The organism is Burkholderia sp. USMB20, from assembly GCF_000949135.2.
In the GTDB taxonomy this organism is placed as follows: domain Bacteria; phylum Pseudomonadota; class Gammaproteobacteria; order Burkholderiales; family Burkholderiaceae; genus Burkholderia.
Window position 1 is genome coordinate 457215 of record NZ_JTAN02000003.1, and the last position, 230686, is coordinate 687900.

208 protein-coding genes and 9 pseudogenes (2 of these 217 only partly in view) are annotated in these 230686 nt (G+C 66.2%); 138 read left to right on the forward strand and 79 right to left on the reverse strand.

Annotated elements, in window-relative coordinates; genetic code table 11:
• Both PL79_RS06135 and PL79_RS06140 read right to left on the reverse strand, forming a co-directional pair.
• A protein-coding gene (locus tag PL79_RS06135; protein ID WP_044843857.1) for a sulfonate ABC transporter substrate-binding protein crosses the window boundary here: on the reverse strand, positions 1 to 269 show its 5' portion. The gene continues 724 nt to the left of window position 1, outside the view; only the first 269 of its 993 coding nucleotides appear in the window; its start codon is at positions 267 to 269; the stop codon falls past the left edge of the window.
• A 206-nt stretch (positions 270 to 475) separates the two neighbouring features.
• On the reverse strand, positions 476 to 883 hold the full coding sequence (locus tag PL79_RS06140; RefSeq protein WP_044843858.1) for a DUF427 domain-containing protein: 408 nt from the start codon (positions 881 to 883) through the stop codon (positions 476 to 478).
• A 360-nt stretch (positions 884 to 1243) separates the two neighbouring features.
• Between PL79_RS06140 and PL79_RS06145 the strand changes: the two genes are divergently transcribed.
• Positions 1244 to 2905, forward strand: coding sequence for an ABC transporter substrate-binding protein (locus PL79_RS06145; RefSeq protein WP_044843859.1), 1662 nt, complete (start codon positions 1244 to 1246; stop codon positions 2903 to 2905).
• Positions 2906 to 2947: 42 nt separating this feature from the next.
• Here PL79_RS06145 and PL79_RS06150 read toward each other — a convergent pair whose 3' ends face one another.
• From PL79_RS06150 to PL79_RS06175, 6 genes are all read right to left on the reverse strand, one after another.
• Positions 2948 to 3895, reverse strand: a complete 948-nt coding sequence (locus tag PL79_RS06150; RefSeq protein WP_044843860.1) for a TauD/TfdA dioxygenase family protein — start codon at positions 3893 to 3895, stop codon at positions 2948 to 2950.
• A gap of 169 nt (positions 3896 to 4064) precedes the next feature.
• Entirely contained in the window at positions 4065 to 5021 is a 957-nt protein-coding gene (locus PL79_RS06155) for a TauD/TfdA dioxygenase family protein (protein ID WP_044843861.1), read from the reverse strand.
• Between the two features lie 162 nt (positions 5022 to 5183).
• Positions 5184 to 6035, reverse strand: coding sequence for an ABC transporter ATP-binding protein (locus tag PL79_RS06160; protein WP_044843862.1), 852 nt, complete (start codon positions 6033 to 6035; stop codon positions 5184 to 5186).
• 35 nt (positions 6036 to 6070) lie between these two features.
• Complete coding sequence (locus PL79_RS06165; protein WP_044843863.1) at positions 6071 to 6895, reverse strand: ABC transporter permease; 825 nt, start codon at positions 6893 to 6895, stop codon at positions 6071 to 6073.
• Positions 6896 to 6919: 24 nt separating this feature from the next.
• Complete coding sequence (locus PL79_RS06170; RefSeq protein ID WP_044843864.1) at positions 6920 to 7759, reverse strand: ABC transporter permease; 840 nt, start codon at positions 7757 to 7759, stop codon at positions 6920 to 6922.
• A 14-nt stretch (positions 7760 to 7773) separates the two neighbouring features.
• Entirely contained in the window at positions 7774 to 8856 is a 1083-nt protein-coding gene (locus tag PL79_RS06175; protein ID WP_044843865.1) for an ABC transporter substrate-binding protein, read from the reverse strand.
• 810 nt (positions 8857 to 9666) lie between these two features.
• Between PL79_RS06175 and PL79_RS06180 the strand changes: the two genes are divergently transcribed.
• The 12 genes from PL79_RS06180 (at position 9667) to PL79_RS06235 (ending at position 20181) form a co-directional block, all read left to right on the forward strand.
• Complete coding sequence (locus PL79_RS06180) at positions 9667 to 9849, forward strand: Flp family type IVb pilin (protein ID WP_044843866.1); 183 nt, start codon at positions 9667 to 9669, stop codon at positions 9847 to 9849.
• 88 nt (positions 9850 to 9937) lie between these two features.
• On the forward strand, positions 9938 to 10417 hold the full coding sequence (locus tag PL79_RS06185; RefSeq protein ID WP_044843867.1) for a prepilin peptidase: 480 nt from the start codon (positions 9938 to 9940) through the stop codon (positions 10415 to 10417).
• Positions 10418 to 10436: 19 nt separating this feature from the next.
• Positions 10437 to 11468, forward strand: a complete 1032-nt coding sequence (gene cpaB, locus PL79_RS06190; RefSeq protein ID WP_044843868.1) for a Flp pilus assembly protein CpaB — start codon at positions 10437 to 10439, stop codon at positions 11466 to 11468.
• 53 nt (positions 11469 to 11521) lie between these two features.
• On the forward strand, positions 11522 to 12901 hold the full coding sequence (locus PL79_RS06195) for a type II and III secretion system protein family protein (RefSeq protein WP_044843869.1): 1380 nt from the start codon (positions 11522 to 11524) through the stop codon (positions 12899 to 12901).
• Positions 12902 to 12915: 14 nt separating this feature from the next.
• Positions 12916 to 13299 (forward strand): CpaD family pilus assembly lipoprotein, encoded by a 384-nt coding sequence (locus PL79_RS06200; protein ID WP_044843870.1) that lies wholly within the window; start codon positions 12916 to 12918, stop codon positions 13297 to 13299.
• 22 nt (positions 13300 to 13321) lie between these two features.
• Positions 13322 to 14545, forward strand: coding sequence for an AAA family ATPase (locus PL79_RS06205; RefSeq protein ID WP_044843871.1), 1224 nt, complete (start codon positions 13322 to 13324; stop codon positions 14543 to 14545).
• The gene (locus tag PL79_RS06210) at positions 14542 to 15954 is read left to right on the forward strand and encodes a CpaF family protein (RefSeq protein ID WP_044844006.1); all 1413 of its coding nucleotides are present in this window, start codon (positions 14542 to 14544) and stop codon (positions 15952 to 15954) included. Before PL79_RS06205 ends, PL79_RS06210 begins: the two co-directional genes overlap by 4 nt.
• Positions 15951 to 16928 carry a type II secretion system F family protein gene (locus tag PL79_RS06215; RefSeq protein WP_044843872.1) on the forward strand — a complete coding sequence of 326 codons (978 nt, stop codon included), beginning with the start codon at positions 15951 to 15953 and terminating at the stop codon, positions 16926 to 16928. The genes PL79_RS06210 and PL79_RS06215 overlap by 4 nt, the downstream gene beginning before the upstream one ends.
• Positions 16925 to 17869 (forward strand): type II secretion system F family protein, encoded by a 945-nt coding sequence (locus PL79_RS06220; RefSeq protein WP_044843873.1) that lies wholly within the window; start codon positions 16925 to 16927, stop codon positions 17867 to 17869. Before PL79_RS06215 ends, PL79_RS06220 begins: the two co-directional genes overlap by 4 nt.
• Positions 17866 to 18723, forward strand: coding sequence for a tetratricopeptide repeat protein (locus tag PL79_RS06225; RefSeq protein ID WP_044843874.1), 858 nt, complete (start codon positions 17866 to 17868; stop codon positions 18721 to 18723). The genes PL79_RS06220 and PL79_RS06225 overlap by 4 nt, the downstream gene beginning before the upstream one ends.
• Entirely contained in the window at positions 18720 to 19148 is a 429-nt protein-coding gene (locus tag PL79_RS06230) for a TadE/TadG family type IV pilus assembly protein (RefSeq protein ID WP_044843875.1), read from the forward strand. The genes PL79_RS06225 and PL79_RS06230 overlap by 4 nt, the downstream gene beginning before the upstream one ends.
• On the forward strand, positions 19141 to 20181 hold the full coding sequence (locus PL79_RS06235; RefSeq protein ID WP_044843876.1) for a TadG family pilus assembly protein: 1041 nt from the start codon (positions 19141 to 19143) through the stop codon (positions 20179 to 20181). The genes PL79_RS06230 and PL79_RS06235 overlap by 8 nt, the downstream gene beginning before the upstream one ends.
• Here PL79_RS06235 and PL79_RS06240 read toward each other — a convergent pair.
• A complete protein-coding gene (locus PL79_RS06240; RefSeq protein ID WP_044843877.1) occupies positions 20145 to 21407 on the reverse strand; it encodes a glycosyltransferase family 87 protein in 1263 nt (420 codons plus the stop codon). The genes PL79_RS06235 and PL79_RS06240 overlap by 37 nt on opposite strands.
• 16 nt (positions 21408 to 21423) lie before the next feature.
• Positions 21424 to 22500, reverse strand: coding sequence for a glycosyltransferase family 2 protein (locus tag PL79_RS06245; RefSeq protein ID WP_044843878.1), 1077 nt, complete (start codon positions 22498 to 22500; stop codon positions 21424 to 21426).
• Positions 22501 to 22789: 289 nt separating this feature from the next.
• Here PL79_RS06245 and PL79_RS06250 point away from each other — a divergent pair, with 289 nt between their 5' ends.
• Positions 22790 to 23164, forward strand: a complete 375-nt coding sequence (locus tag PL79_RS06250) for a phage protein NinX family protein (protein WP_044843879.1) — start codon at positions 22790 to 22792, stop codon at positions 23162 to 23164.
• 30 nt (positions 23165 to 23194) lie between these two features.
• Here the strand turns inward: PL79_RS06250 and PL79_RS06255 are convergent, their stop codons facing one another.
• Positions 23195 to 24184 (reverse strand): ABC transporter substrate-binding protein, encoded by a 990-nt coding sequence (locus PL79_RS06255; RefSeq protein ID WP_044843880.1) that lies wholly within the window; start codon positions 24182 to 24184, stop codon positions 23195 to 23197.
• 131 nt (positions 24185 to 24315) lie between these two features.
• Positions 24316 to 25194, reverse strand: coding sequence for a LysR family transcriptional regulator (locus PL79_RS06260; RefSeq protein WP_044843881.1), 879 nt, complete (start codon positions 25192 to 25194; stop codon positions 24316 to 24318).
• Positions 25195 to 25294: 100 nt separating this feature from the next.
• Between PL79_RS06260 and PL79_RS06265 the strand changes: the two are divergent.
• Positions 25295 to 26868 (forward strand): annotated as a pseudogene (locus PL79_RS06265) (MFS transporter).
• Between the two features lie 110 nt (positions 26869 to 26978).
• On the opposite strand, the gene PL79_RS06270 reads toward PL79_RS06265, so the two are convergent.
• The 4 genes from PL79_RS06270 to PL79_RS36495 form a co-directional block, all read right to left on the reverse strand.
• Positions 26979 to 28166 (reverse strand): LysR family transcriptional regulator, encoded by a 1188-nt coding sequence (locus tag PL79_RS06270; protein ID WP_044843883.1) that lies wholly within the window; start codon positions 28164 to 28166, stop codon positions 26979 to 26981.
• A 24-nt stretch (positions 28167 to 28190) separates the two neighbouring features.
• Positions 28191 to 28919: an aspartate/glutamate racemase family protein gene (locus PL79_RS06275; protein WP_044843884.1), complete on the reverse strand. Its 729-nt coding sequence runs from the start codon at positions 28917 to 28919 to the stop codon at positions 28191 to 28193.
• A gap of 22 nt (positions 28920 to 28941) precedes the next feature.
• Positions 28942 to 30474 carry an NCS1 family nucleobase:cation symporter-1 gene (locus PL79_RS06280; protein ID WP_135800980.1) on the reverse strand — a complete coding sequence of 511 codons (1533 nt, stop codon included), beginning with the start codon at positions 30472 to 30474 and terminating at the stop codon, positions 28942 to 28944.
• 339 nt (positions 30475 to 30813) lie between these two features.
• Positions 30814 to 31056 carry a hypothetical protein gene (locus PL79_RS36495; RefSeq protein WP_235879204.1) on the reverse strand — a complete coding sequence of 81 codons (243 nt, stop codon included), beginning with the start codon at positions 31054 to 31056 and terminating at the stop codon, positions 30814 to 30816.
• 125 nt (positions 31057 to 31181) lie between these two features.
• Between PL79_RS36495 and PL79_RS06295 the strand changes: the two genes are divergently transcribed.
• Positions 31182 to 31748: a DUF3005 domain-containing protein gene (locus tag PL79_RS06295; RefSeq protein WP_044843885.1), complete on the forward strand. Its 567-nt coding sequence runs from the start codon at positions 31182 to 31184 to the stop codon at positions 31746 to 31748.
• A 60-nt stretch (positions 31749 to 31808) separates the two neighbouring features.
• On the opposite strand, the gene PL79_RS06300 is transcribed toward PL79_RS06295, so the two are convergent.
• Together PL79_RS06300 and PL79_RS06305 are read right to left on the reverse strand one after the other, a co-directional pair.
• A complete protein-coding gene (locus PL79_RS06300; RefSeq protein ID WP_044843886.1) occupies positions 31809 to 32573 on the reverse strand; it encodes a DUF4397 domain-containing protein in 765 nt (254 codons plus the stop codon).
• A gap of 454 nt (positions 32574 to 33027) precedes the next feature.
• Positions 33028 to 34335 carry an MFS transporter gene (locus tag PL79_RS06305; protein WP_044843887.1) on the reverse strand — a complete coding sequence of 436 codons (1308 nt, stop codon included), beginning with the start codon at positions 34333 to 34335 and terminating at the stop codon, positions 33028 to 33030.
• 535 nt (positions 34336 to 34870) lie between these two features.
• On the opposite strand from PL79_RS06305, the gene PL79_RS06310 reads away from it, so the two are divergent.
• Entirely contained in the window at positions 34871 to 35317 is a 447-nt protein-coding gene (locus PL79_RS06310; protein ID WP_044843888.1) for a MarR family winged helix-turn-helix transcriptional regulator, read from the forward strand.
• 36 nt (positions 35318 to 35353) lie between these two features.
• On the opposite strand, the gene PL79_RS06315 is transcribed toward PL79_RS06310, so the two are convergent.
• The 5 genes from PL79_RS06315 to PL79_RS06335 all read right to left on the reverse strand — a co-directional run bounded on the left by PL79_RS06315 (position 35354) and on the right by PL79_RS06335 (position 41213).
• Complete coding sequence (locus tag PL79_RS06315; protein WP_044843889.1) at positions 35354 to 37636, reverse strand: xanthine dehydrogenase family protein molybdopterin-binding subunit; 2283 nt, start codon at positions 37634 to 37636, stop codon at positions 35354 to 35356.
• Between the two features lie 218 nt (positions 37637 to 37854).
• Positions 37855 to 38502, reverse strand: a complete 648-nt coding sequence (locus PL79_RS06320) for an isochorismatase family protein (protein ID WP_044843890.1) — start codon at positions 38500 to 38502, stop codon at positions 37855 to 37857.
• Between the two features lie 19 nt (positions 38503 to 38521).
• Positions 38522 to 39562, reverse strand: a complete 1041-nt coding sequence (locus PL79_RS06325) for a 2,5-dihydroxypyridine 5,6-dioxygenase (RefSeq protein WP_044843891.1) — start codon at positions 39560 to 39562, stop codon at positions 38522 to 38524.
• 41 nt (positions 39563 to 39603) lie between these two features.
• The gene (locus tag PL79_RS06330; protein ID WP_044843892.1) at positions 39604 to 40434 is read right to left on the reverse strand and encodes an alpha/beta fold hydrolase; all 831 of its coding nucleotides are present in this window, start codon (positions 40432 to 40434) and stop codon (positions 39604 to 39606) included.
• A 26-nt stretch (positions 40435 to 40460) separates the two neighbouring features.
• Entirely contained in the window at positions 40461 to 41213 is a 753-nt protein-coding gene (locus PL79_RS06335) for a maleate cis-trans isomerase family protein (protein ID WP_044843893.1), read from the reverse strand.
• 298 nt (positions 41214 to 41511) lie between these two features.
• On the opposite strand from PL79_RS06335, the gene PL79_RS06340 reads away from it, so the two are divergent.
• From PL79_RS06340 to PL79_RS06355, 4 genes are all read left to right on the forward strand, one after another.
• A complete protein-coding gene (locus PL79_RS06340) occupies positions 41512 to 42675 on the forward strand; it encodes an FAD-dependent monooxygenase (protein ID WP_044843894.1) in 1164 nt (387 codons plus the stop codon).
• Positions 42676 to 42860: 185 nt separating this feature from the next.
• On the forward strand, positions 42861 to 43367 hold the full coding sequence (locus tag PL79_RS06345) for a (2Fe-2S)-binding protein (RefSeq protein WP_044843895.1): 507 nt from the start codon (positions 42861 to 42863) through the stop codon (positions 43365 to 43367).
• Positions 43357 to 45819 carry a c-type cytochrome gene (locus PL79_RS06350; RefSeq protein WP_135800981.1) on the forward strand — a complete coding sequence of 821 codons (2463 nt, stop codon included), beginning with the start codon at positions 43357 to 43359 and terminating at the stop codon, positions 45817 to 45819. The genes PL79_RS06345 and PL79_RS06350 overlap by 11 nt, the downstream gene beginning before the upstream one ends.
• Before the next feature lie 240 nt (positions 45820 to 46059).
• Positions 46060 to 46392, forward strand: a complete 333-nt coding sequence (locus PL79_RS06355) for a hypothetical protein (protein ID WP_044843897.1) — start codon at positions 46060 to 46062, stop codon at positions 46390 to 46392.
• 106 nt (positions 46393 to 46498) lie between these two features.
• Here the strand turns inward: PL79_RS06355 and mmsB are convergent, their stop codons facing one another.
• The 3 genes from mmsB to PL79_RS06370 form a co-directional block, all read right to left on the reverse strand.
• On the reverse strand, positions 46499 to 47389 hold the full coding sequence (gene mmsB / locus PL79_RS06360) for a 3-hydroxyisobutyrate dehydrogenase (protein ID WP_044843898.1): 891 nt from the start codon (positions 47387 to 47389) through the stop codon (positions 46499 to 46501).
• Between the two features lie 16 nt (positions 47390 to 47405).
• Complete coding sequence (locus PL79_RS06365) at positions 47406 to 48932, reverse strand: CoA-acylating methylmalonate-semialdehyde dehydrogenase (protein WP_044843899.1); 1527 nt, start codon at positions 48930 to 48932, stop codon at positions 47406 to 47408.
• A gap of 122 nt (positions 48933 to 49054) precedes the next feature.
• Positions 49055 to 50374, reverse strand: a complete 1320-nt coding sequence (locus PL79_RS06370; protein ID WP_044843900.1) for an MFS transporter — start codon at positions 50372 to 50374, stop codon at positions 49055 to 49057.
• 157 nt (positions 50375 to 50531) lie between these two features.
• Between PL79_RS06370 and PL79_RS06375 the strand changes: the two genes are divergently transcribed.
• Positions 50532 to 51485: a LysR family transcriptional regulator gene (locus tag PL79_RS06375; protein ID WP_044843901.1), complete on the forward strand. Its 954-nt coding sequence runs from the start codon at positions 50532 to 50534 to the stop codon at positions 51483 to 51485.
• 143 nt (positions 51486 to 51628) lie between these two features.
• Positions 51629 to 51904, forward strand: a complete 276-nt coding sequence (locus PL79_RS06380; RefSeq protein WP_044843902.1) for a hypothetical protein — start codon at positions 51629 to 51631, stop codon at positions 51902 to 51904.
• Positions 51905 to 51929: 25 nt separating this feature from the next.
• Here the strand turns inward: PL79_RS06380 and PL79_RS06385 are convergent, their stop codons facing one another.
• Positions 51930 to 52652 (reverse strand): haloacid dehalogenase type II, encoded by a 723-nt coding sequence (locus PL79_RS06385; protein WP_044843903.1) that lies wholly within the window; start codon positions 52650 to 52652, stop codon positions 51930 to 51932.
• A gap of 312 nt (positions 52653 to 52964) precedes the next feature.
• Here PL79_RS06385 and PL79_RS06390 point away from each other — a divergent pair, with 312 nt between their 5' ends.
• Positions 52965 to 53192: a hypothetical protein gene (locus tag PL79_RS06390; RefSeq protein WP_044843904.1), complete on the forward strand. Its 228-nt coding sequence runs from the start codon at positions 52965 to 52967 to the stop codon at positions 53190 to 53192.
• 123 nt (positions 53193 to 53315) lie between these two features.
• On the opposite strand, the pseudogene PL79_RS36500 reads toward PL79_RS06390, so the two are convergent.
• Positions 53316 to 53417 (reverse strand): annotated as a pseudogene (locus PL79_RS36500) (hydrolase); the annotation flags it as partial.
• A 108-nt stretch (positions 53418 to 53525) separates the two neighbouring features.
• On the opposite strand from PL79_RS36500, the gene PL79_RS36505 reads away from it, so the two are divergent.
• Entirely contained in the window at positions 53526 to 53714 is a 189-nt protein-coding gene (locus PL79_RS36505; RefSeq protein WP_235879223.1) for a hypothetical protein, read from the forward strand.
• 5 nt (positions 53715 to 53719) lie between these two features.
• On the opposite strand, the pseudogene PL79_RS37130 reads toward PL79_RS36505, so the two are convergent.
• From PL79_RS37130 to PL79_RS06400, 3 genes and pseudogenes are all read right to left on the reverse strand, one after another.
• Positions 53720 to 55408, reverse strand: a pseudogene (locus PL79_RS37130) (beta strand repeat-containing protein); the annotation flags it as partial.
• A 549-nt stretch (positions 55409 to 55957) separates the two neighbouring features.
• A pseudogene (locus PL79_RS37135) lies at positions 55958 to 56089 on the reverse strand (ESPR domain-containing protein); the annotation flags it as partial.
• An 18-nt stretch (positions 56090 to 56107) separates the two neighbouring features.
• Entirely contained in the window at positions 56108 to 57676 is a 1569-nt protein-coding gene (locus PL79_RS06400) for a tetratricopeptide repeat protein (RefSeq protein ID WP_193759814.1), read from the reverse strand.
• 591 nt (positions 57677 to 58267) lie between these two features.
• On the opposite strand from PL79_RS06400, the pseudogene PL79_RS06405 reads away from it, so the two are divergent.
• The 16 genes and pseudogenes from PL79_RS06405 to PL79_RS06480 all read left to right on the forward strand — a co-directional run.
• A pseudogene (locus tag PL79_RS06405) lies at positions 58268 to 58485 on the forward strand (transposase); the annotation flags it as partial.
• A gap of 64 nt (positions 58486 to 58549) precedes the next feature.
• Positions 58550 to 58726: pseudogene (locus PL79_RS06410) on the forward strand (IS5/IS1182 family transposase); the annotation flags it as partial.
• A 402-nt stretch (positions 58727 to 59128) separates the two neighbouring features.
• Positions 59129 to 59989 carry a transporter substrate-binding domain-containing protein gene (locus PL79_RS06415; RefSeq protein ID WP_044845555.1) on the forward strand — a complete coding sequence of 287 codons (861 nt, stop codon included), beginning with the start codon at positions 59129 to 59131 and terminating at the stop codon, positions 59987 to 59989.
• 85 nt (positions 59990 to 60074) lie between these two features.
• A complete protein-coding gene (locus tag PL79_RS06420; RefSeq protein ID WP_044845491.1) occupies positions 60075 to 60797 on the forward strand; it encodes an ABC transporter permease in 723 nt (240 codons plus the stop codon).
• A 12-nt stretch (positions 60798 to 60809) separates the two neighbouring features.
• Complete coding sequence (locus PL79_RS06425; protein ID WP_044845492.1) at positions 60810 to 61556, forward strand: ABC transporter permease; 747 nt, start codon at positions 60810 to 60812, stop codon at positions 61554 to 61556.
• Positions 61557 to 61583: 27 nt separating this feature from the next.
• The gene (locus tag PL79_RS06430; protein ID WP_044845493.1) at positions 61584 to 62375 is read left to right on the forward strand and encodes an ABC transporter ATP-binding protein; all 792 of its coding nucleotides are present in this window, start codon (positions 61584 to 61586) and stop codon (positions 62373 to 62375) included.
• Positions 62376 to 62382: 7 nt separating this feature from the next.
• A complete protein-coding gene (locus PL79_RS06435; protein WP_044845494.1) occupies positions 62383 to 63876 on the forward strand; it encodes an HAL/PAL/TAL family ammonia-lyase in 1494 nt (497 codons plus the stop codon).
• 50 nt (positions 63877 to 63926) lie between these two features.
• Entirely contained in the window at positions 63927 to 64682 is a 756-nt protein-coding gene (hutC, locus tag PL79_RS06440; protein ID WP_044845495.1) for a histidine utilization repressor, read from the forward strand.
• Between the two features lie 230 nt (positions 64683 to 64912).
• On the forward strand, positions 64913 to 68416 hold the full coding sequence (locus tag PL79_RS06445) for an adenylate/guanylate cyclase domain-containing protein (RefSeq protein WP_044845496.1): 3504 nt from the start codon (positions 64913 to 64915) through the stop codon (positions 68414 to 68416).
• A gap of 93 nt (positions 68417 to 68509) precedes the next feature.
• Positions 68510 to 69559 carry a patatin-like phospholipase family protein gene (locus PL79_RS06450; protein ID WP_044845497.1) on the forward strand — a complete coding sequence of 350 codons (1050 nt, stop codon included), beginning with the start codon at positions 68510 to 68512 and terminating at the stop codon, positions 69557 to 69559.
• Between the two features lie 63 nt (positions 69560 to 69622).
• A complete protein-coding gene (locus PL79_RS06455; protein ID WP_044845556.1) occupies positions 69623 to 70243 on the forward strand; it encodes an HD domain-containing protein in 621 nt (206 codons plus the stop codon).
• A gap of 265 nt (positions 70244 to 70508) precedes the next feature.
• On the forward strand, positions 70509 to 71408 hold the full coding sequence (locus tag PL79_RS06460; RefSeq protein WP_044845498.1) for a LysR substrate-binding domain-containing protein: 900 nt from the start codon (positions 70509 to 70511) through the stop codon (positions 71406 to 71408).
• 162 nt (positions 71409 to 71570) lie between these two features.
• Positions 71571 to 72320 carry an SDR family NAD(P)-dependent oxidoreductase gene (locus PL79_RS06465; protein ID WP_044845499.1) on the forward strand — a complete coding sequence of 250 codons (750 nt, stop codon included), beginning with the start codon at positions 71571 to 71573 and terminating at the stop codon, positions 72318 to 72320.
• A 74-nt stretch (positions 72321 to 72394) separates the two neighbouring features.
• Positions 72395 to 73720 (forward strand): MFS transporter, encoded by a 1326-nt coding sequence (locus PL79_RS06470; protein WP_044845500.1) that lies wholly within the window; start codon positions 72395 to 72397, stop codon positions 73718 to 73720.
• A gap of 50 nt (positions 73721 to 73770) precedes the next feature.
• A complete protein-coding gene (locus PL79_RS06475; RefSeq protein ID WP_044845501.1) occupies positions 73771 to 74616 on the forward strand; it encodes a transketolase in 846 nt (281 codons plus the stop codon).
• Positions 74613 to 75611 (forward strand): transketolase family protein, encoded by a 999-nt coding sequence (locus PL79_RS06480; RefSeq protein ID WP_044845502.1) that lies wholly within the window; start codon positions 74613 to 74615, stop codon positions 75609 to 75611. Before PL79_RS06475 ends, PL79_RS06480 begins: the two co-directional genes overlap by 4 nt.
• A 292-nt stretch (positions 75612 to 75903) precedes the next feature.
• On the opposite strand, the gene PL79_RS06485 is transcribed toward PL79_RS06480, so the two are convergent.
• Positions 75904 to 76845 carry a LysR family transcriptional regulator gene (locus PL79_RS06485; protein ID WP_044845503.1) on the reverse strand — a complete coding sequence of 314 codons (942 nt, stop codon included), beginning with the start codon at positions 76843 to 76845 and terminating at the stop codon, positions 75904 to 75906.
• A gap of 190 nt (positions 76846 to 77035) precedes the next feature.
• On the opposite strand from PL79_RS06485, the gene PL79_RS06490 reads away from it, so the two are divergent.
• On the forward strand, positions 77036 to 78085 hold the full coding sequence (locus PL79_RS06490) for an aromatic ring-hydroxylating dioxygenase subunit alpha (protein ID WP_044845504.1): 1050 nt from the start codon (positions 77036 to 77038) through the stop codon (positions 78083 to 78085).
• The gene (locus PL79_RS06495) at positions 78082 to 79032 is read left to right on the forward strand and encodes a PDR/VanB family oxidoreductase (RefSeq protein ID WP_082088544.1); all 951 of its coding nucleotides are present in this window, start codon (positions 78082 to 78084) and stop codon (positions 79030 to 79032) included. The genes PL79_RS06490 and PL79_RS06495 overlap by 4 nt, the downstream gene beginning before the upstream one ends.
• A gap of 377 nt (positions 79033 to 79409) precedes the next feature.
• Here the strand turns inward: PL79_RS06495 and PL79_RS06500 are convergent, their stop codons facing one another.
• Positions 79410 to 80006 (reverse strand): TetR/AcrR family transcriptional regulator, encoded by a 597-nt coding sequence (locus PL79_RS06500; RefSeq protein ID WP_082088546.1) that lies wholly within the window; start codon positions 80004 to 80006, stop codon positions 79410 to 79412.
• 81 nt (positions 80007 to 80087) lie between these two features.
• Between PL79_RS06500 and PL79_RS06505 the strand changes: the two genes are divergently transcribed.
• Positions 80088 to 81251, forward strand: coding sequence for a serine hydrolase domain-containing protein (locus tag PL79_RS06505; protein ID WP_044845508.1), 1164 nt, complete (start codon positions 80088 to 80090; stop codon positions 81249 to 81251).
• 301 nt (positions 81252 to 81552) lie between these two features.
• Here the strand turns inward: PL79_RS06505 and PL79_RS06510 are convergent, their stop codons facing one another.
• The 3 genes from PL79_RS06510 to PL79_RS06520 form a co-directional block, all read right to left on the reverse strand.
• Entirely contained in the window at positions 81553 to 82452 is a 900-nt protein-coding gene (locus PL79_RS06510) for a SphA family protein (RefSeq protein ID WP_044845509.1), read from the reverse strand.
• 92 nt (positions 82453 to 82544) lie between these two features.
• The gene (locus PL79_RS06515; protein WP_044845510.1) at positions 82545 to 82952 is read right to left on the reverse strand and encodes a Rieske (2Fe-2S) protein; all 408 of its coding nucleotides are present in this window, start codon (positions 82950 to 82952) and stop codon (positions 82545 to 82547) included.
• 13 nt (positions 82953 to 82965) lie between these two features.
• The gene (locus tag PL79_RS06520; RefSeq protein WP_044845511.1) at positions 82966 to 83916 is read right to left on the reverse strand and encodes a VOC family protein; all 951 of its coding nucleotides are present in this window, start codon (positions 83914 to 83916) and stop codon (positions 82966 to 82968) included.
• A gap of 244 nt (positions 83917 to 84160) precedes the next feature.
• Here PL79_RS06520 and PL79_RS06525 point away from each other — a divergent pair, with 244 nt between their 5' ends.
• Positions 84161 to 85159 (forward strand): fumarylacetoacetate hydrolase family protein, encoded by a 999-nt coding sequence (locus PL79_RS06525; protein WP_044845512.1) that lies wholly within the window; start codon positions 84161 to 84163, stop codon positions 85157 to 85159.
• 36 nt (positions 85160 to 85195) lie between these two features.
• The gene (locus PL79_RS06530) at positions 85196 to 86329 is read left to right on the forward strand and encodes an FAD-dependent monooxygenase (protein WP_044845513.1); all 1134 of its coding nucleotides are present in this window, start codon (positions 85196 to 85198) and stop codon (positions 86327 to 86329) included.
• Positions 86330 to 86541: 212 nt separating this feature from the next.
• Here PL79_RS06530 and PL79_RS06535 read toward each other — a convergent pair whose 3' ends face one another.
• Genes PL79_RS06535 through PL79_RS06545 form a run of 3 tightly spaced genes read right to left on the reverse strand, consistent with a single transcriptional unit; the run spans position 86542 to position 90051 of the window.
• Entirely contained in the window at positions 86542 to 88011 is a 1470-nt protein-coding gene (locus PL79_RS06535; protein ID WP_044845514.1) for an NAD-dependent succinate-semialdehyde dehydrogenase, read from the reverse strand.
• Positions 88012 to 88020: 9 nt separating this feature from the next.
• Positions 88021 to 89031, reverse strand: coding sequence for a dihydrodipicolinate synthase family protein (locus PL79_RS06540; RefSeq protein ID WP_044845515.1), 1011 nt, complete (start codon positions 89029 to 89031; stop codon positions 88021 to 88023).
• A 12-nt stretch (positions 89032 to 89043) separates the two neighbouring features.
• A complete protein-coding gene (locus PL79_RS06545; protein WP_044845516.1) occupies positions 89044 to 90051 on the reverse strand; it encodes an ornithine cyclodeaminase family protein in 1008 nt (335 codons plus the stop codon).
• A 384-nt stretch (positions 90052 to 90435) separates the two neighbouring features.
• On the opposite strand from PL79_RS06545, the gene PL79_RS06550 reads away from it, so the two are divergent.
• Together PL79_RS06550 and PL79_RS06555 are read left to right on the forward strand one after the other, a co-directional pair.
• On the forward strand, positions 90436 to 91107 hold the full coding sequence (locus PL79_RS06550) for a FadR/GntR family transcriptional regulator (RefSeq protein WP_044845517.1): 672 nt from the start codon (positions 90436 to 90438) through the stop codon (positions 91105 to 91107).
• Between the two features lie 190 nt (positions 91108 to 91297).
• Entirely contained in the window at positions 91298 to 92017 is a 720-nt protein-coding gene (locus PL79_RS06555; RefSeq protein WP_235879206.1) for a TetR/AcrR family transcriptional regulator, read from the forward strand.
• Positions 92018 to 92088: 71 nt separating this feature from the next.
• Here the strand turns inward: PL79_RS06555 and PL79_RS06560 are convergent, their stop codons facing one another.
• The 3 genes from PL79_RS06560 to PL79_RS06570 form a co-directional block, all read right to left on the reverse strand.
• Positions 92089 to 93330 carry an MFS transporter gene (locus PL79_RS06560; protein ID WP_044845519.1) on the reverse strand — a complete coding sequence of 414 codons (1242 nt, stop codon included), beginning with the start codon at positions 93328 to 93330 and terminating at the stop codon, positions 92089 to 92091.
• Between the two features lie 100 nt (positions 93331 to 93430).
• Positions 93431 to 94360 (reverse strand): 3-keto-5-aminohexanoate cleavage protein, encoded by a 930-nt coding sequence (locus PL79_RS06565; RefSeq protein WP_044845520.1) that lies wholly within the window; start codon positions 94358 to 94360, stop codon positions 93431 to 93433.
• Positions 94357 to 94923 carry a cupin domain-containing protein gene (locus PL79_RS06570; RefSeq protein WP_044845521.1) on the reverse strand — a complete coding sequence of 189 codons (567 nt, stop codon included), beginning with the start codon at positions 94921 to 94923 and terminating at the stop codon, positions 94357 to 94359. The genes PL79_RS06565 and PL79_RS06570 overlap by 4 nt, the downstream gene beginning before the upstream one ends.
• 162 nt (positions 94924 to 95085) lie before the next feature.
• Here PL79_RS06570 and PL79_RS06575 point away from each other — a divergent pair, with 162 nt between their 5' ends.
• The 4 genes and pseudogenes from PL79_RS06575 to PL79_RS06590 all read left to right on the forward strand — a co-directional run.
• Positions 95086 to 95946 carry an ABC transporter substrate-binding protein gene (locus PL79_RS06575; protein WP_044845522.1) on the forward strand — a complete coding sequence of 287 codons (861 nt, stop codon included), beginning with the start codon at positions 95086 to 95088 and terminating at the stop codon, positions 95944 to 95946.
• A 134-nt stretch (positions 95947 to 96080) separates the two neighbouring features.
• A complete protein-coding gene (locus tag PL79_RS06580) occupies positions 96081 to 96938 on the forward strand; it encodes a fumarylacetoacetate hydrolase family protein (RefSeq protein WP_235879208.1) in 858 nt (285 codons plus the stop codon).
• Entirely contained in the window at positions 96931 to 97425 is a 495-nt protein-coding gene (locus PL79_RS06585; RefSeq protein WP_052664668.1) for a PaaI family thioesterase, read from the forward strand. Before PL79_RS06580 ends, PL79_RS06585 begins: the two co-directional genes overlap by 8 nt.
• A gap of 223 nt (positions 97426 to 97648) precedes the next feature.
• Positions 97649 to 98112, forward strand: a pseudogene (locus PL79_RS06590) (transposase); the annotation flags it as partial.
• Between the two features lie 135 nt (positions 98113 to 98247).
• Here the strand turns inward: PL79_RS06590 and PL79_RS06595 are convergent.
• The gene (locus PL79_RS06595) at positions 98248 to 100656 is read right to left on the reverse strand and encodes a hypothetical protein (RefSeq protein ID WP_044845525.1); all 2409 of its coding nucleotides are present in this window, start codon (positions 100654 to 100656) and stop codon (positions 98248 to 98250) included.
• 38 nt (positions 100657 to 100694) lie between these two features.
• The gene (locus PL79_RS06600; protein WP_235879209.1) at positions 100695 to 102257 is read right to left on the reverse strand and encodes an SLC13 family permease; all 1563 of its coding nucleotides are present in this window, start codon (positions 102255 to 102257) and stop codon (positions 100695 to 100697) included.
• A gap of 158 nt (positions 102258 to 102415) precedes the next feature.
• Here PL79_RS06600 and PL79_RS06605 point away from each other — a divergent pair, with 158 nt between their 5' ends.
• The 3 genes from PL79_RS06605 (at position 102416) to PL79_RS06615 (ending at position 104587) form a co-directional block, all read left to right on the forward strand.
• Entirely contained in the window at positions 102416 to 103156 is a 741-nt protein-coding gene (locus tag PL79_RS06605) for a GntR family transcriptional regulator (protein ID WP_044845526.1), read from the forward strand.
• Positions 103157 to 103334: 178 nt separating this feature from the next.
• The gene (locus PL79_RS06610; protein WP_135800983.1) at positions 103335 to 103655 is read left to right on the forward strand and encodes a hypothetical protein; all 321 of its coding nucleotides are present in this window, start codon (positions 103335 to 103337) and stop codon (positions 103653 to 103655) included.
• 14 nt (positions 103656 to 103669) lie between these two features.
• Positions 103670 to 104587, forward strand: a complete 918-nt coding sequence (locus tag PL79_RS06615) for an AEC family transporter (RefSeq protein ID WP_044845527.1) — start codon at positions 103670 to 103672, stop codon at positions 104585 to 104587.
• 352 nt (positions 104588 to 104939) lie between these two features.
• On the opposite strand, the gene PL79_RS06620 is transcribed toward PL79_RS06615, so the two are convergent.
• Positions 104940 to 105932, reverse strand: coding sequence for a LysR substrate-binding domain-containing protein (locus tag PL79_RS06620; RefSeq protein ID WP_044845528.1), 993 nt, complete (start codon positions 105930 to 105932; stop codon positions 104940 to 104942).
• A gap of 13 nt (positions 105933 to 105945) precedes the next feature.
• Here PL79_RS06620 and PL79_RS06625 point away from each other — a divergent pair, with 13 nt between their 5' ends.
• From PL79_RS06625 to PL79_RS06680, 12 genes are all read left to right on the forward strand, one after another.
• Positions 105946 to 106974 (forward strand): VOC family protein, encoded by a 1029-nt coding sequence (locus tag PL79_RS06625; protein ID WP_207671162.1) that lies wholly within the window; start codon positions 105946 to 105948, stop codon positions 106972 to 106974.
• 17 nt (positions 106975 to 106991) lie between these two features.
• Positions 106992 to 107417 (forward strand): RidA family protein, encoded by a 426-nt coding sequence (locus PL79_RS06630; protein WP_044845529.1) that lies wholly within the window; start codon positions 106992 to 106994, stop codon positions 107415 to 107417.
• Positions 107417 to 108124 (forward strand): fumarylacetoacetate hydrolase family protein, encoded by a 708-nt coding sequence (locus PL79_RS06635; protein ID WP_044845530.1) that lies wholly within the window; start codon positions 107417 to 107419, stop codon positions 108122 to 108124. The genes PL79_RS06630 and PL79_RS06635 overlap by 1 nt, the downstream gene beginning before the upstream one ends.
• 28 nt (positions 108125 to 108152) lie before the next feature.
• On the forward strand, positions 108153 to 108899 hold the full coding sequence (locus tag PL79_RS06640) for a ribonuclease activity regulator RraA (protein WP_044845531.1): 747 nt from the start codon (positions 108153 to 108155) through the stop codon (positions 108897 to 108899).
• A 14-nt stretch (positions 108900 to 108913) separates the two neighbouring features.
• Complete coding sequence (locus tag PL79_RS06645; protein ID WP_044845532.1) at positions 108914 to 109336, forward strand: cupin domain-containing protein; 423 nt, start codon at positions 108914 to 108916, stop codon at positions 109334 to 109336.
• A 2-nt stretch (positions 109337 to 109338) separates the two neighbouring features.
• Complete coding sequence (locus PL79_RS06650) at positions 109339 to 110874, forward strand: aldehyde dehydrogenase family protein (RefSeq protein ID WP_082088548.1); 1536 nt, start codon at positions 109339 to 109341, stop codon at positions 110872 to 110874.
• Between the two features lie 96 nt (positions 110875 to 110970).
• A complete protein-coding gene (locus tag PL79_RS06655; RefSeq protein WP_044845533.1) occupies positions 110971 to 111375 on the forward strand; it encodes a nuclear transport factor 2 family protein in 405 nt (134 codons plus the stop codon).
• A gap of 77 nt (positions 111376 to 111452) precedes the next feature.
• Entirely contained in the window at positions 111453 to 112907 is a 1455-nt protein-coding gene (locus PL79_RS06660; RefSeq protein WP_044845534.1) for a 4-hydroxyphenylacetate 3-hydroxylase family protein, read from the forward strand.
• Positions 112908 to 112968: 61 nt separating this feature from the next.
• Positions 112969 to 113565, forward strand: coding sequence for a flavin reductase family protein (locus tag PL79_RS06665; RefSeq protein ID WP_082088549.1), 597 nt, complete (start codon positions 112969 to 112971; stop codon positions 113563 to 113565).
• A 56-nt stretch (positions 113566 to 113621) separates the two neighbouring features.
• On the forward strand, positions 113622 to 114671 hold the full coding sequence (locus tag PL79_RS06670; RefSeq protein WP_135800984.1) for a hypothetical protein: 1050 nt from the start codon (positions 113622 to 113624) through the stop codon (positions 114669 to 114671).
• A 138-nt stretch (positions 114672 to 114809) separates the two neighbouring features.
• Positions 114810 to 115361 carry a RidA family protein gene (locus PL79_RS06675; RefSeq protein ID WP_082088550.1) on the forward strand — a complete coding sequence of 184 codons (552 nt, stop codon included), beginning with the start codon at positions 114810 to 114812 and terminating at the stop codon, positions 115359 to 115361.
• Positions 115362 to 115490: 129 nt separating this feature from the next.
• On the forward strand, positions 115491 to 116615 hold the full coding sequence (locus PL79_RS06680) for a porin (RefSeq protein ID WP_082088551.1): 1125 nt from the start codon (positions 115491 to 115493) through the stop codon (positions 116613 to 116615).
• 248 nt (positions 116616 to 116863) lie between these two features.
• Here PL79_RS06680 and PL79_RS06685 read toward each other — a convergent pair whose 3' ends face one another.
• Entirely contained in the window at positions 116864 to 117304 is a 441-nt protein-coding gene (locus PL79_RS06685) for a MarR family winged helix-turn-helix transcriptional regulator (protein WP_044845536.1), read from the reverse strand.
• A 566-nt stretch (positions 117305 to 117870) separates the two neighbouring features.
• Between PL79_RS06685 and PL79_RS06690 the strand changes: the two genes are divergently transcribed.
• A complete protein-coding gene (locus tag PL79_RS06690; protein ID WP_044845566.1) occupies positions 117871 to 118980 on the forward strand; it encodes a branched-chain amino acid ABC transporter substrate-binding protein in 1110 nt (369 codons plus the stop codon).
• A 102-nt stretch (positions 118981 to 119082) separates the two neighbouring features.
• The gene (locus PL79_RS06695) at positions 119083 to 120201 is read left to right on the forward strand and encodes a porin (protein WP_044845537.1); all 1119 of its coding nucleotides are present in this window, start codon (positions 119083 to 119085) and stop codon (positions 120199 to 120201) included.
• Between the two features lie 53 nt (positions 120202 to 120254).
• Here PL79_RS06695 and PL79_RS06700 read toward each other — a convergent pair whose 3' ends face one another.
• Complete coding sequence (locus PL79_RS06700) at positions 120255 to 121190, reverse strand: LysR family transcriptional regulator (RefSeq protein WP_044845538.1); 936 nt, start codon at positions 121188 to 121190, stop codon at positions 120255 to 120257.
• Positions 121191 to 121321: 131 nt separating this feature from the next.
• Between PL79_RS06700 and hpaH the strand changes: the two genes are divergently transcribed.
• The 10 genes from hpaH to PL79_RS06750 all read left to right on the forward strand — a co-directional run bounded on the left by hpaH (position 121322) and on the right by PL79_RS06750 (position 132155).
• Positions 121322 to 122125 carry a 2-oxo-hept-4-ene-1,7-dioate hydratase gene (hpaH, locus tag PL79_RS06705; RefSeq protein WP_044845567.1) on the forward strand — a complete coding sequence of 268 codons (804 nt, stop codon included), beginning with the start codon at positions 121322 to 121324 and terminating at the stop codon, positions 122123 to 122125.
• Positions 122122 to 122922: a 4-hydroxy-2-oxoheptanedioate aldolase gene (gene hpaI / locus PL79_RS06710; RefSeq protein WP_044845539.1), complete on the forward strand. Its 801-nt coding sequence runs from the start codon at positions 122122 to 122124 to the stop codon at positions 122920 to 122922. The genes hpaH and hpaI overlap by 4 nt, the downstream gene beginning before the upstream one ends.
• A 46-nt stretch (positions 122923 to 122968) precedes the next feature.
• Positions 122969 to 124444 (forward strand): aldehyde dehydrogenase family protein, encoded by a 1476-nt coding sequence (locus PL79_RS06715; protein ID WP_044845540.1) that lies wholly within the window; start codon positions 122969 to 122971, stop codon positions 124442 to 124444.
• 13 nt (positions 124445 to 124457) lie between these two features.
• Positions 124458 to 125324, forward strand: a complete 867-nt coding sequence (locus tag PL79_RS06720) for an extradiol ring-cleavage dioxygenase (protein WP_044845541.1) — start codon at positions 124458 to 124460, stop codon at positions 125322 to 125324.
• A gap of 21 nt (positions 125325 to 125345) precedes the next feature.
• Entirely contained in the window at positions 125346 to 126296 is a 951-nt protein-coding gene (locus tag PL79_RS06725) for a fumarylacetoacetate hydrolase family protein (protein ID WP_044845568.1), read from the forward strand.
• A complete protein-coding gene (locus PL79_RS06730) occupies positions 126293 to 127282 on the forward strand; it encodes a 2-dehydropantoate 2-reductase (protein ID WP_044845542.1) in 990 nt (329 codons plus the stop codon). The genes PL79_RS06725 and PL79_RS06730 overlap by 4 nt, the downstream gene beginning before the upstream one ends.
• Before the next feature lie 20 nt (positions 127283 to 127302).
• A complete protein-coding gene (locus tag PL79_RS06735) occupies positions 127303 to 128748 on the forward strand; it encodes an aldehyde dehydrogenase family protein (RefSeq protein WP_044845569.1) in 1446 nt (481 codons plus the stop codon).
• A gap of 84 nt (positions 128749 to 128832) precedes the next feature.
• Positions 128833 to 130218, forward strand: coding sequence for an amino acid permease (locus tag PL79_RS06740; RefSeq protein ID WP_044845543.1), 1386 nt, complete (start codon positions 128833 to 128835; stop codon positions 130216 to 130218).
• A gap of 2 nt (positions 130219 to 130220) precedes the next feature.
• Entirely contained in the window at positions 130221 to 131423 is a 1203-nt protein-coding gene (locus PL79_RS06745; protein ID WP_044845570.1) for an amino acid aminotransferase, read from the forward strand.
• A gap of 12 nt (positions 131424 to 131435) precedes the next feature.
• A complete protein-coding gene (locus PL79_RS06750; protein WP_082088553.1) occupies positions 131436 to 132155 on the forward strand; it encodes a B3/B4 domain-containing protein in 720 nt (239 codons plus the stop codon).
• A 225-nt stretch (positions 132156 to 132380) separates the two neighbouring features.
• On the opposite strand, the gene PL79_RS06755 is transcribed toward PL79_RS06750, so the two are convergent.
• Positions 132381 to 132797: a DoxX family protein gene (locus tag PL79_RS06755; RefSeq protein ID WP_082088554.1), complete on the reverse strand. Its 417-nt coding sequence runs from the start codon at positions 132795 to 132797 to the stop codon at positions 132381 to 132383.
• Between the two features lie 220 nt (positions 132798 to 133017).
• Between PL79_RS06755 and PL79_RS06760 the strand changes: the two genes are divergently transcribed.
• Complete coding sequence (locus PL79_RS06760; RefSeq protein ID WP_082088555.1) at positions 133018 to 133458, forward strand: MarR family winged helix-turn-helix transcriptional regulator; 441 nt, start codon at positions 133018 to 133020, stop codon at positions 133456 to 133458.
• A 164-nt stretch (positions 133459 to 133622) separates the two neighbouring features.
• Here PL79_RS06760 and PL79_RS06765 read toward each other — a convergent pair whose 3' ends face one another.
• Positions 133623 to 134456: a lipase family protein gene (locus tag PL79_RS06765; RefSeq protein ID WP_235879210.1), complete on the reverse strand. Its 834-nt coding sequence runs from the start codon at positions 134454 to 134456 to the stop codon at positions 133623 to 133625.
• Between the two features lie 110 nt (positions 134457 to 134566).
• The gene (locus tag PL79_RS06770) at positions 134567 to 135472 is read right to left on the reverse strand and encodes a LysR family transcriptional regulator (protein ID WP_044845544.1); all 906 of its coding nucleotides are present in this window, start codon (positions 135470 to 135472) and stop codon (positions 134567 to 134569) included.
• A gap of 114 nt (positions 135473 to 135586) precedes the next feature.
• Between PL79_RS06770 and leuC the strand changes: the two genes are divergently transcribed.
• The 3 genes from leuC to PL79_RS06785 all read left to right on the forward strand — a co-directional run bounded on the left by leuC (position 135587) and on the right by PL79_RS06785 (position 139055).
• Positions 135587 to 136999, forward strand: a complete 1413-nt coding sequence (leuC, locus tag PL79_RS06775; RefSeq protein ID WP_044845545.1) for a 3-isopropylmalate dehydratase large subunit — start codon at positions 135587 to 135589, stop codon at positions 136997 to 136999.
• Positions 136992 to 137627, forward strand: a complete 636-nt coding sequence (gene leuD / locus PL79_RS06780; protein ID WP_044845546.1) for a 3-isopropylmalate dehydratase small subunit — start codon at positions 136992 to 136994, stop codon at positions 137625 to 137627. Before leuC ends, leuD begins: the two co-directional genes overlap by 8 nt.
• 105 nt (positions 137628 to 137732) lie before the next feature.
• On the forward strand, positions 137733 to 139055 hold the full coding sequence (locus PL79_RS06785; protein ID WP_044845547.1) for a 2-hydroxycarboxylate transporter family protein: 1323 nt from the start codon (positions 137733 to 137735) through the stop codon (positions 139053 to 139055).
• 23 nt (positions 139056 to 139078) lie between these two features.
• Here PL79_RS06785 and PL79_RS06790 read toward each other — a convergent pair whose 3' ends face one another.
• Complete coding sequence (locus tag PL79_RS06790) at positions 139079 to 139345, reverse strand: hypothetical protein (RefSeq protein ID WP_135800987.1); 267 nt, start codon at positions 139343 to 139345, stop codon at positions 139079 to 139081.
• Positions 139346 to 139367: 22 nt separating this feature from the next.
• Here PL79_RS06790 and PL79_RS06795 point away from each other — a divergent pair, with 22 nt between their 5' ends.
• Together PL79_RS06795 and PL79_RS06800 are read left to right on the forward strand one after the other, a co-directional pair.
• Positions 139368 to 140147, forward strand: coding sequence for a GntR family transcriptional regulator (locus PL79_RS06795; RefSeq protein ID WP_235879211.1), 780 nt, complete (start codon positions 139368 to 139370; stop codon positions 140145 to 140147).
• A gap of 174 nt (positions 140148 to 140321) precedes the next feature.
• Entirely contained in the window at positions 140322 to 141410 is a 1089-nt protein-coding gene (locus tag PL79_RS06800) for a sigma-54 interaction domain-containing protein (protein WP_044845550.1), read from the forward strand.
• A 45-nt stretch (positions 141411 to 141455) separates the two neighbouring features.
• Here the strand turns inward: PL79_RS06800 and PL79_RS06805 are convergent, their stop codons facing one another.
• From PL79_RS06805 to PL79_RS06835, 7 genes are all read right to left on the reverse strand, one after another.
• On the reverse strand, positions 141456 to 142565 hold the full coding sequence (locus tag PL79_RS06805) for an LLM class flavin-dependent oxidoreductase (protein ID WP_044845551.1): 1110 nt from the start codon (positions 142563 to 142565) through the stop codon (positions 141456 to 141458).
• Positions 142562 to 143290 (reverse strand): LLM class flavin-dependent oxidoreductase, encoded by a 729-nt coding sequence (locus PL79_RS06810; protein ID WP_044845552.1) that lies wholly within the window; start codon positions 143288 to 143290, stop codon positions 142562 to 142564. The genes PL79_RS06805 and PL79_RS06810 overlap by 4 nt, the downstream gene beginning before the upstream one ends.
• Positions 143287 to 144345: an LLM class flavin-dependent oxidoreductase gene (locus tag PL79_RS06815; RefSeq protein WP_135800988.1), complete on the reverse strand. Its 1059-nt coding sequence runs from the start codon at positions 144343 to 144345 to the stop codon at positions 143287 to 143289. The genes PL79_RS06810 and PL79_RS06815 overlap by 4 nt, the downstream gene beginning before the upstream one ends.
• Entirely contained in the window at positions 144342 to 145364 is a 1023-nt protein-coding gene (locus PL79_RS06820) for an LLM class flavin-dependent oxidoreductase (RefSeq protein ID WP_044848948.1), read from the reverse strand. The genes PL79_RS06815 and PL79_RS06820 overlap by 4 nt, the downstream gene beginning before the upstream one ends.
• Entirely contained in the window at positions 145361 to 146734 is a 1374-nt protein-coding gene (locus tag PL79_RS06825; protein WP_044848947.1) for an LLM class flavin-dependent oxidoreductase, read from the reverse strand. The genes PL79_RS06820 and PL79_RS06825 overlap by 4 nt, the downstream gene beginning before the upstream one ends.
• A 13-nt stretch (positions 146735 to 146747) precedes the next feature.
• Positions 146748 to 148817, reverse strand: a complete 2070-nt coding sequence (locus PL79_RS06830) for a TonB-dependent receptor (RefSeq protein WP_135800989.1) — start codon at positions 148815 to 148817, stop codon at positions 146748 to 146750.
• A gap of 285 nt (positions 148818 to 149102) precedes the next feature.
• The gene (locus tag PL79_RS06835; RefSeq protein ID WP_135800990.1) at positions 149103 to 149453 is read right to left on the reverse strand and encodes a hypothetical protein; all 351 of its coding nucleotides are present in this window, start codon (positions 149451 to 149453) and stop codon (positions 149103 to 149105) included.
• On the opposite strand from PL79_RS06835, the gene PL79_RS06840 reads away from it, so the two are divergent.
• The 20 genes from PL79_RS06840 (at position 149452) to PL79_RS06935 (ending at position 173006) form a co-directional block, all read left to right on the forward strand.
• Positions 149452 to 150693, forward strand: coding sequence for an SfnB family sulfur acquisition oxidoreductase (locus PL79_RS06840; RefSeq protein WP_044848952.1), 1242 nt, complete (start codon positions 149452 to 149454; stop codon positions 150691 to 150693). The two genes, PL79_RS06835 and PL79_RS06840, sit on opposite strands and share 2 nt — an antisense overlap.
• Positions 150693 to 152321, forward strand: a complete 1629-nt coding sequence (locus PL79_RS06845; RefSeq protein WP_235879212.1) for an ABC transporter substrate-binding protein — start codon at positions 150693 to 150695, stop codon at positions 152319 to 152321. Before PL79_RS06840 ends, PL79_RS06845 begins: the two co-directional genes overlap by 1 nt.
• A gap of 4 nt (positions 152322 to 152325) precedes the next feature.
• Entirely contained in the window at positions 152326 to 153327 is a 1002-nt protein-coding gene (locus tag PL79_RS06850; protein WP_044848946.1) for an ABC transporter permease, read from the forward strand.
• Positions 153324 to 154154 carry an ABC transporter permease gene (locus PL79_RS06855; protein ID WP_044848945.1) on the forward strand — a complete coding sequence of 277 codons (831 nt, stop codon included), beginning with the start codon at positions 153324 to 153326 and terminating at the stop codon, positions 154152 to 154154. Before PL79_RS06850 ends, PL79_RS06855 begins: the two co-directional genes overlap by 4 nt.
• A complete protein-coding gene (locus tag PL79_RS06860; RefSeq protein WP_044848944.1) occupies positions 154151 to 155848 on the forward strand; it encodes a dipeptide ABC transporter ATP-binding protein in 1698 nt (565 codons plus the stop codon). The genes PL79_RS06855 and PL79_RS06860 overlap by 4 nt, the downstream gene beginning before the upstream one ends.
• Complete coding sequence (locus PL79_RS06865; protein ID WP_044848943.1) at positions 155845 to 156729, forward strand: alpha/beta fold hydrolase; 885 nt, start codon at positions 155845 to 155847, stop codon at positions 156727 to 156729. The genes PL79_RS06860 and PL79_RS06865 overlap by 4 nt, the downstream gene beginning before the upstream one ends.
• 70 nt (positions 156730 to 156799) lie before the next feature.
• Positions 156800 to 157339: a GNAT family N-acetyltransferase gene (locus PL79_RS06870; RefSeq protein WP_044848942.1), complete on the forward strand. Its 540-nt coding sequence runs from the start codon at positions 156800 to 156802 to the stop codon at positions 157337 to 157339.
• A 4-nt stretch (positions 157340 to 157343) separates the two neighbouring features.
• Positions 157344 to 158882, forward strand: coding sequence for an MFS transporter (locus PL79_RS06875; RefSeq protein ID WP_044848941.1), 1539 nt, complete (start codon positions 157344 to 157346; stop codon positions 158880 to 158882).
• A gap of 219 nt (positions 158883 to 159101) precedes the next feature.
• Positions 159102 to 159659 (forward strand): GNAT family N-acetyltransferase, encoded by a 558-nt coding sequence (locus PL79_RS06880; RefSeq protein WP_044848940.1) that lies wholly within the window; start codon positions 159102 to 159104, stop codon positions 159657 to 159659.
• 30 nt (positions 159660 to 159689) lie between these two features.
• Positions 159690 to 160631: an ABC transporter substrate-binding protein gene (locus PL79_RS06885; protein WP_135800995.1), complete on the forward strand. Its 942-nt coding sequence runs from the start codon at positions 159690 to 159692 to the stop codon at positions 160629 to 160631.
• Between the two features lie 117 nt (positions 160632 to 160748).
• Positions 160749 to 163226, forward strand: coding sequence for a TonB-dependent receptor plug domain-containing protein (locus PL79_RS06890; RefSeq protein ID WP_044848938.1), 2478 nt, complete (start codon positions 160749 to 160751; stop codon positions 163224 to 163226).
• A gap of 151 nt (positions 163227 to 163377) precedes the next feature.
• Positions 163378 to 164379 (forward strand): LLM class flavin-dependent oxidoreductase, encoded by a 1002-nt coding sequence (locus PL79_RS06895; RefSeq protein ID WP_044848950.1) that lies wholly within the window; start codon positions 163378 to 163380, stop codon positions 164377 to 164379.
• 44 nt (positions 164380 to 164423) lie between these two features.
• Positions 164424 to 165746, forward strand: a complete 1323-nt coding sequence (locus PL79_RS06900; protein WP_135800991.1) for an LLM class flavin-dependent oxidoreductase — start codon at positions 164424 to 164426, stop codon at positions 165744 to 165746.
• 32 nt (positions 165747 to 165778) lie between these two features.
• Positions 165779 to 167587, forward strand: a complete 1809-nt coding sequence (locus tag PL79_RS37000; RefSeq protein ID WP_082088740.1) for an amino acid ABC transporter permease/ATP-binding protein — start codon at positions 165779 to 165781, stop codon at positions 167585 to 167587.
• A 57-nt stretch (positions 167588 to 167644) separates the two neighbouring features.
• On the forward strand, positions 167645 to 168703 hold the full coding sequence (locus tag PL79_RS06910; protein ID WP_207671164.1) for an LLM class flavin-dependent oxidoreductase: 1059 nt from the start codon (positions 167645 to 167647) through the stop codon (positions 168701 to 168703).
• A 202-nt stretch (positions 168704 to 168905) separates the two neighbouring features.
• Entirely contained in the window at positions 168906 to 169604 is a 699-nt protein-coding gene (locus tag PL79_RS06915; protein WP_044848626.1) for an energy transducer TonB, read from the forward strand.
• Positions 169605 to 169674: 70 nt separating this feature from the next.
• Positions 169675 to 170613: a MotA/TolQ/ExbB proton channel family protein gene (locus PL79_RS06920; RefSeq protein WP_044848625.1), complete on the forward strand. Its 939-nt coding sequence runs from the start codon at positions 169675 to 169677 to the stop codon at positions 170611 to 170613.
• Positions 170614 to 170625: 12 nt separating this feature from the next.
• Positions 170626 to 171048, forward strand: coding sequence for an ExbD/TolR family protein (locus tag PL79_RS06925; RefSeq protein WP_044848624.1), 423 nt, complete (start codon positions 170626 to 170628; stop codon positions 171046 to 171048).
• Positions 171049 to 171060: 12 nt separating this feature from the next.
• A complete protein-coding gene (locus PL79_RS06930; RefSeq protein WP_044848623.1) occupies positions 171061 to 171492 on the forward strand; it encodes an ExbD/TolR family protein in 432 nt (143 codons plus the stop codon).
• A gap of 170 nt (positions 171493 to 171662) precedes the next feature.
• A complete protein-coding gene (locus PL79_RS06935) occupies positions 171663 to 173006 on the forward strand; it encodes an LLM class flavin-dependent oxidoreductase (protein WP_044848622.1) in 1344 nt (447 codons plus the stop codon).
• Between the two features lie 83 nt (positions 173007 to 173089).
• Here the strand turns inward: PL79_RS06935 and PL79_RS06940 are convergent, their stop codons facing one another.
• The 7 genes from PL79_RS06940 to PL79_RS06970 form a co-directional block, all read right to left on the reverse strand.
• The gene (locus PL79_RS06940) at positions 173090 to 174424 is read right to left on the reverse strand and encodes an LLM class flavin-dependent oxidoreductase (RefSeq protein ID WP_044848621.1); all 1335 of its coding nucleotides are present in this window, start codon (positions 174422 to 174424) and stop codon (positions 173090 to 173092) included.
• A gap of 29 nt (positions 174425 to 174453) precedes the next feature.
• Positions 174454 to 176139: a dipeptide ABC transporter ATP-binding protein gene (locus PL79_RS06945; RefSeq protein ID WP_044848620.1), complete on the reverse strand. Its 1686-nt coding sequence runs from the start codon at positions 176137 to 176139 to the stop codon at positions 174454 to 174456.
• Positions 176136 to 177005, reverse strand: coding sequence for an ABC transporter permease (locus tag PL79_RS06950; RefSeq protein WP_082088739.1), 870 nt, complete (start codon positions 177003 to 177005; stop codon positions 176136 to 176138). The genes PL79_RS06945 and PL79_RS06950 overlap by 4 nt, the downstream gene beginning before the upstream one ends.
• Before the next feature lie 13 nt (positions 177006 to 177018).
• On the reverse strand, positions 177019 to 178029 hold the full coding sequence (locus tag PL79_RS06955) for an ABC transporter permease (RefSeq protein WP_044848619.1): 1011 nt from the start codon (positions 178027 to 178029) through the stop codon (positions 177019 to 177021).
• Between the two features lie 59 nt (positions 178030 to 178088).
• Positions 178089 to 179729, reverse strand: a complete 1641-nt coding sequence (locus PL79_RS06960; RefSeq protein WP_044848618.1) for an ABC transporter substrate-binding protein — start codon at positions 179727 to 179729, stop codon at positions 178089 to 178091.
• 63 nt (positions 179730 to 179792) lie between these two features.
• Positions 179793 to 180368 (reverse strand): GNAT family N-acetyltransferase, encoded by a 576-nt coding sequence (locus tag PL79_RS06965; protein ID WP_044848617.1) that lies wholly within the window; start codon positions 180366 to 180368, stop codon positions 179793 to 179795.
• Entirely contained in the window at positions 180365 to 181525 is a 1161-nt protein-coding gene (locus PL79_RS06970; RefSeq protein ID WP_063927878.1) for an MsnO8 family LLM class oxidoreductase, read from the reverse strand. Before PL79_RS06970 ends, PL79_RS06965 begins: the two co-directional genes overlap by 4 nt.
• 339 nt (positions 181526 to 181864) lie before the next feature.
• Between PL79_RS06970 and PL79_RS06975 the strand changes: the two genes are divergently transcribed.
• The 14 genes and pseudogenes from PL79_RS06975 to PL79_RS07045 all read left to right on the forward strand — a co-directional run bounded on the left by PL79_RS06975 (position 181865) and on the right by PL79_RS07045 (position 195898).
• Positions 181865 to 183172, forward strand: a complete 1308-nt coding sequence (locus PL79_RS06975) for an NtaA/DmoA family FMN-dependent monooxygenase (protein ID WP_044848616.1) — start codon at positions 181865 to 181867, stop codon at positions 183170 to 183172.
• Positions 183173 to 183355: 183 nt separating this feature from the next.
• A complete protein-coding gene (locus PL79_RS06985) occupies positions 183356 to 184159 on the forward strand; it encodes a transporter substrate-binding domain-containing protein (RefSeq protein WP_044848628.1) in 804 nt (267 codons plus the stop codon).
• A gap of 4 nt (positions 184160 to 184163) precedes the next feature.
• A complete protein-coding gene (locus PL79_RS06990) occupies positions 184164 to 184898 on the forward strand; it encodes an ABC transporter permease (protein WP_044848615.1) in 735 nt (244 codons plus the stop codon).
• Entirely contained in the window at positions 184895 to 185662 is a 768-nt protein-coding gene (locus PL79_RS06995; protein ID WP_044848614.1) for an ABC transporter permease subunit, read from the forward strand. The genes PL79_RS06990 and PL79_RS06995 overlap by 4 nt, the downstream gene beginning before the upstream one ends.
• Positions 185663 to 185683: 21 nt before the next feature.
• Entirely contained in the window at positions 185684 to 187063 is a 1380-nt protein-coding gene (locus tag PL79_RS07000; protein WP_044848613.1) for an LLM class flavin-dependent oxidoreductase, read from the forward strand.
• Between the two features lie 111 nt (positions 187064 to 187174).
• The gene (locus tag PL79_RS07005) at positions 187175 to 188719 is read left to right on the forward strand and encodes a sugar ABC transporter ATP-binding protein (protein ID WP_044848627.1); all 1545 of its coding nucleotides are present in this window, start codon (positions 187175 to 187177) and stop codon (positions 188717 to 188719) included.
• The gene (locus tag PL79_RS07010) at positions 188716 to 189771 is read left to right on the forward strand and encodes an ABC transporter permease (RefSeq protein ID WP_044848612.1); all 1056 of its coding nucleotides are present in this window, start codon (positions 188716 to 188718) and stop codon (positions 189769 to 189771) included. The genes PL79_RS07005 and PL79_RS07010 overlap by 4 nt, the downstream gene beginning before the upstream one ends.
• Positions 189772 to 189937: 166 nt before the next feature.
• Complete coding sequence (locus PL79_RS07015) at positions 189938 to 191008, forward strand: substrate-binding domain-containing protein (RefSeq protein WP_044848611.1); 1071 nt, start codon at positions 189938 to 189940, stop codon at positions 191006 to 191008.
• A 60-nt stretch (positions 191009 to 191068) separates the two neighbouring features.
• A complete protein-coding gene (locus PL79_RS07020; RefSeq protein WP_044848610.1) occupies positions 191069 to 191599 on the forward strand; it encodes an OsmC family protein in 531 nt (176 codons plus the stop codon).
• A gap of 57 nt (positions 191600 to 191656) precedes the next feature.
• Positions 191657 to 192037 (forward strand): annotated as a pseudogene (locus PL79_RS07025) (transposase); the annotation flags it as partial.
• Positions 192038 to 192692: 655 nt separating this feature from the next.
• Entirely contained in the window at positions 192693 to 192938 is a 246-nt protein-coding gene (locus PL79_RS07030) for an AbrB/MazE/SpoVT family DNA-binding domain-containing protein (protein ID WP_044848609.1), read from the forward strand.
• Complete coding sequence (locus tag PL79_RS07035) at positions 192935 to 193330, forward strand: PIN domain-containing protein (RefSeq protein ID WP_044847222.1); 396 nt, start codon at positions 192935 to 192937, stop codon at positions 193328 to 193330. Before PL79_RS07030 ends, PL79_RS07035 begins: the two co-directional genes overlap by 4 nt.
• Positions 193331 to 193685: 355 nt before the next feature.
• Entirely contained in the window at positions 193686 to 194405 is a 720-nt protein-coding gene (locus PL79_RS07040) for a response regulator transcription factor (protein WP_044848486.1), read from the forward strand.
• The gene (locus tag PL79_RS07045) at positions 194405 to 195898 is read left to right on the forward strand and encodes a sensor histidine kinase (protein WP_044848442.1); all 1494 of its coding nucleotides are present in this window, start codon (positions 194405 to 194407) and stop codon (positions 195896 to 195898) included. The genes PL79_RS07040 and PL79_RS07045 overlap by 1 nt, the downstream gene beginning before the upstream one ends.
• A 211-nt stretch (positions 195899 to 196109) precedes the next feature.
• Here PL79_RS07045 and PL79_RS07050 read toward each other — a convergent pair whose 3' ends face one another.
• The gene (locus PL79_RS07050; RefSeq protein WP_052664835.1) at positions 196110 to 196499 is read right to left on the reverse strand and encodes a hypothetical protein; all 390 of its coding nucleotides are present in this window, start codon (positions 196497 to 196499) and stop codon (positions 196110 to 196112) included.
• A 144-nt stretch (positions 196500 to 196643) separates the two neighbouring features.
• Positions 196644 to 197744, reverse strand: coding sequence for an AraC family transcriptional regulator (locus PL79_RS07055; RefSeq protein ID WP_044848443.1), 1101 nt, complete (start codon positions 197742 to 197744; stop codon positions 196644 to 196646).
• Positions 197745 to 198065: 321 nt separating this feature from the next.
• Between PL79_RS07055 and PL79_RS07060 the strand changes: the two genes are divergently transcribed.
• Positions 198066 to 199700 (forward strand): AMP-binding protein, encoded by a 1635-nt coding sequence (locus PL79_RS07060; RefSeq protein ID WP_044848444.1) that lies wholly within the window; start codon positions 198066 to 198068, stop codon positions 199698 to 199700.
• Positions 199701 to 199924: 224 nt separating this feature from the next.
• A complete protein-coding gene (locus PL79_RS07065; protein ID WP_082088738.1) occupies positions 199925 to 200986 on the forward strand; it encodes an AraC family transcriptional regulator in 1062 nt (353 codons plus the stop codon).
• Positions 200987 to 201093: 107 nt separating this feature from the next.
• Here the strand turns inward: PL79_RS07065 and PL79_RS07070 are convergent, their stop codons facing one another.
• The 8 genes from PL79_RS07070 to PL79_RS07105 all read right to left on the reverse strand — a co-directional run bounded on the left by PL79_RS07070 (position 201094) and on the right by PL79_RS07105 (position 208435).
• Positions 201094 to 202350, reverse strand: coding sequence for an MFS transporter (locus PL79_RS07070; protein WP_044848488.1), 1257 nt, complete (start codon positions 202348 to 202350; stop codon positions 201094 to 201096).
• Between the two features lie 136 nt (positions 202351 to 202486).
• Positions 202487 to 203914, reverse strand: coding sequence for an MFS transporter (locus tag PL79_RS07075; RefSeq protein WP_044848446.1), 1428 nt, complete (start codon positions 203912 to 203914; stop codon positions 202487 to 202489).
• A 204-nt stretch (positions 203915 to 204118) separates the two neighbouring features.
• Entirely contained in the window at positions 204119 to 204562 is a 444-nt protein-coding gene (aroQ, locus tag PL79_RS07080; RefSeq protein ID WP_044848489.1) for a type II 3-dehydroquinate dehydratase, read from the reverse strand.
• A 19-nt stretch (positions 204563 to 204581) separates the two neighbouring features.
• Entirely contained in the window at positions 204582 to 205415 is an 834-nt protein-coding gene (aroE, locus tag PL79_RS07085) for a shikimate dehydrogenase (protein WP_044848490.1), read from the reverse strand.
• Positions 205415 to 206635: a CaiB/BaiF CoA transferase family protein gene (locus PL79_RS07090; RefSeq protein WP_044848447.1), complete on the reverse strand. Its 1221-nt coding sequence runs from the start codon at positions 206633 to 206635 to the stop codon at positions 205415 to 205417. The genes aroE and PL79_RS07090 overlap by 1 nt, the downstream gene beginning before the upstream one ends.
• A complete protein-coding gene (locus PL79_RS07095; RefSeq protein WP_044848448.1) occupies positions 206635 to 207093 on the reverse strand; it encodes a MaoC family dehydratase in 459 nt (152 codons plus the stop codon). The genes PL79_RS07090 and PL79_RS07095 overlap by 1 nt, the downstream gene beginning before the upstream one ends.
• 2 nt (positions 207094 to 207095) lie before the next feature.
• Complete coding sequence (locus PL79_RS07100) at positions 207096 to 207488, reverse strand: VOC family protein (protein WP_044848449.1); 393 nt, start codon at positions 207486 to 207488, stop codon at positions 207096 to 207098.
• Entirely contained in the window at positions 207485 to 208435 is a 951-nt protein-coding gene (locus PL79_RS07105) for a ketopantoate reductase family protein (protein ID WP_044848450.1), read from the reverse strand. Before PL79_RS07105 ends, PL79_RS07100 begins: the two co-directional genes overlap by 4 nt.
• A gap of 132 nt (positions 208436 to 208567) precedes the next feature.
• On the opposite strand from PL79_RS07105, the gene PL79_RS07110 reads away from it, so the two are divergent.
• The gene (locus PL79_RS07110; protein ID WP_044848491.1) at positions 208568 to 209488 is read left to right on the forward strand and encodes a LysR family transcriptional regulator; all 921 of its coding nucleotides are present in this window, start codon (positions 208568 to 208570) and stop codon (positions 209486 to 209488) included.
• Here the strand turns inward: PL79_RS07110 and PL79_RS36540 are convergent.
• Positions 209464 to 209841, reverse strand: coding sequence for a hypothetical protein (locus tag PL79_RS36540; protein ID WP_235879215.1), 378 nt, complete (start codon positions 209839 to 209841; stop codon positions 209464 to 209466). The genes PL79_RS07110 and PL79_RS36540 overlap by 25 nt on opposite strands.
• An 81-nt stretch (positions 209842 to 209922) precedes the next feature.
• On the opposite strand from PL79_RS36540, the gene PL79_RS07120 reads away from it, so the two are divergent.
• The 11 genes from PL79_RS07120 (at position 209923) to PL79_RS07170 (ending at position 219412) form a co-directional block, all read left to right on the forward strand.
• Positions 209923 to 210396, forward strand: a complete 474-nt coding sequence (locus PL79_RS07120; protein ID WP_235879216.1) for a hypothetical protein — start codon at positions 209923 to 209925, stop codon at positions 210394 to 210396.
• The gene (locus PL79_RS07125) at positions 210347 to 210925 is read left to right on the forward strand and encodes an Lrp/AsnC family transcriptional regulator (RefSeq protein WP_235879217.1); all 579 of its coding nucleotides are present in this window, start codon (positions 210347 to 210349) and stop codon (positions 210923 to 210925) included. Before PL79_RS07120 ends, PL79_RS07125 begins: the two co-directional genes overlap by 50 nt.
• 150 nt (positions 210926 to 211075) lie before the next feature.
• A complete protein-coding gene (locus PL79_RS07130; RefSeq protein ID WP_044848492.1) occupies positions 211076 to 212155 on the forward strand; it encodes a homoserine dehydrogenase in 1080 nt (359 codons plus the stop codon).
• The gene (locus tag PL79_RS07135) at positions 212152 to 213582 is read left to right on the forward strand and encodes an aldehyde dehydrogenase family protein (RefSeq protein WP_044848453.1); all 1431 of its coding nucleotides are present in this window, start codon (positions 212152 to 212154) and stop codon (positions 213580 to 213582) included. Before PL79_RS07130 ends, PL79_RS07135 begins: the two co-directional genes overlap by 4 nt.
• Before the next feature lie 80 nt (positions 213583 to 213662).
• Positions 213663 to 214460: an ABC transporter ATP-binding protein gene (locus PL79_RS07140; RefSeq protein ID WP_044848454.1), complete on the forward strand. Its 798-nt coding sequence runs from the start codon at positions 213663 to 213665 to the stop codon at positions 214458 to 214460.
• Positions 214461 to 214491: 31 nt separating this feature from the next.
• Complete coding sequence (locus tag PL79_RS07145; RefSeq protein WP_044848455.1) at positions 214492 to 215271, forward strand: transporter substrate-binding domain-containing protein; 780 nt, start codon at positions 214492 to 214494, stop codon at positions 215269 to 215271.
• Between the two features lie 72 nt (positions 215272 to 215343).
• Positions 215344 to 216021 (forward strand): ABC transporter permease, encoded by a 678-nt coding sequence (locus tag PL79_RS07150; RefSeq protein ID WP_044848456.1) that lies wholly within the window; start codon positions 215344 to 215346, stop codon positions 216019 to 216021.
• Between the two features lie 13 nt (positions 216022 to 216034).
• Positions 216035 to 216730: an ABC transporter permease gene (locus PL79_RS07155; RefSeq protein WP_082088735.1), complete on the forward strand. Its 696-nt coding sequence runs from the start codon at positions 216035 to 216037 to the stop codon at positions 216728 to 216730.
• Between the two features lie 44 nt (positions 216731 to 216774).
• Positions 216775 to 217944: a trans-sulfuration enzyme family protein gene (locus PL79_RS07160; protein ID WP_044848458.1), complete on the forward strand. Its 1170-nt coding sequence runs from the start codon at positions 216775 to 216777 to the stop codon at positions 217942 to 217944.
• A 104-nt stretch (positions 217945 to 218048) separates the two neighbouring features.
• Positions 218049 to 218978 carry a homocysteine S-methyltransferase family protein gene (locus PL79_RS07165; RefSeq protein ID WP_044848459.1) on the forward strand — a complete coding sequence of 310 codons (930 nt, stop codon included), beginning with the start codon at positions 218049 to 218051 and terminating at the stop codon, positions 218976 to 218978.
• Complete coding sequence (locus tag PL79_RS07170) at positions 218975 to 219412, forward strand: Lrp/AsnC family transcriptional regulator (protein ID WP_044848460.1); 438 nt, start codon at positions 218975 to 218977, stop codon at positions 219410 to 219412. Before PL79_RS07165 ends, PL79_RS07170 begins: the two co-directional genes overlap by 4 nt.
• A gap of 129 nt (positions 219413 to 219541) precedes the next feature.
• On the opposite strand, the gene pntB is transcribed toward PL79_RS07170, so the two are convergent.
• The 3 genes from pntB to PL79_RS07185 form a co-directional block, all read right to left on the reverse strand.
• The gene (gene pntB, locus PL79_RS07175) at positions 219542 to 220957 is read right to left on the reverse strand and encodes a Re/Si-specific NAD(P)(+) transhydrogenase subunit beta (RefSeq protein ID WP_044848461.1); all 1416 of its coding nucleotides are present in this window, start codon (positions 220955 to 220957) and stop codon (positions 219542 to 219544) included.
• Between the two features lie 13 nt (positions 220958 to 220970).
• Positions 220971 to 222575 carry a Re/Si-specific NAD(P)(+) transhydrogenase subunit alpha gene (locus PL79_RS07180; RefSeq protein WP_044848462.1) on the reverse strand — a complete coding sequence of 535 codons (1605 nt, stop codon included), beginning with the start codon at positions 222573 to 222575 and terminating at the stop codon, positions 220971 to 220973.
• A gap of 625 nt (positions 222576 to 223200) precedes the next feature.
• Positions 223201 to 223791, reverse strand: coding sequence for a dimethylsulfonioproprionate lyase family protein (locus tag PL79_RS07185; protein WP_044848463.1), 591 nt, complete (start codon positions 223789 to 223791; stop codon positions 223201 to 223203).
• 468 nt (positions 223792 to 224259) lie between these two features.
• Here PL79_RS07185 and PL79_RS07190 point away from each other — a divergent pair, with 468 nt between their 5' ends.
• The 5 genes and pseudogenes from PL79_RS07190 to PL79_RS07210 all read left to right on the forward strand — a co-directional run.
• Positions 224260 to 226050, forward strand: coding sequence for an acyl-CoA dehydrogenase (locus PL79_RS07190; protein ID WP_044848464.1), 1791 nt, complete (start codon positions 224260 to 224262; stop codon positions 226048 to 226050).
• A 34-nt stretch (positions 226051 to 226084) separates the two neighbouring features.
• Positions 226085 to 227692 (forward strand): annotated as a pseudogene (locus PL79_RS07195) (electron transfer flavoprotein-ubiquinone oxidoreductase).
• Positions 227693 to 227740: 48 nt separating this feature from the next.
• A complete protein-coding gene (gene bktB / locus PL79_RS07200; RefSeq protein WP_044848466.1) occupies positions 227741 to 228934 on the forward strand; it encodes a beta-ketothiolase BktB in 1194 nt (397 codons plus the stop codon).
• A gap of 38 nt (positions 228935 to 228972) precedes the next feature.
• Positions 228973 to 229827 (forward strand): 3-hydroxybutyryl-CoA dehydrogenase, encoded by an 855-nt coding sequence (locus PL79_RS07205; RefSeq protein ID WP_044848467.1) that lies wholly within the window; start codon positions 228973 to 228975, stop codon positions 229825 to 229827.
• 549 nt (positions 229828 to 230376) lie between these two features.
• Positions 230377 to 230686, forward strand: partial view of a quaternary amine ABC transporter ATP-binding protein gene (locus PL79_RS07210; RefSeq protein ID WP_044848468.1) — the beginning only. 980 nt of this gene lie beyond the right edge of the window; only the first 310 of its 1290 coding nucleotides appear in the window; its start codon is at positions 230377 to 230379; its stop codon lies beyond the right edge, outside the window.

The window sequence follows — 230686 nt, forward strand, 5'->3', positions numbered from 1 at the left end:
GGACCGGCCGGGAATTCGAGCCACTGGACCGCCACGCCCTGGCTTGCGAGCCGCTTCTCGAGCGTGCCGCGCGCCTTGAGTATGACGAAGTTGCCGTATTTCTGGAAACCGATGCGCAGCCGCTTGTCGCTGCCCTGGGCCAGTGCAGGCATGCCCGCGAGCGGGCCGAGCGCGAGCCCGGCCAGTCCGGCGGCCGCGCCGTGCAGCCACTGGCGGCGGCGCGGGTTTGCCGGGGTCGTTTCAAGATCTGCGTGCGGTAGGTCGTTCATCGAGGCGTCCTGCTGGCGGGTTCACGGGTCGCGCGGGCTGTCAGCGCGCTCGGCACGGGACGCAGCCGGATGCGGGCGATGCGCGCAGCCGGCCGGCCCGCGCCGGATGCACGACGATACGGCCGCGCGGGCCAGCGGCCAACCAACGAATCCGCATATGCAAATCAGCGGGCGGACAATACGTGACCGCCGGCGCGCCGCCGCGCTCAATCGGTACCGAGCGGGCTTTCCTCGATCGCGTCGACGCGATCCGGATAGAACGCGAGGTGCGCGCGGATCGCTTCGACGGCCGGGTTCGGATGCTCGTACGTCCACACCGCGTTGGTCGAGCGTTCGCCGCCGGCGGGAATCGAGTAGTACGCGCAATCGCCCTTGTACGGGCAGTACGTCGCATGGTCGGTGCGTTGCAGCAGCGCCATGTCGGCATCCTCGCGCGGAACGTACAGCACGGCCGGATAGCTGGCTTCGCGCAGCGCCAGCGCACGGCGCGTATCGGCGACGATCTTGCCGGCCACCTTGACCACGACGCGCGACGGGTGCGGTTCGATCGTGATCGGATGATCGGGGCCCGGCGACTTCACGGGACGAGAGGGCGTAGCGGGGTTGAGCGACATCGTGGGTCCTCCGGGAAGGGGCGGCGCGCCGGCAGGCACGCCGCGCCGGAACGCGTGCGCCGGGCGTATCCCCGCGCACCGCTGCCGGCGTTGACCAACCGATACGATGCGCCCATTCCGGAGAACCTGCAGGGGGCCGGAAGGACGGATCGCGAACGGCGTCGATGCACGACGTGGGGCGGGCCGCTGCAGCGGCATTCGCACGCATGTCCGCGGTGCTCGCGCGGACGTTTCCATGCGGCGGCAGCGGGATGCATCCGCGGCGATAAGCAACGCGGAATTAATTGGTAAGCGATCGGCGGGCGGCGCGCGAAGATCGGCGGTCGTCATTCGCATGACAGTCCTTCCCTGACCGCCACCATGAAGATTCCATTCGTTTCATCGGCCGCGCATCGTGCGCGGCAGACCTCCGTTGCCGTTGCAGTGCTGCGCGGCGTGGCCGCATCGCTGCTGCTCGCCGGCACGGTCACGCACGCGTTCGCGGCGCCGGCCGGCAAGACGCTCGTGTACTGCACCGAAGGCAGCCCGGCCGGCTTCGATCCGGGCCAGCACACGACCAGCACCGATTTCGACGCGAGCACGTACACGGTCTACAACGGGCTCGTGCAGTTCAAGCGCGGCACGCTCGATCTCGTGCCGTCGCTCGCGACGAGCTGGGACGTGTCGTCCGACCAGCGCGTCTACACGTTCCACCTGCGGCGCGGCGTGAAGTTCCAGACGACCGCGTGGTTCACGCCGACGCGTCCGTTCCAGGCGGACGACGTCGTGTTCACGTTCCGCCGGATGCTCGATCCCGACGATCCGTTCCGCAAGGCCTACCCGGTCAGTTTCCCGTACTTCAGCGACCTCGGGTTCGACCGCAACATCGAGCGCATCGAAAAGCTCGACGACGATACGGTGCGCTTCGTGCTGAAGCAGCCCGACGTCGTGTTCGTGCGCAATCTCGCGATGGCGTTCGCGTCGATCCTGTCGGCCGAATATGCGTCGCAGTTGACGGCGCGCCATCGCGAAGCCGACATCAACCAGCTCCCGGTCGGCACCGGGCCGTTCCAGCTGCGCGCGTACCAGAAGGACGCCGTGATCCGCTACGACGCGAATCCCGACTACTGGAAGCCGGACGACGTGAAGCTCGCGCATCTCGTGTTCGCGATCACGCCCGATCCGGCCGCACGCCTGCAGAAGCTCACGGCCGGCGAGTGCCAGGTGTCGGTGTTCCCGCGGCCGGCCGATCTCGAGACGGTGCGGCGCGATCCGAAGCTGACGCTGTTTTCGGGGACGGGCTTCAACGTCGGCTTCGTCGCGTACAACACGCAGCATCCGCCGCTCGATCGCGTCGACGTGCGGCGCGCGCTCGACATCGCGATCGACAAGACGGCGATCATCAAGACCGTGTTCAACGGCGACGCGACGATCGCGACGAACCCGATGCCGCCCGCGCAATGGTCGTACAACCCGCGCCTGAAGGATGCGCCGCGCGATCCGACCGCGGCGAAGGCGCTGCTCGCGCAGGCGGGATTCCCGAACGGCTTCGACCTGACGCTGTGGGCGATGCCGGTGCAGCGCCCCTACAACCCGAACGCGCAGCTGATGGCGCAACTGATCCAGCAGGACTGGGCGAAGATCGGCGTGCGCGCGAAGATCGTCAGCTACGAGTGGGGCGAATACAATCGCCGCGCGAAACGCGACGGGCAGCACGACGCGATCCTGTACGGCTGGTCGGGCGACAACGGCGACCCCGACAACTGGCTCGGCACGCTGCTCGGCTGCGAGGCGGTGCACGGCAGCAATCTCGCGAAGTGGTGCAACGCGGATTTCGAGCGGCTCGTCAGCGCGGCGCGCACGAACTCGGACGTCGCGAAACGCACGTCGCTCTACGAGCAGGCACAGGTCGTCTTCAAGGATCAGGTGCCGTTCACGCCGATCGCGACGTCGATCGTGTCGCTGCCGATCTCGAAGCGCGTGCACGGGCTGACGTTCTCGCCGCTCGGCGGGCACCGGTTCGACGGCGTGTGGCTGGATTGAGGCAGGAAGCCGGCGCGGATGCGCCGGCTGTCGACACAGCGGTCAGTTCAGCGCGACCGCGGCCGCTGCCTCGACCGGCGAGCCCTCGAGCGCGACGGACGCCCGGCCGTCGGGGCCGACCGGCACGTCGCCGATGAGCGTCGTGCGGTAGAGCTGGCGATCGAAGTCGAGATCGAAGATGTCGACCGGCGCGAGATGCGCGGTCGCGCGGTTGTCCCAGAACGCGATGCTGCGCGGCTCCCACTTGAAGCGGATCGTGAATTCCGGCCGCGTCACGTGTTCCCACAGCAGTTCGAGCAGGGCCTGGCTCTCGCGCGGCGTCAGCCCGACGATCGACTTCAGGAAACTCGGGCTCACGTACAGTGCGCGTTCGCCGGTCTCCGGATGCACGCGCACCAGCGGATGCTCGGTCACGAGCGGGCGGCGCTCGACGGCTTCGTCGAATGCGCCGGTCGCGCGCGCACCGGGCGGCGGCGTGAAGCGATGGATGCCGCGCAAGCCGTCGACGAAGTCGCGCAGCGGTGCGGACAGCGTTTCATAGGCGCGCACGAGGTTGGTCCAGTGCGTGTCGCCGCCGTACGGCGGAATCGTCACGCCGCGCAGGATCGACGCCCACGGCGGATTGACGGCGGCCGTCACGTCGGTGTGCCAGCCCGTCCACGGCCGGCGTACCGGCTCGCCTTCGAAGCGCGTCGCCTTGCGATGCTTCGCGATCGAATAGACGGCCGGATGACCGTCGACGTGGCCGAACACCGGGTGGCCGACGGTCGGCTCGCCGAACTGCGCGGAGAACGCGACGTGCTGCTCGTGCGTGAGGAACTGCTCGCGGAAGAAGATCACGCGCCATTTCAGCAGCGCGGCGCGAATCGCGGCGATCTGCGGCGTGGTCAACGGCTGGGTGAGGTCGATGCCGCGGATCTCGGCGCCGATGTGGGCGGACAGCGGGATCACGTCGACCGGCTCGGCGGCGGGTACGGGTAGGGCGCTCATGCGACGCTCCTGGAGGAAGTGAACGGGGCGAACGGACGGCGACATCGTTGCGCATGCAAGCGTCGGCCCGGTGGCGGGAAGGTCATGGTCGGATCCTCCGGTCGGGAAGGCGGGAAGGCAGGGTGGCGCCGGCACGGTGGCGACCGAAGCCGCCACCGTGCGGCGAACGTCATTGCAGCGTCGCGCCCGGCCCCTTCAGCACGACGCTGCGGCGGCCGTCGATACCGACCGGCACGTCGCCGTGCACGGTCGCGCGACGCACGACGCGGCGCGCATCGCCGTAGTCGTTGATCGCGTAGTGCTGCGTCGCGCGGTTGTCCCAGATCGCGACGTCGCCTTGCTGCCAGTTCCAGCGCACGGTGTTCTCGAGGCGCGTCACGTGTTCGTGCAGCACCTGCAGCAGATGGGCGGAATCCTGCGACGACAGCCCCTTGATCTTCTGCACGAAGTGTCCGAGCACGAGCGTGCGCTCGCCGGTCTCCGGATGCACGCGCACGACCGGATGTTCGGTTTCGTAGACGGTCGACGTGAACACTTCGCGGTAGCGCTTCAGTTGCGTGTCGTCGGCATGCACGTGCGTCGACGCGTAGTCGTACGCGTTCGTGTGCACCGCCCACAGCGTGTCGGCGAGCGCGCGCAGCGACTCGGGAAGATGCGTGTATGCGGCCGCCGTGTTGGCCCACACGGTGTCGCCGCCGAACGGCGGAATCACGACCGCGCGCAGGATCGACACCTTCGGGTACGCATCGACGAACGTCACGTCGGTGTGCCACGAATTGGCGCGCGCGCCGTGCGCGGAATCGAGTTCGAGCAGGTGCGCGCTGCCGTCGACGGAGGGCACGGTCGGGTGGGCGACCGTCTCGCCGAAGCGGCGCGCGAAGGCTTCCTGCGCGGTGTCGTCGAGATGGCCCTGGTTGCGGAAGAACAGCACCTTGTGGCGCAGCAGCGCGGCCTGGATCGCGTCGAACGTCGCATCGTCGAGCGTGCCGGACAGCCGGACACCGGCGATTTCGGCGCCGATCCGGCCGGCGACCTGGCGAAGCTGAAGCGGGACGGCGGCCGTGCGCGGCGCGGCGGCGTGCGAAGCATGCGATGACGGGTGAGCGGCGTGCTGGACTTCGGACATCGGGAGTCTCCTGGGTCGGGTCGATCGAGTCTCCATTCAAGCAGGGACCGCGCGGAACCGGAACCGATGAATCGTCACAACCTTAGTGCGCGCCGTGATGATCGATATGTGTCGGCATGCTGAGCGTTTCGCGCGCGGCATCGGGCCCGCCGCGTGAGCGCATCACCACGCGAGCCGCCATGCGCCGATCCGGTGCGCATCGAGCGCCTCGTCACGGTTTGCCCGGCTGCCGCTGCCGCCGTTGCCGGGCGGTTCGAGATCGTCGAAATCGGCGAGCACCGCGTCGCGCAGCCGCGCGAATTCCGGCGAGTCGCGCCGGCGCGGCCGCGGCAACGCGACGTCGAGGATGCGCTCGATGCGCCCCGGGCGCGGCGCCATCGTGACGACGCGATCGCCGAGATACACGGCTTCGTCGACGTCGTGCGTGACCAGCACCATCGTGATGCGTTCCTGTTCCCAGATGCGCAGCAGTTCGTTCTGCATCCGCGCGCGCGTCTGTGCATCGAGTGCGCCGAACGGTTCGTCGAGCAGCAGCACGCGCGGGCGATTCACGAGGCCGCGCGCGATCGCGACGCGTTGCGCCATGCCGCCCGACAGCTGGTTCGGGTACGCATGCTCGAAGCCGTTCAGCCCGACGAGCGCGATGTGCTCGGCTACCGCGCGCCGTTTGGCCGGCGCGTCGAGCGGCGCATTGCGCAGTGCTGCCTCGATGTTCTGCGCAACCGTCAGCCACGGGAACAGCCGGTGATCCTGGAACACGATCCCGCGCTGCAGCGACGTGTCGCGCACCGTTTCGTCGCCGGCGCGGATTTCGCCAGCGTAGTCGGTATCGAGCCCGGCGATCAGGCGCAGCAAAGTCGACTTGCCGCAGCCGCTCGCGCCGACGATCGTGACGAACTCGCCGGCACGCACGTGCAGCGACACGTCGTCGAGCACGGCGAGCGACGCGCCGCGTTGCGCATAGCGTTTGCTCACGTGGAGGATATCGAGCGAATCGGAAGCGGGAGTCGTCATGGCGGAAAGGGTAGCAACGGGAAGGAAGAGGGCGATCAGCGGCGCAGCTCGCCGCGCCGGGCCAGCACCTTGCGCTCGATCGCGCGCGCGACCGCGTTCAGCGCCCAGCCGGTCGCGCCGACGACGATGATCCCGAACAGCACGAGATCCATCCGGAACTGCTCGCTGCCGTCGATCAGCGTGTTGCCGATCCCGGCGCCCGCGACGAGCAGGTACTCGGCGCCGAGCGTCGCGAGCCACGAGTAGATGAGGCCGAGATACAGCCCGGTGAAGATCGACGGCAGCGCGGCGGGCAGGATCACGTGGCGCACCAGCTGAAGCCGCGAATAACGCAGCGCGCGGGCCACGTCGACGTAGGTGCGCGGCACCGCATGAATGCCGTCGCACGTATGCGCGGCGACCGGCAGCAGCGCGGCGAGCGACAGGAACACCACCTTGGCGACGTCGCCGAGGCCGAACCAGACGGAAATCAGCGGAATCCACGCGAACAGCGAGATCTGCTTGAACGTGTCGAAGCTCGGGCCGACCATGCGCGCGGCGATGCGCGACAGCCCGAGCGCGGTGCCGAGCAGCAGGCCGCCGGTCGCGCCGATCGCGAAGCCGCACGCTTCGCGCGCGAGCGATGCCGACAATGCACGCGCGAGCGCGCCGCCGGTCGTCTGGGTCCACGCGGTGTGCAGCACGTCGGCCGGGCCGACCAGCAGCCCGCTCTTGACGAGGTGCGCGGGCGACACGGCCCACCAGAGCGCGAGCGTGGCGAGCGGCAGGACGAAACCGCGCCAGTCGGGCACGGGAAAGCGACGGGCGATCCTGACGGCGGGCGATGGGGCGTCCGATGCGGACGTGGCGTCAAGCGGCATGGGAGGAGAATCCTTGAATCGGGTTCAACCGCGGAATGCGGACGGCACGCCGCGGCGCAGCCGTGCTTCGAGCGCGTCGAGCAGCCGGTTGATCGCGAGGCCGACCGCGCCGACCACGATCACCGCCGCCATCACGAGATCGAGCTGGAACAGCTGGCGCCCGTACACGATCAGGTAGCCGAGCCCTTCCGACGACGCGACGAGTTCGACGACGACGAGCGCGAGCCACGATTTCGTGAATGCGAGCCGCACGCCGGTCGCGAGCGTCGGAATCGCGGCCGGCAGCACGACGTGGACGATGCGCTGGCGGCGCGTATAGCCGAACACGCGCGCGGCTTCATCGAGCGCGGGCGGCGCCTGGCGGAACCCCTGCAGCGTGCTCATCGTCACGGGGACGAGCGCCGCATGCGCGATCAGCAGGTACTTCAGCGGCTCGCCGACGCCGACGAGCAGCAGCAGGAACGGCAGCCAGCCGAGCACGGGAATCTGCACGAGCGCGTTGAAGCCGGGCAGCACGTAGGCTTCGAGCGTGCGCGACAGGCCGAGCGCCGCGCCGGTCGCGAAACCGAGCAGCGTGCCGGCCGCGAAGCCGACCAGCACGCGCTGCAGGCTGATCAGCGTGTGGCGCGCGAGATCGCCGCTGGCCGCGAGTTCGGCGAGCGAGTCGGCGACGTGCGCGGGCGGCGGCAGGATCTGCGGTGCGATCCAGCCGCGCGCGCTGCCGACGGTCCACAACACGAACAGCAGCGCGGGCAGCGCCCACGGCGCGAGCAGCCACGCCACGCGTTTCGCGGCCGCCGCGCGGGACGGCGCGGCGCGCGCGTGCGAATCGGACGACGGAATCGGGATCGCGGTGTCGCTCATCGGGCGGGTCCGGGTCAGGAGAGGGGCTTGCCGGCCGCGTCGTAGCGCGGCCAGTAGTGCTCGAGGTGCTGCGCGCGCAACGCGTTGTCGAGATACTTCGGCTCGAACCAGCCGTCGACGTCGACCGGCTGGCGGATCAGTTTCAGCTTCAGCGCGTCCTGCGCGACGGCCTTGTAGCGCGCGACGAGGAACGGATCGATCAGCGGCGACAGGCGGTCCTTCAGGCGCTGGTTCGCGTAGTCGGCCTGCCACGACGTATACGGCACGCCGCTTTTTTCCCACAGCCTGAACAGCGCATCGCGGTTCGCTTCGTCGGACGACCATTGCGCACCCTTGACCAGCGCGTTGACGACGCGTTGCACGATGTCCGGATGCGCGTGCTCGAAGTCGTCGAGCACGAGCAGGTGGGTCTGCCGCGTGTACTGCGGGCCGTCGTTCTGCGATTCGTAGATGATTTTCGCGAGGCCCGCGTCGCGCAGTTTGTACAACTGATAGTCGCCCACCGACGCGTCGATGCCCTTCGACGCGAGCGCGGCGAGCGAACTCGCGGAGTCGAGGTTGATCACGCGCAGGTCGCGTTCGCCGAGGCCGTTCTTCGCGAGCGCGTTGTCGGCGACGAGCTGCAGGTTCGTGCCGCGGAAGATCGACACGCGGCGGTCCTTCAGGTCGGTGATCGAACGGATGCCGGAGTCGGGCGGCACCGCGATCTTCACGCCCGAGCGCACGCTCGCGGCGAGCAGCAGGCGCGTCCTGATGCCGTTCGAGCGCGCGAGCACGGCCGGCAGGTCGCCCTGGTAGGCGAAGTCGAGCGCCTTGTTGGCGATCGCCTCGTTGACGGCCGGGCCCGCGCCCTTGAAGAACAGCCACTGCACCTTGATGCCGTCGGCCGCGAATTCCTTTTCGACGAGTTGCTGCAACTGCGCGGTGGCCGCGCTCGACCCACCGAAGGTCGGCGGATCGCCGGTGCCCTGCTGGGCGACGCCGATGCGGATCGTGGCGGGCTTGTCGGCGTGCGCGGCGGCAGCGGGCAACGCGACGAGGGACGCGATCAGCAGCGATCGCAGCAGGCGCAGTGGAGACGGGAATCGGTCGATCATGGTGCGTCGGATGGTGAGGAGTCGAAATCGGGCCGGAGGGTGTCGAACCATTCTGGAGGACGCCTCGGGCGCGGGACAAGCAACGATTTGAACTATGCTTATCGCCGCGTTTCGGGTTGGCAAATCACGCGTGGCGCCGATTGGAAATGGCGAGACGGGGGAGCGCGGCGTGCGGATTCCGCACGCCGATCGGCGGCGAACCGAGCGTCGGTGACAGCGGCGCCAATCCGGATCGGGCAATGCGATCGGGTGCGCAAAATTTTCCGGATCATGTCGGCGCGCACGAAAAAGATGCCGGGAAACGCACGCGCGAGTTCGTTTCAAGGTCGGGCAGGTAAATCACGCGGCATATCGGAAAACTGAATAAAAATCATCGAATTGCAACGGCGTCGGCAACGATGCATCCCGTTATTAACATTCTTACTGCACGCCGCGCCGGGCTTGTTGCATCATGCTGAAAAGCGGCAAATGGCATGCGCGAATTTCATCGCTGAAGGGCGCCGCCCATAAATGCACTCCGACGCTAAATAATTTGAAATCGCCGAAAAAATTGTCTATACCCTAGACGAATCAGTGTGAATTGCATTGTGCCAATGCAGTTATGCAACAAGCGCGCGCATGTCGCGGCGGATTCCATTGCCGACCATCGCGCGTTGCAGCGATCGAATGGATTCCGGGGGATGCGCATGGCCCGACGACAGGGCTGCCGCATGAGTCATGAATGGGCGAAAACGCCGTGCGTGCCACCGAAGCAGCGCCGCTTCTTTTCACTCAACGGTCGATCACCGACCCCGTCACACGGAGGTTGTCATGCTGCAATACGTCAAGACCTTGCTGCGCGATGAACGCGGCGTCAGCTCGCTCGAGTACGCGGTTCTGGCCGGCATCGTCGTGGTCGCACTGGCGGCGGTCGGGGTGATCCTCAGCAGTACATCCGGCGGCTTGCCGGCCGTGTTCACCGCGCTGATCAACAAGGTCACTGCGCTGATCTGATCTCCTGAACCCGCGCGCCGCCGACGAACACACGGATCCGCAGCGGTACGACGTATCCAGCCGGGGCGCGCCGACGGACGGCTCTCCGATGCTCTTTCTCGTACAGTCGGCGGCGACGCTCGTGCTGGTGTCGCTCGCGACGCAGGATGTGCGCGCGCGGCGCCTGTCCAATCGCGCGGTGCTGGCGTTCGCGATGCTGTATTTCGTTGCGGCGGCACTCGCGCGCGAAGGGCTCGCGCACGTCGCCGGTCACGTGGCGACCGCCGTGGCGATGCTGCTGCTGTTCGCCGGCCTGCGTCACGCGGGCTGGATCGCCGGCGGTGACGTGAAGCTCGCGGCGGCGGTATTCCTGTGGGCCGGCCCGGCGCTCGCGTTCCCGGTGTTGACGATCGTCGGTGCGAGCGGCGCCGCGTGCGGCCTCGCCGCGTTGGCGGCCGTCGCATGGCAGCGTCGCGCCGCGCCGGCGCGTACGATTGCGACGCGCGGCGTGCCGTACGGAATCGCGCTCGCGCTCGGCGGGGCGCTGGCCGTCTGGGCGCCGTTCCCTCACGCGGTTTCGCTTGCCTAGACCGGGGACGCACGCCGCCATGCCCAAACCCCTGAGAATGACCGTGCTGATCATCGCTGCCGCGATCGGCGCGTTCATCCTGCGCCAGCTGTATGTCGCCGCGTCGACGCCGCCGGTGCCCGGCGAAGCGGCCGAGGTACGCGTGCGCGTCGCGGCGGCGGACCTGCCCGAAGGGCTGCTGCTGCGCGACAACGATCTCGCGTGGAAGCGCATGCCGCGCACGCAGGTGCCGGCCGGTGCGTTCGTCGAGTCGCAACCGGGCGCGGACCTGAAAGGCGCGCTGCTGCGCAATCGTGTCGACGCCGGCGCGCCGATCCGTGCGGACAACGTGATTCCGGGCGCCGCGCCGGATTTTCTCGCGGCCGCGCTGCAGCCCGGCATGCGCGCGATCTCGGTGCCGGTCGACGACGTGTCGGGCAATGCGGGGCTGATCCAGCCGGGCGACTTCGTCGACGTGGTGCTCACGCAGGAGATCGGCGGTTCCGCGACGACGCCCGGCACGTTCGAAGCGGAGACGGTCGTGCGGCGCGCGCGCGTGCTCGCGGTCGGCTCGGAATTCCAGCGTGCGAAGACGCCTGCGAGTGCGCCGGACGTGCCGGCCCGCGCGCGCACGGTCACGCTCGAGGTCGCGCCGCGCACCGCGCAGGTCGTGCTGGTCGCGACGCGCCTCGGCTCGCTGTCGCTGTCGCTGCGCAGCTTCGCGACGAGCGATCGCCGGCAGGCGGCGGGCGGCGACGAAGCGGAGCCCGATACGCCGCCGGTGTGGGCCGGCGACGTGTCGCGCGCGGCGCGTCGTGCGCAGCTGGCGCCGCCCGCGAGAACGGACGCCGGCACGCGGCCGGCGCCGCAGGGCAATACGGTCGTGATCTATCGCGGCTCGTCGGTCGACGACGGGTCGCACGGCAGCGGCACCGGCACGCCGGGCCTGCCGCCGCTGCCGTCCGGCTGGATGGGCACGCTGGTTGCGCCGGCGGCGCCCGCGGCGCCCCCGGGCGGCAATGTCGCCGCGGATGCGACGGCGCAGGTGCCACGGATCGCGGCGCCGCAGTGAGCAGTGACGATTCGGGCCGGCCGCCCGGCGGCCGGCATTTGACGGGAACACGCATGGTGCGCATGGTTCGTTGGATCGCTTTCTGGTGCCTGGCCTGCATCGTCGCGCTGGGCGTCGCACTCGCGCAGCGCGCGAGCGCGGCGGACGCCGGCGCGGCGTTGTCGATCGCGACCGGCAAGGGCGAGATGCTGTCGCTGTCCGAACCCGCGACCGCGATGTTCGTCGCGGACCCGAGCATCGCGGACATCCAGGTGCCATCGCCGCGCACCGTGTTCGTGTTCGGCAAGAAGGCGGGCACCACCACGCTGATCGCGCTCGGCGCGAACCATCGGCCGATCCTGCGCCGTACGGTGATCGTGCAGGTCGACACCGCGTCGCTGCAGGCGGTGCTCGACAGCCGCTTTCCGCAATTGAAGCTGTCGGTGTCCGGCGCGCCGGGCTCGCTGATGGTGTCGGGCAAGGTGCCGAGTGCGGCCGACGCGGACGCCGTGATGCAGTCGCTCGCGCCTTACATCAACGACAAGGAAAAGATCGTCAACCGGCTCACGCTGTCGCGCCCGATCCAGGTGAACCTGCGCGTGCGCGTGACCGAGGTGAGCCGCAACGTCACGCAGCAGCTCGGCATCAACTGGAGCTCGCTCGGCTCGGCCGGCAACTTCTTCGGCGGCTTGCTCAGCGGCCGCACGCTGTTCGATCCGACGACCAAGGTGTTCAACCTGTCGCCGACCGGTGCGTATTCGGTGCTCGGCGGCTTCCGCGCGGGGCGCTGGTCGATCGACGTCGTGCTCGACGCGCTCGATCAGGAAGGCCTGATCACGATGCTCGCGGAGCCGAATCTCACCGCGATGTCCGGGCAGACCGCGAGCTTTCTCGCCGGCGGCGAAATTCCGATTCCGGTCGCGCAGGCCGGCAACACCGGCGCGATCACGGTCGAGTTCAAGCCGTTCGGCGTGTCGCTCGACTTCACGCCGACCGTGCTCGCCGACAACCGGATCAGCCTGAAGGTGCGCCCGGAGGTGAGCGAGGTCGATTCGAACAACAGCGTGACGACCGGCAGCGTCAGGGTGCCGGGGCTCTCGGTGCGGCGCGTCGAGACGACGGTCGAGCTGTCGAGCGGGCAGAGCTTCGCGATCGGCGGGCTGCTGCAGAGCCAGACGGCGGATACCGTGGCGCAGGTGCCGGGGCTCGGCCGGCTGCCGATCATCGGCCGGCTGTTTTCGTCGAAGAACTTCCAGGACAACAAGACCGAGGTCGTCGTGATCGTGACGCCGTACATCGTGCAGCCGACCGGCCCCGGCCAGCTCGAGCAGGCGCTCGACACCGTCGCGCGGCCGAGCAGCGATCTCGAGTTCGCGATCCAGCGCAATCTCGGGCTCGACCTGCTGACGGGCGACACGCCGCGCCTCGTCGGCGCCGCGGGCTTCGTGTACTGACCGGAGGAGCGCGCATGCGAGTTCGAACCATCGTCGCCGCCTTGCCGCCACTGGTGCTTGCGGGCTGCTTCTCGGCGCCGCCGCCGCTCAACCTGCCCGATGCGCGCGCGATCGGCTTCGACGGCGTGCACGCGGTGCCGCCCGACTGTGCGAAGCTGATGCAGCCGTCGCATCTCGTCGATGCGGGGTTCGGACGGCCCGGCGTGCCGTTCGGCTGCGCGACCTACACGAATCTCGCGACGATGCTCGCGCGGCCGGAAGATCTGGTCGCGCCCGTGCCGTACGGCGGCGCCGATGCGCAAGTCGCCGCCGACGCGGTGCGCCGCTACGTCGAGGATCGCGTGAAGCAGCCGGCTCCGGACAAGACGCTGACGACGACCGGCTCGCCCGGCCACTGACCCGCTCCCGATGCCCATCGCGATGCCGCCCATGAACGTCCTCGATCGCCAGAATGCCAAGCGCGCCGCCGCAGCCGGTGCGGCGGATCTCATCGCGGTCGTGTCCGATGCCGGCAGCGAAGACGTGATCCGCCGCGTCGCCCAGGACCTGTCGATCGCGCGCGCCCACGTGCAGCCGGGCAACTGCGACGACGCGATCCGGCTGCTGCAGCAGCACGAGCGCTCGCCGCGCCAGCTGATCGTCGACGTGTCGGATTCGGTGCTGCCGGTGTCCGACCTGATGCGGCTCGCCGACGTGTGCGATCCGTCCGTGAGGGTGGTCGCGATCGGCACGCAGAACGACGTCGGGCTGTTCCGCAACCTGCTCGGCATCGGTGTGCAGGACTACATCGTGAAGCCGCTGACCGTCGAGTTGATGCGGCGCGCGTTGACCGCGACGGAATCGGTCGTGCAGGTGCGCACCGGCAAGATCGTCAGCTTCGTCGGCGCGCGCGGCGGCGTCGGCACGACGACGGTCGCGGTGAGTCTCGCGCGCTGCCTGGCAGGCGAGAAGCGCCGCCGCGTGGCATACGTCGACCTGAACCTGTACGGCGGCGGCGCGAACTCGCGGCTCGGGCTGTCGAGCAACAACGGGCTGATCGAACTGCTGAACATGGAACAGCGTCCCGACGACGCGTTGTTCGACCGCATGTTCGTCACGAAGGGCGACCGCCTGCACGTGCTGTCGGCCGAACTGGCGTACGGCGACGACGCGCCGCTGCGCGACGATGCGATCGCGTCGCTCGTCGAGATGCTGAAGGACCGCTTCCATTACGTGCTGTTCGACGTGGGCAACCGCGCCGGCAAACTGTTCGAGGATGCGCTGACGGTGTCCGATCTCGTCTATATCGTCGCCGACCGCTCGGTGCATGCCGCATACGAAGCCGCCCGGCTTGCGCGCTTCGTGAGGGAGCTGCCCGGCGAGCGGCTGCTGTCGATGATGCTGAACAACCCGCTCGAGCCGGTCAAGGGGCGCGTCGCACAGGCCGACTTCGAGGACGCATTCGGCGGCGTGCGGCTGCGCGAGCTGCCGCACGAGCCGCAGACGCTCGCGGTCGCCGAGAACCTCGGCGAGCCGATCGAAGGCACGAAACGCCGCGGCTTCCTGGACGAGATCCGGTTGCTCGCGAACGGCATCACCGGCGAATCGATGGCCGTCGCGCAGCCGTGGTACGCGCGCTTCGTGAAATGGAGGAAAGGATCGTGACGTTCGGTACCCGCAAACGGCCGACGCCTGCGCCCGGGCCGGCGGCTTCTCCCGCCGCGCCGCGCGAAGGCGCACCGGAGCCGGGCCCGGCAGCGAGCCAGGCGCCCGCGTCCGCGCGCGGGCTTGCGGTGGCCGATACCCACGAGGCGCTGATTCGTTCCGGCAAGTTCGACGCGATTCGCACCGCGGTGTTCTCGTCGATGAACATGTCGGCGGCGCTGATGAAGACGCGCGACGAAGTGCGCGCGGGCATCGAGCAGGTGGCCGCGCACACGGTCGAGCGCGAACGCCTGAAGATCACGGCGGGCGAGCAGGTGCTGATCGTCGACGCGATCCTGAACGACATGTTCGGCGTCGGGCCGATCGAGCCGCTGCTCGCCGACGACACCGTCTCCGACATCCTCGTGAACGGCCCCGACCAGGTGTACGTCGAGCGCGCGGGCCGGCTCGAACTCACGCCGCTGAAGTTTCGCGACAACGCGCACGTGACGAGCGTCGCGCAGCGGATCGCGGCGGCGGTCGGGCGCCGCGTCGACGAGAGCAGCCCGATGGTCGACGCGCGGCTTGCCGACGGCAGCCGCGTGAACGTGGTCCTGCCGCCGATCGCGATGCGCGGCGCGTCGATCTCGATCCGCAAGTTCGCGAAGCGCGACATCACGCTCGCGCGGATGGCGCATCAGGGGAATATTTCGCACGGGATGCTGCAGGTGCTGAAGATCGCGTGCGCGTGCCGGCTGAACATCGTGATCTCGGGCGGCACCGGGTCGGGCAAGACGACGCTGCTCAACGCGCTGTCGCAACACATCGAGGAGCACGAGCGGATCGTGACGATCGAGGATGCGGCCGAGCTGCAACTGCTGCAGCCGCACGTGGTCAGTCTCGAGACGCGGCCGGAGAATACGGAAGGGCTCGGCGGGATCTCGCAGCGCGACCTCGTGCGCAACGCGCTGCGGATGCGGCCCGACCGCATCATCCTCGGCGAAATCCGCGGCGCGGAGGCGTTCGACGTGCTGCAGGCGATGAATACCGGGCACGACGGCTCGATGACGACGATCCATGCGAACTCGCCGCGCGACGCGATCAGCCGGCTCGAAAGCATGGTGATGATGGCGAACGCGAACCTGCAGCTGCTGTCGATCCGGCGCCAGATCGCGAGCGCCGTGCACCTGTTCGTGCAGGTCGAGCGGATGCGCGACGGCGTGCGCCGCGTGACCCGGATCACCGAGATCGTCGGAATGGAAGGCGAGGTGGTGATCACGCAGGACCTGTTCGCGTTCCGCCAGGAGGGCGACACGACGCGGGACGTGGTGAAAGGCGTGTTCGAGGCGTCGTCGCTGCGGCCGGCGTTCGCGTCCCGCGCCGCGTACTACGGCGTCGAGGACGCGCTCTCCGAGGTCTTCCGGCAATGAGCGCCGCGGATCTGCTCGGGCTCGGCGCCTTCGTCGTGATCCTCGCGGCGGGCCTCGCGCTGTCCGCGTGGCTGGACCGTGCGCGCCACACGCCGGAGCAGCGCATTCGCGAGCGGATGCGGCACCTTGCGCCGTCGCTGGCGGGTCGGGAAGCCGGTGCGGCCGCCGCACCGGGCATCGCGCTGTTCAACCTGCCGCGGCGGCAAAGCCGCGCGCGCGCGTGGCTGCAGCGCTACGTGACGCGCGTGCGGGCGGTTGGCGGCGAACGCGGGATGCGGATCGTCGTCGCCGGCACGATCGCCGGCGCGATTGCCGCGATCGTGGTGGTGCAACTCGTCGCGTTGCCGCACGCGCTCCATCCGCTGATCTACGTCGGGCTGCCGCTGGTGGCGATGCGCGCCAGCTATCGCGCGCTGGTCGAGCGGTTCCGGCTGCGTTTTCTCGAAGCGTTCCCGGACGCGATCGACCTGATCGTGCGGGCGGTGCGCGCGGGCATTCCGGTCACGCAGGCGATCAGCACGGTGGGCGACAGCGCGGCGGAGCCGGTGCGCTCGACCTTCCGCTCGATGGGCGACAGCCTGCGCGTCGGCGCGGATCTGAAGGACGTGCTGACGCACGCGGCAGACCGGCTGATGATCGCGGATTTCTCGTTCTTCACCGTCTACCTGCTGCTGCAGCGCGAGACCGGCGGCAGCCTTGGCGAGACGCTCGACGAGCTGTCGAGCATCATCCGCACGCGCCGCGACATACGCCTGAAGACACGCGCGTTGACCGCCGAGGGGCGGATCACGACGAAGATCATTTCGGCGGTGCCGTTCGTGATGATCGGCGCGTTGTTCCTCGTGAACCGCGCGTACGTGATGCTGCTGTTCGACACGCATGCCGGACGCGTGATGCTGACGATCGCCGCGGTGCTGCTGACGATCGGACTGCTGACGATTCACAAGATCTCGAAACTGGATACCGCGCGATGACGATGTCGATGCTGGCCGCCCGCGGCCTCGAACTGTTGCTGTTGCTCGCGTGCGTCGCGGCGGCGCTCGCGACGCCCGGCGGCGGCACGCGCCGGCGAATCGCGGAGCGCGTGCAGCTGGCGGCCGGGCAACGTCCGCTGTCGCTGGTGGCGGGGCGGCTGCAGCCGGGCGAGGTACGTCAGGACCTGACGCGGCGGCTCGCGCAACTCGGCGAGCGGTTGCCCGTGCTCGACCCGATGCAGCGTGTGAAGCTCGGGCTGCAGCTGACGCGCGCGGGCTTTCGCGAGCGGCGTGCGGTGTCGTCGATGATCGGCATCAAGCTGAGCTGCGGCGTGCTGCTCGCGGGCGTCGCGATCGTGTTCAGCCCGTACATTCCGCGCTTCGGCGAATACGTCGTGATCCGGGCGCTGGCGATGGTCGCCGCGTTCGTGATCGGCGTGATCGTGCCGGAATACGTGCTCGGCGCAATGATCCGGCGGCGCCGGCGGATCATCGCCGCGTGCTTTCCGGACGCCCTCGACCTGCTGGTGATCTGCACGATGGCCGGCAACAGCCTCGTATCGGGCGTGCGGCGCGTCGCGCGCGAACTCGAGCGCATCTGCCCGCCGCTCGCCGACGAGTTGACGGTATGCGCGGACGAGCTGACGCTGAGCGGCAACGTATCCGAAGCGCTCACGCATTTCGCGACGCGCGTCGACTTTGCGTCGGCGCGCTCGCTTGCCACGACGCTCACGCAATCGCAGCGCTTCGGCACGCCGATCACGCAGGCGCTGCGAACGCTGTCGCGCAGCGAGCGCACCGAGCAGATCGTCGCGCTCGAGGAGCAGGCCGCGAAGCTCGCGCCGAAGATCACGCTGCCGATGATGCTGTTCATCCTGCCGACGGTCGGCCTGATCGCGGCGGGCCCGGCGGCGATTCGCCTGCTCGAGGTATTCAAATGACACGATCCGTGATCCGTGCGTTCGCATTCGCGGCGGTGTTGCCGGTGCTGGCCGGCGGCTGCGCGCCGGGCATCCAGACGCGGCCGGCGTTGTCGCACAAGAGCGACGACCCGCAGGCCGAACTGCGCATTGCCGACAGCGCGCTCGCCGGCGGCAACGTCGATCTCGCGTCGACGCTGTACGAGAAGGTGCTCGCCCGGCATCCCGATTCGCTCCCGGCGCGCCTCGGGCTGGGCGACGTCAGCTACCGCGCGGGCGATCTGGAGCGCGCGCGGATTCTCTACGAGCAGGCACGACAGCAGGCACCCGCGGAACCCGGGCCGCAGGTCGGGCTCGCGCGCGTCGCGTTGCGGCAGCGCCGGCTCGACGAGGCCGCCCAGCGCTACCGCGAGCTGCTGGCCGCGCAGCCGAACCTGCCGCTCGCGGCGGAAGGTCTCGGTACGGTGCTCGACCTGCAGGGCCGCCATGAAGACGCGCAGGCCGTATACCGCGATGCGCTGCGCGTGCATCCGGATGCGCAGGGCTTGCGCGTCGACCTCGGGCTGTCGCTCGTGCTGAGCAACCGGCCGCGCGAAGGCGTGAACGTGCTGCTCGACGTGGCCGGGTTGCCCGATGCGCCGTGGCAGGCGCGCCAGAACCTCGCGTTCGCGTATGGCGTGCTCGGCAACACCGATTCGGCGAAGAAGCTGTTGTCGGCGGATCTGCCCGCATCGGCGGTGGCCGACAATCTGCGCGTCTACGAGGCAGTGCGCGCGCAGCTTGCGGCGCGCCCGGCGCCCGCCGCCGCACGACCGTCGACGGGGGCTGCGCTCGACCCGCACGCGCTGCCGCCCGCCGCGGGGGCGGCAAGATGACACGCCAGGCGATGGGCGTCCGTCACGCGCGCGGCGTCGTATCCCTCGAGTTCGTGCTGATGCTGCCGTTCCTGCTGATGGTGCTGATCGGCATCATCGACACGAGCCTGCTGCTGTGCGACAAGGCCGTCATCACGAACGCGAGCCGCGAGGCCGCGCGCGCGGGCGTCGTGCTGCGCGTGCCGATGCTGACCCCGACACAGATCGCCAACGTCGCGTCGACCTACACGCAGAACAGCCTCATCACCGGCGGCACCGCGACGACGCCGACCATCACCGTGACGCAGGCGAACGGCACGACGGCCGGCACCGCGCTGACGGTCACGGTGACCTACACGTATTCGGGGCTGGTGCTGGGGTCGGCATTCAGCGCGCTGACCGGCCCGGTGACGATCTCGGCCAGCTCGGTGATGCTCTATGAATGACGCAGCCGGCACGCCATGCATCGGCGCCACGCGCGAGCGCGGTTCCGTCGCGCTGTTCTTCCTGCTGTTCCTGATTCCGCTGCTGTCGTTCGGCGCGCTGGCGATCGACATCGCGTGGGTGGCCACGGTGCGCAACCAGTTGCAGAACGCCGCCGACGCGGCCGCGCTCGCGGCGGCCGACGCGATGATGTCGCCGACGGGCGGCGCGCTGAACTGGTCGCAGGCCGCGCCGGCGGCGAACGGCGTGATCGCGCAGAATGCGGCGGCAGGCGCGCCGCTCGCGACCGGCACGGTGACGACCGGGTACTGGAACGTGACGCGCAACCCCGCATCGATGCAGCCGACGACCATCACGCCCGGCCAATACGACGTGCCGGCGGTTCAGGTGACCGTGTCGCGCGCGCCGGGCGTGAACGGCGGCTCGATTCCGCTGCTGCTCGGCGGGCTGCTCGGCATTCCGGGCGCGTCCGGCAGCGCGACCGCGATTGCGGTGCTCGCCGCGCCCGGCGGGGTGGCGGCGGGCGGGCTCTTTCCGGTTGCGATCGACCAGTGCGTGTACAACCAGTACTGGAACCCGCTGACCAACCAGCCGCTGATCAATCCGCTGACCAACCTGCCGTACGAATTCTCGATCACGAACGGCCAGACCTACGGCACGCTGTGCATGGGCGGCCAGTGGACGTCGTTCCAGTCGACCGCGACCGACACGACGACGATGGGCGGCCTGATGGTGACCGGCAACCCGACGACGCTCAATATCGGCGACAGCATTTATCTCGCGACCGGCGTGAAGGCGACGCTCTACACGTCGGTGCCGGTCGGCACGACGGTCGTGCTGCCGGTCGTCACGCAGACGTCGAGCAGCACCTACGTGCCGATCGTCGCGTTCGCGGCGTTCCATATCGACGTGTCGCTCGGCGGCTCGTACAAGTACATCCAGGGGCACTTCGTGGCCGGCGTGAAGATGACCGGCGTCGCGACGGGCGTCGGGCCGTATTACGGGCTGTACGTGCCGCCGCGGCTCGCGTTGTAAGCGTCGTGCCGCGCGCGGCGCAGCAGCACGAGCAGCGCGAAGAGCGTCACGGCCGGGCCGATCTGCGGCAGCAGCAGCCACGGGTTCAGGTATTCGGCGACCGGCAGCGCCCACATCAGCACGATCGCGGCCTGTTCGCCGCGCAGCCAGCCGTCGCGCCAGCCGATCGACAGCATGCAGGCGATTGCGATGGCGAGCCACGCAAGTTCGTAGTGCCACACGTACGGGTTCGCCACGAGCGTCGCGACCGCCAGCACGGCGGCGCGCACGCGGGTATCGCGCGATTGCGTCCATGCGATGCACGCGGCGGCGATCGCGATTGCCGCAATACACGCTTGCGCGGCATAGGCGGCGCCGAGCGGCACGCCCGCAAGCCGGAACGCCGCGAACGGCGTCGGCGACGCGAGCCAGAACACGACACCGTGTTCGAGGACGATCGATCGCGCGAGTCCGGTGCTGGCGACGAACAGGCGCAGCGACTCGATGCCGCAAATCAGGACGCTCAGCGCGACGAACGTGCCGGTGGCGAGCGCGGCCCATGCGATCGTGCGCCATGCGCGCACGGCGACCAGCACGAACGGTAACAGCAGCGCCATCTGCGGCTTGACCGACAGCAGGCCGATGCAGAGGCCCGCCCAGATCGGCCGCCGTTCGGCCCAGTGGACGGCCAGCGCCGCGCACGACGCGGTCAGGAACGCGTTCTGCCCGAGCGTCGCGGTGACGAACACGCAAGGCGCGGCGGCCAGCGCGAGCGGGGCGATGCGCGATGCGCCCGGAATCGTGCCGAGACGCGACACGCGCCACGCGACGAGGCCGAGCACGACGACGCCGATCGCGACGAACAACGGATAACCGAGCGCGAAGGGCAGTAGCGCCAGCGGGGTCACGAGCAGCAGATAGGTGGGCGGGTACAGCCACGGGGCGAAGACGTCGCGGCGAAGGTGCGTGAACAGCGCGGTCGTCAGCCGCGAGAAGGCGGAGAAGTCGTACGCCTGCGCCGGCGAGCCGTGCAGCATCACGTACGAGGCCGACCAGAACACCGAGAAGTCGGCACCGGGGCGTGCCCCGATGCTCCCGGCCCCGTGACGAACGACGGTCGTCCAGATCGTGACGAACAGTGCGTCGAGCACGAGCATCAGCACGCTGTACACGACGACGCGCCGCAGCGTGAGCCACGCGCGCACGGGCCGCTCCGCCGAGCGCATCGATTCGCGGGAAATGTCCAATTGCGGCGGTCCGGTTCTACTTGAACGACGCTTTGCGGGCGGCGGCGCCGGCGACCGCCGGCATCGCTGCCCTGCGGCGGGCCGCGGGCGTGCGCTTCAGCGGAAACTGCAGCAGCTTCGATGCCGGCTGGGCGGCGGCATCGCGCTCCGCTCGGTAGCGCCGCCTCACGAGATAGACGGGCCGCTGCTTGGACTCGTGATAGATCCGCCCGAGGTATTCGCCGATCACGCCGATACCGATCAGCTGGATACCGCCGACGAACAGCACGACGGAAATCAGCGACGGGTAACCGTGCACCGGATTGCCGTAGAGCAGCGTCCGTACCACGATGAAGGCGCCATACGCGAGCGACAGCATCGCGAACGTGAGACCGACGTAGGTCCACACGCGCAACGGCACGGTGCTGAAGCTCGTGATGCCCTCGAGCGCGAAGTTCCAGCGTCGCCATCCGGAGAACTTCGAGCGGCCGCCGCTGCGCGGCGCACGCGTGTATTCGACGATCGCGGTGCGAAAGCCGACCCACGCGAACAGCCCCTTCATGAACCGCCGCCGCTCCGGCAGCGCGCGCAGCGCTTCGACGACCTCGCGATCCATCAGGCGGAAATCGCCGACGTTTTCCGGCATTTCGACTTCGGACAGCGCATTGTGCACGCGATAGTAGAGCGCCGCCGCCGCGCGCTGCAGGTATGGGTCGCACATGCGGTCGGTGCGTTTCGCGGCGACGACCTCGGCACCGGCGCGCCAGTGTTCGATCATCGCGGGAATCAGGGCGGGAGGGTCCTGCAGGTCGGCGTCGATCAGGATCACCGCGGCGCCGGCGGCCTCGTCGAGGCCCGCGGTGAGCGCCGCTTCCTTGCCGAAGCGGCGTGTGAGATCCACGACGTGTACGCGCGCGTCGCGGGCGGCGATCGCGAGCAGCCGGTCGAGCGTGCGATCGCGGCTGCCGTCGTTGATGCAGACGATCTCGAAGCGGACCCCGCCGACCGACTCGAGAACGGGCAGCGTTTCGGCAAAGAACGCGTCGATCGCTTCCTCTTCGTCATGAAACGGCACGACGAGCGATATCAGCGGTTTCCTGGCGTGCGTGGACATGCTGCGGTCTCCCGAGAGATCCGGCCTGCGCTGCACCGTATGGTTCCGGTTGTCGTCCGCCGAACGGGCCCGGCCCGGTTCGGCGTGAATGCGGTTCCGGGGTGCGTGTCCACCGCCGCCCGGACGATACGTGTTGCGTTCATTGTACGCAGGAATCGCCGATTCGTAACACGTATCGGCGGTTTCGCACGACGGGCGAGCTTGCCGGGCAACGCACCGGTCGCGGCGTGGCCGGCGCATCGCGCGCGGCAGCGCTAGGATGGCGTTTTCACGACCGCGGGAGGGCGCGATGCAGGTTCACGATCTGGTCGGTGCGCCGCTCGATTTCTGGGTGGCGATGGCGGAAGCACTCGGCGCGCCGCGCGTCGACGCCGCGGGATGCACGGTCCTGCGCGAACCGGGCGGCACGCCGGTGCCGTACGCGCCGTCGTCGTCGTGGGTAGACGGCGGGCCGCTCGTCGAGCGTTTGCCGTTCGGCGCGTTCGAGCGCGACGGCGGGCACGGTGCGTGGCGCGCGGTGCTGCATCGGGCAGTGCCGGCGGCCGGCGAGCGCTGCACGTTCAACCAGTCGGGCCCGACGCTGCTGGTCGCCGCGATGCGCACGCTGGTTGCGTCGACGTTCGGCGACGACGTGCCGGATCTCGACATGGCGAAGGCGCGTTGAACGCCCGCACAGGCGACGACGTGCAGCCGGTTACGCGGCCGGCAGGTTACGCACCGCGATCGACGCGACGTCGACGCGCTTCGGCAGGATCGCGTCCGCTGCCGCGCGATCGGCGACGCGCTGCAGCACGTCGATGTCCGCGTCGGTGACGCCGCGCTGCGCGAGCGCCGCCCGGCGCGCGATGTCGGCGGCCGCCTCGCGCGGCAGGCGCGTGAGCGACGCATAGACGGTCGCGTAATCGGCGGGATGCCCGAGCGCCCACTGGCCGGCTCGGGTGAGCCGCGAGAGCACGTCCGACAGCGCCGCGCGCTTCGCGCGATCGTCGAGCGTCTCGACCGGCGACGTGAGGAACGCGAGCCCGGAATTGATCCCGCTGCCGTCGCGCACGATGCGCGCACCGCGCCGGACCACGTTGCCGTAATACGGATCGAAGGTCGCCCAGATACCGATCTGCTTCGCCTCAAATGCGGCGAACGCGTCGACCGGCAGCACGAAGCGCACGTCGACGTCGCCCGGCGCGAGGCCGTGTTCGCGCAGCGCGCCGTAGAGCTGGTATTGCGAGATGCTGCCGCGCGCCGACGACACGACGACGGTGCGCCCCTTCAGGTCGGCGACGGTGCGCACCGGCGAATCGGGCTGCACGACGATGCCGAGCGACGTCGGCGAGCCGACGCGCGTGGCCACGATCCGCAGCGCCGGATCGCCGAGCGCGGCCGTCAACACCGGCAGGTCGCCGGCCGGCGCGAGGTCGATCGCACCCGCGCGCTGTGCTTCGAACAGCGGCGCGGCGCCCTGGAAATTCGCCCAGCGAAACCGGTACGGCACGCCGTCGAGCACGCGCGCGGCTTCGGCCAGCGCGCGCAGGCCGCCGGCCTGGTCGCCGAGCACCAGCGTCACGTTGGACAGGTCGGGGCCGGCCGCGCGGACGGGCCGTGCGGCGGCGCCGGCAAGCGGTGCTGCGGCCAGGGCGGCCACGCGCAGCAGTGCGCGGCGGCGGGCCGGGGCGGAGGGCGAAGTCATCGGCGGCAGGTCCTCGGTGATCCGCGCGAGAGGCCGCGCGGCTGCCGGGCAGATTACGGAATCGGTTTCGCGCCGGCAAACATCGAATCGCGAAATGCTTATTCGTGCGTCCGTTATCGGCGAGACAGGCGCTAGCCCGCGGCAGTCACGGCGCGCAGGAACGCGCGTACCGCGGGCGCCTTCTCGAAGCGCCGGTACGCGAGCGCGAGTTCGGACATGATCGGCTTGCCGGCGATCGGCCGGTACACGACGCCCGGCAACGACACGCAGTCGGCGAGCGCGTCCGGGATCACGGCGACCCAGCCGTTTACCGATACGCACGCGAGCACCGCGAGCAACCCGCCCGGCCGCGCGGCGATCACCGGCGCGAAGCGGCCGCGGCGCGCGACTTCGAGCGTGCCGCGCTCCTGTTCCGGCACGGCGAAGCGCGCGTCGGCGAGATCGGCGGCACGCACGGTGGTCATCGCCGCGTAGCGCGAATCGGCCGGCACCGCCGCGACGAATACGTCGCGCTGCAGCGTGACGATCCGCAGCCCGCCCGGCAGCGGCAACGGCGGCCGCACGTACGCGAGGTCGAGCCGGCCCGCGTCGAGTTGTTTCGCGACGTCGTCCATCGGTACCTCGCGCAGGTTCAGCTCGATGCGCGGATGCGCGGCGCGGAACGCGCCGACCGTGCGCTGCAGCGTGCCCGAATAGACGGCCGACGACACGTAGCCGATCTCGATCCGGCCGAGTTCGCCGCGCTCGGCGAGCGTCGCGAGTTCGCGGCCGCGCTGCAGATGCTCGACCGCCGCGCGCGCCTCGGCGAGAAACGCAACGCCTGCCGCCGTCAGCGAAACCTCCCGGCGCGAGCGCTGGAACAGCCGCACGCCGAGCAGCCGCTCGGCTTCCTGGATCTGCCGCGTGAGCGCGGGCGGCGCCATGTCGAGCGCGTCGGCCGCGCGCGCGAAATGCAGGTGCTGCGCGACGCTCAGGAACGCGCGCACGTGACGGAATTCGAGCGGATTCATGATTGCAATTTTCGTTAATGAAACTGCATCGGTATGTCAATGACGGGTAATACCGGGTAAGCCTAGCATACGACTCGTTCCTCTCGTTCCGGAGCCGTCGATGTCCCAGTCTTCTCCCGCCCCGCGCGCAGGCGCGCCTGCCGTCGCGCGCGCGGGCACCCGCCTGCCGGCCGCCGCGACGCTCGCGGTCGCGTCGGCGACATGCTCGCTGATCGTGCTCGACACGAACGTCGTCGCCGTGTCGCTGCCGAGCATCGCGCGCAGCTTCCATGCGAGTTTCGCCGACATCGAATGGGTCGTGAGCGCCTACATGACCGCGTTCGCCGCATGCCTGCTGCCGGCCGGCGGGCTGGCCGACCGCTTCGGGCGCAAGCGCATGCTCGGCGCGGGGCTCGCGCTTTTTTCGCTCGCGTCGCTCGGGTGCGGGATCGCGCCGTCGGCCGGCTGGCTGATCGCCGCGCGCGCGGCAAAGGGCGGCGGGGCCGCGCTGTTGCTGACGGCCGCGCTCGCGGTGATCGCGAACCGCTTTCCGGACGGACGCGAACGGGCCCGGCGCGTGGGGCGATCTGGGGGATGTGCATGGGGATCGCGACGGCCGTCCGCCGCTGGTCGGCGGCGCGATCACGCAGTGGATCGGCTGGCGCTGGGTGTCCTGCTGAACCTGCCGGTGTGCGCGCCTGCTCGCGGCCGGCCGCGCGCCGTCGCGATCCGACGAGTCGCGCGATCCGCACGCGAAACGGGTGGATGCCGCCGGCAGCCTGCTGTTCGGCGCGGCGCTCGCGTGCGCGATCGCGCGCTGATCGGCGCGCCGCGTCGCATGGCTGGCTGTCGACCGCGACGCTCGGCCGGTTCGCGCTGGCCGCCGCGCTGCTGGCCGCGTTCATCGGTGCGGAGCGCTGGCAGGCGCGGCCCATGATCGATCTGACGTTGTTCCGCCAGCCGCGCTTCGTCGGCGCCGTGCTCGCGATGTTCGGCTATGCGGCGTGCGCGCAGGTGATGATGACGTTCCTGCCGCTGTACCTGCAGAACGCGTTCGGGATGTCCGCGATCGACGCGGGGCTCGGGATGCTGCCGTTCGCGTTCGCGATGATCGCCGGGCCCTCGCTCGGCGGCCTGCTCGCCGCGCGCGTATCGTCCGGCGGCGTGCTGGCGGGCGGGCTCGCACTGATCGGCGCGGGCAATCTCGCGACCGCGGCGCTGACGGCCGGCGGCGACTACCGGCTCGTCGCGCTCGGCATGTTCGTGACCGGCTGCGGCGCGGGCATCATGAACGGCGACACGCAGAAGGCGATCATGGCGTGCGTGCCGCCGAGCCGGACCGGGATGGCGTCGGGCATCAGCACGACCACGCGCTTCTCGGCGATCGTGACGGCCGTCGGCGTGCTCGGCGCGGTGCTGGCCGCCAGCACGCACGCGCACCTCGACCGGCTGCTGTCCGCCGCGCCGGGCATGCGCGCGTTCGTCGACGCGCCGTTCATGTCGAGCCTGCTGGCCGGCGATCTCGCGCAGGCGCTCGCGCACGTGCCGCCGTCGGCCGCGCGCACGCTTGCCGATGCGGCACCTGCGGCCTTCGCGAGCGGATTCGCCGCGGCGCTGACGGTCAGCGGCGTGCTCGCGCTTGCCGTCGCCGTCATCGCATACAAGTTGCTTGCGCAACCGATGCGCGACGCGTGACGTGTGCGGCGGGCGTTCATGCCCCGCTCATTGCACGCGACGATACGGAGCCGCCAGGCTTGCGCGTTCCGGTTTCACGCAGCGTGTTCAGGATGTCGTCGGCGATCGATTCAGCGCGACTTCGTCGCCTTCGTCGCGACGCGATGAACGCGCGCCGCGCGCGCGACACGCGTCCGTTGCGATGCACCGCAATGCGTCGCCTGCCGGCGGCGCGTGCGTCGGGTCGGTTCCGGCGGGGCGTCGGCGCTCGGCACGTTCGCCCGCGCATCCGCATCCGCATCCGCATTCGCGGCAACCGCCGCGACGGCCGGCTGCGCGGCCTCCGCGTCGAGCCAGCCGCGCGTCGCCTCCGCGATCAGCCCGCGCAGCCAGCGAACACCGTCGACGCAGGCGCCCGACTCGTTCCACGTCATCCGGTACACGATTTCGGGCGGCTCGGCCGGCAGCGCCACCGCGCCGAGCGGCAGCAGCTTCGCGTAGTGGCGCGCGAGCCGGTACGTGGTGGTGAGGATCAGGTCGGAGCGCACGAGCGCATGCGCGGCGAGTTCGAAGTGCGGCAGCGTGACGACGATCCGCCGCTGCAGGCCGACGCGTTCGAGCTGCCGGTCGATCGCGCCGGACGCTTCGAGCCATGACGGCGTCGGGCACAGTTGCGCGGCCTGCGCGAATTCGGCGGCCGTCATCGCGCCGCGCCGTGCGAGCGGATGCGTGGCGCGCATCAGGCACACGACGCGATCGTCGAACAGGTCGTCCTGCCGGAACCGCGACAGGCGGGCAGGGCGGTTGTCGATCACGACGTCGAGCTCGCCGTCGGCGAGCGCGCGTTCGTCGTCGTAGCCGTCGCCGAGCGGATGGAACACGAGTTGCGCGTTCGGCGCGCGTTCGCGGAACAACGCGACGAGCTTCGGCACGAACAGCACATTCAGGTAGTCGGGGCAACCGATCCGGTAGGTGCGCACCGACGTGCGCGCGTCGAAGGTCGGCTGCTGGATGCGGATGAAGTCGATCACGCGCAGCGCGTTGCGCAGCGGCTCGATCAGCCGCGCGCCGAACTCGGTCGGCACCATGCCGTAGCGGCTGCGCACCAGCAGCGGATCGCCGAGCAGCGTGCGCAGCCGCTTGAGAGCGGCGCTCGTCGCCGGCTGCGACATGTTCAGCCGCACGGCCGCGCGCGACACGGTGCGCTCGGTGAGCAGCACGAGCAGGATGCGCATCAGCCGCGCGTCCAGACCGTCGAGCGCACTCCTTGCGTCGGACGCATCGAGGGACAGGCCGTTCGGCGCCGGTGCGTCCCGCATGTCGCTACGCGTTCCCGCGGCCCGTCATTTGACGAAGGTGCCCGGCCAGCCGACGATCCGCTTCGGGCGCGGCGGCGCATAGGTGCGGACCTTCGACGTCTTCAGCTTCAGGCGCACCAGCGATTCCGCGAGCGCGACCGCGGCCGACACGCCGTCGACGACGGGCACGCCCGTGCATTCCTCGATCTGCCGGTCGAGGCCGGCCATCCCGCCGCAGCCGAGGCAGATCACTTCCGCGCGATCGTCCTTCACCGCGCGCGCGGCCTGGTCGACGATCGACTCGATCGCGCGGGCAGGGTTCTCCTCGAGCTCGAGCACCGCGAGACCGCTCGCGCGCACCGACGCGCAGCGCGCGTCGAGCCCCGCGAGCTTCAGGCGATCCTCGATCAGCGGCACCGTGCGGTCGAGCGTCGTGACGACCGAGTAGCGGTGGCCGAGCAGCATCGCGACGCTCGCGGCCGCTTCGGTGATGTCGACGACCGGCACCGTCAGCAGTTCCTGCAGCCCTTCGCGGCCGTGTTCGCCGTAGCCGGCCTGGATCACCGCGTCGTATGGCTCGTCGTAGCTCAACACGCGGTCCATCACGGCGATCGCCGCGAGGTAGCTCTCGAAATTGCCTTCGACCGATTCCGCGCCGAAGTGCGGCGTCAGCCCGACGATCTCCGTGCCCGGCGACGCGGCGGCGCGCGCCTGCGCGGCGATGGCGTCGGTGATCGACGCGGTCGTGTTGACGTTGACTACCAGGATTCTCATCGGTGCACTCCGTATGCTGCGTTCAGTGTCGGGCGCAGGCGACCGCGATGGGTTCGCCCGAGCGCTCGTCGTATTGCCGTTTGCGATCGGCCGTCAGCCAGTACACGCTGCCCGCGATGGCCGCGCCGAGCAGCCAGGAGAACGGCGTCATCGCGCTGAAGGCCGGCACGACGGCGAGCGTGATCGAGATCAGCGCGGACGGCACGAGCGCCGCGAGCGCCTTGCGGTTCACGCCGCGCGTGTAGAAATACGCGCCGCTCGGCGCTTCGGTATATAGGTCCGGCACGTTCACGCGCTGCTTGCGCACGAGCCAGTAGTCGACCGTGATGATCCCGTACAGCGGGCCGAGCAGCGCGCCGAGGCCGGACAGGAAGTAGACGATCACGATCGGGCTGTTGTACAGGTTCCACGGCAGGATCAGCACCGCGACCGTCGCGCTGATCAGGCCCGCGCGGCGGAACGTCAGGCGGTGCGGCGCGAGGCTCGTCAGCACGAAGGCCGGCGCGACGAAGTTCGCCATGATGTTGACCGCGACCGTCACGATCAGGAATGCGAGGCAACCGAGCACGAGGAACAGCTTGTTCGGCACCGTCGCGATGATTTCCGTCGGGCTGTGGATGATCTGGCCGTTCAGCTTGAATTGCGCGCCCGCGAGCACGAAGCTGATCGTCGCGAACACCAGGATGTTCACCGGCAGGCCCCAGAAGTTGCCGACCCGCACCGTCTTCGCGCTCGGCGACGCGCGCGCGAAATCGCAGAAGTTGAGCACCAGCGTGCCGTAGATCGCAAGCCACAGCGCGCCGCCCGCGAACACTTCGGTCCACATCTTCAGGCCGGTCATCGGCTTGCCGATCGACATCGCGAGATGGCCGCCGGTGCGGCTGAACATCCATGCGGCGAGCGACAGCGTCGTGACGAGGATGATCGGGCCGGCGAGCCCTTCGTACTTGCGGACCATCTCCATCCCGTAGGTGAGGATGCCGATCTGCACCAGCCAGATCGCGACGAACGTCACCCAGCCGAGCGTCGACAGCCCGCAGATCGCGTTCTGGTCGAACGCGGCGAGGCCCGGCCAGATCGCGGTGAGCAGCACGCGCAGCACGACCGACGCGAGGTAGGTCTGGATTCCGAACCATGCGATCGCGATCACCGCGCGGATCATCGCGGGCAACAGCGCGCCGTAGATGCCGAAGCTCATCCGGCTGATCACCGGGAACGGCACGCCGGTCTTCTGGCCCATGTAGCCGGTGAGGTTCATGAAGCCGTACACCAGCACCGCGCCGATCGCGAGCGATGCGAGCATCTGCCAGCCCGACAGGCCGAGCGCGAACAGCCCGATCGCGAACGAGTAGTTCGCGATGTTGTGCACGTCGTTGGTCCACAGCGCGAAGATGCTGTAGCGGCCCCAGGTGCGGCCCTCCGCCTTGGTCGGCGCGAGGTCGGGATTGTGCAGCCGGGGGCTCAGCGCGGGGTCGCGCGCGGCGGTACCGGTTCGATGCAATGCGTCGTCCGCGCCGAGCACGATGCCCGCGCGGTGGGTGGCTTCCAGTTGCACGCGTTGTCTCCTTCCATGTGCGGGGCGCGAACCGGCAGCGTGTGCACGCAGCGCCGGCCCGGCCGCCGTGGACGTTATGTCTCGGATTTGTTCGCGAGTATGGGTGGCCGTCGCGGCGATGGGAAATTAAATATTCGGCTGGGGGGCATTTGAAAAATGAATGGGGCCGGGTCGCCGGCGGTGGCGATGGAGGAGATGGACGGCACGCGCATTGCTCGCCACAGGTCTCCATCCAGTCGACATCAGCGGAGGTGTCATGCAGCGATATTCCATTCGTCACGTATCGCGGGTCGTCTTCGCCGGCATCCTGATTGCCGGCCTGGCGGTGGGTGCGGGTTGTCAGAAGAAGAGCGAGAGCGACACCACTACCGGCGGGAGCTCAACCGGCTCCACCAGCAGCATGGCGCCGGCGCCGTCTACCGCGCCGTCGGGCATGCCGGGCAGCGGCACGGCCGGCGGCCCGGCGAGCATGCCCGGCGCCGCTTCCGCGCCCGCGGGAGCAAGCGGCGGCTGACGGTCGGCGCGGGCGGCATGCGCGGGCCCGTCGCCCGCGTGCCGCCGGGACGGCTGTCGGCGCAGCACGCGTGTCGCAGGGCACGCGTGGGCGGCGCCGTGCGCGTGAAAGATTTGCAACGACCGTTGTAGCGATTCCCGGACCGGCGCCGGCTGCATCCCGCCGGCGCACGCCGTCCGGAACAGGAGGTGCGATGCACAACGCGGAATCGAACCCAACCCCGAAACAGCAGCGCGAACAGATCGCGAAGAGCCCGGTGCAGACGCCGGCGGCCGGCGACATGCCCGATGCGGCGACCCAGGCCGCCGAGGTCGCCGAAGCCGCCGAGGTCACGAAGCGGGCGCTGACCCCTGAGGCCGTCGCGGCGAAGACGCCGACCGGCCTGCCGCCGATCGATGTCGGCGCGCATGCGGTCGACAGCGGCGATCCGGTGCGTCGCGCCAGCGGCAGGATCGTGACGCTCGATAACGCGAACATGGCGATGACCGACAACACGGTCGACGTCGACGGCAAGGGCATGGAGGCGCGCAGCGGCGCGACCGAGTGGCACGACAACGTGATCTATTCGAATGCGTCGCTCGACGACGCGGTCGAGACGCCGGACGAAGGGCTCGGCGGCATCGACAGCCGGCCGGGCGGCAACGTGCCGCAGATTGCGACGCGGCCGGGCTGGCGCGTCCGGCATGTCGGCGATGTCGATGTCGAGCACGGCGACGGTACGCGGGTCGAGCACGTGATTCGTCTCGAGCGGACCGACTGACGACGTAGCGAGGGCTGCCGGGCGGACCGCCGGCCGGCGGTCCGCCGAAGCCGTTATCCGTTATTGCGGGCCGAGTTCCTGCGCGGACGTGTCCGCATCGTTGCCCTGCGCGACGAGCACGTGAATGTCGTTCGGCGTCACGTCGCCGATGCCGCCCGCCGGAATCGTCACCAGCAACCAGTCGGCGTTGTTGTTGATCGCGACCGGCGCGGTTTTCAGGATCGGCGCCTTGCTGCCGGCCGTCGTGACGATCACCTGGTAGGTTCCGCCGTTCAGGTAGATGGAATCCTGTGTGGATGCCGGCACGGCGTTCTGATACGCGGCGCCCGCCAGCGTCGGGCTTTGCGTGTTGATGTCGGTGCCCGGCGGCACGACGTACACGTCGACGTTCTGCGTGTTCGGCGACGCGTTGAAGCTGCGCACGCGCGCCTTGTCGGACAGCAGCTTCTTGTCGAACGGATCGTCGATCAGCGAAATCGCCGACGAGGTGCTCGGCAACGCGATGGTCGTGTAGTGGTGACCGTTCGCCGCGCCGAACGACTGCGACGCGACGGTCGTGGTCGTTCCCGATACGTCGTAACTGGCGGTCTGCGTGCCCGAATCGATGTCGTGATAACGGGTCACGCCCTTGTACGCGACACCCGACGCATCGAGCTTCGCGTTCAGGTAGTAGTCGAGATTCGGGCCGGCCGGCACCGCGTTGATGAAGCGCGCCTGCGGCTTCGAGATGCCGAGCACGGTGCCGACGTCGTTGCTGTCTCCGCCGCACGCCGTGAGTACGGAAATGACCGAGCACAGGGCCACTATCGTTCGTATGGATTTCATGTCGTCCTCTCGTTCAGGGGGAACCCTGCTTGCGATGCGGGATCGCCGCGCGAGGACTCGCGCGGTGTGCAGCGCCGGGTTGAAGGAAGGATTGCCGTCCGCCCCGGGGGGCGGGCGCGTTGATATCGCAAACGACGTGCCTGCACGGCGGGACACGTGTACGCGCCGGTGTGGCGCGAAGCTGCGCGGGGAGGCAGTGGCATGCCGTGCGCGAACACGCGCGCGAGGTGACGTGTTTGTAAAAAGGCAGTGCGGCACGTCGCGAGGCGACCTGTGCGCGAGTGCGGCGCCCAGGAAAGCTGTTCAAGCCGTCAGCCGGGGGCGCTGCGACGAATGCGGAAGGGCGAGAGGGGGTATGCGCGCATATCGTTGGGCACGCATCGATACGCGGAGAGTCGTGCGAATTGTACGAATCGCGCGCGACGACCTCGGGTCGCCGCGCGCATGGAGCGCATCAGCGGTTCACGAGCTTTGCAGGATACGCGAGCGCGAGCGCGCATCCGACCAGCATGCATGCGGCGAAGCCGTACAGCCCCGCGCTCTGCGAATGGAACGTGTCGCGCAGCCAGCCGATGAAGTAGGTGCTGCCGAAGCCGCCGAGGTTCGCGATCGAGCACGCGAACGCGATCCCGCCGGCGGCGGCCGAGCCCTTCAGGAACGTGGACGGCAGCGCCCAGACGACCGGCATCGCGGCGGCCGCGCCCGCGTTGATCAGCGAGAACAGCAGCACGGTCGCGAGCGTGCCGTGCGACGACGCGGCGGCAAACGCGAGCGCGACGGCCGACACCAGGAACGGCACGACGATATGCCAGCGGCGCTCGCGCGCGCGGTCGGAGCTCGCGCCGCAATACAGCGTCGCGAGCACGGCCGCGGCATTCGGGATCACCATCAGCCAGCCGATGTGATACGCGTCCTTCACGCCGGTGTCGCGCAGGATCGTCGGCAGCCAGAAGCTCACCGCATACAGCCCGAGCAGCACGCACAGGTCGATGAGGCCGAGTGCCCACACCTTCGGATCGGAGAACGCGCGGCCGAGCGCGTGGCTCTTGTTGCCGGACGGATCGGCATCGAGGTTCGCGCGCAGCGTGCGCTGCTCGTCCGCGTTCAGCCAGCGCGCGGTCTCGATGCTGTTGGGCAGCCAGCGCAGCACCGCGAAGCCGAGCAGCACCGACGGCAATGCCTCGAGCAGGAACAGCCACTGCCAGCCGCCGAGCCCGTGGGCGCCGTCGAACGCACGCATGATCCAGCCGGAGATCGGGCTGCCGATCATGCTCGACAGCGGCAGCCCGACCATGAACAGCGCGACGATGCGTGCGCGGCGCGCATCGGGATACCACTGGGTCAGGTACAGCAGCACGCCGGGCAGGAAGCCGGCTTCGGCGGCGCCGAGCAGGAAGCGCACGACGTAGAACTGCATCGGCGTATGCACGAACATCGTCGCGCCCGACAGCAGGCCCCACGTGATCATGATCCGTGCGATCCACAGCTTCGCGCCGACGCGCTGCAGCACCAGATTGCTCGGGACTTCGAACAGGATGTAGCCGGCGAAGAACAGGCCGGCGCCGAGCCCGTACACAGTGTCGCTGAACTTCAGCGCGTCGAGCATCTGCAGCTTCGCGAGCCCGATGTTGATGCGGTCGAGATAGGCCGCGAAATAGCACAGGCAGAACAGCGTGATCAGGCGCAGCGTGACCTTGCGGTAGAGCGCGCCGTGCAGCGTGTCGTCGGCGGAGACGGCGGCGCTCGGGTGTGCGGTAGACATGGGATTGCCCCTGTTCGAATGTGACGGATGAAGTGGGTGGCCGTTCGACGCGAGCGAAGGTTCGCCGCGCGCTGGAGTCTGTATAGCACGCCAATTACATAGCGTACACACTAGAAAATACGGAATCTCACAGGCACGAAAGTGAACGCGCCAGGATCGATCGATAAACCAGATAAACCCGGAATTTTTCGGGGATTAATCTGGGAATTTGCACATACCAACATGGTTTTTCCCATCCGGAGGCATGCACGAAATTCGTGCGTATACGCTCAAAAGTGGAGTGTGTGCACGCCAGTGATTCGGCGTTCGGAGCGCGCGCGTCCGGCAGCCCGCCGGATCGCGCGAGCCGCGGGCGTTGCAGCGGCGACGTCCGCGGGCAGGCCGACACGGTCAGGCGCTTGTCGGGCGCGACGCGGGCAAGGCGCGACGAACCCTGACGCACCGCAACGAAGCAGCGGCCGCGTGACCGGATGCACCGATTTGAGGGTGTACACTGCTTGCCTTTCCCATTCATGCCGCGCGAGCCTTCATCTTCATGGCGTCTTCCAAGGATTCCTACGACTTTCACGACCAGGTCGGGCACCTGCTGCGCCGTGCCTATCAGCGGCACGTCGCGATCTTCCAGGAAGCGATCCCCGATTCGGACCTGACGGCCGCGCAGTTCGTCGCGCTGTGCGCGGTCAAGGAAAAGCAGGCGTGTTCGCTGAACGACATCGTGAAGGCGACCGCGATCGACCAGGCGACGATTCGTGGCGTCGTCGAGCGCTTGAAGACGCGCGCGCTGGTCGAGGTGCTGCCCGACCCGAACGACGGCCGCAAGCTGATCGTGCGCGCGACCGCGGCGGGCCTCGCGCTGATCGACCGCACGGTGCCGTTCGCGCGGCAGGTGACCGAGCGCACGTACGGGCCGCTCAATCCGGGCGAACGCGTCGCATTGCAGTACCTGCTGCGCAAGATGATGGAGGCCGACGGCGACGCGTGACGCGCGGCGCCGTCCGGCCCTCGACGCAAACCGGCCTCATGCGGCGCTTGCCGCGACACTCGCTTCGGTAGGCGGAAGCCGGCCAGCCTCGCGCAGCGCGGCGCGCACCGTCTCGGGCGTGAACGGCGGCGCGTAGAAGCGCACGCCGGTCGCATCGAACAGCGCATTCGCGACGGCGGCGGGCCCCGGCACCGACGCCGATTCGCCCGCGCCGAGCGGCGGTTCGCCTTGCCGCGGCATCAGCACCACGTCGACGTCCGGCACTTCGTCGAAAGTCAGGATCGGATAACTCGCCCATTCGCGCGACGCGACCTTGCCGTCGGCAAACCGCACGCGCTCCTTCAGCGTGCGGCTCAGTACCTGGATCACGTTGCCGTGGATCTGGTGGCGCACGCCGTCGGGGTTGATCATCGTGCCGGTGTCCTGGCCGACCGTCACGCGTTCGATGCGGATCTCGCCCGACACGCGATCGACGCTCAGGTCGACGATCCATGCGGACCAGGCCGCACCGAAACCGGGGAAGCGGCTGTGGACGTAGCGTGCGTAGGCGACGCCGCGTCCGCGGACGACGCGCGCTGCTGCCGCTTCATTTCCGCGATCCACGCGCCGCGGCGTCCAGCCCGCGCGATCGGCGACGGCCTGCAGCAGTTCGGTCGCGCGCGCGTCCTTGAGATGGCGCAGCCGGAACGCGAGCGGATCGATGCCGGCCAGCGCCGCGCATTCGTCGACGAACGCGTCGTGCGCGAACGAGTTCGGCAATGCCGACACGCCGCGCAGCCACGAGGCGCGCACGAGCGGCGCGAGATCCTCGCAGACGAAGCGGCGGTTCGGGCTTTCATACGGCGACACGGCGGTGCGGTCGCCCATTTCGAACACGCGCGGTTCGGGCGCGATCGCGCCGGTCAGGAGCGTCGCGAGCAGCGGCGCGTCGTTCGACGGATAGCGCGTCGTGAAGTCGTAGCCGAGCAGGCGGCCGTCGCGCGTCACGGTGCCCGTCACCTGCATCAGCTGCCCGGCGCCCTTCGGTTCCCACAGATGCTCGTCCGCGCGCGACAGCTGCACGCGCACCGGGCGGCCGACCGCGCGCGACAGCAGCAGCGCGTCGCCGCAGACGTCGTCCGCGCCGTTGCGGCCGTAGCAGCCGGCCGCTTCCATCCGCACGATGTCGATATCGGCTTCGTCGCGCGCCACGAGCGTCGCGAGGTCGTAGCGCAGCGATACGGGGTTCTGGGTGCCGGACCATACGGTGATCCGGCCGTCGCCGGGCGCGCGATAGTCGGCGAGCGCGCACGACGGGCCGATCGAGCCGTGCATCTGGAACGGCCACGCATAGGTGCGCGACAGCGTGATCGTGCCGGGTTGCGCGCGTGCCGCGTCGACGTCGCCTTCGTCGAGCAGCAACCGGCGTTGCGCGGGCGCGGCGGCGATCGCGGCCGCGGGCGTGTCGAGCGGCGGCAGCGCGGGATGCGGGCGCCACGCGATGCGCAGCTGGCGTGCCGCGCGGATCGCGTGTTCCTCGCGCTCGGCGACGACGCCGACGAAGTCGCCGAGCGCGACGACCGCCACGAGCCCGGGCACGTCGGCGACCGACGCGCGATCGACGTCGACCAGCGACGTGCCGACGAACGCGCCGCTGTCGTGGCCCGCATACGGCGGCCGCACGACGCGGCCGTGCAGCATGCCCGGCACGCGCATGTCGTGCACGAACGTGAGCTGGCCGGTGGCTTTCGCAGGCAGGTCGACGCGCGGCGACGACCGGCCGACGATCCGGTAGCGGGCGGGATCCTTCGTGCGGGCGTTCAGGTCGAGCGTGAGCGCGATGCGGCGCGCCGCGACGAGCGCGGCGAACGTTGCGGTGTGCCCGCCGGCCGGCGCTGCGATCGTCCCGTCGTCGATGCTCAGTTGCGCGGGGTCGACACCGAAGCGCTCGGCGGCCAGCGCCAGCAGCGCGTGGCGTGCCTGCGCGGCCGCGCAGCGCAGCGGCGTCGCGGAAATCTGGATCGTCGCGCTCGCGATGGTCGGACCCTGGTTCGGCGTCGCGGCCGTGTCGCCGAGCACCATCGTCACGCGCGCGGCCGGCACGTCGAGCTCTTCGGCCACGATCTGCGCGAGCGACGTGCGGATGCCGGTGCCGAGGTCGACGTGGCCGTTGAACGCGAGGATGCGTCCGTCGTCGAGGATCGCGACGAACACCTCGGGCAGCGCCGGCACGTACGACGACAGGCTGCCCGGCTGGCCGGGCGCCGGCTTGGGCGGCGGCGCGGGCGGCCGGATCACGGTCAGGCAGCCGTCGCGCGCAAGCAGTTCGGAGCGGTTCACGGTTCAGGTGTCCTGTCGGGGAGGGCGCGACCGGCGGCCGGTCGCAGCGGCTGCGGCGCTGCTGCCGCGTGCCGCGCACGGGGCGTCGGCCCGGGCGTGCGCGATGGCGCACGCGGTCAATCTAGGTCGCCAAAAGCGCAGCGTCAATCGCGCGCCGGCGCGGGCACGGCTGCCGTTCGTCCCACCCGTGCCGCACCGCCCGCGATCGGCGCGGCGGCTCAGCGCGCGTGCACGGCATCGATCGCCGCGATCGCATCGTCGAGCGGCATCACGGCCGCGTATTTCTGCTGCATGTCGAACAGGTTCGCGTCGTGCGGCGCGATCGCGCGATCGCCGACGCAATCGGCGAGCACGAGCGGGCGGAACCCGTGCGACATCGCGTCGACCACGCTCGCGCGCACGCAGCCGCTCGTCACCGCGCCCGCGACGAGCAGCGTCTGCACCGCGCGCTGCGCGAGCCACGGCGCGAGCTGCGTGCCGAAGAACGCCGACGGCACGGTCTTGCGCACGACGAGTTCGCCGGCGGCGGGCGTGAGTTCGGGCACGATCGCGCTGTTCGGATGGTGCTCGGTCAGCGTCGCCATGCCGGGCACCTTCAGCGAGAACACGTTGTCGTCGCTGCCGTCGTCCGCGTACACGATGCGGCTGTGCGCGACCGGCCAGCCGCGTGCGCGCGCGAGCGCGAGCGCCCGCGTCGTGCGCGCGATCGCCGGCGCGATGTTGCCGCCGCCGAACGTCGCGGGATCGGCGAAGCCGACCACGAAGTCGACGATCAGCAGTCCGATGTTGCCGTGCGGCGGCAGCGGCGTGCCGAAACCCTGCTGGCGGTAGACGTTTGCTTCGGCGTGGCGGGAAAGATCGGTCATGGTGTCGGGCACTCGTCGGTCACGCGGGTTGATCGGTCACGCGGCCTTCGCGCACGACGGTCTCGCCGTCGAGCTCGACCGTGCAGCGGCGCAGCGGGATGTCGATGTGGCAGGTGGTCGTGCGGGTGCCGCCGCCTTCGTTGTTCGGGCCGAGCGAGAACAGGAAGTTGCCTTCGAACGCTCGCGCATCCATCCCGATCGTCGCCTCGCGGTCGTACAGGCCGAGCGTCGACCAGCGCGCGCGCGGCTGCAGCCCCCAGCCGATGTGCGAGATCGCATAGCCTTCCGGGTCCGCGAAGGTTTCCATGTAGTCGCGCAGCAGGTCGGCATCGACGCCGCCTTCGATGCGCGTCGCATAGCCGCCTTCGACGGTCAGCGCGATCGGCTCGCTCACGTAATGTTTCTGCGGCAGCAGGATGTCGCCGCGATCGATCACGATCGTGCCGCGTGCGGCGCGGTCGTTCGGGAAGGTCAGCGCGAAGCCGCTCGGCCAGTGGTCCCAGCGGCCCGGCGCGTCGACGAAGCCGTATTCGGCGGTCGGCGGGAAATCGCCGAGCGGGCACACGAGCGCCGTGCCGGCCGCCGAGGTCACGCGCATCTCGCGCGCGGCGGCGATTTTCTTCGCGGCGCCGAGCACGCGCGTGCGGTCGGCCAGTGTCGGCACCATCCGCACCAGCACTTCGGGCGGCTCGACCGCGAGCAGGATCTTCGTGCCGGATTTCAGGATGTCGTGCTGCTCGGGCGAGAACAGCAGCGTCATCAGGTCGAGCACGAGGTCGCTCTCGCGCAATGCGGCGATCGCGGCGCGGTTGCCGGTGAGCGGCGTCGTGCCGAGATACGCGAGCGGGTCGCGGCTGAACGCCTTCTCGCCGTTCACCGGCGGCAGGTCGAGCCGGTTGACGATCGCGCCCATCGATTGCGTCGCGATCAGCGCGCACGACAGCGTCTGCGGATGAGTGGCCGCGCTCGTCAGGATCGTGACGGTCTGGCCCGGTTCGAGGCGCGACAGCGTGAGCACCTGCTTCCACGCGTCGATCAGTTGATAGTCGCTGACTGGCATCGTCGGCTCCGGTAATGGCGTGAAGGGAAGGGGGGGCGAAATCAGGCCGCGAGCGGCGCGCCGAGGAAGTTGCCGAACGCCGCGTAGAAGCCCGCCGCGTTGTCCCACGGGATCATGTGGCCGGCATCGGGCACGCGCACGTGCTGCATCGACGGCGTCGCACGCTGCAGTTCGGCGACGTCGTCGTCGCGCACCACGTCGCCGCGCTCGGCCGTGATCAGCAGCGACGGCACGGCCAGTTGCGCGGCATCCGCGTGGAAGTCGTCGGTGTGGAAGCCTTCGTACGACGTACGCACCGCGCGCTCGTCGCAGGTATGCAGCCACTCGGCGCGCAGTTGCAGCTCGGCATCGGTCCAGGTCGGGCAGAACGCGCGCATCCCTTCGGCGTCGGTGCCGGCTCGCGCGAGCGCCATCGAGTCGATGTACCACGGCAGCTTGCCCGGATAGTCGCGGCGGTTCGGGCCGGACACCGGTGGATCGACGAGCACGACCGATTCGAGCCCGCGGACGCCGCGCCGTGCCGCGCGCGCGGCGATCCGCGCGCCCATCGAATGGCCGACCAGGCTCGTGCGCGGCAGGCCGAGCGCGGCGACGAACGCCGCGATGTCATCGGCGTGCGCATCGAGGCCGTAGTCGAGCGACGGCGACGCGTCGGACAGCCCGCGGCCGCGCACGTCGAGCACATAGGTGTCGAACGCCGCGCCGAACACCTCGCCGACGAAGCCCCACGTGATCGCGGGGCTCGTGATGCCGGGAATCAGCACGATCGCGGGGCGCGACGCGCGCGCGCCCGTGGCGCCGCCGTAGCGCAGGTAGTGCTGGCGGATGCCGTTGGCGCGGACGTTCGCGCCGTACAGGAAAGTCGAGGACATGGCGATGCTCCGAAGTAGCGGGGCGCTCAATACGCGCCGGACAGCAGCGCGCCGGCGCCGGGCACGATCGGTTCGAGATCGAGTTCGCGCAGCATCGCGTAGGTCGTCGCGATCGCGGCCGTGATCACGGGCTTGCCCGTCATCGCCTCGACCTTCGCGACGGCCGGCAGCGACGGCATCTGCACGCACGCGGACAGCACGATCGCATCGGCGTCCTGGTAAGGCAGCGTCTTCACGATGTCGGGCAGGCGCGCCGGGTCGTGGCGGCCGACGTCGAGGTTGTCGGGGATCTCGAGCGCGCGATACGCGATCACGTCGTAGCCTTCGTTGCGGATGTAGTCGACCACGAGCTCGGTCAGCGGCAGCATGTACGGCGCGACCACCACGATGCGCTTCGCGCCGATCACCTTCAGCGCATCGACGAGCGCGCCCGCGCTCGTCAGCACCGGCGCCTGCGCACCGTTGTCGGCCGTGTGCTTCGTGAGGCGCGCCTGCGACACGCGGTGATAGCCGTGGCCCATCGCCATGATCGCGACGAGGCACGCGTAGCCGAGCACGTCGACGCGCGCATCGCTCAGTTCCACCGCGCAGCGGTCGGACTCGGCGTCCATCGCCGCGAGTTCTTCCTTGACGACCTTCTTCATCCGCATCCGGCTCGAGTGATACGTGAAGCGCTCGGGCCGGATCGCCTCGCGCAACCGCAGCATCGCGGGAATCTCGGTTTCCATCGTCGTGTTGGAACTCGGCACGATCTGGCCGATGCGGTAGGTCTTGCTCATGACGGGAGGCTCCGTGTCGGTAAGGGTGGGGCGGCACGCTGGCGCGGGATCGCCTGGTTTCGGGGAAAGTCTAGTGTGTACATTTGAAAATGACAATGGGTCAAAATGATTCATTTCAGGCGTAGATCGTTTATTTGCGGATGTATATGAGGGTTTATTGGTGTTTTCCCGGATGTGGTGGCCGCCGGAAATAATCCCCTTGTCTTGAGTAAATTGAGTGTGTACGCTACATAAACGCCATTCAATCCGCCCGTTCTCGTGCCGCGTCCGGCGCCGGGCTCACGATCAGGAGATCCGCATGAGCAAACCCCGTATCGCAATCATCGGCGCCGGTCTCGGCGGCACGGCCGCCGCGGCGCTGCTGCAGCGCGGCGGCTACGACGTCGCGCTGTACGAGCAGGCGCCGGCGTTCTCGCGCCTCGGCGCGGGCATCCATCTCGGCCCGAACGTGATGAAGATCATGCGGCGCATCGGCTGCGAGGACGCGCTGGAGACGATGGGTTCGCATCCGGATTGCTGGTACAGCCGCGACTGGCAGACGGCCGACGTACTGTCGCGGATTCCGCTCGGCGACTACGCGCGCAGGACCTACGGCGCGAGCTACCTGACCGTGCATCGCGGCGATTTCCACGCGCTGATGACGCAGGCGGTGACACCCGGCACGATCCGCTTCGGCAAGCGGCTCGCGGCGGTGGAGGACACGGGTGACGCGGTGCGCCTGACGTTTGCCGACGGCAGCGTCGAGACGGCCGACATCGTGATCGGCGCGGACGGCGTGAACTCGCGGATCCGCGAGCACCTGCTCGGCGCGGAGCCGCCGCGCTATACGGGCTATGTCGCGCATCGCGCGGTGTTCCCGGCCTCGCTGCTCGGCAACAAGCCGTACGACATGTGCGTGAAATGGTGGTCGGAGGATCGCCACATGATGGTCTACTACGTGACCGAGAAGCGCGACGAGTACTACTACGTGACCGGCGTGCCGCAGGCCGAGTGGCCGGAAGGCGTGTCGATGGTCGACAGCAGCCGCGATGAAATGCGCGAGGCGTTCGCCGGCTTCCACGCCGACATCCAGCACCTGATCGACGTGTCGCCGTCGATCACGAAGTGGCCGCTGCTCGAGCGCGACCCGCTGCCGTTGTGGAGCCGCGGCCGTCTAGTGCTGCTCGGCGACGCATGCCATCCGATGAAGCCGCACATGGCGCAGGGCGCTGCGATGGCGATCGAGGATGCGGCGATGCTCGCGCGCTGCCTCGACGAAGTCGGCATCGGCGATTACGCGGGTGCGTTCGCGCTGTACGAGGCGAACCGCGCGGCACGCGCGTCGAAGGTGCAGCTCGTGTCGCACAACAACACGTGGCTGCGCACCAACGAGGATCCGTCGTGGGTATTCGGCTACGACGTGTTCGACGTGCCGCTGGTGTCGCCGTCGCCGTCGCGCGGCAACGTGGCGGCCGTCGCCTGACGCGCATGCGGTGTCCGCGCCGGATGTCGCGCCGCCGTATCGGGGATCGATGCGGCGGTACGCATTTCGGCGTGTTATACGTGAGCGCTGCGCGCGACGCCGGCCCGTCGCGAGCCGGCGGCCGTGCCCGCTGCCGGCCCCAAGTCACGGCCTGCCGGCCCGCGCCCCGCATTCCGGATCCCTTCATGTCCCATCCCGCTTCCCCGTCGCGGCCGCTCGCGTTTCGCGTGAACGGCACGCCGCACACGTTCGACGCTGCCGCGCCCGACGCGCCGCTGCTGCTGGTCCTGCGCAACGACTGCGCGCTCAACGGCCCGAAGTACGGCTGCGGATTCGGGCAGTGCGGCGCGTGTACGGTGCTGGTCGACGCTCAGGCGACGCGCGCGTGCGTCGTGCCGGCCGCCGCCGCGCACGGGCGCGACGTGACGACGCTCGAAGGGCTCGGCTCGCGCGACGCGCCGCATCCGATCCAGCGCGCGTTCATCGACGAGCAGGCCGCGCAGTGCGGCTATTGCCTGAACGGCATGATCATGAGCACGAAGGCGCTGCTCGACCGTAATCCGTCGCCGGACGATGCGGCGATCCGCGACGCGCTGCGCTTCAATCTCTGTCGCTGCGGCACGCATCTGGAGATCATCCGCGCGGTGCATCGGGCCGCGCGCTATCTGCGGGACGACGGCGATGAAGCATGACCTGAGCGTGCCCGCGCAGCCCGAAGCCGATGCGAGCGATGTGCGGCGCGATGAAGCGGTGGCCGGTTCGGCGCGGCGTGCGGACGACGCGGCGCGCATGCACCGCGCACACTACGAATGGCCGATCGGCGATGCGCGTGCGCACGCGTCGTTCGAGCTCGAAACGCGGACCGCCGCCGATGGGCGGATGACGACGTGGCGCTATCGCACGCGGGCCGGCGCGACACCGGATGCGCGGCGCGCGGCGGCGCAGGGCGGGGCATCGGCTCGGTCGTCGCCGTTCGTCTATCGACATGCGCAGACGTCGATCGAGATGGCCGACGTCCACCACACGATTCCCGGCCACGCGCACGCATTCGCGCGCGAGTCGTTCGTCGACGAACTGGCCGGTGCGCTGCGGCGCGATCCGGTCGCATTGCGCCTGCAGCATCTCGATGCGTCGCGCGATGCCGGGCCGCGCGAGATCATCCGGATGGTCAGCGAACGCGCGGCGTGGGGCGAACCGGCCGCGGGCCGTGCCCATACAGCGGCGCAGGACCGCCTCAGTGGGCGCGGCTTTGCGTTCGACGGTGCGGGCGTGCTCGAGGCGCCGTCCGCAGGCGAAATCCCGCACGCGGACGCGGGCCGCGACAACGACCGCGACAGCGATCCGCACTGGTCCGCATGGGTCGTCGATCTCGACGTCGATCGCGCGACGGGCGACGTCGCGGTGCGCCGCGTCGTCGCCGGGCAGGGCGCGGGCGAGCCCGGGCAGGCGTCGATGGCGGGCTTGCCCGCGTGGCAGATCGAGGCGGCGATTTCGCGCGTGATGGGCGCGCGGCTGTCCGCACGGCCGGCGCATGACGAGACCGGCGGCGATGTCGCGCCGGATGCGATCGCGCATGAACTCGTCGCGTTCGACGACGCAGAGCCGGGCGCCGGTCGCGCGCAGTCGCTGTCGGCATACGACGCGCAACGGATCGAACAGGCGGCCGCGCCGGCGGCGGCCGCGATCGCGAACGCGCTATATGACGCGACGGGCGTGCGTTTTCGCGCGCCGCCGTTCGACGCCGCACGCATTCGCGACGCGCTGGCCGGCCGGAGCCGGCCGATGTCGGGCGAGCGCAGTTCCGGCGCGCCGCGCCGCGCGTCATCGCGCTGGCGCCGCTGGCTGGCCGGTGGCGGCGCGGCGGGTCGTCGGCGGCTGATCGGGCTGGCCTGCGCGATCCTGCCGGGCCCAGCGCCGATCGCCCCGATTGCCCCGATCGCACCCGGCGGCGCGGACGGCGCGATGTGGAGCGCGGCGACGCTCGAACGCGGCCGCCTGGTCGCGCTCGCCGGCGATTGCGCGGTCTGCCATACCGCGCCGGGCGGCGCGGCCAATGCGGGCGGTCTCGCGCTCGACACGCCGTTCGGCACGATCTACACGACCAACATCACGCCCGATCCGGAAACCGGCATCGGCGCATGGTCGTATCCGGCGTTCGCGCGCGCGATGCGCGAAGGCATCGCGCGCGACGGCTCGCATCTGTATCCGGCGTTTCCGTACACCGCGTTCGCGAAGCTGAGCGAGCCCGACCTGCTCGCGCTGTATGCATACCTGATGTCGCAGCCGCCGGTGAAGCATGCGCCGCCGAAGACGAAGCTGCCGTTCCCGCTCGACCAGCGGCGCCTCGTCGCCGGATGGAACTGGCTGTTTCACGACGCGCGGCCGTTCGTGCCGGATCCGGCGCGCTCCGCGTCGTGGAATCGCGGCAAGTATCTGGTCGACGGCGCCGGGCACTGCGGCGCGTGCCATACGCCGCGCAACGCGCTCGGCGCGGAACGGGGCGAGCGCGCTTATCTGGCCGGCGGCGAGGCCGAGGGGTGGGTCGCGCCGCCGCTCGTCGCGTCGCCGGCGTCGCCGGTGCCGTGGACCGAAGGCGCGCTGTTCGACTACCTGCGCACGGGCTTCTCCGCGCAGCACGGCGTCGCGGCCGGGCCGATGGCGCCGGTCGTCGCGGGGCTCGCGGCGCTGCCCGAATCGGACGTCCGGGCGATCGCGCATTATCTGGCGTCGCTGTCGCCGCCCGTCGATGCCGCGGTGGCCGTCGACGCGGCGACCCGCCGTGCACGCGGTGCGGAAACGGTCGCGACGCTCGGCCTCGAGAGCGGCCGGCGCGCGTTCGATGCCGCGTGCGCGGTCTGTCACGCGGAGACGGGCGGGGTCGGGCATTTCGGCGTGCGTCCGCTGATGGGGCTCAACACGAGCGTCAGCCAGGCGGCGCCCGACAACCTGCTGCGCGTGCTGCACGACGGGATCGACCATCCGGCCACCGACGGGCTCGGCTACATGCCGGGCTTCCGCGACGCGTTCGACGACCGGCAGATGGCCGAGCTCGCCGCATACATCCGCGCGCGCTATGCGCCCGGCCAACCGGCGTGGCGAAGCCTGGAGGAGGCTTCGGCGAGAATCCGGGCGCGTGCGCACTGACCGGCGCGCCGGCCGATGCCGGTCGCCGGGCAGAAACCGTGCGTCGGCCGGGAAGCCGGGAAAAGCGACACGCTGCGCAACGACGGGCGTGACGCGGGCCGTAAATCCTGCCGGCAGCGCCCATCGTTTAACCATTCGAAACAATGTGTTCACTGAAAAGGGCATGATCTCCGGCGATCGGGCAGGCATACTGTCGCCTATGTTGCTCAATGCCGTCGAATCGACGCGCGCTTGCCCCCCATGTCCATTGCTCTATCTTTTCGATCCCTGCGAGGGTTGACCATCGCGGCCGTTGCATGCTTGCTCGCCGCATGTTCGACCGCTTCCGACGTGACCACGACGTCGAATCCGAACGTCTTCACCGTGACGACGCGCACGCTCGGCGTGTCGACGACGTGGGCCGACGCCCATGCGAAAGCCGTCGACGAAGCGACCAACTACTGCACGCAGCGCGGCATGCGCGCGAGCCTGAAGCAGGAGTCGGTGACCGGCGGCCGCCGCGTCGACGCGCGCTCCGAACTCGCGTTCGAGTGCCATCCGACCTTCGAGACGGCGTCGAACCCGCGCGGATAAACGCCGCGCCGCCCGCGCGGCCGTCACCTCCGCACTGCTCCGGATGTGAACCGACCCGCGATGCCGTTGACGGGCAGCGCGGGCCGTCGCACGTCCGCCGGCCGCGTTACGCGGGCTGCGCCTCGTACAGCTTCACGCACGCGGAGAAGTCGAGCGTGCCGAGCCCGTGCTGGCTCATCGACTGATAGAGCTGCTGCGCGAGCGCGCCCATCCACACCGGCTGCCGTGCGCTGCGCGCGGCTTCGGTCGCGAGCCCGAGATCCTTCAGCATCAGGTTCGCGGCGAAACCGCCCGAGTAGCCGCGCGCGGCGGGTGCCGCGTCGTTCACGCCAGGGTACGGGTTGTAGGTGTCAGAACTCCAGCAGCGGCCGGTCGACGTGTTGATGATGCCGGCCAGCACGGCCGGGTCGATGCCGAGCGCGGCGCCGAGCGCCATCGCTTCGGCCACGCCCATCATCGAGATCCCGAGCAGCAGGTTGTTGCAGATCTTCGCGATCTGCCCGGTGCCCGTGCCGCCGCAGTGCACGACGTTCTTCCCCATGTCGAGCAGCACCGGGCGGATGCGCTCGAACAGCGCGCCTTGCGCGCCGACCATGAAGGTCAGCGTGCCGGCCTGCGCGCCGCCGGTGCCGCCCGACACCGGCGCGTCGGCGAGCGGGAAGTCGCGCTGTGCGGCGGCGTCGGCCACCGCGCGCACGGTGTCCGGATCGATCGTGCTGCAGTCGACCAACGTCGCGCCGGCACGCGCGCCGGCCAGCACGCCGTCGTCGCCGAGGTAGACCGCGCGCACGTGCTGCGCGGCCGGCAGCATCGTGATCACCAGCGACGCGCGGGCAGCCGCGTCACGCGGCGACGCGGCCGCCGTCGCGCCCGCGCGCACCGCCGCGCCGACCGCGTTCGCGTCGAGGTCGAACACCGTCAGCGCGTGGCCGGCCTTGAGCAGGTTGGCGGCCATCGGGCCGCCCATGTTGCCGAGTCCGATGAATGCGATTTCCATGTGCGGGCTTCCTTGATCAGCGCAGCGCGATCGTCGTGTTCACGCCGCCGGCCGTCGCGTCGTCGTCGAACCAGCGCGCGGTGACCGTCTTCGTCTGCGTATAGAACTGCACGACCTGCTTGCCGTACGGGCCGAGATCGCCGAGCTTCGAGCCGCGCGAGCCGGTGAAGCTGAAGTAGGGGACCGGCACCGGGATCGGGATGTTGATGCCGACCTGGCCGATGTCGATCTCGCTCTGGAACTTGCGCGCGGCCGCGCCGCTCTGCGTGAACAGGCCGACGCCGTTGCCCATCGGGTTGCGGTTGACCAGCGCGATCGCGTCGTCGAGCGTGTCGGCTTCGAGCACGACCACCACCGGCCCGAAGATTTCTTCCTGATAGATCGACATGTCGGTCGTCACGTTCGAGAAGATCGTCGGGCCGACGAAGTTGCCCTGCTCGTAGCCGGGCACCTTCACGTCGCGGCCGTCGAGCAGCAGCGTCGCGCCTTCCTTCACGCCCGCATCGATCAGCGACAGGATGCGGGCCTTCGCCGCCTTCGACACGACCGGGCCGACGTCCGTGCCGGCTTCGGCACCGGCGTTGACCTTCAGCGCCTTCGCCTTCTCGACCAGCTCGGGCAGCCAGTCGCGCGCCTGGCCGACCAGCACGACGACCGACGTCGCCATGCAGCGCTGGCCGGCCGCGCCGAAGCCCGCGCCGACCAGCGCGTTGATCGACTGCTCGCGGTGCGCATCGGGCAGCACGACCGCGTGGTTCTTCGCGCCCATCATCGACTGCACGCGCTTGCCGTGCTGGCTGCCGAGGTTGTACACGTGCGTGCCGACGCGCGTCGAGCCGACGAACGAGATCGCCTTGATGTCCGGGTGCGTGCACAGACGGTCGACCACGGTCTTGCCGCCGTGCACGACGTTCAGCACGCCCTGCGGCACGCCGGCCTCGATCGCGAGTTCGACGAGCTGCATCGTCGACAGCGGATCCTGTTCGGACGGCTTCAGCACGAACGTGTTGCCGCACACGATCGCCATCGGGAACATCCACAGCGGGATCATGCCGGGGAAGTTGAACGGCGTGATGCCCGCGCACACGCCGATCGGCTGGCGCAGCGTGTAGGTGTCGACGCCGCCCGCGACGTTCTCCGCGAATTCGCCTTGCTGCAGCGTGCCGATCGAGCACGCATGCTCGACCACTTCGAGGCCGCGGAAGATGTCGCCCTGCGCGTCGGGCAGCGTCTTGCCCTGCTCGGCCGTCAGCGTATGCGCGATCCGTTCGAGATTGCGACGCACGAGGTCCTGGAACTTCAGCATGATGCGCAGCCGCGCGCCGATCGGCGTCGTCTTCCAGGTCTGGAACGCGCGCTGCGCGGACGCGATCGCGGCATCGACCTCGTCGAGCGTCGCGTACGGCACGCGGCCGATCACTTCCTGCGTCGCGGGGTTGACGATGTCGCCCCATTCGGCGCTTTGCGATTCGACGAACGCGCCGTCGATCAGCAGCTTGGCGGTGGGCAGGGCGAGGGTGGTCTGGGGAACTGCGGCGTTCATGGAACTCTCCGGGAAACGGTGATGCGAAGAAAACACGTGGGCTGCGTCCGTCGCGCGTGCGGCCACGGCGGACGGCAGGTCGAACTGAAATCGGGGCGATGCGGATCGATGCGGGCCAATGCTTACGCACGCGCCGGACGCATCAACGCGGTACACGCGAGCGCGAACACGCCGAAGCCGACGAGGTACGCGATCACGTAGTGCGGCTGGCCGCCGCCGGCCTTGAGCAGCGACGTCGCGATCATCGGCGCGAAGCCGCCGCCGATCACGCCGGCGAGCTGCACCGACAGCGAGATGCCGCTGTAGCGGATTTCCGCCGGGAACTGCTGCGCGAACAGCAGCGACTCCGGCGCATACAGGATCGGGAACACGATGCCGAGGCCGAGCACGATCGCCCACCATGCGGTCGACGTCTGCTGCGTGCCGAGCATCAGGAAGAACGGCGCCGCGAACAGGCACATCAGCACGAGGCCGATCGCGAACATCCGGCGCTGGCCGATGCGGTCGCTGAGATGCCCGCACAGCGGCATCGTGACGAGCGACAACGCCGCGCCGGCCGTGATCGCGTGCAGCATCTCGGCCTTCGGCAGATGCAGCTGCTGCGTCGCATACGCGAGCGCGAACGTGACGACCATGTAGAACCAGGTGTTTTCCGCGGCACGTGCGCCGACGATCGTCAGCACCTCGCGCGGATGGCGGCGCAGCGCGGCCGTCACCGGCGACTTCTCGGCCTTGCCCTGGCGCTGCATCTTCTCGAAGTCCGGCGACTCGGGCACCTTCGCGCGGATGAACCAGCCGAGGCCGACCAGCGCGATGCTCGCGAGGAACGGCACGCGCCAGCCCCACGACAGCATGTCGGCTTCCGGCAGCGCGGCCACCGCGGCCATCGCGACCGACGACAGGATCAGCCCGAGCCCGACGCCCGTCTGCGGCAGGCTGCCGAACAGCCCCTTGCGGCCCTTCGGCGCGTGCTCGACGGCCATCAGCACCGCGCCGCCCCATTCGCCGCCGACCGCCATCCCCTGCAGGAAGCGCATCGCGATCAGCAGCGCGGCGGCCCAGTAGCCGATGCGGTCGTACGACGGGATCAGCCCGATGATCATGCTCGGCACGCCCATCAGCAGCAGCGTGATCATCAGCATCGACTTGCGGCCGATGCGGTCGCCGAAGTGGCCGAACACGATGCCGCCCATCGGCCGGCCGATGAAGCCGACCGCGAACGTGCCGAACGCGGCGAGCGTGCCGACGACGGGGTCCAGCGACGGGAAGAAGATGCGGTTGAACACGAGCGCGGCCGCCGTGCCGTAGAGGAAGAAGTCGTACCACTCGATCGTGGTGCCGGCCATGCTGGCCCAGCCGGCCAGCAGGTAGTGCCGCGCGGTGCGGGCGGGCGCCGGCGTCGCGATGGCTGCATGCTCATCGAGGGTGGATCGCGTCTGCATGGTGTCTCCGGTTTTATTGCCCGCGGCTCATGGTCCGCAGGTCACGGTCGAGTATAGTTATGCGCGGATCCATGATGTACCGACAAGAAAACCGGTTGGATGTGCATTTATGCATATCGGAACCCGGCCCCGAGACACCTGCCCTTTTTTCCCGCCGATGCGACACGCCACCGAGCCGGTTTCCGGCAACCTGAACTGGGACGACCTGCGCTTCTTCCTCGAAGTCGCCCGCACGCAGCGCGCGAGCGGGGCGGCGAAGCGGCTCGGGGTCGACTACACGACCGTCGCGCGGCGCATTCGCGCACTCGAGGCCGCGATGGGTACGCTTTTGTTCGACAAGTCTCGCTCGGGTGGCTTCACGCTGACCGCCGAGGGGCAGCGGCTCGTCGCGTATGCGGACGCGATGGAGACGACCGTGCAGTCCGCATGCGACCAGGTCGCGAACACCGGCGAGGCGCTGTCGGGCCACGTGCGGATCGGGTCGACCGAAGGGTTTGGCTGCTTTTTCCTCGCGCCGCAGCTCGCGCGGTTTCGCGTCGCGCACCCGCATGTGACGGTCGACCTGCTGCCGGTCCCGCATTTCGTCAACTTGCCGAAGCGCGAGGCCGACCTCGCGATCACGCTCGAGCGGCCCGAACGCGGGCCTTACGTGGTCACGAAGCTGTGCGACTACCAGTTGCGGCTCTATGCGACGCGCGACTATCTGGCGAGTCATCCGCCGATCGCCTGCACCGACCATCTCGCGCGGCATGCGTTCATCAGTTACGTCGACGATCTCGCGTTCAGCAGCGAACTGCTGTACCTGGAGCGCGCGGTGCCCGGCGCGACGGCCGGGCTACGCACGACGAGCGTGATCGCGCAGGTGTTCGCGGCGCTGCAGGGCGGCGCGCTCGCGATCCTGCCGTGCTTCATGGCGGCCACGCAGCCGGCGCTGGTGCCGGTGCTGCCGGACGACGTGGTGGTCACGCGGTGCTTCTGGCTGACGTGTCGCGAGGATCTGCGCAAGCTGCGGCGCGTGACGGCGCTGTGGGATTACCTGCGCGCGGCGGCGGACGCGAACCGGGCGTTGTTGATGGGGGAGTCTGACGAACTGCGATTCATCGGGAATTGAGCGCAGCGGTGCGTCATGGGCGGTCCGTCCCGTGTCGATCGATGGATTTCGTGCCGCGTACCGGTTTGACATAGTGGTTTCGCGGGGCGGGCGCGCCTGTGGCGGCCTGGTGTCCCGCGTTTTTCGTCATCCGGAGGTGTGTCATGAAAAAGAAGACAGCAATCCTGATCGTCGCGGCCGGCGCCGACCCCACGGGGCTCGCAGTCGGGCAAATCATCAGCGGAAGCGGCAGCATGGGCCGCGTCGGCATGAAGATCACGAGCGTGAAGCAGCAGACCGCGTTCGCCGACCGGCCCTACGTCCTCGAAGTCGCGACACTCGAGGCGACATGGTTCGACGACGCCAATCCGATCACGACGATCAGCTACAACAACGAACGCAATCGGGCCGCGGTGACGACCTGCACGTTCACGTCGTGATCGCCATCCGGGCACGCGGTTGGTGTCAACCCGGACAACCGAGCCGATCCGCGAGTTCGTTCAGGTCCTTGACGTCGAAGTCCCACGCGTCGTCGGCTTTCAGGTCGGTCGTCTGGTTCGGCCCGTGTTCGGTCGGCCGCAGCACGAACGCGGTCGCGAGCCCGAGTCGCCGCGCGGCGGCCAGATCGCCGTTGTGCGCGGCAACCAGGCACAGCTCGGCCGGCTCGAGACCGAGAATCTCGACCGCTTCGGTATAGACCCTCGGCGACGGCTTGTACGCGTGCGCGACTTCGGCGCCGAGGATCGCGTCCCACGGCAGGCCGCCGTGCTTCGCGACGTCGACCATCAGCCGGATATTGCCGTTCGACAGCGGCGCGATCACGTAGCGCCGCTTCAGCCGCTGCAGCGCCGAGACGGAGTCGGGCCACGGATCGAGCCGGTGCCACGCGAGGTTGAGCGCGTCGATCTCCGCGTCGGGCACGCCGTCAATCCCGTAGCGGTCGAGCGTGCGCACCAGGTTCTCGCGGTGCAGCACGTCGAGCCGCACGTAGCGCCTGCGCCCGCTGCGGATTTCCTCCATCGACGGCGCATATTCGCGGCGCCACGTATCGGCGAATTCGAACGGATCGCGATCCGGCGCATGGCGCGCCAGGAACGTGGCGGCTTCGCGCGCGACGCCGTTTCTCCAGTCGACGATCGTTCCGAACACGTCGAAAACGAGCGCCTTGATGTCGGCAGGGTTCGTCATGGGATTTTCGTGAAGGTCGGTCGAGGGGGGACGCGACGCGCGCCGAGGCGGCAGCGCGCGACGCCGGTTCGAATGACATTGAATCACGTATCCGCGAAGACGGCTGGCGGCGTCGCGGCGATGGCGGCGCGCGGTGCGGCATCGAGGGTGCATGAGGGCGAGGCGGAGCGGGGAAAACCGGTATCGCACCGCCCGTCACGGGCCTTCGGCCATGACCTTCGGCACATTCCTGCCCGCGTGCGCGGAGCCTACGCTGGGCAGGTCGCCGGTGCGTGCCGGCGGCGTTCCCCAACCAACCGACAAGGACATGCCATGCCGACCATTTCAGTCTACGGGTTCAATCCGGACGGCGGCCCGAGCGCGCTCGGCGCGCAAGCCACGCGCGACAACCTCAACGAGGACCATCCGACGTGGGCCGTGACGCTGGCCTACACCGCGAGCACCACGACGGCCGTCTTCACGTCGGCCACGGCGTCCGACGCGGATCTCAGGGCCGCGCTGGAGACGGCGTATCCGCCGGCAAGCTACCACGTGGTTTAGGTATCGCGGGCGCCCGCCCGGGCCGGCCCGGGCGGGGATAGTTCATGTGGCGCAACGCGCGCCGGCGGCTGCGGCGCGGGCCGGGTTCGCGCCGCAAGCGCGGCGCGTGCGGACGTGCGGCAATCAGCTCTTGTCGTACGAGAACTGGATGCCCGCGGTGCCGCCGGTTTCGATGAACAGGTTGATGAACGCGGGGACGGTTGCGCTGCGCGCCCAGTCGCGGCGCTCAGGCCCGTCGACAATGAGCTGACGTTGCCGTTGGTCGCATTCAAGCTGGTCGACAACGATCCGACGTCGGTCGATTCCTGAGTCGACAGTGCCCCGAGGGTACTGTTGGTCGTGTTCAGACCTGTCGACAGCGAGCTCACACCGCTTTGTGCCGTGCTGATGCCGGCGGCAGCCGAAGTCGACAGACTCGCCACGTTGTTGTTCGTGGCGCTCAGGCCCGTCGACAATGAGCTGACGTTGCCGTTGGTCGCATTCAAGCTGGTCGACAACGATCCGACGTCGGTCGATTCCTGAGTCGACAGTGCACCGAGGGTACTGTTGGTCGTGTTCAGACCTGTCGACAGGGAGGTCACGCCGCTTTGCGCCGTGCTGATGCCGGCCGCAGCCGACGTCGACAGGCTTGCCACGTTGCTGTTGGTGGTATTCAAGCTGGTCGACAACGATCCGACGTCGGTCGATTCCTGGGTCGACAGTGCCCCGAGGGTACTGTTGGTCGTGGTCAGGCTCGTCGACAGGGAGGTCACGCCGCTTTGTGCCGTGCTGATACCGGCCGCGGCCGACGTCGACAGGCTTGCCACATTGCTGTTGGTGGTATTCACGCTGGTCGACAGCGATCCGACGTCGGTCGACTCCTGCGTCGACAGTGCACTGAGGGTGCTGTTGGTCGTGTTCAGGCCGGTCGACAACGAGGTCACGCCGCTTTGCGCCGTGCTGATGCCGGCGGCAGCCGACGTCGACAGACTCGCCACATTGCTGTTGGTGGTATTCACGCTGGTCGACAGCGATCCGACGTCGGTCGATTCCTGGGTCGACAGTGCCCCGAGGGTACTGTTGGTCGTGTTCAGGCCCGTCGACAACGAACTCACGCCGCTTTGTGCCGTGCTGATACCGGCGGCAGCCGACGTCGACAGACTCGCCACGTTGCTGTTGGTGGTGTTCAGACCTGTCGACAGCGAGCTCACGCCGCTTTGCGCCGTGCTGATACCGGCCGCAGCCGAGGTCGACAGGCTTGCCACGTTGCTGTTGGTGGTGTTCAGACCTGTCGACAACGAACTCACGCCGCTTTGTGCAGTGCTGATACCGGCCGCAGCCGAGGTCGACAGGCTTGCCACGTTGCTGTTTGTGGTGTTCAGACCTGTCGACAACGAGCTCACGCCGCTTTGTGCCGTGCTGATACGGCCGCAGCCGAGGTCGACAGGCTTGCCACGTTGCTGTTGGTGGTGTTCAGACCTGTCGACAACGAGCTCACGCGCTTGTGCAGTGCTGATACCGCCGCAGCCGAGTCGGCAGACTCGCCACGTTGCTGTTGGTGGTGTTCAGACCTGTCGACAGCGAGCTCACGCCGCTTTGTGCAGTGCTGATACCGGCCGCAGCCGAGGTCGACAGGCTTGCACGTTGCTGTTGGTGTTGTTCAGACCTGTCGACAGCGAGCTCACGCCGCTTTGTGCCGTGCTGATACCGGCCGCAGCCGAGGTCGACAGGCTTGCCACGTTGCTATTGGTGGTGTTCAGACCCGTCGACAACGAACTCACGCCGCTTTGCGCCGCGCTGATCCCCGTCGAGGTTGAAGTCGACAGGCTCGCCGCGTTACTGTTCGTCGTGCTCAGGCCCGTCGACAACGAGCTCACGCCGCTCTGAGCCGTGCTGATCCCCGTCGAAGTCGAAGTCGACAGGCTTGTCACGTTACTGTTCGTGGTGCTCAACCCCGTCGACAACGAACTCACGCCGCTTTGCGCCGTGCTGATCCCCGTCGAAGTCGAAATCGACAGGCTCGTCACGTTACTGTTCGTGGTGTTCAGGCCCGTCGACAGCGAGCTCACGCCGCTCTGAGCCGTGCTGATCCCCGTCGAAGTCGAAGTCGACAGGCTCGTCATGTTATTGTTCGTCGTACTCAAGCTCGTGGAGAGCGAAAAGAGCTGCCCGCCGTTAACCGCATCCGTCGAACCGGACGCCACATTCCCGCTCGACACATTGATGATCTTGCGCTGCAGCGAGCTGCTACCCACGCTCACCACGTTGGCCGCGCCCGCGTCGGTGCTGCTGGAACCCAGCGCAACGGAGTTTGTCCCCGTAGCCGTCGCGCTGTTGCCAATCGCCGTGGTGTTGGTGATATTCAGCGGGCTGCCGCTGGTTCCCGATCCAGCAGATGCCCCCAACGCTACGTTCCCGTTACCGTTCACGTACTGACCAGCGCTCGTACCGACTGCCGTGTTGTTGCTGCCCGTAACGGCATAGCTGGAATTGGCTCCGCTTCCCGTGTTGTTGCTGCCCGTGACGCTGTAGCTCGAATAAGCCCCGTTACCCGTATTCGAGTCCCCCGTGACGTTGTAGCTCGAAAAAGCGCCGTTACCCGTGTCTGAGTTGCCGGTCAAGCCGGTACCGCTCACATACCCGTAGAACGTGTTGTTGGTCCCGCTTCCCGGGTACGTCGCCGAGGTGCTTCCACAAGTGTCGCTGCTGGGACCGTGGTTATAGCAAGTGCTGTCGGCCCATCCCAGCTGCGGAAGAGACATGCACGTGCCAGCCGCCAGCGCGGCGGCAGCAACGGCCCGCACTCGCCGTACCGCACGTGAGCGCCCCCCTGACTTCCCCTGTCCCGTCGCGCTCTCCGCAACGACAACCATCTGATTCAGCCGTCTGCTGAAAATGCACTTGTAGATCTTGTTCATGTTGTCCCCCAGTTCTCATCAGCGCCAGTTCGCGGAGAGCGCTTGCAGACAGGTTCCCCAGTCCGCGCGCGCTTCTTGCCTGTATGTCACGACATCGGGATACCAGGCGGTGTCTCCAAACCACCGCCAATCGGCATGCTTTTGCAAAAGCACATGTGTCTTCAGTCCAAGCGCACCCGCAAGATTGGCGCTCGACGTACACACCGACACGATTTCGTCCAGACACTGCATTGCCGCTGCAGTCCGGCTGAAGTCGGTCAAAAAATGAGAAAGATCGGTAACAGGCAAATCGGGCACGCCGGCGAGAACCGCGCGATGTTCAGCGGGCATCAGCGAATAGAAGCGCACACAGCCAATGTCTTTCAGATACGCGTTCAGCAGCTCCGATGGCACACTGCGCGCAAGCCGGTTCGACGCGGTCGAGACGGGATTGGCCGACCACACGATGCCGATATGCCGGCAACCCTCGCCCGAGCGCGACTGCGCGACCAACTGCCGCGCAGTGCGCTGATCCTCTGGCGCCGGCTTCAGGTAAGCGACCGGCTCAGGTTTGTCCACCCACAAAGGTAAATCGCCGATCGAGATTTGCCAGATCCTTAAGGACTGTTTATCAACTGCGAGAAGATCCGGCGCTTGCGTGACCATTCCCCCCAATACCGATGCCGACGGAAAACTCGCGCGGAACAGCCGCACGAGCGCGGGCCGGCACACTACCACCACGCGCATATTGGCCGACCGCGCCCGCTTCAGCAGCAGCGGCAGAAACGCGGCAAATAGGATCTCGTCACCGGCACCTTGCTCGCCGGAAACAATCAAGGTCGAGCCCGCTTCGAACTGGCCATTCCATGCGGAATACGGAAAGCGCATGCCCTTGAGGCTGATTTTCTTTCCCGCATCGAAACGCCTCGCATAATGTGGCCAGGCGTCCCTGAACCGCCCTCTGCCAAGCAGAAAATGCGCGTATTCCCAATGCGTGACCGGATCGTTGTCGTCGGCGATTTGCGTCTCGAACAGGGCCTGGGCACGCTCATCCAGTCCCAGACAAGCGCAGCACACGGCCATCCGGTGTGCCGCCTTGTCGCGCAATCTGCCCTCGAGGTGAGCCAGTCGGTCAAAGCATTCGAGCGCCTTGCCGAAATGCTCCCGGAGCCGGAGAAGCTCGCCGTAATTCCATAACGCATTGGCACAATCCGGATCTCTTTCCAGGCAGGCGCGATACTCATACATCGCGAGTTCTTGCTGCCCGGATTCGTGCAAGGCGACTGCCAGGTTGTAGCGAATCTGCGGATCATCAGGCGCGAGCGCGGCGGCCCGCGTGAACTCATCGAGCGCCTCGCGTGGTCGGCCACCTTGATTCAATGCCACGCCCAGGAGCAGACGCAGGAAGCCGCAGCCCTGATCGACAGAGATGGCCTGCCTCGCGCACTCGGCACTTTGCTCAAAGTGCCCGTCATTCAAAAGTTGCAACGCTCGCTGCGACAGTGCCGCGGTGCGCGTTGGCCAGCCGGGCTCGACCTCCGCTGTCGCACCAGAAGGAAGCGGCAATACGCCGGTGATGCGTGCCAGCCTTGAAGGTGGCGAATGCAAGTCATTTCTGCATTTCATACGTACCCCCCGAACACGTCGTGTATCGAGTTCTCACTGCGCGCGTGAGCGCGGCTCAATCAACGTGTACGGGGGGGATGCGAGAAGGCAGCCGCATGGCAGCCGTAGCGTACTTGGACATGATTTCCCCGAGCTGCGTTTTGGTTGTTCGTTGCCTGCACTGGGCTTTACGGCCGTGCGGCTTGGATGTGTGCGAAACACGTGAGCAAGGAGTGGACCAGCACGCGGTGGCTCAATGACCACGGGGCCGAGCGATCGACAGGCGATGTGAGGCAACGTTCGGCCCCCAACGTTGTTTCAGTTCTGAAACTCCAGAAGGACGCGCCGATTCTCCAAGTCCGGCGCGCAGCAAGGAAACACACGTATGGCGCAGCTTTGCGCCGACGGCAGGCATTCGATTCCTGCGTCCCCATTGCTGTGATTTATCTAAAAATGTTTCAATCGTGCAACTCGCGGCCGGGAACGATGCCGTATGGGGTAATCGTCCTGTTCGGGCATGTGTGTGACCCGCCTGGGGGAATTTTCGGACCAGTTGAAACTGAGAGAATGGCTTCCAGCGGAGAAAGGGAAGTCATGAAGAAGAGCCGGCTTACCGAAGAACAGATGGTCACCATCCTGCGCGAGGCGGGCAACGCGCCGGTCGCTGAGGTCGCGAAGAAGCACGGGGTCAGCGAGCGAACGATTTACAACTGGCGGCAGCATTTCGACGGGCTGGAACCTGCCGACAGAAGCGGCTCAAGCAGCCCGAGCAAGAAAATGCACCGACTCAAGCGCGGCAAAGGGTTAGGGATGCTATGCATAACTGGCTCCCGGATGTGCTTTTCAGGGATCGGCGAGCAAGCGAACATATAGGCCATGAAACAAACTGACCTTGGACTGAACTTGTCGACGAAGCGCACGCGCAAGCGCGAATTCTTGGGCGAGATGAACCGGGTGGTGCCGTGGGCCGATCTGGTGATGCTGATTGCCCCATACGCGCCAGAAGGCAAGCGTGGTCGCCCACCGTTCGCGGTCGAGGCGATGCTGCGCATCCTCCGGAACATGCTCGACCGTGCGTCCGGCAATCACTCGAAAAGCGCGTTGCACGGCTACGGCCAGAACGAATTCGTGCCGTGGCAGGCCGGCGCGATCACCTGAGCGCGCCGCGCCCGTCGCGGGCCGGTTCCCCGCATTTGCCGCCCGCTGATCCAATCCGGAATTTGTCTAGTCATCCTTGCGATTGGATCGTACGAGATGCACCAAACGCGTGCCTGAATTCCCCACGACGAGGCACGTCAGAGCCCCGAAATTAGGGGATTTCCCGCGTTTCCCCGGTTTTTTTTGATCGCTGCTTGTCGCGCTGTTTTTCTTCTTGCATGCTTGTATAGACAAATTCCTGAGGCGGCTTGCTGCAGCACCGAAGGGATGACGAACCTCAACGCAAGGAGAAATCTCGTGAACGGCAAGCGGATCAAGTGGGCAATCAGGACGATCGGTGTCATCGCGGCCGCGGCGGCAACGCTCGCGGCACCGGCGCAGGCGAAGGAATGGAAGACGGTGACGGTCGCGCTCGAAGGCGGCTACGCACCGTGGAACCTCACGCTGCCGGGCGGCAAGCTGGGCGGTTTCGAACCGGAGCTGCTTGCCAACGTGTGCGAGCGGATCAAAGTGCAGTGCAACATGGTCGCGCAGGACTGGGACGGGATGATTCCCGGCCTGCAGGCCGGCAAGTTCGATATCCTGATGGATGCGATTTCCATCACGCCGGAGCGCGAAAAGATCCTGCTGTTCTCGCGTCCGTATGCGGCGACGCCCGCGACGTTCGCCGTCACCGATACCAAGATCCTGCCGAAGGCCGCGCCCGGCGCGCCGATGGTCAAGCTGACGGGTGACGCGAACGCGGACAAGCCCACCGTCGACGCGCTGCGCAAGCAGCTGAAGGGCAAGACGATCGGCATCCAGTCGGGCACCGTCTATACGAAATTCATCAACGACAGCTTCAAGGACATCGCGTCGATTCGCGTGTACAAGACTTCGCCCGAACGCGACCTCGACCTCGTCGCCGGGCGCATCGATGCGTCGTTCGACGACGTCACGTACTACGCGGCGAACAACACGAAGAAGGACACCGCGTCGATCGTGCTCGCGGGGCCGAAGCTCGGCGGGCCGATCTGGGGGCCGGGCGAAGGGCTCGCGTTCCGCAAGCAGGATGCCGACCTGAAGACGAAGTTCGATACGGCGATCGGCGCGGCACTCGCGGACGGCACGGTGAAGAAGCTGGCCGACAAGTGGTTCAAGACCGACGTCACGCCGTAAGCACGCCGCCGCCGCGCGAGCGACCCGAACGACGCGCGGCGGCAGGCATCCTGACGATTCACTCAACGCTTGCCGGGAGGCACGCATGGCGATTCTCGAAATGCTCGGCTTCGGAACCGAAGGCTGGGGCGGTGTGCTGCTGCTCGCCGCACTGATGACGGTCGCGCTGACGCTCGCCGCGCTCGCGGTCGGCGCGGTGATCGGCGCGGCGATCGCGGCGGCGAAGCTGTCGCGCTACCGCAGCGCCCGCCTGCTCGGCGACCTGTACACGACGGTATTTCGCGGCGTGCCCGAACTGCTCGTCATCTATCTGTTCTACTTCGGCGGCTCGACGCTCGTCACGGCCGTCGGCCAGTGGTTCGGCGCGGAAGGCTTCATCGGCGTGCCGCCGTTCGTGATCGGCGCGCTTGCAGTCGGCATGATCTCGGGCGCCTACCAGGCGGAGGTGTATCGCGCGGCGGTGCTCGCGGTGTCGAAGGGCGAGCTCGAAGCGGCGCGCGCGATCGGCATGCCGCGCAGCATGGTGCTGCGGCGCATCCTGGTTCCGCAGGTGCTGCGCTTCGCGCTGCCCGGGATCGGCAACGTGTGGCAGCTGAGCCTCAAGGACTCTGCACTGATCTCGGTCACCGGGCTCGCCGAGCTGTTGCGCACGAGCCAGATCGCCGCCAATTCGACCCACCAGTACTTCGTGTTCTTCGTCGCGGGCGGGGCGTTGTATCTGCTGATGACGGGCGTGTCGAACCGCGTGTTCAACCGGGCGGAAGCGATCGTCGGCCGGTCGTTCCGCCGCAATTTCGCGCGCAACTGACGGAGAACGTGCATGTCCCTCGATTTCGCTTTTCTCTTCGATACGCTGCGCCAGCTGCTCGCGGCCGTACCGACCACGCTCGGCCTGTTCTTCGCCTCGCTCGTGCTCGGCGGCCTGCTGTCGCTCGTGATCGTCACGATGCGCGTGTCGCCGCGCTGGCTGCCGAACCGCTTCGCGCGTGCCTACATCCTCGTGTTTCGCGGCTCGCCGCTGCTGATCCAGATGTTCCTCGTGTATTACGGGCTCGGCCAGTTCGGCGTGATCCGCGAAAGCTTCATGTGGCCGCTGCTGCGCGAGCCGTACGTCTGCGCGGTGCTGTCGCTCGCGCTGTGCACGGCGGGCTACACCGCCGAGATCCTGCGCGGCGGGCTGATGGCCGTGCCGGTCGGGCAGATCGAGGCCGGCTATTCGATCGGCCTGTCGGGCTTCGCGCTGCTGCGGCGCGTGATCGGCCCGATCGCGTTGCGCCAGTGCCTGCCCGCGTATTCGACCGAAGCGGTACTGCTCGTCAAGTCGACCGCGCTGGCGAGCCTCGTCACGGTATGGGAAGTGACGGGCGTCGCGCAGCAGATCATCCAGCAAACCTATCGGACGACCGAGGTGTTCGTCTGCGCCGCCGTGATCTATCTGGGCCTGAACTTCATCGTCGTGCGCCTGCTCGGCGCGCTCGAATGGCGGCTCTCGGGGCACCTGCGTGCGCCGAAGCCATCCGGTGCGCCCGCCGCGGCGAACCGCAATGCCCAGCGCGTCGCATCCTGAGCGCGCCATTCCTTCCAGGAGAATCCGATGAACACCGCTGCTCCCGTTGCGCTGTCGGTCAAGAACATCCACAAGTCGTTCGGCGACCATCATGTGCTGAAGGGCATTTCGCTCGACGCGCATGAGGGCGACGTCATCTCGATCCTCGGCGCGAGCGGCTCGGGCAAGAGCACGTTCCTGCGCTGCCTGAACCTGCTCGAGACACCCGACGACGGCTCCGTCGCGCTCGCCGGGGAAACGCTCGCGATGAAGCGCGCGCGCGACGGCAAGCTGCATCCGAGCGACCGGCGCCAGGTCGACCGGATCCGCTCCCAGCTCGGCATGGTCTTTCAGAACTTCAACCTGTGGTCCCACATGACGGTGCTCGACAACCTCGTCGAGGGGCCGCTGCGCGTGCAAAAGCGCAGCCGCGCCGAAGCGGTCGAGGAGGCCGAGGCGCTGCTGGCGCGCGTCGGTCTCGCCGACAAGCGCGGCTACTATCCGGCGCACCTGTCGGGCGGCCAGCAGCAGCGCGTCGCGATCGCCCGCGCGCTCGCGATGCATCCGAAAGTGATGCTGTTCGACGAACCGACGTCCGCGCTCGATCCGGAGCTGGTCGGCGAAGTGCTGCGCGTGATGCGCTCGCTGGCGGAAGAGGGGCGCACGATGCTGGTCGTCACGCATGAAATGGGCTTCGCGCGGCACGTGTCGAATCGCGTGCTGTTCCTGCATCAGGGCGAAGTCGACTCGGACGGCACGCCCGACGACCTGTTCGGCGGCCAGTGCTCCGAGCGCTTCCGGCAATTCGTGTCGAGCCACCACGACCGCACCACCAACTGAGGCTGCCATGACCGTATTCCGTGCGGCCCGGCCGCTCGACTGGCGACAGGTTGCGGCGGTGGCGGCCGGCGAGCCGCTGGCGCTGGCCGACGAGGCACGCGCGCGTGTCGTTGCCGCGCGCGAACTCGTCGACGAGATCGTCGCGCGCGGGATTCGCGCTTACGGCGTCAATACCGGCGTGGGCGCGCTGTGCGACGTGATCGTGTCGCCGGCACAGCAGAGCACGCTGTCGCGCAACATCCTGATGAGTCACGCGGTCGGCGTCGGCATGCCGCTCGGCGCAGCCGAAACGCGCGCGATCATCGCGGCCGCGATCAACAATTTCGCGCACGGGCATTCGGGCGTCCATGCCGACGTCGTCGACCAGCTCGTCGCGCTGCTCGAGCACGATTGCCTGCCGGAGGTGCCGGCGCACGGCTCGGTCGGCTATCTGACCCACATGGCGCACGTCGCGCTCGTCTGCATCGGGCACGGCCATGCGCGCCACCGCGGCGAACGCATCGGCGGCGCCGAGGCGCTGCGCCGCATCGGCCGCGAACCGCTCGTGCTCGGTGCGAAGGAAGGGTTGAGCCTGGTCAACGGCACGCCGTGCGTCACGGGGCTCGCCGCGCTCGCGCTGGCCCGCGCGGAACGGCTGCTCGACTGGGCCGACTGGATCGCGGCGGCGAGCTTCGAGAATCTCGGCGGGCAACTCGCCGCGTTCGACCCGGCCTCGCTCGCGTTGCGGATCTCGCCCGGCATCGGGCACGTCGGCGCGCGCTTGCGGACGATGCTGGCCGACAGCCCGATGCTCGCCGCGGCGAGCGGGCGGCATACGCAGGATCCGCTGAGCCTGCGCACGATTCCGCACGTGCACGGCGCGGCGCGCGACGTGTTCGCGGTCACGGCGGACGTCGTCGATCGCGAACTCGCGTCCGTCACCGACAATCCGATCGTCGCCGGTACGCGCGATGCGCCGGCCGTTCATTCGCAGGCGCATGCGGTCGGCGCGGGCATCGCGCTGGCGATGGACAGCCTCGCGGCCGCGATGGCGCAGGTGGCGGCCATCGCCGAGCGGCGGCTGGACCGTCTCGTCAATCCGCTCGTGAGCGGCCTGCCGGCGTTTCTCGCGGCGCCGGGCGGCACGTGTTCGGGCTTCATGATCGCGCAGTACACGGCGGTCGCGCTGGTCGCGCAGAATCAGCGGCTCGCGGCGCCGGCGAGCCTCGACGGCGGCATTACGTCGGGGCTGCAGGAAGATCACCTGTGTCATGCGACGCCGGCCGCGCTGAAGGCGCTCGACATCATCGAGAACGCGACGCGCGTGCTCGCGATCGAGCTGCTCGCCGCCGCGCAGGCATACGACTTGCAAGCGAACGAAACCGGGCGGGCCGCGTCGACCGACGCGCTGTGGCGGCACGTGCGCGAACGCGTACCGGCGTATCGCGACGACCGGCCGCTCGCGGACGACATCGCGATCGCGGCCGGCATCGTCGCGGGGGCGCCGCCGCCGTTGCAGTGACGACCGGCGACGACGGGCGGATCATCCATTATTCATTCGGTCGAGGGTGCATGAACGAGACGGAGCGACAACTTTCCGCACGACCGGCGAGGGCATCGGGCGAGGCCGTGCCGGCGCGCGCACTGCCGGCCTATCAACAGATCAAGCGCTACGTCGTCGAGCGGATCGCGAAGGGCGACTGGAAACCCGGCGGCGCGATCCCGACCGAGGCCGAGCTGGTCAAGGAATTCGGCGTGGCCCGGATGACGGTGTCGCGTGCGCTGCGCGAACTGACGAACGAACGCGTGCTGACCCGCATCCAGGGCGCCGGCACGTTCGTCGAGCGCCGGCATTACGAATCGACGGTCCTGGAGATCCGCAACATCGCGGACGAGATTGCGGAACGCGGTCATCGGCACAGCGCGCGCGTCGTGCTGATCGAGCGCAGCGTCGACCCGGATGCGATCGATGCGCTCGGGCTTCGCTCGGGGCCGGTGTTTCATTCGCGCATCGTGCATTTCGAGGAAGACGAGCCGATCCAGTTCGAGGATCGGTACGTCAATCCGGCGTTGTTTCCCGACTACCTGGAGCAGGATTTCACGATCGAGACGCCGAACCACTACATGGTGCGGCTCGCGCCGATCCAGCGCGCCGAGTTCCGGATCTATGCGGAGAAGCCCAATGCGCAGGTGCGCCGGCATCTCGTGATGGAAATCGGCGAGCCGTGCCTGGTGTTGAGGCGCCGCACCTGGGTCGGCGAGCACGTCGCGACGTCGGTCAGGCTGTGGCATCCGGCGTCGCGGTTTCACCTGGCGGGGAAGATGTAGGGACGCGGCGAGCGGCGCGGATCGAGCCGAGGCAATCGGCATGGATGTCCTGCGCGTCGGCGAATGATGCGGCCGCTGACTCGACCCTGCGCGTGACAATCGCGAAGAGCGCCCATCAAACCGTTCGTTCCTTCGCCCGTCGGCATGCGTACGCGCATTCACCGACCTGAATACCGGCAGAGAGTGGCGCATAATGTTTCGAGGTCGACCCTTGGCTGGAAGAGGGTTTTATGCGCTGCACAATTTGCGGATCGGAGAATCCTCCCGGTGCGGGGTTCTGCCAGGAATGTGGCGCCGTGCTGTCCCGCACCTGCCCGCAGTGCGGGCATGACGCAGCGCCGGCAGCCCGCTTCTGCAGCCATTGCGGAGCGCCGCTGGCGACACCTGCCGCCGCGGCGCCATTGTCCCGACCGTCGGCTCGAGCGCCGTCGCCCACCCCGATTCATTACACGCCCGATCATCTGGCCGAGCGCATCCGTGCCGAACACGCGGCGATGGAAGCGCGCGGCGAGCCCGCCGGCGAGCGCAAGACCGTTACCGCGCTGTTTGCCGACATGGCCGGGTCGACCGCGCTGATCCACGACCTCGATCCCGAAGTGGCGCATCGCCTGATCGTGCCGGTGGTCGAGCTGATGATGGAGGCGGTCCACTACTACGAAGGGTACGTCGCCAAATCGCTCGGCGACGGTATCCTCGCGCTGTTCGGCGCGCCGATCGCCCACGAGGACCACGCGCAGCGCGCGCTCTTCGCCGCATTGCGCATGCAGCAGGCGATGCGCCAGCATGGCGACCGGATTCGGCTGCAGGAAGGCATTCCTCTGCAGATTCGCGTCGGCGTGCATACGGGCGAGGTCGTCGTCCGCTCGATCCGCACCGACGACTTGCACACCGAATACGACCCGCTCGGGCATACGATCCACATCGCGTCGCGGATCGAGGGCATCGCCGCGCCCACGTCGATTCTCGTCAGCGAATCCACCCACAAGCTGGCCGAAGGCTATTTCGAGTTCAAAGCGCTCGGGGCCACGCAACTCAAGGGCATTCCCGCGCCGCTATGCGTCTACGAAGTGCTGGGGCTGGGTGCGTTGCGCACGCGCCTGCAGCTGGCGGCGCACCGGGGTCTCGCGCGGTTCGTCGGGCGCGAAACGGAACTGGAACACCTGAACCGGGCCCTGGAGACCATGCGGGCCGGGCACGGGCGCGTGGTCGGCGTGGTGGGCGAGGCCGGCGTCGGCAAGTCTCGTCTGTTCCATGAGTTCAAGGAGCGTTCACGGCGCGGCGCGCTGGTGCTGGAGACGTTTTCGGTATCGCACGGCAAGGCGTTTTCCAATTTGCCGTTGATCGAACTCCTGAAGAACTATTTCCAGATCACGCCGCAGGACGACGAGCGGCGCTGCCGGGAAAAGGTCATCGGCAAGGCGCTCGCGCTGGAGCGCGGTTTCGAGGACCTCGTGCCGTACGTCCTCTATCTGCTCGGCATCGGCGAGGGCGGCTCGGTGCTGGTCGAGATGGACCCGCAGATCCGGCGCGAGCGCACCTTCGACGCGATCAGGCAGCTGCTCGTGCGCGAGAGCCAGAATCAGCCGGTTCATTTGCTGTTCGAGGATCTGCAATGGCTGGACCGTGAAACGGAAGCATTCCTAAGCTACCTGATCGACCACGTGCCGGATGCACGCATCCTGCTGTTGGTGAACTACCGGCCCGAGTATCGGCCGGCGTGGGCCGGCGCGGTTCATTGCAGCAGGATCCGGCTCGAGCCGCTCGGCCCGTCCGATGCGCAGGGGCTGCTCACGGCGCTGCTCGGCGAGGATCGCACGCTCGTGCCGCTGAAGCAGCTCATTCTGGAGAAGACGGAGGGCAATCCGTTCTTCATGGAGGAAGTGGTCCAGACGCTCGTCGAAGAGAAGTCGCTGCTCGGTGAGGCCGGGCGCTATCGCATCGTGGAGACGCCGGCGACGCTGCATATCCCGACCACCGTGCAGGGCGTGCTGGCGGCCCGGATCGATCGGCTTCCCGTCGAGGAAAAGGAACTGCTGCAGGCGCTTGCCGTGATCGGCCACGAGTTTCCGTTCAGCCTGATCCGGCGCATCTGCGGCGAGGTGGCGGCGCGGGACGACGAACTGCGTCGCCTGCTCGCGCATCTGGAAGCCGCGGAGTTCATCTACGAACGGCCCGCCTTTCCCGAGGTCAATTATTCGTTCAAGCACGCGCTGACCCAGGAAGTGGCCGGGCGCTCGTTGCTCACGGAGCGGCGCACCGCGCTGCACGAGCGTACCGCGCAGGCGATCGAGGTGCTGTTCCCGACGCGCATCGCCGATTACTGCAGCGAACTCGCGCATCACTACGGTCAGAGCGGCAACATTCCGAAGGCGGTCGAATACCTGCATCGTGCGGCCCAGCAGGCGCTGCGCCATGCGGCTCATCACGATGCGATGAATCACCTCGGCGCGGCGCTTGCGTTGCTGAAGGGCTTGCCGGACACACCGATGCGCGCGCATTGGGAGCTGACGCTGCTGCTGTCCCTCGGGCCGGTCCTGATGGATGTGCGCGGGTATGGCGCGACGGAGGTGGGCGCCACCTATACGCGTGCGCTAGCGTTGTGCGAGCGCACGGGCGAGGTATCGCAACGCTTCGCGACGCAGCTGGGATTGCGGATGCACCACGTGGTGCGCGGCGAATATGCGCTCGCGACCGACCTGGGCCGGCAGATGCTCGGTACGGCCCGCGATGCGAACGACCCCGGCTTTCTCATCGAGGCCCATAGCGCGCTGGGTTCGTGCTTCTTCCTGCAGGGCGATTTCACGGCCGCCCGCACCCACCTGGAACAGGCGATCGCGATCTACGATCCGGAGCAGCATCAGGCCCACGTGTTCGCGCACGGGGTCGATCCGGGCATCCGGGCGCTCAGTTTCCTGGTGTTGACCCTGTGGATCCAGGGGTATCCCGACCAGGCGCTCAGGCGCAGCGTCGAAGCACTGGCGCTCGCACGGCACCTTTCCTATGGGCCGTCCCTGGCGTTCAGCCTGACCTACACGGCACACCTGCATCAGCTGCGGCGCGAGCCGACGCTTGCCGCCGAGCGCGCGGAAGCGGTCATTGCCGTATCGACCGAGCACGGCTTGCCGTACTGGCTCGCATGGGGGACGCTCCTGCGGGGCTGGGCGATGAGCGCGCAAGGCAACATCCGGGACGGCATCGCGCAGATGCGGCTGGGCCTCGATGCGCAGCGGGCCGCCGGCGGCGAAGACCAGCGGCCCTATTCCCTCGCGCTGCTCGCCGACAGTTACTGGCGCGCGGGCGACCGGCGGGCAGCGCTGGACCTGCTGAAAGAGGCGACGACGCTCGTCGAGCAAACCGGTGAGCACTGCTTCGAGGCCGAGCTGTACCGGCTCACGGGCGTCTATCTGGCCGGCGGGGCGAGCGAGCAGGAGGCCGTCGCGGCGAGCGAAGAGGGGGCCGTCGCGGCGTGCGACGAAGGGGCCGTCGCGGCGCGCGACGACAGGGCCGCCGGCTGCTTTCACCGGGCGATCGAGCGCGCGCGCCGCCAGGGTGCCCGAGCGCTGGAATTGCGGGCGGCGTCGGACCTTGCGCGGCTGTTGCAGCGGCAGGGGAAAATCGTGGAGGCGAGGCGAGCGCTGTCCGAGGTGCTCGCCTGCTTCACGGAAGGTTTCGATACAAGCGACCTGCGCGACGCGAAAGCGCTGCTGGATGCATTGGACGCGCGCGCAGGATGAATGGAACAACGGCGCACGGCGACGGATCGCGTGACGACGTGCGCTCGATGACCTGCCGCTGTTCCGCCTGCGCGGAGCGCCGAGGAGACGGGCATGGCAACCACGCACGCAAGACGCGGCAACGATGGCCCGCGCAAACCGATTGCGCTCGCGTTGCAGGGCGGCGGAATGCACGGCGCCTTCACCTGGGGCGTGCTCGACCGCATGCTCGAAGACGGCCGGCTCGACATCGAAGGCGTCAGTGCAACCAGCGCCGGCGCGATGAACGCCGCGGTACTCGCGTACGGGCTGCACAAGGGCGGCGCAGACGGCGCGCGTCAGGCACTGCACGACTTCTGGCACGCGGTCGCGCAATCGGCGGAGCGCTACAACCCGCTGCGCTGGATGCCCTGGCTGAAGGGCACGCACAGCTTCGGGCTCGATCATTCGCCGCTGTATGCGTTCGCCGACATGATGCTGCGGGTCTTTTCACCCTATCAGTTCAATCCGAACAACCTGAATCCGCTGCGCGAGGTGCTCGAAAGCCAGATCGATTTCGACGCGCTGCGCAAGCACTGTCCGATCCGGCTGTACGTGTGCGCGACCAACGTCGAGACGGGGAAGATCCGCCTGTTCACCGGAGCGGACCTCAGTGCCGACGCGGTGCTGGCGTCGGCATGCGTGCCGACCCTGTTCCAGGCGGTCTCGATCGACGGCGAGTACTACTGGGATGGCGGGTACATGGGGAATCCGGCCATCTATCCGCTCATCTACAACTGCGCGACGCGCGACGTCGTGATCGTGCACATCAATCCGCTCGTGCGTCGCGGCGTGCCGATCACGGCCGCGGAAATCCTCAACCGGATCAGCGAGATCAGTTTCAATTCGTCGCTGATGCGCGAGATGCGGGCGATCGCGTTCGTCACCGACCTGATCCAGCAAGGCACGATACAACGCGGCGAGATGAAGGAAATGCTGATTCATTCCATTCGCGCCGACGATGCGCTGTCCGCGCTGAGCGTATCGAGCAAGTACAACGCGGATTGGACATTTCTGAGCGAACTGCATGACCACGGGCGACGCGAAGCGGATGTGTGGCTCGCGCATCACTACGGAAACATCGGGCAGCGCTCGAGCATCGACATCCGCAGGGAATTTCTCTGAGCGCATCGCAGTCATGTCGGCATGGGGCGATTCCGCGCGGACGCCCCGGTCCAAGGAGCGAACGTGAACCGGATGCAGGCGCGGTTCGTCGCGTTGTGGTCGTGCAGCGGCGGGTCCCATGCCGAGGAGGTCTATCGCAGGCTCGCGCAATGCTATGCGGAGCCGGTGCGCCATTACCATACGCTCGTGCATGTCCGGCGATGCCTGCGTCATCTCGACCTGGCGCGCGACGCGATTCCCGCGCCGGACGCCGTCGAACTCGCGCTCTGGTTCCATGACGTGATTTTCGTGCCCGGCGCGAAGGACAACGAGCAGCGTAGCGCGGACTGGTTCCGGCACCAGGCCGGGGGGCGAATCCGCGCGTGCGACCCCGTCTGCGCGATGATCCTCGCGACGACCCACGCGGGCATTGCCGCGCAACCGGATACCCGCTTCGCGTGCGACATCGACTTGGCCGCGCTCGGCGCTTCCCGCAGCCGGTTTCGCGAAGACGGCCGGCGTTTGCGGGCAGAGCGTCCCGATCTCGACGACCGGGCCTACGATTTTCATGAGCGGACGATTCTGCGCGGGCTGCTCGTGCGTCCGCGCATCTATCTGACGGAATTCTTCTACACGCGCTGCGAGAGGCAGGCGCGCAGGAACCTGAGCTGGCGGCTGGGGTTGCCGGTTCCTGAACCGGAGTGACGACCCGTTGCGCCGGCGCAATGATCGATCGAAGCGGTGCCCGGGCGCCAGGGCAACCTGACCCGACAGGCCCGCCACGCGTGCGTCGCGCGCCTAGGGAACCGGTGCGCGCCCGCCGGTCGGGACCACGTTGCAGCGAACGGCGGCCCTCGGGCACTCTAGAATTGGCATGTAACGTATTGCAGTGGCCTGGCCCGGACAATGTTCCAGGTGTCGTTTCGATATCGCTTTGCCAGGCGATCTGCTCATTCCAACGGATACCAACATGCGCATCCCGCCGCTCAAGGCAATCATCGCGTTCGAAAGTGTCGCCCGGACCAAAAGCGTCAATCGTGCCGCGGAAGAACTGGGCCTGACCGCGTCCGCCGTGAGTCACCAGCTCAGCAACCTCGAATCGCAGATCGGCCAGCCGCTGTTCCAGCGATCAGGGCGCGGGCTCGTTCTCACGCCGACCGGCGAGCGCTATCTGGCGGACGTCACCGGCTCGCTGGCCGACCTGAGCCGCGCCACCGAGCGCGCATCGAGCCGCGCCGAGGTCGATATCCTGCGCGTGCATTCGAGCCCGAGCTTCGGGCTGATGTGGCTGTTGCCGCGGCTGTCGTCGTTTCAGGAAGCGAACGGCGATATCCAGCTGAACCTGGCGTGCTCTTACGAAAACGTGTCGTTCTCGAACGGCTTCTACGATATCGACGTCCGCCACGGCTACGGCAACTGGGACAACCTCGAGGTGAAGACGATGCGCGGCGAGTTCATCGCGCCGCTCGCGTCGCCGCAGTACCTCGAACGGCATCCGGTGAACGCGCCGGAAGACCTCCTCGCGCATCGGCTGATCTATTCCGAAACGCCGCTCGTGCAGTGGAAGCAGTGGTTCGGCCGGGCCGGCGTATCGCTCGCGGCCCGCAAGACCTTCGACTTTTCGTTCGACCGGTCGTACATGTCGCTCGAAACCGCCGCGCTCGGCCTCGGCATCGCGCTCGAAAGCCTGATGCTCGCGTCGGTGAAGATCCGCGAAGGCGCGCTGGTGCCCGTGTTCGACGAGACGCATGCGGTGGAAGTCGGTGCGCATCATCTCGTTTACCCGCGGCAGAACGCGGAACTGCCTCGCGTGAAACGCTTCCTTGCGTGGATCGAGCGGGAGGTCGCGGCGCAGCGCCGCGCGAACTGAACATCGCGCGTCCGGGCCGCGTGCAATATTGCGTTGCAGCACGCCGGAACGGCCCGCGCGGCGTCATCTGAAATTTTCTCAACCATGCCTGAGCGTTTCCGCGTTGATGCGGGTGTCCGTCGAGCCGACACTCTGCACACACATCAACACAGGAGACGAACGATGTTGCTCGACAACAGGACCATCATCGTGACCGGCGCGGCATCGCCGCGCGGTATCGGCAAGGCCACGGCCCGCACGCTGGCCGCCCAGGGCGCGCGCGTGGCGATTCTCGACCTGCGTCGCGAGGACGCCGAAGCGGCCGCCGCCGAGCTCGGGCCCGACCACCTCGGCCTGGCGTGCGACGTGACCGATCGCGACGCGTGCGTGGCCGCGGCTCGCGCGACGCTGGCGCGTTATGGCCGTATCGACGGCCTCGTGAACAACGCCGGCATCACGCAGCCGGTGCGCACGCTGGACATTTCCGGGCGCGACTTCGATGCGATCGTCGACGTGAACCTGCGCGGCACGCTGTACATGTCGCAGGCGGTGCTGCCGGCGATGAAGGAGCAGCGCGGCGGCAGCATCGTGTGCATGTCGTCGGTGTCCGCGCAGCGCGGCGGCGGCATCTTCGGCGGCCCGCACTACAGCGCCGCGAAGGCCGGCGTGCTCGGCCTCGCGAAGGCGATGGCGCGCGAATTCGGGGCCGACCGTATCCGCGTCAATTCGATCACACCGGGCCTGATTCAGACCGACATCACCGGCGACAAGCTGACGCCCGACATGCGCGAGGAGATCGTCAAGGGCATTCCGCTCGGCCGCCTCGGCGAGGCCGCCGATGTCGCCAATGCGTGCCTGTTCCTGCTGAGCGACCTGTCGAGCTACCTGACGGGCATCACGCTGGACGTCAACGGCGGGATGCTGATTCACTGAGAACGGTGCCGCGACACGCGCGGCGCCGACCATCATGCACCCGGGACGACCCGGGGCCATGGCAGGAGACAAAGATGAGAGCAAAGTACCCCGCCTCGCCGGTTCAGGGCGAGATGCTGCAACGGGACGATGCGCAGACGTTCGAAGCGGCGACCTATGCGAAGGTCGCGCGACGGCTGATCCCGTTCCTGATGTTGTGCTATCTCGGTGCGTATCTCGACCGGGTCAACGTCGGCTTCGCGAAACTGCAGATGCTCAACGACTTGCGTTTCAGCGAGACCGTGTACGGGATGGGCGCAGGCATTTTCTTTCTCGGCTACTTTCTGTTCGAAGTACCGAGCAACCTGATCCTGCATCGCGTCGGCGCGCGCCGCTGGCTCGCGCGCATCATGCTGACGTGGGCCGTGATTTCCGCGAGCTTCGTGTTCGTGAAGTCACCTGCCGCGTTCTACGTGCTGCGGTTTCTGCTCGGCGTCGCCGAAGCGGGCTTCGCGCCGGGCGTGATCCTGTACCTCACCTACTGGTTCCCGTCGGCACGTCGTGCCAAGGCACTGTCGCTGTTCTTCATGGCGATTCCGCTCGCGGGGATCATTGGCGGCCCGCTGTCGGGCGCGATCATGCATTCGCTGCACGGCGCGATGTCGATGGCGGGCTGGAAGTGGCTGTTCCTGCTCGAGGCGTTGCCTTCGTTCGTGCTGGGCTTTGCGATCCTGCTGTATCTCGATGACGGCATTGCCGGCGCGAAATGGCTGACCGATGCCGAAAAAGCCTTGCTGGCGCGCAACGTGTCGGCCGACGCCGAGCACACGACCGCCCACCTGTCGATTCGCGCATTCGTCGCCGACCGCCGCTTATGGCTGATGGCCGCGATCTACTTCTGCGTCGTGCTCGGGCAGTACGGGCTCACGTTCTGGCTGCCCACGATCATTCGCAAGGCCGGCGTCGCCGATCCGCTGTGGGTCGGCCTGTTCACCGCGATTCCGTATGCGTGCGCGATCGTCGCGCTGCCGCTGATCGGCATGAGCGCGGATCGCCGCCGCGAGCGCCGCTTCCATCTCGCGGTGCCGATGCTGATCGCGGCGGCGGGCTTCGCGACGTTGCCGATGCTCGGCAGCGTCAGCGCGTCGATCGTGTGCCTGAGCATTGCGTCCGCCGGCATTCTGGCGTCGTCGTCGCAGTTCTGGTCGCTGCCCACGGCGCTGCTCGGCGGGATGTCGGCGGCGGCGGGCATCGCCGCGGTCAACTGCTTTGCCAATCTCGCGGGCTTCTTCTCGCCGGCGATCGTCGGCTGGCTGAACGACCTGACCGGCAAGTCGACTGCGGGACTCCTCTTCATCTCCGTCGCGATTACGATCGGCGCGCTGCTGGTGTTCCTCGTGCCGCGCTCTGTCAATCGCTGATCACCGCCGATTCGACCTGCATGTCTTCCGATCCAATACTGGAGCCAACGATGGATACCGAAACCATTCATGAAGCGGTCACGCTCGCCGAGCGCGCGTACCGCATCCGCAGAAACGCTGTTCTGATGGGCGAAGTCCAGGGCCAGGGCTATGTCGGCCAGGCGCTCGACATTGCCGACGTGCTCGCCGTCGCGTATTTCGGCGCGATGCGCTATCGCCCCGACGATCCCGAGTGGGAAGGGCGCGACCGCTTCCTGCTGTCGAACGGCCACTATGCGATCGCGCTGTACGCGGCGCTGTTCGAAGCCGGCATCCTGCCGGCCGAGGAGCTCGAAACCTACGGCAGCGACGACAGCCGTTTGCCGATGTCGGGGATGGCGAGCTACACGCCCGGCATGGAGATGTCCGGCGGTTCGCTCGGCCAGGGCCTGACGATCGCGGTCGGCCGTTGTCTCGGGCTCAAGCGCAACGGCTCGGACGCATTCGTCTATACGCTGTTCTCGGACGGCGAGCTCGACGAAGGCGCGATCTGGGAAGGGCTGATGTCGGCCGCGCACTGGAAGCTCGACAACCTGATCGCGATCGTCGACGTGAACAACCAGCAGGCCGATGGCCCGTCGACGCAAGTCATGGCGTTCGAGCCTCTGGTCGACAAGCTCGAAGCATTCGGCTGGTATACGCAGCGAGTCGACGGCAACGATATCGACGCGGTAAAGCGCGCGTTCGACAACGCGCGCCGACATGACAAGCCGCAGCCGCGGATCATCGTCTGCGACACGAAGATGGGGTGCGGCGTGCCGTTCCTCGAAGCACGCGAGAAGAGCCATTTCATTCGCGTCGATGCGCACGAGTGGAAGCTCGCGCTCGACGCACTCGAAGCAGGGAGACACGCATGAGCACCGTCGACAACAAGCCGCGCCTGAAGACTTCCGCGATGATCGCGTCCATCGCGGCCGAGGGGCAGGCGACCCGCGCCGCGCCGTTCGGCCATGCGCTCGCGAAGCTCGCGCGCACGAACGGCAACGTGATCGGCATGACGGCCGATCTCGGCAAGTACACCGACCTGCACATTTTCGCGAAGGAATTTCCCGAGCGTTACTACCAGATGGGCATGGCCGAGCAGTTGCTGATGGGCGCGGCCGCCGGGTTCGCGCACGAAGGGGCGCAGCCGTTCGTCACGACCTATGCGGTATTCGCGACGCGCCGCGCGTACGACTTCATCCATCAGGCGATCGCCGAGGACAATCTCGATGTGAAGCTGGTGTGTGCATTGCCGGGCCTCACGACCGGTTACGGGCCGAGCCATCAGGCGGCCGAGGATCTGGCGCTGATGCGCGCGATGCCGAACATGACCGTGATCGATCCGTGCGACGCGCTGGACATCGAGCAGATGGTGCCGGCGATTGCCGCGCACAAGGGGCCGGTGTACGCGCGCCTGCTGCGCGGCAACGTACCGGCCGTGCTCGACGAATACGATTATCGTTTCGAACTCGGCAAGGCGAAGCTGCTGCGCGACGGCAACGACGTGCTGCTGATCTCGTCCGGGATCATGACGATGCGTTCGCTCGAGGTCGCGAAGGCGCTTGACGCCGACCGCATCGATGCAGCCGTGCTGCACGTCCCGACGATCAAGCCGCTCGATACGGCGACCATCGTTCGGGAGGCGTCGCGCAAGGGGCGCATGGTGATCGTCGCCGAGAACCATACGGTGATCGGCGGGCTCGGCGAAGCGGTGGCGACTGCGTTGCTCGGGGCCGGCGTTGCCGTGCCGTTCCGGCAGATCGCGCTGCCCGATGCGTACCTCGCCGCGGGCGCATTGCCGACGCTGCACGATCGTTACGGGATCTCCGCCAGCGCGATGCGGGCGAATATCAGGTCATGGGTCGAATGAAGGCTTGAAATATGGATGGGCCGCGAAAGCGGTATGCACGGTGGTGACGTTACTGTGGTCACTTCCAAACTACTGCTTAGCGGCACATTGTCGCGCCAGTTTACGAAGGCGACGACAAGGAACGCTTGGGTCTGCATCTTATCCGCGAAGACCATCTATTGATCGTGATGCCTCTATTCCCCGTGCGGGAGCACGGGAACGGGCGCTCGCAAACTGCGCTAGTTGGGCAAGCTACACGTACTGGACCCTATCTGGATGTCCCATGCAATTCAATCAAATGCCTTTTCATACGCTAATTTGCCGTATCAGGCAGGTTCGGATAGTGGTCAAACGTTTCCTTGATGATCTGTCGTAACCAGATATTTGCTGCATCGTGGTGGAACCGCGGATGCCAATGCTGTCGCAATGCAAACGGCGGCAAAGGGACCGGGGGCGGAACAATGCGCACCGTGCCGAGTTTGGCGAAAACATTGCCCAACTCCAGCGGGACATTGGCGATTAGCTCGGGATGGGCATCAATGAGGTGAGGCACCGCGAGGAAATGCGGAGTCGTGAGATAGACGTGGCGTTTGATGCCGTAGTCATCGAAGGCGCGATCATAGGCCTCGCTTGCTCGCCCGGTAAGCGAGACGACGATCTGCGGCATGTTTTCGAATTGTGCCTTCGTGATTGCTTTGCCAATGGCCCTGTTGTGGACGCTGACCATGGTGACAAACGTGTGCAGAAACAACTGTTGCTGAAACAGGTTTTCTGGTGCGACGTGGATGGAGCCGAGTGCCAGATCGGCTTCTCCCGATGCCAAAGTCGCTTCGATTTCCTCTAGCGGGATTTGCAATGATCGTATCGAGCAATGAGGCGCAGCTTTGCGCAGACGCCTGATGAGTGGTGGAAGGAAAACCAACTCACCCATATCGGTCATACATAAGACAAAAGCACGCCGGGAAGTCGACGGATCGAACCGTGCCTGCGAGACAACATTTTGGCGCAGGGCAGTCATGATCTCGCCGATCGACGCGCCGATTAATTCCGCTTTTGCGGTGGGGGTCATCCCACCTGAGGTCTTGACGAACAGCGGATCTTCAAAAAACGTCCTCAATCTATTTAGTGCATGGCTCATCGCGCCTTGGGAGAGCCCAACCTCCACGGCCGCGCGCGTAACGCTGCGCTCGCGCTGAAGTGCGTCGAAGACTACGAGGAGATTGAGATCGAGATCGCGAATATGCACCGAATGCATCTCCCGTATGCGTGGCATTGTATTGACGCATGATCGTCGTCAACCTACCTTGTGGTCAAGCGCGAATATCGGTGCAAGGTCAAACATCCCCGTGTCTAGCGGGATCAGAGAAGACCGGCGTCAAGGCTTATTTCTGACCGCCGGCCGATGTGGCGCTTACGCGCCACATCTCACTAATAGGAGACGTCACATGTTTATCAAGAACACTTGGTACGTCGCGGCGTGGTCGCACGAAATCGAGGGATCGGACATTCTCGCGCGAACCATCATTAGTCAGCCGGTCATGCTCTACCGGAAGGAGGATGGTGAGATCGTCGCCCTACAGGATCGGTGTTGTCATCGAGGTGCGCCGCTTTCTTTGGGGCGTAGAGAAGGCGATTGTGTGCGATGCATGTATCACGGGTTGAAGTTTGACAGCCAAGGCGCGTGTATCGAGGCTCCCGCGCAGGAGCGCATTCCACCGCAAGCAAAGGTCAAAAGTTTTCCTGTCGTAGAACGTCATCGCTGGATCTGGATTTGGATGGGCGACCCAGCCCTCGCAGATCCTTCGACAATTCCCGATACTCATTGGTTGGACGATCCCGACTGGCGTGGATTGCCAGGATATATCCACTACCACGTCAACTACCTTCTCATCGCCGACAACCTGCTCGATTTTTCTCACTTACCGTATGTGCATCCGACGACACTTGGCGGCGGGGAAGACTATGCGAAGGTTCAACCGAAAGTGGAGAGAGTCAAGGATGGCGTACTGATTACGCGTTGGACGATCAATACAGAGCCGCCACCGTTCGCGAAGGCAGTGCAGGACTGGTCCGGGAATGTGGATCGGTGGAATATCTATGAATTCACGATACCTGCAATTCTGCGCATGGATTCGGGGATGGCCCCTACTGGTACCGGCGCGCAAGAAGGAGTACGAATTGGCGCCATCGAGTTCAGAGGCTGTCAAGCGTTGACGCCGGAAACGGAAAATTCGACGCACTACTTCTTCTCGCATCCGCACAACTTTGCGCTCGACCAAGCGGAGATCACGCGATCAATCCACCAAGCGGTTGTGGACGCATTCGACGAAGACCGCGACATCATTACTGCGCAGCAACAGAATCTGGTCCTCGACCCGTCCTTCAAAATGATGGCGTTCGGCATCGATGGCGCGCTCTCCCAGTTCCGATGGGCTGTTACGCAGCGTCTCGAACAGGAGCAAAAAGCTGGCGACGTCGCTGGAGTGCAACCATGATCGAGGTGGTCGTTACCCGGGTCACGCGACTCGCCGAGGGAATTGTCGGTGTTGAACTGCGAAAAGGAAATCGAGAGGCGCTGCCCAACTTCGAACCTGGGGCGCATATTGATGTGCATCTTCCGGGGGGGATCGTACGTCAGTACTCCCTCTGCAATACTCCAACAGACCTGACGCGATATTGCCTCGGTGTGAGCAGAAGCGCGACGTCTCGGGGGGGCTCTGCGTACATCCACGATTCGCTTCAGGTCGGAGACACACTCGTGATTGGTGAACCTCGTTCACTGTTCGCCATGTCAAGCGATGCGATGCACCACAATTTTATCGCTGGCGGGATTGGTATAACGCCGATTTTGAGCATGATTCGGGCGTGCATCGAAAACGGCTTCCCGTGGCGGCTCACCTACTGTGTGCGATCTCGGAATCACGCGGCGTATCTTGAGGAGATCCTGTCACTGAACGGCGACGTTCATCTTCATGTCGATGATGAGGTGGCCGAGCATGTAAACGTTGGCGCAGTACTCAGCCGGATCCGACCTGCGGAGCACATCTATTGCTGTGGCCCAGAAGGCCTGATGGCCGCGGTCGAGGCTCAAGGGAAGTCGCTCGAGCTGGAGCCGTCGCGGGTACATTTCGAGCGCTTCGGGGCTGCAATGGGCCCACAGGCTTTGATGGAAGGGAGCAGTTTTACGGTTGTCCTCGCTCGCACAGGCAGGCGATATCTTGTCGAGTCGGGTGAGTCCATTCTTGAATGCCTGGAGCGAAATGGCGTTGCGCCGCCGTTTGCCTGCCGGGAAGGGCTCTGCCGTAGCTGTGAAGTGCCCCTGATATCGGGTGAGGTGGAGCATCGAGACTACGTGCTCAGCACGGAGGAGCAGCGCGCGGGCCAGTCGCTGATGATCTGTGTTTCCAGAGCGCGTACACCCGAAATCGCTATCGATCTTTGAAATGCCCGTATGAACTGCGGTGGACTTCTTTGTCTGGCCAGGCAGTAAGCCTCGCGTTGATATTGTCGGAATCCAGCTAGCCTCGACGGGTGCCGGCGGGAAGTTGATAGCGATGCGCGACTCGGTGCCGATGTTCGTTGTAAGACTGCCGCCGGCGTTTGATGAGTACCATTGTCTCCACGCGGCCGAAGAACCATTCGCAGTTCAGCAATTCGTCGAGAGCTTGCCGTAGAACCTTCGTCGAACCCGTTTTGCCACGGACCACCCGGCGCGATAAAGGCCGGGCGGATTGTGGCATCTTTCAGGCAGCGCATGGAGTTGGCAGTGGAGTTTTACATTGTTCCGTTGCCCAAGGGCATCGGTCCGATCATCTTCTACTACCGTTTCGCAAGTTGATAGCTATGCTGCTTGAGCAGGGGCAAGCAGATATCATCGACAACGGCCGGCACATCGACGGATTCAGCGCCGCCGAAAAGTACCGCTTGGCGCAGCATCGTGAACGGGAGGATAGCCACATGGCTGGGGATGGGGTGCTCTCCCAATTCGCCACGCTCCTTTGCGCGCTTTATTATGGATCCGCTTATGTTGCTTTCCGCGCCGGCTAGAACTTCGCGGAACTGATTTAGCAAACCATCATCCAGTTCACCGACCAGGGCTCGATAGTTCTGCGTGCCCACTGCGACCGCAGCACTGCGTGCTCCCTCAATCCAGGCGATCAAGTCACCCCTCAGACTTCCTGTGTTGGGAGGTGGTGCGGCTCGCGGCAGTCGCGTCAACGCCGTTAGCACCATGCTTGCGCGTGTTGCGTAGCGGCGGTAGAGCACTGGCTTGCTGGTGCCCGCGCGCCTGGCTACCCCATCATAAGTCACACCGGCATATCCCTTTTCCCGAAGTTCAGCCAAGGTAGCGGCTGCGATGGCCGAGTCCACCTCGATGTTGGTACGTCGTGGGCGCCGAGCGGCGATCGTGCGCATATCAATAAGTACGTTGCGTTTCTAAAAGGGGGATAGTAACATCAACCCCAATAGATCCTAACCGTATCTAAAGGTGCACTCATGGCAGACTCGGGTTTGCGTATCGACGCAGACGCATTCGTTCGTTTGGACTCCTATATCCAGAAGGACATCCAAGACGGGCGCAATTTTGGCGCTTCCCTATTAGTCGCTCGCAGTGGCGAGGTTGTACACCGCCGGACCTTCGGCACCGTCGCACCGGGGCGAGCCGCTGCCGACGACGACCGGTACCTATTGATGTCAATGAGCAAAGCCTTTACGGCGACGATGGTCCTTAAAGCCGTTGACGAAGGACGTTTCCAGCTGGACACTCGCGTTGCAGACTTGGTGCCCGGGTTTGGCGTTGCGGGCAAGCAAAACGCCACTGTCCGTCAACTCCTGATTCATACGTCTGGCTTGCCATTCGGGCTTGTTCCGCCTCCCTTGGGTTTGGAGAAAGCTGGCGACCTTGTGGCGAAATCAACGGCAATTTGTGCCATACCCGCCGCGTACGAACCGGGCACACGTTGCCTATATACTTCCGGGCTCGGATTTGACCTCTCCGGCCAGATTCTCGTCAATACCGATCCGCACGGGCGGGGATTTCGCCAAATCATGGCTGAGGATCTCTTCGCACCATTGGGCATGTCCGATACCAGCTTTGGGCTACCTGTCAATGACAGTCGTCGTGTGCCGGTCAGCTTCACCGAGAAGAACTTCGGTCCAACATCAGCTGCGCTGGCGCATCTGTTCAACAGCATCATGGGCGAGACTGCTGAGATTCCGTCTGGAAATGCTTACTCGACGATCGACGACTTGCTCAAATTCACTAATGTCTTCCGCGGGCGCGGCACTGCGAGGGACCAACGTGTCTTGTCTCCCTCACTGTTCGAATATGCCCGCCGAAACCACACCGGTAAGCTCGTAAACGACGCATTGACGGCTGAGGTGCTCGCCAGGGGCCTTGGTCAATATCCTGCCAACTTCACCATGCTGGGGAGCTATGTCCGTGGCGAGGAACACATGCTTACACCGGTCGGTCAGACCGCCTCGCCGTCGAGCCTGGCCGCAGTAGGAGGGGCGTCCACTGGATTCATGGTCGATTTCGAACGGGACGTCACGGTGATTTTTTTGTCCGCTGGCTTCATCGAAGGGCTTCGCCATTTTGAACGGCTGCAGCATATTAACGACCTCGCGCTAGCAGCCTTCGACTTTCGAGAGAGTTGATGGGGGCAAATCCCGCGAGGATCGTTGTTGTTGATGGTTGGGCTTGTCCGACAGGCCGCTCCTGCCTTGCCATGATGATGTGCTAGCCGGATTGCAGCGATCGGCCGAGTGCGGCTGTAATGCATATCGGTCCATCGCCTGCGTTCCGGTGGCACGGCTGCGTGTATGTTGGCTTTCGATGTATGCGCCGGTTAGCGTCGGCCCGCGTTGTGATATCGCCAGGAGCGAGTCAACTATTGAATGTCTGGAGCGGCACCGCATCGCCGCGCCAGGTGCACGTCGCGAAGAACGACGCCGCAGCTTAAAACTTGTAGTATGCGTTCAACCAGAGCGCGCTACCGTAGGCCGCATTGCGCGCATAGATATGTTGTTGCCAGTGCAACATCATTCCCCACTTTTGTGTGCCATATCCGACCTGAGGACCTATCGTGATTTCGCGGGTTCGGTGGCCGTCGCCGAATGCTGCGTCACCGTTGATCTTGTCGTCGTTGAGCTGAGTATTCGCATATCCGCCGATGCCGACCAGCCATTGTTGATTGATGTGGTAGTTGACGCCGTAGTCGGCGGTCAGCTGGAGGCCGGACTGATAGTGCGTGGCCGAATTGACACTGCTGTATGCCAGATTTATTTTCGAGCTGATCTCGATTGGCTGCACAGGAAACCACGTGAACGAGTAGGCCAGGTAACCACTCGTGACATTGGTGCCAGGGTTGAACAGTCGGTCTGCACGATACGATCCGGTTGGCAGAACGACGTCAAGCTCCAGGGTCTGCAAATAGCTGGGTGATTGCCAGCCCAGCATAACGCCAAAGAGCGGGTCGCCGAACCCGCGGCCACCGCCCGCGATTCCGAACGACGGAAAATGCAGCGTGCCGTCGACGTAGGGAAGCGCTGCCTGTATTGCGAGATTGCCGCCAAAAACCGTTGGTTGCTCGAACACATGAACGACACGAAGGGCATGCGCCTGCAGGCCGCCGTTGGCGCCCGACGGATTCTTGTCACCGTTGCTGTCCCGTAACGACGTAATATTTTGGAACCGGTTATAGCTGTACAGATATGTCCCGGGTCCGCCGAGCAACCCGCTCATCACGGTCATGATCCCTTCGGGATAGCTGCTGGTGCCGTTCTCCAGCGCAAATGCCTGAGTCTGAGGTAGGCACGCGAGGACGAACGTAGCAGCGTAGATGCGTCGCTTGTACATGAGCTTGTCTCCAATCTAGTGGTATTAATATCGTTATGCTAACTAACTTGATTAAGCCGATTTCTCCTCGATCTGATTATCCGGACCCGCTTCTACTTTACTGGCCCGAGAACCTGTAAGGATTCGCGATCTCGACCGTTCCCGGCGTACTCCGGGAGTAACGCCCATACGGAATCATCGCGCGTGATCTTCACAGGGATGGCCGTCAATTGCCTGCCGATGCATGGCCCGGTGATGCAACGGCCCGTGGCGATGTCGAATCGCGCGCCATGTCCGTGGCAGACGATCGCACTTCCGGTCGCGTCGAGATACGCGTCCTTGCGCCACGGCAACGTTGCGCCGGGCCAATGAGGGCAGCTGTTGCGATAACCGTGCACGGCGTCGTGCATGCGGACCAAGAACACGTCGTCGGCCCCGCTGCCCCGCAGGTCGAAGCCGCGCGCGCCGACGACGGGAATGTCGCCGACCGCGCAGAGCCGTACCCAGCCGCCCGCGTTCATCGTTGCGGGCGCGTCAATGCGGTGCGTCGCCGGCGGCAGGCGGCGGGCCGCCCGGTGCCCACTTCTCGCGCCACTGGAACAGGAACTCCTGTGCGTTGTCGACCATCGCCGGTGCGACGCGCGGCACCCACGTGTCGTCGTGTTGGTCCATGTCCGCGTCGTATTCGACATGGCATCCGAGCGGGCTGTTGAAATACCAGAACCAGTTGGATCCGAACCGGTGGCGGCCCGGGCCCCAGAACGTCTCGTAACCCTTGGACGCGAATGCATAACCGGCGCGCAGCACCTCAGACGGTCCGCCGAGATGGAACGTGAAATGGTCGCATCCTTGCATGGCCGGCGGCGTCTGAATGAGGAACAGCGTATGGTGATCGAGCGTGCCCGCAGGCCGCAGGAACGGACCCATTCCGACGAAGCGATCGCTGACCCGGAAGCCCAGCCGCTCGACGTAGAACGCCTCGGCTTTTTCCGCATCGGGAACGAAGTACACGACATGAGACAACGTTCGCGGCAACGGCAGCTGCTCGTCGTTGCGGGTCGGCGAGCCTGGCACGTTGACCGGGCGGCGCGTGTCGCCTGGCGCATTGACGGTTTCGGCCGGCAATGTCGGTACCGTACGCACCGACACCTGGAAACCGAGCGTGAAGCCGGCATCGTCGACGGCCTCGATCGAGCCGTTCGCAAGGTGCTTCACTTCGCGGTCGGTGGCGAGTTCCCGTGCGATCTCGTCGAGCGCAGCCTGGTCGGCCACGCCGTAGATAGTCTTCCGCAACTGGTTGGCCGTTGCGAATGGCCACGGCGGCAGCAAGGGGTCGTTCTTCGGCCGGACGACTACGCCGGTGCCGTCCAGAGCATCGAATGCTCCGTTGCCCTTCGGGATCAAACCGTAGTCGGTCAGAAACGTCGTACAGCTTTCGACATCGTCGACACCGAAGACGAGGGTGTCGGGTCCGAGGATTCTCATTCCATTGTCCTATTGATAAAGGTCGTTCGCAGAAGGCGATATATACGATACGGTGTGGATCATAATAGTCCCCTTCGTTGCGGGTGATCAAGCGCAAATCAGCGCCAAGATGCCTTTGGTACATGAGGAAAAACCCGCACTAACGAGACGAATCGTATCGTATATATAATCGACCCAACATCAACACGGATGGCGTGCCCGGACCTTTGCTTCCAGGTGGCGCATCCCTACCTGGAGTCGAAGCATGAAATTGGGTCGAATTGCGGTGAATGGACCGGACGGCGACGTTGCACGCCTGGTGCTGGTGGTGCCGGAGGAAGGGCGCGTCATCGATCTGAAACGGGCATCGATCGCTGCGCTGGAAAAGCAGGGTGCCACGCGTGAAGCCGCGCATCGACTGTCCGACGCATTGTTTCCGGGCAGCATGTCGGCGGCGATCGGCCTCGGGCAGCGTTTTCTCGATGCCGCGCAGCGCGCCGATCGCGAACGTCCCGACGCGGCATCATTGTCGATCGACGAAGTGAAGTGGCTGCCAGCCAGCGATCCGTCCGTGGTGCGCGACGGATTGACGTTCGTCGGCCACATCAAGGGATTTCACGAAAAGATCGGTCACGCGCCGCATGAGAGTCTGTTGAAAGTACCCGGCTATTTCAAGGGCACGCCGCACACGGTGATCGGTCACGACGCGGAGGTGCCTTGGCCGGGCTATATCGAGCGGATGGACTATGAACTCGAGCTCGGCTACGTGATCGGCCGGCGTGGCGGCAACCTGCGGCCGGAACACGCACGTCCGTACCTGTTCGGGATCACGGTATTCAACGACTTCAGCGCGCGCGACCGGCAGGCGATCGAAATGCCGATCCAGATGGGTCCGACCAAGTGCAAGGATTTCGCGTACGGTATCGGCCCATGGATCACGACGATCGACGAATTCGCCGATCTCGACGCGATTCCGATGGAAGTGCGCGTGAATGGCGAGACGTGGGGGAAGGGGACGAGCGCGAACAAGCTGTGGAGCGTCGACGAGTTGATCGCGTGGGCGAGCCTCGGCGAGGTGCTGGAGCCGGGCGACGTGATCGGCTCGGGCACGATGGGCGGCGGCTCCGCGCTCGAACTCGACCGCCGGCTCGAGCCGGGCGACGTGGTCGAGCTCGACGTGGGCGGCATCGGCGTGCTGCGTAATCGGATGGGGCAGCCGCAGTCAGGACTGTGGTGGCCGCAGGAGCGCGCGCCTTTCATGTGATCGATACGAAAACAACCATCAATCAGGAGACAAGCCATGGCTTCGCAATACAAGGTGCTCGTTGTCGGGGGCGGAATCGGCGGGATGACGCTCGCGCATGGGCTCGCGCGGGCCGGCATGGACGTGAGGGTCATCGAAAGCAGCCATCGCACGGATCAGCAGGGCACCGGCATTTCTCTGCTCGGCAATGCGTTGCGCGCGCTCGATCGCGTCGGGCTCGCGGATGCCTGCATGGCGGCTGGTTCCGGATGGGACACGGTCAGCGTGCGCGGCGATGCGGGTGATGTGGTGAACGAGCGCCGTCCGCCACGTACGTTCCGGCCGGATGCGCCGGGCGCGATCGGCATCATGCGGCCGAAACTCGCGGAGGTGCTCGAATCGCACGCGCTGGCCGGCGGCGCACGGATCGATTACCGGACGACGGTCGACGATTTCGAGCAGCATGCGGAGGGTGTGTCGTACCGTCTGTCGAATGGCGAGACCGGACATTGCGATCTGCTCGTCGCGGCCGACGGCACGTATTCGAAGACGCGTGCCAAGGCATTCGGCGCACAGCATCAGCCGAGTTATGCGGGGCAGGGCGCGTGGCGGCTGACAGTCGAGCGTCCGGCGGGCTTTGACGGGCTCGTGCTGTACAAGCACCGCGACGGCCGGATGGTGGGCGGCCTGCCGCTGTCGGATACGCTGTGCTACTACTTTTTCCTCGAAAACGCCCGCGAGCGCTCGCACATGCCGGACGAGCGGCTGAGCGAGATGTTCCGCGAGCGGCTTGAAGGCTTTACCGCTCCCGACCTGCTCGCCGCGGCGTCGCGCTGCGACGGCACGCGCTACATCAGCTACCGACCGTTCGATATCCTGATGATGCCGCAGCCGTGGTATCGCGGGCGCGTGGCATTGCTCGGCGATGCCGCACACTCCGTTACCCCGCAGCTCACTTCCGGCGGTGGAATGGCGATCGAGGACGCAGTGGTACTTGCGGAGGAACTGTTGACGAAAGCCGATGTGGACGCCGCGCTGTCCGCGTATTCCGCGCGCCGAGGCGAGCGCGTCAAACGCGTGTTCGACATCTCTCTGGCGATTTGCCAGGCCGAGCAGGATCCGAACGCCGATCCGCGGCGCGCCGTCGAGTTGCTGCTCGAAGGGTACGGCGTGCTGGCCGAGCCGTTCTGAGAAGCGAGCGGTCGGCCGCGGGCGCGCAGGCAAGCGCGACTGACCGTGCGGATCTCGCCGGAGCCGGGCGCACGTTCGCGCTCGTGTTCCGGCTTTTTCGTTTATCGGTTCGTTCGCCAGTCCGTTGATGTATTGCTGATCGCGATGCACTGCGGCGCACGCGACGGTGCGCGCCGGAGGGGGTGCCGGCGCACACTCGATGCACGACTCGATCAGAGGCCGCCGAGCGCGACGTACTTGATCTCGAGATACTCGTCGATCCCGTACTTCGAGCCTTCTCTACCGAGACCGGACAGCTTGACGCCGCCGAACGGCGCGACTTCGGTCGAGATGAGCCCCTCGTTGACGCCGACCATCCCGAAATCGAGGCCCTCCACCACGCGGAAGATCCGTCCGACGTCACGCGTATAGACGTAGGACGCGAGGCCGAACGGCGTATCGTTCGCGAGCGCGATCGCTTCGTCCTCGGTGTCGAACCGGAACAGCGGTGCGACTGGGCCGAACGTTTCCTCGCTGAAGATCAGCGCGTCGCGTGGCACGTCGGTCAACACGGTCGGCTCGAAGAATAAGCCGCCCATCGGATGGCGTCGCCCGCCGGTCGCGACTTGCGCACCCTTGGCCCGTGCGTCCGCAATATGCTGCTCGAGTTTCAGTACGGCCTCCTCGTTGATCAGCGGCCCGAGCGCGACGCCGGCGTCCATCCCGTTGCCCACCTTGAGGCGCGCCGATTCGTCGGCCAGTCGCCGCGCGAACGCATCGTAGATGCCGGACTGCACGAGCAGGCGGTTGGCCGCGACACATGCCTGGCCGGTATTCCGGTATTTCGCGAGGAGCGCGCCTTTGACGGCGGCGTCGATATCGGCGTCGTCGAACACGATGAACGGCGCGTTTCCGCCCAGCTCCATGCTCGTCTTCTTCACCGTCGGTGCGCATTGAGCGAGCAATTGCGAACCGACCTCGGTGGACCCCGTGAACGAGAGCTTGCGCACGGCCGGATGGCGCGTCAGTTCCGCGCCGATCGCGCGCGCGGACCCGGTGACGATGTTGCATACGCCGGCAGGCAACCCGGCGCGTTCGGCCAGCACGCCGAGCGCGAGCGACGACAGCGGCGTCTGGCTAGCGGGCTTGATCACGCCGGTGCAGCCCGCGGCCCACCCGGGCCCCGCCTTGCGCGTGAGCATTGCCGACGGGAAATTCCACGGCGTGATAGCGGCGAACACGCCGATCGGCGCTTTCTGCGCAAGCAGCCGGCGGCCGTCGACGTTGTGCGGAATGATGTCGCCGTAGGTGCGTTTCGCCTCTTCGGCGAACCATTCGATGAAGCCGGCCGCATAGTGGATTTCGCCACGCGCTTCGGCGAGCGGCTTGCCCTGTTCGGCGGTCATGATGACGGCCAGATCGTCGATATGCGCGAGCATCAGGTCGTATAGCGCCCGAAGGATGCGCGAGCGCTCTTTCGGCAGCACGCGGCGCCAGTCGCGCATCGCCCGTTCCGCGGCTTCGATCGCACGCGTCGTTTCCGCCGCGCCGGCCAGCGGCACGCGCCCGACCAGTTCGCCCGTAGCCGGGTTGCGCACGTCGAGCGTGGCAAGACTATCGGCTTGCACCCAGCGGCCGTCGATCAGCATGGCTTGCCGGAGCAGGTCAGGATCCTTGAGAGTGAGTTTGATGGGTTCGGTCATGATCGTTGTCTATTCGGGATGGCGGCCGATGAAGAACGCCTCGTCGGGATCGCGGGTCGGATTGAGGCCGGCGGCTTCGAGCCCCTTGCGAAGGACCACCATGTCGCGCTGGAACACGCGCTGTGTCGGGTGCGGCAGCGGGCCGCCGTTATAGCCCTGGAGCCAGCCCTGATACTTCCACATCATCCGGTTGAGCAGACCGTTGGCGGCCATCGGCAGGCTCGCGAACGCCTTGCGTGCCGGGTCCATCCGGTACCACAGCTGCGTCGCCTCGTCGTATTGACCGGCTCGGATCAGCTTGTGGATGCGCGGCAGCAGCGGCCCGTAGTACGCGGAATAGTTGGTGCCGCAGAACGGGATGTCCATCACCTGCGCGAGCGGCACGTACTCGTATTCGAGCGGTGACGAGATCACGACCTCGCGGTGGAATTCGCGATGCACTTCGATGGCCGACATGATGTACGGCAACCCGCCTTCCGCCTTGATCGCGACGACGTTCGGGATTTCGTCGACCATCCGGCGCAGCACGGGTAGCGGAATGTCGGCGGGGTGAAGGCGGCCGAAGCCCCATGCAGGCAACGGAAACACGATCACGCCGAGATCCGTCGCCGCGCAGATCGCCTGCGTGTAGTCGAACACTTCGTCGTACGACTTCGGATAGAAATACGGCGGATAGCCGAGCAGTACGACGTCCGCGCCTGCGTCTTCGGCGAGCTTCACCGCATCGATGTTGTCTTCCAGCGTGTTGAACACAGCGTGGTGGACGACCAGCAGCCGGCCGGCCGCCTGGTCGGCCATGATCTGGCAGAACTCGCCGTACTGCGCCTGCGTGATCGCGACTTCCGAGCACGACAGCGAACCGACGAAGCCGTGTTCGATCGCGAGCTCGACGTCGTGTCGAACCGCTTTCTCGTTGATGCGCCTGAAGTCCGACGTCATCGTCGGAATCGTCACGTTCGCGACTCCCAGAAGGTGTTCGCGCGCCCAGTCGCGGGCTTCATGCTTGTGGTAGCGGGCCATGTCGTTCTCCGGTTACATGGGTTTGGGTTCGAATGCGATCGGCAGCGGCACGGCCAGGCCGGCCTCACGCGCCAGGTCAAGCACGAGCCCGGCGACCACGATGTCCTGCAGGCCGCTGCCGACCGACTTGAACAACCGGTTTCGGGAGGCCTCGAGCCGCTCGGCGCACGCGCCGCTCATGACGTCGGCCAGGCTCACGGCGACGCGCTCGACGGCGATGCCGGCCGCGCGTGCGGCGATCATGTCGCCGGTGTCGTGCAGCACTTCGTCGGGCACGTCGCACACGATCAGGTCGCTGCGCTGGACGACCGATACGTCGATCTCGCGCTGCTGGGGGATCGTCGAGCCGATCGAGACGACCGTCGCGCCCGGCGTCAGCCAGTCGCCGAACAGGATCGGGCGCTCACCGTGCGAGCGGGCTGCGGCGAGCACGATATCCGCGCCGTCGACGGCGGCTTCCGGCGATGCGGCCGCGCGTGCGGGACTGCCGAGATCGCGGTGCAGATCGGCCGCGAACGCGTCGCGACGTGCATGAGTGGGGCTGAACACCGTGATGTCGGTCAACGGCCGTACGCTCGCGAATGCGCGTGCGTGCATCGATGCCTCGAGCCCGCTGCCCAGCACGGCCAGGCGCGCTGGGCCCGGGCGTGCGAGTCGATCCAGCGCCGCCGCCGAGGTGGCCGCAGTGCGAAACCCAGTCACGAGATTGCCGTCCACGAAGCCGGCGATGCGGCTCGTGTCGTGGTCGAAGAGCACGATCACGTAGTCGATGCCGGGCGCCTGCGCATGCCCGGCCATTCCCATCAGCTTCGCGCCGAAGTATTGGCTGCCGGGCGGCATCGCCGGTAACGCGCGCAGCCACGCGCCGTTGCCGCTGGCAATGGTGCGCGGCGGCACGGCCGACGCGGCGACCGGCTGACCGTATGTCGCTTGTAACGCGGCGACCGCATCTTTCCAGCGAAACACTGCACGTGCGGCATCGCTAGATATGAACACCGGAGGGGAAATCGGAAGTGTCATCAGTAGCTCCTGCTAAGGGGGAAGCGCTGCACGGTCATGGAACGGCCTGCCGGCGGCCGGACGGTCCGGCACCTCCAAGTTGATACGGCGGCTGTGTCGAGTGCAGCGCAGGGTGAATATTAAGTTGATATTGATGCGCATCAATATGTAAATTGATTTGTATCGGGTAAACGATAGCGACGGCGATTTAAGGGCCGAGACGCAAATTTCTTCGCCCGGCGGGAAGGAGTGGGGCCAAGTTTCCGGCGACTGCCATAGAACTGCTTTTGGCGAATCAATCCGTCATGACGGCCGGCAATGAGTGAATTGATTCGATATCAATCGGATTGATTCGATTCATCAAGTGCCGCTAAGATTGCGCATCAATGCGAACGGGAAGGTGGAATGCGGGTGGGAGTGATCGAAGACGACGTGGCCCGGCTGCGCGAATACGTGCATCGCGCATTTCAGCGCGGGGAAGAGCGTCTGCCGCCGGAGCCGAAGCTTTGCGACGTGCTCGGCGTGTCGCGCGGGCGCCTGCGTACGATGCTCAAGCATCTCGAGAACGAGGGGCTCATCTGGCGCCATGTCGGCAAAGGAACATTCGTCGGGCCGCGGCCGATGGCGGTCGACGACAAGCATGCGGCCACGTCGATCAGCGTTGACGACATCATCGCCGCGCGGCTGCTGCTCGAGCCGCAACTGGCGGGGCAGGCCGCGATTCACGCGACGGCGGCCGACATCGCGGCGCTCGATCGCTGCCTTGCCGACATGGCGGCGACCGATTCGTTTTCCCACTGGAAACGCCTCGACGAAACGCTTCACCGAACCATCGCCGAGGCCACCCACAATGCGCTGCTCGTGATGATGTACGACGTGTTGCGCTCGTGGGTGAAGGCGAGTCTCGACGCACGGATCGAGGAGGTGTACGGACATGCGCCGACGCCGAAGCAGACGACGGACAAGGCGCACATCGTGATCGTCGAGAGTATCCGCTCGCACAATCCAGGCAAGGCGGAAGACGCAATGCGCGAGCATCTGCGCGCGGTGAGGACACATTTGTTCGGCCTGCGCTGACCTGCGGGCCGGCGACGACGCGCGCCACGCCCGCCGTTTGCGGTGGGGTTCCTCAGCCGAGGCCGCTATCGCTGCAGATCGCTAACCTATCGCGCCGATAATTAAGATACGATGTGTCTTATAATTCGCGCTGCCATGTGCATACCGCGCCCCTGTCCGGCATTCTTTGTCGTCATGCCGCAGTGCGGGCATGCTATCTGTCATTCGCCGTCAATCAGTTTCCTTCATGAAGACACAAGCCCAGTCTCCCGTCACCGTACCTGCTCCACGAGGCGTAGGCCGCCCGCGCAGCGAGGAAACGCGCACGCAGATTCTCGCGGCCACGGTGCGTTTGCTCGAAACGCGCACCGTGCAGGCCATCTCGATCGAAGCCATTGCGAAGGAAGCGGGAGTCGGCAAGGCGACTATCTATCGCTGGTGGGATTCGAAAGCGCTGGTCGTGATTGATGCGTTCATCGAGCACCACGTGGTGAAAACGCCGATGCCGCGTGATCTGCCGCCCGGCAAGGCGATTGCGATGCATCTTCTGTCGCTGATACACGAGTATGCGGGATGGTCGGGGCGGATCGTCGCGCAGATCATCGCCGAAGGCCAGGCCGATCCCGCCGTGCTGCGCGAGTTCCGCGAGCGCTTTCACTATGGGCGGCGCGCGCTCGTGCGGGAAATGCTGGAGGAATGGCGCAACGACGCGCGCATTCCGACGCCACCGAACATCGAGACGCTCGGCGAACTTCTGTATGCGCCGGTGTATATGCGGTTGTTGGTCGGCACCGGTACGCTGGACGACCATTTCGCGCGGGAACATCTCGGCTACGTGTTCGGTCTGCTCGGCGTCGAACCACCGGACGTCGCCGAACTGAGCGCCCAACTCAAGCGCGGTGCCGTATCGAAAAAAGCCGCCGCGCGTTGAGGCGGGCAACACTCAATTGCAGTTCGTCCCGATCGCGCGGGCCCGGCCGCCAAATGCGGGCCGGGACGGCATCATCCGAGCGATACGCGTCCTTCCTGCGCTGCATGCACGGATTCAGTCGGCCCGCGCCGCGCGAGCGTGAGGATCAGGACGGTCGTGGTCGCGATGGCAGATACAAGCGCCAGCCAGGCGACCGCCGCAAAGAGCCCGCCTGTCAGCTTCGACACGACCTCCACGACGAGCGGGCTCAGAAAGTTGCCGAAGAAGAACGCCCCCATGTAACCGCCCGTCGCGCGGCCGCTCTGCTCGAACGGTACACGTGCCAGCGTCCAGGTTCCGAGCAGCGGCAGCGCCATGCCGCCACCCGCGGCCGCGAGAAATGCACCCGCGATCGTGGCGCTCACGCCGCTGAACGAAGCGATCACGACGAAGCCCACCGTGAACAGGCCGAATGCGGCGACCAGGAGCCGGTTGATCGCGACACGTGCGAACCGGTGAAAGACGAACGAGCCGACCGGAATGCCTGCGTTGGCGATCGCGCCGCCCAGGCCGAGAATCGCTGGTTCGGTCACGCCGCGCGCATTGAGCAGAAAGCTGATCTGTACCGGCACGACGAAAAACAGGACCGACGCGAACAGGATCAGCGCGCAGAGCGGGCCGATCTCGCGCCACGGGAACGGCAACGCGTGTGCGGGACGTTGCGTTGTCGTTGCTTGCTCCGGTTCCCAGATCAGCCATGCGATCAGCGGGAGAAACGCGAACGCGCAACCGTAGACGAGGAACGGCGTCCGCCATCCGGTTGCGAGGCTGCCGAGCGCCCCGCCGACCGAGAACATCACGGCCGCGACAACTGACGCCGATGCGTGCTGCATGGTCAGCCATTTTTGTCGCCGCACGCCGCTGAAGTAGTTGGCGACGAGTGCGGTAGCGATGGTAACGATCGCCGCTTCCGCGAGCCCGATCACGGCGCGCGATGCGACGATCGCATGCAGGTCCTTCAGCCAGAACGGCAGCACGCCGGCGATGCCGTAGATCGCGACGGCCGCGAGGTACAGCGGTTTTCGGCCGAACAGATCGACCAGCGAGCCGACGAGCGGGCTGAACAGCGCAATCATCAGCGCGGGAATCACGAGCGCGATCACAGTGAGCAGCTCCGCCTGCGGTACCTGCGCATAGTCGTGGCGCATCAGCGGAAGAACCGGTGCGATCAGCACGGCGCCGGTCGATGCGAGCCAGCAGCTCGCCATCAGCAACCATCCGTGTACGTTGCCGGCGACGCGCGGCGCGTGTCCTTCGGGAAGTGCGTTTGCCATGATGTCTCCAATATTGTGGTGTGCGATGCGCCGTGAACGATCGACGCGCATCGGCACGGGCGGCGCGCTACGGCGTCGTGCCCGTGCGATGCGCGCGCAGCTAGAACCCGACCTGATCGGCGCCCTTCAGGTCCAGCATTGCTCTCGCTTCGTCGGGCGTGGCGATTTCGATGCCGAGTTCGTCGAGAATTCGGCGAATTTTCCGGACCTGATCTGCATTGCTGCGGGCGAGTTGTCCTCGCCCGATGTACAGGCTGTCTTCGAGTCCGACCCGCACGTTGCCACCCATCAGGCTCGACATCGTCGCGAGCGGCATCTGGTGCTTCCCGGCAGCCAACACCGACCAGTGGTAGTCGTTGCCGAACAGCCGGTCCGCTGTGCGCTTCTGGTGCAGCAGATCCTCCACGTGCGCGCCCATCGCGCCACGCAGACCGAACACCGACTGGATGAAGAGCGGCGGTTTGACCAGGCCTCTTTCCAGGAAGTGGTGCAGCGTATACAGGTGCCCCACGTCGTAGCATTCGAACTCGAAGCGCGTGCCGCCGGCGCGGCCGACGTGCTCGAGAATCCATTCGATGTCCTCGAAGGTGTTCCGGAACACGAGGCCGCGCGTGGCCTGGAGAAACGGTACTTCCCAGTCGTGGCGCCACGCGCGGTCGCGTTCGGCCATCTCGGACAGCACCAGATTGATCGACCCCATGTTGAGCGAGCACATTTCCGGCTTGAGCGCTTCTCCCGCAGCCGCGCGTTCCGCGATCACCATGTTCGGGCCGCCGCCGCCCGTCGAGATGTTGATCACCGCGTCCGTCGACGACTTGATTGCGGACACGAAGCGCCGGAACAGCGCGGGATCGCCGGACGGACGCCCCGTTTCGGGGTCGCGGGCGTGCAGGTGAATGATCGCTGCGCCCGCTTCGGCGGCGGCGATCGATTCGGCCGCGATCTGCTCGGGCGTCACCGGAAGGAATTCGGACATGGACGGCGTATGCGCGCCGCCGGTCACTGCACAGGTAATGATCGCCTTGCTCACAGCGGCTCTCCTTCGACGAGATCGAGCAGCACGAACGCCATGCGGCACGGCTTGCCCGAGCGGTTCGCCCAGCTGTGGTTCGTCGCTCGCTGTACGAGCACGTCGCCCGCGCGCATCAGCGTCTCGCCTTCGTCGAGCAGCGCCCAGATCTCGCCGTCGAGGACGATCGCGTAGTCGAGCGATTCGGTCTTGTGGAACCAGAAATGCCGCGCACCGCGCGTGTCGCGCACACCGCTCGCGTCGAGAAACTGGGCGAGCTGCGTTTCGTCGTACGTTTCGTCCGGCGGAAAATCGACGATACGCAGCAGCGAGCCGCCTTTCGAATGGAAACCGAATGCGTGTCCGGCCGGCGCTGGCTCGTCGCCCGCCGCCCGCGCGTCGCCGGTCGCCCAGACGACATGCGCGAGCGGCAACCCCTTGCGCGTGGTCCGGTTCGGCGTAGGTCCGTCGGACACGATGCAGGACTTGCCGTCGGCGCGCGTACCCGTGACGATGCGCCGGACCGGCCGATAGTCGTCGACGTCCGCCTGTCGCGCGTGGTCAGCCATCAATGTTGGCTCCATGTTTCTCTCCATTAACGAGTCGAATCGTATCGTATCGTTAATGAGCGTCGACGGTGTGTCAATAGGGGAAAGGCGCGTAAATTCTGGCTTGAGATCTTCTTGACAAAACGAAACGATACGTTTTGTAATAGACGCCATCGATAGACAACTAGAGTGAAATTCATGGAGACAACACCCGTGCGCGTGATGTGGTTCGTGCCACCGTTGCTCGCCCTCGTAGCGGGCAGCGAGCCGGGCGCGATCCGCGTCGACGCGCGTCGCAACCGCTCATCCGACGAGCAATTCGATGCGCTCGTGTCCGGTGACGTCGACGCGGTCGTCACGTCGATGGACAACGTGATCGGCTGGAACCGCCGCGCCGGGCCGCGCGATTTTCGCGTGGTGGCCCAGATCGAGAGGACGACGCCGTTGAGCGTCGTCGGGCAGCCATCGCGAGCCACGCTGGGCGATCTGCGCGACACCGACATCCTCGTCGACGCTGTCGACAACGGATTCGTCGTGGCGCTGCGCATGCTGCTGCGCGACGCAGGATTGGCGGACGATGCGTACCGGCTCGTCCCGTGCGGCGGTGTGAAGGAGCGGTTCGACGCGTTGGTGGCCGGACAGGGTGCGGCGACGTTGCTGGGGCCGCCGTTCGATGCGCTGGCAGTTCGGTCTGGCCTGACTCCCCTCGCCAGCGTTCAGGAGGCCTATCCCGAATTTCCCGGGCAGGGCGTCGTGATGCGCGCCGGTTGCACGGCTCGTGCCCGCGTTGTCGCCTGGCTTGCCAATCTCGAGCGAGCGCGTCTGATCGTTGCCGGAGATGCCGAACGCGCCACGCGCGCGGTGCTTGCGGGCGGCCTGCCGCTGGCAGCCGCTGACGCGATGCTGGCCACCGCGCCCGAGTCGTTGCGTCCAGATCGCGCGGGTGTTGCATTGCTGGTCGAGCATCGACGCGCACTGGGGCTCGCGGGCGGTGAGGACGACCATGCGGCGGTCGTCGATGATTCGTTAATCGAGGGTTGGGTGGGAGAAGATCAGTGAATCGATATGCATTGGGTACGTTTTCCGCGGGCGATGGCGCCCGCTTCGCCGGGCTCGTCGTCGACGATCGCGTCGCGCCGCTGGCGCAGGCCGCCGCGTCGGTCGGCGATCGTTCGTTTAATGATTCGACGACCGTGCTGTCGCTGCTCGATGCGTGGGATGACAACCAGCCGAAGCTCGCGCGCATCGTCGACGCGATGTCGGTAGACGGCGTGCGCTGGTATGCGTTGCGCGAGCTACATACGCATCCAGCGATCGACCTGCCGCGCCAAATCTTCTGCACCGGTGCCAATTACCGCAAGCATGTGGTCGACCTCACCGTCGATGCAAAGGTCGGGCCAGAAGGGCTGAACGATGCGGAGTTGCGCCGCTGGGCCGAGAACATGATGGACGAACGGGTGGCGAACGGCGAGCCGTACGTCTTTACGAAGCCAGTGTCCGCGGTGTCCGGCGCGTTCGATCCGCTGGTGCTGCCGCCGACCACGACGAAGCCGGACTGGGAGCTCGAGCTGGCCGTGGTGATCGGGCGCGGCGGGTACATGATCGACCGCGAGCATGCGCTTGACCACGTGGCGGGCTACACGATCGTCAACGATATCTCCGCGCGCGATCTGATTCCGCGCACCGACTACAAGATGCTCGGCACCGACTGGCTCCGTTCGAAAGGGCAGCCCGGTTTCCTGCCGCTGGGTCCGTATCTCGTGCCGAAGCAGTTCGTGTCCGATCCCCACCGGTTGTCGATGCGGCTGACCGTATCGGGCCAGACGATGCAGGACGAGACCACTGCGGACATGCTGTTCGGCATCGAACGGCAGATCGAGTACATCTCCCGCTATGCGCGGCTGTTGCCCGGCGACATCATCTGCACCGGCTCGCCGGCGGGCAACGGCACGCACTATGGTCGCTTTCTGCGGGACGGCGATGTGATGGAGGGCGAGATCGAGGGGCTGGGGCGTCAACGCCAGGTTTGCATTGCACATCATCATGAGTGATCCGCTGCCGAACACGGAGTTCCGCGACCACGCTGGGATTCCCGACAACCCTGATCGCGCATTGCTTCATGCGCTTCTGTCGACGCAGGCCCGGAACATCAAGCTCGACATGAATCCGGCGCTGACGTCGCTCGGTGCCACATTACTGGCGGGGAGCGCGGGGGTACTGTCCATTGGTTTCACGGCGCCTGAGCACTCGGTGCAGGGCAACGGCGTCGTGGCGGGGGGCACCCTCGCGTCGATGCTCGATTTCGCGATGGCGCTTGCACTGCTGTCGGAATTGCCGCACGGGCGCACGTGCGCGACGATCAGCCTGACGGTCAACATGCTCGAACCCGGACACGTCGGTGAGTTCGTGGCCAACGCGCGCGTCAAGCGGCGTGGCGGGCGCGTGGCGTTCGCGGGAGGCGAGCTGTACGACGCGACGAGGACACGCTGCATTGCTACGGCGACGGCTCCGTTCGCGGTGTTCGATGTGCGTCGCTGATCGCGCGACGGGTGCGGCGTGGCCGTACCCGTAGTGGTAGCTTAGTCGCTGGGCTGTGCGGATCGGGCAACGACCGGGGTATGGAACGATGCAGGCAACAGGATCTTGCTTTCCCGGTGCTGGATCATCGGCAAGATCTTGGTGATCTGCCCTATAAATCCCGGACACGAATGAATGTTAGTGTTTCGGCGGCAATTTCCCCAGTAGGAACGGCAGGTTGACGATGAAGCGCACGCAATATTCGGTGGAGCAGATCTTGGCCGCGCTCAAGCAGGCTGAGCTGGGCGTGTCAGTGGCGGATCTGGTTCGGCAACTGGGAATATCCGAGCAGACGTATTACCGATGGAAGAAGCAGTACGCGGGGCTGGAGTCAAACCAGGTCCGCGAACTGAAGCAGTTCCAGGACGAGAACGAACGACTCAAGATGCTGGTTGCGGAACTCAGTCTGGACAAGGCCATCCTGCAGGATATCGCCACAAAAAAGTGGCCGCGCCCGCGCTGAAGAGACAGGCCGTGAGCTACATCATGGGTCACTACGGTCTACCGACGCAGCGGGTGTGCCGGTTGGTCAGGCAGGCTCGCAGCACCCACTACTATCGCAGCGTCAAGGATCCGCAAACGGCGCTGCGTCAACGCATGCGTGAGATTGCGCAGACCCGTGTTCGATACGGTTATCGACGCGTGCACGCCTGACAGCGCTTGGTGCAATAGGTCGTCATCCAATTGTGTCCAGAAACCCGGAGGTTGTTGTTCGCCGTACCTACATGAACACCTTGCTGACGGGTTGAAAGCACGTTGATTGCGACGGAGTGCGAAAGCTCCTCACTCGAACGTGACGAACTGAGCAGACGACCACGCCTTGCTGTCGTTGCGCTGCCGCCCGAAGAAATAGACGGGGCGGAATCCGAACGAGGCATTTTCCGCCGCGACTTCGATGCTGCCCGCGAGATCGACGGGAAGCGGCTTGTCGGTCAGCCGTTCGACCGCGACGAATAGCTCCGTGCCGCCGAGTTCGTGTGTCGCCGCACCCTGCGCGAGCAGGTCCGCGCCGCTGATTTCGAAGCGGAACGTCGGTGCGTGCACGAATGGATTGCGCTGCAGCGGATCGCCGACCTTCGCGAAGCTGTCGATCGTGCCTTCGACCACGATCGTCGCGTCGGCGAGATTGCCGATGTCGAGCTCGATACTGTCCGCATCACCATAGGTGTCGCTGCGGAACTCGACGTCGGTCGCGCCGGTACGCCATGCCGACTCCTCGACATGCTCGAAGCCGTTCGATCCGAAGCGGTGGATCGTGCCGTTGACGACGCGGATCCGGCCGCGCCACGCGGCCCAGCGATAGCGGTCCCGGATGCGGGCGCCGCCCCAGCGCACGCGGATCAGGCGATCCGCGTAGCCGAGTTCCGCATGCAGGTTGCGTTCCCACACCAGTCCTTCGTGATCGTACGCGGCCACGTATTCCCAGCCGGACTGGCCGAGCAGCCGGTAGTCGAACCGCGCCGGCCCGCGATGCGCGAACGCATCGCCTTGCCAGTGATCGCCGCAACGCACGAGCAGCGCACTGTGCTCGCCGGTGGTCGCCCAGGTGCGACGCGCGCGCAGCGCCTCGCCGACGTGCTTGCGATCGAGCACGTCGGCGAGCACACCCGTCAGCCCGCCGTGCACACCGAACACCTGCACGCCGGGCGCGCCGCCACCCGGTCGGCCGCGATGTTCATCGCCGCTGGCCGCGACGCCGAGCCGGTAGCCGCGTGCGATCACGTCCTGGTACAGCCAGCCGAAGTGCCCCCACGACGACGCGATCTCGACGAGCCGTTCGAGTTCGGGATGGTGCCAGTCGGGGATGTAGCGGCGGCCGCCCACGTGCGGCATCACCAGATGCTGCGCGGCATCGTCCGCATACGCATCCCACAGTTCCTCGACGGGCCAGCGGCCGAGCTCGACCGCATGGCCTTTCATGTCCTCGTTCCAGACCAGCGTACGGTTGTGTTCGCCGCGCGCGTTGTACGGAAAATCCGGTCGCGCGTCGCCGAGGAACACCACGTTATGGTCGCCGCCCGCGGTCGAGCTGCCGCACCATTCCTGCACCGGATACACGACGAAGCGGCCCGGCTCGTTGAAGCGCTCGACCGCGTCGACGCCGAGCTGCCAGTTCTCGTCGGTGATCTGGAAATCGTTCGCGGTATAGCCGAGCACGTCGATGCCGCCGATGTCGCGTGCGTAGCGTGCGTTGTACTCGGGGCTGTTGGTGCCGACTGTGTCGTGCGCATGCACATGGAGATCCGCATACAGCGCGCGCGGTACCGGCAACGATGCGTCGACCGTCAGCCACGCTTCGGCTGCGCGCACGTCCGGCCGCGCGGGCACGTCGGCCTCGATGCGCAGCGTGCCGGCGTCGACCGGCAGGTCGTCGACCGGGCAGCTCGCGAATCCCGCCTCGGGCAGCGCGTGTTCGCGCCGGTAGACGGCTTCGCCTTGCGCGTCATATGCAACGACGCGCGCGGTGCCGCCGACGTCGCGGCACGCATTGCCCCAGCGGTCCTGCAGCGACAGCCGGAATGGCGCACGGGTGCCCGGCTGCACGAAGCGCGGGCCGTTCAGCAGTACGTCGGCCGGCGCGCCGGCGCGGATGTCGATCGAGACGTCGCCGGGCACCGCGACGAAACGCGACGTGCCCAACGGATCGACGTAGAGCCGGAACCGGAAGTTGTCCTCGGCGAAGGTCTGCACGCGCGTGCCGGGGCCGCGACGGCGATCGCCGAGACGGATCACGATCCGGTCGCCGGCGTTCACGTAGCCGTCGACGACGTCGACGATCACCGCCTTCTGGAACGGCCGCTCGTGCCCCTTCTGGTCGAAGCGCACGTTCAGCGCCTGCACGGTGGCCGGGCTCTGGCCCGGCACGAGCGGCGCCGCATGGTATTCGGCGCTGATGTAGTTCGCCGCGCCCGGGTCGCTCGTCTGGAACAGCGCCCAGTCCGAATAGAACTTGAAGGTGGCCTTCAGCCAGCCGCCGTCGGCGATGCCGGACGAGCCGACCTCGTAGTCGAGCACGATCTCGCTCCACTCGCCGGCTTCGAGGCGCGTGACGTTGCAATGCACGCGCCCGGCGAACGGCAGGCGCTTGTGGCGTTCGTACAGGCCCGCGGGTGCAACGTGCGGGCCCAGGCGGTCGCGCAGCGCGGCGGCGCGGGCAGCGACGGAATCGGGGAAGTCCCTGGATTCATTCATGAGGAATGCAAAATGATGTCGTTGGAAAGCGGCGCGCTTCAATGCGCGAACGGCCAGGGCGCGCTCGCGTCCCAGACGGGGATACCCATGTACGCGTACCACGGCGCGATCACGCAGAGGCCATAGACGATCGCGATCAGCACCGATACCGCGCCGACCTTCGCGTAGTCGGCCGTCGAGAACGCGCCGCTGCTGTACGCGATGACGCCGGCGGTGATCTGCGTGGGCAGCAGATAAGCGAAGCTGTCGGTGTCGCTGACGAGCATCGTGAACGCGACCGGATGCAGCCCGAGGCGCGGCGCCAGCGCGAGCGCGATCGGCGCGATCATCGTGACGGCCGCGACGTTGGACAGCATGCCGATGCGGATCACGTGCGTGCCGAGCATCACGATGGCGATCGCGAGCCACCAGCCGTGACCGCGCGCGGCGACGTAGATGTGATCGGCGGCCCAGTTCGCGAGCCCGGACGCACTGATCGCCGACGACAGCGACAGCGCACCGGCCAGCAGGAACAGCGTGCCCCAGATCGTCCGCTGCTCGACCTCGGCCCAGCCGAAGCGCAGCACGCCGGGTGCGAACAACAGCGCCAGCGCGATCAGCGCGACGATTTCCGACGGCAGGTGATGGAGCGGCTCGGTCGCCCACAACATGGCGACGGCCGCGAACAGCGCGAGCACGGCCCAGTCGTTGCGGGCGGCGGGCGGTTGCGTACGGCGCATCGCCGCGATCGCGCCGGGGCCGCCGGGAAGCGCGACGGCGCGCGAGCGGAAATGGAACTGCACCCAGGCCTGCGTGATCGCGAACATCCCGAGATACGGCCACTGCAGCTTCAGCCACGTCAGATAGGAGATCCGGATGCCGAGCTGCTTCTCGAGCAGCCCTGACACGACCATGTTCGGCAGATGCGCGGTGAGGATGCACATGCCGCTGATCATCGCGCCGTACACGAGCGTCTGGATCACGATCGCCTTGCGCGCGGCGCGTTCGCGCGGCGATTCGCCGAACAGCCGGACGATGCCGTTCGTGACCGGCAGCAGCGTGGCCGCACGTGCGTTCGCGGCCGGCACGACGAGCGCCATCACGCAGTTCACGGCGAACATCGCCCAGATCACGCCGTTGGCCGTGCGCACCTTCAGGCGATCGAGCAGCAGCAGGGCGATGCGCCGGTCGAGCCCGCTCGCCTGCATGATCGCGGAGAACAGGAACGCGGCGAGGCACAGGAACACGACGGGCGCGGCGAAGCCGCTGGCCGCCTTCGGAAACGACGGGCTCGCATGCGACAGCACGAGCAGCATCGGCAGCAGGATGCCGCTCACGCCGACGGGAATCGCCTCGGTGATCCAGACGATCGCGACCCACGCGACGACCGCGAGCGTCGCCCGGCCCTCGGCGGAAAGATGCGCGGGCGCGGGCAACCACCAGGCGATCGCGAAGAACGCCAGCCACGCGGCGGCAAAGCCGATCGCGGCACGCCGCTGCGCGCCGCGCGATCGTCCCGCTGCGTGCGGATCGGTACGTGGCGCCGTGGCTGGTTCGGCCCGTGTCGGCCGGCTGCCCTGCACGCCATCGAGCGGCGGCGTGCCGATTGCGTTTTCAGTCACTGGTATGCTCCCCGGGGCATCGGGACCCCGAATCGCGGCCCCGACAGTCTGTCGAGATGTGATAATACGTATTAATACAAGTTGAGCATTCCAATTGCTTTTCATATCGATATCGGGAAACGCGCATAGCGCGAACCCAGCACGACGAGGAAGGATCGATGACGCTGGTGCGTGACGACACGACATCGCTTTACGAGCAGCTTGCGACGACGCTGCGCGACGAGATCGAGCGCGGTGTGTACGAGCCGACCGGCAAGCTGCCGTCCGAGGCGCAGTTGAGCGAGCGTTTTCAGGTGAGCCGCGTGACCGTCAGGCTCGCGCTCGATCGGCTGAGCGATGCGCGCATCGTCGAGCGCAAGCAGGGCAAAGGGACGTTCGCCGCGAAGCAGCGGCTGCGGCATCGACTCGATGTGCTGCGCGGGCTGCACGATTCGATCGCCGCGCAGGGCGCGCGGGCGCGGATGGAATTGCTGCGCATGGAAACGTGCGACGTGCCGCCGGGCTTGCGGCACGCATTTGCCGCCGACGTCACGCGCTGCATCTATCTCGAACGCCTGCACTGGGTCGACGACGAACCCGTCGCGCTCGCGCAGACCTGCCTGCTGCCCGACGCCGGAGCCGTCACGTTCGAGCAGGCCGAGCGCATGTCGACCTACGAGGTGCTGGAGAGCCTGCTCGGCTGGCGCATCACGGATGCCGACATGTCGGTGACGGCCATGGCCGCGCCGGACGATGTCGCGGCCCGGCTCAAGGCCGACAAACACGCGCCGCTGCTCGTGCTGCGGCGCACGTCGCGGCTGGCGGACGGCCGCACGTGTGAATCCACGGTGTTTCACATTCGGCCCGAGCGCTTCGATCTGGTGGTCCGAAGCGGTGTCGAGGCACGCTTTGTCGGTTGAAGCGTGCCGTCGGTCACGGCTTGCGACGCTGCTCCGGCGCGCAGTCGACCGAACCGGACAAGGCGCCCATGCGGCTTTCATAAATTACCTTTCGATCTAGATTCCAAATTTTTTATTCTTTCTGGGAATTTCACGCTTCTGTCATATTTCTGTGCACCGAATTCATCGGACCAGAAAAATGTCGAAGACCACCCTCATCGCGACGCTCGGAACGGTGTCGAATCCCGCTGAAAGGCTTCTTGCATCGCATCGTTCGGGCATGACCGTCGCGCGCCACCTGCTGTTCGGCGCGATCCGGCTCGGGACGCCGGCGCTGCCGCGTCCAGCGGCGCCCGGCGTCCGGGGCGCCGTGATGGCGCCGGTCGCGGTGGCGATCGACTGCGCGGTCGGCAACGTGCCGTTCACGCGAGCCCGTGCGCCGCTGGATGAACGCGCAATGACCGCGTTCGTCGGCGTCCATGGTGCGCGCGTGCATGCGAAGACGCCGGTCTTCGCGTGACGGGAGCGCAGCCGATGCAGAATGTACTGGGCGCGCTGGTGCCGATCTTCGTGCTGATCCTGGCGGGATTCGTGCTGCGGCAGCGTCGCCTGCTGCCGGACGAATTCTGGCTGCCGTGCGAAACGCTGAACTACTACTACATGTTTCCCGCGCTGATGTTCAGCCAGGTCGCGAAAGCCAATCTGACGCAGTTTCCGGTGCGGCCGATCGCGGTCGCGATCCTCGGCGCGGTGGGCGCGAGCGCGGCGCTGCTGTATGCGTGGCGAGCGTGGAGCCGGCAGCCGGGGGCCGTGTTCTCGTCGGTGATCCAGGGGGCGTTACGGCCGAATACGTATGTGGGTGTTGCCGCGGCCGCGGCGTTGTACGGAAGCGTCGGACTGACGCTCACGTCGATCAGCATCGCGGTCGCGATACCGCTGCTGAACGTCGCGTCGATCATTATCCTGATGCACCACGGTCGTGGCGGTGCGCCGTCGGCATGGCAGATCGGCGGCGCGCTGCTGAGGAATCCGGTCATCATGTCGGTCGTCCTCGGCGCCGCGTTCAATCTCGGCGGGCTCGGTTTGCCGGCGGTGATATCGAGTGTGCTGTCGATTCTCGGCGCCGCGTCGCTGCCGCTCGGGTTGCTCGCGGTGGGGGCGGGCCTCGACGTGAAGGCCGCGAAGGCGGCGCGTGGCCCCGTGTTCCAGTCGTCGGTGATCAAGTTGCTGCTCGTGCCGGTGCTGACTTTCTGGATCGGTTTCAGCCTGGGCATCCGGGGCCCGGCACTCACGACGATCGTGCTGTTCAATTCACTGCCGTGCACACCGTCCGCCTACATCATGGCGAAGCTGCTCGGCGGCGATCACCGGTTGTCGGCCGGCATCATTACGGTACAGACGGCGCTTGCGACCGTCACGATGCCGTTGGTGCTGCTCGTGTTCCACGGTTGAACTGAATTTGCGCGAAGCGGTGTGGTGAAATGCAAAAGGCCCCTCGCTTACAACTCAACAGGCTTGTATCTGGCACCGAAATGCATGTCCGCAGAGTTTCTCGTTCCTGGGAGTCAAAAAAACCAAGAATTGGTTGGCCGGGGCGGCTGACAAGGGGGCGCGCAGCACCCTATCGGCCGACAGCATAATCAGCACACTTTTCAAATCGTCGGAGGCGAGGAGCGCTAAGCCGGCGTCGAGGGCCGACTTGGGCGCGCGGGATAGGGTTGGGGACGATTCTGAAGGAGGCTCGATCGATACGACAGCCAGAAAAATCCAATTCCGACAAATCCTTGTCGGTCCATATAAATAATTAAGGTTTATCTTGCGAAATTGAGGTTAGATAGCTGATGCCGATCGATGCGGGGCCACGGGCGAGTTGTTGGCCCACTTCGTCAAGGCATTGAAGCAAGAGATCGCGTGACGCCGAGGGCGGCTGGCCCGACAACCAGAGCATACCGACCGGTCGAACGAGGCGTGACAATTGCAATGGCAGGATTGCGATCTCATTGTTCTGCTCAAGGCGCCGCGCAAGCGTCATTGGCAGGGTTGCGATCGTCTCAGTCTCCCGCACGAATTCCAGCACGACATTCAACGACAGCGTCTCCACATGATCTACGGGCGGTTCCAACCCGTGAGCACTGAAAGCGACAATCAGAGGTTGTCGTAGAAGGGAGTCACGCGGTGGCAGGATCCATGGAAAGCCGCTCACGTCCTTCCACTGAACACGGTCCCGTACTGCAAGCGGGTGGCCTCGACGTACCACCACGGCCGTGGCGTCGTTGAACAGTTGCTTCTCTTCGAGATCCGGGCCGGATCGACGAGCCGGCAGGGTACCGACAATCACATCGAGATTTCCAACGCGCATCTCTGTCAGTAGCACGTCCATGGTGGATTCTCGCACGAAGACCGTCGCGTCGGGCGCATGCTGCTTCATTCTGATCAGAGCCTGCGGCAAGAGCCACGCCGCAGATGCTGGCAGCGTGCCAATGCGCAGCCGGCGTGCAGTGCCGGTCGCTGCCGCATGTAGCTCGTCGCCAGCTTCCGCGAGATCCTGGAGCAGCCGACGTGCATGCCGGATGAGCACGCTCCCATACTCGGTCGGCTTCAGGCCACGCCCGGTGCGTTCGAACAACGTTACACCAAACCCGCTTTGCAAGTCGGTCAGTGACTTTGACAACGCAGGCTGCGTGACGTTGAGCAAGACGGCCACCTTGCTGAGGTTCCGGTAGTCATCCAGTGCGACGAGAAGCTGCAAATGCCGGAACTTCAAGTTAACTCTGATATACCAGTCGAGGCGTGCCATGGATAGGTGCGATATGAGAATTTGGTTATATCAGGATCGCACAAAGTCACTGGTCTACCAAGTGTTGCCGGCGCAATATTCCGACATCGCTCATCGCACTATTCCAATCATGACAGCCAGAGACATCCTGTACGTTCGCTACGCGCTTCCCGATCTGGTGGCGGCCGAGCGATTCATGACTGATTTCGGATTGAGTACAGTCCAGCGCACGGATGAGGTCTTGCGCATGCGCGCCGCAGCGGCTGCTCCGTTTGTCTACGAAGCGGTGAGGGGCGCCGAGGGCCGATTCCTGGGGGTCGGATTTTGCGTGCCAGAACAGAAGGATCTCGTGCGACTCGCGAGCTTTGCCGATGCCGGTCCGATCGAAGCGCTACCGTCGCCGTTTCGTGGCGAGTACGTGCGGCTGACGATGCCGGATGGCTTCCAGATGGATGCGGTGTGGAGCGAGGAGGTCTACGTGGCAGCTCCGGTTCGCGCACCGAATCGATTCAATGCCGGGCATGCCAAGGAGCGTACCAATGCCAGCATTCGACAGCGACGTGAGCCCGCGCCGGCGCTTAGGCTGGGCCACGTGACTCTGCATGTGACCGACCATGCCGCATCGGTCGCATGGTTGCGCGAGCGCTTCGGACTGGTGCCGTCCGACTACTTCGGGCCAGAGCCGGGTCGCATTGAGGATGTTGTCGGCACGTTCCTGCGTGTCGATCGCGGCGCCGACTTTGTTGATCATCATTGTTTGCTGGTTCTTCAATCGCGAAATGCGGGGATACACCACAGTTCGTTTGAATTGCAGGATCTCGATCACGTAATGTCGGCACACGATTATCTGTCGTTACGCGGCTATCGCCTCGACTGCGGAGTAGGTCGACACATGCTCGGCAGTCAAATTTACGACTATTGGCGAGACGTACATGGCTTCCGTGTAGAGCACTACACGGATGGCGACGTCGTCAACCGGGACCACGTGCCGTCGGTTTTCTGCGGTGGAGCGGACGAAACGACGCAGTGGGGCATGGCTCCAGGAGCGGAATTTTTCGAATAATCGTCAGGATCGGAAGCATGGAAATTCAGAGAATAGTTAGTAGTGCAGTTAGTGAGGCGCCGTCAGGTTTGTGGTCGAACTGCTTGAAAGTCGGCGACTTGGTTTTCCTTTCCGGATTGACCGCGCGTGGGGAAGGCAATCGTGTGATTGGCGACGACGAGTACGTACAGGCGCGCGCGATATTCGAGCGCATCGAACATCTGCTCGCCGCTGCTGGCGGCAATCCGGCCGACATCGTCAAGCTGAACCTGTACTTGACTCGCATCGAGCAACGCGAACAAGTGTGGACGGCACGTCGTGAATTTTTTGAGCGCACCGCGCCGGAACGTTGCTTTCCCACGGCCACACTGGTTGAAGTAAGTGCGCTGCAGCCTGACGTGTTGGTCGAGATCGAGGCCGTGGCATGCTTGAATGCCGGCGGTCGACCGAAGGAGCAAGTGTAATGGACTACTTGAATTCCCCGAGAGTGACCAGCGTACCCGTAGTTGGATCAGACCTTCGCTTTGCCGTCAATCGTGTGTACTGCATCGGCAGAAATTACGCGGATCACGCGATCGAAATGGGCGTGGATCCGCGTACCGATCCTCCGTTCTTCTTCTGCAAGCCTGCTGACACAGTGATCGCAGCCGAGCGTGATGACGAAGTGCTGGAGATTCCATATCCGCCAGCCACCCGCAATCTTCATCACGAGGTGGAACTTGTGGTTGCCATCGGCCAGGGTGGACGGGATATTCCGCGCGATCGGGCGGTGGAGCATGTGTTTGGATACGCGGTCGGTATAGACATGACTCGTCGCGATCTGCAACAGGCCATGCGCCAGGCTGGCAAACCGTGGGAGATCGGCAAGACGTTTGAGCGTTGCGCGCCGATCAGTGCATTGCGTCCCATTGAACATACCGGTGCGATCGAACACGGTGAGATCGAGTTGTGGGTTGATGGCGCATCGCGACAGCACAGCGACGTGTCCAAATTGATCTGGCAAGTATCCGATATCGTTGCGGACCTATCGGCCCTGTTCACGCTTTATCCCGGTGATCTGATATTTACTGGTACCCCGGAAGGAGTCGGGGCTGTCGAGCCTGGGCACCTTATGGTTGCTAGTGTGGCGCGTGTCGGCATGCTCAGGGTTCGTGTTGCGGCGGGGCTGTGAGAAGCCGAGCCAGTCAGGGAAAACGATTATGAAGCAACCCAATACTGTGCCGCTGTCGGCCGCAACTCGCGAACTCCTCGAGAAGAGCGCACCGTCGACGATCGCCAACGTGCTTTTGATGCGCCATGGCTTGCGCAACACGGTTCTGCTCGGGCTGTCGCCGGTACGACCGGGAATGCCGCGCATGGTCGGTCCGGCCTACACGTTGCGGTTCATTCCGGCACGCGAGGATATCGACACGATGGAGAACTATCAACGGGACGACAATATGCATCGGCGAGCCATTGAGGAATGTCCAAGCGGTGCCGTGCTGGTCATCGATGCAGGGGGTAGCACTCGCGCCGCATCCGCCGGAGACATCATGGTCGCCCGGCTCGCGCAGCGGGGCGTTCGCGGCATTGTTACCGATGGAGGCTTCCGCGACACGCCGTCGATTGCACGGATCGAATTGCCCGCGTTTCAGCTCGGGAATGCACCGCCAGCCACGCCTTTGGCACTGCATCCTCAGGCACTTGACGAACCAATTGGTTGTGCCGGGGTAGCGATTTATCCGGGCGACATCCTGGTGGGCGACGACGAAGGTGTCGTTGCGATTCCTTCGGCATTGGCAGACGAAGTCGCAGAGGCTGCACACGCGCAGTCGCAGTACGAACAGTTCGTCGAAACTCAGATCCCGCGCGGCCGTTCAATCTTCGGTCTGTTTCCGAGCACTGCGGAAAGCCGCGTGGAATACGAGCGCTGGGTCGCTGCCGGTCGCCCGGATTACGCTGCATGAGGAGACCAAACATCATGGAAAAAAAAGAATTGCCTGCGACGCTCGAAGTTCTGTTGCGGACCACTGAGCTGGATCCAGCGGGTTGGCTAGACTTCCCTGAGTACGGCTTTCGACAGTACTTCCTGTGGAAAAACCCGGACACGGGTGCCAGCATCGCCTTACTTGAATATGAGAAGGGCGGCCGCATTCCAGTCAAGCATTCTCACGCATCGAATCAGTTCATGTATTGCCTGGAGGGTGAATACGAGTACACGGACTCGCAGCTCCGTTTGACGCCCGGCGCGTTCTACATGAACCCGAAGGATCATCCGCACGGGCCAACCATCGCGCACGAGCGTAGCGTGCTGATCGAGATCTACGATGGCCCCCACTACTACGAGAAGCCCGTCTTTCATACCGACGAAACCATCGGCGAATTTCTCAGTAAGGATCATTGATCATGTTTGATATTGCTTCCGTCCTCCGTGACCTGGGTATTGGCCATAACCATAGCGGCACGTGTGCAGGCTCGGCCGCGGCCTGGAGCGAAGGCGGTGACGCGCATGCGTTCGCCGCCGTAAATCCCGCAACGGGCGAGACCACCGCCTATGTTACGGCCGCGACCGCTGACGACTACGAGCGAGTGGTTTCCGCCGCGCAAGCACAACAGCACCGGTGGCGCATGGTGCCGGCTCCGGTGCGCGGTGAATTGGTGCTGGGAATCGGCGAGCTTGTCAAGGAGCACCACGATCTGCTAGGCCGGCTGGTTGCGATCGATACCGGTAAATCCGTTATGGAAGGCAAGGCAGAGATCAAGGAAGTGATCGATATGGCGACAATGGCCGCTGGCCAGTCGCGCATGCTGTACGGCTATACGCAGCAGTCTCAACGAGGTCGCCATCGCATGTACGACCAATGGCTGCCACTCGGCGTTACGGGGATCATTTCAGCCTACAACTTTCCCGCCGCGGTATGGGCGCAAAATGGTTTCCTCGCGGCAATCGGCGGCAATACCGTGATCTGGAAGCCGAGCCCGAAGGTACCACTGACGGCTATCGCGTTGCAGCATCTGGCAAATCGTGCGATGGCGGCTCAGGGGCACGAGGGCGTATTCTCGCTATTCATCCCGGACGACAACGAGGTCGCAGAGCGGTTACTGACCGATCCACGAATTGCGCTGTTGTCGTTCACCGGTTCCAGCGCGGTCGGCCGCAAGGTTGCTCAGATCGTCGGGCAACAGCTCGGCCGGCGCTACATGCTCGAATGTTCGGGCAACAACGCATGTATCGTCGATGAGACCGCGGATCTCAGACTGGCCGCTCGCTCGATCACCTTTGGTGTGGTTGGCACGACAGGACAGCGCTGCACGAGCACCCGGCGCGTCATCGTTCATCGCAGCGCCGCAACGCGGTTCACCGAGCTTTTGGCGAAAGCGTTCGGGCAGATCAAGGTGGGCGATCCCCGCGAACCCGAAGCAGTCGTCGGTCCGCTGATTGATAAGGCGGCGGTCGGCCACTTTGAGGCCGCGGTGTCGCAGGCCGTGTCGCTCGGTGGGAAAGTCGTCTACGGCGGAAAGCGTATCGATCGGCCCGGCTACTACGTCGAGCCAACGATCATCACGGGCGCACAGCCCGCGTGGCCGTGCGTTCAGCACGAGACATTCGCGCCGATCGTCTATCTGACGGAGTACGACGACCTGGAAGAGGCGATCGAGATTCACAATGGCGTCGCCCAGGGGCTGGCCTCGGGAATTCATAGCCAGGATATTTCGAACATCGAGCTATTCCTGTCGGCCGCCGGAAGCGATTGCGGCATCGCGAAGGTAAATATGGGTACTACCGGCGCGGATGTCGGGGCGGCTTTCGGTGGCGAGAAGGAGACTGGCGGCGGTCGAACCGCGGGCTCTGATGCATGGAAGGGTTATATGCGCCGGCAAAGCGTATGCATTAACTGGAGTCGGGAATCGCCCTGGGACCAGCGGATTCATCTCGACTGACGCTGCAACGCTCGGCGCCCTACACTGCGGGCCGCGCGTCCTCACCTTACTGATTCGATTGGAACGGTGCGATGCGCACCGGGGAGAAGTTTTGCCATGTCGCTTTCTATCGTCAAGCAATTCTATGAATGCGCGGCCGTTGGCCGCTTCGCCGATGCCCTGAGTTTGTTTGCGCCGGACGGGGAGATCGTGTTCCCGGGGCCCAGTTCGATTCCGATGGCTGGGCGGTTTCAGGGCAGCGTCCAGATTTTGAGTTTTTTCGATACTGTCGCTGCGAGCCTGGATGTACTCCAGTTTGCGCCCGAGCGCTTCATCGATGGTGGTGAAAGCATTGCCGTGGCGGGGCGCGAGCGATCACGTGTGCGTGCGACGGGTCTTACCTTCGATGTACCGTGGGTACAGTTGTGGACTGTACGTGAAAACCAAATCGTGAATCTCGCCGACTACTTCGAGACTGATTCGATGGCGCGCGCATTCGAGGGCCGCGTGCATACGAAATAAGTGAAATGGCCCCGCCAAGCATATCGTGCTTGTCGGTGGTCGATCGACAACTACAGAGACAACCAGGCAATTTAATCATGTCCAAGACTGGCAACGACTATATCGAGAGTCTGCGCGACGGGCGCAGCGTCTATATCAATGGTGAACGTGTTGACGACCATGTCGATCATCCGGCATTCCGGAATGCGGTCCGCACGGTGGCTGCGCTCTACGATTTCCAGGCCGCGAACCAGGAACTGATGACGTTCACGTCACCGGGTAACGGCCGTCAGGTCAATCGCGCGTGGCAGTTGCCGAAGACTGCCGAGGATCTCGCGGCCCGTGCTGCTGCGCATGTCGCGTGGGCGCGCCAGACAGGGGGGTGGCTTGGACGGTCCCCCGATCATGTACCGTCCGCGCTGGTCGGCATGCTGGTCGCCAGCGAGGTGTTCGAACAGTACGATCCTGCACGAGCCGCAGCACTTCGCTCCTATTACGAATGGGCGCGAGACAATGACATTGCGCTGACCTACACGATTGTCAATCCGCAGGGCGATCGATCCAAGGATGTGGGGGACCAGGGCGTCAAATATCACTCGCTCGGCGTCGTTGACGAGGATGCCGAAGGCATTACCGTGCGCGGAGCAAAAATGCTCGGTACTGCAGCGGTCCTGGCGCAGGAATGCCTGGTGGGTGTTCAGAATCCGCTAAAGCCGGACGATGAGATCTATGCGCTGTCGTTTGCGATCCCTCTTGCTGCGAAGGGCGTGAAGATTCTGTCGCGCCGCTCCTATGAGCAAGCGGCTAGTTCGACGTTTGACTATCCGCTGGCCACGCAATTCGACGAAAACGATGCGCTGATCTACTTCGACGACGTCAAGGTGCCATGGGACCGGGTATTCGTCTATCGGCGCCCTGACATGTGCGGGGCAATGTTTCACAAAACCGCCGCAGAAGCGATGATGAACCTGCAGAGTCAGGCACGTTTCACAGTCAAACTGCAGTTTCTGCTCGGCATTGCACGTCGACTTACCGAAACCACCGGAACGATCAACTTTCCTCCGATCCAGGATGTGCTCGGGAAGCTGGCCGCGCAGGCAATGGCCGTCGAAGGCAACTTCCAATCGTTGTATGCCGATCCGGTTACGCGTAACGGCTTCTTCGTCCCGAAGGCGGCTCGAGTGTATTCGGCCACGTCGATGGGGCAGGAACTGTATCCGCATTTCGTCAACGAGATTCGTGGTTTGGCTGGTGGCGGCGTGATCATGTTGCCCTCGTCGGCCGAAGACTTTGCGAATCCCGAGATGGCTGCGTTGATCGAACAGACTCAGCGTTCGGCAGCGATCGATCCCCAGGGGCGCGTGAAACTGATGAAGCTTGCCTGGGATGCGCTTGGCTCGGAATTCGGTTCGCGACATACCCAGTACGAGATGTTCTATTCAGGTCCTCCATTCGTGCAACACATGCGTTGCTTCGGTCATTTCGATTGGGGCTCGTCGACCGACATGGTTGACGGCGTGATGGCCGGTTACGGCTTGCCGAACGGTGTTTGAGCGAAATGATGGCCGTGGCATCCTGTACTGGGATGCAAGGCACGTTGTCTAAGGGTCTGTCATGAATTCAGAAAAAATCAGCGCTTCCGTCAGCGAAAGGGTTTCCGCGTGGCTCGTGAAGAATGGCATTGATGCGGAGTCGGACGCAGCGAGTCAAGCTGACGCCACGGCGAGGAGCGATGCGTTCCGATCCGCCATGCGACGGTTGGGGGGGGCGGTCAATATTGTCACAACGCAAGATGGGAGCGCCCGCTTCGGCTTGACTGCGACAGCGGTCTGCTCCCTGACCGCGAACCCGCCACGCCTTCTTGCATGCGTGAATCTCTCGGGACGAAGCTATCAAGCAATCGCCAAGGCGCGCTGCATGGCAGTGAACGTGCTCGGAATCCAGCACCGCGAACTTGCGTTCGCGTTTGCCGGCAAGCAGGGAGAGGATCCGTTCGCGGCGATCGACAACTGGACGCAAGCGGCCACCGGTGCGCCGATCCTAACCGACGCTCTTGCGTCGTTCGATTGTGACGTCGAGCAGATGATGATCACGACGACACATGCAATCGTGATCGGCGATATTCGCCACATTAGCTACGGAGTCGGTGGGAAGCCGCTGCTCTATCTGGATGGAGAATTCATGACATCCGGAGCGTTGCTCCCCGATTAATGTGAATTCAAGAAAGAAGAAGGTTAGAGCAGTATAGATATGTAGGAGACCGATATATGAGGCAGCCTTTTAGCGGATTTTTGGCAACCACAATGACTGTAGTTGTCGCATGGGCGATCATAAGATTGTTTGACTTCACGACCTTCACAACCTGGACGGCGTGGATTTTTATGTGCGCGATACCTGGGCAGATCCTTATCAGTGTCAGTTGGAAAGGGAACCCGTCCTTTGTGGCTCATCTCGCCCAGCCTGCGAAAGGAGGCGTACTTTTACTGTCCACACTCGCGATTGCCGCAGTAGTAGCCGTAGTCTGCTATGTCACGATCGGCGGGGGGATTGCGCCGCCAGTGCCAATGCTCGTCGTGTACACCATATTCACGGTGATCGTGATGTTCTGGCTTGCGATCATGTTCGGCGGCTGGCCGTTCGTAAGCCTGACTGAAACGCCGTTCGTATCCGGGCTGTCGATGCTGGTGGCTTGTTACGGTTTGAGTTTCGTGGTATTTCGCACGTTCTGTAATTTCGCATTCTTGCGTGGAGCGCCGATTTACGTGCCGGCGCTTGATCCTGGTGGATTGTTCGATGCGAACCTGGCTCTTGCCTTCATTGTGACGGCCGTCGCGGTGTTGTTTCTGCTGTTGCATTTCGATCTTTGGCCACTCGCCACGATTCCCTCGCTGATGCGTCAGCCGATACTGGGAATTGTCTGGACAGGCCTCGCTCTCGCGATCGGCGGCTTGGCCATGCACATCGGGATCGCGATCCTGCATATGAGCGCGTTGTCATTCATGGTGAAAGTGCCGATTCCATTCATTTTCGGCACGATCGTAGTGCTCAATATGCTACAGGGTACGCTGTTTCAGCGTCTGCCCCAGCCTGTGAAGGGGCTCGGAAACGCCGCGGTGGCGATGGTCGGCGGCTTGCTGCTCGCATTCCTCTACGGACGGGTTGCTCCGATCCTGACAGGTACGCTCTCGTCCGGCGAGCCTGGATTTGACTACGAGCGCTGGGTTGCGTCGGCGTTGCTTGGCGTGACCTTCCCGTTACTGATTGCGTTTTCGGAATATTTCAAACTCTGGCCATTGATGAGGCGACGGAGTTCGTGATCGGGCCAATCCTGCAGTGCCCGATTTACTTGGCGGTGTGTTGTGACTCGACGAGTCGGAGTGAAGACATCGCAGCGAATGTGTTTGTGTGGTGGCAATGACGACAGCCACCAGTCTTGATAACGGAATACCAGAATCATGAGATACCCCCTCGCTTGTTGTGCCGTCTACTTCATGCTGGCTGCAAAGTTCGCCCTAGCGCAAACCCCTGAAGATGCACTTGTCAGATTGGGATATCCGCAGATCAACGAAGCTGCCCCGAAGACGTTCGGAAACTACGTGAACGGCAATGTGGTGGGAAAATTGTTGTTCGTTTCTTCGGCCGCTCCTCAAGACGTCAATGGTGAGTTTGGGCCGAAAAATGCGTGGCTGAAGGGACGTTTCGGAGATGACCTCGACGCCGATGAAAAGGGTAAGAAGTATGCGGAATTGGCATGCTTGCGATCGCTCCGATTTGCCAAATCTGTAATCGGAGACCTGTCGAAAATCAAGCAGGTCGTGCGCGTAACAGTGGTTAGCCTGACCACGCCGGATTTCAAGGGGCTGACCAAGGTCGCCGACGGTTGCTCGGATCTCGTAACCAAAGTGTTTGGCCCGGAGCGTGGAGCGCATGCGCGCGTCAACATCGGTGCTTCGTCCATGCCGTACGGCGTTGCCATGGAGATCACCATCGAATACGAGCTGGAGTGAGCGTGCTGGGAGGTGAGGCCGAGAGGGGATTCTCTATGTCGATGTGTCAGACGAGATTGATGAGTTGATCGGATCGGCGGAGATGATTGAAGACGAGTAATCGGTTTGAATAGATAGGAGACCGAAATTATGAAATGGACAAAAACGACCGTGGGGGTGTCTACGTTTGCGCTTGCATCCTTGGCGACGCCTGTTCATGCGCAGAGTAGCGTAACGCTTTATGGTGTGATTTCGACCGGCGTTCAGTATGTTAGTAACGTCGGTGGCGCTTCGCGCGTGGCATTGGTAAGCGGCGGTATGATGCCGCCAAGGTTCGGACTGCGGGGCGACGAGGATCTGGGCGGCGGCACGCACGCGGTATTTACCCTGGAGAACGGGTTTGCGATCAATACCGGTGCTCAGGTAGGTGGGATGTTCGGACGGCAGGCATTCGTCGGCGTGCGTAACGACCGCTACGGCACCGTCACTATGGGGCGACAGTACGAGGAGATGACAGCTTCGCTCTGGTGGGCGGAGTCGGCCAATGTGTTCACCGGTATCGGTACGCATATTGGCGACAATGACAATATGTTCTTCACGAACCGCTTCAACAACTCTATTCGCTACCAGTCGCCAAGCTTTAGTGGTGTGACGGTTGCGGGCAGCTACGCGTTCTCGAATACGACAGTCGCAAACGACAACAACGGATACAGCGTCGGAGTGAATTACGCGCGTGATCGGTTGCGACTCGGTGGAGCCTTCACTCAATTCAATCGTCGCACCAATAGTGCAACTCCCAACCTTGTCAGTGGCGCGGTCGATAGTACGGGGTGGGGCTTCACTTCACCCTTCGTTTTGAGTCAACATGGGGCGGGAACGGACCAGCAGCGCATCTTCGGATTGGGCGCGACCTACGATTTCGATTCGGTCAATGTGATTGGCAACTACAGCAATGTCTTGTTCAACTACAGCGACGGGACCGGCTTGCGATTGCAGAATGCCGAGATTGCGGCTTATACGCGCCTGAATCCGATGTTGCTTGTCGGTACTGCCTATATCTATACCTGGGGACGCTACTCTGGCGGCAACAAGCCCCGCTGGCACCAAATCGACTTCAGCGTCCAGTATGCGCTGTCAAAGCGTACCGACTTGTTCGCGACTGCCATTTATCAGCACGCGGCAGGTGACGCGACCTTCGCCCAGATCTATAGCATTCCGGCCTCCTCAGGCAAGAATCAGTTGGCGATGCAGGTCGGCATGCGCCACCGATTCTGATCCAGGACGCATGACTCCGCGCGGGATCGGTGTCTTCTCTCTACCGTCTCGCGCGATAAACCGGTCGGCATGGTGCCGGGCGACTGGCTCACGGAGCCTCGTTGGTTTCGTGTGTCGCCTTTCCGTTCTTCTTTTCGGGCCAGGTTATACGGCAGCCTGTTGTGTTGCTAATGGCTGGCGCACGGTCCTCAGTGTACTAACGCGCGAACGGTGGCTGCAATATGAAAGGCATGTTCGCCGCCGCCGCGTCAGCCACTCGTTTCAGTGCAGGACTTGATCAGCAGATCAAACAGACCGTGCAACTTGCGGCGGTCCTGCGCGGAAAGTACGGCAAGAATCTCCCGATTACAGTCAGTGGCAATGACGATCGCACGGTCGTAAAGTGGGCGACCAGCATCGGTCAATGTCAATTCGACGCTACGTGCGTCCTGCGCGCTCGCGCTCCTGACGATCAGCCCCCGACGCTCCAGCGCGTCGCATGCGCGGCTCACCCGGCTTCGATCGAGATGGGTAGCAATGGCCAGATCGGATACCGACACGGGGCCCAGTTCACCCACGTTCAACAAAATTCTCGCTTCCGGCAAGCTCAACGAGAGTGCCTGCTCGAAGGCCGCACTTGTGATCCGGTCGGTCAGTTTTTTTATTGCGTGCAGCTTGTAAGTAAATAATCCGTGAACCGAGTCTGTCATGCTCGATGCGATAGGTGGTGATGTAGCCGGTAAGCATAGCATCCCGCAGCCGGTCGTCACATCTCACCGATGAATTCGGGAATATACGTGCTTGCGCACGCAAATATAGACGGCTACGATCGGTCCTCATTCGCTGTCGAGGCGTGTGCAGTGGATATCCGCGTGAGGCGGAAACCGACGCGCGAGCCTGGAAAGGTTCACAGGGGCCGGCTTCGCGCGTAGGCCGCCACATCGGACAGGCGACGCGATAGCAAGCGTTATGCGTACTGCAGCGAACCGCACGATGGAAGGTCAGGACATCATTCGCCGGACATTCGGGTTCAATCGGACGGGCGCGGTGCGGATTTCGATCAGGTTGAAGACGGAGGATTCTCATATCCGGTTCCTCTTGATTGATCAGTAAGGTCTTCTAAGGAGAATCGCTAGCTAATAGCGATTAGAGAGGGCGGGCGTCACCGAGTAAACGGTGGATAGCCTGCGGCGTGCAGTAGTTGGAGGTTCTGTCGTTTAATCGGGAAGAGGAGATCGTCGTGAAGAGAAAAAACTCGGCTGTAAGGTGTCTCGGCATCATTCCGGTAATCGCGTTCGTTGCCTGCGAATCGGTCAACGCCGGCGAGGTCGTGAAGATCGGCCACGTTGCGCCGCTTACGGGCGGTATAGCGCATTTGGGTAAGGACAACGAGAACGGCGCGCGACTGGCCATCGAGGAAATCAACGCGAAGGGACTGACGATCGGCGGCAAGGTCGTTACGCTGAGTCTCGACGCCCAAGATGATGCCGCAGACCCGCGAACGGCGACTCAGGTCGCCCAGAAGTTGGTTGACGACGACGTCGTGGCTGTCATTGGGCATCTGAACTCGGGAACCACGATACCGGCTTCCCGCATCTACAATGATGCCGCCGTCGTGCAGATATCTCCGTCGGCGACAAATCCCGTCTATACGAAGCAGGGCTTCAAGACAGCCTATCGCCTTGTCGCGACGGATGCTCAGCAAGGGCCAGCTCTGGCCGACTATGCACTCAAGAGCATGGGAATCAAATCTGTCGCGATCGTCGATGACTCGACTGCGTATGGGCAGGGGCTTGCGAGCGAATTCGAGAAGCGTGCGAAGGCGCTCGGGATTCGCGTCGTCTCGCACGATGCAACGAATGATCATGCAGTCGATTTCCGGGCAATCTTGACGAAGATCAAGGGCGAGAATCCCGATGCCATCATGTACGGCGGCATGGATGCCACGGGCGGTCCATTTTCACGGCAGGCCAAGCAGCTCGGAATCCGCGCGCGACTGCTTGCAGGCGATGGTGTTTGTTCGCCGAAGCTGGCCGATCTCGCTGGCGATGCAACGGATAACGTCGTGTGCTCGGAGGCTGGTGCAGCGCTCGAGAAGATGCCGGAAGGGGCGGCTTTCGCCATCAAGTTCCAGAAACGCTTCGGCAGTCCCATTCAGCTATATGCACCGCTGACCTATGACGCGGTATACATCGTCGTTGATGCGATGAAGCGCGCGAATTCGACAAACCGCGCCGCGATCCTGTCCGTGATGCCGCGCACCGATTACCGTGGCGTGACCGGAGAAACGTCGTTTGATCGGAATGGCGATCTCAAGCATGGTGTCATTTCCATCTACCGATATGTCGGCGGAAAAAAGACACTGCTGGATGCGGTCACGATGTAATCCATTCGGTTCCGGCAGCGTAGGGAAATGGAGTTGATTGAGTTTGTGTAGATCGAACTCGTGATCAACTGGATATTTACGCATAACTATGGATAACTAAATATGAATAACTCGTCGAATATCAAGGTTTACACCGGGTTTGCCTTGGCGTGTGCCTTCACATTCATGTCGGTGACGCACGAGGCGCGGGCGCAGAGCGCGGTCACACTATACGGTGTCGTCGATACAAGCATCCGCTACCTGACAAATGCGAACGCGAAGAACGACAGTCAGGTGGCAATGGGCGTGGGGCCGATCACGGGAAGCCGCTGGGGGCTCAAGGGGAGCGAGGATCTGGGCTCTGGATTGCATGCCGTTTTCCGGCTGGAAAACGGCTACAACGTCTGGAATGGACAATTGGCGAGCAGCAATACGCTGTTCAATCGCTGGGCAACCGTCGGGCTCGCAAGCGACCGCTTTGGCACGGTTACACTGGGGCGCCAGAACACTCCATTGTTCGATCAACTTGGCGACGTGTTTGATCCCCTGACCGTCGCGAACTTTGATCAAGATGGCTGGATGCCGGGGGCACTTGGTTACGGTCTGCGTTCGAGTAATTCGGTCAAGTACGATGGCCGCATTGGAGGGGTCAATATTAAAGCGATGTATGCCTTCGGCGGAATTCCAGGGAGCGTGGCAGCGGGCAGCATGTTCGGCGCAACCGCGTCGTACGCGTTGGGCGGCCTGCTGCTTGGTGTGGGCTATCAGCAGAACAGTGATGCAAGCAACAACAAATACCGCGTGGTGCATCTGGCTGCATTGTATGCCTTCGACGCGTACAAGGTTTCCGGCGGGTGGTTACATGGCCAGGACAACACCGGCATTGTCGATATTTACATGGGCGCGGCGGGATCGCCGGCCGCTGCCTGGTCGCCGAAAACCAACGGCAATCGTATCGATGACGGTTTTTACCTTGGCGGGAGCTGGCAGGCTACGGCCCCATTGCTGCTGACCGTGGCTGGGTATTACGACAAGTCGCGCAATGCGTTGAACGCCGATGGTACGAGCCGGGGGCGTGGCACACGCTATTCCGGCACCTTGTTGGCAGAGTATTCATTGTCGAAGCGGACCGAGGTATACGGGACGATCGACTACATCCACGGGTCGGGGGCGGGGAACGCGGACTTTCCAGGACGCAACAACCAGACCGGCGTGGCTGTAGGCCTCCGCAACGTCTTCTGACCGAGCGCGCCGCCCCGTGATTGGAGGGGCGGCTCGCCGGGAAGGTTCTGTAGTTATGCGCCCGTTTCCGGCTGGCGGAATTGCCTCGACCAGTCGGCCAACTTCGTGCAGAGGAATTCCGCGAAACCATCTACGGCAGGCGATGCGGCGCGTTGAGACGAGCGATACAGACATACCTTCCGGAGTACTTCCGGATCGATCACGCGTTTCATGACGAGATTGAACGCGGGAGCCAGGGCGCCAACATAGGCGGGCGCGAGCGTCGCGGCCAGCCCTTCGCCGGCGATACCGAGCGCCGTGGAAATGTTGTCGACGACGTCGATTGGCGTGACGCGCTCCCCCTCCGGGGTACTCAGCCGCATCTGACTGACGCTGTGCTCGTGGTCGCGTCCGGCGGCCACCAATGCGGTTCCCATCAAGTCCCGCCAGCGCAAGACTTTCCGCTTCGCCAGCGGGTGCGATTTCGCACACCAAAATACCCACAGACTATCGAACAGTACTTGCCGTTCAACGGTATCGCCGACGATGCGATCAGGACCAATTGCGAGGTCCACGTCTCCGACCGAGACCGCATCCACCAGGGCATCCACCGGCAAATCCCGTATGCGGACGACGACTTTCGGTCGTGTTGCCTGGTATTCGCGAATCGCGGCGGGCAACGCCGTGCTTGCCAGAACGAGGGGCGCCCCGATGCGCACCACACCGGCGGCGCGGTTTCGCACGTCGTCAGCGGCACTTTCAGCGGCTCGCACGTGGCGCATGATGGTCTCGGCCGAGGTGAGAAAGTCGCGGCCGGCCGTCGATAGGCTCACGCGCCGGGTGGTGCGGTCGAACAACCGGAACGAGAGTGTGGTCTCGAGCTCGGCGATCAACTGGCTGACGGCCTGTGGGGTCATGCCGAGCCGCTGTGCGGCGCCGGCAAAGCTATGCAGGTCGGCCACGCAGACGAACGTCTCGATTTGGCGCAATGAGAATCGGGTAAGCGACATGATTCGATTATCAAGCGTTACTTGATAAAAGTCGAGGATTGATTGCTTCTCTTGAGGTGGCTGAAGGACGAGACTTGCAACTCAGGATAACGACGATGCCGGTGACGCTTGGAGCCGGTCGGGAGACGGACTTGCTAGATTCATCCACCCATATTGCGTTGGCCCGTGAGCTCGACGATGCGCAGCGGACCCGAAGCCAGTTACGCCACTTTACCTGGCGCTACCCTGACATGTCGATCGAAGACAGTTATGCGATCCAGCGCGCATGGATCGCATTGCAGAAGGAACAGGGGCGCACGGTCATCGGGCACAAGATCGGACTGACTTCGCGCGCCATGCAGTTGGCCTCGCAGATCAACGAGCCTGACTACGGGACGTTGTTGGACAGCATGCTGCTGTGCGACGGCAGCGAAATCCGTGCGGATCGGTTCATCGTGCCGAGGTTCGAGGTCGAACTGGCGTTTATTTTGGCGCGGCCGTTGCGCGGCCCGAATGTTACGTTGATTGACGTGCTGAATGCAACGGACTATGTCGCTCCAGCGCTCGAACTGATCGACGCGCGCATCGAACAGTTGGATCGCGAAACGCGCGCGCCCCGTCAGGTTCGCGACACGATCGCTGACAATGCCGCGAACGCCGGCATCATCATGGGTGGTCGTCCGCGCAAGCCGGACGAGGTGGACTGGCGTTGGGCCGGCGCCCTTCTGTTCAAGAACGGCGTGATCGAGGAAAGCGGGCTGGGCGCTGCAGTGTTGGGCCATCCTGGAAATGGGGTGGCATGGCTGGCGAACAGGCTCGCGCCGTATGGCGAGGGGCTCGCTGCCGGAGAAATCGTCCTCGGTGGCTCCTTTACTCGTCCGGTCGCCTGTCAGGCTGGCGATACCTTCCACGCCGACTACGGTCCACTCGGCTCGATTTCGGTCAAATTCGTATGAGAGGCGCAATCAACTCCTTCAAGGCAGCCCTTTCGACGTCCGCGATTCAATACGGTCTATGGCTGGGGTTGGCCGATGCGTATACGGCGGAGCTCTGCGCGACCGCCGGATTCGACTGGCTACTCATCGACGGGGAACACGGGCCCAATGATCTCCGGAGCACGTTGGCTAGCTTGCAGGCCATTGCATCGTACCGATCGCATCCCGTTGTCCGTATTCCGCATGGGGATACCGCGCTGATCAAGCAAGTGCTGGAAATCGGCGCAACAACCCTGCTCGTCCCAATGGTCGACAATGCGGCGCAAGCACGCGATCTCGTGCGCGCCATGCGATATCCGCCTGCCGGAATTCGCGGTGTAGGGAGCGGCCTTGCACGATCATCGCGTTGGGGTGCCGATGCAGATTATCTAAGGACTGCAAACGAACGGATGTGTTTGCTGGTTCAGGTGGAGTCGGCCGAGGGGCTGGCAAACGTCGACGAGATTGCCGCCGTTGATGGGGTTGACGGGGTGTTTATCGGGCCGGCCGACCTCGCCGCGTCGCTCGGCCGGCTTGGTCAGGCGGACCATCCGGAGGTACAGGCGGCCATCGCGACTGCATTCGAGCGCATTGGTGCCGCCGGGAAGGCGGCCGGCATTCTGGCCGTCGACGAGGACAGGGCGCGCCAGTACCTGTCGCAAGGCGTGCGGTTCATCGCCGTCGGCGTCGATGCGACGCTGCTGGCCAAGGCCGCGCGCTCGCTGGCAATGCGCTTCAAGCCGGAATTGATCGGCCGCTCTCAAGGCGGCGGATATTGATGTCCGACTGGCCCCGGACGTTGTTTTTGAAAATCGAAGGAAGAAGATGAAAACCTCCCATATCGAAGTCGCGGGTGTTCAGGTATCGACCGATCACTATATCGACGGACGCCGTGTTGCTTCGCCGGAGCAGTTCGAATTGGCCAGCCCCATCGATCAGCGAGTGCTCGGTTCGATCAGCGAGGGTTTGGACGAACACGTCGAGGCTGCGATTCGTAGCGCGGAAGCGGCTTTTCCCGCCTGGTCCGAACTGAGCGCGGCTGAGCGCAAAGTCTACCTCGACCGCTTCGCAGAGGAGATCGGCAAGCGTTCGGACGATTTCTGCAGAGTCGAAAGCACCGATGCCGGCGTGCTGCTGTCGCGGATGCGCCATGGCGTGGTACCGCGCGCGATGCTCAATATCCGCTGGTTCGCCGAACATGCGCTGGACCTGCAGAACCGCCCCATCGAAACAGAGCAGGCGCACCATCGTGTACGTCATGATCCGGCAGGCGTCGTGGTCATCATTACGCCATGGAACTCGCCGTTGTTGTTATCCACGTGGAAGCTGGGTCCGGCGCTCGCCGCAGGCAATACATGCATCGTGAAGCCGCCGGAATGGGCGCCGCTGACTTGCTCGCTGCTGGCCAATGCGGCCGATGCAGCAGGTCTTCCTGCTGGCGTGCTCAATATCGTGCAGGGTACTGGCGCAAAGACCGGTGCGAAGCTGGTTAGCGATCCGCGTATTGCTCGCGTTTCGTTCACGGGTAGTGTGCCGACGGCGAAATGGATTGCACAGGCAGCCGGCGCCAACCTCGTGCCATGCAGCCTTGAACTGGGCGGCAAGAGCCCGTTCATTGTGCTCGAGGATGCGGATCTCGATGCCGCGGCGGCAACCGGTGCGTTGATGTACCGCAACGCGGGACAGGTGTGCCTTGCAGGCACTCGCTTTCTGGTACACGAACGCGTCGCCGAGGCATTTACCGCAAGGATGCGCGAGCACGTCGAGCGCCTTGTCATCGGCGATCCTCGGAACGAGACCACGGAGGTCGGCCCCATCATTCATCCCCGTCAGATTGATCGGGTAGAGGCGTTCGTGCAGCGCGCAATTGCCGCGGGCGCCAAGTTGCTTTGGGGCGGGGCGAGGCATTCGTTTGGGGCACAGTATTTTCAGCCCACTATGCTGACGAACGTGAAGCAGAGCGACGAAATTGTCCAGACCGAGGTATTCGGTCCTGTGCTGACGCTTCAGACCTTCACGGACGACGAAAACGCGATCGGCCTTGCAAACGGCACCGATTACGGCCTCGGAGGTGTTTGCTACGGCGAAACCACCCACGCAACGGCCGTCGCGGAAAGAATCCGCACCGGCTTTATCTGGGTCAATAGCTTTGGCGTTCGCGATCTGGGTGCGCCATTCGGCGGTATCAAGCGCAGCGGTATCGGGCGCGAAGGCGGTGACTGGAGTTTCGAGTTTTTTTGCGACGTCAAAGACGTCATCGTTCCGAAGAAGCCGTTCCACGCTAGCTTCAGTCATCGTTGAGGAGAGAACAATCATGGGCCAAATTGTCGGTGCAGCGATCGTGTCGCACCACCCCGGCTTGATGCAGTGTGAAGAGTTCCGGCGCGCAATGGGAGCAGGAGAGGATTCCGACCTGATCGCGGGTTACGCGCGGTTGCGCGACAGGATCGAGGTTGCCAAACCTGACGTCGTCATCGTATTCGATAGCCACTGGTTCACCACGGGCTATCACCTCGTCGACGGCGCACAGCGCTACACCGGCACGTACGTGTCGGACGAAATGCCGTGGTACCTCCACGGCGTGCCGTTCGACTATCGCGGCCATCCGGAACTCGCGCTGGCCATCGAGGCTGTTTCACGCGAACGCGGCGGGTATAACCGCATGGCGAGCCACCCGCTGCTGGAGCGTCAGTATGCGACCTTGAACCTCGTCAAGCATTTGCGCTTCGAGTTGAATGACACGCCTGTCGTGTCAGTAAGTTCATGTCAGAACTGTACGTGGCAGCAATTCCTGACGTCCGGCGAGGCGATCGGCGAGGCAGTTCGTCGCAGCAATCTCAATGCCGTGTTACTCGCATCGGGAGCATTGAGCCACAAGTTCAACGGTATCGACTGGAAGCCGAACCATCCCCGCATCTTTCACGAGACCAATGTTTCGTCACCCGAAGCGATCGCCAGCGACAAAGGTGCGATCGAACTGATGGCTCAAGGTCGGCACGACATCATCCTCGATCGCTGGGAGGGCGAGTATCGCCGGCAGCCCTGGGAGGCGTTCGGTGCGCACTATCTGCAGATGGTGGGCGCGATGGGCGGCCGGGAATGCCGATCGAAGGGCGAGTCGTTGTCTGCTTACGAGAACGCGCGCGGTACCGGAAATATCCACGTCTGGTTTCAACCTTGATTGGCGTATACGGAGTACTTCATGCATTTTGAATTCCCTTTCGAGACGTTGCCGGCCGTCATGGTCGGGCCGCGCGTCGAGCGCCGCCGCGTACTCGTCGGTGGTAGCGCATTCTGGGGGACGATCGTCGAGGAAGGAGAGCATCGCGGTCGCCTGAGACTCGACGACGGTCGTTTGCTGGAAGCCGACGATCAGACCTATCTTCCGCCCGTCGAGCCGAGCAAGATCATCGCCGTCCACATCAGTTACACGTCGCGCAGCTACGAGACGCGCAACAAGCCGCGGCCAACCGAAACACCCACCTATTTCACGAAGCCGGCTACGTCGCTGAATGGACACCGTGGCCAGATTCTCAAGCCAGCGGACAGCAAGTACCTGAACTACGAGGGAGAGTATGCAGTCGTGCTGGGCAGAACCTGCCGGAACGTGACACCCGACGAGGCGTGGGATTACATCGAGGGCTTCTGCCCCGCGCTCGACATGGGGCTGCAGGACTTCCGCGACACTGACCAGGGCAGCATGCTGCGCGTGAAAGGAGCCGACACCCTGTTGCCGATCGGCCCCGGTATCGTACGCGGAGTCAACCTCTTCGAGCAGACATTGCGGACCTACGTCAACGGGAGAGTCGTCCAGGAGGCACATATCGGCGACGAGACGATCTGGGGGCCTCATTACGTGATCGCCGATATTGCCCGCCATATTACGTTGCTCGCCGGTGACGTGATTTTGATGGGAACACCCTGCCATTCGCGCAGCGTCGATCCGGGGCAGACAGTGGAGTGCGAGATTACCGGAATCGGTCGAGTGTCCGGGACTGTCGTGCGTATCGATGCGCCGCGTGCAGCAGGGCTTGGTGTCGGCCACGCGCCGACTGATTCGACCGAGGTACGCCGGGTCGCGCTCGGGTTCGACGAGCGGGTGCCCGAGCATTTGAAGCAGAATCTGAAAGACAGTAAGGACTTCACATCATGAAGCGAGTTTGTATCGTGGGGGCCGGTGCAATCGGTGGCTTTGTCGGTACCAAGCTCGCCGCGTCCGGCCAGGCCGAGGTTTCTGCCCTGGCGCGCGGCCAGACACTGCATGCCCTGCGCGAGCGAGGATGGAGGCTTCAGACGGACGTCGAACTCGTACAGGCGCCGGCGATTGCGAGTGACCGCGCCGAGGAGCTGGGTGTTCAGGACATCGTCGTCATCGCCGTGAAAGGACCTGCATTGCCGACGGTCGCTACCCAGATCGGTCCGTTGATCGGGCCCGACACACTGATCGTTCCGATGATGAACGGGGTGCCATGGTGGTTCTCCGACGGAGTTCAGGCATTGAATGGAAATCGCCTCGAGAGCGTGGATCCAGGGGGTGTCGTTGCCGCATCAATTCCGCAACGGCAGATCGTTGGTGCGGTGGTGCACGCCAGCACATCCACGACGGAGCCGGGTCTTGTACTTCATAAGATGGGCCGAGGTCTGATTCTCGGCGAGCCGCAAGGCGGCTTGAGCCAGAGGGTTCAGGATATCGTCTTGCTGCTGGAACATGCTGGATTCGACGTGAAGCACTCCGACAGCATTCGTCAAGACATCTGGTACAAGCTCTGGGGCAATCTCACCCTGAACCCCGTCTCCGCAGTGACCGGAGCCACGAGCGACAGAGTGCTGGGCGATCCTCTTCTGCGCCAGTTCTGCACGCGTGCGATGGAAGAAGCGGCACTGATCGGCGCGTCCATCGGGTGTGTCATTGAACAGGGGCCTGAGGACAGGCATGCAATCACGGCGAAGCTGGGGGCCTTCAAGACGTCGATGCTGCAAGACGTCGAGGGTCAGCGCGCAATCGAGCTCGACAGCATCGTGACGGCGGTCCACGAACTCGGTAGATGCCTCGGAATCGAGACGCCTAATATCGACGCGCTCCTCGGCATGACGCGCGTCTTTGCCCGCACTCGCGGCCTCTATCCGGAACAGGTTTGACGATGTCATACGATCGGTCGATTTATCGCAATTTCATCGCGGACGAGTGGGTGGCCGGCGATACTTTCGCGGAGAACATCAATCCATCCGACACGCGTGACACGATCGGCATCTACACGCGTGCCACCGCAGGACAGGTCGAGTTCGCAATCGAGGCGGCCGTGATGGCCCAACCGAAGTGGGCTGCGACCACACCCCAACGCCGCTTCGATGCGCTTGACGGTATTGGTAGTGAAATCCTCGCGCGTCAAGCCGAACTCGGCGATCTACTGGCGCGCGAGGAAGGCAAGACCCTGCGCGAGGCCATTGGCGAAGTCGTCCGTGCCGGGCAGATCTTCAAGTTCTTCGCAGGCGAGGCTCTGAGGTCGAACGGCGATCTTCTCGCGTCCACGCGACCCAATATCGACGTCGAAGTAACTCGGGATCCCGTTGGTGTCGTAGCCCTGATTACACCGTGGAACTTCCCGATCGCCATTCCTGCGTGGAAAATCGCCCCGGCGCTGGCCTACGGTAACGCGGTGATCTTCAAGCCGGCCGATGTGGCGCCAGGAAGTGCCTGGGCACTCGCGGAAATCATTAGCCGGGCCGGCTTGCCGGCTGGAACATTCAACCTCGTCATGGCGCGCGGACGCGATATCGGTGATGCACTGATTGCCGATCCGCGGATTTCGGCGGTGTCGTTTACGGGGTCTGAATCGACGGGGCGCCGCGTCGCGGCGGCCTGCGTGACGCGACCAGAAACCATGGCGAAGTTTCAGCTCGAAATGGGCGGAAAAAACCCGTTGGTCGTGCTTGATGATGCCGATCTCGATCTTGCGGTGGACTGCGCACTCAACGGCGCGTTCTATTCCACGGGCCAGCGTTGCACTGCATCGTCGCGGCTGGTCGTTACGGCCGGCATTCATGACCGCTTTGTCGACGCGCTGGTTCGCCGGCTCGGCACGCTCGCGATCGGTGACGCGCGTAATCCATCGACGCAGATGGGCCCTGTCGTCGATGCGAGCCAATTGCGTCAGGATCTGGACTATATCGCGATCGGTCGCGACGAAGGAGCCAGACTCGTTTTTGGTGGCGAAGCCATAGAGGAACTGGACGGGCGACCGGGCTTCTACTTGCAGCCGACGCTTTTTACCGATACGCGCAACGACATGCGCATCAATCGCGAGGAAATATTTGGCCCCGTCGCCAATGTGATCCGCGTTGCCGATCTCGACGAAGCGATCAACGTCGCGAACGATACGCGCTTCGGTCTTTCAGCCGGCATCGTGACGACTTCGTTGAAGCACGCCCGTCATTTCCGAAAGTCTGCGCAGGCGGGCATGGTCATGGTCAACGCGCCAACGGCTGGTGTTGACCCTCATGTGCCGTTCGGTGGTCGAAAGGCGTCAAGCTACGGACCACGGGAACAGGGACGCTATGCCATCGAATTTTTTACGACCGTGAAGACGGCTTACGTACAGGCCTGACTCTGTCGGCGCAAGGTGGGCGTGATGAGGTTGCAGTGACGCACGTCCATTGGCGGATATCCATAAATCAAATAGGAGACGCTCATGAGCGACACCCCCCAACATAACGAACTGAGGCGTGCCCTGAAGGATCGGCATATTCAGCTGATCGCACTAGGCGGCGCTATCGGCACCGGCCTGTTTCTCGGCATTTCGGAAACGATCAAGGTAGCCGGGCCTTCCGCGATCCTTGGTTATGCGATTGCGGGCCTGTTCGCATTCTTCATCATGCGACAGCTATCCGAAATGGTCGTTGATGAGCCGGTTTCAGGCTCATTCAGCCATTTTGCCGAGAAATACTGCGGACATTTTTTCGGTTTTCTGTCCGGCTGGAACTACTGGGTAATGTGCGTGCTCGTGGGTATGGCGGAGCTTTCCGCCGTAGGAGTCTATATCCAGTATTGGCTGCCTGGGCTCTCGCCGTGGATCTCGGCACTTGGGTTTTTTATTATCGTCAACTTGATTAATTTGGTCAGCGTCAAATCATTCGGGGAAACCGAGTTCTGGTTTTCGCTCGTGAAAATCGTGGCAGTCGTCGCGATGATCGTGTTCGGCTGCTATCTGCTATTCACTGGCACGGCCGGACCCCAGGCCGGCGTAAGCAACCTGTGGCGGCACGGCGGATTTTTCCCGAACGGTTTTGGCGGACTTGCAATGGCCTTGGCTGGAATCATGTTTTCGTTCGGTGGTCTGGAGCTGGTCGGGATCGCTGCCGCCGAGGCAAGTGCACCGGAACGGACCATTCCAAAGGCCACCAACCAGGTGATCTACCGAATCCTGATCTTCTATATCGGCGCACTTGTGGTATTGCTCTCGCTTTATCCGTGGGAACAGGCCGCTGCGAACGGAAGCCCTTTCGTATTGATTTTTCATGAACTGAATCGGAATGGCGTCGCGAATGTTCTCAATCTGGTTGTCTTGTCGGCCGCGCTGTCCGTCTACAACAGTGTCGGCGTTTACGGCAGTAGCCGAATTCTGTTCGGCTTGGCGAAGCAGGGAAATGCACCGTCCGCCGCGTTGAAAGTGTCCAAGCGTGGTGTCCCGGTTGCCGCCCTTGCCGTTTCGGCGATCGCGACCGCAATCTGCATTCTGGTGAACTACGTCATGCCAGGCCGAGCCTTCGGTTTCTTGATGGGTCTGGTCGTTTCCGCCCTGGTGATCAACTGGCTGCTGATCACGTTGATTCATCTTGCGTTTCGACGCGAGAAGGCGCGCAGGGGGGAGTCGACTGCATTTCCCAGTATCGGCTATCCGCTGACCAATATCATCACAATTTTATTCTTGTTCGGCATTCTGGTCGTAATGTACGTCAATCAGGATCTGCGGTTGTCGGTGCTGTTGATCCCGGTGTGGATCTCGGCGCTCGCACTGAGCTATCGATTTGGAGTCCAGAAAAAATCGTTTGAAGTTTCGCCAAAATTTGGAGAATGAAGATGTTCGAGCATGTCCTTGCCTATGCAGGCGATCCGATCCTGAGTCTAAATGAGAATTTCCAGAAGGATCCGCGCGTCGAGAAAGTCAATCTCAGTATCGGTATCTATTTTGATGGTGACGGAAAGTTGCCTGTCATGGAAGCGGTCAGGAAGGTCGACGCCCGGTTGGCGGTCGAGGGTGGGCCGAAATCCTATCTGCCCATGGCGGGCATAGCGGATTTCCGCGCGGAGGTGCAGCGTCTGGTGTTCGGAGAAAATTCGTCTGCGGTTGATGAAGGCCGCGTAGCGACGCTGCAAAGCCTCGGTGGCTCGGGTGCGTTGAAGGTCGGCGCCGATTTTCTCAAGCGCTACTATCCGAACTCACAAGTGTGGATCAGCGACCCGTCCTGGGAAAATCATCGCGTCGTATTCGAGGGTGCCGGCTTCCAGGTCAATACGTATCCGTACTACGACAGCGAAACTGGTGGGCTGCGGTTCGACGCCATGCTGGCGGCGTTGGAGTCTGTACCGGAATACGGCATCGTCCTGCTTCACGCGTGCTGCCACAATCCGACCGGCGTCGACTTGAGCGCCGAGCAATGGCGTACGCTGATCCCGGTGCTACGCGAGCGCAAGGTAATTCCTTTCATCGATATGGCCTACCAGGGTTTTGGCGACGGACTCGACGACGACGCGTTCTCGGTGCGTGCATTCGCGGATGCGAAGCTCACATTCGTGGTGGCGAATTCGTTCTCGAAAAACTTCTCTCTCTACGGGGAGCGTGTTGGGGGCCTCAGTGTCGTTTGCCAGACGAGCGACGAGGCTGAGCGTGTGCTGGGGCAGCTTACGTGTACGATTCGCGCGAACTACAGCAATCCACCGACTCACGGTGCACGGATCGTGGCCCGTGTGCTCGGCGATACGGACCTCAGGGCGGAATGGGAGTCGGAACTGGCTGTGATGCGGGAACGGATTCACGCCATGCGACGCGCGATATTCGATGGTCTGGCAGGATTCGTCGAAGGTGCCGCGCGCAAGCGGTATATCGAGCAACGCGGCATGTTTACCTACACGGGCCTGTCGGCCGAACAGGTTGATCTGTTGCGCGAGAGGCACGGCGTATATTTGCTGCGATCGGGACGCATGTGCGTGGCGGGATTGAACGAACGCAATGTTGATACGGTTATCTCGGCGATCGCGTCGGTGCTGAAGTCGTCGGTTTGAAGGCGTCTGACGATGAGCTCACTGGAATATCGGATCGCTCCGGAAGTATTCGCGACACACCCGGATTATTGTCGGGGCCTGGTCGTGATGGCGTTCGCGGACAATACCTCCCCAAGTCCGGATCTGGAGGCGCTTTTGCGCGAAGCAGAAGCCGGTGTCCGAGCGTCAGTTCATGGGAGTGTCGGAGACCATCCGCGGATCGTCGCATGGCGGGAAGCATTCCGTGCGTTCGGCGCGAAGCCGTCGGAACACCGCAGCTCGATCGAAGCCATGGCGCGACGTGTCGTCAAGCCCGATAGCTTGCCTTCGATTAATCCCCTCGTCGATATTGGCAACATTGTTTCACTGAAGTATTTTTTGCCTGCAGGTGTGCATCCGCTGAGCGGCTCACATGAGAGTCTTGAGTTGCGGAGAGCGAAGGCAGGGGATGTCTTTATTGCCGCGGGCGCCGACCAACCAGAAACACCGGGTGCCGATGAAATTGTATTTGCTTCAGGCGAGACGGTCTTGACTCGACGATGGACGTGGAGACAGGCGACCGGATCGCAGACGCTGCCGGCCGCCACCCGTGTATTTTTCAACGTGGACGGTTTGCCTCCGGTAACTCGTGCGGATGTCTCTGCGGCAATGGATGAGATCGTGCAACTTGCCCGACGCTACTGCCGGGCGTCGATCACGTGTACGACGATCCTCGATAGAGATCAGCCGTCGGTCTCGATTCGAGACAGCTGACTGCCCGCATCGACACGCGACACGGAACTTCGGTGCCGTGTCGCGTGAATTTCGCGGACCGCGCTTCAGGAATGCTTGCTCTCGATAACTGAATCCGCATCAATCGCTCGAGACCGTGCAGCCATGGAGCGTTGTCAGCGCTTCAACGTGGCAATGGCCAGCGCCAGTCTGTGGTGCAATGGCGTCTACCGATGCGTTTGCATCGGTAGACGCCATGCCGTGCTGTCAAGTTCGGATTTGCTTCGATGGGGCTGATTTCAACGACCATGCGCCGTCGCCGATGAGAAATTGCACCACGAGCGCGACGATCCATAGTGCAAGATATTCCCATCCTCCCCCCTTGTTGGTGAATAGCCAGCCGTTCTTTCCGTGTACGGTCACGACAGCTCCAAGCAAGTCAAGGGCGAGAGGCAACGCGAAAAGCCAGCCATAGAATCCGGCGATAAGGGCAAGGCCGCCTACGACTTCGAGTAATGTGATGAGGTATGCGGTAAATCCTGGCAAACCTATTGATTGGAAGAATTCGGCAGTCCCGGGAAGCGTAAACACAAAGATTTTTAGTGATGCGTGCGCTAAAAACAAGGCTCCAAGAGTGACCCGTAGAAGAAAGGCTGCGACAGGCGTCGTTCGGTGATGATTCATATTATAAAAAAACGAAAGATTCGGTTGAGAGGTTCAGGCATCATGGTTGTAGGGCCTTGCCAGAGTGTCGGGTGACGTAAGATGAATCACCAGCAATTATTTTTTTATTGTTGTAAAGTTTTTATTGATAATCTGAGAATGCGGTGAAAATTGGATTGTGTAACTACTATAGGCCGGTAGCATCATTTACCATCAGTTTTCACACGACGACGTGGTAACCATGGAACTCGAGACCTTCTTTCCTCACCGACTTGCCATCGTGGCGGACGCCGTCAGCCGGTCCATCGCCGAAGTCTACGGAGAACGCTTCGATCTCAGCCGTGACGAATGGCGCGTCCTGACAGCACTGCCCCGGCGCGGCATACATCGAACGGGCGAGGTGATCGCACGTTCGCACCTCGACAAAGGCTCCGTCAGCAGGGCATTGACATGCCTCGAGGCCAAGGGGTGCATTTCACGAAGTTCTGATCCGGAAGATGGTCGTGGCTATCTGATTCAAATGCTGCCCACCGGGCGCACGCTGCTGAAAAAAATGGTTCCGGCGGTGCAGGCGCGCGCGAAATGTCTTCTGGACGAGCTTAACGAAGCAGAGCGAAAGATACTGGATGCGGCGCTGGATAAAGTGTTGCATCAGGCACTTAACCAGTTGAGACGGGAATAACGTTTCGCGCCGAATGATGTTCTGCTACCTTTGCCGCTCCGTCGGCTGAGTCACGAACCGCCCAGATTTGCATTCGAATTCCGGGGCGCGCGACTATTGTGTGCCAGCTTGCTGTGGCGCGGGTGCGCAGACCGGTCGGATCGTCTCGCCCGCGAGAACGAGCTTCACGAACGGGATAGAATCGGCGAGCGACGCGTTGGCGGTGCCGTTGTGCTCGCGGCCCGCAGACGGGTGCACATCGGCCGTTGTGCCCGCCAGCGCACGCGTCCCTGGCAAGCGCGAGTTCGAGCGGCGTCGGTCCGTCGTCCGCGCGCGTACCGATGAAGACAGGCGTCGCGATCTTCAGCGCCGGGTACTTCAGATAGTCGTCCCACCACGTGTTCAGGCGCGCATCGCCGCCCCGGCTTCACGGTGTGCGCGTGAAAGAGGTGCGCGAGAGCCGCATCGTCCTCGAGCGACGCGAGGCAACTGATTCGTGCCTGTTCGAGAATCGGCAGCATGGTCTCGGCCAGTACTTCCTCGGCGCGCAGCGACGGGGCGATCTGTTGCGCGGACAGCACCGCGTCGAACTGGTACGCGAGCGTCGGATCGACGCGTTCGGCATTGCGCCGGTAGACCGTCTCGAACTTCGGCAGTGACGCGAGCGTAGCGTGCGATGCGTTGTAGATCGTGCCGGTCGCGACGGTTGCGCGGATCAGGAGTTCGAGCGCATAGACCGGCGCGTAGCCGGCTGCCGCGCTCACGGCCGAGCCGCCTGGCGACCGGCCGGCCAGCACGACTTCGTTCGCGAAGCCCGGCACGCCGCCTAGCTCCGCTCGTACGCTGTCGAGCAGCGTGTAGCTGTTCGAGCGGTTGTTGAGCTGCGGATTCGGGGCGGGCGTGCCGAGACCCTGATAGTCGGTTGCGATCACCGCGAATCCTTGCTCGAGCCATGCGTTCAGGTAGCGCACGTCACGATACGAGCGGCCGAACCACGACAGCGCGCAGATGTCGGCCATCGACCTTTCGTTTACGGATCGTCCTGCCTTCACTTCATCGTACGCAGTCCAGATCGTTTCCCGACGGGCCAGACTCACTGGCAGCGGCACCGGGAGAGGCAGGGCCCAAGTCAAGCCATGTGATTCGTCGAGCGTTCGAAATACCCGTTGAGAAAATCAACGAAGACTCTGACCTTGGCAGACAGGTTTAGGCGCTCCGGATAGATCGCATAGATGTCGGCAGCTGGCAACGACCAATCCCCCAGTATCCGTACCAGCTCGCCCGAGTCTATATGGGGCTGCACGTCCCATTCCGAGCGCACGAGTATTCCGTGTCCATCGATCGCCCAACGCAAGGTTGCCTCACCGTCGTTACTGCTCATGGATCCATGTACCTTGACCAGTTCATGGCGTTTGCCTTTCGTGAAATGCCACGTACCGTACGCGGTGTCGTTCTCGCGCAGCACGATGCAATTGTGCGTGCGGAGATCGCCCGGCACTCCGGGAAACTCGCGGGTTTTCAGGTATTCAGGGGATGCGCATACGAAGCGCCGGTTCGTCGCGAGTTTCCTTCCCACCACCCTCTGATCCGGCAATTCGCCGAACCGTATGCCGACGTCATAGGCCAGTTCGGCGAGATTCATCGGACGATCCGTAAGCTCGAGCTGAACGTCGACGTCGGGATAAAGATGCCGGAACTCGGACAGCGCGGGGGCGATGTGACGCCGTCCAAAGCCGAACGTTGCGTTGACCTTCAATAGACCGCGGGGCAGGTCTCGGCTGCTTGATACGAGGCGCTCGAGTTCCTGTACCTGCTCCAGCAGCTTCGCACCGGTCGTGAGGTAGATCTCACCCTCGTGCGTCATCGCGAGGCGGCGAGTCGTCCGGTTGAGAAGCTTGACGCCGAGGCGCCGTTCCAATTGATTCAGGCGGGCACTTACCGCCGGAGGCGTGACGCCCAGATCGCGCGCGAGCGCCGAAAGGCTGCCTTGAGTGACCAGCCGTGCGAAGAAGTCGAGGTCGGCAATGGGATCCATCTTTAAGTTTGGTTTAAAAATGGGTTAAGAGAGGGGTGATTTTAATGCTCGTCCACCCAAATTACACTTCGGGAAACGCCGCAGACCGGCGTGTACGGGAAACCAGGAGGAAGAATGGGGCAGACGCTGTATCAGAAAATCGTCGCGGATCACACGGTTTTCAGAGTCGATGAGCAGCACGTCGCGCTATATGCCGATTTGCACATCATGAACGAATACACGAGCCCGCAGGCATTCGCGGGCTTGGCGGAAAAAAACCTGCCGGTGCGGTGCCCGGAGAAGCAAATGGGCGTTGTGGATCATGTCATCCCGACGCACGCTGTTCCCGCAGACAAGCGCACGATCGTCATCGATGCAGCAGCCAGCCAGGCCGCGAACTTCACGCGCAATTGCCGGAAGCACGGGATTCATCTGTTTGACGTGACGGACCGCGAGCAAGGCATCGAGCATGTCGTTGCACCCGAGATCGGTCTGATTCGACCTGGCATGGTGGTGTTGTGCGGGGATAGCCACACGACGACGTACGGAGCCCTTGGGGCGCTCGGCTTTGGAATCGGCACGTCGGAAGTCGAGCACGTGCTTGCCACGCAGACACTCATCTACCGCGTCGCGCGAGACATGCGTATCCAGGTGGACGGCATCCTGCCCACCGGCACGACTTCGAAGGATCTCGTCCTTTACATCATCGCTCGGATCGGAGCGCAAGGCGCTCGCGGCTTCGTGGTCGAGTACCGTGGATCCGCGATTGACGCGCTCAGCGCCGAAGCACGTATGACGCTCTGCAACATGACGGTGGAGGCAGGCGCGCGCGGCGCACTGATTGCCCCTGACGACACGACCGTCGAGTACGTATCGGCACGCATCAAGGACTTGTCGGTCGACGAGATCGGTGATGCCGTGCAACGTTGGAAACAGCTGAAGTCGGATGCTGACGCCATATTCGATGCCGAGCATCGTTTCGACGCGGGTGATGTCGCCCCGTTTGTGACATGGGGGACGAGCCCCGATCAGGCGATTGCCGTTACCGACCGCATTCCATCGCTTTCCAGTGAACCGCTTGAACGCAGCAACGCGTCCAAGGCCCTCGACTACATGGGGCTGGATGCCGGCGCACCGATTGTCGGACTTGCAGTGGACCACGTGTTCATCGGCTCATGCACCAACGCTCGAATCGAGGATCTGCGCGCCGTCGCGGATATCGTGCGCGGTCGGAAGGTTGCATCGTCCGTACGCGCGATGGTCGTGCCCGGTTCCGGGCTGGTTCGCGAGCAAGCCGAGCGCGAGGGCATCGCGCAAACGCTGATCGATGCGGGATTTGAATGGCGCCAGCCGGGCTGTTCAATGTGTCTGGCGATGAACGACGACATTCTGCAACCGGGTCAGCGCTGCGCTTCGACGACCAATCGCAACTTCGAGGGACGTCAGGGGCGCGGGGCACGAACGCATCTGATGAGCCCTGCCATGGCGGCGGCGGCAGCGTTGGCCGGCCATATCGTCGATGTACGCAAGGAATTGAACCATGTCTAAGCATCAGTCAATTGCAGGTATTGCAGCGCCGCTGCCTTTGAATAACCTCGATACCGATCAGATCATGCCGAAGCAGTTCTTGCTTGGTATCGACAAGTCCGGTCTCGCACGCGGAGTTTTCTATGATCTTCGCCATGAACCGGATGGCTCGCAGCGCGAGGACTTCATACTGAATCGTCCAGACTATCAGGGTGCTCGCATCCTTGTCACAGGCGCGAACTTCGGTTGCGGATCGAGCCGCGAACATGCGGTGTGGGGCCTTCAGCAAGCTGGTATCGAGGCGATCATTGCGCCGAGTTACGGTGAGATTTTCTATTTCAATGCGCTCAACAACCGATTGCTTCTGATCACGCTCGATCCCGGTTCCGTTTCTGCCATCGTCGAACAGATCGGTGATCCTGCGACAAGCGTATTGACCGTCGATGTCGTCCGGCAACACATTGAAACCGCGAATGGAGACGTGCACCGATTCGAAATGCCGGCGAGGCAAAAGCGCATGTTTGTCGAGGGGCTCGACATGATCGGGATGACGCTCGGCGAATCAGCGGTCATAGCCGAATTCGAACGTCGACACCACGCGAACCACCGCTGGATGCAGATCGACCTGCCGCAGCAGCAACGCCGCTGAGCGACGCCGCGGAGACGTTCGAGTGTTCGCCAGGAGGACAGCCGGATCCGGCTCGTCCGGCTGAACGGCAGGCAGCTGCCGAAACATAAATACCGGAGACAAAAGATGGAAACGTCGTCGTCACATACGCGTGTCACTGCATCTGCGCGCGTGTTCTCGCTTGCAAGGATAGAGATTGGCGGCATGCCGCTGCCGATGTTCGTTGCTGTAGCCGCGATCACTATTTTGGCCGTACTGACGAGAAGGCTGCCAAACGACATGATCGGGGGCTTCGCGGTACTGATGTTGTCCGGACTATTGCTAGGAGAACTCGGGCGACGGATTCCGCTGTTCAGGCATATCGGCGGCCCTGCCATTCTGTGCTTGTTTGTTCCGTCCGCGCTGCTGGGTTACCGCCTGATGGACGACGTGACGCTTAAGGCAATCACGACGACGATGAAGACGGCAAACCTTCAATATCTCTACATCGCATGTCTGGTTGCGGGAAGCATTCTGGGGATGAACCGCAAGATTTTGATCCAGGGTTTCCTCAAGATGTTCGTCCCGCTGCTGATCGGCTCCATCGTGGCCATCGCAGTTGGCTTGATGGCCGGGCTGGCGTTTGGTTACGACGCGAAGCACACGTTCTTTTATATCGTCATGCCGATCCTCGGCGGAGGAATCGGCGAGGGAATTCTTCCGCTTTCGATCGCGTATTCGGAAATCACTGGGAACGCACAGGGTCATCTCGTCGCGATGATGGTGCCTGCGGCGCTGATCGGCAATGTCGTCGCGATTCTTGCCAGCGGTCTGCTCAAGCGCCTTGGCGAAAGGCATCCCCAGTTCAGCGGCGATGGGCGGTTGGTCAGAACCGGCGAAGATCAGGATTTGCTCAAGGCGCAAAAGGCGGAGGCTCCGCTGGATTTGCGGCTGATGGGATTCGGTTTGCTTCTGTCATGCACATTGTTCATTCTTGGCGGTCTGCTGGCGCCGTTGACGGGTATACCCGGTCCAGTTCTGATGATCGTCGCTGCGGCTGTATTGAAGGTATGTCGTACGATTCCCGAGGCGATGGAAGTAGGTGCATATCAGATGTATAAATTCATGTCGACGAATCTGACGTTTGCCGTTCTTGTCGGACTGGGTACGTTGTTCGTGTCGTGGGACAAGCTCGTCAACGCTTTCTCGCTGGGATATTTCGTGATCTGTGCGTCGATCGTCGCCTCGATGGTGGTGTCAGGCTTCTTCGTCGGGGCGCGGCTGAAGATGTATCCGGTCGAGTCCGCCATTGTGACGGCTTGCCATAGCGGATTGGGCGGAACCGGTGACGTGGCAATTCTGTCTTCGTCGAACCGGATGGGTTTGATGCCGTTCGCGCAAATCTCCACTCGGATTGGAGGTGCCGCGATGGTCGTGTTCGCTGCGGTCATGATGCGGTGGCTGCATTGACGGAGTCGTCGAGCCGGCATGGATCATGTCGTTCGTGCTTCGTGTACGAGCAGCACCGTGCCGCTGATTTCGAAGCGGAACGTCGGCGCGTGCACGAACGAATTTCGCTGCAGCGGACCGTCGACCTTCGCGAAGCTGTCGATCGCGCCGTCGATCACGATTGCCGCATCGACGAGATTGCCGATGTCGAGCTCGATACTGTCCGCCTCGCCGTAGGCGTCGCTGCGGAACTCGACGTCGGTCGCGCCGGTACACGATGCCGACTCTTCGACATGCTCGAAGCCGTTCAATCCGAAACGGCGGATCGTGCCGTTGACGACGCGGATCCGGCCGCGCCACGCGGCCCAGCGATATCGGTCCCGGATGCGGGTGCCCCTCCAGCGCACGCGGATCAGGCAGACGACGCCGTGCAACGAGATCGAACAAGGCGTGCACGAGCCGACCGGCAAGCTGCCTTTCGAGGCGCAATTGAGCGAACGTTTCCAGGTGAGCCGTGTAACCGTCAGGCTCGCGCTCGACCGCCTGACCGACGCGCGCATGGTCGAGCGCAAGCAGGGTAAAGGGACGTTTGCGGCAAAGCAGCTGCTGCGGCATCGGCTCGACGTGCTGGGCGGACTTCACGGCTCGATCGCCGAGCACCGCGCACGAGCACGGATGGAATTGCTGCGCATGGAAGCGTACGACGTGCCGCCGGGCTTGCGGCAGGCATTCACCGCCGACGTCACGCGCTGCATCTATCTCGAACGCCTGCACTGGATCGACGACGAACCGGTCGCGTTCGCGCCGATGCGCCTGCTGCCCGGCGCCGCAACCGTCGCCTTCGAGCAGGCCGAGCGCATGTCGACCTACGAAGTGCTGGAAGGCTTGCTGGGCTGGCGGATCACGGAGGCCGACATGTCGGTGACGGCCATGGGTTCGCCCGAAGACGTTGCGGAGCATCTTCGGATTGGTGCGCAAATGCCGTTGCTGGTGTTGCGGCGTGCGTCTCGCTTGACGGACGGCCGCATCTGCGAATCCACCGTGTTCGATATCCGGCCTGAGCGACTCGGCCTCATCGTGCGAAGCGGCGTGGAGGCGAGGTTCGTCGGCTGATGGAGCGAAGGCCGGGTGGTCGGTGACGTGCGGTGTGCTGCTCACGGGATTCGTTATCTGCGCGCGGCAGCGAAGCATCACAGCAATCGGTATTTTGCGCGCGCCCGAGGTTGACTAAGATCAAACCCTCAGGCGGACGCCAGTATCGTCAACCGGTCCGCCCGTGCCCGGATCATGAACAACCCTACAGATTCTCCACCGCTCATCTCGCTGCCGGAAAGCGAGCATCGCCCGCTCTCGGTGCGCGCGAAGGCGCTCGTATTCGCCGATCCCGCCTCGCGCGCGGTCCTGCGCTTCGTCGAGCAGATCGGACCCAGCGCCGCGCCGGCGCTGATCCTCGGCGAGACGGGCACCGGCAAGGAGCTGGTCGCGCGCCATATCCACCATGTCAGCGGCCGCACCGGCGCATTCATCGCGGTCAACTGCGGCGCGATCAGCCAGCAGCTCGCGGAGAGCGAACTGTTCGGCCACGAGGCCGGCGCGTTCACGGGGGCGCAGGGGCGCCGCGTCGGCTATTTCGAGGAAGCGAACGGCGGCACGATCTTTCTCGACGAAATCGGCGATCTCGCGCCGCCGCTGCAGGCGAAGCTGCTGCGCGTGCTGCAGGAGGGCGAGGTGACGCGCGTGGGCGCGACCCGTGCGCGGCCGGTCGACGTCCGCGTCGTCGCGGCGACCAACGTCGACCTCGAGCAGGCCGTGCTGGCCGGCAATTTCCGGATGGACCTGTTCTACCGGATCAATCTCGCCCGGGTGCGGCTGCCGCCGTTGCGCGAGCGGCCGCAGGACATCCTGCCGCTCGCCGAGCATTTCCGCGGGCGCTATTGCGCGCAGCTGAAGCGGCCGCAGCCGATGCTATCCGAGGCCACGGTGCAGGCGCTGTACGCGTATCCGTGGCCCGGCAACATCCGCGAGCTGGAAAACGTCATGCATCTGGCGTTGCTCGTGTCGAACGGCAACCTGATCCGCCCGGAGCACCTGAAGTTCTCCGAGGCACTCGCAGGCTATGCGCAAGCCGACGCCGGCGCGGCGACGATGCCGCAGGACGATATCCGCGCGGGCGTGCGCCGCCTGTTCCGCGCGCCCGGCGAAAGCCTGCTGCGCGACATCGAGGAACTGGTCGTCTGCGAGGCGTTCGAGCATTGCCGGTTCAGCCAGGTGCGCACGGCCGCGCTGCTCGGTGTCACGCGCAATACGATGCGCACGCTGCTCGCGCGCCACGGGCTGCTCAGCGAGCCGCGCCCGGAATCCGCATTCGACGACTGACGCGTCGCGGGGATCGGCGCTGTCGCCGGCTCGCCGTCCGGCGCGTCAAGACAGGCTGGCGCGTGCCAGCCGCGTGCGCACGCGCGGCAATACGTGCTCGCCCACGCGCGCCGCTTCCTCCAGGTTCGGATAGGACGACAGCAGGAAGGTATCGATGCCGAGTTGCCGGTATTCGTGGACGCGCGCGGCAACCTGATCGTAGCTGCCGACGATCGCGGTGCCCGCGCCGCCGCGAATCAGGCCGACACCGGCCCACAGGTTCGGATATACCTCCAGTTCGCGCAGCGAGCGCAGCGCGCCGCGGCTCAGCGCGGTCTGGCGCTGCTGACCGACCGATTCGTAGGCGGCGAGCTTGCGCTGCGCGTCGACATAGGTCTGGTCGGAAATCTCACTCAGCAACGCGTCGGCGCGCGCCCATGCGGCGCGTTCGGTCGGGCGCGCGATCACGTGCACGCGCAGCCCGAAGCGCAGCCGGCGGCCGTGCATCGCGGCCAGTGCACGCAGCCGCGCGATGCGTTCCCGCACGGCGTCGGGCGGCTCGCCCCACAGCAGGTACGTATCGGCCTGGCTCGCGGCCACCTGTTCGGCAAGCGTCGACGCCCCGCCGAGGTAGAGCGCCGGCGGGGTCGCGAGCGGCACGCCGGCATGCGCGGGGTTCAGCATGTAGTAACGCCCGGCGACGGAGTGGCCGGCGCCCTGCCACAGACGCCGCAGGACCCGCAGGCATTCGGACGTGCGCTGGTAGCGCGCGTCGTGATCGAGAAAGTCGCCGAGCGCACGCTGGTCGTAAGCGCTCGAGCCGTTGACCGCGAACAGGCGCAGGCGAGCGCCGCTCATGCGCTGCAGGGTGGCCGCCTTGCGCGCGATCTGTTCGGGCTGTTCGAGGCCCGGGCGGAATGTCACGATCAACGCGATGCGGTGCGTTGCACGCGCGAGCTGCGCACTGACGAGCCACGGATCCTCGAAGCCCGCGGCCATCGGCAGCAGCAGGCTGTCGAAGCCGGCGGCCTCGGCCGCGCAGGCGACGCCGCGCAGGTATTCGGGCGTGGCCGGCCGATAGTCCTGCATGAAGGTCGGCGGGCGCGGCAGGCCGCTGTTGGCGAGATGCGGACCGTCGCCGTTGGTCGGCAGGAACCACGCGAAATCGACGCTCATGCGTCGCCTCGCCGGCGGCTTGCCCGACGCGCGACGCGCGCGCGTCGCACGTCGTCGAACCCGACCGTGCGCCGGAGCAGCGCATCGGCCGGCGGTGGCGCGAGGCCGCGCGCGCGATACGCGCGTTCGACGGCCGCCGCCACCGGCGGCGCGCTGGCCGGTACGAGCAGCCCGTCGCACCACGACGCGGCGAACGCGATTTCGCGCCGCTCGGCGACCGACCAGTAGACGGGAGGCCGCTGCGCCGCGAGATCAGGCAAACGGGCATGCTCGACGCGATAGTAGACCCCGCGATACTGCAGCGGAGAATCGGTTGCCCACAGTGCGCGCAGGAGCGACAGGAATTCGGCGCTGCGCGCGAGCCGCTGGTCGCGGTTCAGATGCATGGCGCGGTCGGTCGCGTCGACGTCCTGCGCGTCGGCTTCGCATGCGAGCAGCGCGCGGCCGCGGCTCAGCGACTGCAGGCTCTGCGCGAGATGGGCGGCGGCGACGGGCAGCATCGCGCCGGCCTGCAGCGTCACCATCACGCGCAGCGCCGGTAGCGCGTCGACGAGCGCCGCGGCCGCCATCCACGGGTCGGGACCGGTAGCCTGCGCGGGCAGCAGCACGGCGTTGCAGCCGGCCGCCACGCCGACCTCGGCAATCGCGATCCAGTCGGCGGCCGGGTCGGGGCGTGTGTCGTCGCAGCCGATGTCGAGCCGCAGCAGCAGACGCGGCGCGCTCATGCGGGTGCGTGCGCCGGCCGCCAGCCGAGCGCCGGCGCAATCGTTTCCGCGAGCGCGCGCAGCCGCGCCAGCGCGTCGTCGAGCGACGAGCTTTCCGATTGCACGACCGGCAGGAAATAGTCGGCGAACGGGAACAGCGCCGGGTCGCCGCGCAGGCTTTCGATCACGTCGTCCGGATGCCCGTAGTGGACGTTCAGCAGCCGCACGATCTGCTCGGGATCGGTCACGTCGGGATGGCCGCTCGCGGCGAGCCACGGGATATGGCGCACGACGTCGGGCGCCAGCGCGGCGAGCGCGGTGCGCCGGTCGCGTGCGGGAAACACCGCGCGCACCACGCCGATGCGCGGTGCCGGTGCGCCGGCGTGCGCGTATTCGCGCCAGGCGTCGAGATACGCGTGCGCGAGCGGCAACTGCACGGTGCGCGGATCGTGCACGGCGGTGCCGAGCAGCAGGCCGTTGCCGTGCCGTGCGGCGAACCGCGCGCCGTCGGGCGACGCGTGCGAATGCCACAGGCGCGCGCGCACGCCGGGCGCCGCGGGCTGCAGCACGAGCGGCGGCGCGTCGGCGGCGGCTGCGTGCGCGAGCGGGCGGCCCGCGAGCGCATCCTGCAAACGTTCGAGCGCGGTCGCGAAGCGCGCCTGCCGCGTGTCGACGTCGAGCCCGAACGCGGCGAACGCGTCGAGATTCGCGCCGCCGCTGCCGAGGCCGAGTTGCAGCCGGCCGCCCGCCAGCGCGTCGAGCACCGCCGCATCTTCGGCGAGCCGCAGCGGATCCTCGAGCGACAGCGTGACGATTCCCGTGCCGAGTTCGATGCGGCGCGTGCGTTGCGCGACGGCGGCCAGCAGCACGAGCGGCGACGGCAGCCGGCCGTATTCCGCGCGGAAATGATGCTGCGCGACGAATCCGCCGTCGAAGCCGAGCTGTTCCGCCGCGACGAACAGCGTTTCGAGCTCCGCGTAGACGCGGCGCGCGTCGCCGGTGCCGTGGACGTGCGTGAGGAAACCGAGCTTGAACGGCCGGCGCTCGGCCGGTGCGGGTGAGGACGATCGAGTCATGTCGGGATCGGATCGGAAGTGAACGAAGCGGCTGCGGTGCGTGCCGAGGCCGGCGTCCAGCCGAGTGCCGGCGCGATCGCACCGGCGATGGTCTCGAGCCGGCGCAGCGCGTCGCGCTGCGAGGTGCCGGCCGTCTGCACCTGCACGACCAGCTCGGTTGCGCCGGTCAGCGCGGGATCGATCTGAAGCGCGGCCGCGATGTCGGCGGGCAGGCCGCGTAGTACACCGAAGCGATCGAGCAGCGCGGGGAGGTCGGCGGGCCCGGGCGCCGGCGCGCCGCCGGCCGCGGCGAGCCGCGCGGCGTACCGCAGGATGTCGGGGCCGATCGCCGCTTCGACGCCGGCCGCATCCGCGCCCGGCACGACCGCCCGCACGAGTGCGACACGGGGCGCGCCCGGATGAGCCCACGCGCGGCGATAGCGCGCCACGAGCGCCGCTTCGCCGTCCTGTTCCGGACGCGTGCGCGCGACGATCAGCCCGTGACCGTTGCGCGCGACCGCTTCGGCATCGCCGGTCGCTTGCCAGACACGCGCGGCCAACGTGGGCGCGGGCGGTTGCAGCGTCGCCCCGGCCGGGGTGACCGGCGCGCCGTCCAGCGCCCGGCGCAACGCCGCGAGCGCGTCGGCCTGCAGTGCCGCGCGCGCACCGAAATCGCGGCCGAACGCGGCGAACACGTCCGCCTCGAAGCCGGCGCCGACACCGAGCTGAAGGCGGCCGTCGGCCAACGCGTCGAGCACGGCCGCATCTTCCGCGACGCGCAGCACCGCTTCGAGCGGCAGCACGATCACGCCGGTGCCGAGCGCGATGCGCCGCGTGCGGCGCGCGGCGGCCGCCAGCAGCACGAGCGGCGACGGCAGCCGGCCCGTTTCGCTGCCGAAGTGGTGCTGGGCCACCCACGCGCTGTCGAAGCCGAGCGCTTCCGCCGCTTCGATCAGCGCGAGCGTGTCGTGCAGCACGCGCGGCGACGAATCGGGCGCGTAGACGCGCGTCAGCACGCCGAGTCGGAACGGGCGCGTCATGCGGCACCGCCGCGGACCGGTGCGACCGTATCGCCGCGCAGCGACGACGGGCGCCGAAAGAAGGGCGGGCGCGGCAGGCCGAGCTGGTCGCGCAGCGTCGGGCCTTCGTACTCGGTGCGGAACAGCCGGCGCCGCTGCAGTTCGGGCACGACGAGATCGACGAAATCGTCGAGGCCGCCGGGCACCCACGCGAACGCGACGTTGAACCCGTCGGCGCCGTACGACAGGAACCATTCCTCGAAGCGATCGGCGATGGTCTTCGGCGTGCCGGTGACGACACCGGCGCTGGCAAAGCGCTCGTAGAGCTGGCGGATCGTCAGGTTCTCGCGGCGCGCGAGATCGACGATCGACTGCTGCCGGCTCTTGCTGCGATTGCTCGGCGGCAGCTCGGGCAACGGTCCGTCGAGCGGATAACCGGACAGGTCGAAATCGCCCGCGTTGTCGGCGAGCAGCCGCAGCCCGAGCACCGGATCGATCAGGTCCTGCAACGCGCGCAGCTTGTCGCGCGCTTCGGCCTCGGTCGCGCCGACGATCGGCATCACGCCGGGCAGAATCTTCAGATGCTCCGGCCGGCGGCCGTGACGCGCGAGGCGGCCCTTGACGTTCGCATAGAATGCCTGTGCGTCGTCGAGCCGGTGCTGCGCGGTGAAGATTACTTCCGCGCAGCGTGCCGCGAGTTCGCGGCCAGCCTCCGACGAACCGGCCTGCACGAGCACCGGATGGCCCTGCGGCGCGCGCGCGACGTTCAGCGGGCCGCGCACGCTGAAGTGCGGCCCGTGATGATCCAGCACATGCAGCTTGCGGTGATCGAAATGCAGGCCGGCGGCCTTGTCCTCGATGAACGCGTCGTCTTCCCAGCTGTCCCAGAGCCCCGCCACGACGCGCTGGAATTCGTCGGCGCGCGCGTAGCGATCGGCGTGCGCGAGGTGCGGCGTCACGCCGAAATTCGCCGCTTCGTCGGGCACGACCGACGTGACGAGATTCCACCCCGCGCGCCCGCCGCTCAGGTGGTCGAGCGACGCGAACTTGCGGGCGATGTGGTACGGCGCGTTGTAGGTCGTCGTCGCGGTCGCGATCAGGCCGATATGTTGCGTGACGGCCGCCAGCGCGGCGAGCAGCGTGAGCGGCTCGAAGGTGTCGGCGCGCGCGCTGCGGCGCAGGGAATCGATGTGGCTGCCCTGCGTCGCGACCACGTCCGCGACGAACAGCGCATCGAGCTTGCCGCGCTCGGCCGTCTGCGCCATGCGGCGGAAATGCGCGAAGTCGCGATTGCCGTTCGGCTGCGCGAGCGGATGACGCCAGCCGACCACATGGCTGCCGCCGCCGTTCAGCATCGCGTTGAGTTTCAGGGTGTCGGTGCGGCGCGTCATCCGGATGGACTCCTCAATACGTGTAGGTCACGCGTACGCCGACGGTGCGCGGCTGCCCCGCGGCGGCGACGTTCGTGCCGGGCAGGAAGAAGTTCTTCGTCAGGTCGTACTGGCGGTTGAACAGGTTGCGCGCCCACAGCGCGACGTCCCAGTGCCGGTCGGGCGAGGTGACGGTCAGGCTCGCGTTGACGAGCCAGTAACTGTCGACCGTGTAGTTCGGGCCGAGCAGCAGCAATTGCGAATAGGCGTCGCGGTAGCTGTAATTCGTCTCCGCGCGCAGCCGGTAGCCGCCCGCGAGCCAGCTGTACGCGACCTGTCCGCCGTAGCTCAGGCGCGGGAAGCTGAGCGCGCTGCCGTTGTAGTCGGTAAACACGTTGTGGCCGCTCGCCGCCGACGCCTGCGTGTTGTACGTGACGAACGGCGACGTGTACTTGCCGCTCTTGTAGCCGACGTACTGCGAGATTTCCAGCCCGCGCACCGGCTGCCATTTCAGGTCGGTCTCGAAGCCGTCGATGCGCGATTTCTGCGCGTTGACGAACGTGCCGATCAGCGATTGCGAGTTCGGGTCGAAGGTGGCCGACAGCACCTGCTGGTCGCGATAGTCGTAATGGAACGCCGACGCGTTCCAGCGCAGCGAACGCGTGAGGTCGCTCTTGAAGCCCACCTCGTACGCGGTCAGCGATTCGGGCTTGAACGGCGCGAGCGCGTTCGAATTGCCGGTGTTGTGCGCGGTGAAGCCGCCCGACTTGTAGCCGCGGCTGACGGTCGCGTAAAGCATCGTCGCCGGTGCGAGGTCGAATTCGAGGCCGACCTTGCCCGACGTGCCGTTCGACGTCAGCGACTGGTTCGCGTCGCCGCCCCGGAAGCCCGCGAACGGCACGAACGACGGCGTCAGCATGCCCGACGCGAAGCCGCGCAGTTCGCGCTTCTCGTGTTCCTGCCGCAAGCCGACGATGCCGCGCAGGCGTTTCGTGATGTCGTAGGTCGCCTGGCCGTAGACGCCGAGCGTGTCGACCGACTGCCGGTAGCGCGTGAGCGCGATGAAGCCGAGCCGGTCGCTGAAGTCGGAATAGAACTTCTCGTCGAGATCGTCGTGCGAGTAGAACAGGCCGGAGACCCAGCGCAGCCGCGTGTCGCCGCGCGACGACGCGCGCAGTTCCTGCGTGACTTCGTTGACGGTGTCGTCGAAGTACTCGTCGGAGTCGTGATACCGGGTGGCGTCCCAGTCCGAATATTCGCGGCGGTGCAGGTAGTTGTACGCGGTGATGCTCTTCAGTTCGACCGGCCCGAGATTCCACGTCGCGGTCAGGTCGACGCCGCCGTTCACGTTGTCGCGCCCCGGCTTCGCGTCGGTCGACAGGCCCGTCGCGCGCGAAAACGCGGGGCTCACGCTCCAGCCGGTTTTCGTGTGATCGGCGTCGGCCGGGATGACCTCGCCGGTCCTGGTCGACGTGTACGGCGTGAACAGGTAGAGCCCCGTGTTGTCGGACTTGTCGAATCCGCCGTGCGCGCCGAAGTGCAGCTTGAAATCGCGCGCGACGTCCCAGTCGAGTTGCGCGCGCGCGGCGGCGCTGTCGTGGTTGCCGAGCGTCTGGTTGGTCGCGCGGTTGTTCTGCCATGCGCCGAAGTCCTGCGTCGTGAACGCGAAGCGGCCGCGCACGCGATCGCTCAGCGGTCCGGACACGTAGCCTTCGGTCGTCAGCAGGTTGTGCGTGCCGTATTCGACGCTCGCGCCCGCCTGGAAGTCGCGGGTCGGCTGGTTCGTGATGAAGTTCACCGTGCCGCCCGTCGTATTGCGGCCGTACAGCGTGCCCTGCGGGCCGCGCAGCACCTCGACGCGCGCGATGTCGAACAGTTGCCCCTGGGTCTGGATCGGCAGCGCGTACGCGACGTCGTCGACGTTGATGCCGACCGTCGACGCGTTGTTCGACGTGTAGTCGTTGAAGCCGACGCCGCGAATCCGGAACTGCGGCTGGCCGCCGCCGAACGCGGGCTCGACTTCGACGCTCGCGGTCGCATGCTGCAGGTCGTTGACGGTCTCGACGTTCAGCGTCTTGAGGTCGTTGCCCGATATGACCGACATCGACGTGCGACGCGCTGCGCCGATTGCCGCCGCCGCTGGCCGTGACGATCACGTCCTTCAGCTGGCCTCCGCGACGGCGCGCGCCGTTCGCGTGCGTCGCGCCGGACGCGCCGATGCAGCCGTGCAAGCGGGGCCGCCGCGGCCGCGAAGCGGCGATCGGCGGCGCGGGGACCGCCGCCTGCTGCTGCGCATGCAGCGCCGGCGCGGCGGCCAGCAGCGCCGACGCGCCGAGGGAGGCGCTCAACATCGTGTATTTCATCCGTCTATCCCCAAATCGAAGCGTTGTTATGCGTGTGGTCCGGCGCGGTGCCGCGCATCGAGTCGACGGCGCCGCGGCTCGGCAGTGCGTGAGCGGGGCTTTGCAACAGGCGTGCCAATCGGCGCTCGGGCACGCCCCGCAACGGATGGGTGCCGAAAGCGGCGGCCGGACGACGCAGCGCGCGCGCATGCGTTCCAGTCGTTTTGCTGGAATTCCAGCAGCGCCGTCGCGCATCGCGCGGCGTGCTGCATTTGCGGCATCTCGCTGGAAATCCAGCGCGCCGCGGGCGGCGCGATGGCCGCACAGGCCGACGGGACCGCATTGGCATGGTGCTTGCTGTCGACGGAGGCCATGCACCCGTCCACGAGGATCTTCATGAACGCATTCACGTCCGCCGACACGCCGGCCAGCGCGCCGTCCCCGCTGTCCTCCCGTCCACCCGCGAGCCGCATCGTCGACGACGCGCACGCGCTCGAAACCGCGCGCCGGCTCGCCGGCGAACTGTCGCGCGACGCGGCGCTGCGCGACCGCGAGCGGCGCCTGCCGTTCGCGGAGCTCGACCTGTTCTCGGGCAGCGGGCTGTGGGGCATCACGGTGCCGCGCGCGTTCGGCGGCGCGGACGTGTCGCTCGCGACGCTCGGCGAGGTCGTGCGAACCATCGCGCAGGCGGACCCGTCGATCGGCCAGCTGCCGAAGAATCACTTTCACGCGCTCGACGTGATCCGGCTGACGGGCGACGACGCGCAGCGCCGCAAGTTCTTCGGCCTCGTGCTCGACGGTGCGCGGATCGGCCATGCGGCGTCCGAGCGCGGGACGAAGAACGCGCTCGAGATCGGCACGCGGCTCTCGCGGCGCGGCGGGCGGCTCGTGCTCGACGGCCAGAAGTTCTATTCGACGGGCGCGCTGTTCGCCGACTGGATCGCGGTGCTCGCGCTCGACGACGACGGCCGCTACGTGCAGGCGCTGGTCGAGCGCGACCGGCCGGGGCTCGAGATCGTCGACGACTGGAGCGGCTTCGGGCAGCGCACGACGGCGAGCGGCACGCTGACGCTGGCGGGCGTGGAGGTCGACGAGGAGGACGTGGTGTCGATCCAGGCCGCGTTCGAGCGGCCGACGCTCGCGGGCCCCGTGTCGCAGTACCTGCACGCGAACATCGACGTCGGCATCGCGCGCGCGGCGCTGGACGACACGCTCGAGTTCGTGCGCACGCGCAGCCGGCCGTGGGCCGACAGCGGGATCGCGCGCGCGTCGGACGATCCGTACGTGATCCGCGACGTCGCCGACGTGCAGATCCGCCTGCTCGCGACCGAAGCGCTGCTCGACCGTGCGGCCGCGGCGCTCGACGCGTTGCCGGCCGAACTCGACGACGCGCAGGTCGCGCACGCATCGGTGCAGGTCGCGGCCGCGAAGGTGTTGAGCACCGAGCTCGCGATCCTCGCGACCAACAAGCTGTTCGAACTGTCGGGCACGCGCTCGGTGCTGAGCGAATACAACCTCGACCGTCATTGGCGCAATGCGCGCACCCATACGCTGCACGATCCGGTGCGCTGGAAATACCATGCGATCGGCAACTACGTGCTCAACCACGTCAACCCGCCGCGCCACGGTTACCTGTGATGACCGACACGCTCTCGACTCCATCGCCGTGGGTGCCGAAGGACCCGGCGCGGCGCCGCTATGCGCTCGCCGCCGCGTGGGCCGCGGCCGGGCTCGGCGGCGCGGCGCGCGTGTTCGCGGCCGACGCCGTGGCGGCGCCGGTGCGCGGCGGCACGCTGTCGCTGTTCGCGCAGCCGGAGCCGCCGTCGCTCGTCAACGCGCTGACGCCGCACGTCGCGTCGCAATACGTCGGCGGCAAGATCTTCCAGGGGTTGCTCGGCTTCGACCCGCAACTGCGCCCGGTGCCCGTGCTCGCGCGCAGCTGGCGCGCGTCGGCCGACGCGCTGACCTGGACGTTCGACCTGCAGCCGGGCGTGCGCTGGCACGACGGGCAGCCGTTCGGCGCGCAGGACGTGGTGGTCACGCTGAAGGAAATCGCACCGCAGGCGCTGCCGCGCACGAAGGTGACGTTCGACAAGTACGTCGCGTCGATCGACGCGAGCGGCCCGCTGCAGGTGACGATCCGCCTGAAGAAGCCGTATGCGGGGCTGATCAACCTGCTCGGCAGCGGACTGGTGCCGATCCTGCCGGCCCATCTGTACCAGGGCAAGGACCCGCGCAGCAATCCCGCGAACCAGCATCCGGTCGGCACCGGCCCGTTCGTGTTCCGCGAATGGAAGCGCGGCGCGTACATCCGCGTCGCGCGCAATCCGGATTACTGGAAGAAGGGGCTGCCGTATCTCGACGGGATCGTATTCAACGTCGTGCCCGACGCGGCCGCGCGCTCGATCGCGTTCGAGCGCGGGCAGATCCACGCGTTGCGCGCGGGCGACGTCGACTACGCGGACATCGCGCGGCTCGCGAAGCTGCCGGGCGTCGCGATCACGACGCAGGGCTGGGAGCTGTTCACCGGGATGGCCTTTCTCGAACTGAACCAGCGCAAGCCGCCGTTCGACAACGTGCTCGTGCGTCAGGCCGTGCTGCACGCGCTCGATCGCCAGTTCATCGTCGACCGGATCTTCTTCGGCTACGGGAAGGTCGCGAACGGGCCGTTCGTGTCGTCGTCGCCGTTCTACGATCCGAACGTGCCGCGCTTCGCGTACGACCCGGAGCGCGCGCGCGCGCTGATCCGGCAGTCGGGCGTCGACGTCGGCAAGTTTCCGCTCGTGCTGGTCAACGGCGAGAAGGGCGGCGCGTGGGAGCGCGTGGCCGAATACACGCAGCAGGCGCTCGGCCAGGCCGGCTTCCGGCTGCGCGTGCAGACGACCGATGCGGCCGGCTGGTATGCGCGCGTCGCGAACTGGGATTTCGACCTGAGCTACAACTTCCTGTTCCAGAACGCGGATCCGGATTTCGGCGTCGCGCCGTTGTACCGGATCGACGGCATCTCGAAGGGCTCGCCGTTCGGCAACGTCGCGGGCTACCGCAATCCGCAGGCCGATGCGCTGTGGGACGCGGCCGCGCTGGACACCGATCAGGCCGCGCGCCGCGCGCGCTACGCGCAGCTCCAGACCACCCTCGCGAACGACGCGGCGATCGCGAACATCTTCGAGATGGTCAACCCGACGCTGTACCGGCGCAACGTCCACAACCTGCTGCGCACGGCCACCAGCGTGAACGACAGCCTCGAGGACACGTGGATCGGATGACGCGATGAACACGGCGCTGCGTTTGACGTCGACGGTGCTGCGGGGCCTGGCGGTCGTGCTGGGCGTGCTCGTCGTGAACTTCTTCCTGGTGCGGCTCGCGCCGGGCGACCCCGCGCTGATGCTCGCCGGCGACGCGGGCTCGGGCGATGCCGCGTACGTCGAGCGGCTGCGCGCGCAGCTCGGCTTGAGCCGGCCGCTCGTCGAGCAGTTCGCGCTGTATCTGCGCGATCTCGCGCACGTCGATTTCGGCTTCTCGTACCGCAACCAGCTGCCGGTGCTGCAACTCGTCGCCGAGCGCCTGCCCGCGACGCTGCTGCTGATGGCGGCCGCGTTCGCCGTATCGGTGGTCGCGGGCGTGACGGCGGGTGCGGTGGCCGCGTACGGCGAGTCGCGCGGCGGTCCGTGGGCGCGGCGCATCGCGCGCGCGATCGGCGCGCTCGCGGTGATCGTCTATGCGACGCCGCTGTTCTGGCTGTCGCTGATGAGCGTGATCGCGTTCTCGGTGGTGCTCGGCTGGCTGCCGTCGTTCGGGATGGAAAGCGTCGGCGCCGGCTACACGGGGTGGCGCCACGCGCTCGACGTGGCCGCGCACCTCGTGCTGCCGGCCACGACGCTCGGGCTCGTGTACGGCGCGATCTACGTGCAGCTCACGCGCGCCGCGATGCTCGAGGTGATCGAACGCGAGTTCGTGCGGACCGCGCGCGCGAAGGGCGCGTCCGAGCCGCGCGTGATGATCCGCCACGTGCTGCGCAACGCGCTGTTGCCGGTCGTCACGCTCGGCGGACTGCAGCTCGGGCAGCTCGCGGGCGGCGCGCTCGTGACCGAAATCGTGTTCGCGTGGCCCGGCCTCGGCGGGCTGATGTACGACGCGCTGCTGCAGCGCGACTATCCGGTGCTGCTCGGGCTGCTCGCCGTGGTCGCGGCGCTCGTGGTGCTGTTCAATGCGCTGACCGACCTGTTGTACGGGATCGTCGATCCGCGCATCGGCTGGCAGGACGCGCGATGACGGGCCGCTTCGTGCATCGTTTCGTGCGCGCGCGCGGCGCGGCGGCCGGCACGCTGTTTCTGGCCGTCGTCGCGCTCGTCGCGCTGAGCGCGCCGCTGTGGCTGCCGTCGCCGTGGCGCATGGCCGGCGAGCCGTTGCTGCGGCCGCTGCAGGGCGGCCATCCGCTCGGCACCGACATGCTCGGGCGCGACGTGCTGGTCGCGCTGCTGTGGAGTGCGCGCGTGTCGTTGTTCGTCGGGCTCGCGGCGACCGTCGCGACCTTTGTGCTCGGCGCATCGATCGGCGCGCTCGCGGGCTGGTGCGGCGGCTGGGTCGACCGGGCGCTGATGGCGCTCACGACGCTGTTCCAGACCGTGCCGCAATTCGCGGCCGCGGTCACGATCGCGGCGGTGCTCGGCGCGTCGCTCGAATCGACGATCGTCGCGATCGCCGCCGTGTCGTGGCCGGCGATCGCGCGGCTCGTGCGTGGCGAATTCATCGGGCTCGTGCAACGGGAGTTCGTGCTCGCGGCGCGGCTGGCCGGCGAGTCGCCAGCCGCGCTCGTGCGGCGCCAGATCCTGCCGCACGTCTGGCCGCCGCTCGCGGTGCTGGCCGCGCTGATGGTCGCGACCGCGATCCTCACCGAGTCGGCGCTGTCGTTTCTCGGGCTCGGCGATCCGTCGCAGATGAGCTGGGGCTTCATGATCGGCGCGGCGCGCAACGTGGTGCGCGACGCGTGGTGGCTGAGCATCTGGCCGGGGCTCGCGATCGTCGCGACCGCGCTCGCGATCAACCGGGTCGGCGAAGGGTTGCGCCACGCGTCGGCGCTTGCGGAGCCGGGGCGATGAGCGGCGCGCCGCTGTTGTCGGTCGAGCGGCTCACGCTCGCGTTGCCGGCCCGCGCGGAGCGCCGCGACGCGGTGCGCGACGTGTCGCTGACGGTCGCGCCCGGCGAGGTGCTGTGCGTGGTCGGCGCGTCCGGGTCGGGCAAGTCGCTGCTCGCGGCCGCGATCGCCGGCCTGCTGCCGCGCGGCGTGCGGCACGCGGCCGGGCGGATCGCGCTGCGCGGGCGGGACCTCACGCACTGCAGCGACGCCGAATGGCGTGCGGTGCGCGGCCGCGACGTGTCGATGATCTTCCAGGAACCGCTCGCCGCGCTGAATCCGCTGATGACGGTCGGCGCGCAGGTCGACGAGGTGCTGCGCGTTCATCGCGTGCTGAGCGGCCGCGGTGACGGTGCGGCGCGCGCGGCACGCGTGACGGCGCTGTTGCGCGACGTCGGCCTGCCGGAGCCCGAGCGGCTGCGGCATGCGTATCCCGACGCGCTGTCCGGCGGCCAGCGCCAGCGCGTGCTGATCGCGATGGCGCTCGCGCTCGAGCCGGCCCTGCTGATCGCGGACGAACCGACCACCGCGCTCGACGTCACCACGCAGGCGCGCATTCTGGCGCTGATCGAGCGGGCAGCCCGTACGAAACGGACCGGCGTGCTGCTGATCACGCACGACTTCGGCGTGGTCGCGCGCGTCGCCGATCGCGTCGTGGTGTTGCGCGATGGCGAGCAGGTCGAGAGCGGTCGCGCGGCCGACGTGCTGCGCGCGCCGCGCCATCCGTATACGCGCGCGCTGCTCGATGCCGTGCCGCACGGTCGCGTCGCAGCGCGTGCCGTCGCCCGCGGCGGCGTGCCGCTGCTGGACGTGCAGGGCCTGCGCAAGCACTACGCGTCGCGCCGCGCGTTGCCGTTCCTGCCGGCGCGCGGCCGGCGCCGCGTCGATGCGCTGGTCGACGTCGGCTTCGTGCTGCATGCCGGCGAGACGCTCGGCATCGTCGGCGAATCGGGTTCCGGGAAGTCGACGCTCGCGCGCGCACTGGTGCGGCTCGCGCGGGTGGATGCGGGGCGCATCGTGCTGCGCGGCGAGCACGATCTCGCGCGCGTGGCCGACCACGCGTTGCGGCCGCTGCGTCGCGACGTCCAGATGGTGTTTCAGGACCCGTACGCATCGCTGAACACGCGTCAGACGATCGCGCAGATCGTCGCGACCGGCCTGCTCGCGCACGGTGTCGGCCGCGCCGCGGCGTATCGACGGGCGGCCGAGCTGCTCGCGCAGGTCGGCTTGCCTCCGGATGCGCTCGACCGGTATCCGCACGAATTCTCCGGCGGGCAGCGCCAGCGCATCGGCCTGGCACGTGCGCTGGCGCTCGATCCGTCGATCCTCGTGGCCGACGAAATGGTGTCGGGGCTCGACGTGTCGGTGCAGGCGCAGGTGCTCGAACTGCTCGCGTCGGTGCAGCAGCGCCGCGCGATGGCGATCGTGTTCGTCACGCACGACTTGCGCGTTGCCGCGCAGATCTGCGATCGCATCGCGGTGATGCAGGCCGGGCGCATCGTCGAACTGGGCGATACCGCGCAGGTTTTCGGCGCGGCGCGCCATCCGTACACGCGTGCGTTGCTCGATGCGATGCCGGTGCTGCCGGCGCGCGTGAGCGCGACCGGCACGCAGGACGGCAGCGCGCACGCCCATCGAACCAACGAGGAGCACTCATGACGTCCGATTCGAACTTCGCGGTCGCGGCTTCCGCCGTCGTGGCCGGTGTGCCGGTCGAGGTGCGCGCCGGGCGCACGCTGAGCGTCGCGCATCGCGCCGCGCCGCGCGGCTCGCCGCATGCGGGGACGGTGCTGTTCTTCGCGCACGGCGGCGGCGGCAACAAAAACCAGTGGCGAGCGCAGTGGCGCACATTTGCCGATGCGGGCTACGAACTCGTCGCATGGGATTTCCTCGGTCACGGCGACAGTCCGCGGCCGCCCGCGCGAAGCGGCGCCTATCACGGCGACGAAACGCTGCGCGACTATCTCGCGCTGTTCGACCGCTACAAGGGGGCGCACAACGTGCTGGTCGCCCATTCGCTGGGCACGGGAAGCACGCTCGCCTTGCTCGAGCGGCTGGCGGCGCTCGGGCGGCTGCACGAAGCGAGCGGTGCGCTGCTGCTCGGCACGCAGCTCGCGCGCCCCGTGACGCGGCCGCCGGCGTTGCCGGGCTGGCTGCTCGAATGGATCAAGCCGGTGTTCGCGCGGCGCTTCCGGCGGCTCGCATGGCATCCGCAGGCCGACCCGGCGCTCGTCGCCTACGAGTCGCGCGTCGCGCGCCGCAACCGGATGACGACCTTCCAGGCCGTGCTGCGCGACGCGCCGTGGCCCGATGCGGCGCGGCTGGCCGCGCTCGACTTGCCGGTCGCCGTGCTCGCGGGCGACAGCGACGGCCTGACACCGCCCGCCGGCGGACGCGCGCTGGCCGACGCGTTGCCGAATGCGTCGTTCGGCGTGCTGCCCGCCTGCGGCCATCAACTGATGCTCGAGCGGCCGGATGCGGTCGGCGCCGCATTGCGTGCGCTGCTCGAGCGCACCGTGCAAGCGGCGCCCGTGCGATGAGCGGCCGCCGAAGAACCATGAAACAGCAGCCGGCCCGTCATCCGGGCAACGGCTCGTGAGGAGGCAGTCGATGTCTGAAACCGGATCTTCGCTGGATCGGGATGATCGTTTTGTCTACGTGTCCGCCACGGACCCGCTCACCCGGCCGCTCTTCGACGAGCTGGCGCACGAGTACAGCAGCCGCTACGCGGCCTATATTCCCGAAGAGGAACTCGGCAAGGAGCTGGTGCGTTATCCGGGCGAAGCGTTCGCGCCGCCGCAGGGCGCATTCCTGCTGCTGCTGAGGGACGGGCAGGCCATCGCCGGCGGCGCCTTCATGCGCCATCACACCCCTGCGACGGCGGAGTTCAAGCGCATCTGGGTCAGCCGCGCGCATCGCCGCCAGGGGCTCGCGCGCCGCGTGCTGGCCGAGCTCGAGGCGCAGGCTGCCCGGCAAGGCTACACGCGCGTGCATCTGGGCACCGGGCCGCGGCAACCCGAAGCGGTGGGCCTTTACCGGTCCTCGGGCTATACGCTGCTGTCGTCGCACGATTTCGGCGAGGACGCGCCGCCCGGCGTGTTGTTCGAGAAATATCTGCTGCCGGCCCGGCACCCGGCCAGCCCCGACTGAATCGATGATTCACGACGAGCCGCACGCGTCCGTGCGCGATGATCCGGCGAAACCCGTCACCCTGGGCCGGCGCTACGGCGCGACCGGGTGGGCGGTGCGACGGCGCGCTGCCGGAAGCGGTTCGACCGACGCGGGCGCCCGTGCGAACATCGTGCTGGGCATCTGTGTGGCGATGGGCTTCACCACGCTTCTCGATCAGGCGATCTTCACGCTGGCGGTGCCGACGCTCAGGCGTGAACTGCATGCGTCGACAGCCGAAATACAGCTGATCACGTCGGTCTATTCCATTGCGTTCGGCATCGCGCTCGTCCCGGCAGGCCGGCTCGGCGACGTGATCGGGCGCCGCCTGCTGTTTCTGGTCGGGCTCGCGATGTTTTCGGGTTTCAGCGTGCTGGGCGGACTGGCGGACGACGCGCGCACGGTGATCGTCGCGCGCGTGCTGCAAGGGCTCGGTGCGGGGATGATCAATACGCAGATATTCGGCTTGATCCAGGACCTGTTCAAAGGCGCGGCGCAGGCCAGGGCACTCGGGCGATACGCGTCGGCGGGCGGTTTGTCGGGGCTCGCCGGTCCGATTCTCGGCGGGCTGATTCTTGCGTCGGTTCCGCCGGATCTCGGCTGGCGGCTGCTGTTTCTCGTCAACGCGCCGTTCGGAATGGCCGTGTTCTATCTGGCGCTTCGGCATCTGCCGCGCCACCGGTTGTCGGACGCCCGGTCTTCGATCGATCCGGTCGGCCTGGCCCTGCTGTCCGCGGTCACGCTCGCGCTGATGCTCGCCACGCTGGTCGGCGGCACCGGCATACCGCCGCGACGCGTTTGTCTCGCGGTCGCGATGGCCGGGTTGCCGCTGTTTCTGGCGTGGGAGGCGGCGTATCAGCGGCGCGGCGGCACGCCGATTCTGTCGCGCGGTCTGCTCGGGTCGGGCGGGTACGTCCTCGGCACGCTCGTGGCAATGTGCCAGTTCGCGGCGGGCGTGACCCTCGGGATGGTCAGTGCCTTGTTCTTTCTCGACGGCTTGCATCTCGATCCGCTGCTGTTTGCCGCGCTGTCGATTCCTGCCGCGCTGGCCTCGATCGCATCGACCATGTGGAGCTGGCGATTCGTCGCGCGCTTCGGCCGTGCCGGGACGGTGTGCGCAATCGCGTGTTATGCGCTCGCCGTCGCCGCGCAAGGTTTGGCGACCGAGTACTTCACGGTTCGCTGGATCGTGTTCGCGTATCCCGCGATCGTCCTGCTGCAGGGGTTCGCCAGCGGCCTGATCCATGCGCCGAACCAGGCCATGACGCTCGCGGAGATCGGCCAGGATCAAGGGCGTGGGCTGGCTGCCGGGTTTCTGCAGTTGTCGCAGCGGCTCGCCTGCTCGATCGGCATGTCGTGGGGAACCGGCGTATTCCTGGTGCAGGCGTCGTCTTCGGCCGGTCTGGCCGCATACCGGGATGCATTCGTCGAAGTGTCGGTGCCGATATTGCTGCTGGTGGCCGGCGCATTCGCGGCAGCGTGTGCGGACTGGATGATCAGGCACGCGCGTGATGCAGCCGGGTGAGTTGCGTGGCGAATCGCATTTGCCATGCAGTCTCGAATTTACGATACGGAATCCTGATTATGTGTATCTGTGTGAATAACGTTTTCGAAAATGCTTGGTTTGAGCGCGCATGGTTCGCGCGCACTATTGCAGGATGCGATGCGCGGCAACAAGCGTGTCGAACGAATCCGCCGATCCCGGCAAATCAGAGGCAGATGACTCGAAGCATCTGGCGTATCAGTGACTGACGAAGTAATCGACACATCCCCACTCGACCTGCTCGCGTTGCCCATGTTCGACGAGTTGTCGGTCGAATATTCCACGCGCTACCAGGACTTTCGCGCGGTGCCCGCGGAAGTCGTGCGCGACGAACTCCTGACCTACCCGGCGGCGCTGTTCGCGCCACCCGATGGCGCTTTCATCCTGATTCGACGCGGTGACGAAGTCGTGGGCGGCGGTGCATTTCAGCGCTACGACGACACGACGGCGGAACTCAAACGCATCTGGGCGCATTCCGGCGTTCGTCGCCAGGGCGTCGCACGCCGCGTGGTGGCCGAGCTCGAAGCCCGTGCGTTGAAGCAGGGATACCGGCGGGTTTATCTCACGACCGGATTTCGTCAACCGGAGGCCTCGGCGCTTTATCTCGGCACCGGCTACGAACCGCTATACGATCCGGCGATCGCACCGGAAGTGCATTGGCGACTGCCTTTCGCAAAGGATCTGCTCGAACCCGGTCGTATCGAACATTTGCAGGATCTGAAGCCGGACAGGCCGTTGGGTCGGCCGTTCGGTGCATGACGCATGAACACTTCCACGGGATACCGAAAAATGAATCGTCGTCGCGGAATCGGCCTGGCCTTGTCCGGTGCGTTTGCGGTGGTGGTAATGGGGGTTGCCGGCATCGCGCAATCGGCGACGTCGTTCAACCTGAGCCCCGATCAGCATGATCGCCCGCGCGTCACGCCGGATGCGGAGGCGATCAAGTTGATCCCGGAGAACTTCCGTTTTGCCGAGAAGGGCGTGCTGACCGTCGGCATCGCGGTGGCATTTCCCCCGATCAGTGCGTACGCAACGGACGCGAAAACGATCGTCGGCGCCGATCCGGATCTCGCCCAACTGGTTGCGGACGAACTCGGACTGAAGCTCAAGCTCGTGCCGCTCGCCTGGGCGGACTGGCCGCTTGCCGTCGCGTCCGGCAAGGTGGACGCGGTGCTGTCGAACGTGACCGTGACGGAAGCGCGCAAACAGAAATTCGACTTCTCGACCTATCGCCGCGACGTGCTCGGTTTCTACGTCGAGCAGAACAGCCCCATCAAGCAGATTCGCGAGCCCAGGGATATCGCCGGGTTGCGCGTCATCGGCGACTCCGGAACCAACCAGGAAAAGATCCTGCTGGCCTGGGACAAGGAAAACGTCGCACACGGGCTGAAGCCGATTCACGTGCTGTATTACGAGGATCCGTCGGTGCGGACGCTGGCGCTGGTATCGGGGCGCGCCGACGCGATTTTCAGCGTCAATGCCGCGCTGGTTTATCAAGCGAGCCAGGGTGTGAAGATCCGGCAGGTCGGCACGGTCAGCGGCGGGTGGCCCCGCACGGCGGAAGTTGCCGTCACCACCCGCAAGGGCGGCGGACTGGCCGTGCCCATTACCTACGCCATCAACGACCTGATCCGGAACGGCAAGTACCAGCAGGTGCTGGGCCGCTGGAATCTCGACAGCGAGGCGATCACGAAGGCCTCGACGAATCCTCCGGGGCTTCCCGATCTCTGATCGGGTCATGAGCGGCCGAAGCACGGCCGTCATGCGGAAAATCCTCGGGTAATCGTACGGACTACTACTAAAAGGCAGCGTGTAGCGTGCCTTCAATCGGCAAAGAACGGAGAAATCATGCGGCACACACGGGGCGAGGGGGTCTCGCCGAAGACGCGCAGGACGGTGATATCGGTGGCGGTTGCGGCAAGCGTTTTTCACGGCGCGGCCTGGGCGCAGGAAGCGGGAGCGGGGGACGGAGCGGCGGCGGTCGCGGCGCCTGCCAGTAGTGCGGTCGCACCGGCATCGTCGGCATCGGCCGCGCCGGACGGCAAGGTACAGGTTCAGGACCGGGTCGTGATCACGGGTTCGCGCACGGAGACGCGTGCGAGCAAGAGCCTGACGCCGATCGACGTGATCGGAGGCGATCAATTGCGCGCGACGGGGCAAACCAACCTGCGCGACGCATTGGTGAAACTCTCGCCGTCGATCACCCGGACCTCGTACTCCGGCGACACGGGCGTGTTGACCGATACGCTGTCGCTTCATGGCCTCACGCCCGACCACGTGCTCGTGCTGGTGAATGGCAAGCGCCGCCATACGACGGCCAACATCACGCTCGACCCGGGCCTGAACCAGGGCTCGACCGGCGTGGACATCGATACCATTCCGGTCGGCCTGATCGACCACATCGAAGTGCTGCGCGACGGTGCGTCCGCGCAGTACGGCTCGGATGCGATCGCGGGCGTGATCAACATCATCCTGAAGCGCAATGCGCGCGGCGGCGAGCTCGCCACGACGAACGGGCAGACATACTCCGGCGACGGTTTCAAGACGAGCGAGTCGGCCACGATCGGCCTGAATCTCGCCGACAAGGGCTTCCTCGACCTGAGCGCCGGGTTCGACCGGCAGAACCATACGATCCGCACCGGGCCGGACGATTATTTCGGGCGCTTTCCGCAAGGACAGGGCTACTACAACCCGATCCTGGGCGACCCGGCCAGTTCGCGCGAGACGGTCGGCTTCAATGCCGGCTACTACCTCGGCGACGAGGTCGAACTCTACGGGTTCGGCACTTACGCACACCGGAACGGCGATGCGTACCAGAACTTTCGTCCGCCTTTCGTGCTGCCGCAGGTCTACCCGAACGGCTTCGTGCCGGTCGAAACGATCAACGAGAACGACTACTCGGTGACGGCGGGGATCAAGGGAAAGAACCTGTTCGGCTGGGCGTGGGATTTCAGCACGACCTACGGCGGGGACTACAGCGTGTTCGGAATGCGCAATTCCGCCAACACCGGGTTGTACGCGGCATCGGGCTATACGCCGACCACCTTCCACCTGTCGACCGTCAGCAATACGCAGCTGACCAACAACCTCGACCTGTCGCGGGCATTCAATGTCCCGCTGCTGCCGGCGCCGCTGAACGTCGCGGTGGGCGTCGAGCAGCGCCGCGAAACCTATACGATCCGCAACGGCGAGCAGGCATCCTGGATCTACGGCGGCTCGGCTGCGTTGCCGGGCCTGGCGCCCGTCAGCGCGAGCGACATCTCGCGCAACGTGATCGGCACGTACATCGATTTGTCGACTTACCTGACGCCGAAATGGCAGGTGAATCTGGCGGGCCGCTACGAGCACTACAACGACGTCGGCGACACCACCAACGGCAAGATCGCCACCCGCTACCAGTTTTCGCCGGCCATTGCGGTTCGCGGCAGCGTCAGCTCCGGCTTTCGGGCGCCGTCGCTGGCCCAGGAGTCCTATACCAGCGTGACCACGTCGCCGGCGTCGGTGGGCGGCATCCTGGCGACGACCTCGCCCGGCGCGCGCCTGATCGGTGCGCAGGCGCTGAAGCCTGAAGAGTCGACCAGCTACAACTTCGGTCTGGTGCTCAATCCCGTTCGCAACCTGCAGCTGACGATCGATGCTTACCAGATCAACATCCGCAACCGGATCGTGCTCGGCGGAACCGCGTCGGGCGCGGCGGCCATCGCCGCGCTCGAAGGGGCGGGGCTGACGGTTCCGGGGTCGGTGCCGGTGTCGGCGGTCAGCGCGAGCTATTTCACCAACGGCGCCAATACGCGCACGCGAGGGATCGACCTGGCGGGTACCTACCACACCGGTTTCGGCCGGTACGGGCAGGTGGACTGGGACTTCGGGGTGAACCTGAATACGACCTCGGTCACGCACGTGGCGAACGGGTCGAACGGCAGGCCGTCGCTGAACGCGCAGCAGATCGCGTCGCTGTCCACCACGACGCCGAAGAACAAGATCATCGTCGGCGGCACCTGGCGCCTCGACAAGTGGGCCGTGACGCTCCACGAGACGCGTTACGGGAAGACCTCGGGAGAAGCGACCTACATCGTCGGACCGAACGCGTTCTCGACCTCCCAGTTCGTTCACTTCGAGGAGGCCGCACGCTATGTCACCGATGTCGAGGTGCGCTATGACGTGACCAAGAAATTCCAGATCGCGGCCGGCGCGCAGAACCTGTTCGACGTCCGCCCGAGCAAGCTGCCGTACGAGGCGCAGCTGGAAGGCATCCAGTACAGCGGCGGCAGCACGATCGGCGTCAACGGTGGTTTCTATTATCTGCGGGCACGCTATCTGTTCTGATCGATCGGCCATATTCATAGAAGAAATGACCGTAACGGGCAGATGATCCGTTATCCATAATGAATGATCTGTCCGGCATGTTCCGCTGTATCGGCGCCCGTCCGAGGCCGTTTCATGTCGGCGGGACGACCGACTTACAAGGTTGAGCTTCATGTCTTATTCCCTTTCGATTCTCGACAAAAGCCCGATTGCAGAAGGGGCGAGCGCGCATGACGCGTTGAACTTCACGATCGCGCTTGCGAAGCGTGCCGAAGCGCTCGGCTACAAGCGCTACTGGATTGCGGAACACCATGGCGCGCCGGGTCTCGCGAGCTCGGCACCGGAGATCATCGTGTCGCATTTGCTTGCGCATACGTCGCGGATTCGCGTCGGCTCGGGCGGCGTGATGCTTCAGCATTACAGCCCCTACAAAGTCGCCGAATCGTTCCGTGTGCTGGCTTCGCTCGCGCCGGGACGTGTCGACCTGGGCGTCGGCAAGGCGCCCGGCGGGCTGCCGCTCACGACGCGGGCATTGCAATGGTTTCACGACAAGGCGAAGAAGCCCGACTTTGCCGGGCAACTCGCCGAACTCGATGCGTTTCTCGGCGACGGCGTCGCGCCGGACCACCCGTTGGCCGGGGCGGTCGCCTTGCCCGAGCCGCCGGAATCGCCGCAGCGCATCCTGCTGGGCGGTAGTCCGGAAAGTGCCGAACTGGCTGCCCGGCATGACTGGCAGTTCTGCTACGCAGGCCACTTCAACGGCGACATCGGCAATATCGAAAGGTCGCTCGACGTCTATCGCAGCGCGACGGGCCGTGTGCCGCTGCTCGCCCTGTTCGCGGTCGCCGCGCAATCGTCGGAGGACGCCAAACGCCAGGTCGGCGCGTTGCGGATCTTCAAGCTGCGTTTCGGCAACGGGCAGAGCGTCAACCTGCAGAGCCCGGAGGCGGCCGCCGATTTCGCGCGCCAGATCGGTGTCACCGACTATCGGATCGACGAGTTGCGTCCGCAGGTCGCGGCGGGCACGCCGGACGAGGTGCGTCGGGAACTGGATGCGCTGCATGAGCGCTTCGGCATCGAGGAGTTCGTCATCGACAACCCGGTGGCGGACCATGCCAAGCGCCTCGCCTCGATCGAGGCGCTGGCAGGTCTCGAGCAGCCGGTCGGCGCGTGACGGCGCCTGGCTGCCTTTTCATTCTTCAGACCGCGGATTCGAACATGACCCAACGCAACCTCACTTTCGGCCTGATGCTGCATGGCGCAGGCGGCCACATGAATTCGTGGAAGCATCCGGCCGGCCCTGCCGATGCGAGCGTCAACATCGACTTCGTCACCGGCATCGCGCAGAAGGCCGAAGCCAACGGCGTGGCATTCGTGTTCGTCGCGGATGGCCTTTACATCAACGAGAAGTCGATCCCGCATTTCCTGAACCGCTTCGAGCCGATCTCGATCCTGTCCGCGCTTGCGACGGCCACGTCGAAGATCGGGCTGGCGGGCACGCTGTCCACGTCGTACAGCCATCCGTTCACGGTGGCCCGCCAGTTCGCGTCGCTCGACCTGATCAGCGGCGGGCGCGCCGGGTGGAACGTCGTGACCTCGCCGCTCGAAGGCTCGGCGAAGAACTACGGCGGCGCACATCCGGATCACGCGCTGCGTTACGAGATCGCCGATGAATACCTGCAGGCGGTGCAGGGCCTGTGGGACAGCTGGGACGACGACGCGTTCGTGCGCGACCGCGCGAGCGGCCGCTTCTTCGATCGCGACAAGCTGCACCCGCTAAACCACAAGGGCCGCTTTTTCGAGGTGGCCGGGCCGCTCAACATCCAGCGTTCGCCGCAGGGGCAGCCGGTGATTTTCCAGGCGGGAGCGTCGGATGACGGTATCGCGCTGGCCGGCAAGTATGCCGATGCCGTGTTCACGCACGCGCCGTCGCTGGACGAGACGCGCGCATTTGCCGAGCGCGTGCGCGACAGCGCGGAGGCGCACGGCCGCGCGCGCACCGACGTGAAGATCTTCCCCGGTATCGGGCCGATCGTCGGTGCGACGCGCGAAGAAGCCGAGGAGAAGTACCGCGCGATTCGCGATCTGCTCACGATCGACGAGGCGCTCGCTTATCTCGGCCGCTTTTTCGAGCATCACGACTTTTCGCAGTATCCGCTCGATGCGCCGTTTCCGGAGCTGGGCGAGCTCGGCAGGAACAGTTTCCGTTCCACGACCGATCGCATCAAGGAAGAGGCCAGGCGAAACGGGTCGACGCTCAGGGAGGTGGCGCTCGACGTGGCAACGCCGAAGCCCGGGTTCATCGGCACCGGCGAGACGGTCGCGGACGAACTGATCCGCTGGTTCGATGCGGGCGCGGCCGACGGCTTCATTCTCGGTTTCCAGGTGCAGACCGAAGGGCTCGAGGATTTCGTCCGTTACGTGATTCCCGCACTCGAGGCACGGGGCCGCTACCATCGTGCGCTACCGGGCGCCACGCTGCGGGACCATCTCGGCCTGCCGCGCCGCGCGAGCCGTTACGCAACCGCAGAGACTGCGTGACGGATCGACACGACATGCGCAAAGGCAGCGTGATGAACGATATTTCCAGGATTGCCGGTCATGCACCCTTCGTGGCCGAAGGCGCGTCATCGGCGCCACCCGACTACGCGCAATACCGGGTCGTTCCCGCCCGCAACCCGGCAAGGACGCTCGGGACCGCCGCGGCGATCGTGCTGATCGCTGCCGTTCTCTATTCGGTGCTCGACAACCCGCACTGGGGCTGGAAAGTCTTTGCGCAGTGGTTTTTCTCCGAAGCCGTGCTCGCGGGGCTCGGGCAGACGCTGCTGCTGACGGCGCTCGGCGCGGTCCTCGGCTTCGCGCTGGCCGTTCCGCTCGCGCTGGCGCGACTCTCGCGCTCGCCGCTGTTGTCCTCGTGCGCGTGGGCCTACATCTGGCTGTTCCGTTCGATTCCGACCATCGTCCTGCTGCTGTTGCTGAACAATCTCGGTTATCTGTACGACACGGTCAGGCTCGGGATTCCGTTCACGAACATCGTGTTCCTGCACGGCCCGACCACGGATCTGATCACACCGTTCATGGCAGCGATCCTCGGGCTGACGCTGACCCAGGCCGCGTTCGCGGCGGAAGCGATCCGCGGCGGCATCCTGTCGGTCGACCACGGGCAGCGCGAGGCCGCGGCGGCGCTCGGCCTGCCGCGCGCGCGGCAGACCTGGCGCATCGTGCTGCCTCAGGCGATGCGGGCGATCCTGCCTGCCGCGTTCAACGACGTGATCGGACTGGCGAAGGGCACCGCGGTCGTCTATATCCTCGCGATGCCGGATCTGTTCTACACGGTCCAGATCATCTACCACCGCAACCTGGAAGTGATTCCGATGCTGATGGTCGCGACCGTCTGGTATTTGGTGATCCTGACCGTATTGTCCGCGATCCAGGTTCATATCGAGCGCCACTATGCGCGCGGTGCGACGCGCGACCCGGTGGCCGTGTCGCCGGTTTCCGCATTCCTGCGCAAAGGTTTCCGTTCGCTCGAGACGCTGCTTTCCCCGGCCGCGGTGGCGGGCAGCCAGCCGGACGACGCGGCGGCGGGTGCAGAGACGACCGGCTGGGCGAAACAGCGCGTCGGGGCGGCCGTCGGCATTCATCGCATATCGAAGCGCTTCGGGGCGCAGAAGGTACTCGACGACGTTTCGCTGGCCATCCCGTCCGGGAGCGTGACGGTCATTCTGGGGCAGTCGGGCTCCGGCAAGTCGACGCTGCTGCGTACCGTCAACCACCTCGAGCGTGTCGACGAGGGCTTCATCGACATCGACGGCGAACTGGTTGGCTATCGCCGCGACGGGCGCACGCTCCACGAACTCAAGGAAAAGGACATCCTGCGCCGCCGCGCCGAGGTCGGCATGGTGTTCCAGAGTTTCAACCTGTTCCCGCATTTGACCGTGCTCCAGAACGTCGTCGAGGCGCCGGTCGCGGCCGGCCTGCCGCGCGAACGGGCGGAAGCGGAAGCACGCGCGCTGCTCGCCCGCGTGGGCCTGGCCGACAAGGCCGATGCGTGGCCGCGTCAGCTGTCCGGCGGGCAGCAGCAACGCGTGGCGATCGCCCGCGCGCTCGCGCTGAAGCCCAAGGTGTTGCTGTTCGACGAGCCGACTTCCGCGCTCGACCCGGAGCTCGTCAACGAAGTGCTCGACGTGATCCGTCAGCTTGCCCGTTCCGGGACGACGCTGATCATCGTCACGCACGAGATCGGTTTCGCGCGCGAAGTCGCCGACACGATCGTTTTCATGGATGGCGGACGCATCGTGGAGTCGGGGCCGCCGTCGGCGGTGCTGGCGGCGCCATCGCATCCGCGTACGCGCGAGTTCCTGTCCAGGGTGCTGTCGTAGTCATGTGCGGGTCTCCCGGCTTGCGGCCGGCACGACATGGCATCGACACCGTGGCAAATGACGAAGGATGAAAAAGTGGGCAACGGACGAATCGATCACATTGCATTTCTCACACCGGGAAATTATCCCGACGAGGACGCTGCCTCCGGATTCGAGCGGACGCTCGAACTGTTTCGCGTCGGCGAGGCGCTCGGTTACGACAGCGCCTGGGTGCGGCAGCGTCACCTCGAGCGCGCCGTGTCCTCGGCCGCCACGTTTCTCGCGGCGGCCAGCCAGCGGACGAGCCGGATCGGGCTCGGCGCGGCGGTGATCCAGATGGGCTACGAGAATCCGTTCCGGCTCGCCGAGGATCTGGCGACCGTGGACGTGCTGTCGAACGGCCGGCTCAATGTGGGGCTCAGCGCAGGCGCGCCGAATCACGGCGCGCTGCTGGGCGAGCGGCTGTTCGACACCGATCCCGACCTGGTCGACTTCTCGCACGCACGGGTGGCCCGCCTGCGTCGCAATCTCGCCGGCGACTGGCTCGGTGACGACGACACGTTCGTGGAATCGGCCGCCGGCCGGGTGCGGCCGCGGGTGAGCCCGTATGCGCCCGGTCTGACGGACCGGCTCTGGTATGGGGGCGGTTCCAGGCGCTCGATCGAGTGGGCCGCCAGAAACGGCTTCAACTTGCTGATCGGCAATCTGACCACGGGCGAGGGGACCGACAGTTATGTCGACGCCCAGCTTCGCCAGCTCGAGCTGTACCGCCGTCACTGGAGCGAAGCCGCCGCACCCCGTATCGCGCTGGGCCGGGTGATCGTTCCGACCGACAGTGCAGATGCGCGGGAGCGTGAACGCTATCGGGCGTTTGCCGACGCGCGCCATGTCCGCACGCTGGCGCCGCAGGGCGAACGGCGCACGCTCTTCGCACCGGATCTCGTCGGCACCTCGGACGAGATCGTGGAGCGGCTGCTTGCCGACCCCGTGGTTGGGCAAGTGCGGGAACTGCGCCTGGAATTGCCTTACGACCTGCCGTTCGAAAGTTACCGGCAGATTCTCGACGATTTCGTCACGCGTATCGCCCCGGCACTCGGCTGGCGTCCGGCCGACCGGCGCGAACCGGTCGCGGCCTGACGGGATCGACACGACATGCGTCGGGCGGCGTGCGTGACCGGAATCGGCGACGGGGCGGATACGGCCACGCGGGCCGGGACCGTCTCGCCGCCACGCACGCGGGCGGCGACGCGCCGGCGAATCGCTTGCACCGTCGTCCGCGCACCGGCTCGCGGATGTCACGCGGCGCCGAACGCCCGACCTTATTGCCATTGGACTGAACATGACCAGCGCCTCTCAAACCCGACTCGCGGCAATCGGCCGTCCGCGCCAGTTCGGCAACAAGCGGACCCATCCGGTCCGTCGCTTCGGCGGCATCGCGATCGCCATCGGCCTGCATCTCGTCCTGATCTGGGCGCTGGTGAACGGCCTGGCGACCCGGGTCGTCGAGATCGTCCAGCAACCGATCGAGACTCGCATCATCGTGCCGGTGAAACCGCCGCCGCCCCCGCCGCCGAAGCCGGTCGAGAAGGTCGTGTCGAAGCCGCGGGTGGCGCCGCCGCCTCCGCCGTTCGTGCCGCCGCCCGAGGTGCACGTGCAGGCGCCGCCGCCGCCGACCATCACGCACCAGGCCGCGCCGGCCCCGAGCGCACCCGTGCACGAGGCGCCGCCCGCGCCGGTGCCTGCGCCGGCGCCGGTCGCGAGGCCGGTGAACCAGGAGGTCGGCGTCGTCTGCCCGAATTCGGACGAAGTCCGCTCGTCGATCGTCTATCCGCCCGACGCGCAGGACAACAACATCACGGGCGATGTGACGGTCGAGTTTACGGTGGACCCGGACGGCCGCGTCACGAACCTGAGGCTCGCGCAGCCGGCCGACCCGGTGCTCAATCGGGCGGCGCTCAGTGCGGTCAAGCGCTTTCGCTGCATTGCGCAGGGGCAGCCCGTGCGGGTGCGGGTACCGTTTTCCTTCAATCTGAATTGATGCCGGCCACACGCCGTTCGAGCTGGCCGGCTTCACGAATCGACACACGACGTATACGGATGGAGTCCTTATGAAAAAGCGCTTTCGCGCCGCACTTGCGGCAAGTCTGATGATCACCGCCGGCATTGGCGGCACCCTGGTCGCACCGCACACCGTGCTTGCACAGGAAGCAGCGGCATCGGCGCCCGGCCGGGCGGCATCGGGCGCGGCACCGACCGCGGCGGCATCGGCTGCCGCCAGTGCGGCCGATCTTTCGGCGCCGCCGCCCGCGCCCGCGACGTCGGCAACCGTCGAGAACCCGTATGGCCTCGGTGCCCTGTGGGCGAACGGCGACTTCGTGGCCCGCTTCGTCCTTGGGCTGCTCGTGGTCATGTCGCTCGGCAGCTGGTACATCATGATCACCAAGTTCCTCGAGCAGGTGCGGGCAAACAGCCGCGCGAAATCGGCCGACGAGCAGGTCTGGAATGCGCCGACGCTGGCCGAAGGCGCGGCCCAGCTCGATGATGCGTCGCCGTTCCGTTTCATCGCCGAGAACGCGATCGAGGCCGGGGAGCATCACGACACGGCGCTGCTCGATTCGGTCGATCGCAATACCTGGATCGACCTGAACATCGAGCGTTCGATCACCAACGTGTCGAACCGGCTGCAGGACGGCCTCGCGTTTCTGGGCACCGTGGGATCCACGGCGCCGTTCGTCGGGCTGTTCGGCACGGTATGGGGCATCTATCACGCGCTGACGGCCATCGGCATCGCCGGCCAGGCATCGATCGACAAGGTCGCCGGCCCGGTGGGCGAGGCGCTGATCATGACCGCGATCGGCCTCGCCGTGGCCGTACCGGCCGTGCTCGGCTACAACTTCCTCGTGCGCCGGAACAAGTCCGTGATGGAGCGCGTGCGCGACTTCGGCGCGCAGTTGCATACGGTATTGCTCGCGGGCGGCCGGCGCGCGGCCGGCAGCAGCGCGACGCCCGCGGCACCGGCGCCGCAGGCGCTGGCGGTTCAGTCGTGAGCGGAGGCTGTCATGGCGATCAGTGTCGTCGGTGACGACAACGACGAGGTCATCTCGGCGATCAACACGACGCCGCTCGTGGACGTGATGCTGGTGCTGCTGATCATCTTCCTGATCACGATCCCGGTGGTGACCCATACGATCCAGGTGCAGTTGCCGAAGGAGCGGGTCCAGCCGCTGCAGACGCAGCCGAAAAGCATCGAGCTCGCGGTGAACCGGCAGGGCGACATCTTCTGGGGCACCGAGCATGTGGACCTGCAGACGCTGGTGGCGCGGCTGAAGGACCTATCCGCGCAGACGCCGCAGCCGGACGTGCACGTGCGCGGCGATCAGGCCACGCCGTATCAGTACATCGGCAAGGTCGTGACGGCGTGCGAGCGGGCCGGGATCGGCAAGCTTTCCTTCATTACTCAGCCCCCCGCACGGGGCGGCTAGGGAGTTCGAACGATGGGTATGAACGCAGGTTCCGGCGCGGGCAGGGACGAGCCGGACGTGATGGTGGACATCAACACCACGCCGCTGATCGACGTGATGCTGGTGCTGCTGATCATGTTGATCATCACGATCCCGATCCAGATGCATTCGGTGAAGATGAACTTGCCGGTCGGGAATCCGCCCGTCCCGCCGCATCCGCCTCAGGTGGTGCAGATCGACATCGGCGCGGACGGCTCGGTCAACTGGAACGGCGCGGCCGTGCGGGGCGGCGCGGCGCTGGACGCGAAGTTTCGCGAGGTGGCGGCCGAGGCGGACCAGGACGAGATCCGGTTGCGCCCGGACAAGGCGGCGCCTTACCGGGCGGTGGCCGAAGTGCTGGCGTCGGCCCAGCGCGAAGGGGCGACGAAGATCGGGTTGATCGGCAACGAACAGTACATGCAATGAGTCGCGCGGAAGGTTCGTCGGGCGCTCGGGTGCCGGAGCGGGACGGCCGGGTGCCGATCTTCAGGCAGGCGACGTTTCCCGCACCGCCGTGCCGATGAAGACGAAGCGGATGAAGCGGGAGAGGAAGCGTAGTTTCCTACAACATCAGTACAACCAATGAAAGTGACATCATGAGCGAAGCGCAGGCAGAGCGGGCGAACTGGCGTTCCAGGCGGATTCATCTTGGCGCGACGATCCACGGACCCGGTGGACATTACGCGGGATGGCGGCACCCCGACGCGGTGATCGACGCAAGCATCAACCCGGACTTCGCGAAGAACGTGGCCCGCCAGGCCGAGGCGGGCAAGTTCGATTTCGTATTCGTGGCGGACGGCCTGCATATCAACGCGAAGTCGATTCCGCACTTCCTGAACCGGTTCGAGCCGCTCACGCTGTTGTCGGCACTGTCGGCCGTCACGGAACGGGTGGGACTGGTGGGAACCCTGTCGACGTCCTACAGTGAACCGTTCACGGTTGCCCGGCAGTTCGCGAGCCTGGATCACCTGAGCCGGGGGCGAGCGGGCTGGAACGTCGTGACGTCGCCGCTCGAAGGTTCCGCGCGGAATTTTTCGCGCACCGCGCATCCCGAACATGACGAACGTTACCGGATCGCCGACGAATATCTCGAGGTCACGAAGGGGCTCTGGGATTCCTGGGAGGACGACGCGTTCGTGCGCGACCGCGCGAGCGGCGTGTTCTTCGATCCGGCCAAGCTCCATACGCTCGATCACAAGGGCAAGTATTTCTCCGTCGAGGGGCCGCTGAACGTCGGGCGTACGCCGCAGGCGCGTCCCGTCCTGTTCCAGGCCGGCGCGTCGGATGCGGGCAAGCAGCTCGCGGCGAAGCATGCGGATGCGGTCTTCACGCATCACGACACGCTGGCTCAGGCGCGCGATTTCTATGGCGATCTCAAGCGCCAGGTGAGTGGGCACGGCAGGCATCCCGACGACCTGAAGATCTTCCAGGGCATCGGCGTGATCGTGGGCGCTTCTGCGGAGGACGCGGAACGGCAATACCAGGAGAGCCTGACACTGATCACGATCGAAAGCGCGCTCGACCATCTCGGCCGGTTTTTCGAGCATCACGATTTCGGTCAGTATCCGCTCGACGCGCCGTTTCCGGAAATCGGCGACCTCGGCAGCAACAGTTTCCGCAGCGGGACGGACGAGATCAAGCGCAATGCGCGCGAGCGCGGCCTGACGCTGCGCGAGGTCGCGCTCGAGGCCGCTGCGCCGCGCCCGCGTTTCATCGGGACGCCGGAGCGCATCGCGGATGGTTTGCAGGAATGGTTCGAGGCCGGTGCGGCTGACGGTTTCATCGTCGGTGGCGGGACGCCTTCGGCATTCACCGATTTCGTCGAACAGGTGGTGCCGATTCTCCGACAGCGCGGGCTGTTCCGTGCCGAGTATCAGGGAGAGACCTTGCGCGACCATCTGGACGTAACCTACCCGCGCAATCGCTACGCGGCGGCATGAAACTCCCCGCGGCATGCGTGGCAGCCGGGTCGTGCGACACGGCCGTCACGCAAGGCCCGGCCACGCGCACGACGCGCTGCCGCTCATGCCGCGCGGGCGTGCCGGTTCGGCGGATACGGCAGCCCGAGATGCTCGCGCAGCGTCGCGCCTGCGTAATCGCGCCGGTACACGCCGCGTTCCTGCAGGATCGGCACGACCCGGGCAGCGAATTCGGCGAACGCGGCGGGCGTGCCGCCGCGTACGATGAAGCCGTCCGTCGCACGCGCGTCGACCCACGCCTGCAACCCGTCGGCGACCTGCTCGGGCGTGCCCGCGAAACTCGGGCGCGGCGTGGCGGCCTCGAGCGCGACCTCGCGCAGCGTCAGGCCGCGTTCGGCGGCGTCGCGCTTGATCGAGTCGGTCGTGCTGCGGAACTGGTTGCTGCCGAGGTCGCCGAGGTCGGGAAACGGTGCATCGAGTGCGTACTGCGAGAAATCGTGGTGATCGAAGTAACGGCCGAGATAGTCGAGCGCGTTGTCGATCGTCACGAGCCGCGCGGTGTCCTGGTATTGCGCTTCGGCGTCGGCGGCCGACGCCGCGACGATCACGCTGATGCCCTGGAACACCTTCAGGCTGTCGGGCGCGCGGCCGCGCGCGGCGAGCCGTCGCTGAACGTCCGCGTAGAACGCCTGCGCGAGCGGGATCGTCTCCTGGCGCGTGTAGATGGCGTCCGCGTGTTCCGCCGCGACGCCCTTGCCGTCGTCCGACGCGCCGGCCTGGAACAGGATCGGGCGACCTTGCCGCGAGCGGCCGATGTTCAGCGGCCCGGCCACCGAGAAAAACTCGCCGACATGATTCAGCGTGTGCAGCTTGGCCGGATCGAAGAACACGCCGCTTGCCTTGTCGCGCACGAATGCATCGTCTTCCCACGAATCCCAAAGCCCTTTCGTCACCGTCAGGAATTCCGACGCGATCCGGTAGCGCAGCGCGTGCTCCGGGTGCGCGCCACGCGAGAAATTCTTCGCTGAACCTTCGAGCGGCGACGTGACGACGTTCCAGCCCGCGCGGCCGTCGCTCAGATGATCGAGGCTCGAGAACTGTCGCGCGACGGTGAACGGATCGCTGTACGACGTCGACAGCGTGCCGACCAGCCCGATCCGCTCGGTGACGAGCGCGAGCGCCGACAGCAGCGTGAGCGGCTCGAAGCGGTTCAGGAAATGCGGAATCGACTTCGCGTTGATGTGCAGCCCGTCGGCGACGAACAGCAGGTCGAATTTGGCCGCCTCCGCCTGCCGCGCGAGCGTGCGGACGAAGTCGACGTTGATGCTCGCGTCGGCGACCGCATCCGGATGGCGCCATGCGGACATGTTGCCGGATGCGCCCTGGATGATGGCGCCGAGATGGATCTGGCGGGGAGTAGTGCGGATCGGTTGACTCATGGTGGCGGTTCGGTGAGGACGGGCAAGGTTCATGCGAGCGCGGCGAGCGGCGGCGCGGCATGCGCGCCGGCCAGCGGAGGCAGTGTCGGCAGCGCATCGAGCAGCGATGCGGTGTACGGGTGCGACGGCGCGCCGAACACGCGCTCGACCGGGCCGCTTTCGACCACCCGGCCGCCGCGCATCACGAGGATCCGGTCGGCGACGTGATGCACGACGCCGAGATCGTGCGAGATGAACAGCATCGCGGTGCCGTGCTCGGCCTGCAGATCGGCAAGCAGATCCAGCACCTGCGCCTGGATCGACACGTCGAGCGCGCTGACGGGCTCGTCCGCGACGAGCAGCGCCGGGTTCGACGCGAACGCGCGCGCGATCGCGACGCGCTGCCGCTGCCCGCCGGACAATTCGCGCGGGTAGCGGTCGATGCAGCCGGCGCCGAGTTGCACCTCGTCGAGCAGTTCCAGCACGCGGCGGCGGCGTGCCTCGCCGCGGATACCGGCCGCGTCGAGGCTTTCGCCGACGATCTGCCCGACCGGGTAGCGCGGGTCGAACGAGCTGTACGGGTCTTGCGCGATCAGCTGCAGCCGGGCGCGCCGCGCGCGCCGTGCGGCTTCCGGCACACCGCTCCACGGCTGGCCGTCGAGCGTGACGGAGCCGCTGTCCGGCTCGACGAGCCCGAGCACGATGCGCGCGACGGTGGACTTGCCGGAACCGGATTCGCCGACGATGCCGAGCGTCTCGCCGCGTGCGAGCGTGAACGACACGCCGTCGACCGCGGCCGGCGCGGTGCGATCGCCGTAGCGTTTCGTCAGCGCGTCGACGGCCAGTACCGGTGCATGCGCATCGATGCGCTTCGGCGGCAGCGGAACGCGCGCGGCAGTCGCGAGCCGGAACCCGCGCGATGCCGCGGTGGGAATCGCCGCGAGCAATTCGCGCGTGTACGGATGCGCCGGCGCGGTCAGCACGTCGCGCGCCGGCCCCTGTTCGACGACCTGGCCGGCGCGCATCACGAGCACGCGATCGGCGAGCTCGGCGACGACCGCGAGATCGTGGCTGATCAACAGCACCGCGTCGCCGGCATCGCGGCGCGCGCGCAGCAGCGACAGGATCTGGCGCTGCACGGTCATGTCGAGCGCGGTGGTCGGCTCGTCGGCGATCAGCAGCGATGCGCCGCCCGCGATCGCGGTGCCGATCAGCACGCGCTGCCGCAAGCCGCCGGACAACTGGTGCGGATACTGCGGCAGCCGCCGCTCGGGGTCGTCGATGCCGACCGCGCGCAGCAGGTCGGCGCTGCGCGCCGCGACGTCGCGCCCGCGCGTGTCGCGCAGCGCCTCGGCCACGAGGTCGCGCACGCGCCACAGCGGATCGAGCGACACCAGCGCGTCCTGCAGCACGTAGCCGATCCGGCGCCCGCGTATCGCGCGCCAGTCGCGCTCGCGATGGCCGCGCGCATCGGCGCCGGCGATCTCGAAGCGGGTGGCGTCGAGCACCGCGTGTGGTCCGTTCAGCCCGACGAGACTGCGTGCGGTGACCGACTTGCCGGAACCCGATTCGCCGACGAGCGCGACGCATTCGCCGGCATGCACGGCGAGCTCGAGCGGCCCGATGACGGGCCGCGTGCCGTGCGTGCCGCGAAAGCCGATCGTCAGGCCTTCGATGCGGACCAGTGGTGCGGCGCGCGCCGGCGTTGCCGGCGCAGTGGATGCAATCGTGCTCATGCGGCCTCCCGGCGTTCGAAGCGGGCCTGCCAGTAGCCGCCGAGCGCATTCACGGCGATCACGGCCGCGGTGATCGCGAGGCCGGGCCACACCGCGATCCACCACGCGTTGTACAGATAGTTGCGGCCCTCGGCGAGCATCAATCCCCATTCCGCCGCGGGCGGCTGCGGCCCCATGCCGAGGAAGCTCAGTCCCGACGCGCCGATGATCGCGGTGCCCAGTCCGATCGTCGCGAGTACCGGAACCTGCGCGATCGCGTGCGGCAACACGTGCCGCCACACCAGCACCGCCGGTGCGAGGCCGAGCGTGCGCGCGTGCTCGACATGGCCGGATGCCGCGACGACGAAGGTCTGCGCACGTACCACGCGTGCGAAGCGCGGCACCGACGCGACGCCGAGCGCGAACACGAGATTGACCGCGCCGGGGCCGGTGAACGAGATCAGCATCAGCGCGAGCAGCAGGTCGGGGAAGGCGGACACGACGTCGAGCACGCGCGTGATCAGCTCGTCGAGCCAGCCGCGCGCGAGGCCGGCGAACAAACCGAGCACGGTGCCGAACACGGTCGCGACGCCGATCGCGGCCGCGCTGATCGACAGCGAGTAGCGGGCGCCGTACACGACCCGCGAGAATACATCGCGGCCGAGCTGGTCGGTGCCGAGCCAGTGCGCGGCGCTGCTGCCGAGCTGCGCGGACAGCGGATCGGCCGCCAGCGGGTCGTAGTGTGCGAGCCATCCGGGTGCGACGACGGCAACCACGTTCAGCAGCAGATAGACGGCGGCGAGCGCGAGGCCCGGGTGGCGGCGCAGCCAGCCGGCGGCGCCGGATGGCGCCGGGGCGCGCAACGCGAGATCGACGGGCGTGGACATCGAAGCCTCCGGTTCAGCGGGCTGCGCGGCGATCGCGCAGCCGGGGATCGATCAGCAGGTACAGCAGGTCGACGGCGGTGCTGAGCGCGACGTAGATCGCCGCGGACAGGATCGCGATCGCGAGGATCACCGGCATGTCCTTCGACAGCACGGCGTCGACCGTCACCTTGCCGAGGCCGGGCCGGCCGAACACCTGTTCGGTGATCACCGCGCCGCTCAGCAAGCCGCCGACGAGCCAGCCTGCGAGCGTGACGGCCGGCAGCGCCGCGTGGCGCAGCGCATGGCGCACGCGCAGCGCGAGCCCGCCGATGCCCCACGAACGCACCGTGAGCGCGTACGGCTCGTCGAGCGCGCGCTCGATGCCTTGCCGCAGCACGCGGCCGATCACCGCGCCCTGGGCGAGCCCGAGCGACAGCGCGGGCAGCACGAGCGACGCGAAGCCGCGATCGCCGGCCACCGGGAACAGCTTCAACGTGAAGCTGAACACGAACAGCAGCATGATGCCGAGCCAGAACGAAGGCGTCGACGCGAGCAGCAGCTCGACGCCGGACGCGGCACGCCCGGCCCAGCGGCGGCCGGCGGTCAGCACCGCGAGGCCGACCGAGAACGCGATCGTCACGACGAGCGCCGCGCCCGTCAGCTTCAGCGTCGGCCACAGCTGGCCGAGCACGAGCGGCGCGACGTCGGTGTTCAGGATGTACGAGCGGCCGAACTCGCCGTGCAGCACGCGCCACAGGTAGTGCGCGTATTGCAGCGGGAGCGGCTCGTCGAGCCCCCATTCCTGGCGGATCGCCGCTTCGATCTCCGGCGTGCTCAGCTGCTCGCCGATCAGGATGCTCACGATATCGCCCGGTGCGAGATGCACGGCCGCGAACGACAGCGTGACCGCGGCCCACAGCACGAGCGCGCCGGTCGCGAGCCGCGTCGCGACCGGCGAACGCGGCCAGCGGCGCCAGGCGGCCGGCGATCGTGCGGCCGGCCGCGTGTCCGGGACGGGGACGGGAGCGGAAGGCGAAGGGTTCATGTGAAATCTCCTGTCGGTTCGGCGCGGTGTGCGGGGCGACGCGGTCGACGCGCGCCCGCTTACTTCTTCACCCACACGTCGTACGGGTTCTCGGGCATCTGCGCGAACGAGCGGAAGCGCAGCCCCTGGACCGCCTTCGCGGCGGCGATCTGGTCTTCGGGCTCGTACAGCGGCACCGCGTACGCCTGCTCGTTGAGCGCGAAGTGCTGCAGCTCGCCGTACAGCTTCCTGCGTTCCGCGACGTTCTGCGTGCGCGCGGCCGCCTGCAGCCAGCGGGTCAGCTCGGGCGCCGCGGCACGGCTGTAGTTCAGCGCGCCGCCGCGATCGACGGGCAGGTAGTGGCCTTCGATGTCGATGCCGTCCGGCGGCGTGTTCGAGTTCGCGATCGAGCCGAACTTGCCGCTCTTGCGCGCTTCGACGTACGTGCCGTCGTCGACGTACTGGATCTTCAGGTCGACGCCGAGTCGCTGCCGTGCCTGCGCCTGCAGTGCCTGCAGCAGCACGTCGCGCTGGTCGCGCACCGTCGCCTGCGCCTGGATCACCGCGATCGTCAGCCGTTCGCCGTTCTTCGTGCGGTAGCCGCCGCTGTCGCGGACGTTCCAGCCGGCTTCGTCCAGCAGCTGATTCGCGAGCTTCGGATTGTTGCCGTAGGTCTTCTCGATCGACGCGTCGTAGAACGGATCGATCGGCGACGTGACGCCCCATGCGCGCGTGCGTTCGCCGCGATAGATCGACTGCACGATGCCGCTGGTGTCGAGCCCTTCGAGCAGCGCGCGGCGCACTTTCACGTCCTGCGTGGGACCGTACGCGACATTCAGGAACAGCGAATAGGGCGTGCCGGTGTTCAGCGCGCGGCGGTAGGTGAAATCGGCGTTCTTGCGGATCAGCGCCGCGTCGTTGCCCGACACGCCTTCGATCACGTCGACCTGGCCCGACAGCAGCGCGCCGGTGCGTACCGACGATTCGGGCAGGAACCGGTAGACGACCCGGTCGAGATACGCGGGGCCCTGGTGACCCGCCGTCGGCGGCGCCCAGCGATAGTCGGGATTCTTCGCGAACTCGATTTCCTGCCCTTTCACGTAGCGGCGCAGGATGAACGGGCCGGTGCCCGCGATATCGGTGCCGCCCGACTTCAGGCTTGGCCGCTCGAACGCGTTCGGCGACAGCAGCGGCAGCCGGCCGGCGAACGTCAGGAACGGCGCATACGGCGCGTCGAGCGTGATCGCGACCGTGCGCTCGTCGGGCGTCTTCACGTCCGCGACGTGCGAGATCAGCCGCGCGAGCTGGCTGCCGGCCGAGTACGACAGTTCGCGCGCATTCAGGAAGTTGCGGGCGACGGCCTTCGCGTCGAACGGCGCGCCGTCGGTGAACTTCACGCCGTCGCGCAGCGTGAACGTGTAGGTCTTGCCGTCGGCGGAAACCTTGTAGCCGGTCGCGAGCCACGGCACGTAGCTGCCGTCCGGCTTCTGCGCGAGCAGGCTTTCGTACGCGTTGCGCAGCAGCAGCTCGACCTTGTCCTGGCCGTTCAGTTGCGGATTCAGCGTGCGCGGCTCCGTCTCGACGCCCCAGGTCAGCGTGCCGCCGGAGACGGGCGTGCCCTGTGCGAAGGCCGCGTACGGCAACGCGAGCGCGAGCAGCACTGCGGCCGAAGCGGTGCGGCGCGAAGCGCGGAGAGTGGAATCCGGAAATGCGAATGTCATGCGTGGAAGCCTTTCACGAAGGAGGTAGCAGGGGGTGGTGTGCGAAGCCCGGCGGACGGGGCGTCACGCGTTCGCGTGGAGCGGCGCGCCGTGCGCGTTGGTATCGTCCGCCGCCGGGTCCAGACAGAGATCCGGGATCAGGATTTTGCGCAGCCAGACGAGCGGCGTGCCGAGCGCGTTCGTCGAGCGATCGAACGGCACGTAGCCATTGCGTTCGTAGTACGGCTGCAGCCACGGATGGTTGGTCGCGGTCGCGAGACAGGTCGCGGGTGCCTTGAGCTGCGCCGCGAGGAACTGCGTCTCGACGTGCGCGAGCAGCGCGTGTCCGAATCCCCGCCGCTTGAGCGCGGGGGCGACCGCGAACCAGTGCAGGAACGGATAGGGCGTGCGATGGCGTTCGCCGGATACCCACGGAAACCGCACGGTCAACGTGGCCGCGAGGGTCGGACGGCCTTCCGGTGTCGCGTGCTCGAGCACGAACGTGGTTTCGCGCGCGACGGTCTGCGCGACGCGTTCGATCGGCGAGCGCGTGATCGTGAAATGCACGCCCTGCGGCACGAGCGGCGCATACGCATCCTGCAGCAGCGCATAAAGGGCCGGCACGTCGGCGGCGCCGGCGATGCGGATCGTATCGGTCATCGCGCGGTGCCCTCGAAGTCGGGTTGCCGTGCCGTCGTGCGCTCGCGCGAACCGCGCGCATCGGGCTGGTGCCGCGCCGCCGCGCCGCGCTCGTCGGCCGACGCGCCGGCCAGCAGCCGCAGCGACGCAATTCGCGGTGCGGCATCGGCGAGCGGCGTGTCGACGATGAATTCGGCAACGCCGTGGCGGCGATGCAATGCATCCAGTTCATGCAGCACGTCGTCGCGCGTGCCGTGCACGATCCGCGTTTCGCGCGGATCGATCCGGTGCGGGCCGCCGCCGGCCTGGCGGAGGTAGGCATGCGCCTGTTCGAGGCTGCCGACGTTGACGGCGGGCGTGTCGCCCACCTGCACGCGAAAGCCCTGATGTCCGTGCGCGAGTTGCGTGGCGGCGTCACGGGTTGCCGCGACGATCGCGGAGACCGCGAGCAGCGGCGTGCGGCCGCCGGACGCGCTTCGATACGCGTCGAACGTGCGTTCGAGATCCGTTGCGGACGCATTCAGGTGCGACGCATAGACGAATGCCCAGCCGAGCCGTGCGGCGAGTTCCGCGCTTTGCACGCTCGCACCGAGCAGGAACGGTCGTGCGGGTACGGGCGGCAGCGGCGTCGCGTGCGGTGTCGCGCTGTCCGCGTCCGATGTGTCCGATGCGTCGGGCTGTGTGCCGTCGTGTCGAAGATGACGATTCAGCGCGTCGGCCAGATCGGCGAACGACGCGCGCCGGGCCGGATCGTAGCCGGCCTGCAGCGCGCGCGTCGACAGCGGCAGGCCGCCCGGCGCCTTGCCGATACCGAGATCGACGCGGCCCGGTGCGAGCGACGCGAGCAGGTTGAAGTTTTCGGCGATCTTGTACGGACTGTAGTGCTGCAGCATCACGCCGCCCGAGCCGACGCGGATGCGCCGCGTATGCGCGAGCACGTGCGCGATCAGGATCTCCGGCGACGGGCACGCGAGCGCGGCGGTGTCGTGATGCTCGGCGAGCCAGTAGCGGTGATAGCCGGCGGTGTCGGCGAAGCGCGCGAGCGATACGCTGCGCGCCAGCGCGTCGGCGGCCGTTTCTCCCGGCGCGACCGGGCTCTTGTCGAGCACGCTCACGCGGAACGGCAACGCGGACAGAGCGGACGAATCGGAGTCGGAGCGGATGGCGTCGAACGTCATGATGAAGCGACCGGCGCGAGTCGAAGCGGCCTGATCAACGGGTTTGGCATGCCGAATTATTTTGCGCCGCCGTTCGCACGGTCAAACAATCAAGAAGAATATCGAAAGCCGAAAATATTCGTTCCGGCCGACCGGGGCGCTTGCGTTATGGTCGGTGGCTGCGCGCCCCGCGGCGCGTTCCCGGCGCATGCGGGACGGTCCGGCGCGAGCGTGCTCGCCGTCGCGATGCCGGCATGCGGCCGCCGATCAAACGGAATCACGAGGAGTGCAGATGAACGATCCACGCGAACGAAACGCGACGCGCAGCGCACGCCATCGCGCGACGAGCGGAGCCGCGTCATGAGCGGCGCACGCAGACGACTGAAGACGCTCGTCGGCGCGGCGAGCGTGCTGTACGCACCCGGCGACCCGGATGTCGCGCACGGTGTGCGGCGCGCGGCGTCGCTCGCACGCAAGGCGGAGGCCGAGAAGATCACCGGCCTCTTTACCGCCGACCTGCTGCAGGCCGATGCGGCCGGCCTCGCCGGCACCACCGGCAGCCAGGAGCCGATCGTCGCGCTGGCCGCGCTGAGCCAGGCGACCTCGGCGATCGGGCTCGTCGCGACGGTATCGACCACGTATCACCATCCGTACAACCTCGCGCGGCTGATCGGCACGCTCGATCACGTGAGCGGCGGGCGGGCCGCGTGGAACGCGGTCACGTCGTCGGTCGGCGAGGAGAATTTCGGCGATGCGGCGCTGCCCGACCCCGAACGGCGTTACGCACGGGCGGCCGAATTCGTCGAAGTCGTCAACGCGCTGTTCGATGCGAACGATCCGGGCGCGACGCGGCGCGCTCAGGGCGGCGGCATTTCGGTCGACCCGCGCAAGCTCGGCGCGATCGACTACCACGGCGAGCACTTCCAGGTGCAGGGCCCGCTGAACGTGCCGCCGTCGCCGCAGCGCAGGCCGGTGCTGTTTCAGGCCGGGCAGTCGGCCGGCGGCGTAGCGCTTGGCGCGCGGTACGCGGAGGTCGTCTACACGTCTCAGCCGACGCACGACGACGCGCGCGCGTTCGTCGCCGCGCTGCATCGGCAGGCCGCCGCATTCGGCCGCGGCGACCGGCTGCCGCTCGTGATGAACTCGTTTCATTCGGTGATCGGCGAATCCGATGCCGACGTCGCGCGACGGTTGCGCGACAAGCATGAACGCATCGATTACGAACAAGGCAGGCTGAAGCTCGCCGACATGCTCGGCGGCGTCGTCGACCTGCGCGGCCTGCCGCTCGACCAGCCGTTGCCGGCGTCGCTGCTGCCGGCCATCGACAGCGTGCATCGCCGGCGCGGGCGGGTTGCGATCTTCGTCGGCTATGCGCGCCAGCGGCTGACGCTGCGCGAGCTGATCGTCCGCGCCCAGGAGACCGGCCACTGGTTCGTCGCCGGCACGCCCGAACAGCTCGCCGACGCGATCGAGGCGCGCTATCGCGCGGGGCTCGTCGACGTGCTGTCGCTGCACGGGCTCGGCCAGCCCGACCAGGAAGACCTGCTGCTCAACGGCTTGCTGCCCGAGTTGCGGCGTCGCGACCTGCTCGATACCGACTACGTGGGCGGCGATTTCCGCGCGAACCTGGAGCTGCCGGCTTTGCAGCGCGAAACGGCGCTGGCGTGAGCGGGCGAACGGCCGAACGGTGCACCGTGCTTCGCGTTCGGCGGTGCGCCGTTGCGCCATATCGCGCAATCAGATATCCATCGAAAAAATAACCATTTGGTACACGCTTGCGCGCGCTTTACAGTCTGGCCTCCTGCCGGCTGCAACGCCGGTCGTTTCGACGTTATTTCAGAAATGCGCCACATGAATCGTTTGATGCGTTCCAGGGTCCGCCGTGCCGCGGCCGCGCTGTTCGTACTCGGCCTCGTGCCGGCTTCCCATGCAGCCCAGCCGACGTTGCGCGTCGGCATCGACGCCGAGTCGTATCCGCCGTTCTTCTCGAAGGACGCGGCCGGCAAGTGGAAGGGCTGGGAAATCGACCTGCTCGATGCCGCGTGCGGCAAACTGAACGTGCGCTGCGAGCTCGCCGACATTGCGTGGGACGGCCTGATTCCGGCATTGCAGAACCGCAAGATCGACGTGATCTGGTCGTCGATGACGATTACCGGCGAACGGCAGAAGGCGATCGATTTCAGCCGTGCCTATTACGAGTCGCCGACGGTGTTCGTCGGCGCGAAAAGCGACCGGCGCCGCGTCGATTGCGCGGTGCCCGCGAGCTTCAAGGGCCGCGTGATCGGCGTCGAGGCGGGCACGAACTTCTCGGCGTTCCTCGACTCCCGCTTCAAGCCGGACGCGCAGATCAAGGCCTTCGACAAGTTCGACAACGCGCTCGCGGATCTGGTGTCCGGCCGGGTCGACTACGTGCAGGAAGGCAAGGGGCTGTTTACGGCATTCCTCGCGTCGCGCGACGGCAAGGACTTCGAGGTCAAGGCGACCTGCGCGGACAATCCGGTGCTGGGCCTCGGCATCGGCGCGGGCGTGCGCCAGGGCGATGCGCTGCGCGGCAAGCTGTCGACCGCGATCGCGCAACTGCAGCAGGACGGCACGTGGGATGCGATCACCGCCCGCTATCCGAACCTGAAGGGCACGATCGAGAAGGGCCGCTGACGCGATGGCCGCGGACGATTCGCTGCTCGCGTTGCTCGCATTCGGCGACGGCGGCTATGGCCGCGTGTTCGCGGGCGCGTTCGCGCTGACGTTCGGCGTCGCGGCAGCGTCGTTCGGCACCGGCGTGCTGCTCGGCATCGCCGGCGCGCTCGGCAAGCTGTCGCGCCACGCGCCGCTCGCGTGGCTCGCGCGGCTCTACACGACGCTGGTGCGCGCGCTGCCCGAGCTGTTGTGCCTGCTGCTCGCGTTCTATGCGCTCGCGCCCGCCGTCGAGGCCGCGCTGCACCGCGGCGGCCTCGCGCCCGACGGCTTCGCGTTCCCGCCGTTCCTCGTCGCGGCGCTGTCGCTCGGGTTCATCCAGGGTGCGTATCTGACCGACATCTTCCGCGCGGCGCTCGTCAACGTGCCGGCCGGGCAGATCGAAGCCGCGCATGCGTACGGGATGACGCCGTGGCAGACGTTCGCGCGCATCCGGCTTCCGGCCGCCGCGCGGCTCGCGTTGCCGGGCACGGGTAACGTGTGGCTCAACGCGACCAAGGATGCGTCGTTCATCAGCGTGCTCGGCTCGTTCACGGATCTGCTGAAGGCGAGCCAGCTCGCGGCCGGCGCGACGCGCCACTACGTATTCTTCTATCTCGTCACGGCCGCGCTGTTCCTGTTGCTGAGCATCGCGTCGACGGGACTCTTCGCGGCGCTCGAGCGCCACGCGAACCGTGGCACGAGGCGCGCAACCGCATGATCTTCTCGCTGCCATTCCTGCTCGACACGGTGATGCCGAAGCTGCTCGCCGCGGTGCCGACGACGCTCGCGCTGACGCTCGTGTCGGGCGCGGCCAGCGTGCTGCTGGGCGTGCCGCTCGCGCTCGCCGCCGGCGCGCGCCATGCGCCGCTGCGCTGGTCCGCGCGCGGCTGGCTCATGCTGATTCGCGGCACGCCGCTGCTCGTCCAGCTCTATTTGCTTTACTACGGATTCGGGCAGATCGTGCCGCGCGAATGGATGCGCGACAGCTGGGCGTCGCCGCTGCTGCGCGACGCGTTCTGGTACGCGATCGTCGCGTTGAGCGTGAACGAGAGCGCGTATGTCGCGACGATCCTGCGCGGCGCGATCGCCGGCGTGCCGGCCGGCGAGATCGAAGCCGGGCACGCGTACGGCATGACGCGCGTGCAGGTGCTGCGCCGCATCGTCGGCCCGCGCGCGTGGCGGCTCGCGCTGCCCGCGCTCACCGGCGAGGCGATCCTGCTGCTGAAATCGACCGTCCTCGCGTCGACCGTGACGGTGTTCGACGTGATGGGAACGGCCAATACGCTGCGCTTCGAGACGTTGCGCGTGTACGAGCCGCTGGTCGGCGCGGCTGTCGTCTATGTCGTGCTGGTCGCGCTGCTCACCATTCCGGCCGCTCGTCTCGAGAGGCATGTCAATCGCCACCTGACGCGCACCCCCGACGCTCGCGTCCCCGTACGCCGCCGCCGCGCGTCGCCGGACGCGTGGGCGGCCCCCAACTGATTCCTGGTAACGAACCTGACGATGTCCGATCCTCGCCCCTTGCTGTTTTCCCTGTATGAACAAGCCAGCGTCGGCTGCGGCGGCGCGCCGAGCCTGTGGACCCATCCCGCCGACGAACGGCTGCGCGCGAATACGCTCCCGTTCTGGTCGAACCTCGCGCGCACGGCCGAGCAGGCCGATCTCGACATGCTGTTCTTCGCGGACGTGCTCGGCCTGTACGACGTCTATGGCGGGTCGGCCGACGCAGCGGTCCAGTGGGCGGTCGAGGCGCCCGCGAACGATCCGATGATGCTGATTCCGGCGCTCGTCGCGCAGACCGAGCGGCTCGCGTTCGGCGTGACCGCGAGCACGACCTACGAGCACCCGTTCGCGCTCGCGCGCCGCTTCAGTACGCTCGATCACCTGAGCAACGGCCGGATCGGCTGGAACATCGTGACGTCCTACCTGACGAGCGCGGCGCGCAACTTCGGGCTCGACCGGATGATCGGCCACGACGAACGCTACGCGCGCGCGGAGGAGTTCCTCGACGTCGTGTACAAGCTGTGGGAAGGGAGCTGGGCGGACGATGCGGTGGTCGCCGACAAGCAAGCGCCGCGCTATGCGCGCGGCGACCGCGTGCGGCCGATCGCGCACGAAGGCACGCACTACCGCGTGCAGGGGCCGCACGTCTGCGCGCCGTCGCCGCAGCGCTCGCCCGTGCTGATCCAGGCCGGCTGGTCCGGGCGCGGGCGCGAGTTCGCGGCGAAGCACGCGGAGGTGGTGTTCGTCGCGAAGTCGAATCCGCACGAGATTCGTGCGGGTCTCGACGAGATTCGCCGGCTCGCGACGGAGCGCGGCCGCGCGGCGGACGACGTGAAGTCGCTGACCGTGCTGCGGATCGTGACCGCGCGCTCGTCGGCCGACGCGAAGGAAAAATACCACACGCTGCAGCAGCACTATCACCAGCACGCGCAACTCGTCAGCTATGCGGGCGACACCGGCATCGACATCGACCGCTATGCGGACGACGAACCGCTGACGACGCACACGGAAGGGCTCACGTCCTACGTGGTGCGGCCCGACGGCAGCGGCAAGCCGCTCACCGCCGGCGACGTGCGGCGCAAGTTCGCGAGCGTCACGCGCGGCACCGACCTGATCCTCGTCGGCTCGCCCGACGAGGTCGCCGATCAGCTCGCCGAGCATGCGCGCCAGTCGACGACGAGCGGCTACATGCTCAATCCGCTGATCAGCCCGGGCACGCTCGACGATTTCGCCGAGCTGATCGTGCCGGAACTGAAAAAGCGCGGCCTGTACCGCACGACGGCGCCGGCCGGCACCTTCCGCTCGCGGCTGAGCGGCCGCGACCGCCTGCCGGACACCGCGCACGGCGCGTCGTTCCGGCAATCCGCCATCCGCATCTGACGGACGGTGACGCGCCGGTCGATACGGACGACTATCAGGGGAGGGGCGTGACGTGAACCACGACGTGCTGTTCCGGCTGCAACCGCGCCGTGCCCGACAGGGGTGGCCGGCATGACTACGACGGCGAACGAGGTTGCCGGCGCGATGCACGCAGGTCGATCGGCGTCGCCGCCCGTCCTGAGCGTCGCCGGCATCGCGAAACGTTTCGACGCGACCGTCGCGCTGTCGGCGTTGAACCTGACGATCGACGCGGGCGAAGTGGTCGCGCTGATGGGCGCGAACGGCGCGGGCAAGTCGACCTTCGTCAAGATCCTGAGCGGCGTGCTGCGGCCGGACGGCGGCACGCTGACACTGCGCGGCCAACCGTATCGGCCGGCGTCGCCGCACGCGGCCAAGCGGCTCGGTGTCGCGACCGTGCACCAGTCGGTCGCCGACGCGGTCGTGCCGACGCTGTCGATCGCCGACAACCTGCTGCTCGACCGGCTGTGCGATCGGGCGTCGCCGTGGCGCGCGACGCCGGCCGCGCGGCGCGTCGCGGCGCGACCGCTCGCTGCGCGGGTCGGGCTCGACGTCGACCTGGCCGCGCCGCTCGCGTCGCTGTCGCTGGCGGACCAGCAACGCGTGACGTTGGCGCGCGCGCTCGGCGCTCAGCCGTCGCTGCTGATACTCGACGAGCCGACCGCCAGCCTGTCCGCCCCGGAGGCCGAGCGGCTCTTCGCGCTGCTGGACGCGCTGCGCCGCGATGGCGTGGCAATCCTGCTGGTGTCGCATCGGCTCGGCGATTTGCGGCGCATGGCCGATCGCGTGGCGATCGTCCGCGACGGCCGCATCGTCGCGGATCTGCCCGCGCCCGTCGATCTGGATGCGGCGGTGCAGACGATGATCGGGCGGCCGTTGCCGAACACGCGTGAGCCGGTGCCGGCCCGCGCCGCGCCGCGCGAACCGGACGCGGCATTCAGCATGCGGCGCATCCGGCTGACGCCGGCCAGTACGCCGTTCGACCTCGACGTGCGGCGCGGCGAGATCGTCGCGATCGCGGGGCCGGTGGGCGGCGGCAAGTCGCGCCTCGCCAATACGATCTTCGGCGCCGCGCGCGCGGTGGCCGGCGAGATGAAGCTCGACGGGCGGCCGTGGCGGCCGCGTTCGCCGGCGGATGCGATTCGCGCCGGCGTCTTCCTGGCCGGCGAGGACCGCTGGCGCACGTCGCTGTTTCCCGACAGCGTGCCGTTCGCATCGATCGCGGGCACGATCGGCTTTCCGTTTCTGGCGCGCTGGTTCGCGCGCGGCCCGGTGGGCAGGGCGCGCGAACGCGCGGCCGCCGCGGCGGCGATCGCGCGGTTCGGCATCCGCTGCACCGGCCCGGACGATCGCGTGGCTCACCTGTCCGGCGGCAATCAGCAGAAAGTCGTGCTCGCACGCTGGCATGCCGAACCCGCGCGGCTGTTGCTGCTCGACGAACCGTTTCAGGGTATCGATGCCGGCGCGCGGGCCGATATCGTCGATACGCTGCGGCGTCATGCGCAGGCGCGCGCGACGATCGTGTTCGTCAGCGATCTCGAGGAAGCTGCCGAGATCGCGGATCGTATCGTGCGGTTCGATCGCGCGACGCTCGATGACCCGCCTCCGACGTCCTCCACCTTGCGTGACTGCTCATGAAAACCGTGACTTCTTCCGCCCGGCGCGATGCCGCGCCCGCCGAACGGCCGCGCGCCGCGTCGGCCCGCGTCCGCGACGCGCTCGAGCGCACGGGCATCCTGCTCGTGCTGATCCTGCTGGTGATCGGGTTTGCGCTCAGGGAGCCCGCGTTCCTGAACGTCGACAATCTGTTCAGCATCCTGCAGTCGGTGTCGATCGTCGCGTTGCTCGGCATCGGCGTGACGATCACGCTCGCGGCCGGCGGCTTCGACCTGTCGGTCGGCAGCGTGGCCGCGACCGCGCAGATGGCGGCCAGCTATGTGCTGGTCGTGTGGCACGGCGGCACGCTGGCGGCGGTGATCGCCTGCGTGACGCTCGGCGTGGCCGCCGGGTGGTTCAACGGCGTGCTGATTACGCGCCTGCGCGTGCCCGACCAGCTCGCGACGCTCGGCACCTTGTTCCTGATGGCCGGCCTGCAATTGATTCCGACCGGCGGCCGTTCGCTCGCGACCGGCTCGGTGCTGCCCGACGGCACGGACGCGACCGGCGTGTTCCCCGACGCCTTTCTCGCGCTCGGCCGGCTGCGCGTGTTCGACGTGGTGCCGCTGCCGGTGCTGCTGCTCGCAGCGGTCACGGCCGTGGCCTGTGTCGCGATGGAGGCCACCCGATGGGGCCGCGTGATCTACGCGATCGGCGGCAACGAAACGGCCGCGCGGCTCGCCGGCGCGCCCGCCGCGCGCTACCGGGTCGCCGCGTACGTCGTCTCGGGGGCGATCGCGTCGCTGGGCGGCGTGTTGATCGCCGCGCGGGTCGGTCGCGGCGACGTGAGCGCCGGCCACTCGCTGCTGCTCGACGCGGTGGCCGCCGCGCTGATCGGTCACGCGGTATGGGGCGCGAAGCGGCCCAACGTGTTCGGTACCGTCGTCGGCGCGGTGTTCGTCGGCGTGCTGCTCAACGGGCTGACGATGCTGAACGCGCCGTACTACATGCAGGATTTCATCAAGGGCGCGCTGCTCGTGCTCGCGCTCGCGTTCACGTTCGGCATCGGGCGCCGCACGGATGCGCGAGCGTGATGCGCATGCCGCGATGCGCCGCAGCGGCTCGCCTTGATCGGCCGGCTAACCGAACCGGAACGGTTTGTCATCCTAAGTCATATCTATTTCCGAATCGCTCGGTTTGAGTTCGCGTGCGGCGCTGATAGATTGGGCCGATATCGCCCTATCTGGAGACAGGCCCGCCATGCGCTCGTTGCTTCGCCGGAAATCGCGCGTCGATCTGAAGATCGGTGCATGCATGCTGTGGTTCGCGACTGCGCTCGGCGTGCCCGCCGCGCAGGCCGGTCCGCTCAAGGGCGCGCCCGCGCCGTTCGACAAGGGCGGCGTGAAGATCGCGCTGGTCAACTATCTGTCGACCGGCGACTTCTTCCAGGCCTACGAGGCCGGTGCGCAGAAGCAGGCGCGTGCGCTCGGCGTCGATCTGCGCATTTACGAGGGCCGGCAGGATGCGGCCGAACAGCGCGAGCAGATCCAGCAGGCGATCAGCGTCGGCGTGTCCGCGATCATCGTCAATCACGGCCTGCCGGAATCGCTGAAGGACGTCGTGCAGCGTGCGCTGGACAAAGGCATCAAGGTCGTCGCGTTCGACGTCGACCTCGGCAACCCGAAGGTGCCGCAGATCGAGCAGAACGATCGCGACCTCGCGAACCTGCTGCTCGGGCAGGCCGTCAAGGACAACGGCGACGCGTTCTCGGCCGGGTACGTCTACGTCGCCGGTTTTGCGCCGCTCGACCGGCGCGATGCCGCGTGGCGCGACTTCAAGCGCGCACACCCTAAGGTGCGGGAGAAGGCGCGCTGGGGCACCGTCGACAATCCGATCGCGCAGTCCGTCGCGAATCAGGCGGCCGCGGCGTATCGCGCGAATCCGGATATCCGTGTCGTCTTTGCGCCTTACGACGAGTTCGCGCGCGGCGCGAAGCTCGCCGCGGACGAAGCGAAGCTGGCGTCGAAGATCCGCATCTACAGTGCCGACATCTCGACGGCCGACATCGAGGCGATCCGCGCGCCGAACAGCGCGTGGGTCGCGACGGCCGCGACCAATCCCGCGGTCGTCGGCGCCGTGTCGGTGCGCGCGGCGGCACTGCTGGTGGCCGGCCAGGACCCGGGCGCGCGCATCGCGGTCAAGCCGACGCTGATCACGCGCGACGATCTCGTGAAAAACGACATTCGCACCGTGGCCGAACTCGGCGCGAAGTTTCCTGCGTTCCGCGCAAGCGACGCGGCGACCGCCGCATGGATTCCGGCGGCCGACTGATCGCCTCGGCACGCGGCGAATCGATCCGTCGCCCGCGTGCAGCCTACCCCTGACTCGACCATGACGACACTCAACGACTATCTCGCACAAAAACGCGATGCGTGGCACGCGAAGCAGCAGGCAGCCCGCAACGATCCCGATTTCAAGGCGACGCCGCTGAAGGCGACCGTGCGCGCGCTCGGTCGCAGCGGCGTGCGCGAGATCCGGATTCGCGACTTCCAGGTGATCAGCGACAGTCCGCCCGACTTCGCGGGCTACAACCTCGGGCCCGCGTCGCCGGAGCTGCAGCTTGGCGTGCTCGGCAGTTGCCTCACGCATATCACGTTGATCCAGGCGGCCGAGCGCGGCCTGAAGATCGATTCGATCGCGGTCGAGGTGACCGGCGACCAGCATCCGCTCGCACAGCAGCCGGGGTTCGAGCATGTCCCGGTATTCCCGCACAACATCCGCTATACGCTCGACATCGTGTCGCCCGAGCCGTCCGAGGCCATCCGCGCGCTGCATCAGGCGGTCGAGGCGGTCTGCCCGATCTTCAACCTGCTGAGGCTGCCGCAGGAGATCGACGGCGAATTGCGGCATACGCAGGGCTGACGCGCGGGAGCGGCGATGCGTTCATGCAGCTTCGCTGCATTCGCCTGCGGTCGACGGGCGCGCGAGAAGCTGCTGCGTGCATTGCTGCTGTAAGTGTTTTATTCGGTGCGCAGCGAGCGCATGCTGATGGAGCAGAGGCGCTACAACCTGCTGTTCCGTTGGTTCGTCGGGTTGGCGATCGAAGACGCCGTCTGGGATCACTCGGTGTTCTCGAAGAACCGGGATCGCTTGCTCGAGCACGAAGTGGTCGAAGCGTTTTTTACCGAAGTCATGAGCTTGGCGGACAAGCAACGGCTGCGGTCCAGAGATCACTTCTCGGTAGATGGCACGCTGATCCAGGCGTGGGCCAGCCACAAGAGCTTCTGGCCCAAGGACGGCCCGGACGATCCGCCGGCCGGCGGCGGCCGCAATGTCGACACCGACTGGAAGGGCAAGCGGCCCGAGCCGGCTAAGCTTGGCCGTCGCGCGGCGACGCGCCTGCTGGCCCGCTAGCCCGCAGGGCAGCCGTGACGATTTATCTGCAACTCAGCAGCCAATCGCATACGAAACCCTTTTAAATAGTGCTCCAGCCGTCAAAACGAGGCGCTTTTCAACAGCCTGGTAGGGCCACGCCTGGATAGGAGGGGGCGGGGTTGACTGCCGCGCCAGGGATTGAAGCCCGTCAGGGGCGAGACGCGGGACGCGGCTCGATGCGCAAACGCGAAAGCCCGGTCACGGCGCGTGAGCGGCGGGAGGCGCTCGGACGACTCGGCCGGCGCAGGGTTTAGCTGCCTACGGCGCAGATCGCAGGAGCGAAAGGCGGGAAACGCGCATTCATGACAGGTCCATCCGTCTGTATGGACGGAGCACCGATGGCGGATTCTGTCGAGAGACGGTCCATCGGCGGGGCGCGGGCAACGGTTGTCAACAGTTCACACCTGTGCGCACCGCCGTGCCAGTTCAATGCGAGATACAGAAGCTGGCGGCGGTCACGGGGAAGCTGTTGGGGCGTGATCCCGGCCGAGGATTTAGGGTCATCGGTGCGATGCGCCTGGAAGTCATTCTTGCTTTTTGATTTTCCTTACCATAAAGTAAGGAATCAGGAGGTGTCACTATGACAGCAGCAACTATTACTTCAAAGGGCCAGGTCACGATCCCTGTGGACGTGCGGAATCAGCTTGGCCTGGAGGCCGGGGACCGGATCGAATTCAGCTTCAACGAGGCAACAGGCCGGTACGAGGTCTATCCAGCGACGCGCTCGCTCGTGGCGCTCAAGGGCATTGTGAAGAAGCCTGCGAAACCGGTGTCGATTGACGACATGAATCAGGCCATCGCCGAGCAGGGGGCGTCAGCGCGATGATCGGACTGGATACAAACGTGCTAGTCCGCTACTTCGCGCAAGACGATGAAGTTCAGTCGAAGAAGGCGACGGCACTGATGGAGTCCCTGTCGCCCGAGCGTCCGGGATATGTTTCGCAGGTCGCATTAATCGAGGTCGTCTGGGTACTTGGGCGCTGCTACGGTGTCGAACGAGAGCAGATGAAGGACATCGTCGAATCAATGATCGGGACCAAAGAACTGGTCGTCGAAAGTGCTGACACGGTACGTAAGGCACTTCGCGTTTTCGCATCTTCAAAGGCGGATTTCGCGGACTGCCTGATCGAGCGTTCCGGGCATGTAGCCGAGTGCGAGTACACGGCTACTTTCGACGTGTCTGCCTCGAAGGTCGCGGGGATGCAGTTGATCAAGTAATCGTACCGATCACTCATACACGACGAGTAGTTCGGATGCTGCCGAGAACGCTGCCGACTTCCCGCGCTCGCCGGATCTGGGGCTCCGTCGCGGCTGCTTTTTAGTGTTCGACTGGGGTAAGGGAAGTTCGATTTTTGGGGGCGGAGCGCAAAGCCTTGCTGGAATTGCCTCGGGACACAGCCACGATCCAAACTTAAACGATTTGTGACCCCTTTCCGCCGCAAAATTTTGCACAATGGCGGCAGCGCGGCATTGCGCCGCGATTCGCCCCGGGCAGGCCGGCTTGCCGGACCTGGCCGGCCAGAACCGCCGTTCGAGACCGAAGACCGCCGCCGCCGCGCCGCCGCCGACCGCCATGGACCACCCCAAACGCATCCTGATCGTCGAAGACGACGCCGACATCGCCGACGTGCTGAGCCTGCACCTGCGCGACGAGCGCTACGAAGTCGTGCACAGCGCGGACGGCACGGAAGGGCTGCGCCTGCTCGAACAGGGCAACTGGGACGCGCTGATCCTCGACCTGATGCTGCCGGGCGTCGACGGCCTGGAAATCTGCCGGCGCGCGCGCGCGATGGCGCGCTACACGCCGATCATCATCACCAGCGCGCGTTCGAGCGAGGTGCACCGGATCCTCGGCCTCGAACTCGGCGCCGACGATTACCTGGCGAAGCCGTTCTCGGTGCTCGAACTCGTCGCGCGGGTCAAGGCGCTGCTGCGGCGCGTCGACGCGCTCGCGCGCGATTCGCGGATCGACGCCGGCACGCTCGACGTGGCCGGGCTGTCGATCGACCCGATCGCGCGCGAAGCCGCCGTCGACGGCACACGCATCGACCTCACGCCGCGCGAGTTCGACCTGCTGTATTTCTTCGCGCGGCATCCGGGCAAGGTGTTCTCGCGGATGGACCTGCTCAATGCCGTGTGGGGCTATCAGCACGAAGGCTACGAACACACGGTGAACACCCACATCAACCGGCTGCGCGCGAAGATCGAGGCCGATCCGGCCGAGCCCGTGCGGATCCTCACCGTGTGGGGGCGCGGCTACAAGCTCGCCGCGCCGGACCAGCGGGACACGTGATGAAGCTGACCCTCACCCAGCGGCTGTCGCTCGTGTTCTCGATCCTGCTGCTCGCGTGCTCGGGTGCGTCGGCGTGGCTGCAGATCCGCGCGAACGACATGCGCGAGAAGGAAGTCGTGCAGGGCCTGTCGCGCGATCTCGCCGCGCACATCGCCGGCAGCACGCCGCTGATGGACGCGAACGGGCTGCGCCCGGACGCCGTGCGCACGCTGTTCGGCCAGTTGATGGGCGTGAACCCGAGCGTCGAGGTGTACCTGCTCGACAACGCGGGGCGCATCAAGGGCGACGACGCGCCGCCCGGCCACGTGAAGCGCGAGCGCGTCGATCTCGCGCCGGTGCAGCGCTTCATCGCGGGCGAGCCGCTGCCGATCCTCGGCGACGATCCGCGCAGCCCCGACGCGCGCAAGGTGTTCAGCGCCGCGCCGCTGCAGCGCGCAGGGCAGCCGCCGTCCGGCTATATCTACGTGGTGCTGCTCGGCGAAGCGCACGACCGGCTGGCCGCGCGCGTCGACGCCGGCAACGTGCTGCGCACGACGCTGTGGTCGATGGCGGTCGTCGCGTTGCTCGGCCTGCTCGCGGGCCTGATCGCGTTCAGCTTCATCACGCGCCCGCTGCGCCGGCTGACCGATGCGATGCGCCGCTTCGACGCGAACGCCGCGCCCGATGCGCAGCCGCCGGTGCCGCGCTCGCCGCCGGGGCGACGCGGCGACGAGATCGCGGTGCTCGAATCCGCGTTCGCGCAGATGGCCGACCGGATCGGCGACCAGTGGCGCGCGCTGACGCGCCAGGACCAGCAGCGACGCGAACTGATCACGAACATCTCGCACGACCTGCGCACGCCGCTGACGTCGCTGCACGGCTATCTGGAGACGCTGTCGCTGAAGTCCGACACGCTCGCCGAACCCGAGCGCCGCCGCTACCTGTCGATCGCGCTCGCGCAGAGTTCGAAGGTCGGCCGGCTCGCGCAGGCGCTGTTCGAGCTCGCGCGGCTCGAGTCGGGCGGCGTGCAGGCCGAGCGCGAGGCGTTCTCGCTCGTCGATCTCGTGCAGGACGTATTCCAGAAGTTCGAACTCGCCGCGCAGTCGCGCGGCATCGCGCTGCATGCGCGGATCCCGCCGCGCGTGCCGGTCGTGTCGGCCGATCTCGGGATGATCGAGCGCGTGCTGACCAACCTGCTCGACAACGCATTGCGGCACACGCCGCAGCACGGCGAGGTCGAGGTCGCGCTGACGCCGCTCGACGATCGCGTGGTGGTGACCGTGTCGGATACCGGCGAAGGGATTCCGCCGGCGCGGCGCGAAGGGCTGTTCCGGCGGCCGCAGCGGCCGATCAGCGGCGGCGCGGCGACGAGCGGCGGGCTCGGGCTGCTGATCGTGCACCGGATGCTGGCGCTCAACGGCAGCGGCATCCGGCTCGTCGATCGGGACGGGCGCGGCGCGGTGTTCGAGTTTGCACTGGCGGTGGCGAATCCGGCGGCGGGTGAGGCGCGCTGAAGCTGACTGAAACCGACCCGCGCCGTTGGCGCGATTTCCGCCCGAATGCATGCTCGGAAATCGCGGCGGGCCGGGCCCCGCTCGTCGGTCGTCCGTGGCTTCGGACGATGGGGCGATCAACGCGTTTCGGTCGGACGATGTCGCGATTTCGGCATCAGGATGTCACGCTGAAAGCGCTCGGTGCCGAGCGCTGCCGTGCGAGTCGCCAGCGTCAAGGCATCCTGAGCAATCGCTCGAATTCCGCCGATATGGCCTCAAACTTGTTCACGCCGTCTGGCGGCCACGAATCGGGGCTGCAATCGCCGAGATCCACTTGGGATGGCGTCGCGGCGGGCCGGTAGCCGCGCAGGGTCAACGGCAAGTCGGTGCCGTCGCAGCGCAGGCGTGCAAGCAAGACGCCGGTACGCTTGTTCACCACCGCAGCCTCCCAGCATTCATCGGCACAGCCGCGCGACTGGTAGACGAGCTTCTCGCCTGGATGGGTCCACTTCAGTTCGAACGGCCCGGAAGTCTGCGCATGCGCGGATGCGCAGACGAGCAGCCAGGCAACAGACTTGACGCCACCGAGAAGTGCCAGGCAACGGCTATGAAACGGTTTCATGATTCTCCCTGTTCAACGCGCAAGATCGGCACGGCGGCTGGCGAAAGCGCGCCTTCTTTCGGCTGAAAAAAGAACACGGCCGGTTTGCGCTGCCCCGGTGACGACTTCACTGATCCTGGTCCACGCCACCCGCGGTGCCCGCCGTCACCCGCCACGCTTGCGCCGCACCTCGCTCGGCGTCGTGCCGGTCCAGCGCTTGAACGCGTGGCGGAACCCCACCGCGTCGCTGAAGCCGAGCGTCAGCGCGATGTCCTCGGTGCTGAGCGTGGTGGTGCTCAGGTAATCGATCGCGAGCGCCTTGCGCACGCTCGTCAGCAGTTCGCTGTACGACGAGCCTTCGGCGTCGAGCTTGCGGCGCAGCGTACGCGACGTCATGCACAGCGTATCGGCGATCGCGTCGATGTCCGGAAACTGCCCGGGCGTGCGCGTGAGTTCCTGGTAGACGCGCCGCGTGACGCCGGCCTGGCTGCGCAACTCGTCGAGCAGGCGCGCGCAGTGCGACGACACCTGCGCGGCGGTGATCGGGTTCGCGAGCTGCGGCGCGCGCGCGAGCCACGCGGCCGGGTAGCTCAACGCATGGTGCGGCTGGTCGAACGCGATCGGGCATTCGAGCGCATCGGCGAGCTGCGCCGCGTGCGCCGGCTCCGGCTGCGCGAACTGCGCGCGGGCCGGCACGCACCACGCGCCCATCACGTCCTTGATGATCGTCACGTGCAGCGCGAACTGCATGTCGATCAGGAAGCGGTACAGCGGCAGGTCCGGCCCGGGCAGCGCGGCTTCGTGCGGATCCGGGAACAGCCACGACGCGGTGTCGCCCTGTTCGACCCAGCGGATCGCGAGCATCCCGTTGGCCAGCTGGTGATATTTGACGGCGGAATCGAACACATGCGCGAGCGATTCCGAGCACAGCATCGCGTAGCCGTACATCCCGTAGCTCGACGCATGCAGCCGGCGGCCGACGCGCACGCCGAGATCGGTGCCGTCGTAGCGGCCGATCGCGTTGCGCGCGGCGGTCAGGAACTGCAGCGGCGACGTGAGCGTGAACGGGTCGGTGACGGCGTCCGGCGCCAGGCCGGTGCCGTCGAGCACCGCGGCCGGGTCGAGGCCGAGTTCCTGCGCGACGCCGACGAGCACGGCCAGCTTGGCCGGCGAGAAGCGTTTCTCGCGCGACGCGGGGGCGAGCGGCGCGTCCGGCGGCGGGGCGGCGCCGGCGGCCGTCGGGGTCAAGAGCGCACTGCGCGGCATGGCTGGTTCTGCGTCCGATTCGATACCGTTCCGGGTTCGCGATTCTGCGCCGGAACACGCGGGCGCGCCATAGGGTTCACCCTGATGCGCACGGGCTTGCACGGTCCGGCAAGGGCAAACCGTCGCGCGAGCGCACGCCGCGGCTGGTCGCTCGCCGCGCGTCCGCGTGTCCGTTTCGATCATCTTTTCGACCGCCCGGATCATTTCCAAAGAACGGTTGGCGGGCGATAGTTCCCGCTCAGGCGACGGCCCATGCGCATCCGGTGCGCGGGCCGCCGTGCGAACGGCGCTGCCCGGTGCCGTCCCCCGAGGAGCAGGACAATGACGAAGAGACACTGGATCGGCTCGTACGGCTCGATCCCCGCCGAGATCGACCCCGATCGCTTTCCTTCCGTAACCGCGCTGCTGGACGACGCGATGCGCCGCTTCGCCGAGCGTCCCGCGTTCCGCGCGCTCGGCCGCACGCTGACCTACGCCGACGTCGACCGCCTGTCGGCCGCGCTCGCCGCGTACCTGCAGCAGGTCGTCGGCGTGCGCAAGGGCGACCGCGTGGCCGTGATGCTGCCGAACGTGCTCGCGTTTCCGGTTGCGACCGTCGCGCTCGCGCGGCTCGGCGCGATCCAGGTCAACGTGAACCCGTTCTATACCGCGCACGAACTCGAGCACCAGCTCAACGACGCGGGCGTCGAAGTGGCCGTGGTGTGCGGCGGCTCGATGGGGACGTTCGCCGACGTGGTCGGCAAGACGCGCATCCGGACCGTGCTGGGCGTGGGCCGCGGCGATCTCGGCGTCGTCGATGCGCCGCCCGGCGCGTGCGACGCGTTGCCGCCGGGCTCGATCCCGCTCGCGGATGCACTTGCCGCCGGCGAAGCGCTCGCATTCGAGCCGGTCGCGCTCGGCGGCGCCGATCTGCTGCTGCTGCAATACACGGGCGGCACGACCGGGCTGTCGAAGGGCGCCGCGCTGTCGCACCGCAACCTGGTCGCGAACATCGAGCAGTTCGCGGCGATCGTGTCGGGCGCACGGCAGCCGGGCGAGGAGGTCGTCGTCACGGCGATCCCGCTGTATCACATCTTCGCGCTGACGGTGAACTTCCTGTCCTACTTCGCGATCGGCGCGGAGAACTGGCTCGTCGCGAATCCGCGCGACATGGACGGCTTCATCGACGTGCTGAAGGCCGCGCGGCCGACGGTGTTCGTCGGCGTCAACACGCTGTACGCGGGGCTCGCCGGCCATCCGCGGCTGAAGGAGGTCGACTGGTCGCGGCTGAAGCTGTCGGCCGGCGGCGGCGCGGCGGTGATCGACGTGATCTCCGCGCGCTGGAAGGCCGTGACGGGCAACTTCATCCGCGAAGGGTACGGGCTGTCGGAAACGTCGCCGGTGGTCACCTTCAACCCGCAGTCGATCGACGCGTTCACCGGCACGACCGGCCTGCCGCTGCCGTCGACCGACGTGAAGCTGCTCGACGACCAGGATCGCGAGGTCGCGATCGGCGAAGCGGGCGAGATCTGCGTGCTGGGGCCGCAGGTGATGGGCGGTTACTGGCAGAAGCCGGAAGCGAATGCGGCGGCGTTCACCGCGGACGGCTACTTCCGCACCGGCGACATCGGCGTGTTCGACGCGGCCGGCTTCCTGAAGATCGTCGACCGCAAGAAGGACATGATCATCGTGTCGGGCTTCAACGTGTACCCGAACGAGGTGGAAGCGGTTGCCACCGCGCTGCCGGGCGTGGCCGAATGCGCGTGCATCGGCGTGCCGGACGCGCGCACCGGCGAGGCCGTGAAGCTGTTCGTGGTGCTCGCGCCGGACGCGGCCGTGACCGAAGCGGAGCTCGTCGCGCATTGCCGCGCGAACCTCGCGGCGTACAAGGTGCCGAAGCTGATCCGCCTGGTCGAGCGGCTGCCGAAGTCGACGGTCGGCAAGATCCTGCGCCGGGAACTCAGCCGCGCCGACTGATGGCGCCGACGCGTCGCGCGCCCGGCGGCGCGCGGGCCGGCGCGCCGAAAGCCGAGAAAGCCGAGAAAGCCGAGAAAGCCGAGAGAGCCGAGAGAGCCGAGAGAGCCCCGAAAGCCCCGAAAGCCCCGAAAGCCCCAAAAGCCCCGAAAGCCCCAAAAGCCCCAAAAGCCCCAAAAGCCCCGAAAGCCCGGCCCGGGCCGCTCAAGTACAATGCGAGCGGTTCGATCGACGGGGACGCGATGACCGGTTCAGACTCACCTTCCGCCCGGCCCGGGCAGGCGCTGCCGTCGCCGAGCGCGACGGTGCCGATTTCGCTCGTCAACGGCTTTCTGGCGAGCGCGGGCGCGCAGCGCGACGTGGTCGAGCGTTACCTGCGCGGGGCCGGCATCCCGCTCGAGCTGCTCGGCGAGCCGCACGCGCGCGTGACGGAAGAGCAGTTCTCGACGCTGTACCGCACGCTCGCGATCGACCTCGACGACGAGATGCCCGGCATCTTCTCGCGCCCGCTGCGCGGCGGCACGCTGAAGTACCTGTGCCTGAGCCTGCTCGATGCGCGCAACCTCGAAACGGCGCTGCACCGTTTCGGCCAGTTCTTCCATATCCTGCTCGACGACTTCTTCGTCGAATCGAAGCGCGACGGCCTCGTCGCGCAGGTGCTGCTGCGGCCGAACCCGGCCGTCGGCCCGATCGGCGCGCTCGGCCAGGAGCTGATGCTCAAGCTCGTGCACGGCGTGTGTTCCTGGCTGATCGGGCAGAAGATCCCGCTGCTGCAGATCGAGTTCGCGTGCCCGCGGCCGCGCCATGCGGTCGAGCACCTGTACTTCTTCACCGGCTCCGTGCAGTTCGACTGCGAACGCACGCTGATGCGCTTCAGCGCCGACTACCTCGACGCGCCGATCCGGCAGAGCAAGCGCAACCTGCGCAAGTTCCTCGCGCGCGCGCCCGGCGACTGGATCTTCGAATCGTTCAGCGAACAGCTCGTGTGCCATCGCGTGCGGCAATACCTGTCGGCGGCGCTGCCCGACCTGCCGGTGATCGAGCAGGCAGCCGAGCATCTGCATTGCTCGGTGCGCACGCTGAGCCGCCACCTGGCCTCGGAAGGCACGACGTTCCAGGCGCTCAAGGACGAACTGCGGCGCGACATCGCGATCCAGCGGCTCACCGACACGCTCGACACGATCGCGGCGATCGGCGCCGATATCGGTTTCGACGATCCGAGCGCGTTCCATCGCGCGTTCCGCCACTGGACGGGGAGTACGCCGGGGACTTACCGGCGGCGCGCGTAGCGCGGGTCGTTCAAACCCGGTTTCGATCCCGCTCCCATAACCGGCATCCTTCGTGCGCTCCCATGGACGGCTCCCCGTCGTCAGGCGTCGGCGTGCGTGCGGCCCGGTCAGCGGCTCGAACTCGCCGATACGCCGGATTGCCTGCCGACCGAAGCTGTGTGGATGATTGTCGGCAGCCACGCAAACGCGATCGTGACCAGCGTCACGCCGACGACGAGCATCGGCACCACCATCGGCCACGCGCCCAGTTGATAGCGCGGATCGGTGAAGACCGCTGCCGTCTGCCCCACGCTGAAAGCGAAGAACATCATGATGAAGCCGGACCACGATACCGCGCGGCCGGCCAGATGAGGCAGGCTGCTGACCGCGCCTGCCTGCCCGCAGGGCTGATGGATGCCGTGGCCGAGGCAATACACGCCATGCCCGAGGAGCAGCGGCCAGATGCTTCCGGGAAGCAGCGCACACCCCAATGCCTGAATCACCGCGCCGGTGAGGCTCAACGTTGCGCCTTGTCGCACCGTTCGCAGCATGCTCTGACGTCGCAGCAACAGGCGGCAGCCATACGTACTCAGCACATAGACGAACGTACCGCTCGCCGGTATCCAGCCATATCGCTGGGGCGACAGGCCGAGATGCCGGATGTAGATTGCGGGCGAGAGCAACAGAAAGCAGAACATGCCGGTGTACGTCGAGGCGGCCAGCAGCGCCCATACCCTGAACGTGGCATTGCCGAATATCTCGCGCACGTCGCGTATCGAGCCGCGGATCGAGCCCCGGATCGAGCCCCGGCCAGAAGCGACTCGGGTGAAGCTTTCCTCGAAGCCGTACCAGCACATGACGAGCAGCCCGAACGCATACAGGCTCATCCCCGCGAGCACCCATCGCCATCCGGCCTGCTGCGTGACATACGCACCGAGAATCGGCGCGAGGAACGCCATCATCCCCATTCCCATGAAACCACGCGCCATCACGTACGGGCCGTCGGCCGCCGAATACCGGTCGCGCACCGTCGCGCGCGCGCATACCAGGATCGCGGCCATCGCAAAGCCCTGCATCGCGCGAGCGGCGACCAGCATCGCCGCGCTCGACGCGAGCGCAGCCGCGAGCGCTGCCAGCGTATAGAGCGCAAGGCCGCTCAGCAACACGGGGCGGCGGCCGTACCGGTCGGCAAGACTGCCCATCGGCAATTGCCCGATACCGAATATCAATGCGAAAACCGTCAGGCTGACGCTGGCGGACCCCAGCGTTGCGGCGATTTCAGGCAGCGCCGGCAGGTAACTGTCGGTCGCCACCGGCTGGGCCGCCAGCAGAAGCGGCAACATGAGCGCGAAGTTCAGGCGGGCAGGGCGCGTGGTGTCCGGCATGACGGTTTTCGGCACGGTATCAGGCATCGGGTGAAGACAGCGGCAAAGCAAGTGCGCTCTGCCGGCGAGGGTGCAGCAGCAAGCCGGAACTGCCCGGCGGACGGGGCGCCGGACACGACGCCCCGTCGAGCGCCGGCTAGCTGCCCAGCGATCCCGGCACGTGTTCGTGCACGACGCGATGGCGCGCCATCGCGGCGACGCGCAGCCGGTCGTATTCTGCCTTGTCGACCGGTCGAGCGTTCGCTTGCCCCAGGTCGTTCATATGGACACGATGGGTCTCGCGTGCGCTCGCGGCTGCGAGCGACGCAATCACGGTGATGCCGAACGCGATCCCGCCGACGATCAGCCACACGTGGTGTGCGCCGGGCGGCGCGACTGCGGTGAACAGCGCGGGCAGCATCGCCGTGGCCGCGGTGCCGAGGTTCTGCGCGATCGCCATCGCCGAGACGCGCGTGCGGGTCGGGAAGAGTTCCGGGTAAAAGCACGGAAATACCGCGTTGTAGCCCTGGTACACGACCCCCCACATGAGCATCGACATCGCGAACGCGAGCGGCACGTTGCGGATGCTGATCGCATACAGGTAGGCGAACGCGAGCAGGCCGGCCGCCAGCGCGCCGACGATGATCGGCGGCCGGCGTCCGACCTTGTCGGACAGGTTGCCGACGAACGGAATCACGATCATCGCAACGATATTGCCCATCACCGTGATCCAGAGATAGATGTCTTTCTGGAAGCCGATGCCATACGCCGGCTGGACCGCATAGGCTGCGCCGAAGATCGTGGCGACGACCGGAATCACGTTCATCATCGACATGCAGGCCACGCGCACCATGTCGGGAAAGTGATGCCGGAAAGCGTCGGCGACGGGCGAGCCGGCTTGCGCCTGGTTGCGTACCGCTTCATCGAAGGCCGGCGATTCGTCGACCTTACGGCGAATGATCAAACCCGCGACGATGACCAGCGCACTCAGCAGGAACGGAATGCGCCAGCCCCAGCTGTCGAATTGCGCGGACGGCATGTAGTAGGCGAGCGGCAGGAACACGGCGGCGGCCAGCACCTGGCCCGCCTGCACGCCCTGCAGCGTGAAGCTGACGAAGTATCCGCGCCGACCGAACGGCGCGTGCTCCAGGATCATCGAGCTCGCGCCGGTGATCTCGCCGGCCACGGCGAAACCTTGCAGCAGGCGAAGCGTCACCAGCAAGGCCGGCGCGATCAGCCCGGCTTGCTGATAGGTCGGCAGCAGGCCGACGCCGACGGTCGAGATGCCCATCAGGAACATGCAGAACAGCAGGACGGTTTTGCGTCCGCGCGTGTCGCCGAGATGGCCCAGCACGAACGCGCCGATCGGGCGCGACACGTAGCCGACACCGTAAGTGGCCAGCGACGCGATGATGGCGGTCGTGGGGCTGCCGTGCGGAAAGAATATCTGCGGGAAGATCAGCGCCGATGCCGTGGCGTAGATGAAGAAATCGTAGTATTCGAGCACCGAGCCGATCCAGCCGCTGATGGCGGCTTTTCTCGATTGGTGCCTGCCGCGAGGCTCGTCTCGCAAGGTCGTGGTCATCGTCGTCTCCAGATATTGATATGTGTGCCGGGCAACGCGGGTGATGCGAGTCGTCACTGCCCGATGTGGCGACTCCGTTGTGTGACCTGACCGGGCCCCGTCGATCCCACGCACGGCGAACCAGCGCGGCGCGCCACGCCGTGCACCCGGGAACGGTTGCGCATGGGCGTCGGTCCCGCATCGGCGGCCGATGCGGGAATCGGCCTATGCGTCGCCGAGCGCCGAGACCGCGGCCCTCAGCGCCAGCAGATAGCTCTGGACTCCGAAACCGCAAATCTGCCCGCTGACGATCTCGGCCAGCACGGAGTGATGCCGGAACGGCTCGCGCGCATGAATGTTGGACATGTGCAGTTCGACGATCGGGCACGTGAGGATGGCGAGGGCATCGCGAATGCCGTAGCTGTAATGCGTCCATGCCCCGGCGTTGATCAGCACCGCATCCTGGCGTTCCTCGAAAGCGCGATGAATGCGCTCGCACATCGCGCCTTCGCTGTTCGTCTGGAACGATTCCACCTGTACACCCAGTTCGCTCGCCAGCCCTTGCAGCCGCGCATCGATCTGCGCGAGCGTGATCGTCCCGTACTGTGCCGGGTCGCGCTTGCCGAACATGTTGTGATTGATGCCGTGCAGCATCAGGATCTTCTTCATGCGAATCTCCATCGCGTGTTCAATCAAAGGGCACGGCCAGCCGATCGATCACCGAGCTGGTCTCGGGGCGTACGCCGCGCCACCATGCAAATGCTTCGGCCGCCTGCTCGACCAGCATGCCGACGCCGTCCGCAATGCCGTGTACGCCGGCGTTTTTCGCGAGCCGGAGAAACGGCGTCAGACGCTTGCCGTAGGCAAGTTCGTAGGCCGTGCCGGCCGGACTGAACACGCTCGGCGGAACCGGCGGCAGGTCGCCGGTCAGGCTCGCCGACGTCGCGTTGACGACCAGGTCGAAACGCCCCATGCGTGCGAGGTCCGCGTAGCCGCCGGCAACGAGCGGACCGCGTCCGGCGACCTGCGCGACCAATGCGCGCGCCTTGTCGACGTCGCGATTCGCGATGACCAGTTCAGCCGGTCCGGCTTCGAGGAACGGCAACAGCGCGCCGCGTGCCGCGCCGCCCGCACCGAGCACCAGGACACGCTTGCCGGCCATCGGCAGCCTGAGGTTCGCCTCGATATCGCGAACCAGCCCGATGCCGTCGAAGTTGTCGGCCAGGATGCGGCCGCCGTCGAACTTGAGCGCGTTGGCCGCGCCCGCGAGCTGCGCCCGCTCGCTGCGTTCGTCCGACATCGCGAACGCGTCGAGCTTGAACGGCGCAGTGACGTTGATGCCCTTGCCGCCGCCGTCGAAAAACGCGCGAACCGTGGCAGCGAAAGCGCCTGCCGGCTCGACGGGCCCCTCGATCGCCGTGTAGCTGAGGTCCTGGCGCGTCTGCTGCGCGAAGAGGCCGTGAATCAACGGGGATTTCGTGTGCCCGATCGGATTGCCGATCACCGCGTATTGGTCGGTCATCATTGGCTCGCTTTTGAATAGAGGACGCCGTCGGCCTGCATCGCGTCGATTTCGGCCGGATCGAACCCGAGGGCGCGCGCGACTTCCGCGTTGTGCTGCCCGAGATCGGGCGCGACGTCGCGTATCGTCGTATCGCAATCGGAAAACCGGAACGGCAGGTTGGGCAGGCGCAGCGTCCCGTAGCGCGGATGCTGTTGCTCGACGACCATGCCTCGCGCCTGGATCTGCGGATCGTTCAATACCTCGTCGATGCGCTGCACCTTCGCGCACGGAACGTCGATGCCGTCCAGCAGTTCCAGTACCGACGCGACGGAACGCGCGGCCACCCACGGCTCGACCACCGACAGAATTTCCGCGCGGTGCGCGTTGCGCCCGGTGCTGTCGTGAAACCGCGTGTCGGCGCCGAACTCCGCCGGGCCGCCGTGCGTCGCGATCAGCTCGGCGAAGCGTTTCCACGCGTCGTCGACTTGCGCGGCGATCACGAGATCGCCGTCCGCGGCGCGGAATACGCCGTAGAGCGTCGAGGTCGGCATGTCGTGCCCGGTCTGCTCGGGCAGCACGCCCTGCAGCGTGTAGCACTGCACCGCGTATTCGTGCATCGATACCAGCGTGTCGTACAGCGCCATGTCGATGTGCTGCCCGCGGCCGCTCTTCACGCGCCCGAGCAGCGCGGCGTTGATGGCCGCGACCGCATGAATGCCGGTATACATGTCGCCGAGCGAGATGCGCAGCAGCGGCGGCCGCTCGCCGGGCGTGCCGACCATCTGCATGATGCCGCTCTTGGCTTCCGCGATCAGCCCGAAGCCCGCGCGATGCGCGTCCGGACCGGTGTGCCCGTACGCCGAAATCGAACAGTAGACGAGGCCCGGATTGCGCGCGGACAGTTCGGCATAGCCGAGCCCGAGCTTGTCCAGCGCGCCCGGCCGATAGTTCTCGATGAACACGTCGGCCGAGTCGCACAGCCGCTGCATGAACGCCTTGCCGCGCGCGTCCTTCATGTTGACGCTCACGCCGCGCTTGCCCATGTTGAGCTGCAGGAAGTAGCCGCTTTGCTGGTCGTCGAGCACGGTCGCGTGCTGGCGTCCGGCGTCCCCCGAGCCGGGGCGCTCGACCTTGATGACTTCGGCGCCGAGCGCCGCGAGACAGCGCCCGACATACGGACCGGCAAGGAAGTGGCTGTAGTCGACGACGCGAATGCCTTCGAGTGGGCGAGCCTGCATCACAGTGCCTCCGGGCGGCGCGGCACCATCAGGCGATGCTCGCCGCGTTGAACGACCTGACCGTCCTGATTGATCAGCTCCGACGGCAGCACGACGATGCCCCAGTCCGGGCGACTCTTGCTCGCCCGCATCGAGCCGACGCGGAACGTCACGTGCAGCACGTCGCCGACCTTGATCGGCAGCAGGAAATCCCAGCTCCAGCCGAGCGACATGCCCGGCAGAAAGCGATAGTCGCTCTGCGTCTTCAGGCCGTCGGCGATGGACAGGCCGAACAGCCCGTGCGCGACGAGGCACCCGAAATGGCTCGCGTTCGCGTATTCCTCGTCCACGTGGACGGGCGTATGGTCGCCGGTGAGGTCGGCGTACGCGAGAATGCGCTCCTTGGTCACGGTGTAGCTCGGGCTCGTGCACGTGTCGCCCTCGCGGGCGTCGTCCCAGTATTTTTCGACGATCGTCATGGTCATGCCTCCGCGCGCGGGTTGATCGCCAGCGCCTGCGCAACGCAGGAAGCCGGCCTGGCCTGGATCAGCTCGACGGCGAGCCCGTCGGGCAGGCGAAGCCAGTTGCGCCCTTGCGGCATCTCCGTCACGCCGAAGCGTTGCGCCGCGGCCAGCGCGGCCTCCAGGTCTTCGCACATCACGCCGAGATGCGCGAGCCGGCCTTCCGGGCCATCGTGTTCCGGCGCGTGGATGAACTGCAGGCCGCCGAGCGTCCAGTACTGCCGCGGCGCGTCGAGCGTGCCGTCCACTTCGCGCAGGGTCATGCCGAGCACGTCCTCGAAGAAGCGGATGTGCCAGCGGATGTCCTTGACCCAGATCGCGACGTGTTCGAGATAGGCTTTCGTGGCATTCATGCGGCGGCCTCCTGCCGTTGGCGGTCGGCCATCGCGCGTTCCAGCCCCTTGATGCAGGCGACGAGCGTTGCATTGACCGGGGTCGGCACGCCGTAGCGTTGCCCCCAGCGCACGACCGAACCGTTGATGAAGTCGATTTCGGTGATCGAGCCCTTCTCCAGGCTTTGCAGCATCGACGTCTTGAAGGACGCCGGCAGCCCCTCGGCGGCGAGCGTCCAGGCCTGCTCGGGATCGGTCATCGACAGCTTGACGCCGGCCGCCTGCGCCGCCGCGATCGCCTCGGCCACGGCCGCGAGCGACGTCGCCTTCAGCAGCGGTTCATCGTAAAGCTGCCCGTAGGTGAGGCCGGTCAGGCCGGTCAGCGCACCCGTCGCGACGTTCACCAGCAGCTTGTCCCACATCGTGCCGACGATGTTGTCGCTGATCGTCGTGGCGAGGCCGGCGGCATCGAACGCGGCGGCGATCGCCTGCACGCGCGGCGTGATGCGGCCGTCGAGTTCGCCGATATAGGTGTATTTGCCGATCACGCCGGATTCGATATGGCCCGCGCCGCGCAGCACGCCACCGACGTAAGTCTTGCCCGCGAGGACGCGCTCGCGGCCGACGACGTCGATCAGGATGTCCTCGTGTCCGAGGCCGTTCTGCAGCGACAGCACGGTGGTATCCGGCCCCACCAGCGATTGGGCGCCGCGGATGGCCGCGTCGGTGTGGAACGACTTGACCAGCACCACCACCAGGTCGGCCACGCCGACTTCGGCAGCCTGGGTCGTCGCGTGGACGCGCACGTGGCGGGTGCCGGCCGCGTCGTCGACGCGCAGGCCGTCACGGCGCATCGCATCGACGTGTGCCGGCGAGCGGTCGATCAGCCAGGTCTCGTGGCCGCCTTGGGTGAGGGTGGCGCCGATCGCGCAGCCGAGTGCGCCGGCGCCCAGAATTGCTATTTTCAATGGCTTCTCCTTTGTCGACCAGAGTTGGCGCTTTGGCGCCTTACTCTGGTCCCATGCAAAGCTGACGTATGGCATCACGATAGGAGTCGCCGCTCATGCCGACAATGCAATGGATACAATGTCGTCATTGCCCTGGACAATAACGCCACGATGCCTGCCGACCTGCCCGACCTGAAGCTGCTTCAGCTTTTCGATCTCCTGTACGACGTGCGCAGCGTCACGCGCGTCGCCGAGCAACTGGGCCAGAGCCAGCCGACGGTCAGCATCTGGCTCGGGCACTTGAGGGAACACCTGCACGATCCGCTCTTCATCCGGACGCCCGGCGGCATGGCGCCGACCCCGCAGGCCGACGCGCTGATCGGGCCATGCCGGGAAATTCTCGAATCCCTGCGGCGCTTCACCGCATGGGAGATCGCGTTCGATCCGGCGACGGCCCAGCGACGCTTTCGCATCTGCATGACCGACGCGAGCCACATCACGCTGCTTCCGAGGCTGCTGGCCCATGTCCGGGCACAGGCGCCCGGCGTCCGGCTGGAAGCCGCGCGGATCGACGGCAATACGGAACGCGCGCTCGAATCCGGCGAAGCCGATCTCGCGATCGGCTATGTGCCGTGGCTGGGTGGCGGCATTTATCAGCAGAAGCTGTACGACCAGGACTGGGTATGCCTGGCCAACCGGCATCATCCGCGGATTCGCGGCCGCCTCGGGGCGAAGCAGTATCGTTCCGAAGGACATGTCGCCATTACCGCGGGAACCGGGGCGCAACTCCTCGAACAGGCGCTGCGGCAGGCGCGCATCGAGCGGGACGTCGTGCTGGAGTTGCCGGGTTTCCTGGGCTTGGGGGCGATCGTCCAGACGACCGACCTGATCACGACGCTACCGCGTCATATCGGCCAGACACTGGCCCAGGCGAGCGATCTGGCGGTTCATGCGTGTCCGATCCCGGTCGACGGGTTTGCGGTACGACAGCATTGGCATGCGCGATATCACCATGAGGCCGGCAACCGCTGGCTGCGCGGCGTCGTGATTCAACTGTTCGGTGCATCGCATTGACTTGCGGGTTCGGCGTTCGCGACGGCCGGCGGACCGGCCGGCGCTCGATTGGATGCGAAACGTCCGGCAAGCAGTGTTTTTCGACGTTTTACGTCGAGGTTCGGCGCGGTTGAGATTTTTTCAGTCGCATCGAGGCGATATGATTTCTCCAGCCCCAACACCGTCGGCCGATCCATGAAGCGCGCCAGCATCGCTGCGACGCGGCCCAGCAAGCACAAGAGAGTCGTATGCCGGACACGCCAATCGTCATCGTCGAACACGCCCGCAGGCGAACCGCTCAAGTCCGGGCCGGCGACGTCCCCGCCGCCTTGCAGGGCGGTCCCAAGTGGGTGTGCAGGATCGTCCCGGATCACGCACCGAGGTCCTGCGAAGGGCACCGATCCGCCGCAGGCACGGCTGAAACGCTCGGCCGACTGAAGCCTGCGAACGTCGCGTTGACGGACCCTGTCCCGAGCGCCGGCGGCTGGCTGGCGCGCTCGTCGACCGACGGAGCCGGCCGGTGTCGCGCGTATGCGCATCTCGGTGCGAACCGGATCCTCGAGATGGTCGGCATGCCGGGCGTCGGCCCGTGGCTCGACGAGCACGACACCTGGTGGCCCGGCGCGTACGAGTTGCCGCTGCTCGAACAGTTGTCCGCGAACGAGTCGCCTCTGCGCGACCTGCTGGGTGCGACAGCACCCGCCCATCTGCTGATGAGCCTGACCGAAGTCGACGGCACCGCACTCGTGACCGAATCGGACGATGGCATCGAGCGTCCGTTCCGAATTCCCGCGGGTGTGGATACGATCCATTTCGCGCCCGTACGTATCAGCGGGCCGGTGGCGCAGTGGCGCGAAACGCTCGTCACCGCGTTCGACCGTGTCCGGCATCTGGTCGGGCTCAGGTCGGCCCGCCCTTTCTATCTTTGACGCAAGCCCCCGTTCTCCGGCAGACCACGCGATGACCGACGCACTCGACTCCTTCGACCGCAAGATCCTGAATATCGTCCAGCGCGATTGCAGCGCGACCGCGGACGCCATTGCCGAACGGATCGGCCTGTCCACGTCGGCCGTGCAAAAGCGGCTGAAGCGCATGCGCACCGAAAAGATCATTTCGGCGGAAATCGCGGTGGTCGATCGTGCGGCGGTCGGCCGGCCGATGACGTTCATCGCCGCAATCGAGATCGAACGCGAAAACTACGAGACGGTCGCCAGGTTCCGCGAGTGGTCGAAGGCGCACGACGAGATCCAGCAGATCTACTACGTGACCGGCTCCGCCGACCTGATCGCGATCATCACCGCACGCGACGTCGAGGCGTACGACCGGCTGTCCGCGCGGATCATGCAGAGCAATCCGATGATCCGCCGGATCAACACGAATGTCGTGCTGAGTGCGGTCAAGGTCGGGCTGTTCGTGCCGGTCGACAAGGACGGCGACGACGAACCGCCGGCCGCCTGACGGACTGGTTTCGCGCGGGACGGGCGATCCGTCCGTCCCGCATGACGAATCGCAATGAGTGACGGCTTGAATCGGGCGAAACGCATAATTTGAAAATCGATTCGCATAACTAACCTGTGTCGTGTGGTCAATGAACAGGAGATGATCGAGATGGAACTCAAACTGGCACTGGTCGGTTTCGGCGGAGTCAATCAGGGACTGGTCGAACTGCTCAAGAAGAAGCGCGCGATGCTGGGTGCGGCGGGACTCGACGTATCGGTGACGATGGTCGCCGACCTGCGGCTCGGGATCGCGACGAATCCTCGCGGTATCGCGCTGGACGTGCTCGACGAAACCGCCCGGCGGGGCGTCGATGCCGAAGCGCTGCGTCGCGATCCCGGCACGCTGGTGTCGCCGGACGTCGGCCTCGGTGCGGTGCTGAAGGCCATCGCGTCGGAACACGTGGACGTCGTCATCGAGGCGACCTTCACCGATCCGACCACCGGTGAGCCCGCGCTGTCGCATTGCCGTACCGCGCTCGAATGCGGCAAGCACGTGATCACGACCAACAAGGGGCCGATCGCGCTCGCGCAGCCGGCACTGGCGCGGATTGCCGCGCAATCGGGTGCGTGTGTGATGTACGAGGGCACGGTGATGAGCGGCACGCCGGTGCTGCGGCAGCTCGCGACCTCGCTGCGCGGCTGCGACATCCGCGGCTTCGCCGGCATCCTGAACGGCACGTCGAACTACGTGCTCGGCGAGGTCGAGGCCGGCGCGAGCTTCGATGCGGCGATCCGCGATGCGCAGCAGCGCGGCTATGCGGAGGCGAACCCGGCGGCCGACGTCAACGGTTCGGACGTACAGCTGAAGGTCGTCATTCTGGCGAACGCACTGTGGAATGCCGGCCTCGAGCGCGCCGACGTGACGTGCCGCGGCATCGTGGAATTGACCGAGCAAGACGTGCGCGCGGCGGCGGCGGAGCGCATGTCCTGGCGGTTGATCGGCTCTGCCATCCGCCATCCGGACGGCACCGTTACCGCGAGCGTCGAGCCGCGCAAGCTGCCGGCCGGCCATCCGCTGCTGGCCGCGAGCGGCGTGACGAACGCGATCACGTTCGACACCGACGTGCTCGGTGGCGTGACGATCAGCGGGCCGGGTGCCGGGCGCGAGGAAACGGCGTTCGCGATCCTCTCCGACCTGATCGAACTGGCGGACCGGATTGGCGCGGCCTCGCACGAGGTGGCGGCATGAGCGCGCGCGATGCGGTGATGAGCGACTGCACGGGAGCCGGCGTGGCCGATGTGCGATCGCCGTATGACGGCTCGACCGTCGGCCAGGTTCGTCTGTCGCGAGCCGATGCGGCGCCGCTCCTCGTCGAGCGCGCGCTCGACGGCGCGCGCGCGGCCGCAACCATGTCGCGCAGCCAGCGGGCCGACCTCCTGTTTCGCGCAGCCTCGAGCGTGGAGGCACAAGCGGAGACATTCGCACGCACGATCGCGCTGGAGGCGGGCAAGCCGCTGCGGCAGGCCCGCAAGGAAGTCGCGCGCTGCGTAAACACGCTGCGCCTGTCGGGCGAGGAAGCGAAACGACTCAACGGCGAGACGATCCCGTTCGACGGGTATCCCGGCTCGGAGGATCGCAGCGGCTACTACACGCTGGAGCCGCTGGGCGTGATTCTCGCGATCACGCCCTTCAACGACCCGCTGAACCTCGTCGCACACAAGCTCGGGCCGGCGCTCGCGACCGGCAATGCGGTCATCCTGAAGCCCTCGTTGCTCGCGCCGCTGTCCGCACAGGCGCTCGTCGAGGTCCTGTGGGAAGCCGGTGCGCCGCGCGCCGCGCTGCAGATCGTGCACGGCGGCGCGGATCTCGCGTCCGCGCTGGTGCGCGACCGGCGGATCCGGATGGTGACCTTTACCGGTGGCCCGCAGACCGGCGAGGCCATCACGCGCGATGCGGGACTCAAGAAGATCGCGATGGACCTTGGCGGCAATGCGCCGGTGATCGTCATGGCCGACTGCGACCTGAAGGATGCCGCCGAATCGTGCGTGTCGGGCGCGTTCTGGGCGGCGGGGCAGAACTGCATCGGCACGCAGCGGATCTTCGTCGCCGAGGCCGCGTACGAGCCGTTCGTGCGGTATTTCGTCGAACTGACCGGCAGGATGGTCGTCGGCGATCCGCTGGACGATGCGACCGACATGGGGCCGATGATCGGCGAGGAGCAGGCGATCCGCATCGAGCAGTGGGTCGCCGAAGCCGTGTCGCGCGGTGCGACGGTGCTGACCGGCCATCGGCGACGCGGGGCGCTGTATGAACCGACGGTGCTCGCGGATGTGCCGCACGACGCGCGTGTCTGGACCGACGAGGTATTCGCGCCGGTCGTGACGATCGAGAAATTCACCGACCTGCAGCAGGCGCTCGACGCGGCCAACGCGTCGGAGAGCTGCCTGCATGCAGGCGTGTTCACCAACCGCCTGGAGGTGGCGCTCGGCGCGGCCGAGCGCCTGCAGGCGGGCGGCGTGATGATCAACGATTCGTCCGATTACCGCTTCGACGGCATGCCGTTCGGCGGATTCAAGCATGGGTCGCTAGGCCGCGAAGGCGTTCGGTTCGCGATGACGGACATGACGCAGCCGAAGGTGGTCTGCTTCAGGCGCAACCGGCGGCTGTCTAGCTGATGCGCAAGCGCGGGCCCCTCGCGGGCCGGCGCGGCGCGAACCGGAGCGTTGTGAGCAACGTATCGAGGAAGGAGTCGAGGATGCCAGCAGCAATTCCTGCATGCAAACCGGCGGCGGACGCGCTGGTGGTCGAGGATATTCACAAGTCGTTCGGCGGTGTCGAGGTGCTGAAGGGCATCTCGTTGACCGCGAAGAATCACGAGGTCGTGTCGATCCTCGGCAGCAGCGGGTCGGGGAAAAGTACCTTCCTCAGGTGCATCAACCTGCTGGAAATGCCCGACCGAGGCCGGATCTGCGTGAACGGCGAAACGCTCGCGCTGAAACAGGCGGGCCGCGACGGCGCGCTCGTTGCGGCCGACGCGCGGCAGGTGATGCGCGTGCGCCGCAGGCTCGCGATGGTGTTCCAGCAGTTCAATCTGTGGGCGCACATGACCGTGCTGCAGAACGTGATGTTCGTGCCGGTGCGCGTGCTCGGCGTGCCGAAGCGCGACGCCCGCGACAAGGCGATCGCGATGCTCGAACGGGTCGGGCTCGCCGGCAAGTGCGAACACTATCCGAACCAGCTGTCGGGCGGCCAGCAGCAGCGCGTCGCGATTGCGCGTGCGCTCGCGACCGACCCCGACGTGATGCTGTTCGACGAGCCGACGTCGGCGCTCGATCCGGAACTCGTCGGCGAAGTGTTGAAAGTGATGCGCTCGCTGGCCGACGAGGGACGCACGATGCTCGTCGTCACGCACGAGATGGGGTTCGCGCGCGAGGTCGCGAACCGCGTCGTGTTCGTCCACCAGGGACGAATCGAGGAAGACGGCAGTCCTGACGAAGTGTTCGCGAGCCAGAAATCGCCGCGGTTCCAGAAGTTTCTGTCCAGCATCATTTGATGCGGATTCAATGCCAACCGGAGAGGAAACCATGAAAAAGCTGCTTCAGTCGCTGTGCGTGGGCGCGGCATTGCTCGGATCGGTCGCGCAGGCCGAGCAGGTCGTGCGGGTCGGCACCCTCGCCGACTACGCGCCGTTCGAATACAAGGATGCCTCCGGCAAGCTGCAGGGCATGGAGATCGACATCGGCAAGAAGATGTGCGACACGATGAAGGTCAAGTGCCAGTGGGTGACGATGGATTTCGACGCGCTGATTCCGGCACTCAAGGCGAAGCAGATCGATGCGGTGCTCGCGCAAATGTCGAAGACGCCGGAGCGCGAGCAGTCGGTGGACTTCACGCGCATCGTCACGACGGCGCCCGTGCAGCTCGTCGCGAAGCAGGGCTCCGGCATCACGGAAAACGCCGCCACGCTGCGCGGCAAGACGATCGGCGTTCAGACGGCCTCGACGCACGAATCCTATCTGCGCCGCCGCCTGCCGGCGAGCAAGTCGGGGATCGACGTGAAGGTCTATCAGACGCTCGACGAGGCCTGGCTCGATCTCGAGGCCGGGCGCGTCGATGCGGTATTCGCCGACAACACGGTCGCGTACGACTGGCTGACGAAGGCCGGCAGGAAGGCAGGCTTCGGCTTCGTCGGCAAGCCGATCGCCGATGCGGAGATCTTCGGCGACGGTACGGCGATCGCGGTGCGCAAGGGCGACGCGCCGCTGAAGGCGCTGTTCGACAAGGGCATCGCGCAGGTGCAGGCGGACGGTACGTTCGCCGCGGCCAACAAGCGCTATTTCCCGTTCAGCATCGCGCCGCAATAACCGCGCAGCGGTCCCGCGCGGGCGCCGGACGGCGGCCCGCGCGGTCCCGGCCTTACACGGAGCGACATTACGATGGATATCCTGGTGAACTACGGCGCGCAGATCGCGGCTGGTGCGCTCGTCACGCTGGAGCTGGCGGTCGCCGCGCTGTGCGTCGGCATGCTGCTCGGCATCGCCGGTGCGTCGGCAAAACTGTCGAGCCTCGGGTGGCTCAGGCATGCGACCTATGCGCTGACCAATTTCCTGCGCGGCATTCCCGAGTTCCTGATCCTGTTGATCTGCTACTTCGGGCTGTCGCATTTTCTCAACGCGCAATTCGATGGCGCCGTTGTCATCAGCCCGTTCTCCGCCGGCGTGATCGCGCTCGCCGTGGTGTTCGGCGCGTACTCGTCGGAGATGTTCCGCGGCGCGTTCAGCGCGGTGCCGGCCGGCCAGATCGAGGCCGCGCGCGCGTACGGGATGACACGCCTGCAGACGCTGTGGTACGTGCGGCTGCCGCAGGCGTGGCGCATCTGCCTGCCGAGCCTGAACAACATGTGGCAGAACCTGCTGAAGGACACCTCGCTGGTGTCGATCGTCGGGCTCGAGGACATGTTGCGCAAGGCCAACATCGCCGCGCAGTTCACCAAGCAGCCATTCGTCTTCTACGTGGCGGTCGGAGTCGTCTATTTCGGCTTTCTCGCCGCATCAAACCCCGTGTTCGCGTGGCTCGAGCGCAGCGCGGGCCGCGGTTACGCAGCACGCACCTGAGGAGGGCCATCTGATGAACGACTTTGTTTCCCTCATCGCGCAGTCCGGCCCGGACGTCGCGCGCGGCATCTGGATCACGCTCGAGCTGCTGGTGCTGTCGTGCACCCTGGCGTTCGCGCTCGCGGTGCCGCTGGCGGTCGCGCGCACGTCGGCGTGCCGCTGGCTGTCGACGCCGAGCCGGCTGTTCATGTCGGTGTTTCGCGGCACGCCGCTGCTGGTGCAGATTTTCGTGCTGTATTACGGGCTCGCGCAGTTCTCGCTCGTGCGTGCATCGCCTCTGTGGCTGCTGGTCGGCGGATCGTTCTCGTGTGCGTTGTGCGCGCTGACGCTCAATCTCGCGGCCTACATGGCCGAAGACATCCGCGGCGGGATCGCAGGCGTTCCCACCGGCGAGAAGGAGGCCGCGCTCGCGTTCGGGATGAGCCGCTTCATGCTCACCTGGTTCGTGATCGTGCCGCGCGCGATCGGCATCGTCGCGCCGACGCTCGGCAACGAGATCGTGCTGCAGCTGAAATCGACCGCGCTTGCCAGCACGATTACCGTGCTCGACCTCACCGGTGTCGCGCGACGCATCTCCATCGAAACCTATACGACCGACGCGCTGATGCTGGCCGGCATCGTGTACGTCGGTATCACTGCGGTACTTTCGACCGTGCTCAAACGTGTCGAAGGTCTGCTGAATCGCCATCTGGGCAGCGTGCGTGTCTGACGGGCGCCGCATGAACGCGACACAACGAACGATCCGAGGACGACATGGGATACAAGCTTGAAACGCTGGCGCTCGCCGCGGACCGCGACGTGACCGACGAGAAGTCGGTCGCGCCGGCGATCCACTATTCGGCGGTGTTCAAGGCAGCCGGCAGCGAGGAATTCGCGGAGATGTCGAGCGTGCCGCAGCATCCGCGCAACTACACGCGCTACGGCAATCCGGTTCACGAGCGCGTGAAGGCGGTCATGGCGGAGCTCGAGGGCACCGAGACCGCGCTCGTCACGGCATCCGGCATGGGCGCGATCGCGACCGCGATCCTCAGTGTCGTGAAGGCCGGCGATCACGTCGTCGGCCAGACGCGTCATTACATGAGCACCACGAAGCTGCTCGACGACATGCTGCGCCGGTTCGGCGTCGAGGTGACGTTCGTCGACCAGACCGACGTGGTCGCGTTCGATCGCGCGATCCGGCCGAACACACGGCTGATCGTGCTCGAGTCGCCGGTCAACCCGCTGCTGCTCGTGACCGACATCGCCGCGGTGACCGAGATCGCCAGAGCCCGCGGCATCCTCACGCTCGCGGACAACACGTTCGCGTCGCCGATCAACCAGCAGCCGCACCGGCTCGGTGTCGACATCGTCGTGCACAGCGCGACCAAGTATCTGGGCGGCCATCACGACCTGACGGGCGGCGTGATCTGCACGAGCCGCGTGCTCGCCGAGCAGATCTGGCATACGCACATCACGCTCGGGTCGGTGCTGTCGCCGATGGACGCGTGGCTGCTGCTGCGCGGGCTGCGCACGCTGCCGATGCGCGTCGAGCGGATCAATGCGAACGCTCAGGCGCTCGCCGAATTCCTCGAGGCGCACGCGAAGATCGAGCGTGTGTTCTATCCGGGCCTGCGCAGCCATCCGCAGCATGGGCTCGCGTGCCGGCAGATGCGCGGTTTCGGCGGCGTGGTCGCGTTCGGCGTGCGGGGAAGCTACGGCGAAGCGCAGCGCTTCGTCGAGGCGCTGCGCCTGCCGCTGAATGCAGGCAATCTCGGCGGCGTCGATTCGCTCGCGATCCATACGGCATCGATGTGGGCGGGCACGATGTCGGCGGAGCAGATGCGCGCTGCCGACATTCCGCTCAATTTCATCCGCTATTCGGTCGGCATCGAGCACATCGACGACCTGAAAAGCGATATCGCGCAAGCATTGGAGCAGATCTGACACGGACCCGCGCGCACGCTCGGTCGACGCCCCACGCGCGTCGCACCGACCTTTGAATCGATGCGGGCACGAGCTGCGCGGATTGCAACGACGGAGCACGGACTATGCAAGACATCACAGTACTCGACGGCGGCATGGGGCGCGAACTGGCGCGGATGGGGGCGCCGTTCAGGCAGCCGGAATGGTCGGCACTCGCGCTGATGGAAGCGCCGCATTACGTCAGCCTTGCGCACGACGCGTTCATCGCGGCAGGCGCCGACGTGATCACCGCGAACAGCTATGCGGTCGTGCCGTTCCATATCGGCGAAGCGCGGTTCCGTCGCGACGGTGTCGCGCTCGCGGCACTTGCCGGGCAACTCGCGCGGCAAGCGGCGGACCGCGCAGCGCGGCCCGTGCGCGTCGCGGGATCGCTTCCGCCGACCGGCGGTTCCTACCGACCCGACCTGTTCGACGCGGCGCGCGCGGATGCGATCCTGGCGACGCTCGTCGACGGGCTCGATCCCTACGTCGACCTGTGGCTGGCCGAGACGCAGAGCCTGACCGACGAGATCGGCGCGGTCCGGCGTGCGCTCGGTGCGAATCCGAAGCCGCTCTGGGTCTCGTTCACGCTGCGTGACGACGTCGACGCAGGCGCCACGCCGGTACTGCGATCGGGACAGACGCTCGACGAAGCGATCGACGCCGCCGTGTCCGCGCGCGCGACCGCGCTGCTGTTCAACTGCAGCCAGCCGGAGGTGATGGGTGCGGCGATCGAGACGGTGCAGCGCACGCTCGCGAACACCGGAACGTCGCTCGCGATCGGCGCCTATGCGAACGCGTTTCCGCCTCAGCGCGCCGATGCGCGCGCGAACGAGGAACTCGACGGCCTGCGCGGCGACGTCGATCCGCCCGGCTATGCAAGATGGGCGGAGCAGTGGCTTGGCCTGGGCGCGCGGATCGTCGGCGGGTGTTGCGGCATCGGCCCCGGCCACATCGCGGCATTGCGCAACGCGGTCGATGCGCGCGGCGCCGCGCACACCGGGTTCAGCCAATGAAGATCGACGGCCTGGACCAGAAGATCATCGACGCATTGTGTGCCGATGCGCGGATACCGCTCGCGGTATTGGCCGACCGGATCGGTCTGTCCAGGCAGGCGGTCCGCAACCGGATCGACCGGCTCGAAGCGCTGAACATCATCGCAGGCTATACGGTGCGGCTCGCATTGCCCGACGATGTCGTGCCGGTGCGCGCCGTGATGCTCGTGTATCGCCGGGACCGGATGCGCGGCGCGGACGTGCTCGCCGCGCTCGAGCGGATCGCCGAGGTGCGCGATTGCGCGGTCCTCAGCGGCGAGGTCGATTTGCTGGTGCAGATCGAGGCGGCCACGCACGAGCGCATCAGCGACATCTGGGCAACGATCAGCGCGCTGGACGGCGTGCAAAACATGACGACCAGTTTCGTGCTCGACTCCGTCGTTCACAAGCGCTGACCAAACCGGCGCAACGGGAAAAGGGCAGGCGGGGGAGGCTGCGCGTCGTCCGGTTCGGCGTCCGCGACGGCGTATCGAAGCCACGCGGCGCTGGAGCGGCTTGCTGCCGCTCCGCGCGCGTGGCCGTACTCAGGCTTTCAGTGCGCCGAAGATTTCATTGAGCATCGACTTCGCATCGCCGAACAACATGCGGTTGTTGTCCTTGTAGAACAGCGGATTGTCGACGCCCGCATAGCCGGACGCCATGCTGCGCTTCATCACGATCGACGTCTTCGCCTTCCACACTTCCAGCACCGGCATGCCGGCGATCGGGCTCGACGGGTCGTCCTGCGCGGCCGGGTTCACGATGTCGTTCGCGCCGATCACCATCGACACGTCGGCTTCGGGGAAGTCGCCGTTGATCTCGTCCATCTCCAGCACGATGTCGTACGGCACCTTCGCTTCGGCCAGCAGCACGTTCATGTGGCCCGGCATGCGGCCCGCGACCGGGTGGATCGCGAAACGCACGTCGACGCCCTTCTCGCGCAGCAGCTTCGTCAGCTCGAACACCGTGTGCTGGGCCTGCGCCACGGCCATCCCGTAGCCGGGCACGATGATCACGCGCTTCGCTTCGCGCAGCAGCTCGGCCGTCTCCACTGCGCTCACCGCGACCGCTTCGCCGGCCGGCTGCGCGGCGCCGCCGCCGGCTGCCGCCGGTGCGCCCGCGCCGCTGCCGAAGCCGCCCGCGATCACGCTGATGAAGTTGCGGTTCATCGCGCGGCACATGATGTACGACAGGATCGCACCCGACGAGCCGACCAGCGCGCCGATCACGATCAGCAGGTCGTTGCCGAGCATGAAGCCGGTGGCGGCTGCCGCCCACCCCGAGTAGCTGTTGAGCATCGACACCACGACCGGCATGTCCGCGCCGCCGATCGCCATCACCATGTGCACGCCGAACAGCAGCGAGATCACGGTCATCACGACGAGCGGCAGCATGCCGTCCTGGATCGTTTCCGCATGCAGGAACGCGCGGCCGTAGTCGATCACGATCAGCAGCGCGGCCAGGTTCAGCCAGTGCCGTGCCGGCAGCAGCAGCGGCTTGCCGCCGATCTTGCCCGACAGCTTGCCGAACGCGATGATCGAGCCCGCGAAGGTGACGGCACCGATCAGGATGCCGACATAAATTTCCACTTCGTGGATCGCCTTCTCGGCGCCGGTGAACTGCAGCGACGTGTCGATGTAGCTCGCGAAGCCGACGAGGCAGGCCGCGAGACCGACCAGGCTGTGCATCAGCGCGACCAGTTCCGGCATCTGCGTCATCTGCACCTTCTTCGCCGCGTACAGGCCGACCGCGCCGCCGACGACGAGCGCGGCGATCACGTACGGAATGCCCGCGGCCGACACGCGCGGCCCGGCCACGGTGGCCAGCACGGCGATCAGCATGCCGATCATGCCGAGCAGGTTGCCGCGGCGCGCGGTTTCGGGGTTCGCGAGGCCGCCGAGGCTCAGGATGAACAGGATCGCGGCGCCGATATAGGAGACGGTGGTCAGGTTGGAAGTCATTATTGTCGTCCCCTTATTTGCGGAACATCGCCAGCATGCGGCGCGTGACCGCGAAGCCGCCGAACATGTTGACGGCCGTGAGCGTGAGCGCGCCGACCGCGAGACCGAGGATCAGCCCGGACGGACGATCGCCGGCGTTGGCCAGCTCACCGAGGGGCGGTGCGACCTGCACGAGCGCGCCGATCGCGATGATCGACGAGATCGCGTTGGTCACGCTCATCAGCGGCGTGTGCAGCGACGGCGTGACGTTCCAGATCACCATGTAGCCGACGAAGCACGCGAGCACGAACACCGTGAAGTGCGACAGGAAGCTCGCCGGCGCGAACTGGCCGACCAGCAGGAACGCCAGCGCGCCGATCGCGAACACGATCGCGAGCGCCTTGGCTGACATCGGCTCGCCGCTGTGGCCATGACCTTTCGACTTCGCCGGCGCCGCGACTGCCGCGGGTGCGGCCGCTGCAGGCTTGGGCGCGACGGCCGCCTGCTTGATCGGCGGCGGCGGCCACGTGACGTTGCCTTCCTTGATGACGGTGAGGCCGCGGATCGCGTCGTCGTCGAAGTCGACGTTGATCGTGCCGTCCTTGGCCTTGCACAGCTCCTCGATCACGCGCAGCAGGTTGGTCGCATAGAGCGTCGACGACTGCCGCGACAGGCGCGACGCGAGATCGGTATAGCCGACGATGGTCACGCCGTGGCGCACCACGGCTTCGCCGGGCACCGTGAGTTCGCAGTTGCCGCCCTGTTCGGCGGCCATGTCGACGATCACGCTGCCGGGCTTCATCGACTGCACCATCTCGGCGGTGATGAGCTTCGGCGCCGGCTTGCCGGGGATCAGCGCGGTCGTGATGATGATGTCGGCGTCCCTGGCCTGCTGCGCATACATCGCGCGCTGCGCCTGCTGGAAGCCCTCGCTCATCACCTTCGCATAGCCGCCGCCGCCCGAGCCTTCCTCTTCGTAGTCGACCTTGACGAACTCGCCGCCCAGCGACTTGACCTGATCGGCCACTTCCGCACGCGTGTCGTTCGCGCGCACGATCGCACCGAGGCTCGCGGCCGTGCCGATCGCGGCCAGACCGGCCACACCGGCGCCGGCGATGAACACCTTCGCCGGCGGGATCTTGCCGGCCGCCGTGACCTGGCCGTTCAGGAAGCGGCCGAACGCATGCGCGGCCTCGATCACCGCGCGATAGCCGCTGATGCCGGCCATCGACGTGAGCGCGTCCATCTTCTGCGCGCGCGACAGCGTGCGCGGCAGCGAGTCGATCGCCAGCACGGTGGCGCGCTTCGCGGCCAGCTGCTGCATCAGCTCGGGATTCTGCGCGGGCCACACGAAGCCGATTAGCGTGCCGCCTTCGCGCATCAGCGCGACTTCGTCCGCGCTCGGCGGGCGCACCTTGAACACGATGTCGCTGCCGGACCAGAGCTCGGCCGCCGTGGCGGCGATGCTCGCGCCGGCCGCGCGATACGTGTCGTCGTCAAAGTTCGCGCCGGCACCGGCGCCGCTTTGGACGGCCACCGAAAACCCCAGCTTGATCAGTTTCTCGACCACCTCGGGAACGGTCGCAACGCGCCGTTCGCCGGTGGCTGTCTCCAGAGGAACCCCAATCTGTAATGTCATAGTGTGAAAGATGGGTGATGGCCATCGCGAAGCGCTCGGGCCGGTGCGTCAAGGTAACAGAATCATGTGCGTATTTAGTGGCTCGCGCGAGGGTTCGCATTAAAAATGGAACGACCGTTCGCTGGGCGCGAATAGAGTATGCCCGATAACAAAGGCGCCATCGAGGACACAAAATCGTCGAACGCGTCTTCTGCCGTGCTGTTGCGTTTTATCCACGCGCGGGCGATATCGCGTCGACCGAATGGAGGTTGACGATGCGGTCGGACCGCGATTTCCGCCGTGCGGTGCGGCTGCGTGAGCCGGCCGTCGCGCTGTGGGCTGCACGGGCTTCCCATGACCGGCGTCCTTCGCCGGTTCCCATGGCCGGCTTCCGGTCGATGATCTCGCCGCTCGTTGCCCGGTCGGCTCGCCTTCCTTCGGATGATTTCGTCGGCGTACACGGAAGCCGGAGATTCGGGCAGAGGTCGAATCGTTCCGCTTACACGCATGCCGGCATGATCGGGCCGATCGCGAAACGCCTGGGTACCGTTCAACAGCGGTTTGAAGCAATCCGGACCGACCGGTAGGTCAATGGCCGGGCGCTCACCGCAGGCGGACCCGTCAGCGCATCGCGACGATCGTCGGATCAATTCAGCAGGCACCATATCGCGAGGAACGGCGTATCGCCGGCGCGCATCGCATGCAGCGCGCCGGGCGGGTTGTGGATGCCGCCACCGATACCGGGATCGAACCATTCGCCGTTCTGCTGCCGGAATTCACCGGCGGTCAACAGCACGTACGCTTCCTCCGGCGCGTGACCATGATCCGGATATCTGACGCCGGGCATCATCAGCGAGAAGCCGAGCTGAATGTCGTCGCGGCTCTCCGCGCCGCCGGGCCCGCAGATCATCGCGTTCGCGTGCCCGTCGATGTAGTTGGGGCTGCCGTCCTTGCCCGACGTGCGACGCGACCATCCGACCACGGGTTCGAGCGACCTGATCAGCCGTGCAACCGTGGCGAACGTCGGGCTGACGTGCGCAACCGACTCGAGCGCCGGGGCGAGCCATGCGCTGGCGGGGTAGCGCTCCGCGAGCCGCGTTCCGTTGTCCGACGGCGTCTGCAGCCGCGCGAATACTTTCGGCGCGAATGCGCGCGCGGCGGGGGGAAGCCGGTCCGACTGGAACAGTTCGCCGGCGATCCGGACGAAATCCGCGATGTGCTTCGGGCGTTCACTCATGCTGGTCTGTGCTCCGGTGCTCGCTGGCTTGATGAGACGAAAGTCTATGCAGAAACGTGCCGGCCCGGGCAGCGAAAAAGGGCGGCCGATTTGGCGCCGGCCGCCATGTGCTCGGCGCGGTTGCCGTCGCACGCGCTCAGGCCGGCATCCTTCGGCGATGTCCATGATCGTCTCCCGGTTTTCGGCTTCGCCGGTCGTTCGAGCCGCCGCCCGGCCCGTCCGGCCGGCACGCCGATTGCGCATCGTTTATGCTGGAAACGGCACCCGAACCGCCCCGCCCGGACGCCCGTTTCCGCCATCGCCCCGCGCATCGTGTGGCCGGTTTTGTCACCATGTGGGCCGGATATGACAATGGAAAACCGCCGGCGCGGCATTACGATGGGCCACGACGTCGCCTGGCGCTGGCCGGTTTTGCCGCAGCCGCCCGGGCCGCGCGCCTCATTCACCGCCTGATTTGGAACATCGACCATGAGCTATAACGCCCCTGTCAAGGACATGCTGTTCGTGCTGAAGGAACTCGCGGGCATCGACACCGTTGCGCAGTTGCCGGGTTTCGAGGACGCCGGCTATGACACGGCGCAGGCCGTGCTCGACGAATCCGCGAAATTCTGCGACGAGGTGCTGGCGCCGCTGAACGTCGAGGGCGACCGCAACCCGAGCAGCTGGAAGGATGGCGTCGTGACCGCGACGCCGGGCTTCGGCGCCGCATTCCGCCAGTTCGTCGAAGGCGGCTGGCAAGGTCTGCAGCATCCGGCCGAATACGACGGCCAGGGGCTGCCGAAGCTGATCGCGACGCCGTGCATCGAGATGCTGAACGCGGCGAACCTGTCGTTCGCGCTGTGCCCGCTGCTCACCGACGGCGCGATCGAGGCGCTGCTGACGGCCGGCACCGACGAACAGAAGCAGCGCTACGTGCCGAAGCTGATCTCGGGTGAATGGACCGGCACGATGAACCTGACCGAGCCGCAGGCCGGTTCGGACCTGGCGCTGGTGCGCTCGCGCGCCGAGCCGCAGGGCGACGGCACGTACAAGGTGTTCGGCACCAAGATCTTCATCACGTGGGGCGAGCACGACATGGCGGACAACATCGTCCACCTGGTGCTCGCGCGCACGCCGAACGCGCCGGAAGGCGTGAAGGGCATTTCGCTGTTCATCGTGCCGAAGTTCCTGGTCAACGACGACGGCTCGCTCGGCGCGCGCAACGACGTGCACTGCGTGTCGATCGAGCACAAGCTCGGCATCAAGGCGAGCCCGACCGCGGTGCTGCAGTACGGCGACAACGGCGGTGCGATCGGCTACCTCGTCGGCGAGGAGAATCGCGGCCTCGAATACATGTTCATCATGATGAACGCGGCGCGTTTCGGCGTCGGGATGCAGGGGATCGGCGTGGCCGACCGTGCCTACCGGAAGGCCGCGGAATTCGCGAAGGAGCGCGTGCAGAGCCGCCCGGTGGACGGGTCGGCCAAGCAGTCGGTGACGATCATCCATCACCCGGACGTGCGCCGCATGCTCGGCACGATGCGCGCGCTGACCGAGGGCGCGCGGGCGCTCGCGTACGTCGCAGCCGCGCACAGCGACATTGCCCACCGCCATTCGGACGAGGCGACGCGCACGCGTCATCAGGCAATCTACGAATATCTGGTGCCGGTCGTGAAGGGCTGGAGCACGGAGATGGTGAACGACGTGGCGAGCCTCGGCGTGCAGGTGCACGGCGGGATGGGCTTCATCGAGGAAACCGGCGCCGCACAGTACTACCGCGACGCGCGGATCCTGGCGATCTACGAAGGCACGACCGCCATCCAGGCGAACGACCTGGTCGGCCGCAAGACGATGCGCGACGGCGGCGCGGTGGCGAAGGCGCTGATCGCGGAGATCGGCGACACCGTCGCGGCGCTCGGCAAGGTCGACGGCGCGGCGGCCGCGTCGATGAAGGCGCAGCTGGAGAAGGGTGCGCGCGCGCTGTCGACGGTGGTGGACTACGTGGTCGCGAACGTGAAGCAGGACCCGAACGCGGTGTTCGCGGGCAGCGTGCCGTACCTGAAGCTGGCGGGCGTCGTGCTGTGCGGATGGCAGATGGCGCGTGCGCTGCTGGCGGCGCACGCGAACCGTGCGAGCGACACGGCGTTCTTCGACGCGAAGATCGCGATCGCACAATGCTATGCGGAACACGTCCTCGTGCAGGCAGGCGGGCTCGAAGCGTCGATCGTCGGCGCGAAGGGCAACGAGAGCGTGCTCGCGTTGACGGAAGACCAGTTCTGACCGTAACGGTCGGGGCGCAGGAGGAGACAGGATTTTGACCACACAGGACTTGCTCGCGCAATACGGCCCCGCGCGAATCGGATGGAATACGACGTCGTGATCGTCGGCGGGCGGCCGGCCGGGCTGGTCGGCCGCGATTCCGGCTCAAGCAGCTGGCCGCCGAGAAAGGCACCGAGATCGGCGTTGTGCGTGCTCGAGAAGGGTTCCGGATCGGCGCGCAACATCCTGTCGGGCCGCGGTGGATGGACCCGCGCGCGGATCACCGAGCTGTTTCCCGACTGGGAAGGAACAGGGTGCGCCGTTGAACGTCGGAGGTGACCGAAGATCGCTTCCTGTTCCTGTCCGAGAGCAGCGCGGTCACCACGCCCAACTGGGCGCTGCCCGACAACTTCAAGAACCACGGCAACTACGTGATTTCGCTGGGCAATGTGACCCGTTGGCTTGGCCAGCAGGCGGAAGCCCTGGGCGTCGAGATCTTCCCGGGCTTCCCGGCCGCGGAGATTCTCTACAACGACGACGGTTCCGTGAAGGGCGTCGCACCGCAAATGGGCGTGGGCAAGGACGGCGAGCCGACCGGAGAACTTCCAGCTCGGCATGGAACTGCACGCGAAGTACACGCTGTTCGCAAGGTGCCGTCATCTGGCCAACTGATCTCGAGTCAGCCGACGCGAAACGCCGATGCAGGCGTAGATGCATCAAGGAATGTGGGAAATCGACCGCGAACACAAGCGGTGGTGAAACGGCGGCTGCCGCTGAAGTCGGATACGTACGGCGGCTGTTCTGTTCACATGGACAAACCAGGTGGTCGTCGGCTTGTCGCACTCGGCTACACGAACCCGTATCTGTGCCGTTCGAGAATTCCAGCGCTACAAACCACCCGTGATCGCGCGTTCCCGAAGGGCGCAGCGTGTGTACCCTGGCGTCACGCCGGCGGCCTGCTGTCGCTGCCGAAACGGTTCCGCGGCGCGCTGATTGGCGACGACGCGGGCTTCCTGAACGCATCGCGGATCAAGGGCGGCCCACGCGGCGATCAAGACCGGCATGCTGGGGGCGGACGCCGCGTTCGACGCGCTGCAGGCTGGCCGCCAGAGCGACGACTCCACGCGTATCCGGACGCCTTCAAGCAATCGTGGCTGTACAGGAGCTGACCGCGCGCGCAACTCAAGCAGTGGATGCGAAGGTCTCTACCTCGGCACGCGATGTCGGGCTGGAACAGAAGGTGATGGGCGGCAACGTGCCGTGGACACTGCACCACAAGCATGCGGACCACGAGATGCTGAAGCCGGCATCGCAGTGCACGCCGATCGAGTATCCGAAGCCGGACGGCAAGCTGACGTTCGACCGATTGTCGTCGGTGTTCATCTCGAATACGAACCACGAGGAACACCAGCCGGCGCACCTGACGCTGAAGGACGCGAACGTGCCGGTGAACGTGAACCTGCGCACGTATGCGGGCCCGGAAGCGCGCTTCTGTCCGGCCGGCGTCTACGAGTTCGTCAAGAACGACAGCAACGAAGATCGCTTGCAGATCAACGCGCAGAACTGCGTGCACTGCAAGACCTGCGACATCAAGGACCCGACGCAGAACATCGTGTGGGTCACGCCGGAAGGCGGCGGCGGGCCGAATTACCCGAACATGTAACGCAACGCATCCCCGCGCCCGCGGGCGCGAACGAACCGGAGTGAGACGATGAGCAATGCAGCGAAGGAAGTCGTGGTGGTGAGCGGTGTCCGTACCGCGATCGGCGATTTCGGCGGGAGCCTGAAGGATTTCTCGCCGACCGATCTCGGTGCGAAGGTCGTGAGCGAAGTGCTGTCGCGCGCGAACGTGCCGGGCGATGCGGTCGGGCATGTCGTGTTCGGCCACGTCGTGAACACCGAGCCGAAGGACATGTATCTCGCGCGCGTCGCGGCGATCAACGGCGGCGTCGCGCAGCACACGCCGGCGCTCACCGTGAACCGCCTGTGCGGCTCCGGCCTGCAGGCGATCGTGTCGGCCGCGCAGACGATCATGCTCGGCGACGCCGACGTCGCGATCGGCGGCGGCTCGGAGAACATGAGCCGCGCGCCGTACACGGTGCCGGCCGCGCGCTTCGGCCAGCGCATGGGCGACGCAAAGCTCGTCGACATGATGCTCGGCGCGCTGCATGACCCGTTCCAGACGATCCACATGGGCGTGACCGCAGAGAACGTCGCCAAAAAGTACGGCATTTCGCGTGATGCGCAGGATGCGCTCGCGCTCGAATCGCATCGTCGCGCGGCGCGCGCGATCGCCGAAGGCCGCTTCAAGGACCAGATCCTGCCGATCTCGATCCGCACGAAGAAGGGCGAGGTCGCGTTCGACACCGACGAGCACGTGCGTCACGACGCTGGCCCGGACGACTTCACGAAGCTGAAGCCGGTGTTCGTGAAGGAGGACGGCACGGTGACGGCCGGCAACGCGTCGGGGATCAACGATGCGGCCGCCGCGGTGCTGATGATGAGCGCGGATGCCGCGCGCGCGCAGGGCGTGAAGCCGCTCGCGCGTCTCGTCGCGTACGCGCACGCGGGCGTCGATCCGGCGTACATGGGCATCGGCCCGGTGCCGGCCACGCAGAAGGCGCTCGAGCGCGCGGGCCTGAAGATCACCGATCTCGACGTGATCGAGGCGAACGAGGCGTTCGCCGCGCAGGCGTGCGCGGTCACGCAGGAGCTCGGCCTCGATCCGGCCAAGGTCAACCCGAACGGCTCGGGCATTTCGCTCGGTCACCCGATCGGCGCGACCGGCGCATTGATCACGGTCAAGGCGCTGTACGAGCTGAAGCGCATCGGCGGGCGTTACGCGCTCGTGACGATGTGTATCGGCGGCGGCCAGGGGATTGCGGCGATCTTCGAGAACATCTGATAATCGACCGCTCAGCACCCGAATACACAGGAATCGTCATGGCAATCGAAACCGTCGGCGTCGTGGGCGCCGGAACCATGGGCAACGGCATTGCGCAAACCGCGGCCGTTGCAGGACTCAACGTCGTGATGATCGACGTCAGCGACGCGGCGCTCGGCAAGGGCGTCGCCGCGCTGAAGGGCAGCCTCGAGCGGCTCGTGTCGAAGGACAAGCTCGACGCCGGCGCACGCGACGCCGCGCTCGCGCGCATCACGACGTCGACCGACTACGCGAAGCTCGCCGCGGTCGACATCGTGATCGAAGCCGCGACCGAGAACGTCGAGCTGAAGAGCCGCATCCTGAAGCAGATCGAGTCGGTCGCGCGGCCCGACGCGATCATCGCGACCAACACGTCGTCGATCTCGATCACGTCGCTCGCGGCGCTGCTCGCCGATCCGTCGCGCTTCGTCGGCATGCACTTCTTCAACCCGGTGCCGCTGATGCCGCTCGTCGAGATCATCCGCGGGCTGCAGACGAGCGACGCGACCGCGTCGGCGGTGCGCGCGCTGACCGAGCGTTTCGACAAGTCGCCGATCGGCGTGCGCAACGCGCCGGGCTTCGTCGTGAACCGGATCCTCGTGCCGATGATCAACGAAGCGTTCTTCGTGCTGGCCGAGGGCATCGCGTCGGCCGAGGAGATCGACGCGGGGATGAAGCTCGGCGCGAACCATCCGATCGGGCCGCTCGCGCTGGCCGACCTCGTCGGGCTCGACGTGTGTCTCGCGGTGATGGACGTGTTCCTGAAGGACTTCGGCGACACGAAGTACCGTGCGTGCCCGCTGCTGCGCGAGATGGTGTCGGCAGGGCGGCTGGGGCGCAAGACGGGGCGGGGGGTGTACGACTACAGCAAGTAAGCGGCGCATCAGTGCCTCTTCGCGCGGCCGCCTTCGGGCGGCCGCTTGCTTTGCGCGACGCGCTTACGCGTCGAGCGCCGCGAGGTCCCGCGGCAAGGGACGCTTGAACATCGCGAGCATCTGCCGGGCCGCCCTGCCGAGAGCCGGCCCGACGGCCATGTGCGCCGTCGAATGCGCGTCTTCCTGGTAGTTTCCCTTAAGTCCCCTCGTCGGGATTTTCCCCTAGCGCACCCCTGCGCACGCCACGCACGCCGCCTCGGCGCAATTCTCGTCCAATCCCGCACAGCCGCACCGGCACTGGTTTTCACGTCATTCGCACGGTTTCGGGGCAGTCATGCCTTTTTGCCCGCATTCGATGCATTACCAAAGGTATGGAAAAGCGCACAGAAAATGTATCTGGAGCGACGAAATTGGATTGATACGCTGCAGTCACTGAATCAGCGCCGTCAACCACGCGAGCGCGGCATCGAGCCCTGGCAGCAAGCCGGCAATCGATGGCGACACGTGCGGAGTTCGCGGTTTCCGTTACCAGTTAGTCGGGATGACAGAATGGCCCCAAATCTGACGTTTGCACCGGGCGACGTACTTCCCCCCGGAGCAATCTCCACCGACGGTGCGCCGTCGATCGCCCGGTCGAGCATCGCGACCGGAACCGACATCCTGACCGTCAAGCACCTGTCGAAGATCTTCGGTCCGAAGCCCGAGCGTGCGATCGAGCTGATGAAGCGCGGCGTCGGGCGCAACGAGATCTTCGCCGAAACCGGCAACATGGTGGCGGTCGACGACGTGAGCCTGAGCGTGCGGGCCGGCGAGATCTTCGTGATCATGGGGCTGTCGGGCTCGGGTAAATCGACGCTGG

Bases quoted from the DNA above. Each gene is read 5' to 3' on its own strand.
- PL79_RS06140 (WP_044843858.1), bottom strand. From the start codon at position 883: ATGTCGCTCAACCCCGCTACGCCCTCTCGTCCCGTGAAGTCGCCGGGC.
- PL79_RS06145 (WP_044843859.1), top strand. From the start codon at position 1,244: ATGAAGATTCCATTCGTTTCATCGGCCGCGCATCGTGCGCGGCAGACC.
- PL79_RS06150 (WP_044843860.1), bottom strand. From the start codon at position 3,895: ATGAGCGCCCTACCCGTACCCGCCGCCGAGCCGGTCGACGTGATCCCG.
- PL79_RS06155 (WP_044843861.1), bottom strand. From the start codon at position 5,021: ATGTCCGAAGTCCAGCACGCCGCTCACCCGTCATCGCATGCTTCGCAC.
- PL79_RS06160 (WP_044843862.1), bottom strand. From the start codon at position 6,035: ATGACGACTCCCGCTTCCGATTCGCTCGATATCCTCCACGTGAGCAAA.
- PL79_RS06165 (WP_044843863.1), bottom strand. From the start codon at position 6,895: ATGCCGCTTGACGCCACGTCCGCATCGGACGCCCCATCGCCCGCCGTC.
- PL79_RS06170 (WP_044843864.1), bottom strand. From the start codon at position 7,759: ATGAGCGACACCGCGATCCCGATTCCGTCGTCCGATTCGCACGCGCGC.
- PL79_RS06175 (WP_044843865.1), bottom strand. From the start codon at position 8,856: ATGATCGACCGATTCCCGTCTCCACTGCGCCTGCTGCGATCGCTGCTG.
- PL79_RS06180 (WP_044843866.1), top strand. From the start codon at position 9,667: ATGCTGCAATACGTCAAGACCTTGCTGCGCGATGAACGCGGCGTCAGC.
- PL79_RS06185 (WP_044843867.1), top strand. From the start codon at position 9,938: ATGCTCTTTCTCGTACAGTCGGCGGCGACGCTCGTGCTGGTGTCGCTC.
- cpaB (WP_044843868.1), top strand. From the start codon at position 10,437: ATGCCCAAACCCCTGAGAATGACCGTGCTGATCATCGCTGCCGCGATC.
- PL79_RS06195 (WP_044843869.1), top strand. From the start codon at position 11,522: ATGGTGCGCATGGTTCGTTGGATCGCTTTCTGGTGCCTGGCCTGCATC.
- PL79_RS06200 (WP_044843870.1), top strand. From the start codon at position 12,916: ATGCGAGTTCGAACCATCGTCGCCGCCTTGCCGCCACTGGTGCTTGCG.
- PL79_RS06205 (WP_044843871.1), top strand. From the start codon at position 13,322: ATGCCGCCCATGAACGTCCTCGATCGCCAGAATGCCAAGCGCGCCGCC.
- PL79_RS06215 (WP_044843872.1), top strand. From the start codon at position 15,951: ATGAGCGCCGCGGATCTGCTCGGGCTCGGCGCCTTCGTCGTGATCCTC.
- PL79_RS06220 (WP_044843873.1), top strand. From the start codon at position 16,925: ATGACGATGTCGATGCTGGCCGCCCGCGGCCTCGAACTGTTGCTGTTG.
- PL79_RS06225 (WP_044843874.1), top strand. From the start codon at position 17,866: ATGACACGATCCGTGATCCGTGCGTTCGCATTCGCGGCGGTGTTGCCG.
- PL79_RS06230 (WP_044843875.1), top strand. From the start codon at position 18,720: ATGACACGCCAGGCGATGGGCGTCCGTCACGCGCGCGGCGTCGTATCC.
- PL79_RS06235 (WP_044843876.1), top strand. From the start codon at position 19,141: ATGAATGACGCAGCCGGCACGCCATGCATCGGCGCCACGCGCGAGCGC.
- PL79_RS06245 (WP_044843878.1), bottom strand. From the start codon at position 22,500: ATGTCCACGCACGCCAGGAAACCGCTGATATCGCTCGTCGTGCCGTTT.
- PL79_RS06250 (WP_044843879.1), top strand. From the start codon at position 22,790: ATGCAGGTTCACGATCTGGTCGGTGCGCCGCTCGATTTCTGGGTGGCG.
- PL79_RS06255 (WP_044843880.1), bottom strand. From the start codon at position 24,184: ATGACTTCGCCCTCCGCCCCGGCCCGCCGCCGCGCACTGCTGCGCGTG.
- PL79_RS06260 (WP_044843881.1), bottom strand. From the start codon at position 25,194: ATGAATCCGCTCGAATTCCGTCACGTGCGCGCGTTCCTGAGCGTCGCG.
- PL79_RS06270 (WP_044843883.1), bottom strand. From the start codon at position 28,166: ATGCGGGACGCACCGGCGCCGAACGGCCTGTCCCTCGATGCGTCCGAC.
- PL79_RS06275 (WP_044843884.1), bottom strand. From the start codon at position 28,919: ATGAGAATCCTGGTAGTCAACGTCAACACGACCGCGTCGATCACCGAC.
- PL79_RS06295 (WP_044843885.1), top strand. From the start codon at position 31,182: ATGCACAACGCGGAATCGAACCCAACCCCGAAACAGCAGCGCGAACAG.
- PL79_RS06300 (WP_044843886.1), bottom strand. From the start codon at position 32,573: ATGAAATCCATACGAACGATAGTGGCCCTGTGCTCGGTCATTTCCGTA.
- PL79_RS06305 (WP_044843887.1), bottom strand. From the start codon at position 34,335: ATGTCTACCGCACACCCGAGCGCCGCCGTCTCCGCCGACGACACGCTG.
- PL79_RS06310 (WP_044843888.1), top strand. From the start codon at position 34,871: ATGGCGTCTTCCAAGGATTCCTACGACTTTCACGACCAGGTCGGGCAC.
- PL79_RS06320 (WP_044843890.1), bottom strand. From the start codon at position 38,502: ATGACCGATCTTTCCCGCCACGCCGAAGCAAACGTCTACCGCCAGCAG.
- PL79_RS06325 (WP_044843891.1), bottom strand. From the start codon at position 39,562: ATGCCAGTCAGCGACTATCAACTGATCGACGCGTGGAAGCAGGTGCTC.
- PL79_RS06330 (WP_044843892.1), bottom strand. From the start codon at position 40,434: ATGTCCTCGACTTTCCTGTACGGCGCGAACGTCCGCGCCAACGGCATC.
- PL79_RS06335 (WP_044843893.1), bottom strand. From the start codon at position 41,213: ATGAGCAAGACCTACCGCATCGGCCAGATCGTGCCGAGTTCCAACACG.
- PL79_RS06340 (WP_044843894.1), top strand. From the start codon at position 41,512: ATGAGCAAACCCCGTATCGCAATCATCGGCGCCGGTCTCGGCGGCACG.
- PL79_RS06345 (WP_044843895.1), top strand. From the start codon at position 42,861: ATGTCCCATCCCGCTTCCCCGTCGCGGCCGCTCGCGTTTCGCGTGAAC.
- PL79_RS06350 (WP_135800981.1), top strand. From the start codon at position 43,357: ATGAAGCATGACCTGAGCGTGCCCGCGCAGCCCGAAGCCGATGCGAGC.
- PL79_RS06355 (WP_044843897.1), top strand. From the start codon at position 46,060: ATGTCCATTGCTCTATCTTTTCGATCCCTGCGAGGGTTGACCATCGCG.
- mmsB (WP_044843898.1), bottom strand. From the start codon at position 47,389: ATGGAAATCGCATTCATCGGACTCGGCAACATGGGCGGCCCGATGGCC.
- PL79_RS06365 (WP_044843899.1), bottom strand. From the start codon at position 48,932: ATGAACGCCGCAGTTCCCCAGACCACCCTCGCCCTGCCCACCGCCAAG.
- PL79_RS06370 (WP_044843900.1), bottom strand. From the start codon at position 50,374: ATGCAGACGCGATCCACCCTCGATGAGCATGCAGCCATCGCGACGCCG.
- PL79_RS06375 (WP_044843901.1), top strand. From the start codon at position 50,532: ATGCGACACGCCACCGAGCCGGTTTCCGGCAACCTGAACTGGGACGAC.
- PL79_RS06380 (WP_044843902.1), top strand. From the start codon at position 51,629: ATGAAAAAGAAGACAGCAATCCTGATCGTCGCGGCCGGCGCCGACCCC.
- PL79_RS06385 (WP_044843903.1), bottom strand. From the start codon at position 52,652: ATGACGAACCCTGCCGACATCAAGGCGCTCGTTTTCGACGTGTTCGGA.
- PL79_RS06390 (WP_044843904.1), top strand. From the start codon at position 52,965: ATGCCGACCATTTCAGTCTACGGGTTCAATCCGGACGGCGGCCCGAGC.
- PL79_RS06420 (WP_044845491.1), top strand. From the start codon at position 60,075: ATGGCGATTCTCGAAATGCTCGGCTTCGGAACCGAAGGCTGGGGCGGT.
- PL79_RS06425 (WP_044845492.1), top strand. From the start codon at position 60,810: ATGTCCCTCGATTTCGCTTTTCTCTTCGATACGCTGCGCCAGCTGCTC.
- PL79_RS06430 (WP_044845493.1), top strand. From the start codon at position 61,584: ATGAACACCGCTGCTCCCGTTGCGCTGTCGGTCAAGAACATCCACAAG.
- PL79_RS06435 (WP_044845494.1), top strand. From the start codon at position 62,383: ATGACCGTATTCCGTGCGGCCCGGCCGCTCGACTGGCGACAGGTTGCG.
- hutC (WP_044845495.1), top strand. From the start codon at position 63,927: ATGAACGAGACGGAGCGACAACTTTCCGCACGACCGGCGAGGGCATCG.
- PL79_RS06445 (WP_044845496.1), top strand. From the start codon at position 64,913: ATGCGCTGCACAATTTGCGGATCGGAGAATCCTCCCGGTGCGGGGTTC.
- PL79_RS06450 (WP_044845497.1), top strand. From the start codon at position 68,510: ATGGCAACCACGCACGCAAGACGCGGCAACGATGGCCCGCGCAAACCG.
- PL79_RS06460 (WP_044845498.1), top strand. From the start codon at position 70,509: ATGCGCATCCCGCCGCTCAAGGCAATCATCGCGTTCGAAAGTGTCGCC.
- PL79_RS06465 (WP_044845499.1), top strand. From the start codon at position 71,571: ATGTTGCTCGACAACAGGACCATCATCGTGACCGGCGCGGCATCGCCG.
- PL79_RS06470 (WP_044845500.1), top strand. From the start codon at position 72,395: ATGAGAGCAAAGTACCCCGCCTCGCCGGTTCAGGGCGAGATGCTGCAA.
- PL79_RS06475 (WP_044845501.1), top strand. From the start codon at position 73,771: ATGGATACCGAAACCATTCATGAAGCGGTCACGCTCGCCGAGCGCGCG.
- PL79_RS06480 (WP_044845502.1), top strand. From the start codon at position 74,613: ATGAGCACCGTCGACAACAAGCCGCGCCTGAAGACTTCCGCGATGATC.
- PL79_RS06485 (WP_044845503.1), bottom strand. From the start codon at position 76,845: ATGCATTCGGTGCATATTCGCGATCTCGATCTCAATCTCCTCGTAGTC.
- PL79_RS06490 (WP_044845504.1), top strand. From the start codon at position 77,036: ATGTTTATCAAGAACACTTGGTACGTCGCGGCGTGGTCGCACGAAATC.
- PL79_RS06495 (WP_082088544.1), top strand. From the start codon at position 78,082: ATGATCGAGGTGGTCGTTACCCGGGTCACGCGACTCGCCGAGGGAATT.
- PL79_RS06500 (WP_082088546.1), bottom strand. From the start codon at position 80,006: ATGCGCACGATCGCCGCTCGGCGCCCACGACGTACCAACATCGAGGTG.
- PL79_RS06505 (WP_044845508.1), top strand. From the start codon at position 80,088: ATGGCAGACTCGGGTTTGCGTATCGACGCAGACGCATTCGTTCGTTTG.
- PL79_RS06510 (WP_044845509.1), bottom strand. From the start codon at position 82,452: ATGTACAAGCGACGCATCTACGCTGCTACGTTCGTCCTCGCGTGCCTA.
- PL79_RS06515 (WP_044845510.1), bottom strand. From the start codon at position 82,952: ATGAACGCGGGCGGCTGGGTACGGCTCTGCGCGGTCGGCGACATTCCC.
- PL79_RS06520 (WP_044845511.1), bottom strand. From the start codon at position 83,916: ATGAGAATCCTCGGACCCGACACCCTCGTCTTCGGTGTCGACGATGTC.
- PL79_RS06525 (WP_044845512.1), top strand. From the start codon at position 84,161: ATGAAATTGGGTCGAATTGCGGTGAATGGACCGGACGGCGACGTTGCA.
- PL79_RS06530 (WP_044845513.1), top strand. From the start codon at position 85,196: ATGGCTTCGCAATACAAGGTGCTCGTTGTCGGGGGCGGAATCGGCGGG.
- PL79_RS06535 (WP_044845514.1), bottom strand. From the start codon at position 88,011: ATGACCGAACCCATCAAACTCACTCTCAAGGATCCTGACCTGCTCCGG.
- PL79_RS06540 (WP_044845515.1), bottom strand. From the start codon at position 89,031: ATGGCCCGCTACCACAAGCATGAAGCCCGCGACTGGGCGCGCGAACAC.
- PL79_RS06545 (WP_044845516.1), bottom strand. From the start codon at position 90,051: ATGACACTTCCGATTTCCCCTCCGGTGTTCATATCTAGCGATGCCGCA.
- PL79_RS06550 (WP_044845517.1), top strand. From the start codon at position 90,436: ATGCGGGTGGGAGTGATCGAAGACGACGTGGCCCGGCTGCGCGAATAC.
- PL79_RS06555 (WP_235879206.1), top strand. From the start codon at position 91,298: ATGCTATCTGTCATTCGCCGTCAATCAGTTTCCTTCATGAAGACACAA.
- PL79_RS06560 (WP_044845519.1), bottom strand. From the start codon at position 93,330: ATGGCAAACGCACTTCCCGAAGGACACGCGCCGCGCGTCGCCGGCAAC.
- PL79_RS06570 (WP_044845521.1), bottom strand. From the start codon at position 94,923: ATGGAGCCAACATTGATGGCTGACCACGCGCGACAGGCGGACGTCGAC.
- PL79_RS06575 (WP_044845522.1), top strand. From the start codon at position 95,086: ATGGAGACAACACCCGTGCGCGTGATGTGGTTCGTGCCACCGTTGCTC.
- PL79_RS06585 (WP_052664668.1), top strand. From the start codon at position 96,931: ATGAGTGATCCGCTGCCGAACACGGAGTTCCGCGACCACGCTGGGATT.
- PL79_RS06595 (WP_044845525.1), bottom strand. From the start codon at position 100,656: ATGAATGAATCCAGGGACTTCCCCGATTCCGTCGCTGCCCGCGCCGCC.
- PL79_RS06605 (WP_044845526.1), top strand. From the start codon at position 102,416: ATGACGCTGGTGCGTGACGACACGACATCGCTTTACGAGCAGCTTGCG.
- PL79_RS06610 (WP_135800983.1), top strand. From the start codon at position 103,335: ATGTCGAAGACCACCCTCATCGCGACGCTCGGAACGGTGTCGAATCCC.
- PL79_RS06615 (WP_044845527.1), top strand. From the start codon at position 103,670: ATGCAGAATGTACTGGGCGCGCTGGTGCCGATCTTCGTGCTGATCCTG.
- PL79_RS06620 (WP_044845528.1), bottom strand. From the start codon at position 105,932: ATGGCACGCCTCGACTGGTATATCAGAGTTAACTTGAAGTTCCGGCAT.
- PL79_RS06625 (WP_207671162.1), top strand. From the start codon at position 105,946: ATGAGAATTTGGTTATATCAGGATCGCACAAAGTCACTGGTCTACCAA.
- PL79_RS06630 (WP_044845529.1), top strand. From the start codon at position 106,992: ATGGAAATTCAGAGAATAGTTAGTAGTGCAGTTAGTGAGGCGCCGTCA.
- PL79_RS06635 (WP_044845530.1), top strand. From the start codon at position 107,417: ATGGACTACTTGAATTCCCCGAGAGTGACCAGCGTACCCGTAGTTGGA.
- PL79_RS06640 (WP_044845531.1), top strand. From the start codon at position 108,153: ATGAAGCAACCCAATACTGTGCCGCTGTCGGCCGCAACTCGCGAACTC.
- PL79_RS06645 (WP_044845532.1), top strand. From the start codon at position 108,914: ATGGAAAAAAAAGAATTGCCTGCGACGCTCGAAGTTCTGTTGCGGACC.
- PL79_RS06650 (WP_082088548.1), top strand. From the start codon at position 109,339: ATGTTTGATATTGCTTCCGTCCTCCGTGACCTGGGTATTGGCCATAAC.
- PL79_RS06655 (WP_044845533.1), top strand. From the start codon at position 110,971: ATGTCGCTTTCTATCGTCAAGCAATTCTATGAATGCGCGGCCGTTGGC.
- PL79_RS06660 (WP_044845534.1), top strand. From the start codon at position 111,453: ATGTCCAAGACTGGCAACGACTATATCGAGAGTCTGCGCGACGGGCGC.
- PL79_RS06665 (WP_082088549.1), top strand. From the start codon at position 112,969: ATGAATTCAGAAAAAATCAGCGCTTCCGTCAGCGAAAGGGTTTCCGCG.
- PL79_RS06670 (WP_135800984.1), top strand. From the start codon at position 113,622: ATGAGGCAGCCTTTTAGCGGATTTTTGGCAACCACAATGACTGTAGTT.
- PL79_RS06675 (WP_082088550.1), top strand. From the start codon at position 114,810: ATGAGATACCCCCTCGCTTGTTGTGCCGTCTACTTCATGCTGGCTGCA.
- PL79_RS06680 (WP_082088551.1), top strand. From the start codon at position 115,491: ATGAAATGGACAAAAACGACCGTGGGGGTGTCTACGTTTGCGCTTGCA.
- PL79_RS06685 (WP_044845536.1), bottom strand. From the start codon at position 117,304: ATGACAGACTCGGTTCACGGATTATTTACTTACAAGCTGCACGCAATA.
- PL79_RS06695 (WP_044845537.1), top strand. From the start codon at position 119,083: ATGAATAACTCGTCGAATATCAAGGTTTACACCGGGTTTGCCTTGGCG.
- PL79_RS06700 (WP_044845538.1), bottom strand. From the start codon at position 121,190: ATGTCGCTTACCCGATTCTCATTGCGCCAAATCGAGACGTTCGTCTGC.
- hpaI (WP_044845539.1), top strand. From the start codon at position 122,122: ATGAGAGGCGCAATCAACTCCTTCAAGGCAGCCCTTTCGACGTCCGCG.
- PL79_RS06715 (WP_044845540.1), top strand. From the start codon at position 122,969: ATGAAAACCTCCCATATCGAAGTCGCGGGTGTTCAGGTATCGACCGAT.
- PL79_RS06720 (WP_044845541.1), top strand. From the start codon at position 124,458: ATGGGCCAAATTGTCGGTGCAGCGATCGTGTCGCACCACCCCGGCTTG.
- PL79_RS06725 (WP_044845568.1), top strand. From the start codon at position 125,346: ATGCATTTTGAATTCCCTTTCGAGACGTTGCCGGCCGTCATGGTCGGG.
- PL79_RS06730 (WP_044845542.1), top strand. From the start codon at position 126,293: ATGAAGCGAGTTTGTATCGTGGGGGCCGGTGCAATCGGTGGCTTTGTC.
- PL79_RS06740 (WP_044845543.1), top strand. From the start codon at position 128,833: ATGAGCGACACCCCCCAACATAACGAACTGAGGCGTGCCCTGAAGGAT.
- PL79_RS06745 (WP_044845570.1), top strand. From the start codon at position 130,221: ATGTTCGAGCATGTCCTTGCCTATGCAGGCGATCCGATCCTGAGTCTA.
- PL79_RS06750 (WP_082088553.1), top strand. From the start codon at position 131,436: ATGAGCTCACTGGAATATCGGATCGCTCCGGAAGTATTCGCGACACAC.
- PL79_RS06755 (WP_082088554.1), bottom strand. From the start codon at position 132,797: ATGAATCATCACCGAACGACGCCTGTCGCAGCCTTTCTTCTACGGGTC.
- PL79_RS06760 (WP_082088555.1), top strand. From the start codon at position 133,018: ATGGAACTCGAGACCTTCTTTCCTCACCGACTTGCCATCGTGGCGGAC.
- PL79_RS06765 (WP_235879210.1), bottom strand. From the start codon at position 134,456: ATGGCCGACATCTGCGCGCTGTCGTGGTTCGGCCGCTCGTATCGTGAC.
- PL79_RS06770 (WP_044845544.1), bottom strand. From the start codon at position 135,472: ATGGATCCCATTGCCGACCTCGACTTCTTCGCACGGCTGGTCACTCAA.
- leuC (WP_044845545.1), top strand. From the start codon at position 135,587: ATGGGGCAGACGCTGTATCAGAAAATCGTCGCGGATCACACGGTTTTC.
- leuD (WP_044845546.1), top strand. From the start codon at position 136,992: ATGTCTAAGCATCAGTCAATTGCAGGTATTGCAGCGCCGCTGCCTTTG.
- PL79_RS06785 (WP_044845547.1), top strand. From the start codon at position 137,733: ATGGAAACGTCGTCGTCACATACGCGTGTCACTGCATCTGCGCGCGTG.
- PL79_RS06800 (WP_044845550.1), top strand. From the start codon at position 140,322: ATGAACAACCCTACAGATTCTCCACCGCTCATCTCGCTGCCGGAAAGC.
- PL79_RS06805 (WP_044845551.1), bottom strand. From the start codon at position 142,565: ATGAGCGTCGATTTCGCGTGGTTCCTGCCGACCAACGGCGACGGTCCG.
- PL79_RS06810 (WP_044845552.1), bottom strand. From the start codon at position 143,290: ATGAGCGCGCCGCGTCTGCTGCTGCGGCTCGACATCGGCTGCGACGAC.
- PL79_RS06815 (WP_135800988.1), bottom strand. From the start codon at position 144,345: ATGACTCGATCGTCCTCACCCGCACCGGCCGAGCGCCGGCCGTTCAAG.
- PL79_RS06820 (WP_044848948.1), bottom strand. From the start codon at position 145,364: ATGACGCGCCCGTTCCGACTCGGCGTGCTGACGCGCGTCTACGCGCCC.
- PL79_RS06825 (WP_044848947.1), bottom strand. From the start codon at position 146,734: ATGACGCGCCGCACCGACACCCTGAAACTCAACGCGATGCTGAACGGC.
- PL79_RS06830 (WP_135800989.1), bottom strand. From the start codon at position 148,817: ATGTCGGTCATATCGGGCAACGACCTCAAGACGCTGAACGTCGAGACC.
- PL79_RS06840 (WP_044848952.1), top strand. From the start codon at position 149,452: ATGAACGCATTCACGTCCGCCGACACGCCGGCCAGCGCGCCGTCCCCG.
- PL79_RS06835 (WP_135800990.1), bottom strand. From the start codon at position 149,453: ATGAAGATCCTCGTGGACGGGTGCATGGCCTCCGTCGACAGCAAGCAC.
- PL79_RS06845 (WP_235879212.1), top strand. From the start codon at position 150,693: ATGACCGACACGCTCTCGACTCCATCGCCGTGGGTGCCGAAGGACCCG.
- PL79_RS06850 (WP_044848946.1), top strand. From the start codon at position 152,326: ATGAACACGGCGCTGCGTTTGACGTCGACGGTGCTGCGGGGCCTGGCG.
- PL79_RS06855 (WP_044848945.1), top strand. From the start codon at position 153,324: ATGACGGGCCGCTTCGTGCATCGTTTCGTGCGCGCGCGCGGCGCGGCG.
- PL79_RS06860 (WP_044848944.1), top strand. From the start codon at position 154,151: ATGAGCGGCGCGCCGCTGTTGTCGGTCGAGCGGCTCACGCTCGCGTTG.
- PL79_RS06865 (WP_044848943.1), top strand. From the start codon at position 155,845: ATGACGTCCGATTCGAACTTCGCGGTCGCGGCTTCCGCCGTCGTGGCC.
- PL79_RS06870 (WP_044848942.1), top strand. From the start codon at position 156,800: ATGTCTGAAACCGGATCTTCGCTGGATCGGGATGATCGTTTTGTCTAC.
- PL79_RS06875 (WP_044848941.1), top strand. From the start codon at position 157,344: ATGATTCACGACGAGCCGCACGCGTCCGTGCGCGATGATCCGGCGAAA.
- PL79_RS06885 (WP_135800995.1), top strand. From the start codon at position 159,690: ATGAATCGTCGTCGCGGAATCGGCCTGGCCTTGTCCGGTGCGTTTGCG.
- PL79_RS06890 (WP_044848938.1), top strand. From the start codon at position 160,749: ATGCGGCACACACGGGGCGAGGGGGTCTCGCCGAAGACGCGCAGGACG.
- PL79_RS06895 (WP_044848950.1), top strand. From the start codon at position 163,378: ATGTCTTATTCCCTTTCGATTCTCGACAAAAGCCCGATTGCAGAAGGG.
- PL79_RS06900 (WP_135800991.1), top strand. From the start codon at position 164,424: ATGACCCAACGCAACCTCACTTTCGGCCTGATGCTGCATGGCGCAGGC.
- PL79_RS37000 (WP_082088740.1), top strand. From the start codon at position 165,779: ATGAACGATATTTCCAGGATTGCCGGTCATGCACCCTTCGTGGCCGAA.
- PL79_RS06910 (WP_207671164.1), top strand. From the start codon at position 167,645: ATGACGAAGGATGAAAAAGTGGGCAACGGACGAATCGATCACATTGCA.
- PL79_RS06915 (WP_044848626.1), top strand. From the start codon at position 168,906: ATGACCAGCGCCTCTCAAACCCGACTCGCGGCAATCGGCCGTCCGCGC.
- PL79_RS06920 (WP_044848625.1), top strand. From the start codon at position 169,675: ATGAAAAAGCGCTTTCGCGCCGCACTTGCGGCAAGTCTGATGATCACC.
- PL79_RS06925 (WP_044848624.1), top strand. From the start codon at position 170,626: ATGGCGATCAGTGTCGTCGGTGACGACAACGACGAGGTCATCTCGGCG.
- PL79_RS06930 (WP_044848623.1), top strand. From the start codon at position 171,061: ATGGGTATGAACGCAGGTTCCGGCGCGGGCAGGGACGAGCCGGACGTG.
- PL79_RS06935 (WP_044848622.1), top strand. From the start codon at position 171,663: ATGAGCGAAGCGCAGGCAGAGCGGGCGAACTGGCGTTCCAGGCGGATT.
- PL79_RS06940 (WP_044848621.1), bottom strand. From the start codon at position 174,424: ATGAGTCAACCGATCCGCACTACTCCCCGCCAGATCCATCTCGGCGCC.
- PL79_RS06945 (WP_044848620.1), bottom strand. From the start codon at position 176,139: ATGAGCACGATTGCATCCACTGCGCCGGCAACGCCGGCGCGCGCCGCA.
- PL79_RS06950 (WP_082088739.1), bottom strand. From the start codon at position 177,005: ATGTCCACGCCCGTCGATCTCGCGTTGCGCGCCCCGGCGCCATCCGGC.
- PL79_RS06955 (WP_044848619.1), bottom strand. From the start codon at position 178,029: ATGAACCCTTCGCCTTCCGCTCCCGTCCCCGTCCCGGACACGCGGCCG.
- PL79_RS06960 (WP_044848618.1), bottom strand. From the start codon at position 179,729: ATGACATTCGCATTTCCGGATTCCACTCTCCGCGCTTCGCGCCGCACC.
- PL79_RS06965 (WP_044848617.1), bottom strand. From the start codon at position 180,368: ATGACCGATACGATCCGCATCGCCGGCGCCGCCGACGTGCCGGCCCTT.
- PL79_RS06970 (WP_063927878.1), bottom strand. From the start codon at position 181,525: ATGACGTTCGACGCCATCCGCTCCGACTCCGATTCGTCCGCTCTGTCC.
- PL79_RS06975 (WP_044848616.1), top strand. From the start codon at position 181,865: ATGAGCGGCGCACGCAGACGACTGAAGACGCTCGTCGGCGCGGCGAGC.
- PL79_RS06985 (WP_044848628.1), top strand. From the start codon at position 183,356: ATGAATCGTTTGATGCGTTCCAGGGTCCGCCGTGCCGCGGCCGCGCTG.
- PL79_RS06990 (WP_044848615.1), top strand. From the start codon at position 184,164: ATGGCCGCGGACGATTCGCTGCTCGCGTTGCTCGCATTCGGCGACGGC.
- PL79_RS06995 (WP_044848614.1), top strand. From the start codon at position 184,895: ATGATCTTCTCGCTGCCATTCCTGCTCGACACGGTGATGCCGAAGCTG.
- PL79_RS07000 (WP_044848613.1), top strand. From the start codon at position 185,684: ATGTCCGATCCTCGCCCCTTGCTGTTTTCCCTGTATGAACAAGCCAGC.
- PL79_RS07005 (WP_044848627.1), top strand. From the start codon at position 187,175: ATGACTACGACGGCGAACGAGGTTGCCGGCGCGATGCACGCAGGTCGA.
- PL79_RS07010 (WP_044848612.1), top strand. From the start codon at position 188,716: ATGAAAACCGTGACTTCTTCCGCCCGGCGCGATGCCGCGCCCGCCGAA.
- PL79_RS07015 (WP_044848611.1), top strand. From the start codon at position 189,938: ATGCGCTCGTTGCTTCGCCGGAAATCGCGCGTCGATCTGAAGATCGGT.
- PL79_RS07020 (WP_044848610.1), top strand. From the start codon at position 191,069: ATGACGACACTCAACGACTATCTCGCACAAAAACGCGATGCGTGGCAC.
- PL79_RS07030 (WP_044848609.1), top strand. From the start codon at position 192,693: ATGACAGCAGCAACTATTACTTCAAAGGGCCAGGTCACGATCCCTGTG.
- PL79_RS07035 (WP_044847222.1), top strand. From the start codon at position 192,935: ATGATCGGACTGGATACAAACGTGCTAGTCCGCTACTTCGCGCAAGAC.
- PL79_RS07040 (WP_044848486.1), top strand. From the start codon at position 193,686: ATGGACCACCCCAAACGCATCCTGATCGTCGAAGACGACGCCGACATC.
- PL79_RS07045 (WP_044848442.1), top strand. From the start codon at position 194,405: ATGAAGCTGACCCTCACCCAGCGGCTGTCGCTCGTGTTCTCGATCCTG.
- PL79_RS07050 (WP_052664835.1), bottom strand. From the start codon at position 196,499: ATGAAACCGTTTCATAGCCGTTGCCTGGCACTTCTCGGTGGCGTCAAG.
- PL79_RS07055 (WP_044848443.1), bottom strand. From the start codon at position 197,744: ATGCCGCGCAGTGCGCTCTTGACCCCGACGGCCGCCGGCGCCGCCCCG.
- PL79_RS07060 (WP_044848444.1), top strand. From the start codon at position 198,066: ATGACGAAGAGACACTGGATCGGCTCGTACGGCTCGATCCCCGCCGAG.
- PL79_RS07070 (WP_044848488.1), bottom strand. From the start codon at position 202,350: ATGCCGGACACCACGCGCCCTGCCCGCCTGAACTTCGCGCTCATGTTG.
- PL79_RS07075 (WP_044848446.1), bottom strand. From the start codon at position 203,914: ATGACCACGACCTTGCGAGACGAGCCTCGCGGCAGGCACCAATCGAGA.
- aroQ (WP_044848489.1), bottom strand. From the start codon at position 204,562: ATGAAGAAGATCCTGATGCTGCACGGCATCAATCACAACATGTTCGGC.
- aroE (WP_044848490.1), bottom strand. From the start codon at position 205,415: ATGACCGACCAATACGCGGTGATCGGCAATCCGATCGGGCACACGAAA.
- PL79_RS07090 (WP_044848447.1), bottom strand. From the start codon at position 206,635: ATGCAGGCTCGCCCACTCGAAGGCATTCGCGTCGTCGACTACAGCCAC.
- PL79_RS07095 (WP_044848448.1), bottom strand. From the start codon at position 207,093: ATGACGATCGTCGAAAAATACTGGGACGACGCCCGCGAGGGCGACACG.
- PL79_RS07100 (WP_044848449.1), bottom strand. From the start codon at position 207,488: ATGAATGCCACGAAAGCCTATCTCGAACACGTCGCGATCTGGGTCAAG.
- PL79_RS07130 (WP_044848492.1), top strand. From the start codon at position 211,076: ATGGAACTCAAACTGGCACTGGTCGGTTTCGGCGGAGTCAATCAGGGA.
- PL79_RS07135 (WP_044848453.1), top strand. From the start codon at position 212,152: ATGAGCGCGCGCGATGCGGTGATGAGCGACTGCACGGGAGCCGGCGTG.
- PL79_RS07140 (WP_044848454.1), top strand. From the start codon at position 213,663: ATGCCAGCAGCAATTCCTGCATGCAAACCGGCGGCGGACGCGCTGGTG.
- PL79_RS07145 (WP_044848455.1), top strand. From the start codon at position 214,492: ATGAAAAAGCTGCTTCAGTCGCTGTGCGTGGGCGCGGCATTGCTCGGA.
- PL79_RS07150 (WP_044848456.1), top strand. From the start codon at position 215,344: ATGGATATCCTGGTGAACTACGGCGCGCAGATCGCGGCTGGTGCGCTC.
- PL79_RS07155 (WP_082088735.1), top strand. From the start codon at position 216,035: ATGAACGACTTTGTTTCCCTCATCGCGCAGTCCGGCCCGGACGTCGCG.
- PL79_RS07160 (WP_044848458.1), top strand. From the start codon at position 216,775: ATGGGATACAAGCTTGAAACGCTGGCGCTCGCCGCGGACCGCGACGTG.
- PL79_RS07165 (WP_044848459.1), top strand. From the start codon at position 218,049: ATGCAAGACATCACAGTACTCGACGGCGGCATGGGGCGCGAACTGGCG.
- PL79_RS07170 (WP_044848460.1), top strand. From the start codon at position 218,975: ATGAAGATCGACGGCCTGGACCAGAAGATCATCGACGCATTGTGTGCC.
- pntB (WP_044848461.1), bottom strand. From the start codon at position 220,957: ATGACTTCCAACCTGACCACCGTCTCCTATATCGGCGCCGCGATCCTG.
- PL79_RS07180 (WP_044848462.1), bottom strand. From the start codon at position 222,575: ATGACATTACAGATTGGGGTTCCTCTGGAGACAGCCACCGGCGAACGG.
- PL79_RS07185 (WP_044848463.1), bottom strand. From the start codon at position 223,791: ATGAGTGAACGCCCGAAGCACATCGCGGATTTCGTCCGGATCGCCGGC.
- PL79_RS07190 (WP_044848464.1), top strand. From the start codon at position 224,260: ATGAGCTATAACGCCCCTGTCAAGGACATGCTGTTCGTGCTGAAGGAA.
- bktB (WP_044848466.1), top strand. From the start codon at position 227,741: ATGAGCAATGCAGCGAAGGAAGTCGTGGTGGTGAGCGGTGTCCGTACC.
- PL79_RS07205 (WP_044848467.1), top strand. From the start codon at position 228,973: ATGGCAATCGAAACCGTCGGCGTCGTGGGCGCCGGAACCATGGGCAAC.